This window comes from Sporomusa sp. KB1 (genome assembly GCF_007830295.1).
Lineage (GTDB): Bacteria > Bacillota > Negativicutes > Sporomusales > Sporomusaceae > Sporomusa.
Genome location: NZ_VLKC01000002.1, coordinates 2330670 through 2561355 on the forward strand (window position 1 = coordinate 2330670; position 230686 = coordinate 2561355).

The window sequence follows — 230686 nt, forward strand, 5'->3', positions numbered from 1 at the left end:
AGGTCTGTCATTCGAAAGAAGTAAGGCCCCTTGAAGATTACAAGGTAGATAGGCCAGATGTGGAAGTGGAGTAATCCATGTAGCTGACTGGTACTAATAGGCCGAGGACTTGACTTAATAACCTCGTTTGCATGAAGTGCAAACATTATCAGTAAATCCTAATGTGCAGTCTTTCTTCTGTGAAGTTTTGAAGGAACATCCTTCATAAAAAAGATATATTGCTAGTCGTAAGTCGACTAACAAATGTCGAATAATCCAGTGACGATAGCTGTGGGGTCCCACCTGTTCCCATACCGAACACAGTAGTTAAGCCCACAAACGCCGAAGGTACTTGGTTGGAAACGGCCTGGGAGATTAGGAAGTTGCTGGTTGAAAGAGACACCTACTTAATTGTAGGTGTTTTTTTATTGTCATGAAGCTTAGAGAGTTCAGAGTATCCCGGGGTTGCAAAGAGTAAATAAAAAGCCCAACCTAGTAAGGTTGGACTTAGTATAGATATATGTATTTTTAACCGACGGTTTTATAAGCTTGGGATTTAGCCCCACAGATAGGACATTTTTCCGGAGCTCCTTTTTCAGCAATATGGCCGCATACTGTACAAATATAATAGTCATAGGTTTCAGTATTATCAATATTGGCAAGAGCCTTTTTATATAACTCAGCATGAACTTTTTCGGCTTCGTTGGCAAGAGTAAAGGTTCGAACAGCTGCCGTATTATTTTCTTCTTTAGCTATTTTAATGAAGTCAGGGTACATAGATTCAAACTCATAGGTTTCACCTTCTATAGCGGACTGAAGGTTTTCAGAAGTTGATTTAATTCCACCCAATGCTTTTAATTGTGCATGAGCATGAAAGGTTTCTGCTTCAGCTGCAGCCCGGAATAGTTTGGCTGCCTGGGCATGACCTTCACTGTCAGCTTGTTTGGCAAAAGCAAGATATTTACGATTGGCTTGAGATTCACCAGCAAAAGCGGTAGTAAGATTTTTATCAGTTGTACTCATTATGAATTGCCCTCCTTAAAATTTAATAGAACATATTATCTATGGATTATTATTATCTTTTTTCCTCGTTTTGTCAATACTAGTATGTCCAAATATCTGTATTTGAGTAAAGAAAACATCTGGACAAAAAAATGTGCAGCCAGTTTGCTGGCTGCACATTTTTATTTGTTACGAAGAAAGCGCCAAACCCGGGCACTTGTATTGCGCATGCGGCGTAGAGGTGCAATGCTCACTCGTATGCGGGGCTTCATATCCTTTTGCAAACCTCGCATAATGTTGGTCATTCTAGTTTTTTCAGGCCTCAAAATTTTTTTAAAAACAGTAAGCGCTTTATCTGGACGGGTATAATCACCATAGGTGAAAATGTCAATAGCTGCGTAGCTTTGCTCTGGAAAGGTGTGAATACTCATATGGCTTTGTCCTAGCAAGGCAATGACTGTCAGACCTTGAGGCTCAGTTTGATGACCAACTAAATCTAGTAATGTCAGGTTCGTTTCTTTGATTGCCGCCAGCATAGCAGTCTTAATAAATTCGAGGTTATTAAGATGGTCATAGTTACAGCCGTACATATCGATGGTTAGATGTCTTCCAATGGATGTCATGATGGCTCGCCCCTTTATGAAAAATCGTGAGTATATACAGCGGTAAATGAGCAAATTTTCACGTTATATCAGAAAAACGGCGATTTAAAGAGATTTGGCAAATGTTTTCTAATATAATTTAAGATTTATACAATTATACATTATATTTATAATGGTCAAGAATGTAAATAGTTATTTAATGATTTTGAAAAAAACATTAAATAATTTTTTAGATAATGATAATTATTGCTATCAGATAATTATTTAGGAATTATTTAGATGAATAACGAAGAAACTAAAAAAAGCATTGTCGTACAAGGAGTGGATAGTAAATGAATACTGTTAAACTATCTGAGAGTGTGTATTATGTTGGTGCAGTCGATTGGAATCTTCGTGATTTTCACGGTTATACTACGCCACGGGGGGTAACATATAATTCATACCTTATTATCGACGAAAAGGTATGTCTAATTGATACAGTTAAAGCCCCCTTTGCCCAGGAACTGCTGGAGCGCATCAGCCAAATTATTGACCCTGGTAAAATTGACTATGTTATTACTAATCACATTGAACCAGATCATTCCAGTGGTTTGCCGACAGTAATGACTAGGGCGCCACAGGCTAAGGTACTATTAACTGAACAGGGGCGTACTGGTATTATCAAACATTACCAGAAAAATTATGAGTTTCAGGTGGTTAAAGAAGGCGATGTGCTCAACCTTGGCCGCAACAAGCTGCAGTTTGTACCTGTACCCATGTTGCATTGGCCTGATTCGATGCTTAGTTATCTAACAGGCGAACAAATTTTGTTTTCTAATGATGCCTTTGGGCAGCATATATCTACAACAAAACGTTTCGATGATGAGAATGAATTGCCTGAACTGATTTATGAGGCAGAGAAATATTACGCGAACATTCTTCAGCCCTTTGGCAAGATGGTAGTAAAGGCTGTAAATAAGCTTAACGAGCTGCCAATTAAGATTATTGCTCCCAGCCATGGAGTTGTGTGGCGTAAGCATATCCCTGATATTGTAGCTAAATATCAGGATTGGGGTCATGGTAAAACGGTGGGGAAAGTGGTTATTGCTTATGATAGTATGTGGGGCAGTACTGAACGCATGGCCCGTCAAATGCTAGATGGTGTTGCAAGTACTGGTGTTACAGGCAAGCTGTACAAGCTATCGGTAGCTGACCGGAGCGAGGTTGTTCGGGATATGCTGGAGGCAGGTGGCGTGCTGATTGGTTCACCGACGTTAAATAATGGCATGATGCCTACGGTGGGAGCACTAATGACCTATCTCAAGGGCTTGCGGCCAGCAGGGAAAATCGGGGCTGCGTTTGGTGCCTACGGCTGGGGTGGCGGTGCGCAAAAGGCGATTGAGGAGATGCTAAGTAGCAGCGGGATAGCTTGGGAGCAGCCTGGCTTATCGCTTAAATGGGTACCTGATGCGGCTGAAATGGATAAGTGCTTTGAATTTGGCCGCGAGTTTGCAAACAAATTATTGAATAAGATATAAATGATTAGGCAGTGCTGCTAGAGCGCTGCCTTTCTACATACTGTGCCTGTTGTGGAGCACACTAGTATAAAGGGACTAAAATTTAGGAGGCAGAATGAATACCCTTCATCACGGGTTTTGGATTTATTTTTTTACAAGACATCATCCTAAGGTGTGGCAGTTTGTCTTTGGTGCTATGCTGCCAGACTATATTTACGTGGTGCTTTTAGGCTTGTTGTTGCATAAAGACTATGTGACTTGGTCTGAGCTTGGCAGCTTAGGACCAGACGTGCTGATGAGCCTTGTACCCCTCTTTCCGTGGGTGACAAAAATTGATCTAATAGGTCATTCTGTACTAATTTGGTTTACTGCATTAGTCGCAAGTTTGTTACCTGGAATAAAAAAATTTCAGGCGTTCATTATTGGCTGGGGTACACATTTACTAATAGACGCTCTTACGCATGGCGCATACTCGAACTTTTATCTTTTTCCTTTAAGAGCGAATACGGTGGAAAGTCCAGTATCTTATTGGGAACATAATCACTGGTTTCGGGAATATAGGCTCATAAATACCTGTCTGATGGCAGCCGCAGCTATTTATATGTTTTGGGAATGGTGGAAAAGACGAAAACGAATGAGGAGATAAGGATAACTAATAGAGATTACAGCTAAAACCTTATGATTTTCAAGTAGTTGGAAGACGAATAATGTCTGATTGAGAAATAGTTATAAACAAGGAGATATTCGTCAATAATCGTTATGTAGTAACTCAGAAGCTGGAATTTCGCAATACAGTAGTATTGCATTAAAAAAAAAAATAAAATAAAATAAAATAAAGTCAAAAAGTCAATTAAAGTCAAAATAGAAGTAGGGAGGTGGGAATTTGAAGAATTTGGCCGATGTGATTGAACAATGGATTTTGCATCAGATGGCAAGCGAGCAAGACGAAATCATTATCTTGCGGCGAAACGAAATGGCAGAAGAGCTTGCCTGTGCTCCTTCGCAAATCACATATGTGCTCAGTACTCGTTTTACTATTGAGCGCGGCTTTATTGTTGAATCCCGACGCGGTTCCGGTGGTTTTGTCCGGATTGCCCGCATCCCAGTGCAAACTATTGTATATCAAGATGCCGCCAATCAAATTAATGAATCGATAAGTTTAGAAGAAGTAAAAGCCATCGTCGCCCGTTTGCGAAGCCATAATCTTATGACTAATCGCGAGGCCGCACTTGTATGTAAGTGTTTTGCGATGCTGTATGACCAGATTCCCCCAAAGGAACGGGTACCGTTGTTAAAATCATTATTGATGACCTTAGCTAGCCAAAATGAAGGATGAGTACGGAGGCAAAGATTATGTTATGTGATGAATGTCAAAAAGAGCCCGCCTGTGTGCACATTACTAAAGTAATAAACCAGCAAAAGATTGAGAAACATTTGTGTGAGCAGTGTGCGCAAAAAGCAGGCGAAATCATGAGTAAGGGGATAATTTTTGGCAGTAAGTTTTCTATCCACGATTTTCTGAAAGAAATGTTTGATTATACATTGACAGAGAATACCTGCCCTACACTTGAACCTGTCTGTTCAGACTGTGGTCTTAGCTATAGTGAGTTTTGCCAAAGCGGCAAATTTGGCTGTAGTGGCTGTTACCAGGCCTTTGCGGGGCAATTGGAGCCGCTGATTAAGCGTATTCACGGGACGGTAGAGCACACTGGCAAAATACCTAAACGAGGCGGCAGGCGCTTAGGTGTGGAACAACAGATTAAGCGTCTACGTCATAAGTTGGAGCAACATGTTACTCGCGAAGAGTATGAGCTGGCAGCTCAACTTAGAGATGAAATAAAAGTAATGGAGAAACAGCTTGTTGCTGGTTCTGACGCCAGCCAAGAGTAAGGGAGGGATGCCAGATGGATTATATCTTAAAAAACCTGTTAAGTCAGCCACTTACGCCCTGGCTCAGCGGCTTAGGACCTGAAGGTGAGATTGTGCTTTCCAGCCGGATTCGTCTAGCTCGCAACCTTAAAAGCCAGCCCTTTCCCGGGCGGGCCTCAGACGCTAAGCTTGGTGAAATCATGGCTGAGATCAAAGCTGTTCCAGCCGAGCTTATGGCAGATGACGGGCATGAATATGCGTTTATCGAGCTTGAAAAGTTATCACCGTTGGCTAGATATGTGCTTGTGGAAAAACATATTGTTAGTCCTAACCATGTTGCCGATCCTAAGAATCGGGCACTTGTTGTCCGCGATGATGCCAGTGTTAGTATTATGGTAAATGAAGAAGATCACCTACGGCTGCAATGTCTGGAGGCGGGTCTTAACCTGACAGAAGCCTTTACGCAAGCGAATACGGTGGATGATATTATTGAGGCCAAACATGGTCTGGCTTTTATGGAGCATATTGGTTATTTGACTGCCTGCCCTACCAATATTGGTACTGGCTTACGGGCATCAGTTATGGTTCATTTGCCAGCGTTGTCATTAACCAAGCAAATGGGGACAATGGTGGCTATTGCCACACGGTTAGGGCTGACTGTGCGTGGGTTATATGGTGAAGGCACAGAGGCAACAGGTAACATTTTTCAGATATCAAACCAGGTTACCTTAGGCCGTAGTGAACAGGATATTATCAATAACCTTAATAGTGTCGTAAAGCAGATTGTTGATAAGGAACGCATGGCGAGGAGCCTGTTAATTAATGAAACACCAGATGTGCTTGCTGACAGGGTGTGGCGGGCCTATGGCGTGTTGCGCTACGCACAAAGTCTGTCAGCATCAGAAGCCTTGGCGCTATTAAGCGAGGTACGACTGGGGATTGATCTGGGTGTTATTGATGAGGCGCTTCCCGCGGTATTTAATCAGTTACTGGTAACGACCCGGCCTAATTTTCTGCAAAATCTGTCGGGAGAGGTAGCGTTAAATCAAGCAGAAAGCAACAAATTGCGGGCTAAATTAGTTCGTTTAAGTTTACGAGGAAACTAATGCAAAAACAAGATGAAGGCGTAAGGAGGTAAGTACTTATGTTTAATAGATTTACAGACAGAGCTCGTAAGGTATTAATATTGGCACAGCAGGAGGCGGCCAAATATGGTCATGGCTACATCGGCACTGAGCATTTATTGCTGGGGCTGCTGCGGGAAGGTGAAGGAGTGGCTGCCAAAGCCTTGAGTTCATTGGGTTTGGAAATAGCTGCCGTCCGGGTACAGGTGGAAAACATTCTTGGTACGGGTCAGCAGCAGACCAGTGATATTGGCTATACGCCGCGAGCTAAAAAGGTCATTGAATTAGCGATGGAAGAGGCGTTGCGTCTAGGTCATAATTATGTGGGGACAGAACATATTCTTCTTGGACTCATCCGCGAGGGTGAAGGTATTGCAGCGCAAGTTCTAACAGGAATGGGCGTAGATATTAATCTTATGCGGCAGCGGGTCATTGAAATGTTGGGTGGGTATTCGATGTCCGGCCAGGCACCACAGCCAAAATCCACAACCAATGGCGGTCAAGCGTCATCAGGTAGTAATGGAACACCGCTTTTAGATGAATTTGGTCGCGATCTCAATAAGATGTCTCAGGCAGGAAAAATTGATCCGGTGATTGGCCGTGCTGCCGAGATTGAGAGGGTAATTCAAATTCTTTTACGGCGCACTAAGAATAATCCGGTGCTTATCGGTGAACCTGGGGTTGGTAAAACAGCCATTGCCGAGGGTCTAGCAAAACGCATTGTTGAGGGTCAGATGCCGGAAATTTTGCGTAACAAACGGGTGGTCTCGCTTAATATGGCATCTATGGTTGCTGGCACCAAGTATCGCGGTGAATTCGAAGAACGCCTAAAAAAAGTAATTGATGAAATTCGGGAAGCCGGTAATGTAGTCTTGTTTATTGATGAATTGCATACTCTCATCGGCGCTGGGGCTGCGGAGGGAGCCATTGATGCTGCTAATATTTTAAAACCAGCGTTGGCGAGGGGGGAACTGCAGGTCATTGGAGCTACCACACTTAATGAGTATAAAAAATATATTGAGAAAGATTCCGCCTTGGAACGGCGTTTCCAGCCGATCACTGTGGGTGAGCCTAGTGTTGAAGATGCCATTGACATCTTAAAAGGCATAAGAGATAAATATGAGGCTTTTCACCGGGCACAAATTACCGATGAAGCTATTGAGGCAGCGGTAAGGCTTTCGCATCGCTATATTTCTGATCGCTTTTTGCCAGATAAAGCCATTGATCTTATGGATGAAGCAGCTTCACGCGTACGGCTACAATCATTTTCTATTCCTCCTGATATCAAGGAGGTGGAAAAACGGTTTGAGCAAGTGCGGACAGAAAAGGAAGCAGCTATTGCAGCGCAGGAGTTTGAACGGGCAGCAAACCTGCGCGATATGGAACAGCAAATTCGCGAAGAACTGGAAACCAAGCAAAAAGAGGCTAAACAGCGTGGTAATGAACGCATCGTTGTCGCGGCTGATGATATTGCCCATGTAGTTGCTACCTGGACTCGGATTCCGGTTAAAAAATTAGCTGAAGAAGAATCCGAACGGTTACTCAAGTTAGAAGAAATTCTGCATAATCGGGTAATTGGCCAGCATCAGGCGGTGCAGGCGATAGCCAAAGCGGTACGCCGCGCTCGGGCTGGTCTCAAAGATCCTAAACGGCCGATTGGCTCTTTCCTGTTCCTGGGGCCGACAGGGGTTGGTAAAACAGAACTGTCTCGCGCTTTAGCGGAAGCGCTATTTGGCGATGAAACAGCCATGATTCGCCTGGATATGTCTGAGTACATGGAAAAACATACGGTATCACGCCTTGTTGGTGCACCTCCCGGCTATGTTGGTTATGAAGAAGGTGGTCAGTTAACTGACGCTATTCGGCGCAAGCCTTATGCGGTTATTCTTCTGGATGAGATTGAAAAGGCTCATTATGACGTATTCAATATGCTGCTACAAGTACTGGAAGATGGTCGTTTGACCGATAGCCAGGGACGGACAGTTGATTTTAAAAATACCGTTATTATCATGACATCAAATGTTGGTTCCCAGCATTTAAAGAAGGATGCCGCTGGTTTGGGCTTCTTATCTGAAGAAAGAGCTAAGGCTAACGAAGGCGAAGCAGCCAAAACGCGGGTGCTTGACGAGGTTAAGCGGATATTTAGACCAGAATTTTTAAATCGCATTGATGAGATTATAGTTTTCAGTAGTCTGACAGACGAAGACTTGAAACAGATAGTAGAAATTATGCTTAAAGAGGTAGCCAGTCGTTTGTCAGTGGCTAATTTAAGCTTGGAGTTAACCGAGGCAGCCAAAAATGAGCTATTAAAAGAGGGACGTGACCATGCTTTTGGCGCCCGACCGCTACGCCGTGCTATTCAAAAACTGATTGAAGATGAAGTTTCGGAGCTGATTATCCGTCAAACCATCGCCGCCGGTGATACGGTAGTAGTTGAAACTGACGACAGTGGTAAATTAAATTTTGCCAAGAAAGCTTGATTAGCAGGAATCTTACTCTATCAACGCGAAAAAGCACTCAAAATGAGTGCTTTTTTGCGTTGGTCTGGTGGATAATTGTATCGAATGTATTAAAAAATGCTCCTTCTGGCGCTATATTCGTTACTGTATTAAAGGAGAATAATTTTGGCTAAAGTTAAAACCAAGTTTGTTTGCCAGCAATGTGGATCGGAAGCAAGTAAATGGCTGGGACGTTGCCCCGGCTGTGGTGAATGGAATACAATGGTGGAAGAGGTAGCAGTAAAAAAGTCGGAAATAACACTGACTGGTATGCCTGCGTCAAAGCCAAAGCCGATTAGTATGGTGGGTACCTCTGCTATGCCGCGGTTATTAACCGGTGTGGGTGAGTTTGACCGGGTACTTGGCGGGGGAATAGTACCCGGTGCGCTCCTCTTAATCGGTGGTGATCCAGGAATCGGCAAATCAACATTGTTGTTACAAGTGGCTACAGGGATAGCCGAAAAGTATGGTTCAGTTATATATATATCTGGTGAGGAATCGGCAGCGCAAATAAAAATTAGAGCTGAGCGACTTGGGAAAATAAGCAATAATTTGTTAATTTTTACAGAAAATAATTTAGAGACAATTATTGTGGAGGCATTGCAGCACAAACCGGCGTTAGTTATTATTGATTCTATTCAGACTATGTATAGTCCAGATATTCCATCAGCTCCAGGAAGTGTGGGGCAAGTGCGGGAAAGCACTGGCAAGCTTATGCGGTTTGCCAAGGAAAGTGGCATTCCTACAGCCATAATCGGGCATGTTACTAAAGATGGCAACATTGCAGGTCCGCGGCTGCTAGAGCACATGGTCGATGTTGTGCTTTATTTTGAGGGGGAACGCAGCTACGCTTTCCGCGTGCTGCGAGCGATCAAAAATCGGTTTGGTTCAACAAATGAAAGTGGCATTTTTTCCATGGAAGAACATGGCTTGGCGGAAGTGACCAATCCTTCTGGACTTTTACTGGCCGAGCGGCCCCAGGGAGCACCTGGTTCGGTGGTGCTGGTATATATGGAAGGTGTTCGGCCGCTTTTAATTGAAATTCAGGCGTTGGTTAGCACTACTTGTTTTGGTATGCCGCGCCGAATGGCGGCAGGCTTTGATTACAATCGCTTACTATTATTAATGGCTGTGCTGGAAAAAAGGGTAGGCATTATGCTTGCGAATCAAGACGCATATGTTAATGCAGTGGGCGGCTTTAAAATTGTCGAGCCGGCAGCTGATTTGCCAGTAGTGCTGGCAATTGCATCCAGCTTTAGAGGTACTGCGGTTGACCCGAGTACTGTAGTTATGGGTGAAGTAGGTCTGACAGGTGAGGTGCGAATGATAGGCAGGGTGGAAGCCCGAATTGCCGAGGCAGCGGCACTGGGTTTTAAGCGTTTTGTAATTCCTGCGGGAAATTTGTCCAGTCTTAAGCTTGCACGGACAGCAGGACTTAAGCTTATTGGGGCTGCTAGTGTCAGCGAGGCTATGGAGGCGGTATTCGTATGAGTAAAAATCGGGAAGAGCGTTCAGAACGGCTATGGGATGCTCGCTTTGTTAAAACAATAAAAACACTAGCGCCAGGTACAACAATACGGGATGGTTTGGAGAATGTGCTAAGAGCCAAGATGGGGGCGCTGGTGCTAGTGGGAGATAATCCAACCGTGCTCGAGATTGTCGATGGTGGTTTCGAAATCAACTCAGAATTTACACCGGCCGGTTTCTATGAACTAGCCAAAATGGATGGAGCTATTGTGCTCTCCAATGACGGTAAAAGAATTCTGTTTGCAAATGCTCAATTAGTACCTGACCCGGGGATACCTACTGCCGAAACCGGTACGCGACACCGTACCGCGGAACGGGTAGCTAAACAGACTGGCGCACCGGTTGTAGCTATTTCGCAGCGGCGTAACATAATCTCGGTGTATCTTGGTAATCTTCGTTATACACTTAAAGATATACCCGTAATATTAAACCGGGCTAATCAGGCACTGCAGACCTTGGAAAAGTATAAAAAAGTACTTGATAAAGGGTTAACCAACTTAAGTGCGCTGGAATTTGAAGATTTGGCCACATTATATGATGTGGCCATAATTCTGATTCGGGCTGAACAGGTTAACCGTATTGCCGGGGAGATTGAACGAAATATCATTGAACTAGGAATAGAGGGCCGTCTTGTCAGTATGCAGATGGAAGAACTTATTTCGAGTGTGGATGATGTTGCGCTACTGATTAAAGATTATTGCAGTACGAATGAGCTCAAAGACTGTGAAACTGTCAGGGCGCAAATTGCTGCCTTACCGGAAGAAAGCCTTGAGCCGTTTACCATATGTAGGCTGTTAGGCTATGGTGTTAGCCCGACTGCGATGGATATTCCTGTTGTTCCGCGCGGCTATCGGGTGCTTCGCCAGATTTCCCGCTTGCCGCTGTTAGTAGGGGAAAAGCTAGTGGTTCATTTTAAAACACTTCACCATATCTATAGCGCCAGCCTGGAAGATCTGGATGAAGTCGAGGGTATTGGTGAGGTACGAGCTAGGACAATAAAAGACGGCCTAAAGCGGGTGCGGGAGCAAGCCCTTTTAGACCGTCACTTCTAAACGCGGCTGATTTCTAGCACCCATCTGCTTTGTTGTTCCTGCGGGCGTTCCCTCCGACTTACTCCCAGTACGACTACGGTCACGTCCTCGTCGCGCCTCGCATCTGGATACTATAAATCAACCTTAGCTTTTGCGTAATTACTGACGGCTGTTATTTTTTATACAATTCCAAATTCAAGTCTTCAACGAATCGAGCATAAGCTTGGTTTTCTTCGATCTTTACAATTTTGTAACGCTTATTCTGGTCGCTGACAAGCTCATCGCCGATGCTGACAACAACCGGGACATACATAAGAACTTCTTTGGTATCCTCCTCTACTATAATATAGTAGTCATATATTTTTTGCGGGGTTTGTTCAGGTTTTGGTTGAACCGAGAACATGGTAAGCGGGACATAGTAAACTCCAATGATAACAATGGCGACTAAGGCGAGAAGGCTGGCCAGTTTTGTTACACTCCTTCTACTCACAAGTCAGCACCTCCTACTCTTTGCGCTTTTTGCGTGATCCTAAAAAATTGGCAAACTCGTATTTAAAAAAATGCTTAAGTTTTTTCTTGGCCTCTTGCCAACTGCCAGTGCTAAGGAACAAAAAAATGACTATGCCACCAACAACAACCAACGCCATCCCCAAGATATCATAACCGGGGGCTGCGTCAGTTGGTACATAGGAGGCAGCTGCGGTATTACCACTAGGATTGTTGTCATTTATCTCAGTATAAGTCCCAGCTTGGCTGGCCTCAGCTACGCCGCCACTAGTGCCGCCTGGCCCCAGAAAAGAGGGAACAACATCAGCAAACAGAGAGAGGCTGCGTTCAGCAGCTTCGCGGCTATTGTATTGGGTGCCGACTTCTATCAATAATGCCCGGGGGCTTAAATCCTGGTTATAATTACCATGGGCGATAAAGATTCCTCGAATAAGGCCGCGATATTTGGCATCAGTGGCGGCCTTGATACTTCTAGCATAATCGAGAGTGGTTTTTCGATTTTGATTTTGGCGGCCGACGACAAGCAGCAACTTGCTGACATTTTCACCATTAATAGTAGTACTATATACCCTAAGTGGAGCACTGTCGCGATGCACGTCAAAAATAGCATCAGGCTGGTGCTGTAACAGCTTCATAGCTGTACGGCGGGAACGATGGTACGCATTGGCATCGTGGGGGTCGTGCAAAGTTTTTGAATGCTCAACCTGATAGCCAAGCTCAGTTAATTTTTTTTCGAAAGCGTCACCAACGACCATAATAGAGCCTTTACCTGGCTGAGTCGGTGTTCCATCGTTAGGTATATAGGATTCGTCAGTATGGCTGTGGTATATGGCGATTTTAGGCTTAGGTACTTCGGGCACTGGGGCCTGGACAAAAATGGCATTATCCGGAGCTTGACTCGATAGTTTCTCTACAGAGCGGCACCGGGCCAACGTACCTTCGACTGCAGTAACTTCATAGAGGATGTTGTCTTCACTGATGTATTCATCACCTAGGTGAACTTCATGACCTGTCTGCAGCACAATAAAACCTCGATCATCAATTACGGTTACATAGCCGGAAACCAGCTCATTGCCAGTTAGTGTTTCAGCTCCAGCCGCTATAGCGGGAAGCCCGGTATAGCTAAGTAATACAACTATAATCAGCAAAAGTTTCACAAGATAGTGCATATTTACCCCCCTTTTACCAATATCATTCCCACTGGGAAAATGTTTATCCGATGACCAAGCAGCTCTTAATTCTTGTTTTAATCGTAAAAAAAAAACACAGTCTTATAAAAAGACTGTGTTACTATATAGGTACTGTCTAAGATAAATGGAAAACGCCTAACATTTTAACATTACTATGCTCTTGTTGCATTACTTTATGTAAGGAAAGTCCAGTAAGATTACATAGTGCAGCAAGATAGAACATGCTGTGGCCTAGTTCCTTGGCAATTACTTCTTGGCATTGTGGACAAGGTTCACCAACAAGATGGGAGGACATGTGATCCTTGAGATCACTATAGGAAGCATTTTCAGGCACAGATTGGCGGGCGGCAGCAACCTGGATACAGCCGCACTCGGTAACTGCTTTCGCAATGGCTCGGTTCACCCGGGCAGACGCTTCCTGATATTTTGTCAGGATATCAAGTACGCTACGGTGTCGTATTAAGTATTCGTCTACAGCAGACTGGAAGTCTGAGCAGCATGTATTGTCATACACTCTAGGTTCACCTCACTTTGCTTTTAATTATATAAACTGCTCTCTATAGTTGTCAATGTTGCTAGAAGAAAAACTAAGTTGTTTATAACACCCAGATAATGGGGTCAGGATACTTATGAGGTAATTTCTTGACAAGGTTGAATTATGCATGATACAATACTAAATTTTGACAAAGACTTAAGCTCTATGATATACTAAATCTGAATACAGTCAGGATGCAGTAACATCTGGGACGTATTTTTTTATTAAAAGTAGGACATAATAGAGATGTATTTCCACTTTTTGGGTGAAAACTGATTGAAATGAAAGGAGGTTAAGTCTATGATTGACAAGACGCTTAGAATCATTATTACTATATTAGCTGCAGTTGGTGGACTTATGATAACTGATAGGATTATGCCGCTTCTGGCCACTGTAATAAGTGAAGAGTTTTTAAGAGTTGGCGTATTTGGCGTTACGATGACCACCATTCTTTCCTTTGTTTTTGGCGGTTTCGCTGGAGGAATTGTTGGATTTTTAGTGGCGCCATTTTTGCTGAAACATTTATGGAACTTTACTTATTGGCTAGAGTTACGCCTAAACAAGATGCCCGGATATGATGTACTAGCCGGTGTGTTGGGGTTAGCCACTGGACTAATAATTTCTAATTTACTCGGGTCTGCTTTTTTGCCTATTCCGATCGTTGGCAAGTATATTCCGTTAGTGTTGAGCGTTATTCTTGGCTATTTGGGTGTTAATGTTGCCATTAGAAAACGGGAAGAGATATTAAATATGTTTTCTAATCTGCCGGCATTGCCCTGGCTTAATCGTGATGGAAAAGAACGCGTAAGGGAGACTAAGGATGCTAGTGTGTGTCAGGCTAAAATTTTAGATACCAGCGTGATTATTGATGGACGTATTGCTGATATTTGTAAAAGTGGTTTTATTGAAGGCGCGCTCATAATCCCGACATTTGTTCTTGAAGAATTACAGCATATTGCTGACTCTTCTGATCTGTTGAAACGCAATCGGGGGCGGCGCGGTTTAGATATTTTAAACCGCATGCAAAAAGAATTTGCATTGAACGTGCAGATTGAAAATCAGGATTTTGAGGATATTGCTGAAGTAGACTCTAAACTTATTAAACTGGGGCAGCTTTTACAAGCCAAGGTAATAACAAATGACTATAATCTTAATAAAGTGGCCGAACTTCAGGGCGTGTCAGTTCTTAATATTAATGAATTGTCTAATGCCGTTAAACCAGTAGTACTACCAGGGGAAGAAATGGTAGTGCATGTTGTAAAGGATGGCAAGGAATTCGGTCAAGGTGTGGCATATCTTGATGACGGCACTATGATCGTGGTTGACGGTGGTAAAAGGCATATTGGCGAAACTGTGGGGGTTTTGGTTACATCAGTGCTGCAAACAGCTGCTGGTCGAATGATTTTTGCTAAACCCAAAATTGTGATTTGATTTCAGGCCTTCAAGCCCTTTGGGCTTGGGGGCTTTTTAGCATATTTTGATGGGAGGAAAGCATATGGTATGTGTTATTATTGCCGCGGCCGGACAGGGAAAGCGAATGGGGAGTGCGATTAATAAGGTGTTATTGCCACTTGCCGGTAAGTCCGTGTTGGCACATACAGTGCAAGCGGTCTGTCAGGCAGAGGGGGTGACAAGTATTGTCATAACAACCGCTGCTGAGGAGATGGAAATGACTAGTGAGCTACTCGCCAGTCTTAAGCTAGCTGTTTCCTGGCAAGTTGTTCCTGGTGGCAGTGAACGACAATACTCGATTGCTAACGCGCTAAAGGTGGTTGCACCTACGGCTAAGATTGTGGTAGTGCATGACGGAGCTCGCCCGCTGGCGCAGACGAGTCTGTTTAATCAGGTTATTGCCGTTGCCCGTGAAGAGCGTGCCGCTATTGCTGGCGTACCAGTTAAAGACACAATTAAGATAGCCGATCCTTCTGGCTGGGTAACAGGCACACCAGATCGTCATACCTTGTGGTCGGTGCAGACACCGCAAGCATTTGAGCGGGAACTGCTGCTAACGGCTTACAAGCAAGCAATGCAGGAGGGCTATCTGGGGACAGATGACGCAGCCTTGGTGGAACGACTGGGAATCAAGGTAAAAGTTGTTCCCGGCAATTACCAAAATATAAAGATTACTACTCCCGAAGATTTGCAGTTTGCTGAAACGGTACTTGGAGAACGACAGGAGGCAAGGAGTATGATTCGTGCTGGTATTGGTTATGATGTACATCGTTTAGTTCCTGAACGTAAGCTAATTCTTGGCGGAGTAGACATCCCCTATACGCTGGGTCTTGATGGTCATTCTGACGCCGATGTGCTGCTACATGCTATTAAAGATGCGCTGTTGGGTGCAGCGGCATTAGGTGATATTGGCCGCCACTTTCCTGATACTGATGGACGGTATAAAGGAATCTCCAGTTTGAAGCTATTAGCCGATGTACGTCAAATATTGAGTAAAAATGGCTATTGTGTCAATAATATTGATGCGACTATTGTAGCACAGAAGCCGAAACTGGCGACTTATATCCCAAAAATGAATAGCAATATTGCCGACGCATTAGGTATTGCCATTAACCAAATAAATGTTAAAGCCACTACTACTGAAGGGTTAGGGTTCACCGGACAAGGCGAGGGTATGGCGGCTTATGCGACGGCCACCATCACAACGGCACAAGTTTAATAGCTTGAAATAACCTGCATAAAAGCCTGTCAGCGAGACATATTATGAATAATTGATACTGACGCTAGTTGGAGGCGAAATTATGCAGAAAGTAATGCGAAGATTAGTAGTTTCATTACTACTGTCAATACTAATTATGCTCTACCCCTCGTCGGTGCTGGCAACTGATTTTAGTTTCAATATTGCTATTGTCCGGCAGGAGGGAGCCACGAGTGGTGAACTATGGCTTAACAATACATTAGTGTGGCGCCTGGCACTTTTGTCAGATGGGGCAAAACCAGTATCAGACAATGGTAATGGGGCTAATACAACGTTAGTTATTCCTGATATTGTGAATGGTATGTTTGTAGTCCAAGTTGAATGACAAACATAAGAGTGCTGCTAATAAATTTAGTAGCACTCTTTTTATTTTGCAAGCTGACGTAGAATCTGCTAAAATATACAATGATTGACACTACTACTGCTACTTCAAGTACATGGAAGGGGTACATATAAATGGAACAGGAACTTAGAGTACGATTTGCTCCCAGCCCGACCGGACCGTTTCATATCGGTGGAGCACGGTCTGCACTGTTTAATTGGCTGCTGGCCCGCAAAGAGGGTGGTAAGCTAATTCTAAGGATTGAAGATACTGACTTAGAACGTTCTACCAGGGAATCTGAGGAGAATATCAAGGCTTCTTTGCGTTGGCTGGGAATTGAATGGGACGAGGGAATTGATATAGGCGGCGAATATGGTCCTTACCGTCAGACTGAGCGTCTTGATATTTATCGCCAATATACGCAAAAATTGCTGGCTAGCGGACAGGCCTACTACTGCTACTGCAGCGAAGAAGAGCTTGATGCTGAGCGTCAGCGGCAACTGGATAATGGTGAAAATCCCCACTATACCGGACGCTGTTGTGACTTGAGTCCGGCTGAGCGTGAGCGGTTTATCGCCGAAGGCCGCAAACCTACTGTACGTTTTCGCGTACCGGAAAATCAGCAAATTGTTTTTAAAGACATGGTGCGGGATACGGTAAGTTTTGAATCAAATGGTGTGGGCGACTTTGTTATTGTGAAGTCGGACGGTATTCCCGTATATAACTATGCTGTGGTGCTTGATGATGCACTGATGAAGATAACCCATGTTATTCGGGCAGAAGAACATTTATCTAATACACCTCGCCAAGTATTGCTATATCAGGCGCTTGGTCTGCCACTGCCCCAGTTTGGACACATTTCTCTTATCCTCGGTAAAGATCGTACCAAGATGAGTAAGCGCCATGGCGCGACCTCAGTCGAACAATATAAAAACTTGGGTTATTTGCCTGAAGGAATTGTGAATTTCCTAGCTCTTTTAGGCTGGGCACCTGCCGGAGAAGAAGAAATATTCAACCAGGAAGAACTGATTCAGGCATTTTCCATGGAACGGGTAGCAAAAAATCCAGCTGTGTTTGATGTAGACAAGCTTAACTACATAAACGCTCATTATATTAAGCAAGCCAGCCCGGAACTTATTACAGAGCTAGCTTTGCCGCATCTCCAGGCAGCCGGTTTTATTGGGGAAGAGTTGACGACTCCGCAGCGGGAGTGGCTGGTGAAGGTGGTGGCTGAGCTTCAAGGCTATATCAGCTATGCGGCCCAAATAACAGAACATATTGGTGTTTTCTTTAATGATGATATCAACTTTGAGAATGAAGAGGCGCATGAGATTATGAAAGACGCTGATATTCCCAAAGTTATGGAGGCTTTTAAAACCAAGCTGACTGCGTTAGAGCAAGTAGAACCGGCAGCTGTTCAGGCTATATTAAAAGGCATTACCAAAGAGTTGAAACTGGGTGGTAAAAAGGTATATATGCCTGTCCGGATTGCTATAACAGGTAATATGCATGGGCTAGAGCTGATTAATCTTATTCCGCTGCTTGGTAAAGAGCGTACATTGGCGAGAATGGATTGCCTGATTGCTAAGATCTAAGCTTGTACAGGCGCTTGCATTGAACGAAACATTAGGTCAGTATAGGGCAGTTGGTTAATTTATTGATTGCGGTGAATGTAGCTTGACATGGTCAAGCTGGCATTAGTATAATTTATTTATAAACCTATTTGTATATGTAAAATGCGAGGACCAGAAGAAGTATGTGTTTACCTCCCTTAGAGAGGCACTGTCACCGGCTGTAAGCAGTGCTGGGAAAGGTTTCGCTGAAATGCATCTGGTAGCAGGTGAGCTGAAAGATAAGTAGGCCATCCCGGTCACTGCCGTTATCAGTATTAAGCAGGGGTATTATGCCCAAGCAGAGTGGAACCACGGGCCACCGTCTCTGTATAGAGACGGTGGCTTTATATTTTGTTCTAAATTAAGCTAGGGAGGGAATAATATGTTTACCCGGATTAAAAAGGACATTAGCGTAGTGTTTGACCGTGACCCGGCAGCAAAGAGTGTGCTTGAAGTATTGTTATGCTACCCGGGGCTGCATGCCATCTGGCTGTATCGTATTTCCAATTATTTGTTTAAACGCGGCTGGGTATTATTACCACGAATGATTTGCTATTTTAACCGCTTGTTAACTGGTGTGGATGTTCACCCGGGAGCCACAATTGGCGAGGGGCTGTTTATTGATCATGCAACCGGTGTGGTTATTGGCGAGACCTGTATTATCGGCAATAATGTTACCTTGTATCAAGGTGTAACATTAGGTGGTACTGGTAAGGAAAAAGGCAAGCGTCACCCAACTATTGGTAACAATGTTGTTGTAGCCAGCGGCGCTAAGGTATTAGGCTCATTCACTGTTGGTGACAATTCGAAAATTGGGGCCGGTTCGGTTGTATTGCGTGAGGTTCCGCCTAATTCTACCGTTGTTGGCATACCTGGCAGGATTGTCTGGCATGACGGCGTAAAAATAAAAGGCCGCCCCGATTTGGACGGGATTGATCTTGAGCATGATAATTTGCCTGATCCTGTAGTAGAAATGATGAACTGTATGCAACGCAATATAATGAGAATGGAAGCACGTATCGGACACTTGGAAAAGGAGTTAGAAAAGCATGAGTCTTAAAGTGTATAATACCCTGACAAAGCAAAAAGAAGAATTTGTACCAATAACGCCGGGAAAAGTTAAAATGTATGTTTGCGGTGTCACTCCCTATAATCACCCCCATATTGGTAATGCCCGGCCGTTTATTACCTGGGATGTCATCCGCCGGTATCTTGAGTACTCAGGCTATGAGGTCTATCATATTCAAAACTTTACAGATATTGATGACAAAATCATTAATACAGCTAATGGAGAAAAAGTTACTTGGGATGTAATCGCCAACAGGTATATTGCCTCTTATTTTGAGGTTATGGATAAGCTAAATATTCGTCATGCCCATGTATATCCTAAAGTTTCTCAACATATTCCCGAGATTGTGACCATGGTTAAAACCCTTATTGACAAGGGTTTTGCCTATGAGACGGGCGGTGATGTCTATTACAGTGTCGAAGCTTTTCAAGGCTATGGCAAATTGAGTGGACGAAACCTCGAAGATATGAAGGCTGGGGCAAGGGTTGATGTTGATGTACGAAAAAAACATCCCATGGACTTTGCTTTATGGAAAAGTGCTAAGCCGGGTGAACCGTCTTGGGATAGTCCTTGGGGACAGGGAAGACCAGGGTGGCATATTGAATGCTCAGTGATGTCATATAAATATCTGGGTGCCAGCTTCGACTTCCACGGGGGCGGTAGTGATTTGGTATTTCCACATCATGAAAATGAAATTGCCCAATCAGAAGCCTTCACGGGTATAGAACCTTTTGTACGATATTGGCTGCACAATGGATTTATAACAATTAATGAAGAGAAAATGAGCAAGTCACTAGGAAACTTCTTCTTAGTAATTGATATACTAGAGCACTTTCGTCCGGAAATTTTACGATTTTTTATTTTGTCAACCCATTACCGGAGTCCCTTGGATTTTAGTGATGAACGTATGCAAGAGGCTGCACGCAGCTTAGAAAGGCTAAAAACTGCTGAGGCAAACTTACGGCAGCTAAAAACCTTGCCGGCGGCAAATGGTGGTGAAGAATCAGCGGCGCTTTCGCAGGCGGCTGCTCAAGCTACGGCTGAATTCAAGGCTGCTATGGATGATGATTTTAATACAGCGCTAGCGATTGGCACCATGTTTGGTCTGGCAAAAGAGATTAATATCTACCACAGTAAAGTTGCTGGCGGTAAAGCAGGGGTGGACGCTGGTGCTCTACAGCAGGCTGACAGGGCCTACGTACAGATGGCGGAGGTGCTGGGTATATTAAACGACACTGGTGCTGGTACGCAGGATGCAAATGCCGAGTTGGTAAATGAATTAATGAATATCATTATTGAGATAAGACAAGAAGCCCGCAAGAAAAAGGATTGGACGACAGCTGACCAAATCCGGGATAAATTGGCCGCAACTGGTATTGTTCTTGAAGACTCACCGCAAGGAGTAAGGTGGAAAAGACAGTGAACTTTGACCACTATCAAAAGCTAGTAGATAACTTTTTTACCGTAGATGAAACCGGGGAACTTTCTCCGGCTAAATATAAGGACATTCCAATTGAACGACTGCCGGCTTTGGTGTTGGCCTATATTGGTGATGCATATTTTACCTTATATGTACGTACCCGTTTGCTCGGTTATGAACAAAACAAGGTACGAGTGCTTCATGATTTTGATGCTAAGATTGTCTCTGCTGTGATGCAGTCCAAAGCAGTTAAAGCTCTGGAAGCTGAGCTTTTGCCTGAAGAGACAGATATTGTGCGGAGGGGACGCAATGCTAAATCAAGTGTGCCCAAGAGCGCGTCTGTTGCTGAATACCGTGCAGCGACTGGTTTTGAAGCGCTCATTGGGTACCTGTACTTGCAAAAGCAGCAGGATAGATTGTCGGAAATTGTGGACAGGGCGTTTGCTGTTATTTCCCGGGAAATGACAAATAGTTCCCCCAAATAACAAAAAGGGAGAGTTGCCGTCATGAAAATAAAATTAATTAAATATACACCGGAACCGGAACGGGCGGTGGCTATGTCAGCACGTCTTTGCTATTCAGCTGCTGGTGCGGAAGAATTAGAGCAGAGTATGTCTGAGGCGCAAATAGATAAGCTAATTAAAAAACTAAGTAATATGGGACACTTATCGACCTTCGAGCATGTTAGCTTCACCTTTGCGATTGAAGGAATTTCCCGGGTGTTGACCCATCAACTTGTCCGTCACCGCATTGCCTCTTATTCCCAACAGTCCCAACGCTATGTTGCCGAACACGGTTTTGAGTATATTGTTCCACCAAGCATTGCTGTTAAGCCTGAAGCCAAAGCCAAATATGATACACTTATGAACCAAGTTCAACAAATCTATGATGAGCTGCTGGGAATGGGCGTACATCAGGAAGATGCCCGCTATGTACTAGCTAATGCTACCGAAACCAAAATTGTTGTAACCATGAATGCACGCTCTCTCTTGCATTTTTTCGAAAAACGTTGTTGCCAGCGAGCCCAGTGGGAGATTCGCAATTTGGCTGATGCCATGCTCCGAGAGGTGCAGGCAGTAGCACCGCGCTTATTTACTAAAGCAGGGCCTGCATGTGTGGCGCTTGGATATTGTCCTGAGGGCGAAATGTCCTGTGGACGTTTGGCAGGAGTTATCGCAAATAAGTAGAAAGTACAACATAAAGAGAAGTGCATACATACGAATTAGTTTAAACAATACGTTAAATGTGGTGGAGGGAATTTACTGTGCAGCGTGTACTTCAGGGAAATATTAGTGCTGGGATGACATTGGCTCAGCCAATATATGGAATTAATGGTCAGGTAATAATAAATAGCGGTGTAGAACTTAGTGCATTTCATATTTCCAAAATTGCACAGTTGGATGTTAAGTATATTTATGTGCAAGGAGAAGCACAATTAATTGATGAGAATGATACGGTAGCTCAAAATGCCAAAAGTGAATTTGTGTTAGCATCCCATTTGTCGCTTGATGAAATACGAGTAGGTAAATATGTTCAAATCGAACACATAAAAGGCCGGGTAATGACACTGTTGGATGAGTGTTGCATGCATAAGGAACTGCAGCCTTTATTTACTGTCATGCAGAATTGTAATGATTATCTGTTTAAACACGCTGTTTGTGGGTACTTCTTTGCCATGATGATTGGGATTGGCTGTGGTATAGAAGGCATGCGGCTACGAGATTTGGGATTGGGGGCTTTGCTGCGGGATGTGGGGATGATTACAATTTCTCGGGATATACTTAATAAGCCTGGTACCTTAACCCCGGAGGAGATGGCTATTGTAAAGCAGCATACAGAGAAAGGCCATGAAATACTTCATCGTAATTCAGAAATAAGTTTAGCTGCAGCCAATTGTGCGTTGCAGCACCATGAACGATTTGATGGCAGTGGTTATCCACGGGGGGCAAAAGGCGACAATATTCATGAGTTTGCGCAAATTACAGCACTGGCAGATGTATATTCTTCCATGACGGCGAATACTCCCTACCGCAAAGCGTTATCTGTCTATGATGCCCTGGCGATTATTGAGAAAGCCGGAGCCGCGTATTTTAACCCTAAACTTATTCGGGTTTTAGTTAGTAATGTGGCTATTTATCCGTTGGGGGCCATTGTCCGATTGAATAATCAAGTAGTAGGCATTGTTAATGATTATGCTGACGAATTAAGAACTAAACCCATTCTTAAGATAACTAAAAATGAGGCCGGTGAGCGTGTCAATCAAACAGTAACGATTGATATGGAAGCTAACCCTACTATTTATATTGCTGATGTTTCCTGAAAATCGCGGCATACACCCGCAAGACTCCTAAAAAAACGGCAGGATTATATTCTGCCGTTTTTTCATAATAATAACTATAAAAAATGAGGCATAAGCCGGAGGAGCGAATCATCATGTCTGAGGATGCAGAAATTATTGTAGGACGCAATAGTGTGCTTGAGGCGCTGAAAGCCGGGCGGTCACTAAATAAAATTTTTGTTGCTAAAGGTGAACGCCAGGGGTCGGTTCGCGAGATTATTAGTCAAGCCCGCGAGCAGGGAATCATTATACAAGAAGTGGATGTTGCTAAACTTGAGCAACTTTCAGCCGGAGTGCGTCACCAAGGAGTAGTCGCTATGGCGGCACCAGTAGCTTATGTTGAGGTTGATGATATTTTATCGATTGCCTATGGAAAAAATGAGCCGCCATTTTTAGTTCTTTTAGATGAACTTGCTGATCCACATAATGTTGGAGCTATATTACGGACTGCAGATGCCAGTGGTGTTCACGGTGTACTTATACCTAAACGGCGTAGTTGTCCACTAACCCAAACTGTGGCGAAAACATCCGCAGGAGCGGTTGAGCATGTACCTGTTGCCAGGATAGGTAATGTATCACAGAACCTAAAAGCCTTAAAAAAACAGGGCCTTTGGGTAGTGGGGGCCGATATGGATGGTACAAAAAATTATTATGAAGCCGATCTTACAGGGCCGGTAGTAATTGTTGTCGGCAGTGAGGGAGCGGGGATGGGGCGATTGACTAAAGAGGCTTGTGATTTTATTGTGAAGATTCCTATGCGCGGACAGATCGCGTCATTAAATGCCTCTGTCGCCTGTTCCTTGCTGCTGTATGAAGTTCTAAGACAAAGGGAGCTGAATGGAAAGTGAAACGTTGGGCCGGTATTATTCTGGCAGTGACGGTAAGTATTGCAGGGATAGCCGTTTTTGGGCTGGTCAGGCCATTGTTTTCGCAAACCGTTTATGCGGGGGTAGCTATTGCTAATGTCGAAGTTGGCGGAAAAACCCGGGAGGAAGTAGCGCAACTGCTCGTCACCTGGCAAAAGGATCAAAAAACCAGGCCCATTTTATTGTCTTATGAAGATACAACATTTCGTATCGAGCCTGAAAATCTTGATTATAGTATTGATGAAGAGGCAACAGCTGAGGCCGTATGGATGTTTGGACGCGAAGGCCCCGTATGGGACAGGTTGAAAAAAATTCGTAATGCTGAGGCTGAGGGCTGGTCTATCCCCCTAAGGATCAAGTATAATGAAAATAAATTAGATAGCATAGCAGAACAACTGCAAGAGACAGTTAACCGTCCGCCCTGTAACGCGACCTTAAGTCTGTGGACCGGAAGAGTTGTACCAGAGGAAGAGGGGCGTGAACTTAATGTAACTGAACTAAAAGAACTAATACTTCTTGCCCTTAATCGAGCCGATGCCAGTACAGCTGCTTTGCCAGTTACTCCGGTTTATCCCGAAATTACGGCCAGCGATCTTGCTGAAAACGGTATCCAAGAACTTGTGGCTATGTATACTACCCAATTTAATACGGAGGATGTTAACCGGACAGCCAATGTAAAATTGTCAGCACAGAAGATTGCCGGTAAACTACTGTATCCCGGCCAAATTTTTTCTTATAATGATACTGTTGGACCACGGGAGAAGTCACAGGGATTCAAAGAAGCGATGGAGATAATTAATGGTGAGTTTGTACCCGGAGTAGGCGGAGGTGTGTGTCAGGTTTCATCAACCTTATATAATGCGGTACTCTTGTCAGGACTTGCTATTGTTGAACGTACGAATCATTCTAAACCGCTTTCCTACGTACCGCTGGGACGGGATGCTACTGTTGTGTACAATATACTTGATTTTAAATTTGTTAACAACAGTCCTGCACCGGTTATGATTATGGCTGAAACTATAGGCAATAAGCTCAATGTAGGTATATTTGGTCAGCGGCTGCTTGAAAAAAGTATTGATATTATTACAACCCAGCAGCAAGTTATTCAGCCAGCGATTATAAAAGAATCTGACCCAGCACTCCTGCCTGGTGAAAATAAAGTAGAAAGGCAAGGGAAGCCTGGGTATGAAGTAACTGTTGTACGCATCACACGTAACAGCGCAGGTAAAGAATTACAACGTGAAATCGTATCGCATGACAAATACGCTCCAGATAATACACTAATACGGTTTGGGCCAGAGCCTAAAGCGGTACAATCAAAGCTGTAGCCGCTATCTGCAGGAGATAAGATTGGAGAATTTTTCTCAATGGAATTGTTAATTGTTGACGGCTATAATGTGATTAACGCTTGGCCTGAACTCATTGCTATTAGAGATAATCTAGAATATGCCCGTGACAAACTCGTGGATATAATCAGTGAATACGGCGCATATAAAAGATTTAGGACAATAATAGTATTTGATGCTCATTTGACAACAGAAAAAAGTGTCAGCCAAAGTAGAACTGGCGTGCTTACGGTGATTTATACGAAAGAAGGCGAAACAGCTGACAGCTATATTGAAAAAATGGTATACGACCTTGGCCGCCACAATAAGAGAATCTATGTTGTTACCTCCGACTGGGCCGAGCAAATGTTTATTTTAGGAGCAGGAGCTTATCGGATATCGGCGCGGGAACTAAAAAATGATATTGACGCTGTCAAAAAGGAAATCGCGGCCGGCCTGTCGCGAAAGATAGTAGCGCGAGACCGCCATGAAGTTGGCAGCCGTCTGGAAGCAGATATCTTAAAACGTCTTGATGCTATGCGACGTGATGGGCTTGACTAACTTAGTTCGAACAAGTATAATCTATATGACAGACACGCGGCGAGGCTGCGGCACTAAGATCTTTAGTGCATTTTTATTTTTCTATGGTATGCAAATGCTGTGCAGAGAAAAAGTGGGGTTGTGCTCACTTATAGGCAGTAAAAGAAAACTTATGGGGGCGATGCGATGCGAGTAAATACTCAACGCGATCTTTACGGTTGTTTTGATAACTTAACTGATGAAGAAATAGTATTCGACGCCAAAGATAATGACAACACGGTCGCTCTGGAGTATTTGATTAACAAATATCGCAATTTCGTGCGGGCTAAAGCCAGATCGTATTTTTTAATTGGCGCTGAGCGTGAAGATATCATTCAGGAAGGTATGATTGGCTTATATAAGGCCATTCGCGACTTTCGCAATGACAAGCTCTCTTCCTTTAGAGCATTTGCAGAATTGTGTGTAACACGACAGATTATTACTGCAATTAAGACGGCTACCCGGCAGAAACATATTCCATTGAACTCCTATGTTTCGCTAAATAAACCTATTTATGATGAAGATTCTGACCGCACGCTGTTGGATGTATTATCGGGTTCGAAAGTGACCGATCCGGAAGAATTGGTGATCAGCCGTGAGGAATTTATTGATATTGAAGAAAAAATGGGCGAAATTTTGAGCGATCTTGAATGGAAGGTGCTGATGGCTTATCTTGATGGCAAGTCCTACCAGGAGATTGCCGTTGAGCTAGAACGCCATGTTAAGTCGATTGACAACGCCTTGCAGCGAGTAAAGCGCAAACTCGAACGATATCTGGAAAACCGCGGTGATGACAGTGATATCCGTGGTGTATATAAAGGTCTTACCAGTCTTAATAAAGATTCTCAGACAGAGTTAGCTGAATAATGCTGACTCTGAGAAATAACGGCAACAAAAATGACACCAGGAGTAGGTGTCATTTTTGCATTATTCTGGGTGAAACTACTTTGATGAGGTGATTAGATGATCAATGCAAGCAAAGTAAAAAGTATTGCTGTACTCACAGGCGGTGGAGATGCGCCTGGACTTAACGCTGTTATTAGGGCTGTTGTCAGGACTGGGATTGGGCATGGGCTTAAGGTGTGGGGGATAAAAAATGGTTTTGGCGGTATGGTCGAAAACCAAGTTATTGAGATGACAGATGAATATGTTGCCGGTATCTTGCCGCGCGGAGGCACAATATTAGGGACAACCAATCGCGATAATCCGTTTAATTATCCTACGATGCAAGAGGGCAAAACCGTATATAAGGATATGTCCGGTCAGGCACTTAACAATTTGCGGCAACGGGACATTGAAGCACTTGTGGTGATTGGCGGTGACGGCAGTCTTAAGATTGGATCAGAATTTTATCAATTAGGGTTGCCAGTAGTGGCTGTACCGAAAACGATTGATAATGATATACCGGGAACCGAGCGGACTTTCGGATTTGATACCGCTGTCGGTGTGGCTGCCGATGCGCTTGATCGGCTTCATACCACGGCTGAATCCCATCATCGGGTCATGGTGCTGGAGGTTATGGGTCGATATGCTGGCTGGATTGCGCTGCATGCGGGGATAGCAGGTGGTGCTGACTGTATCTTGATTCCAGAGATACCCTATCAAATAGATGCGATTATCGCCAAGATTGAAGAACGTCAGCAGCGCGGCCGTCTGTTTAGCCTAATTGTTATTGCCGAAGGGGCCTATCCCCAAGGTGGGGAGATATCGGTATCACGTATTGTGGAAGGCAGCCATGAGAAGATTCGATTAGGTGGTGCAGGGGAAAAGCTGGCACGGCAACTAGAAAGTCTTACCGGTATTGAATCTCGTTGTACGGTGCTGGGGCATGTTCAGCGTGGTGGCACACCAACTGCCTTTGATCGGGTATTATCTACCCGTTATGGTGTGGCGGCTGCAGAGTGTTTGCTTGAGGGGGTTTTCGGCAACATGGTGGCTTTGCGGAAAAACGAGATTATTCGTGTGCCAATCGTAGATATTGCCGGCAAAGCAAATAATGTAACTGCCAATGACGAGTTATTAAAAGCTGGAAGGTCTATCGGTATTTGTTTTGGAGATTAAAAAAATAGTTATGTGGTTACACTAAGTCTAAATATTGCGTAGTTTTTCTATATGTTCTGCAGTAAAGAAGTTGCAGGCGCAGGCGTGTGGTGTGTTGCCAAACTTTAGCAGTTATATAGATATGCAGTGGAGGGCTGTAATGGAAACCTTGGGCATTACCCTATTTAGGGTAGTTGCAGGCATGGGCGTGTTGCTTATCATTATGCTGATCACTGGTCGCCGTCAGGTCAGTGAGTTTAGTTCGTTTGACTTCTTGACTTCAATCACCATTGGGGCAGTGGCCGGTGCATTAATTGTGGATCACCGGCTTGAACTTGTTAGTTCATTAATTGCCCTGCTGGCGCTTGGCGGCATGCAGCTTTTTTTCGGCTGGCTTAGCATCAAAGTTCGCCCAGTTAATCACAAACTGAATTTTAAGCCGCTTGTGCTGGTGGAAGATGGTCAGATTATCAAAAAAAACCTGCGTAAAGTGCGTATGCCGGTAGAGACCTTATTGCAACTTTTGCGGGAAAAGGATGCATTTGATATTACCATTGTAGAGCTTGCTATTTTGGAGCCGTATGGTAGATTAAGTGTACTTAAAAAAGCAGAACATCTGCCATTGACACCAAGTCAGGTTAACTTTAGCGTAACTCCGAACAGTGTTTTAGTACCGGTAATTTTGGAGGGGAAGTTACAAGAAAATGCTTTGGCGGAGATGGGGCTTTCTACGCAACAGATTGAAGAATTCCGCCGCCAGCACCAAGATACTATTCATAATGTGTTTATTGCTTTCATGGATCAAAATAAACGGTTGCATATAGTAAATGAGGATGCTCGGGGACAAAGTGTATTTTTGCACTGAAGTCCTCGACTTTTTAATTTATTTTTTAAAATTATGCAGGATATTGCGATGAATATGGTAAAATAGTAACATCGTCCTATTGGAGATGCTTTGAAAAAATAACGCTCTCACTTTTGTCCAAAGTGCAGAGGTTATCAAGTTAATAACATGCTCCTGATGGAAACGACAACAAAGACTAAGGAAGTGACTATGTGAGTGAAAATATCATTGCAGTAATAATTGGCATAGTAGAGGGTCTGACAGAATTTCTGCCTATTTCTTCAACCGGACATATGATTTTAGTTGGTTCGCTATTAGGATTTGAAGGGGAAAAGGCCAGTGTGTTTGAAGTATTTATTCAATTGGGCGCTATTTTATCTGTACTAATTTTATATCGAGACAAATTTTTAGCTATGATTAGGCCGCGAGCCATTAATATTTATGGCAATGGACTAACTGCTATGCACATCCTGGCTGGGATTGTGCCTGTCATGGGAATAGCCTTTTTCTTACATAAACCGATAAAGACCTACTTATTTTCTCCTTATACTGTAATTATTGGCTTGATAGTTGGTGCAATTTTTATGTTGATGGCTGAAAAAATAGCAAATCGTCCGGTTACTCATAGTGTTGATAGCATGACAATTAAACAGGCATTTTGGGTGGGGCTGTTTCAAGTATTATCCTTGTGGCCAGGGTTTTCACGTTCAGGATCAACTATTGCAGGTGGTTTATTCTTTGGTATGAGTCGTAAAGCAGCAGCTGAATTTTCTTTTATTATCGCTGTGCCGCTAATGCTTGTTGCCTGTGTTTATGATTTAATGAAGATCTGGGACAAACTAACTATGGCTGAATTTAACCTATTTATAATTGGCTTTATTGTTGCATTTATTACGGCGTATATATCCATTGTATGGTTTTTGCGTTTCCTCAATAACTCAACGCTGGCTTCATTTGCCTATTATCGGTTTGTTGTTGCTGGTATATCATATTACTACTTTTTCCTAAGGTAAAAGTAGTAAATACAGTTAGATAGCTTGAGATAAATGTAAATAAAAGTAATATAATTAAGGCGTAAAAGATGTTGACATAGTCTATAGACTATTATATAATAAGTTTTGTCACTGAGGCGAGTTCTCAAAAAATGATGCTGGCGTAGCTCAATTGGTAGAGCAGCTGACTTGTAATCAGCAGGTTGGGGGTTCAATTCCTCTCGCCAGCTCCATCTTTAAGCAGGTAGGGAATTAGAATGAGTTTTTTAGTTCTGAAGCCGTAGCAAAGAACATCCTCTAATAAATAATCTTGGAGGGATTCCCGAGTGGCTAAAGGGAGCAGACTGTAAATCTGCCGTCTTCGACTTCGGTGGTTCGAATCCACCTCCCTCCACCAAGAACCTTTTTCACCTTATATCGCGGGGTGGAGCAGTTGGTAGCTCGTCGGGCTCATAACCCGAAGGTCACAGGTTCAAGTCCTGTCCCCGCAACCAAGAATTTTTGCTGGTGTAGCTCAGTCGGTAGAGCGTATCCTTGGTAAGGATAAGGTCACCGGTTCAATCCCGGTCACTAGCTCCATTTTAATACGGCGGCGTAGCTCAGTTGGCTAGAGCATGCGGTTCATACCCGCAGTGTCCGGGGTTCAAATCCCTGCGCCGCCACCAGATAAAAAACTTTGCAATTAATTGCAAAGTTTTTTATTATTTATGAAAGTTTTATTTTAGTAACTTTTTGCAGCAGGATTTTTACATGGGAGATAGAATTTTTAATTTTGTAAAAAGCTGTATACTATAATGGTGAATTAAAGATATAGTAGGGGAGGCTATTAACTCAAATGGCTAAGAAAAAGTTTGAACGAAACAAACCACATGTTAACATTGGTACTATTGGTCACGTTGACCATGGCAAAACCTCGCTGACTGCTGCCATTACCATGACATTGGCAAAACACGGCGGCGCTGAGTTCATGGCTTATGACATGATTGACAAAGCACCAGAAGAAAGAGAACGCGGTATCACCATCAACACAGCTCACGTTGAGTATGAAACCGCAGCTCGCCATTATGCCCACGTGGACTGCCCAGGCCATGCTGACTATGTTAAAAACATGATCACCGGCGCAGCGCAGATGGATGGTGCTATCCTGGTTGTATCGGCAGCTGACGGCCCGATGCCGCAAACTCGCGAACACATTTTGCTGTCCCGCCAAGTTGGCGTACCTGCCATGGTTGTATTCTTAAACAAAGCCGACCTGGTTGATGACGCTGAACTGATGGAACTAGTAGAAATGGAAGTTCGTGAACTTCTCTCCAGCTACGAATTCCCAGGAGATGACATTCCAGTAGTATCAGGTTCTGCTGTAAAAGTACTTAACTGCGGTTGCGCGAGCCCTGAATGCGAATGGTGTGGCAAAATCCATGAACTGATGGCCAAAGTTGACGAATATATTCCGACACCGGAACGTGCTACTGACAAGCCCTTCCTGATGCCTGTGGAAGACGTATTCACTATCACTGGTCGTGGTACTGTAGCTACCGGTCGTGTAGAGCGTGGCGTAGTAAAAGTAGGCGATACCATAGAAATCGTTGGTATGAGCGAAAAACCGAAATCCACAGTAGTAACTGGTGTAGAAATGTTCCGGAAACTATTGGATTCGGCAGTAGCTGGTGACAACATTGGTGCACTTTTAAGAGGTGTTGAGCGTAAAGAAATCGAGCGTGGCCAAGTATTAGCCAAGCCTGGTACCATTAAACCGCATACCAAATTCAAATCCGAAGTATATGTATTGTCCAAAGAAGAAGGCGGCCGTCATACCCCGTTCTTTAACGGTTACCGTCCGCAATTCTACTTTAGAACAACCGACGTAACAGGTGTTGTTACATTGCCAGAAGGTGTAGAAATGGTAATGCCTGGCGATAACATCCAAATGAACATAGCGCTTATTACCCCAATTGCTATCGAAGAAGGTCTGCGCTTTGCTATCCGTGAAGGCGGCCGTACAGTAGGCGCTGGTGTTGTAACTGCTGTTGAAGAATAACTACTAGATTATCTTTTGCGAAAAAAGGTATAAATTGGTCATTGCCTGATATAATAATAGAGCGGGGGATAACCCTGCTTTATTTATTGACATACCCGAGCCTGTGGGCTATTGACACACTGATATAATTATGATAAATTGTATTAGTGACATTTAAAAAAAGTGTTATCAATAAATAGGCTTGATGCTATATTTACTGGTAAGAGAGGTGTAACAGGATGCGCAACGCGGTAACATTGGCCTGCACAGAATGCAAACAACGCAATTATCAGACCAATAAAAACAAAAAAAATGATCCGGATAGATTGGAATTCAACAAATACTGCAAGTTTTGCAAAAAACAGACGCTGCACAAAGAAACAAAGTAATTCTAAGATAGGGTAACTTCGCTACACTGTAGGGGTATAGCTCAATTGGTAGAGTAGCGGTCTCCAAAACCGTTGGTTGAGGGTTCAAGTCCTTCTGCCCCTGCCAAAATGTATGCACAGGATGTGAGAAAATGGCCGCCCAGGAAACAGCTGTCCAGTCGAATGCATCGCGCTGGAAGAAATTTTTACGGGAAGTAAAAGCTGAACTTAAAAAGGTAACATGGCCAGGCAAGGCAGAGCTTATTTCCTTTACTGGGGTTGTATTTGTGACGGTTACTGTTGTCGCGGCCTTGATTTGGGTGCTTGATGCTTCTTTCGCTCAAATTTTAAAGGCTATCATCAAGTAGACTGGGGGGTGGGGGACGCAATACGTCCCTTGAGGCTATGGAATCCGAAAAACTCGAAAAACATTGGTATGTTATCCATACATATTCCGGTTATGAAAACAAGGTAAAAGCCAATCTGGAGAAAAAAGTTCATTCCATGGCGATGGAAGATGAAGTTTTCCGGGTGCTTGTTCCTATGGAAGATGAAGTGGAAATAAAAGATGGTAAGAAGAAAATTACCAAGAAAAAGGTTTTCCCCGGATATGTTTTGGTAGAAATGATTGTTACAGACCGTTCCTGGTATGTTGTACGTAACACTCCGGGTGTTACCGGTTTTGTCGGGTCGGGAACCAAGCCCATTCCGTTGAGCGAAAATGAAGTGAAACATATCCTCAAGTCAATGGGAATAGAAGATGCGAAACCTAAAATTGATATTGAGCTTGACCAATTGGTACGTATCACTGCAGGTGCTTTCGAAAATTGGACAGCCACTGTAGTTGAAATTAATCCTGAACGAGGCAAGATCAAGGTGCTTGTCAATATGTTTGGTCGTGAAACACCAGTAGAGCTTGATTTCACACAAATTACAAAAGTTGATTAAGGAGGTGTAATATAAATGGCTAAAAAGGTTGTAAAGCTTGTAAAACTGCAAGTTCCCGCTGGCAAAGCCACTCCGGCTCCTCCCGTAGGTCCGGCACTTGGTCAAGCTGGTGTCAATATCATGGCTTTTGTTAAAGAGTTTAACGAAAGAACGGCCAGCCAAGCCGGTCTTATCATTCCGGTGGAAATTACGGTATTTGAAGATAGATCATTTACCTTTGTTACCAAAACTCCACCTGCGCCTATTCTTCTTAAAAAGGCTGCTGGTATTGAAACTGCTTCAGGTGAACCGAACAAGAAGAAGGTTGCCAAAGTAAAACGTGATCAGGTTAGAGAAATTGCCGAAACCAAAATGCAAGACCTGAATGCCGCTAGTGTTGAAGCTGCTATGCGGATGATTGAGGGTACTGCCCGCAGTATGGGCATTGAGATTGTTGACTAATAGATTGTTGCAGTCTTACGTGGGAGGACTATGTACTTCCGTTATTACCACAAAGGAGGAAAAATAATATGCCAAAACATGGTAAAAAGTATATTGAAGCTGCTAAGCTCATTGATATGGATAAGTTGTATGATCCTGAAGAAGCAGTAGAACTTATCAAAAAAACTGCTGCCGCAAAGTTTGACCAAACGGTAGAAATTGCCGTCAAACTGGGTGTTGATCCGAAACATGCTGATCAGCAAGTGCGTGGCGCTGTTGTACTTCCCCATGGCACAGGTAAGAGTAAAAAAGTTCTTGTTTTCGCCAAAGGCGAAAAAGCCAAAGAAGCGGAAACTGCTGGCGCAGATTTTGTAGGTGCCGAAGATATGGTAGAAAAAATCCAGGGTGGTTGGGCTGATTTTGACGTTGCAGTAGCCACACCAGACATGATGGGTATGGTAGGGCGTCTTGGTAAAATCCTCGGCCCAAAAGGTTTAATGCCTAACCCTAAAGTAGGGACTGTTACTCTTGATGTAACACGTGCCATTAACGAAATTAAAGCCGGTAAGATCGAATACCGCACCGATAAAGCTGGTAATATCCATGCTCCGATTGGCAAAGTATCTTTCGACAACGAAAAACTACTTGCAAACTTCCACACCCTGATCGATACATTGGTTAAGGTTAAGCCCGCTGCGGCCAAAGGCCAGTATATGCGGAACATTTCCTTAAGCTCAACAATGGGACCTGGTGTTAGAGTTAACCCGCTTAAATCTGCGGGTAAAAAAGAATAACATTATTATAAAATATTATATGGAAATGCTCAGAAGCAATAATGCAGATGGGTATTTATGAATAATATGAGGCTGTAGACAGCAGGTTTATGTAAAAGTTTGTTGAAACTTTCCTGCCGAGGCCGGAGAATTGCAAGATATAACTACTAACGAGTTATTATGCGGCCTCCGGTGTTTACACCGTGGGGTCGCTTTTTGGTTTCAAGAATACTTGTTTAAGGAGGTGTAATCTAAATGGCTGTAACTCAAGAAAAACTGCAGACGGTTGCTGAGATTAAAGAAAAACTCAGTACTACCCAAGGTGCTGTTTTAACTAATTACCGTGGTTTGACTGTGGCGCAGGATACCAAGCTTCGCCGTCAATTACGGGAAGCTGGCGTGGAATACCGTGTATTCAAAAATACCATGACACGCATTGCTGCCAAAGAAGCTGGTATCGAAGGTCTTGATCCTTATTTGGAAGGCCCGACTGCTATTGCTATGTCTTACACTGATCCGGTAGCCCCAGCTAAAGTTATCGCTGACTTTGTAAAAGAGAATAAGTTGCAAACTCTGGAAGTAAAAGCTGGCTTGGTTGAAGGAAAAGTGATTGATGCTAACAGTGTTAAAGCTCTAGCCAGCCTGCCGTCGCGGGAAGTTCTTATTGCTCAAGTGCTTGCTGGTATGCAGGCGCCTGTTGCCGGTTTTGTCAATGTACTTTCTGGTTCATTGCGCAACCTGGTGTATGCGCTTGAAGCTGTTCGTAAGCAGAAAGAATCTGCATAAGCGAGGTTCTTGTAAACAAATTCATTTGATTGTTACCTAAAAAAATTATTTTAATGAAAGTTTATGGAGGTATTTTAAAATGACTAAAGAACAAATTATGGAAGCTATTGAGCAAATGACTGTGCTCGAACTTTCCGAACTGGTAAAAGCGCTTGAAGAAAAATTTGGCGTATCTGCAGCTGCTCCTGTAGCTGTAGCAGCTGCTCCTGCTGCTGGCGCTGCTGCTGCTGCCGAACAAAGCGAGTTTGACGTAATTTTGACCGGCGCTGGTGCAAGCAAAATCAATGTTATTAAAGTAGTGCGCGAAGTTACCGGTCTTGGCCTCAAAGAAGCTAAAGAACTGGTTGACGGCGCTCCTAAAGCCATTAAAGAGAAAATCTCCAAGGCTGATGCTGACGCTCTTAAAGCTAAACTTGAAGAAGCTGGCGCAACTGTCGAAGTTAAGTAATTTAAGCTTAATAAAGAAAGGAGCACCTACTGGTGCTCCTTTTTTCAATTGAAAAACTATACATATAAGGGTAAACCTTCTTGACATAGTAAAAATTACGTGATAACATTATATATTGCCGTACATATTTATTTTGCTGTGTATTAGCAGAATCATAGCATAAACTTGTATAAATTATGGAATGGCAGGAAATAGTAATATAATGGAGGATGAATCGTTTTTCATCGAAAAAAAAGGCAAGGTCCTTACCCAAAATGAAAAGAACCTTGCTTTGTTTTGTATTTATTTAATCATTCATTTGCTGGCTTAGTATTTGCGAAATATCGCTTGCTTATGTGTAAGCTGCGAAAAATCCAATATGCCAGGCAAAATGGCTAAGGGGTGAAGGGGTTAATGTTTAATCCTGTTCCGGTGGGCAAAAGATTCAGGTATAGTTATGCCAAAATTAAAGAAGTGCTGGACATGCCCAACCTTATTGAAATTCAGAAGAATTCGTATCGTTGGTTTCTTAAGGAAGGTTTACAAGAGATATTTCATGATATCTCTCCAATCCAGGACTTTACCGGCAACCTGATCCTATCGTTTGAAAATTTTACACTGGGCGAACCTAAGTATGATGTTGAGGAATGTAAAGAGCGAGATGTTACCTATGCCGCTCCGCTTCGTGTTAGTGTTCGGCTATACAACAAAGAAACACAGGAAATAAAAGAGCAAGAAGTATTTATGGGCGATTTTCCGCTCATGACCGACAACGGTACATTTATCATTAATGGTGCTGAACGGGTTATTGTCAGCCAATTAGTGCGCTCACCTGGCGTATATTATGGTGAGAGCATTGATGCTACAGGTAAGAAACTGTATAATGCGACGGTAATTCCTAATCGTGGTGCATGGCTGGAACTTGAGACTGACGCCAATGATGTTATATCTGTTCGCGTCGATCGCACCCGTAAGTTACCAGTAACTGTCCTGATCCGTTCATTAGGCTTTGTATCTAATGGCGTGATTTCTGAACTCTTTAATGAGGATGTTCGCATCCGGGCGACACTGGAAAGAGACAACACAGATTCACGGGAAGAGGCTCTTGTCGAAATCTACAAACGATTGCGTCCTGGTGAACCGCCAACGGTAGACAACGCTGCGCAATTGCTTGAAACGTTATTTTTCGATCCTAAGCGCTATGACTTGGCTACTGTAGGGCGCTATAAACTTGGCAAAAAGTTAGGGTGGCGTCGCCGCCTGTTAGGAAAAGTTCTTGCTCAGCCGCTGGTAGATAAAGAAACTGGCGAAATTGTAGTAGATGAAAATACACAAATGGATGAGGACGTTCTTAATAGGATCGCTGCTGCTAACGTTTTTGACGATGCGGGCCTGAATGAAGCTTGGATTAAACAAAAAGACGGTGCATCTGTAAAATTGCTACTTAACACAGTATTGCCATTTACGCATCGTACCATTACCAAAGAAGATATTATTGCTTCTATTAGCTATCTTCTTAACTTAGCGGAAGGTCATGGAACTACTGATGATATTGACCATTTGGGTAATCGTCGACTGCGCTCAGTAGGCGAACTTTTGCAGAACCAGTTCCGTATTGGTTTGTCACGGATGGAACGGGTAGTTAAAGAACGTATGACTATTCAGGATATTGATGTAATTACGCCGCAGGCGCTCATAAACATCCGACCAGTGGTTGCTGCCATAAAAGAATTTTTTGGGTCCAGTCAATTATCCCAGTTCATGGATCAGACCAATCCGTTGGCTGAACTTACTCATAAACGGCGTCTCAGCGCCCTCGGCCCTGGTGGTCTTAGTCGGGAACGTGCTGGTTTTGAGGTTCGTGACGTCCACCATTCCCACTATGGCCGGATGTGCCCAATTGAGACACCTGAAGGTCCGAACATCGGACTTATCGGTTCACTTTCCACTTTTGGCCGAATTAATGAATTCGGTTTTATTGAGACACCATATCGTAAAGTAAACAAACAAGAGCATCGGGTAACAGAAGAAGTATACTATTTGACGGCTGATGAAGAAGATGAAATGATTGTTGCCCAAGCTAATGATGTTTTGGATGAGAATGGCTGGTTTCAAGAGCCACGTGTTACCTGTCGCTACAGAAATGAAATATTGGTAGTTCCGGCTGAAAAAGTTGACTATATGGACGTATCGCCTAAACAAGTAGTATCTATTGCTACTGCCATGATACCCTTCTTGGAAAACGATGATGCGAACAGAGCGTTGATGGGGGCAAACATGCAGCGCCAGGCTGTACCGCTTCTTAGAACGCAGGCACCACTTGTCGGTACTGGCATGGAATATAAAGCCGCCCGTGATTCCGGGGTTGTAATTTTGGCCAAAAATGCGGGCGTTGTTGAAAAAGTAACAGCTACCGAAATCCATATTCGTACAGAAAAAGGCGCGCTTGATACCTATAAGTTGCTTAAATACCTGCGTTCCAACCAGGGAACATGCATTAATCAAAAACCCATCGTATATAAAAATGATACTATCGTTAAAGGGCAAGTGCTTGCTGATGGACCGGCCACCGATAACGGTGAACTGGCTTTAGGCTTTAACGTGCTGGTAGCCTTTATGCCTTGGGAAGGCTACAATTACGAAGATGCTATTCTCCTAAGCCAGGATTTAACAAAAGCCGATGTATTTACCTCTATACATATTGAAGAATATGAATGTGATGCCCGTGATACCAAGCTTGGTCCTGAAGAAATTACCCGTGACATTCCAAACGTTGCCGAAGATGTATTGCGTGATCTTGATGATCGCGGCATAATTCGTGTTGGTGCAGAAGTACGTCCAGGGGATATCCTGGTTGGTAAAGTAACACCAAAAGGCGAAACTGAACTGACCGCGGAAGAACGATTATTACGGGCCATCTTTGGTGAGAAAGCCCGCGAGGTTCGTGACACCTCACTTAGAGTACCACATGGCGAAGCCGGTAAGATTGTTGATGTAAAGGTCTTTACCCGTGAAAATGGCGATGAATTGCCACCAGGTGTAAACCAGCTAGTACGTTGCTATATCGCCCAAAAACGCAAAATTTCTGAGGGCGATAAAATGGCCGGTCGTCACGGCAACAAAGGTGTTGTTTCCCGGATAATGCCAAAAGAGGATATGCCCTTCCTGCCTGATGGCACACCTGTTCAAATTGTATTAAACCCACTAGGCGTACCATCGCGTATGAATATTGGTCAGGTACTTGAAACTCACTTAGGTCGTGCTGCCGCCGCTATTGGCATGCAGATTAAGATGGGTGATTCGACTTTGGTTGACAGGCTGAAGTCAGTCAACTATAATTTCGATAAAAACGGTATGCCTGTACCAGATACGGCGGGCGTTCATCTGGCTGTACCAGTGTTTGATGGTGCCACCGAGTCTGATGTTATTAACACATTAAAAGTGGCGGGTCTATCAGAAGATGGCAAGACTGAGTTGTTTGACGGCAGAACAGGTGAAGCATTTGACAATCACGTTACTGTTGGCTATGTGTATATGCTCAAACTGCATCACTTGGTTGATGATAAAATTCATGCCCGTTCTACTGGCCCATACTCACTTGTAACGCAACAACCGCTTGGTGGTAAAGCACAGTTTGGCGGTCAGCGCTTCGGTGAGATGGAAGTGTGGGCATTGGAAGCATATGGAGCCGCCTACACTCTGCAAGAACTATTAACTGTCAAGTCTGATGATGTTGTTGGTCGCGTAAAAACCTATGAGGCCATTGTAAAAGGCGAAAATATACCTGAACCAGGCGTGCCTGAATCCTTCAAGGTACTGATCAAAGAACTCCAGAGTATTGGTCTTGATATTAAGATACTGACAGAAGACGACCAAGAAATTATGATTCGTGACTCAGACGAAGATATCAATGAAACAGCTAAAGAATTAGAATTGAATATTGGCGATGACATGCCGAAAGCCTCGCTTGAACGCAAAAAGACGGATTTTGAGGCGGATATGGTTGACGAACTAGAAGCAAATGATGACATCGAACCGCTGGAAGAAGAGCTTGATATTATTGCTGAGATTGGTGAAATGGAGCCTGATGCGGTTCACAGATCCAATGAAGATGATTTTGATTTGCAGTCCTCTGCAAGCAATGCGAAGCTCAAGGAAAATGCTAAAAAGTCTACTTCCCATGAAGATTTGGAAGAAATCCTAGAAGACTAGGATTTAGACTAGTTAGAAGGGAGCGATAACCCCTTGTTAGACGTAAATAATTTTGATTCAATGCGTATTGGTCTGGCATCACCGGAGCAAATTCTTAAGTGGTCGCACGGTGAAGTTAAAAAACCAGAAACCATTAATTACCGTACGCTAAAACCCGAACGAGAGGGTTTGTTCTGTGAAAAGATTTTTGGGCCAACTCGGGATTGGGAATGTCATTGCGGTAAGTATAAGCGGATTCGTTACAAAGGTATTATTTGTGATCGTTGTGGCGTAGAAGTAACTCGATCCAAAGTTCGGCGTGACCGGATGGGGCATATTGAGCTGGCTGCACCAGTCTCCCATATCTGGTATTTTAAAGGTATACCCAGCAGGATGGGACTCATTTTGGACGTCTCGCCACGTTCACTGGAAAAAGTTTTATATTTTGCTTCCTATATTGTGCTTGATCCAGGCGATACGCCGCTTATGAAAAAGCAACTTTTAAACGAAAATGAGTACAGAGAACACCGTGATAAATATGGCAGTGCATTCAAGGTTGGCATGGGTGCAGAAGCTGTCAAAAAGCTGCTGGAAGAACTTGATTTAGAAAAGATGAGTCGTGAACTCCGCCAGGAACTAAAAGAAGTAAGCGGACAGCGTAAAATCCGGGCGATTAGACGTTTGGAAGTTACAGAAGCCTTCCGTAAATCAGGAAATAACCCAGCCTGGATGATTATGGACGTAGTACCTGTCATTCCGCCGGAATTACGCCCCATGGTTCAGTTGGATGGCGGACGGTTTGCCACTTCTGACTTAAATGACCTGTACCGCCGGGTAATCAACCGCAATAACCGCCTAAAAAGACTGTTAGATTTAGGTGCGCCTGATATCATCGTGCGCAACGAAAAACGCATGTTGCAAGAAGCTGTGGATGCGCTTATCGACAACGGACGACGTGGTCGTCCTGTCACCGGTCCTGGTAATCGTCCTTTAAAATCTTTGAGTGATATGCTTAAAGGTAAGCAAGGGCGGTTTCGGCAAAACCTTTTGGGCAAACGGGTTGACTATTCTGGACGCTCGGTTATCGTAGTTGGTCCGGAACTTAAGTTACACCAATGCGGTCTGCCTAAAGAGATGGCGCTGGAACTGTTTAAACCTTTTGTTATGAAAAAGCTGGTTAATGCCGGTCATGCTCATAATATTAAAAGTGCTAAACGGATGGTGGAAAGGGTTCGTCCTGAGGTATGGGATGTATTGGAAGAGGTCATCAAAGAACATCCCGTACTCCTAAACCGTGCACCGACCCTGCACAGACTTGGTATTCAGGCGTTCGAACCGGTATTATCCGAAGGCCGGGCTATTAAAATTCATCCCTTGGTATGTACTGCCTATAATGCGGACTTTGACGGCGACCAAATGGCAGTGCATGTACCACTGTCGGCCGAGGCCCAGGCCGAGGCACGCATGCTTATGCTGTCAGCTCATAATATCTTATCCACCAAAGATGGCAGGCCGGTAGCTACGCCTACCCAGGATATGGTATTGGGTGCTTACTATTTAACGATTGAAAAAGAACCTGAGGATGGTAAAATCAGAGCTTTTTCAAGCTTAAATGAAGGTTTGTTAGCGTATCAACATAAGGTTCTGGGGTTGCATGAAAAAATAAAAATGCGTTTAGACGGCTATGGTTTGGTACATACCACATTAGGTCGAGTGATCTTTAATGAAGTATTGCCGCAAGAGCTCAGACATTTTTCCAAACAGGACGATGGGTGGCATTTAGGTAAGATAATGGACAAAAAGCAACTTGGTAAATTAGTTGCTGACTCTTACCAAATTTTTGGGAATGCCAAAACAGCAGTTGTACTAGATGCTGTTAAACGTCTTGGTTTCTCGTTTGCCTGTCGCGCCGGGATAACCATAGCGATTTCAGACATCAAGATTCCAGCTGCCAAGAAAGAAATTTTGGCAACGGCTGAGATAAAGGTTGACACTATTGATAAACAGTACCGTCGCGGCTTGATTACCGATGATGAACGCTATAAAAAGACGATTGATCTTTGGACCAAGGCGACTGATGATGTTACCACAGCGCTCATGAACAGCCTGGATCGCTTTAATCCGGTATATATGATGGCTAACTCCGGTGCCCGTGGTAATATTCAGCAGATACGTCAGTTGGCTGGTATGCGGGGTCTTATGGCCGATCCTTCTGGGCGAATCATTGACTTGCCAATTAAAGCTAATTTCCGTGAAGGTTTGACCGTGTTAGAGTACTTTATCTCTACGCATGGAGCACGTAAAGGCTTGGCAGATACTGCACTTAGGACAGCTGACTCTGGCTACCTTACCCGCCGTCTTGTTGATGTCGCCCAAGACGTTATTGTTCGCGAAGAAGATTGCGATGTTGTCGGACTTAACCTAGTGCGTGAACGGGCTCGTTTAGCTAAGTCAAGTGCTGGGGCAATTGATATGCTGAAAGATAGCTTGTTAGGCAGAGTTTTGGCCCAGGATGTATTAGATCCCAAAACAGTAGATATAATTTTGCCCCAAGGAACACTGCTTAACGAAGATGCCTTGCGCTTAATTGGTGAAAATGGTGTTCCGGAAATCATGATTGAAGGTCAGGCAGATGAAATAGAAGAAGATGTCGGCCGTGCAGTTGCTGAAACCATTGTTCTGGGTGCACCAGAAGAGAAAGTACGCGCTGCTCTCAAAGAATCTATGATCCGCGAGATGCTTGGGAAAAACACAACAGAGGCCATCAAAACCAGAGATGGTGTCGAGCTTGTTCCTGCTGATACGCCGTTTACCGAAGAGCATATTGAAGCTGTTTTAGCTAGCTCTGTTAAAGAAGTAAAAGTGCGGAATAATAATGTTAGAGGAATTGAAGTTGAGGCTATCACAGAAGGCTCTGGTGTAATTGAATCACTTAAAGACCGAATCGTCGGCAGAATGGCGGCCGAAGATATTATTGATCCAGCCACTGGTGAGACTATTGTCAAAATTAGTGACCTGATTACGGAAGAATTGGCTGAGAAGGTTGTTAAAGTACGTGATAAGGTTTCCATCCGCTCAGTACTCACTTGTCGATCCCGTTATGGTGTATGCATTAATTGCTATGGCCGTAACTTGGGCACAGGCCACATGGTTGATGTCGGTGAGGCTGTCGGTATTATTGCTGCTCAGTCGATCGGTGAACCTGGTACTCAGCTTACAATGAGAACGTTCCATACCGGCGGTGTTGCCGGTGACGACATTACCCAGGGTTTGCCGCGGGTAGAAGAATTGTTTGAGGCCCGCAAACCAAAACGTCAGGCTATTATTACTGAAGTTGACGGTAGGACGGAAATAAAAGAAATCAAAGGTATGCGCCGAGTCACTGTTTATCCGGCAGACGCGTCCTTGGGTGAAGAACGTGTATACCCAATACCTTATGGCTCACGACTAATTGTCAGCGAAGGTCAAATGGTTGAGGCAGGCGATCGTCTGACTGAGGGTGCCGTTAATCCTCATGATATTTTGCGGGTTAGCGGGCTAAAAGCCACGCAACGGTATCTGGTGTACGAAGTTCAAAAAGTATATAAATCCCAAGGTGTTGAAATTAACGACAAACACATTGAAGTTATGGTTCGTCAGATGCTCCACAAAGTCAAGGTGGAAGAAGCAGGCGACACCGATCTTCTGCCAAGCGAGTATATTGATTTGAATACCTTTGAAGAGGAAAATGCTAAGGCAATTGAAGCTGGCGGCGAACCCGCCATTGCCAGACCCATTCTTCTTGGTATTACGAAAGCCTCGCTGGCCACTGATTCCTTCTTATCTGCGGCTTCCTTCCAGGAAACCACACGCGTGCTCACTGAAGCTGCAATAAAAGGTAAGGTTGATCCACTACTGGGGCTTAAAGAGAATGTTATAATTGGTAAACTTGTTCCTGCTGGTACAGGCATGAGTCGTTACCGTAATATTCGATTAAAAAAAGTTGTTTCTGATCCGGTGATGGAAGAATTCCCTGTTGAATAAGCATACAAATTGCTAACTATACTAAAACTGGGGACGGTTTACACCGTTCCCAGTTTTAGTATTATGATACACCCGGTATAGTGGTTATAAATATCCGCAGAAACTCTAATACTTTATTGACATTTAGAAACCAAAATGATAATATATTAGAGTGTCTTGGGAATATTGCATTTTTCCGAAGGAGTTGGACGCCGTGAACAGTGAAGAACTGGAAGCTTTCAAGAGTGGCAAGAAAGCCATTGGTGCTAAACAAACGGTGCGAGCTGTGGAAAAAGGTCTGGCTACCAAGGTATACCTTGCTGCTGATGCTGATAGACGGGTAGTTGCTCCACTTGCGCTGCTATGTAATCAAAAAGCAGTCCAGGTTGACGATCAGTCAACCATGACTGAACTGGGAAAAGCTTGTGGTATTGAAGTAGCTGCGGCGGCTGTAGCATTATTGAAATAAGTCAGTATAGGGACAGGTCGTTAATAATTTTACCCACTTGCTTGTCGGTGGCTGAAATTTTTAATAATAAATAACGAGATTGGGGAAGGAGGTGCGCTTAATAACATGCCAACAATTAATCAGCTAGTGCGCAAAAACCGGGAGTCGTTACTGCAAAAGTCTACTGCTCCTGCACTTAAGGAATGTCCACAAAAACGTGGTGTATGCACGAGGGTATATACAACTACTCCTAAAAAACCTAACTCTGCACTCCGTAAAGTTGCTCGCGTACGTTTGACTAACGGCATTGAAGTAACTGCCTACATCCCGGGTATTGGTCACAACTTGCAAGAACACTCGGTTGTACTTATCCGCGGCGGCAGAATAAAAGACTTGCCAGGTGTGCGTTATCACATTGTTCGTGGAGCTCTTGACACCGCTGGTGTTGCCAAACGTGGTCAGGGCCGTTCGAAATACGGTGCTAAAAAGGCCGCTGCTGCCAAGAAATAATTACTTAGACCTGCTGCAGATTTTTGGAAGAAGGAGGGATACTGATGCCAAGAAAAGGTGCTGTTCCCAAGCGGGATGTATTGCCGGATCCGGTATATAGTTCCAAGCTTGTAACAAGATTTATCAATAAAATTATGTTAGACGGCAAAAAAGGTGTTGCTGAAAATATTGTATATGATGCGTTTGAAGCCATTCGCGCCAAAACAGGCAAAGATCCGATGGAAGTATTTGAAGTTGCGCTGAAAAACGTTATGCCGGTTCTGGAAGTTCGTGCTCGCCGTGTAGGTGGTGCTAACTACCAAGTTCCTGTAGAAGTGCGGCCTGACCGCAAAATGTCACTGGGTATTCGCTGGCTGGTTAACTATTCCCGTTTGCGCGGCGAAAAAACCATGCACGAAAGACTTGCTTCGGAATTGATGGATGCTGCTAATAACACTGGCGCGTCTGTTAAAAAACGTGAAGATACCCATAAAATGGCTGAAGCTAATAAGGCTTTTGCACATTATCGCTGGTAAAATTTGAAGTTCAAGGTCTGGGGTTCGAGTTCAGACCGAGTAGGGTTGCGTAAGCAACCCCTGTGTCTAAACGAACATGCGAACTCACGATACTAAGGAGTGAAAATAGTGGCCCGAAAGTTTCCACTGGAAAAGACGCGGAACATCGGTATTATGGCACATATAGACGCCGGCAAGACCACTACCACTGAACGCATTCTGTTTTATACTGGCAGAGTACACAAAATCGGCGAAGTACATGATGGCGCTGCGACTATGGACTGGATGGTGCAAGAACAAGAAAGAGGTATCACTATTACCTCTGCGGCCACTACAGCCCAATGGGACGGGCATCGTATTAACATCATTGACACGCCAGGACACGTGGACTTTACAGTTGAAGTAGAACGTTCATTGCGAGTACTTGATGGCTCAGTTGCGGTTTTTTGCGCCAAAGGTGGCGTAGAGCCACAGTCTGAGACTGTATGGCGTCAAGCTGATAAATACAACGTTCCCCGTATGGCATATGTTAATAAAATGGACATTACCGGTGCTGATTTTTACCGGGTTGTCGACATGATGAAGACTCGACTAGGTGCTAATGCTGTACCGATCCAACTGCCCATCGGTTTTGAAGATACCTTTAAAGGGTTTGTTGACCTTGTTGAAATGAAGGCTGTTGTCTATACCGACGATCTGGGTAAGGTAAGTGAAGCTACTGATATACCTGAAGATATGGCTGAACATGTTGAGACTTTCCGTCAAAACCTCTTGGATGCTGTTGCTGAAAGCGACGATGAACTAATGATGAAATACCTCGAAGGGGAAGAAATTTCTGTCGAGGAAATCAAAACGGCTATCCGTAAAGCCACCATTGCCTGCAAGATGACAGCGGTGCTGTGCGGGTCATCTTACAAGAACAAGGGCGTGCAACCGCTCTTGGACGCAGTAGTTGCCTACATGCCTGCACCGACTGATATCCCAGCTATTAAGGGCGTTAACCCTGAGACTGGTGAAGAAGGTGAACGTGCGGCAGATGATAACTTACCGTTCTCGGCGTTGGCCTTCAAGATTATGGCTGATCCTTATGTTGGTAAGTTGGCATTCTTCCGGGTATACTCCGGTCAGTTAGCTTCTGGTTCTTATGTATATAACTCTACAAAAGGCAAACGGGAGCGTATTGGACGGATTCTGCAAATGCATGCTAATCACCGGGAAGAGATCGAAGTAGTCTATACCGGAGATATCGCTGCTGCAGTAGGCCTTAAAGATACTACTACCGGGGACACCCTTTGTGATGATAAAAACATAATTGTTCTTGAATCCATGGTTTTCCCTGACCCTGTTATTTCTATAGCTGTTGAGCCCAAAACTAAAGCTGACCAGGAGAAAATGGGCGTAGCTCTCAATCGACTGGCAGAAGAAGACCCTACCTTCAAGATGTATACTGATCAGGAAACCGGTCAGACTATTATCTCAGGTATGGGCGAATTGCATCTTGAGATTATCGTTGACCGGATGCTTAGAGAATTCAAGGTAGAATGTAACGTGGGTAAACCCCAGGTTGCTTACCGTGAAACCATCCGTAAAACGGTTAAATCTGAAGGTAAATTTGTTCGTCAGTCTGGTGGGCGTGGCCAATATGGTCATTGCTGGTTGGAAATTCAACCACTGGAGCCAGGAGAAGGATTTATCTTTGAGAACAAAGTTGTCGGTGGTGCTATTCCTAGAGAATACATCTCCCCAATTGAAGCCGGTGTTAAAGAAGCTATGGCCACTGGCGTATCGGCTGGATACCCAATGGTTGACATCAAGGTTACTGTGTATGATGGTTCGTACCATGACGTTGACTCCTCAGAAATGGCATTCAAAATTGCGGGTTCAATGGGCTTTAAAGCTGGTTGTTCTAAGGCGGGCCCGGTTATTCTTGAACCATACATGAAAGTTGAAGTTGTTGTACCTGAAGATTACATGGGCGATGTTATCGGCGACTTAAACTCCCGCCGGGGCCGCATTGAAGGTATGGAAGGACGTTCTGGTGCACAATCGATAAAAGCATTTGTGCCGCTGTCTGAGATGTTCGGCTACTCAACAGACCTTCGTTCGAAGACGCAAGGACGTGGTAATTACTCCATGGAATTTGATCATTATGAAGAAGTTCCTAAAAATATTGCCGAAGTTATCGCCGCTAAGAACAAAGGCTGATAACTTGCTCGCTTAATTGTTTACCTAAAACATTAAAGTAATAAACTTAGGAGGTAACACTCAAATGGCTAAGAAAAAGTTTGAAAGAAACAAACCACATGTTAACATTGGTACTATCGGTCACGTTGACCATGGCAAAACCTCGCTGACTGCTGCCATTACCATGACATTGGCAAAACACGGCGGCGCTGAGTTCATGGCTTATGACATGATTGACAAAGCACCAGAAGAAAGAGAACGCGGTATCACCATCAACACAGCTCACGTTGAGTATGAAACCGCAGCTCGCCATTATGCCCACGTGGACTGCCCAGGCCATGCTGACTATGTTAAAAACATGATCACCGGCGCAGCGCAGATGGATGGTGCTATCCTGGTTGTATCGGCAGCTGACGGCCCGATGCCGCAAACTCGCGAACACATTTTGCTGTCCCGCCAAGTTGGCGTACCTGCCATGGTTGTATTCTTAAACAAAGCCGACCTGGTTGATGACGCTGAGCTGATGGAACTAGTAGAAATGGAAGTTCGTGAACTTCTCTCCAGCTACGAATTCCCAGGAGATGACATTCCAGTAGTATCAGGTTCTGCTGTAAAAGTACTTAACTGCGGTTGCGCGAGCCCTGAATGCGAATGGTGTGGCAAAATCCATGAACTGATGGCCAAAGTTGACGAATATATTCCAACACCGGAACGTGCTACTGACAAGCCCTTCCTGATGCCTGTGGAAGACGTATTCACTATCACTGGTCGTGGTACTGTAGCTACCGGTCGTGTAGAGCGTGGCGTAGTAAAAGTAGGCGATACCATAGAAATCGTTGGTATGAGCGAAAAACCGAAATCCACAGTAGTAACTGGTGTAGAAATGTTCCGGAAACTATTGGATTCGGCAGTAGCTGGTGACAACATTGGTGCACTTTTAAGAGGTGTTGAGCGTAAAGAAATCGAGCGTGGCCAAGTATTAGCCAAGCCTGGTACCATTAAACCGCATACCAAATTCAAATCCGAAGTATATGTATTGTCCAAAGAAGAAGGCGGCCGTCATACCCCGTTCTTTAACGGTTACCGTCCGCAATTCTACTTTAGAACAACCGACGTAACAGGTGTTGTTACATTGCCAGAAGGTGTAGAAATGGTAATGCCTGGCGATAACATCCAAATGAACATAGCGCTTATTACCCCAATTGCTATCGAAGAAGGTCTGCGTTTTGCTATCCGTGAAGGCGGCCGTACAGTAGGCGCTGGTGTTGTAACTGCTGTTGAAGAATAATCTCTTTTTATAAATATAATATCTGGTAGGGCGGCAGATGCCGCCTTTTACCAGGATATTGACCGGCGATGACGTGGAAGGTGGCCCGCACGCGCGGGGAAATTTCCACCGAGAATGTCCGTTCAGAGAAACTGGGCGATAAGGAGGAATAAATAAATGGCTAAACAACAAAAAATCAGAATCCGCCTTAAGGCATATGACCATAAGGCGCTTGACCAAAGTGCGGCCAAGATTGTCGAGACCGCGAAACGTACCGGCGCTATGGTTTCTGGCCCTATTCCGCTTCCTACAGAGAAAAATATTTTTACTATTTTGCGTTCACCCCATGTCAACAAAGACTCCCGCGAACAATTCGAAATGCGGACACATAAACGTCTTATTGACATTCTGGAGCCGACCCCTAAGACCGTAGATGCTTTAATGCGTCTCGACTTGCCGGCTGGTGTGGACATCGAAATCAAGCTGTAAGAGGAGGTGCGATAATATGGCTAAAGGAATTTTAGGAAAAAAACTGGGCATGACCCAAATCTTTACGGCTGAGGGTAGAGTTATTCCGGTTACTGTTATTGAAGCCGGTCCCAATGTCGTAGTGCAAAACAAGACAGTTGAAAATGATGGCTACAATGCAGTGCAACTTGGATTTGGCGCTGTTAAAGAGAAGAATGTTAACAAACCTATGCAGGGCCACTTTGCCAAGGCCAACGTTAAAGCGGTAAAATTTATCCGTGAGTTGCGCCTGCCTGGAGCCTCTGAATATACAGTAGGTCAAGTTCTCAGTGCTGATGTGTTCGGCGAAGGTGAACTTATTGATGTAACAGGTACTGCTAAAGGCAAAGGTTTTGCTGGTACCATTAAACGCCACAACTTTGCATGCGGACCTATGGGGCACGGTTCTAAATCCCATCGTGAGCCAGGAACTATCGGTTCCCGGATGAGTGGTGGCGGCGGTAAGGTATTTAAAGGTAAGAAACTCCCAGGTCGTATGGGCGGACAAAAAGTCACCATACAGCGGCTGCAAGTAGTTCGCGTTGATGTACCTCGTAACCTTTTACTGGTTAAAGGTGCTGTTCCCGGACCTAAGGGCAGTTTCGTCATTGTTAAAAATACAGTAAAACCCAATAAGTAATCGCAGCTTGCAGCTTTGCGATTTGTCGTAGAGTACAGGTTGCGAGCATCGAAAGGAGGACGTGCTATATGCCGAAAGTGGCAGTATATGACATGACCGGTGCAAAAACCGGTGAAATGGAACTTAATGATAGCGTATTTGGCGTAGAAATAAATGAAGCTGTTGTTCATCAGGCCGTAGTTATGCAACTGGCAAGCCAGCGTCAAGGTAATCACGCAACTAAGACCAGATCTATGGTACGTGGTGGTGGCAGAAAACCCTGGAAACAAAAAGGTACCGGCCGGGCGCGGTCTGGTAGCATTCGGTCTCCATTGTGGGTAGGTGGCGGTGTTGCGTTTGGACCGCATCCGCGCAGCTACAAGTTTAGTATGCCTCGTAAAGCTCGTCGTTTAGCAATTAAATCGGCACTGACCGCCAAGGTCAACGACGGTGAATTACTGGTAGTTGAAAGTATTAACTTTGCTGAGCCAAAAACCAAAGATGTAGTAAATTTCCTTGGTAACTTTGAAGCGCCAGCAAAAGCTCTAATTATCACTGTTGATAATGATGAAAATGTTGCAAAATCGTCCCGCAATATTCCTGGTGTTAAAGCTATCGGAACTATTGGACTGAATGTTTTTGATCTTCTTCATCATGACAAGGTACTTGTAACCAAAGAGGCAGTCGCTAAGATTGAGGAGGTGCTGGCATAATGGCAAATCCACGCGACATTCTCCTCAGACCATACATTACTGAAAAAACTAATGCATTGATGGCTGAGAACAAATATACATTTATTGTGCCGCTTACAGCTAATAAAGTTGAAGTTCGTCAAGCTGTTGAGCAAATCTTCAAAGTAAAAGTTCTTAACGTGAACACCATTCGGGTAATGGGTAAAACCAAACGTATGGGTAAGAATATCGGCAAACGTTCGGACTTCAAAAAAGCCATTGTCAAATTGGCTGCCGGCGAGCGCATCGAATTCTTTGAAGGTGTATAACCAAATTCTCTAAAAAAGGAGGGGCATACATGCCAGTTAAAAGTTTTAAACCATACGCTCCTGGCAGAAGATTTATGACGGTAGCCGATTTTTCGGATATTACCGTAGATCGTCCCGAGCGTTCTCTTACCGAGCGTCTACAAAAACACGCCGGTCGTAACCAGCAAGGTCGTTTAACTGTTCGACATCAAGGCGGTGGACATAAACGTCTGTACCGTGTTATTGACTTCAAACGTAATAAAGATGGCGTTCCTGCAAACGTTGCCACTATTGAATATGATCCGAACCGTTCAGCACGGATTGCTCTCTTAAGCTATGCTGATGGTGAGAAACGTTATATTCTAGCTCCTAACGGTCTTAAAGTAGGCGATACCATCGTGAGCGGCCCTGAAGCCGATATCAAGGTTGGTAATGCTTTACCTTTTAGAAATATACCGGTAGGTACCCAAGTTCACAACATTGAAATGAAAATCGGTAAAGGCGGCCAATTGGTTCGTTCAGCCGGTGCGTCTGCTCAGCTTATGGCTAAGGAAGGCAGTCATGCACTTCTCAGATTGCCATCTGGTGAACTTAGAAAAGTTCATATTAATTGCCGGGCTACTATTGGTCAGGTAGGCAACCTTGAACACGAAAATATCACCATTGGTAAAGCTGGCCGTTCTCGTTGGCTGGGCGTCCGTCCTGCTAACCGCGGTGTTTCTATGAACCCGTGTGACCATCCGCATGGCGGTGGTGAAGGCCGTTCACCTGTTGGCCGTAAGCATCCAGTTACTCCGTGGGGTAAATGTGCTATGGGTGCAAAAACACGTAAAAAGAAAGCTTCTGACAAATTGATCGTTAAGAGACGTAGTTCGAGGCAGACGACAGGTCGATAAGTCGAGGTTTAAATGTTCGGGGGATGAGCCAATAGTGAGAAATCACGAATGAACGAACCCGCGAACGTAGCGAAAGGAGGCTATTTTAGGTGTCAAGATCAATTAAAAAAGGGCCTTATGTGCATGCAAGCTTGACTAAGAAGATTGATGCACTTAATGCTAAAAATGAAAAAAAAGTTATTAAAACCTGGTCGCGCAGCTCGACCATCCTGCCTACTTTTATCGGACACACCCTCGCTGTTCATGATGGCCGTAAGCATGTACCAGTATATGTTACCGAAGATATGGTAGGGCACAAACTTGGCGAATTCGCGCCAACTCGGACATATAAAGGCCACGGCGGTTCTGAACGGTCTACCGGGGTAAAATAATTCGCTTAGCAAAAATCCGGGACTTATAGCCGGAAGGGGGTTAAATAATGGAAGCTAAAGCAATTGCCAGACACATTCGTATTGCTCCCCGCAAAATCCGCATTGTTGTTGACTTAATTCGCGGCAAGGACGTGGGCGAAGCTTTTGCAATACTAAAATACACTCCGAAAGTTGGAGCTGAAGTTGTAGAAAAAGTGCTTAAATCGGCTGTCGCCAATGCTGAACACAACTGTGATTTGAATACTGATGCACTTTATGTATCGCAGGTATTTGTTGATCAAGGTCCGACATTAAAGCGCATTCATCCGCGCTCACGCGGTCAAGCATTCAAAATTTTAAAACGTACCAGCCATGTAACATTGGTTGTTAAAGAGAGATAAACTAAGGACGAAGGAGGGAAAATTAGTGGGTCAAAAAGTCAATCCACATGGTCTTCGCCTTGGCATTATCAAGACTTGGGACGCAAGATGGTATGCCGACAAAGACTATGCTAAAAACCTGCATGAAGACATTAAAATCCGTGCTTTGCTGAAAGAAAAACTTTACACTTCGAATGTATCGCAAATCATTATTGAACGTGCGGCAAATAGGGTGAAAGTTACCATTCATACCTCTAAGCCTGGTATGGTCATTGGTCGCGGCGGTAGCGGAATTGAAAATATTAAAAGATGGCTAAAAGATCTTACCAGCAAAAGTGTTGATGTTAACATCGCTGAAATTAAACAGGCTGAGCTTGATGCCACATTGGTTGCTGAAAACATTGCCGCTCAGCTCGAGAAGCGTATTGCTTTCCGTCGGGCGATGAAACAGTCAGTAACCCGTACAATGCGTATGGGTGCCAAAGGAATCAAAGTAACGGCAGGTGGACGTTTGGGTGGTGCTGAAATTGCCCGTACCGAAAGCTATCGTGAGGGCAGCATTCCTCTTCATACACTGCGTGCCGACATTGATTATGGCACAGCCGAAGCTCATACCACCTATGGTCGTATCGGCGTAAAAGTTTGGATTTATAAAGGTGAAGTTCTGCCTGAAGCCAAGAAAACTGTTGTTGCCGCTGCCGCCATTGAAGGGGGCGAATAATAATGCTTATTCCAAAGAGAGTAAAACATCGCAAACAATTCCGTGGACGTATGACTGGTAAAGCCACTAAAGGCATTACTGTTTCCCATGGTGAATTCGGACTTGTCGCACTTGAACCGGCTTGGATTACCAACCGCCAAATTGAAGCAGCCCGTATTGCTATGACCCGTTACATCAAAAGGGGCGGTAAAGTTTGGATAAAAATATTCCCAGATAAACCGATCACTGCCAAGCCTGCTGAGACTCGTATGGGTAGTGGTAAAGGTTCACCAGAATATTGGGTAGCTGTTGTTAAGCCTGGCCGTGTAATGTTTGAAATGGATGGCGTGCCTGAAGAAATAGCGCGTGAAGCTATGCGCCTTGCTGCGCATAAGCTGCCGATTAAATCCAAGTTCGTTACGCGGGAGGATACCGCGAATTTGGATATGGACGCACCAGGTGCTAATGCTAAAGCGGGTGGTGAAGTAAATGAAGGCTAATGATATCCGCGAAATGAGTGCCGCCGAACTTGACCAAAATTTAAACAAACTGAAAGAAGAGCTGTTTAACTTACGGTTCCAACATGCAACCGGTCAACTGGATAACCCTATGCGGATTCCTGCCGTCAAGAAAACAATTGCCCGCATTAAAACCGTTCAGCGTCAACGTGAACTTAAGGCTCAATAGTAAGGGCATTATAGAAGTGAGGATGAAGGGAGGCAGCAAAAGTGACCGTTGAAAGAAACGACCGCAAGACCCGTATCGGTAAAGTAGTAAGTGATAAAATGGAAAAAACAGTAGTAGTAGCGGTTGAACGTTTAGTACGCCATCCGCTGTATCATAAATTGATTAAACAAACTGTTAAATTTAAAGCCCATGATGATAATAATGAAAGCCATGTTGGGGATACTGTCAAAATCATGGAAACGCGTCCATTATCTAAAGAAAAACGGTGGCGTGTAGTAGAAGTTTTGGAAAAAGCAAAATAATACGAGCATAGCACCAAGAATATGCTTCTAACGCTCAAGATGCCAAGTGCATCGAGCCGCATAAGGAAGGAGGATAAGCACTATGATTCAACAACAGACTATCTTGAATGTTGCTGACAATACCGGTGCAAAGCAGATTATGTGCATCCGCGTAATGGGTGGCTCTTACCGCCGCTATGCCAACATTGGTGATATTATTGTAGCTGCTGTTAAAGACGCTACACCCGGTGGCGTTGTCAAGAAAGGCGATGTAGTTAAAGCCGTTGTTGTTCGTACTCGTAAAGGACTGCGCCGTCCGGATGGTTCCTATATCCGGTTTGACGAAAATGCAGCAGTTGTTATAAAAGATGATAAAAGCCCGAGAGGTACACGGATATTTGGACCTGTAGCACGCGAACTCAGGGACAAAGATTTCATGAAGATTATCTCACTGGCGCCGGAAGTTATCTAGATTAAGGAGGTGTCCGGAGTGTCCGAAGCCCAGAAATTGCATGTTAAAAAAGGCGATAAAGTAGTTGTATTGTCGGGTAAAGATAAAGGCAAACAAGGCAAAATTGTGGAGGCTCTGCCTAAAAAAGGCAAAGTTGTGGTTGAAGGCGTAAACAAAGTAAAACGTCATACAAAACCCAGCCAGAAGGCGCCCCAAGGCGGCATTATGGTAAAAGAAGCTGCCCTTGCATCGGCCAAAGTTATGCTGGTATGTCCTGCTTGCGACAAACCTACACGCATCAAAAAAACGCAATTAAGTAGCGGCGCGTTTGCACGCACGTGCAAAAAATGCGGCGAAGTTATTGATAAAGATAAGTAAAACCATTCTTTCCGGAAAGGAGGTTAACTCATGGCTGCAAGACTGAAAGAAAAATATAGAAACGAAGTAGCACAGGCTATGATGCAGAAGTTTGGCTACAAAAATGTTATGGAAATCCCCAAAGTCGAGAAAGTAGTTATTAATATGGGTGTTGGTGAAGCTGTAGGCAACCCCAAAGTTCTCGACGCAGCGGTAAACGATATGACACTCATTGCCGGCCAAAAACCGGTCATAACCAGAGCAAAAAAATCAATTGCTGCGTTCAAAATTCGTGAAGGTATGCCAATTGGTGCCAAAGTTACTATGCGTGGAGAGCGGATGTATCAATTTCTTGATAAATTAGTCAACATCTCATTACCACGGGTTCGAGATTTTCGCGGTATAAGCCCCAAATCTTTTGATGGTCGCGGAAACTATACCTTGGGTATCAAAGAGCAACTGATTTTCCCTGAAATCGAGTATGATAAAGTAGATAAGATTCGCGGTATGGAAATTATCATCGTTACTACCGCCAAGACTGACGAGGAAGCTAGAGAGCTGTTACGACTGATGGGTATGCCATTCAGCGCATAACTAAAACTGTCCATTAACGCCCATCTGCGTTGTTGCTCTTCAGACGCTTTGCTTGCGTACGATCCGTGTACGCGGCGCTGCAGCGTCTTCCGGTGCGACTAGCACCTGGACATTACTGAACAGTTTCAATTGGAACAAAGGAGGGAAATCGGTGGCCAAAAAGTCTTTGATTGAAAAATGGAAGAATGAGCCGAAATTTAAAGTCCGTAAATACAATCGCTGCAAAATTTGCGGTCGTCCGCACGGATATATGCGTAAATTTGAAATGTGCCGGATTTGTTTCCGGGAACTGAGCTACAAAGGCGCCATTCCTGGAGTAACCAAGGCCAGCTGGTAGTAGCAGCAACATATAGGAAGGGGGTTCTGAACCATGGTAATGACCGATCCAATTGCCGATATGCTGACTCGCATTCGCAATGCCAACTCGGTTTATCACGATAAAGTCGAAATTCCGGCATCCAAAATCAAACAAGCTGTAGTACAAATCCTGAAAGACGAAGGTTTTGTTCGAGACTTCGATATGATTGCCGATGGCAAGCAGGGAATGATTCGGGTAAGCTTAAAATACGGCCCAAATCGCGAAAAAGTAATTACGGGGATTAAGCGCATTTCTAAGCCTGGTCTTCGCGTATATGCAAAGAAAGAACAATTGCCGCGAGTACTCGGAGGTCTTGGAATTGCGATTGTTTCGACATCTAAAGGCATCATGAGCGATAAACTCGCACGCAAAGAAGGTCTGGGCGGCGAAGTACTCGCATACGTCTGGTAGTCTAGTAGTGATACAGGAGGTGCAACATGTCTAGAATTGGTAGGAGTCCCATCACTGTTGCTGCTGGCGTTACCGTAACTATCGGGGATGACAATGTAGTGACAGTTAAAGGCCCTAAAGGCGAACTGACACGCCAGCTTCATAAAGATATGATTATCGAAATGGAAGGCAATGTTATTAACGTCAAACGGCCTACAGATAACAAACAACATCGTTCTCTGCACGGTTTGACCAGAACGTTGGTCAGCAACATGGTAACCGGTGTAACTCAAGGTTTCACTAAAACCCTGGAGATTGCCGGTGTTGGTTACCGTGCCGCTAAAGCCGGTCAAAAACTGGCGCTTACTTTAGGCTTCTCACATCCGCTGGAAGTTGAGCCGCCGAAAGGCATCACCATTGATGTTCCTGCGCCTAATAAAATTGTGGTTTCAGGCATTGATAAAGAAGCTGTTGGTGAGCTTGCTGCTAAAATTCGTGGCTATCGCGAACCAGAACCGTATAAAGGCAAAGGCATCAAATATGAAGGCGAAGTTATCCGTCGCAAAGTGGGTAAAGCTGGCGGTAAAGGCAAGAAATAAACTCAAGGTAAGGAATTTAAGCGAAAGGAGTGAACACCTTGCTGCGTAAACCGAGCAAAAACATCGGGCGTCAAAAACGCCAATTAAGAGCCCGGAAAACCCTAATTGGCAGTGCTGAACGTCCGCGTCTTAACGTATTCCGTAGTTTGAAGCATATTTATGCTCAGATTATTAACGACAAAACTGGCGTGACCTTGGTATCAGCCAGTACTGTAGATAAAGAAGTGCAGGCTAAAGTTGAATATGGTGGCAACATTGAGGCCGCTAAAGTTGTAGGCGAGGCAATCGCTAAACGGGCCCTTGAAAAGGGCATCACAAAAGTAGTATTTGATCGTGCCGGCAATATCTATCACGGTCGTGTTGCTGCCTTAGCGGCTGCTGCACGCGAAGCTGGACTTGAATTCTAAGAAAAGGAGGGAAATTAATGGCCAGAATTGATTACACCGGTCTTGACCTTAAAGAAAAAGTAGTATTCATCAACCGGGTTGCCAAGGTAGTTAAAGGTGGCAGACGCTTTTCCTTCAGCGCTCTGGTAGTTGTCGGCGATGGCAACGGCCATGTAGGTTTCGGCCTAGGCAAAGCTGGTGAAGTACCTGAAGCTATCCGTAAAGGTGTAGAAGATGCTAAGAAAAATCTAATAAAAGTTCCTATTGTCGGTACCACTATTCCTCATCAAATCATGGGTGTGTTCGGAGCCGGCAAAGTAATGTTAAAGCCTGCCTCAGAAGGTACAGGCGTAATTGCTGGCGGCCCAGTACGTGCTGTGCTTGAACTTGCCGGCATTCATGATATCTTGACGAAGTCGCTTGGTTCATCTAACGCCAACAACATGGTTCGGGCTACAATGACTGGTTTAAGTCAGCTTAAGCGAGCTGAGGAAGTTGCCACTTTGCGCGGCAAAACCGTTCAGGAACTGTTGGGTTAAGGAGGTAACATTATGGCGAAGATTAAAATTACTTTAACCCGTAGCGTGATTGGCCGACCCCAAGATCAGCGTGCAACCGTAAAAGCGCTGGGTCTTAAAAAAACCAACAGCTCGGTTATTCAAGAAGATAATGCGGTAATCAGAGGTATGGTTCATAAAGTAGAACACCTTGTTACCGTTCAGGAAGTTGCAGAATAATTCCCAAGTGGCAATAGCCAAACATACTAGTTCAAGGAGGTGCTGTTAATGAAATTACATGAATTAGCTCCAGCGCCTGGTTCAAAAAAAGTTCGCACTCGTGTAGGCCGTGGTTTAGGCTCCGGTCTTGGTAAAACCTCCGGTAAAGGCCATAAAGGCCAAAAATCCCGTGCCGGCGGTGGTGTGCGTCCTGGTTTTGAAGGCGGCCAAAAGCCCTTGTACTTAAGACTGCCTAAGCGCGGTTTCACCAATATTTTCTCCAAAGAATACAGCGAAATTAATGTAGCTGTACTTAATCGGTTTGACAACGGTTCAGTTGTTGATCTCGAAGCTTTAGTAGAAGCTGGTGTAATAAAAAAAGTACTTGATGGTCTTAGAGTGTTAGGTAATGGCGAGCTCACCAAGGCTTTAACAGTTAAAGCCAATGGCTTTACTAAGTCGGCCGCTGAAAAAATTCAGGCAGCCGGCGGTACAGTTGAGGTGATTTAATTGCTGTCAGAGCTCTCCAATATTTTAAAGATTACTGAGCTAAGGCAGAAGATTATATTCACCTTGGTAATGTTCTTGGTATTCAGGCTTGGTACGCATATCCCGGTACCGGGAGTAAATGCCGCCGTTATCGAGCAACTATTTACCAGTGGTAATCTGTTTGGTCTGCTGGATATGTTTTCCGGTGGTGCTTTAAGCAAATTCTCGATATTTGCCATGAGCATAACGCCTTACATTAATGCCTCAATTATTATGCAGCTACTCACCGTAGTTGTGCCGAAATTCGAACAGTGGGCTAAAGAAGGCGAAGAGGGTCGCAAAAAAATCACCCAAATCACCCGTTATGGTACTGTCGGACTTGGTTTTATTCAGGCAATTGGTATGGCATTTGGTCTTAAGGTAGCCATCATTAACCCTAGTTTTGGTAACGTTTTAATTATTGCGCTTACACTTACTGCAGGAACAACTTTTCTTATGTGGTTAGGTGAGCAAATTACCGAAAGAGGTATTGGTAACGGTATTTCGCTGATCATCTTTGCTGGTATTGTATCTAGATTGCCAGATGGTATCTTTACCATTTTTGAGTATGTAAAAGCAGGAACAATTAATATCTTCAATGTTTTTTTGTTTCTCATCATTGCAGTGGCCATGATTGTGTTTGTTATTATGATACAGCAAGGTCAACGCAGAATTCCTGTACAGTACGCTAAACGAGTAGTTGGCCGAAAAATGTATGGTGGCAATTCTACTCACATTCCGCTTAAAGTTAACCAAGCGGGTGTTATTCCAATTATCTTTGCGTCATCTGTGCTGATGTTCCCGGTAACCATTGCCCAGTTTGTTGATATTGCCTGGGTAAAAACAGTGGCAGGGTGGTTTGCGTGGGGTACGCCGCTGCAGACAGCATTATATGCGCTGCTCATCATATTTTTCACGTATTTCTATACTGCGGTTACTATGAACATATCAGATATGGCAGATAATATGAAAAAACACGGCGGGTTTATTCCTGGTATCAGACCAGGTAAACCTACCGCCGATTATTTAGACCGGGTTATGACCAGAATTACCCTGGCTGGATCAATCTTCCTGGCCATAATTGCCATACTGCCGAATTTCGTCGGCGCAGTAACCAATCTCCAAGGAGTTTACTTTGGGGGTACTGCCCTGCTGATCGTAGTAGGCGTGGCTCTGGATACCATGAAGCAAGTAGAGGCGCTGGTACTTATGCGTCATTACCAAGGCTTTATGAAGTAGGAGGTAGTGGTCATGTTTATTCTTTTAATGGGACCTCCTGGTGCCGGTAAAGGCACACAGGCGGCACAGCTGGTAGAAAATTTCAAAATCCCGCATATATCGACAGGTGATATGTTTCGGGCCGCTGTAAAAGAAGGCACTGAACTTGGCAAACAGGCGAAAGCTTGCATGGACGCCGGGCACTTGGTGCCTGACAGCGTAACCATTGGCATTGTTAAAGAGCGTTTAGCTAAAGACGACTGCCAAAAGGGGTTTATCCTTGATGGCTTTCCCCGTACTATTGCTCAGGCAGAAGCCTTGGATCGCACATTGGCCGAACTTGACATCAAACTTGACAGGGTCGTCAATATTACGGCACCAGGTTCTGAACTCGTTGGCCGTATGACTGGCCGCCGAATTTGTAAAGGATGTGGCGCTACCTATCACGTAGTGTTTAACGCTCCGAAACAAAACGATATTTGTGATAAATGTGGTGGTGAGCTGTACCAGCGGGATGATGACCAGGAAAAAACAGTCATTAACCGTTTGTCAGTATATCAAGTCCAAACTCAGCCGCTAATCGAATACTATCAAGACAAAGGATTGTATACCGAAATTAATGGTTTGCAGCCTATCAAAACTGTTTTGAAAGATATAGTAGATAGCCTGAGAGGCGGCCAAGTATGATAATCTTAAAGTCACAAAGGGAACTAAATTACCTGCGTGATGCCGGGCGGATCGTGGCTGAAGCGCTTAACGAAGTTAAAAAAGCGGTAAAACCTGACGTCACAACGCTGGAAATTGATAGGATTGCCGAACAGTATATCAAAAGCAAAGGTGCAGTACCGACCTTTAAGGGTTATAATGGCTTTCCGGGTAATATCTGTGCCTCGGTTAATGAAGAGGTAGTACATGGCATTCCTGGATTAAAAAGGTTGAAAAATGGGGATAATATAAGTATTGATCTTGGTGCCACAATAAACGGTTATGTTGGCGATGCCGCCATTACTGTGCCTGTAGGCCAAGTGGATGCTGAGATGAAAAAGCTTATCGAAGTTACCGAACAATCGCTCTATAAAGGAATCGAAAAAGCCATAGTAGGGAATCGGTTAAGTGATATCTCCCATGAAATTCAAACCTATACCGAAGGATATGGTTATGGTGTGGTGCGCGACTATGTTGGGCACGGCATTGGCAGGAACATGCACGAAGATCCGCAAATACCTAACTATGGGCTTCCTGGACGCGGGCCGCGATTAAAATCTGGTATGACATTAGCAATAGAGCCTATGATTAATGCCGGGACGCATGAGGTTAAGACTCTGGGCAATAACTGGACAGTAGTGACTGTTGACGGCAAGCCGTCAGCCCATTTTGAACACACCATTGCGATTACGCCTGATGGTCCGGAAATATTAACAAAACTATAGGAGGAGACGGCTTGTGCCAGATGGAAATAGTAATCCAGGAACTATTGTGATTTCAGCAACCGGACGGGATACTGGTCACGCATATATAGTACTTGGGTGGTATAAGCCGCAAACCCTTCTGGTAGCTGACGGACGCAGACGTAGAGTCAGCAATCCTAAAAAAAAGAATGTTAAGCATGTTAAAAAGCTTAACTCTATTGCTAACAAGGTGACGGACGCTTTAGCAGGGGGTTTACCAATCACCGACGAAGATATCCGTCAGGACCTCGCCCACATCGAGGCGACCAGATAAGCTGTTAAAAGCGGACGAGGAGGGGATAGCTCATATGTCCAAACAAGATGTAATTGAAGTGGAAGGTACGGTCGTGGAGGCGCTTCCTAATGCTATGTTCCAGGTAAAACTGGAAAATGGTCATATTGTGCTGGCGCATGTATCAGGGAAAATTCGGATGAATTTTATTCGAATTTTGCCAGGCGATAAAGTTACTATTGAACTTACACCGTATGATTTAAAACGCGGCCGTATTACCTATAGGTTTAAATAGCTTGTGTTCGTGGGTTCGTAAGTTCGTTAGTCAAGTCGATGAGCGAACACGGACTGGCGGGCGGCGGACGCACTAAAGGGAGGTTTAATTATGAAAGTAAGGCCATCGGTTAAGCCTATATGTGAAAAATGCAAAATCATCAAACGGCATGGCAGAGTAATGGTGATTTGCGAAAATCCTAAACATAAACAAAAACAAGGTTAAAAGAGGGGGTGGATTAAAACATGGCACGTATTGCCGGTGTAGACTTACCGCGTGACAAACGCATTGAAATTGCCTTAACATATATTTTTGGTATTGGTTTAACATTATCAAAAGAGATTCTGGCTAATACCGGAATCAATCCTGATACCAGGACCCGGGATCTAACTGAAGAAGAAGTTGCCAAACTACGTGAAAACATTGATAAAAACTATCGCGTAGAAGGCGATCTTCGCCGGGAAGAAGCATTAAATATTAAGCGGCTCATTGAGATCGGCTCTTATCGTGGCAAGCGGCATCGCATGGGTCTTCCTGTACGCGGTCAGCGTACTAAGACCAATGCCCGTACCCGCAAAGGCCCAAAAAGAACTGTCGGCGCTAAGAAGAAGAAGTAAGGGAGGGAATAACCTTTGGCTCAAAAAAAAGTTGTCAGAACAAAACGTAAAGAACGTAAAAATATAGAACATGGTGTTGCTCACATTCGTTCGACTTTCAACAACACCATCATTACCATCACTGATACCAGAGGCAATGCCATTTCCTGGGCAAGCGCCGGTGGACTGGGCTTTAGAGGCTCACGGAAAAGTACCCCATTTGCTGCTCAAATGGCTGCTGAAACTGCTGCCAAAGCTGCCATGGAACATGGCCTTAAACAAATCGAAGTATTTGTAAAAGGTCCTGGTGCCGGCCGCGAAGCCGCCATCCGTTCACTCCAGGCTGCAGGCCTTGAAGTTAATGCAATTAAAGACGTAACACCCATTCCGCACAATGGATGCCGTCCGCCAAAAAGAAGAAGAGTTTAAGGAATTGGGAGGTGTTTGGTAAGAATGGCAAAATATACAGGTCCTGTTTGCAGATTATGCCGTCGCGAAGGCGCAAAATTATATCTCAAAGGCGACAGATGCTATAGCGATAAATGCGCCTTCACTGTGCGCAGCTTTGCTCCCGGCCAGCATGGTGCTGGTCAAACCCGTAAAAAAGTTTCTGAGTATGGTATTCAGCTCCGGGAAAAACAAAAAACCCGCCGCATCTACGGCGTGCTTGAACGTCAATTCCGGAATTACTTTGAAAAAGCGGAACGCCAAAAAGGCATTACCGGCGAAAACCTTTTGGTTATGCTGGAAAGAAGACTTGACAACGTTGTTTTTCGCATGGGAATGGCTGAAAGCCGCAACCAAGCAAGACAATTGGTCCGTCATGGCTTGTTAAATGTAAATGGCCGCCGCGTAAATATCCCATCCTTCTTGGTAAAAGCTGGTGATGTTGTCGCCGTCCAGGAAACAAGCAAAGAATCACCCATTATGAAAAAAATCGCTGAATCGCTTGGTCATAAGCAAGCTCCAGCTTGGATCGAACTTACGGCTGCCGATATGAGCGGTAAAGTTATGCGCTACCCCACCCGGGAGGAAATTGATATTCCTATCCAGGAACATCTCATCGTAGAGTTGTATTCAAGATAAGTTGCCCTCAACCGTGGCGATGGCGTAATGTAAGAGTTTGGCCAAATGAGGAGGGTTTTTCCGGATGATTGAAATCGAAAAACCGAAGATCGAAATAGTTGAAATAAGTGAAGACAGCCGTTATGGCAAATTTGTATGGGAACCGCTCGACAGAGGCTTTGGCATTACGCTGGGCAACAGTTTACGGCGGGTGCTCTTATCATCTTTACCAGGTGGAGCTGTAACCTCAGTGAAAATTGACGGTGTGCTTCATGAATTTGCTACTATTCCCGGTGTTCGGGAGGACGTCACCGACATTATATTAAACCTAAAAGAACTGTGTCTTAAAATGCATAGTGACGAGCCTAAAGTTTTGCTTGTTGAAGCGTTTGAAGAAGGCGAAGTCACAGCAGGCGATATTAAAGCCGATGCCGACATTGATATTTTAAACCCGGAACTGCACTTGGCGACAGTAGGTGCTGGTGGTCAGCTCCGGATGGAAATCATGATAGAAAAAGGCAAAGGGTATATACCGGCTGACAAAAACAAAAAACCCGACCATGTAATCGGGATTATTCCTATTGACTCCATCTTCTCACCTATTGTACGCGTCAATTATAACGTTACGGATACGCGTGTTGGTAACGTAACTAATTATGACAAACTGACATTAGAAGTATGGACTGACGGCAGTATGCGTCCTGAAGAAGCGGTTAGCAAAGCTGCTGGAATTATGGTGTCGCACCTGAAATTGTTTCAAAATATTGCCGGAGAACCTCCAGAAGAAGATGAGGATCAGGATTTAGTTTCTGAAGAACCTGCAGAGGGTAAAAACAGGACAATGGAAATGACCATTGAAGACCTGGATCTCTCAGTACGTTCTTACAACTGTTTGAAACGGGCCGGAATCAATACAGTGGCAGAGCTTGTGCAAAAGAGCGAAGATGATATGATGAAAGTTCGCAATTTGGGACGCAAGTCACTGGAAGAAGTTAAGAAAAAAATTATTGAAATGGGTCTGGCACTCGCAGAACAAGAAGAGTAAAGGGAGGGAAGAGTTGTGGCCTACAGAAAGTTAGGACGGGACACTAGTGCACGTAAAGCGTTATTTCGCAGCATGTTAACTTCCTTCTTTGCATATGAGCGTATTGAGACAACGGAAGCTAAGGCGAAAGAAATCAGCGGCCTTGCCGATAAAATGATTACTTTGGCTAAGCGGGGCGATCTACATGCTCGCCGCCAAGTGTTATCAAGCCTCTACGACGAAGAAGTAGTTAAAAAGCTGTTTGACGTGATTGCTCCTAAATATGCCGAACGTCATGGCGGTTATACCCGGATCATGAAACTGGGACCTCGTCGGGGCGATGCTGCTCCGATGGCGATCATCGAATTAGTGTAACAAGTACAGAGACAAGGCGGCCCAACGGGTCGCCTTTATTCTTACGGGGGTGCAGTAGCCTCATATGGGAGAACTTATTAAAATTGAAAATTTGCGTCACACATACCCCGGTTATGATAACCAGGAGGTAGTTGCGCTTACTGATATTAACCTGACAATTAATCAAGGAGAATTTGTTGCTGTCATCGGGACCAATGGTTCAGGCAAATCAACCTTGGCAAAGCATCTTAATGCCTTGCTATTGCCGACAGGCGGCAAATGTCTTATAACCGGTATTAATACTGCTGACGCCGATAAGGTATGGGAAATCCGACAACAAATCGGTATGGTATTTCAAAATCCCGATAATCAGATTGTGGCTGCAATTGTAGAAGAGGATGTTGCCTTTGGCCCGGAAAACTTAGGCGTAGCTCCCCAGGAAATTGCCAGGCGGGTAACTGAGGCACTGGCACTTGTTAATATGGAAGAATATCGCCATCATGGCCCCCATCTGCTCTCCGGCGGTCAGAAACAGCGGGTGGCTATTGCTGGCGTGCTGGCAATGCGGCCTAAGTGCCTGGTTCTTGATGAGCCGACAGCCATGCTTGATCCCCGCGGTCGTAAGGAAGTTTTAGACACCGTATGCCGATTAAATAAGGAAGGGATCACAGTTGTTTATATTACGCACTTCATGGAAGAAGCAGTGACTGCTCATCGGGTAGTTGTAATGGATCAGGGAAAAATTGCCATGGAGGGAACACCTACAGAGATTTTTTGTCAGGTCGAGCGTCTCAAAGCTATGGGATTAGATGTTCCGGTAGCGGCTGAGATTGCTGCGTATTTACGGAAACAAGGAATACAGCTTAGCCAAGACATAATAAGTGATGAACAATTGGTGGTGGCGTTATGTCCATAAACTTTGATAACGTTACATATACATATATGCCGGGAACCCCCTATCAGCGAACAGCCATACAAAATATTAATCTTGTAATAAACAAAGGGGAATTTGTCGGCATAATCGGGCATACTGGTTCAGGGAAATCTACGTTGGTTCAGCATATGAACGGCCTGATTGCACCAACTTCTGGTCAAGTAACCATTGATGGTATTGACCTAGCAACGAAAAGCCTGGCGGCACGGCAGGTTAGGCGCCAGGTAGGCATGGTTTTTCAATATCCTGAACATCAACTATTTGAAGAAACTATTTATCAGGACATTGCCTTTGGCCCTAAGAACCTCGATCTAACAGAAGACCAAATAGAAACTCGCATCAGACGGGCGATGGAGTTTGTCGGGCTTGACTACGATACCTTCAAAGATCGCTCACCTTTTAATTTAAGTGGCGGGCAAATGCGGCGGGTAGCTATCGCTGGAGTAATTGCCCTGGAACCGGACTATCTGGCGCTGGATGAACCGGCTGCCGGACTTGATCCTTGTGGGCGCGATGAAATTTTTGGCCAAATTGTTCAACTACATCAAAAAACTGGGATTACCGTTATCCTTGTATCCCATAACATGGAAGATATTGCGCGTTTTGCCAGCCGTGTGCTGGTTATGAATAACGGACAGATTAGTCTTGATGGGCTGCCAAAGGAAATTTTCAGCAGTGGCCGTGAAAAACTTCAGGAAGCTGGAGTTGATGTGCCGCCAATTACAGCGCTTATTGACAAATTTAGAGCTAAGGGTTTGGCTATTAGTAATGATGTGATGACGGCTGAAGCTGCGGCTAAGGGAATTTATCAAGCTGTCAGGGGGCGGAAAAATGCTCACTGATATAACCTTAGGCCAATATTTTCCAGGGAAATCACCCATCCATCTGCTTGATCCCCGTACCAAGATACTGGGCGTAATCACATATATTAGCACGATATTTCTGGCAGAGGATTATCTGGCTTACGCTATACTTACCGCCTTTGCTGCTATGGCAGTGGCTGTGTCGGGGATTCCTATGCGAATGGTGCTGCGGTCAATTAAGCCGCTGTGGATCATCATTCTATTGACAGTGGCTATTCATGTTTTTAGTACCCCGGGGACAGTACTATATAACCTGGGACCACTGACTGTGACCCAAGAGGGCAGTCGTATGGGCATATTTATGTCTCTACGGTTGGTGCTATTAATTGTGGTATCTTCACTATTAACCTTTACCACCTCACCGATTGCCCTCACTGATGGTATAGAAAGATTGCTAAATCCCTTCCGGCGATTAGGGGTGCCAGCACACGAGCTGGCGATGATGATGACCATTGCACTCCGGTTTATTCCGACACTGCTGGAGGAAGCTGACCGGATTATGAAGGCTCAAATGGCGCGAGGTGCAGATTTTTCATCTGGCAGCATCTTGAAACGAGCCAAAAACATGGTACCTTTACTTGTGCCATTATTTATCAGTGCCTTTCGTCGGGCTGACGAACTAGCAGTGGCGATGGAGGCCAGATGCTACCGGGGCGGCGAAAATCGTACCCGGATGAAAGAACTAAAAATGGGTGCACCGGACGTAATGGCAGCCGTGATTCTTATGGTATTGATTGCTGTATTGGTAACCGTCAGGGCATATAAACTAGTAATATGAGAAACATTAAGCTTGTCCTCGCATATGACGGAAATGCATACCATGGGTTCCAACGCCAAGCCAATGCCATGACCATTCAGCAGCTAGTGGAAGAACGATTGCAAAAAATCTTTGGGCATCCGCTTACTATAAATGGCTCAGCTCGGACTGATGCAGGGGTGCATGCCTATTATCAGGTTGTCAACTTTTTCACTCAAGGCACAATACCGGCAGAACGTATCCCACTGGCGGCCAGGGGTTTATTGCCTGATGATATTGTTGTTGTTGCGGCCGCAGAAGAGACTGCTGAATTTCATGCCCGTTGTTCAGCAAAAAGTAAAATTTATCGCTACCGGCTAGTAAATACGCGGATAGCTAACCCATTTGAGCGTAATTATGCCTGGCATTTTCCACTACCGCTTGATGTATCCTTAATGCATGAAGCTGCGCAAGCTGTTGTGGGTACCCATGACTTTTCGGCTTTTCGGGCTACAGGGGGAGCGCCTGTAAGCCCGGTGCGCACCATAATGGCTGCCCAGTGCCGCAGTGCAGGTAACTCCTTGATTGAGTTTGAATTCTGGGGTACAGGTTTCCTCTATCATATGGTTCGTAACTTGGTGGGAACCCTTGTAAAAGTCGGCCAGCGTCGTTTAACTCCGGCAGGTTTTGCGGCAATACTGCAAGGCCGTGATCGCCATGCAGCCGGCATGACCGCACCGTCGCAAGGCTTATATTTGGTGGAAGTTAAGTATTAGACTGTCCAAAATATTTTTTCAGTGGCAAGGGATAACGCTTGACATTAGTTAACTAATTTATTACAATAGCTTTATGAGAATTTTGCCATGACTTCCATTAGCCCCGGAATTCAAGGTTGATCATCATAGCTTGTATTGCGATAGTATAGTCCTTTAGCTTTCACGAGGAGGATAGACAATGAAAACTTTTATGGCAAACCCGGCCAACATCGAACGCAAGTGGTATGTTGTCGATGCTGAGGGTCAAACCCTTGGTCGCTTGGCCGTTGAAGTCGCGAAAGTTCTTCGCGGCAAAAATAAACCAATCTTTACTCCACATGTTGATACTGGCGACCATGTAATCGTGGTTAATGCTGAAAAAATTGTATTGACTGGCAAAAAACTGGAGCAAAAAACCTATTTCCGTCATTCCGGTTACCCGGGTGGCACAACTTTCACTACTGCTGGCAAAATGTTAGCAACTAAACCTGAGCGTGTTATTGAAGCGGCTGTTAAAGGCATGTTACCCAAAAACACCCTTGGTCGTGAAATGTATCGTAAGCTTAATGTTTACGCTGGTCCGAATCATCCACACGCCGCGCAACAGCCGGAAGTGTTGGAACTTAATATTAAGTAATACCGGAAAGGAGGAACATATATATGGCATTGGTTACTTACTACGGCACAGGTCGCAGAAAAACCTCGGTTGCCAGAGTTCGTCTGGTTCCGGGAGAAGGCAAAATCATCGTAAATACACGTCCCCTAGACGAATATTTTGGTTTGAAAACCCTTGAGCTTATTGTTACTCAGCCGCTTAACATCACCGATACTGTTGGTAAATATGATGTTTTGGCCAAGGTTGAGGGAGGCGGTGTATCCGGTCAAGCTGGCGCAGTTCGTCACGGCATCGCTCGTGCACTGTTAAAGGTTGATGGCGAATTCCGTCTACCACTGAAAAAAGCGGGTCTCTTAACTCGTGACCCACGCGAAAAAGAGCGTCGTAAATACGGCCTCAAAAAAGCGCGTAAAGCATCTCAGTTCTCCAAACGTTAATATTATACAAAAACCCTGCCGGTTATCTGGCAGGGTTTTTATATAAAATAATTATATTTTGAAAGGGTGATTGATATGCTAGAATTACTAAAAGCCAGAAGAAGTACTCGAAAATATAAAGATTTGCAGGTTGAAAAAGCCGATCTGGATAAAATGCTAAAAGCAGCTTTGCTTGCGCCTTCCGGAAAAAATATAATGCCTTTAGAGTTTGTCGTTATTGAAGATAAGGAAACGCTGCTAAAATTAGAAACCTGTAAGCATCCCGGAGCGGTTGCGCTAAAGACAGCACCACTGGCTATTGTTGTTATTGGCGATACAGAAAAAAGCGATACCTGGATTGAAGATGCTTCCATCGCATCAATACTAATTCAACTGCAAGCAGAAGCCTTAGGTCTTGGCTCTTGTTGGATACAAAGTAGCAAGAGAAAAAGCCAAATCGGCGAAAACTCCGAAGATGTTGTAAGAAAAATCCTGGACATACCTGCAAACTATGGTGTTTTAAACATTATAACCGTAGGCCATAAAGATGATACTTTAAAGGCTTATGACGAGTCGAACCTTAACTTTACAAAAGTTCATTATGCTAAATACTAAGTTTTTAGTTTCATATAAAGCGTTTCAGTTCTCCAAACCTTAATAATAGCAATGAAAACCGCCAGATTTATTGGCGGTTTTTTGCATTCTAATTCTATAAATAATATTAATAATAATTTTTTCAGGAGGAGCAGGAATTTTCCATTTAAAGTATAATATTAATTCATAGATAACATTTGTTATTAAGGAGATGCTATGAATGACTGTACTAACTAAAACAAATAGCTGGAACTGGGATGGAGAACAGGTAGTAGTTGACGGTGGGAAAGACGCCTTATGGGGAGTTGTTGAGCAGGCTAATGGAGTCTGGGCGATTTTAGTCGATACACCGGGCGGTGTTTTGACAGCTGGGCAGTTTGCTATACTAGCGGATATCATGGCTGACGGTGGTGCTGCCGTTAAATTTACCAGACGTCAGCTGCCAATTTTGTTAGTGCCCAAGGAAAAGGTGACAGGAGCATTAGAAAAATTGACAGCTGGAGGGTTAAGAGTGGCCAGCGTTCATGGCAGTGTCCGCAATATTGTAGCCTGTCCGGGTAAGGGTTTGTGCGTACATGCCCGCCAGGAAACATTGGGCTTGGCCAAAGAAATTAATGAAGCGGTGTATGGTGCTAAACTGCCGTGGGATTTTAAAATCGGGTTATCCGGCTGCCCGCGTAATTGTTCAGCGGCATTGTGCCAGTGTATTGGCCTAATTGGTGAACCACGGGGCAAATTTACTATTGCGTTAGGTGGCAAAGAAAGCGGCATAACACCGATTCATGGGGTAGTATTGCCTGTGAAAGTTCCGCGGGAAAAGGTGGTGCCGGTAATTGTGCGGTTGCTTGGGTTATATAGCACCTTGGCCGCTGAATTTACCGCAACAGGCGAATTGCCAGAACATCCTCGCCTATATCATGTTATTGCCAAAGCGGGCGTAGAGCGCTTTATTACTGTAGTACAGGAGGAGGTTGAAGCATGAGTTTTTCCAAAGAAGGTGCGTTTATGGCGTTTGTCAGCACCAATAAAGCTTGCGGTAACTGTAAGAAATGTGCCAAAACTAGCTGTCATATTGGGCTAGCTAAAGATACATTAATGTATATGTCGGAGACAGGTACGAAATTTAATGATGAGATTCCTGAGGATATTTTAGATTTAATCCGCTCCTTGCCGGTTGTTAACGGGCGGGTTGACCATTTCAAGGCATTGGCAGCTTATGATGCTGTGAGTAAAATCTGTGATGGTTGCCGCCTGCAGGATCATGATGAATTCTGCTCAATCAATATTACCCTAACAGCGTTAGGTACTTTGGTTTACGGACCATCCTTCAAAACTGAAAAGGACAAACAACTCGGGGTATAAAAGTAAGGCCTGGCCATTAGCCGGGTCTTACTAATTTATTTTTGCGGTGAGTTAAGACTCCCGCCTCTGCAGGCGGCGTTTGTTCAGCTATGCTGAAACAAGTTCACTTTGCCAACAAGATGGGTGTAAGCTTGGCTTCTTGAGCTTGTGCCGGGCCAATATAGCTGTTGCGGGACATAGCGGCAAGTACTACGGCTTGTCGCTGTTTAGCAGCTGCAAAATCGACATAGGGAGAGGTAAGTGAGGGGGCATTAGGCAAACCCGCTATCATGGCACATTCGGCCAAATTAAGGTGAAAAGGCGGTTTGCCAAAATAAATGGTGGCAGCTTCCCCGATCCCATAAGCCCCTGAGCCAAAATAGATGGTATTCAAATACATTTCCAGAATGTCTTCTTTCGAATAGCGAAGCTCAATATCTATGGCGAGGACAAACTCCTCAACTTTTCGGCCAAGCGTTCGTTCCTGGGAGAGAAATAGGTTTTTGACTAATTGCTGGGTAATGGTACTGCCACCTTCAATATAAGAGCCTGTTTGTACATTAACTAAGGTGGCCCGTAAAATACCCTCAATATCAAATCCTACATGATGATAAAAGCGACTGTCTTCGACGGCGATGATCGCCTGCTGCAAGGCTAAGGGAGTATCTGACAGCCGGACATAACTTTTTTTATCCAGCTTAGCGTCAATGGCGCTTTTCAGAAAAATTACCCGATGCACTCGCTCCCAGGTGCTGGAAACACTAGACAATGTAATAGCTGCAGCAGGTGATTGCGCCGGTAGTGGGTTGATTCTCGATATAGATGAGCGCAATACGGACTCCCCGCCTGCCCATAAAAACGCACCAAGAAATACAATAACTAATAAGGCCAGAAAGCGACTTATTTTTATACGCCTGGTTTTCACGTAGATCACCTCTACTATTGCAAACTTCTTCATTCTCTATTTTAGCATTTAATTGCCGAATAGAGAATACAGTGTAAGTAGCAATGGCAACGGGAAAAGAGGTGGGATAGTATGCGGGTACTGGCGGTAAGACGGCAGAGAGTAGTAAGTGCAGTCGTATTTAGTATAGCGGTGGTGGTATTAAACCTTCTGACGTTACGTTATCTTGTGCTGGCAGATGTTGAAAATGCCGATTTGGCAGTGCTTAGTGGCAAAACCATCGCGATTGACGCCGGACATGGTGGGATTGATGATGGGGCAAAATGGAATGGACTGGATGAGAAAAATATAAATTTGGCGATTGCAGTCAAAGTAGCTGCGGTCCTGGCTGCCAATGGAGCTACAACTGTGCTTACACGTGAGGAAGATGTCGATTATTATACCAAAGGCAAAGGCGGGAAACGCAATGATCTGTTAAAACGGGCGGAAATTATTGAAAAATCAGGAGCCGACCTTTATATTAGTATTCATTGCAATGCGATTAAAGGGGCTAATTGGTCAGGGGCTCAGGTGTTTTATAATCCCAGCAAGGAGGAAAATAAGCAGTTAGCCGAAATTATGCAGCAAGCACTAAAAAAATTTCCTCCTGGTAATAGACGCCAAGTCAAGCAGGATTCTGACATTATTTTATTGAAATCTGTAACTATATCAGGTGTGCTTATTGAGGCTGGTTTTATTAGCAACCCTGCTGAGGCTACGCAGCTTAACAGTGAAGCTTATCAACAAAAACTGGCTGAGGCCATTACGAAAGCGTTGGCGTATCATTTTAGCCACAATGTGGAACGATAAAAAGCACCACGCACCACTAGCTGGAGGGAGCGATTTTATGGATAATTTAGTTGGCTGTGCGCTCATGCCACATCCTCCGATCATGATTCCGGAAGTAGGAAACCAGGAGCTCGAACATATTAAGAGTACAGTTGAAGCCGCAAGACAAGTGTCAGAAATGCTCAAAGACGAAAATCCCCAAACTGTTGTTATTATTACACCACATGGTCCGGTATTTGAAGATGCTGTTGCCATTAGTATTCACCCCCGCCTTAGAGGGAGTATGGCCCAGTTTGGTGCTCCGGATGTAACTCTAGGTTTTGAGACCGATAATCTATTAATAAAAAATATAATTCGCAGCTGTCAGCGACTCGGTATTAATTTAACCGAACTGACCGATGATGTTGCCAAAAATTATCGAATACCACTACAACTTGATCATGGAGCCTTTGTCCCGCTCTACTACCTAGTTAAAGCAGGGTTCAAAGGGCAAATTGTGCATCTATCTGTCGGTATGTTGCCTTATGAGGAAATGTATACCTTTGGCAAAGCCGTGCAGGCGGCTATCAGCCATGTGGGTAAGCGGGTAGCGGTAATTGCCTCAGGTGACTTGTCACACCGTCTGACACCAGATGCTCCTGCCGGTTATAGCCCGAAAGGCGCCGAGTTTGACCGGCAGCTAGTTACTGCGCTTACCAATATTGATGTTAAGTCTTTACTCAATATGGATAAAAATTTGATTGAAGAAGCCGGGCAATGCGGTCTCAGGCCAGTGTTTTTTCTTATGGGCGTTATGGGGGGACTGGATGCCGAAGTAGCGACCACTTCATATGAAGGCCCCTTTGGTGTTGGGTATGCGGTTATTGCTTATAAAATAAAGGGTAAGAAGTAGGAGGCACTACGATGGATAAACAAAGTCAGCCGGTAAAACTTGCCCGGGAAAGTCTTACCTATTACCTGGAACATGGCCGGTTTATGGATAAGCCAGTTGAACTCCCCGAGAACTTACAGGGGAGGGCGGGGGTCTTCGTATCTTTTAAAAAAGAAGGCCAATTGCGTGGCTGTATTGGTACCTTTGAGCCTACTCAGCCGAGTATTGCTGAAGAAATTATTCAGAATGCCGTTAGCGCTGGGACTGGGGATCCGCGCTTTAGTCCAATTAAGCTAAGCGAACTGGCAGAATTGGAAATTTCGGTCGATGTATTGGAAACACCTGAGCAAATTGATAGCATTGATGACCTTGAACCTAAAACCTACGGGGTAATTGTCCGTAACGGACGCCGTTCTGGCTTGCTCTTGCCTGACCTCGAAGGTGTGGATACTGTCACTGAACAGGTAAGTATTGCGATGCAAAAAGCAGGTATTCAGGCGGGAAAAGAGATTGATTTATACCGTTTTACCGTAACCCGCTACAAATAGCTTACAGTAGGTGAATAAAAGTGCGTGAGGCACTCCATTATGAGCAGCAGGGAAAAGCCGTCGCCTGCAAATTATGTCCTAAACACTGCATTATTACCGAGGGGCAGACAGGGTTTTGCCGGGTACGCCGGAACACGGGCGGCAAACTGTACAATATTAATTATGCGCAAGCTACTGCCCAAGCACTTGACCCTATCGAAAAGAAGCCGCTCTATCATTTCCATCCTGGCAGCACCATCCTGTCACTTGGTACTTGGGGTTGCAACTTTGCTTGTCAATTTTGCCAAAACTGGCACATTGCCCAGGCGCAGCCGCAATTTACCTTGCTTGAGCCGCAGGCAGCAGCAGCCCTGGCCAGTCAGCTTGTCAGCCAGGGTAATATCGGCATTGCCTATACCTATTCTGAGCCCAGCGTGTGGTATGAATATATCTTAGATACAGCGCGGTTAGTACAAGCAGCTGGACTTAGCAATATATTGATTTCCAATGGGTTTATTAATGAACAACCCTTACAGGAACTGTTGCCCTACATTGCGGCTATGAATATTGATGTTAAAGCCTTTACTAATGAGTTTTACCAAAAGGTGTGTGCCGGAGAGCTTACTCATGTCAAACGCACTGTAGAACAGGCGGCTCGGCAGTGCCATGTCGAGATTACCACCTTAATCATACCAGAGCTTAATGATTCTGTAGAGGAAATTGCCAGCTTGGCTAAATGGTTGTCAGGCATCAGCGCAGATATACCGTTGCATCTTTCCCGCTACTTTCCTAACCATAAAATGGAGGTGCCGCCGACTTCGGTAAGGACCTTGGAGGCAGTGGCGTCGGCGGCGCGTGAGTATCTTAATTATGTATATCTTGGCAATGTCGGTGGCAATGGCACGAATACCTTTTGCCCACAATGTAGCTACAAGGTAATTGACCGCCTCAGTGGTTACAGTCGTCTAACTGATCCGGGGAAAAAATGCCCGCAGTGTGGGCACAGTATACCAATTAAGGGAGAAATTCGGTTGTCGGACAGAGGCTGATGCAAACAACAACGGCCTCTATTTTCTTTTGCACTTATACTATCAATCGGCATAACTACATATTATTTTGCGGTAAAGAATCTTGCAGACGTTTACAAAATTTTAATGTATACATGAAACAAAAATGCTTGCATTATTATTCATGACTAATGTATAATATTACAAAAGGAGCGAGGACTATGAAAATAAGTATTGTCGGAGCCACCGGTTATGCCGGTGCCGAATTACTGCGTTTACTGGCATCCCATCAGGTTGCCGAAGTAAAATACATTACTTCAGAAAGTCAGCCGGGAACAGCCATTGCAGATATATACCCTCATCTTACACGATTTTATCCGCAGACACTAACAAGTTTGGTCGACTTGGAGAAACTCGCCGCTGAAAGTGACGTTATTTTTATCGGTTTGCCTCATGGTCATGCTATGGAGGTAGGACGTAAGGCAACGGCCATCAATCCTACCCTTAAAATTATTGACCTGGGCGCTGATTATCGGTTTAAAAACCATGCTGTGTATGAAGAGTGGTACAAAGTGCCGCATACGCACCGCGAGGCTAAGACCGTTTATGGCCTGACTGAGCTAAACCGCAACCAAGTGCGCGAGGCCAGCATTGTCGGTAATCCTGGCTGCTATACAACGGCCAGTATTTTAGCTCTGGCACCATTGGTCAAAAACAAGCTGGTTGATTTGACAACTATTATCGTTGATGCCAAGTCTGGCGTATCTGGTGCCGGGCGTGGTCTAAACCTAGGTTCGCATTTTAGCGAAGTATCTGAGAGTGTCAAGGCATATAATGTGGGGGGCCACCGCCATACGCCGGAGATCGAGGAAGTACTCGGCGGCTTGGCTGGAGAAGAGCTGACAATTAACTTTACGCCCCATCTTATTCCTATGCCCAGAGGAATACTCAGTACCTGCTATGCTAATCTCAAAGCAGGGGTAACTCCGGAAATGGTTGATGAGGCCTATACCTCTCAGTATGGCAACGAATATTTTGTCCGATTGTTAGGCCGGGGTGGCTATCCAGTGACCAAAAATACGCGCAGCAGCAATTTCTGCGATCTGGGTTGGCATATTGATAAACGAACCAAGCGGGTAATTGCCATTTCAGCCATTGACAATCTGGTCAAGGGCGCTGCTGGTCAGGCAATACAGAATATGAACGTTATGTTTAATATAGACGAGAAGACAGGGCTTAACAATGCCCCAGTGTATCCATAGGAGGAATGGCAATGCTAATCAAAATCACCGGTGGCATTACAGCACCGCAGGGATTTAAGGCCGCTGGCGTGCATGCCGGTATAAAAAAGAATGGGATAGAAGATATTGGCATTATTTATAGCACTGTTCCCACAGCAGCAGCCGCTAAGTTTACTACCAACAAAATGGCTGCTGCGCCTGTGCTTGTTTCACGGGAGGCTGTAAGCCAAGGCAAAGTACGCGCCATTGTTGTTAATTCTGGTTGTGCCAATGCCTGTACTGGTGATCAGGGGCTTACCGATGCCCGGACAATGGCTCATAAGACAGCCGAGCTGCTTAATTTGGATGATTGTGAAGTGTTAGTGGCCTCTACCGGTGTAATCGGCGTTCCATTGCCAATGGATAAAATAACAGCAGGCATTAGCCAAGCGGCAGCGGCGTTATCCGAAGATGGGTATGAAGCTATGCTGTCTGCTATTATGACAACAGACACTTTCCCTAAATCCTGTGCCTATGAGTTTACGCTTGGCGGCAAACCTTGTAAAATTGCCGGAATTGCCAAAGGTGCAGGCATGATTCATCCTAATATGGCGACAATGCTTTCCTTTATAACCACCGATGTTGCCATTGCGCCTGATTTACTCAATCAAGCGCTTAGTCAAGCCGTTGAACTCTCCTATAATATGATTTCTGTTGATGGTGATACCAGTACTAATGATACAGTAGCTGTCCTGGCTAATGGCCAGGCAGGCAACAAACTTATTGCTGCTGCCGGCAGCCAGGATTATCAGGAGTTTTATATCGCATTAAAAACAGTGTGCACTGAATTAGCGCAGCTTGTTGTTCGTGATGGTGAAGGGGCAACCAAATTTTTGGAGATTAACGTTACTGGCGCGGCACACTTTGCTGATGCTAAGTGCGCGGCGATGGCCATTGCCAAATCACCGCTTGTAAAGACGGCATTCTTTGGTCAGGACCCCAATTGGGGCCGCATTTTATGTGCTGTTGGTTATTCTGGCGCTAAAACGCAGCTTGACAAGACTTCACTGGCAATTGGCGATTTAACCATTGTTGTAGACGGCCATGGAGTTGCAGGTTTTGAAACTGCTAAGCTCAAAGAGATTATGGCTGCCAAAGATATTGCGATAACGGTAAACTTAGGTCAGGGTGAAGCAGCGGCTACGGTTTGGACCTGCGATTTTTCCTATGAATATGTCAAAATCAATGGGGAATATACAACCTGATAGTTAGATTCAAATGGGGAAAGGAATGATTCTATGATAAACTCGGTAGAAAAAGCGTCTGTGCTTATTGAAGCCTTACCATACCTGCAACGATTTTCAGGCAACACAGTTGTCATCAAATATGGCGGCAATGCTATGGTTAATGACGAACTCAAAAAAAATGTGATCCAGGATATTATTTTCCTTAAATATGCGGGGATTCGCCCGGTTGTTGTTCACGGCGGCGGTCCGGAGATTACCGGTATGCTCAAAAAACTGGGCAAAGAGTCAAGCTTTGTTAGCGGACTCAGAGTAACTGACGCCGAAACGGTAGCTATCGCTGAAATGGTGCTTGTTGGTAAAATTAATAGCGAAATCGTAAAGTTACTAAACTTCCTTGGAGCCAAAGCTGTCGGCTTAAGCGGCAAAGATGCCGACCTGATTATTGCCGCCAAACATTTGGCTAAAGTCCGCGAGAATGGTCAAGTCAAAGAAGTGGATATCGGTTTTGTCGGCGATGTGCTCAAACTAAACACCAGTATTGTTGAGAGCCTTTTGGACCAAGGCTATATCCCCGTTATATCGCCTATTGGTGTTGGCAAAGACGGTGCTACCTACAATATTAACGCCGATTACGTGGCTGGGGAATTGGCTGCGGCATTGGGGGCCGAGAAACTGGCGCTTATTACTGATGTGGAAGGCATTTACCGGGACTACAAGGATAAGAGCACCTTTGTTTCTACCTTATCGCTGGCAGAAGCTCAGGAAATGATCAAAACAGGCAGTATCGACGGCGGCATGATTCCCAAAGTTGAGGCTTGTGTAAAAGCATTGGCTGCCGGAGTAGCCAAAACGCATATTATTGATGGCCGTAACCCCCACTCGTTGCTCTTAGAGATTTTCACCACTGAGGGTATTGGTACCGAAGTAGTCAAATACAGGAGGTACATCAATGGATAAACAGACAATAGCGGACATGGATCAAGAAAATTATTTGCAGGTATTTTCCCGATATAACCTTGTTCTTAGCCATGGTGACGGACCTTATGTTTATGATAATGAAGGAAAAAAATATATAGATTTTCTTGGCGGTATCGCTGTCAATGTTCTCGGCCATGCTCATCCGGCACTTGTAAAAGCAGTGTCTGAGCAAGCCGGCAAAATGATTCATTGTTCCAACCTGTATTACACCGAAGTGCAAGCCACACTTGCCAAGAAGCTTGCAGCAGTAAGTGGTCTTGACAGAGTCTTTGTCGGCAATAGTGGTGCTGAGGCCAATGAGGGAGCTATCAAGCTGGCCCGGAAATACGGCAAAACCATTGCTGCCGACAAAGTTGAAATCATTACCGCCGAACATTCCTTCCATGGGAGGACGCTGGCTACCCTGACAGCGACCGGCCAGCCCAAATACCAGAAGGGCTATGAGCCGTTGCCGGGCGGTTTTAAGCATGTTCCATTTAATGATATTGCAGCGCTCAAGGCAGTCATGTCGGCTAAGACCTGTGCCGTAATGCTTGAACCCATCCAAGGGGAAGGCGGCGTAAATATTCCTGATAAGGATTATCTGATAAAGGTCCGGCAGTTGTGCGACCAATATGGGGCACTTTTAATCCTGGATGAGATTCAGACAGGTATGGGACGGACAGGTAAAATGTTTGCCTATGAACTTTTTGGCGTCAAACCTGATATTGTGACGTTAGCCAAGGGTTTAGCAGGCGGTGTACCGATCGGTGCTTTTATTACCTCTAATAAGATAGCAGCAGCCTTTTCTGCTGGCGATCATGGCAGTACTTTCGGCGGCAACCCGCTCGCCTGCGCAGCAGCCAATGCGGTGCTTACTGTCATAGAAGAAGAAAAGCTGCTAGAAAATGCTCAGACAATAGGCGATTATCTTGTGGATAAACTCAATGCTCTTAAGAGCAAATATCCGGCACTGATTACCGAGGTGAGGGGCAAAGGACTGATAGTTGGCGCCAAGCTTACCCTTCCGGGGCGGGATATTGTTAATAGCTGCCTAAGTCAAGGCGCTATTATAAACTGCACCGCTGGCGATATACTCCGGTTTGTACCGCCGCTTATCATAACCAAAGACCATGTTAACGAAATGATTGCCGTTTTAGATAAAACGTTAGCGGCTGTATAACTTTAAACTGGGGGAGTGTTAGGAATGAGTCTTAAAGGAAAAGACTTTTTATCAATACATGATTTATCAGTTGAGGAAATCTATCAAATTCTTGATTTTACCAAAATATTAAAAGCAAAACAAAAAGCAGGTGAACCGCATCCGCTGTTAAAAGGCAAAACGCTGGGCATGATTTTTCAAAAGTCATCCACCCGTACCAGAGTTTCCTTTGAAGTTGGCATGTGGCAACTAGGCGGTATGGCCTTGTTCCTATCGTCCAACGATTTGCAAATCGGCCGGGGCGAACCGGTGAAAGATACTGCTCGCGTATTAGCCCGTTATTTGGATGGCATTATGATTAGGACATTTTCCCATTTGGAAGTAGAGGAACTGGCCGAGTACGCGAATATTCCTGTTATTAACGCCCTGACAGATCTACTGCATCCCTGCCAGGCAATGGCCGATATCTTTACTGCTATCGAGTACAAGGGCGATCTAAAAGGACGCAAACTGTGTTATATTGGCGACGGAAATAATATGGTCAACTCACTGTTACATGTCTGTGCCAAAGTAGGTATGGATATCAGTGTGGCTACACCAATTAACTATGCCCCAGATGCCACCATTGTCGAACAAGCCGCCGTTGCCGCCAAACTGACAGGCAGTAAGATAACTATTTTGGACGATCCATTTGCTGCTGCAAAAGATGCCGATATCCTCTATACCGACGTCTGGGCTAGTATGGGTAAAGAAGGAGAACAGGCTATTCGAAAACAGGCATTTGCTGGTTTCCAAATTAATAACTCCATCATGCAGGTTGCCAAAAAAGACGCGATTGTCATGCACTGTCTGCCAGCTCATCGCGGTGAGGAAATTACTGACGATGTGATTGAAGGCCCTAATTCCGTGGTATTTGACGAAGCCGAAAATAGGCTGCATGTTCAGAAGGCCATCATGGCTCTATTGATGGCAGACTGATACAGTAGAACTTGTGATAAACGCCCATCTGCTTCGTTGCTCCTGCGGGGGCTTGCTTACGTACGACTGTACGCCTCGCTGCGCCTCCTCGTCGCGCCTCGCAGTTGGACATTTCTAACAAGTTCCGGCAATTCATGACTTTTGGGGACGGGAGTACGATTTTTTCCCTATCACGGTCTCTTGTAAGCATTAGCATGCCAATCTCAATCTTTGCTACCTTTATTGCAGGAACAAAATAGCAAATAAGCGAATAAGATATAAGTTTATAGCGTATCACTAACTTAATACTCAAGGAGGAACTACATTAATGAGTGACATTAAAAAAGTTGTACTGGCCTATTCCGGTGGCCTGGACACTTCGGTTATTATTCCTTGGCTCAAAGAAAACTATGGTTGCGAAGTCATTGCCATGTGCGCTGATGTTGGTCAGGGGGATGAACTGGAGCCTGTTCATGACAAGGCTCTCAAATCAGGTGCCAGCAAGGTATATATTGAAGACTTAACGGCTGGCTTTGTCGAAGACTATGTATGGCCGACATTAAAAGCCGGTGCTGTATATGAAGGGAAATATCTGCTAGGTACTTCCTTTGCCCGTCCGATTATTGCCAAAGCACTTGTGGACATTGCTATTAAAGAAGGCGCAGATGCTATTTGTCATGGCGCAACCGGTAAAGGCAACGACCAGGTTCGTTTCGAGCTTACCGTCAAAGCACTGGCTCCTCATCTCAAAATTATAGCTCCCTGGCGGATATGGAACATTCGCTCTCGCGAGGATGCTATTGATTATGCTGAAAAACATGGTATTCCTGTACCTGTTTCCAAAGCACGTCCCTACAGCATGGACCGCAACATCTGGCATTTAAGCCATGAAGGTGCTGATCTTGAGAACCCGGCCAATGCGCCCACAGATGACGTATATATGATTACGACTCCACCGGAAAAAGCGCCTGATAAACCGCTTTACATCGAAGTTGGTTTTGAAAAAGGCAATCCGGTTTCCGTTGACGGAGTTAAGCTGGATGCCGTAGCCCTTTTAACTAAGCTTAATGATATTGGTGCTGCTAATGGTGTCGGCATTGCTGATATAGTAGAAAACCGCCTTGTGGGGATGAAATCCCGCGGCGTATATGAAAATCCCGGCGGCGCGATTTTATATTATGCCCATCGCGAACTGGAATATCTGACACTTGACCGGGCTACTTTGCATTACAAAGAGCAAGTAGCTATCAGATATGCAGAACTGGTTTATGATGGCATGTGGTTTGCCCCACTCAGAGAAGCCCTGGATGCTTTTGTGGATTCTACCCAACAGACAGTCAGTGGTACTGTTCGGCTGAAATTATATAAAGGCAATATCATAAGTGCTGGTGCTACATCGCCGTATTCCCTCTATAACGAAAAAATCGTAACCTTTGGCGACAGTGAAGAATTGTACAACCATGGTGATGCGGAGGGCTTTATTAATCTCTTTGGCCTGCCACTCAAAGTCCGGGCCATGATGAAAGCTGAGGCTAAGAAAAACAATGAGTAAGCTATGGGGCGGACGTTTCGCCAAAAGTACGGATGTAATGGTGGAGGAGTTTACCTCCTCCATTTCTTTTGATAGTCGGATGTACAGCCAGGACATTGCCGGCAGTATTGCCCATGCCACCATGTTAGCTGCCTGCGGTATAATAAGCCAGGAAGATGCTAAACTTATTATTGATGGTCTAAAAGGTATACTTGCTGATATTGAAGCTGGTAATTTCAGCTTTGAGGTATCATTAGAAGATATTCATATGAATATTGAAAAACGTCTGACCGAATGTATCGGAGCGGCTGGCGGACGGCTGCATACAGCTCGCAGCCGCAACGACCAAGTGGCACTTGATACTCATATGTATGTGCGCGGCCAGGTCGCTGAGGTTGCCAGGCTATTATTTGACTTAGAACAGGCTATTTTAGATACAGCCCACAAGTATCCTGAGGTGATCATGCCTGGTTACACCCATCTCCAGCGGGCACAGCCTATTTTATTCTCCCATCACATGCTGGCCTACTTCTTTATGCTTGAACGGGATTTCCGGCGTTTGGGCGGGGTATGGGAATCTGCCGATATCATGCCACTGGGGGCAGGGGCCTTGGCTGGCACGACCTTTCCCATTGACCGGGAGCAAGTAGCGCGCGAACTCAATTTTGGCCGTGTCTATGAAAATAGTCTGGACGCTGTCAGTGATCGTGATTATATTTTGGAATTCTTGTCATTTGCGTCAATTCTGATGATGCATCTGAGTCGTCTGAGTGAAGAAATTATCCTATGGTCATCAACTGAATTTTCCTTTATTGAACTTGATGACGCTCATTGCACCGGCTCTAGTATTATGCCGCAAAAGAAAAACCCAGATGTTGCTGAACTAGTGCGAGGGAAAACTGGCCGGGTGTTTGGTCACCTAATGGCTATGCTGACAGTGACTAAAGGCTTGCCGCTAGCATATAATAAAGATTTGCAAGAGGATAAAGAGGGACTGTTTGATACCATTGATACCGTTAAATTCAGTCTGACAGTCTATGCTGCGATGCTGCGCGGTATGAAGGTCAACGCGGGTGCCATGCGGCAGGCACTAAAAACCGATTTTTCCAATGCGACCGACATGGCAGATTATCTGGTGAAAAAAGGATTACCCTTTCGGCAAGCGCATGAAGTTGTCGGTAAATGCGTAGCCTATTGTCTAAATGAGCAAAAAACATTGACAGACTTAACGCTGGAACAGTTTAAAGAATTCTCGCCTTTGTTTGCAGCCGACATTACAGATGCCATTTCCATAGAGACCTGCGTAGCGGCCCGTAACTCTCTGGGAGGAACATCGCCCACTCAGGTTGGACAAACCTTGCTTATTGCTAAGTCCGTCATGGACAAACAACAAAAACGCCTTGACATGTATACAAAAACCACTCTATAATAACTATAAATATACACCCAAGGAGGCCTGTTGACATGACAGATATTGCTGTTACACTGGCTGATAAACGCGGCACACTTCCAACAGATGACAAACTAGGGTTTGGTAAGATTTTTACTGATCATATGTTTGTAATGGACTATGCCAGTGATAAAGGCTGGCATGATGCCCGTATTATTCCTTACGGAGATTTCAACATTTCCCCGGCGGCCATGGTGTTACACTATGGTCAAGCTATTTTTGAGGGAATGAAGGCATTTCGTACCGAAGATAACCGTGTTGTAATGTACCGGCCGGTAGACCATTTGAACCGTTTTAATAATTCGGCGGATATCCTAAGTATTCCGCAGATGGATGTTGACGTAGTACATACCGCTTTGAAAAAGCTTATTGACTTGGATAAGCACTGGGTACCCAAATCATTGGGAACTTCATTATATATTCGTCCATTTGTCATTTCGATTGATCCCTATGTTGGCGTAAAAGTAGCTTCTCAGTACACCTTATTTATCATTCTTTCCCCGGTTGGTGCTTACTATGCCTCTGGTTTTAAACCTGTCAAGATTAAGGTTGAAGATCATTATGTACGTGCTGTAAAAGGCGGTCTGGGCGAAGCCAAGACTGCGGCAAACTATGCTGCTAGTCTTAAGGCCGGTGAAGTAGCTAAAAAAGATGGTTACACTCAGGTACTGTGGCTTGATGCAATTGAACAAAAATACATTGAAGAAGTTGGCACAATGAACATCTTCTTTAAAATTGATGATGAGATCATTACGCCAGAACTGAATGGCAGCATCCTAAATGGTATGACCCGTCGCTCGGTGCTCGCAGTTGCTAAAGACTGGGGCATGAAAGCTACTGAGCGCCGTATTTCCATTGAGGAAGTGTACGAAGCACATGCAAATGGCCGCTTGCAGGAAGTATTTGGCTCTGGTACGGCCGCCGTCATTTCGCCGGTTGGTGAGCTTTGCTGGAAAGGAAAGAAAATCATTATCAACAATGGAGCAATCGGCGAAACCTCACAGAAATTATTCGACTATATAACCAGCCTTCAACAGGGGCGTGTAGCCGATAAATTTGGCTGGGTTGAAGAAGTGACGAAATTATAAACTGATTTTTGCATATACTAGAATAAAATTAGGCTTGTGCCACCGGCGCAAGCCTAATTTGTATAGTATCGAATAAAGAGTTTCCTACAGATATACAAATTGCCATTATAAATTTTTAATAAATACCATTTTCTTAAAAGGTTTTCCTAATAGTGGGTAGAATAAAACTATAGGTTAACCTGATTTTTTACTCCGTGTTTGAGGTGTACAGCATGATATTACAAATAAAGGGCATAATTTCTACAATTGGGTTTCTTGATATTCTTGATATTGTAATTGTCGCCTACTTTTTATATAAATTATATGTCATGATAAGAGATACCCGGGCGGTGGCGCTCTTAAAGGGCCTTGTTGTTCTGCTGCTGGCTACCATGGTCAGCCGTTGGCTGGAACTCAATGTGATTAACTGGTTGCTCCAAAAGACAATGACGGTAGTATTAGTAGCCTTGCCTGTTGTTTTTCAGCCAGAACTCAGGCGGGCATTGGAGCACCTGGGACGGGGGCGTTTTTTCCAAAATAGAACCCAGTTGAATGCGGAAGAACGGGAAAATCTCTTTCAAGAACTTGCCAGGACAGTTACTGCGTTGTCAAAAAATAAAATTGGCGCATTAATTGTGGTTGAACGGGAGACCGGATTAAATGATTATATTGAAACTGGTATCAAAGTGGATGGTTTAGTATCAAGTGAATTTTTAATTAATATTTTTATTCCGAATACACCATTGCATGACGGTGCAGTTATTGTCCGCGGCAATCGGGTGCAAGCCGCAGGTTGCCTATTACCGCTATCGGATGACAGGAGTCTGACCAAAGAATTGGGCACCAGACACCGGGCGGCTATTGGTATCAGTGAACAGACAGACGCGGTCGTCGTTGTTGTCAGCGAGGAGACAGGGATTATTTCACTGGCCCGTGGTGGACGGTTGCACAGATATATGGATGCTGAGAGTCTAAAAGAGCAGCTTGCACCGCTATTTGTGGTGAGAAGTTCTTCTCTTAGTGATCTGTTTAGCTGGAGGCCGTCATAATGATTGACAATTATTTTAAAAAAACCGGAGAAACTAAAAATATAGTACCCAAGATATTGGCTATCATCATGGCTATTATTTTATGGATGTATGTAATGAATGAGCAAAACCCGCCATTTGAATCTTCCTTCATTATTCCTCTGGAGGTGCGCAATGTGGCGGCTGATTATGTGCTCTTGGACGCACCTGAGACAGTCAAGGTAAAAATTCGTGGTCCACGCAACGTGGTGGCAGGAGTACGTACCAAAGACCTGAAGGCGTTTGTTGATGCCAAGGGTCTAAGTGAAGGCAGTCACAGTATCGCCGTTAACGTTGTGATTCCTCCTAGCCTGGAACTGGTCGAAATCACTCCGGATAAAGTGCAGTTGCGGCTTGATCCCATTATCAGTCGTCAGCTAGCTATTGAGGTGCGCTTAACTGGTACTCCTGCTCCGGGTACGGTGATAGGCAAGGCAGTGCCTGCCTATGAACGGGTTACTGTTGAGGGGCCAAAAAATGTCGTAAGCACAGTGGAAAAAGTAGTAGCAATAGTGGATCTATCATCCAAAAGTAACGATATTACGGCAGATGTAGTGCTTACTCCGGTTAATCGTGCCAATAAAGAAGTAGAAGGTCTTACTGTTCATCCGGAAAAAATCAAAATAACCGTTAGCCTGACAGCTGCAATCAAGAAAAAAATACTGGATATCAAGCCGGTTACTCAGGGTGAATTACCACCAGGCTTAGTCATTAAGAGTGTTGTTACAGAGCCGAATAAAGTAGAAATAACAGAAACAGCGCCAAATAAAGGTATTGACAAGCTGGATGCTATTTATACCGAAGCAATCAATTTAACCGATATCAATAAAGATACCGACAAAGAAGTTAAGCTTCAATTACCAGAAGGCATGACTGGTACGACAGGGACAGTCATTGTGAAGATAAAAGTTGGACCACGCTAAAGAGGAGATAGAACTATTGCTTAAAATCAGCAATTTTCGTGTACCGCTAACTGATGATACACCACTGGAACAATTAGCTGCCAGACGTCTTAAACTGGCGGCAGATACCATATGTCAAGTGGCCATTGTCCGGAAGGCCGTTGATGCCCGCCGGAAGAATACGATTACTTTTGTATATACCCTGGAGGTGGAAACAACTGTTCCCGCAGGCCAGGTTTTGGCCCGCCTATCAGGTGATAGGGATGTTATTCAGGTAACACCAATGGTTTCCGAGGATATTACCCCCGGAGAGAAGCAGCTGACAAACCGTCCAATTGTGGTAGGTGCAGGACCGGCAGGCTTATTTACAGCGTTTATGCTGGCAAAACATGGTTATAAACCGCTATTAATTGAACGCGGTCGCAGTGTTGACCAGCGAGCCAGGGATATTGCTGATTTTTGGCATACAGGCAAGCTTGATGCAAAGAGCAATGTTCAATTTGGTGAAGGTGGTGCTGGTACTTTCTCTGATGGCAAGCTTACCACCAGGGTGAATGACCCACGGATGGCGCTGGTGATCGATTTGATGATAGCTGCTGGTGCTCCGCCGGAGATAAAATATCTCCATAAACCCCATATCGGTACAGATAAACTAAGGCAAGTTGTCAAGAATATTCGCACCCGGATTATAGAAATGGGTGGTCAAGTTGAGTTTGAAGCAAGGCTAACAGCCATAGAAAACAAGGATGGCCGTCTGACCGGTATAACCATTAACGATAACCGCTTTCTGCCGTGTGAAGCGCTATTTCTGGCCATCGGCCATAGCGCCCGCGATACCTATCAACTGCTCTACCAGGCGAACGTTGCGATGGAAGCCAAAGCTTTTGCTATCGGTGTTCGCATTGAGCATCCGCAGGAGTTAATTGATCGTGCACAATATGGCAGTGCTGCCGGTCACCCCAAGCTGGGAGCGGCTGATTATGCTCTGGTGTATCAAGACCGGGCAGCCGGCCGGACCGCATACTCGTTCTGCATGTGCCCAGGCGGCTTGGTGGTTGCGGCTGCTTCCGAGGCCGGCGGGGTAGTAACTAACGGTATGAGTCTGTTCAATCGCGATTCAAAGATTGCTAATAGTGCGCTGGCTGTAACCGTCAATCCCGCTGATTTCGGGCCAAATGTACTTGATGGCATTGAATTCCAGCGCCGCTATGAACGACTGGCATTTGCTGTAGGTGGTCATAACTATCAGGCGCCTGTGCAGACGGTCGGTGATTTTTTAGCTGGTAAAAGCGGTAGTAGTAAGTATCTTGTTAAGCCCAGCTATCGTCCGGGTGTAACGCCTGGAGACCTTAGAGAATGCTTGCCAGAGTTCGTAACAGCAACGTTGGCGAAAGCCTTGCCGGAATTTGGCCGCAAGATCAGAGGCTTTGATCATCCATCGGCTGTGCTTACCGGTGTTGAGACCAGAACTTCAGCGCCTGTCCGGATTATTCGCGGGCAGGATTTTACTTCTGTCAACACGGCCGGGCTTTATCCTATTGGTGAAGGGGCCGGTTATGCCGGCGGCATTATGAGTGCTGCCCTTGACGGGATGAATGCAGCTATCAGTTTTATTAAAGAATATACGGTGTAATTATTCGCACTGCAGATTGAAGGGAGTATCTATATACATGGCAAGATTGTTTGGAACTGACGGCGTGCGCGGCTTAGCTAACGCTGAACTTACCCCAGAATTGGCTTTTAAAATGGGCCGGGCGGCAACCTGCTATTTTGGCAAAGAACATCAATGTCCGGTATTTTATATTGGGCGGGATACCCGTATTTCCGGGCATATGTTGGAGGCTGCGCTCGCAGCTGGTATCTGTTCGGCAGGCGGTGAAGCTGTGCTCTTGGGCGTTATACCGACCCCGGCAGTGGCGTATTTGACCAAACAGCATGGTGCGCAGGCTGGTGTTGTAATTTCAGCATCACATAACCCCTATCCCGATAATGGCATCAAATTTTTTGCAGGCACAGGCTATAAGCTGCCTGATGCTGTTGAGGATGAACTGGAAAAATTGATCAAAGCTGAGCCGGATACTATGCCTAGGCCTACTGCTGACGGTGTCGGCTTTATTACCTATAAGCACAATCTATATCAAGAATACGTCGATTACGCCTTAAAAGCAGTGGAGGGTTCGTTAAGCGGACTTAAAATTGTTATAGACTGCGCCAATGGAGCCTCCTATGAGGCAGCTCCTGCTGCCTTTAGAAAATTAGGCGCAGAGGTTATTGTTATCAATGATAAACCTGATGGCAGTAATATCAATGCCGGCTGCGGATCAACCCATCTTGAACAACTACAGGCCGCAGTAGTTCAGAATAAGGCCGATATCGGACTGGCCCATGACGGCGATGCGGACCGCTGCCTGGCTGTTGACGAAGCCGGAGAAACTGTTGACGGTGACCAAATCATGCTTATCTGTGCACTAGAAATGCTTAGGCAAAGCACCCTGCCTGATAAAACACTAGTAGCTACTGTCATGAGCAATCTGGGCCTGCACCAGGCCATGAAAAATGCTGGTGGCAAAGTGCTTGTTACTCCAGTAGGTGACCGCTATGTGCTGGAAGCTATGCTCAAACATAACTTGGTGCTTGGCGGCGAACAATCAGGCCATATCATATTTAGTCAGTACAGTACAACCGGCGATGGTCTGATCACATCCCTAAAGCTGGCTGCAGCTTTAAAACAAAGCGGCAAAAAAATGTCACAATTAGCTCATGTAATGACCCGATTCCCCCAGCTCTTGGAAAACATTCGCGTTAAGAGCAAGCAAGGCTGGGAGAATAACACTAAGATTGCGGCCGCTATTCAGGCAGGCGAGCAGGAACTAGGTGATAATGGCCGGATACTGGTGCGGCCTTCAGGCACTGAACCCCTCATTCGCGTAATGGCCGAAGGCCCGGCGTTGCCTGACTTGGAACGCATTGTTGCTGCCATTGCCGCTGTAATTAAGCAAGAACAATCCTAAACATGATTGACCAATATAGTAAACTATATTACAATAAGATAGATACAGCAAAGGAGCACTAAATAGTGCTCCTTTGCATATGTATAGTTATTATTATTATTGGAGGTGAAAATGACAGTGGAAGCAGAATAATTACTGTATTTGTGACAAAAGCTAGTTGGAAAAAGCGCTGGTGCTTGGAGAGAAACCAAGCAGACGAGGGAGAGGTTTATCGAGCAGTCAGCGGATGCCTCTCGGCGACTGTCGTCGTTAGCTGACCGACAAAACTGCAAGGTGACTTGCGGAACAAAACGGCAGCATGCAGAAAACAAAAATTTTAATAATGACAAAACGTATTATAGGCTTAGGCTGCTTAGAAATGTTCAGATGCTAGGCGGAAGGAGGACGTGAACGGAGTCGTACTGGGAAGTACGTCGCAGAGAACGCCCGGACTGACAACGATGCAGATGAGCGTTTATTAGTAGCCGTAATTAGGGAGGATTATATATATGTGTGGAATCGTAGGCTATATCGGTCCCGATCAGGCGGCACCGTTTTTATTAGAAGGAATGAGTAAACTTGAATACCGGGGATATGACTCGGCTGGTATTGCCGTTTTTGATGGTAGTAAAATAAATGTTGATAAAAGTGTTGGCCGTTTGAATATTCTCGCCAAAAAGGTTGAAATGAAGCCGCTTACAGGCAATCTGGGCATTGGTCATACCCGGTGGGCGACACATGGCCGTCCTTCTGACGCTAACTCTCACCCGCATACTGATTGCACAGGCAAGTTTGTTGTTGTGCATAATGGCATTATCGAAAACTATATGCATATCAAAGAGAAACTCATTGCCAAAGGCCATAAATTCACTTCAGAAACCGATACTGAGGTGGTAGCTCACCTGTTGGAAGAGTACTATGAAGGTGATTTTGAAGCCACTGTAAAAAAAGTACTTGCAACTATTGAAGGCTCGTATGCGTTGGTTTTTATGTGCCAGGATGAGCCGGATAAGCTTATTTGCACCAAACAGGATAATCCGCTGGTTATTGGCCTTGGCGAAGGGGAAAACTTTATCGCTTCCGATATCCCTGCTATCATCAGCCGCACTCGGAGAACCTATATCTTGAGTGATGGCGAAATGGCCATAATCACCAAAGATTCCGTTTGGGTCATGAACCGTCAGGGAGTACCGGTAACTAAAAAAGTGTTTGAAGTAAACTGGGATGCCGAAGCAGCTGAAAAAGGCGGCTATGAGCATTTCATGATAAAAGAAATTTATGAGCAGCCTAAGGCTGTCCGCGAAACTATGACCGGACGAGTTGCCAAAGACAACAGTAGCGTAGCATTTGAAGAACTAAAATGGATCAAAGAGGATGTTACTGCTCTCAAAAAAATTGCGATTGTCGCTTGCGGCACCGCTTATCATGCTGGTATTGTCGGTAAATATCTAATTGAAAACTTAGCCCGCATTCCGGTAGAAGTCGATGTGGCTTCCGAATTCCGTTATCGATCACCGCTTATTGACGACCAGACGCTCACCATTGTTATCAGCCAGTCAGGAGAAACCCTGGATACCCTAGCTGCATTGAAAGAAGCTAAAAAGCTGGGATCGCGTGTACTAGCTGTTACTAACGTTGTCGGCTCCTCTATCGCCCGCGAAGCCGACCAAGTTATCTATACCTGGGCTGGCCCGGAAATCGCGGTAGCCTCAACCAAAGCCTATACTACTCAGCTGATTGTAATGGCTATGCTGGCTATCTATATGGGCTCACTTAATGGCAAGCTGCCGCAAGCAAGAGTCCGTGAACTTTGCCAGGAACTACGCGAACTGCCCAACCACATCCATGAACTGCTGGAAGATGTTGAACCCATCAAAACCTTTGCCCAACAATATGGTTTCAATGAAGATGTATTCTTCCTTGGCCGATCTTTAGACTATGCCGTAGCTCTCGAAGGGGCACTCAAACTCAAAGAAATATCCTATATCCATGCTGAAGCCTACGCTGCCGGCGAACTAAAACATGGCACTTTGGCGCTAATTATTGAAGGCGTGCCTGTTATCGCGTTAGCCACGCAGAAAGATGTTTACGAAAAAATGCTCAGCAACATCAAAGAAGTCAAGGCTCGTGACGCCGTTGTTATCGGCATTGGACTCAAGGGCGATAATCAAATCGAAAAATATGTTGACCATACCATCTATATTCCAGCTACTGATAAATTCCTGACCCCAATTTTGTCCGTCATTCCCTTGCAGCTCTTGGCTTATTATGCTGCTGCTACTCGCGGCTGTGATGTTGATAAGCCAAGGAATCTGGCTAAGAGTGTTACGGTGGAGTAGGGAAAGATAATAGCGAATGCCACCCAAAATTTGATTTTGGGTGGCATTCTATGTTTGTTTAGCTAATTACCGGGTCAAGGAACATCTCCTTACCGATGTCTTTCCGTGCGTTCCTGCAATGAGAAGCAGAATGAGCGTCCCGTTGCTTCTCCCCAACTAGTGGTATAGCTATAGCAGCATTTAATAGTGATGCGTTCATGCTGCTTTGCATGTTCGTGACTATTTATTGGTATCAGGCGTTTGTAAATAAAGGTTAGGTTTTGGGGCCATCCATCTTATTGATGGATGGCCTTTTTTGTTATTGTGGCAGGAATTCACAAATTAATATATAAATATAATTATGACACTTTTATTGCTGGGAGAGATGTAAAATGCCAATGGTTCCTGCTTTTTGCGACACTTGCGGTACTGTTTTTTCTTCGGGGATTTACTGCGAAAATTCTTTTAATATATCCTTATCGGGGTGCTCGTCAGGACCTTGCCCTTCGTGCGGTGGAATGGGCCATGTTCCTGATGGGGTTTATAATTTTATTGGAAACACAATTGAACTGTTGCAAGGTCCAAATAGAACTATTAAGGAATTGCAATCATTAGCCAGAATACTGGAAAAAGCACGAAGCAGTAAGTTAACGCAGGAACAGGTAGCTAATGAAATTTCAACAGAAGTACCGTCGTTATCGGCTATTTCAAATTACCTCCCCAAAAACGCAACGGAGCTATGTGCTTATATTAATGTTCTATTAGCCACGATAACTATACTATTTAATATTATGACTCATGAACCTAAGCAGAAAGTACAACCAGAACAAGTAATTAATCACATATATCAGCAAAATATTCAAAGCACAACCAATTACCATATGCCTGCAGCTAGTAATAGTAGTTATGCAGGTGAGAAAGTAGGACGAAACGAGAAATGTCCTTGTGGGAGCGATCTAAAGTATAAAAAGTGTTGTGGGAAGAACTAGTATTATTTCCGCCTGCCGGGTTCGTCCTGGTGGGCTTTTTTTTATTTTCCATCTTTTAGAACTTTGGGTGTCAGGCTTGCTTTATTAGAAAAATTGACTTATCTGAAATGACAGTATCAGCGTCAAGGGATGGTGTAAGTTTCTTAATAAAAAAACCAATCTTTTTACCTTTATGCCCTTGCAATTTATGTAAAAGAGTACTAATATTAGTAATAGGTGGAAATTAAAAAGTAAAGTCGCCGTGTCCCATAGGTGTTGGAGCACCTATAGGCACGAGCAGGTGCGGTAACACCTACACGTAACAGCGAACTGTCCACGACGACAATCTTATTATACCCGGTTGTTAGCTGAATTACAAGTTTTGACAATTGAAGTGTAATGATTGGTGCGAAAGGCAGATGGCTGTGCGACTGCATGCAATATTCGATGGTATCATATCTTGATACAGGTTTGGCAGGACACGCTGACGGGTTCTGTTATTTGGGTTGTTTCCTGTAGCTTGATACTGTTGCAAAAATCGATTAGGATCGCATGTGTAGGGTAGAAATAATCCTGCATATGTGATCCTTTTTAATTTCCTCCTGTAAAATTCCCATTCATGGGTGATTACAGGAGGGCATAGAAGCCTCCAGATAAAATAAGGAGGGTGGGTTAACTGATTTATGAATATCAGATACCTGGATTGTAAGAAACAAGAAACTGAGCTATATAATGAAATTTGGGAACTATCTGAAGAACTTGATCGGCTGGATAAAGAGGGAAAAGACACAACCGGCACTATCCAGAGATTTGGGGAGGTATTAGAGGAATTTTTGTTATTCAGGCGGCGGGGAGGCAAAGACCAGCTAGTTAACGGCAAACCCTAAACCATAAGTGGACAGTAGGGATGCTTCTCTTTTGGCAACTCTATCAAGCAAAAAAAGTGTTTCCCTCCCCGTGTTTCCTCTCAATTGAGAGGGCGACTGGAATAGTATTGCTTTTAAATACCATTTTGTCTATAGTTATCTCATAATTATCTTTTTAAGCTATTTTTACGGGAGGTTTGTATGAAGAAGGTTATTTTTGCACTCGTTATTACTGCTGTATTTTTTAGTTTTATTCCAACGACCTCTTTTGCTTGAAAAGACTGCGGTGATGACCCTTTGTATAAGGGTTTTACGGAATCATCCTCCGAGGGATTTGTTGCTAAAGAGTTTGATAAGCTTGCTCCTGCTCCGGGAATTGATTGGAGTGGATCACTTGAAACATGGATGGATCAGGCTCGCCAGAACGGATGGAACGTTAAGACTTCCGTTACAGACGTCAAATTAGGATCAATCGTCCTTTTTGACCAATCAAACAAAATAATAGTCGGTATTGTCCGCGACATCAATGATACTGGTATCCGATTTGATACACTTGAACATAATCAAGTACAGCAAAAAATGGTTAATTACCAGTCAGTTAATGAATATAAAATAATTGGCTATATTTGGCCTGAACGTACTATACCAAGGATGAAGCTAATAATCAAGTAACCACCTTTAACCGGGTTTATCCCGGTCTTATTTTTTCGATATGCCAAGCATTATAAATACGGAGTTAAAGTAGGTGAGTAAAATGCCGCGAACTGCCCGGAAGAAAAGTAATAGCGGAATATATCATATAATGCTACGAGGAATAAACAGACAAATTATATTTGAGGATGATGAAGATAGCGTTAAGTATATCATGTTCAACTTATTATAAAAGTGAATAACGAGTCGTTGGAAAGTATAATGAAACGAATAGGAGTAAGCTATGTTTATTGGTATAATTGGAAATACAAACGGTCTTGTCACTTATTTCAAGATAGATACAAAAGTGAAGTAATCGAAGATGATAGTTATTTATTGTCAGGGGCTATTGATAGTTATTTTAGTGGAGAAAACTAATAGTGTCAAATGGCCTCATCCCTTGCAGAATGCGGGGTTGAGGGGTATTATTTTGTAGCGGGAGGCTAATAATGAGAAGTGAATTCTCATGTCGCAAACTCGGTGTCGAAAATGTAAAATAAATAACTTGTTTATGCCTGTTTTCAGTCTCTTAACATGCCTGAGGCGGAAATGCTGACGATTTGTGAAACAATGTCGGTTAGCTGACAGGTAATTGTGTATCTATATGCTATGTTATAAACAGGATATTTAGCTTATCAAAGTAGCAGGGAATTTCTGGAATAACGAGGTGCGGATATTGAAGAGATTAGGGGATTTCCACGGGTTACCTTTATTCAGTCAATTGCCGGAAGCAATCGTAGCCAAGTACTTTAGCCATTGTCTTACGCGGAAATATAGAAAGAAAGAAGAAGTTTTTGGTTCTGGTGAACATGCAGATTATATCTATTTGCTTGTGTCCGGTAAAATTCGTGTGTACTTGAGTTATCCTAACGGTAAAGAGTTTACCCTTACACTATTGCAAGCCGGTGATGTTTATAGTGGGCATACGCGTGCTTTGGGACAGGCGCTGGCAGATAGTGAAGTGTTACTTATTCCTGTTGAGTCTTTCCGTAAGTTGTTAGTAGAAGTTCCACTGTTTGCTATGAATGTGATTTCAGTATTGGGTGATTCCCTGAGAAATTCAATGAATATTATCGAAAGTTTAGTATTTAAAGAAGTGAATAAGAGACTTTATCATTTTATTTATAGTCTTGCTCTTTCGGCAAATCGTCACGGAGAGTCTGCTATTCAAGTCCAATTAGGATTAACTCATCAACAAATAGGTACAATGGTCGGTAGTACAAGACAGACGGTGAATATGTTTTTTAATAATCTGCAAAAGGAAGGAATAATTACTATGGGAAAGGATAAGTTGATTATTCATGATTTTGCGATTATTACTGAACGTGCGCGCGATGATAGTGAGTAGCGAGGCGGGTAATCATAATTATTGAAAAAATGGGATTTTTTTTGCCGGATGTCGGCTAGATGACATCCGGCTTGCTATTTCTCTGTTATTTTATAAGTAGGGAAAGGCGCTGTAAAGCATATATAACAAATTGTTGCAAGCAGCCGGACTTTTATTGACAGTTCCTAAGCTTTTCAGGATTGAGATTGATTAAAATGTCAATATTAGGTGAATAAGACGTACTCTATGAAGGGGGACTACAAATGTCGAAGCAAATTTGTGAACTGGCTTACCAAGGAGCCACTACGGCTGTAAGTGTTGCCGAAAAACTTCTCAACGAAGCCATTGAAAAGCATGGGGCTGAAACCCTAGTTAAATATCCTGACACAGCGTACAAGCTGCCGATCATTACCGCCTTGGGCGGTGAAGAAGTCTTGACTCTGGGAGATCTTGTACCTGTCTTACAGAGAATTAAAGAGAATAACCTACGTCCTGAGCCGGAGTTAGGTAATGCTTTGCTATCAGGTGAAGCAACATTGTATGCGGGGGAAATTATTGAAGCTTTGCGTTATGTTACCGGCACAAAACCTGATGAACCTCCTTACACTGGCTTTTTATCTGACCCGGTTTTGCGTAAATTTGGTGTACCGCTGGTTGACGGAACAATTCCTGGAGTTGCTGTTGTCACCGGCAAAGCCAAAGACGCCAAGGATGGCGCCAAGCTGGTTAAAGACCTGCAAGCCAAAGGTATTATGGTAATGCTAGTCAATGATATAATTGAACAATGCATTGCAGAAGATATCAAAGTCGGAGTTGATTATATTACCTTCCCATTGGGGAATTTTACCCAGATTATTCATGCGGTCAACTTTGCTACTCGTGCGGGCTTGGCGTTCGGTGGTGTTCCTAGTGGAGCGCGTGAACAAATGCTTGACTATCAAAAACGCCGTGTGCCTGCCTTCGTCATTGCATTGGGCGAACTCGACGCTGTTACTATAGCTATCGGTGCAGGGGCATTGTTTTTTGGTTTCCCAATCGTTACTGACCAGGATTTGCCGTCAGAACTTCAGATTCCCGGACTTCTGGAAGCTCAGCCTGACTATGATAAAATTGTCAAGTTGGCGCTTGAACTCCGCGGCATTAAGCTCAAAATCGTTGACATTCCTGTACCTATCACTATTGGTCCTGCTTTCGAAGGCGAGACCATCCGTAAGAAAGACGCCTATGTTGAGTTCGGCGGTGGCCGTTCCACCAGCTTTGAACTTGTCCGCATGATGTCTTCTGACGAAGTTGAAGATGGTAAAATCGAAGTTATCGGACCAGACATTGACGAAATGCCTGAAGGTAGTATTTTTCCGATTGGCTTCATGATTGACATCTATGGTCGTAAGATGCAAGATGATTTTGAGGGCGTGCTTGAGCGCCGCGTTCACTACAACCTCAACTACGGTGAAGGTTTGTGGCACGTAGCACAGCGTGATATGTGCTGGGTTCGTATCAGCAAAGGCGCTAAAGCTGCTGGCTTCAAAATTAGGGACTTTGGCGAGATTCTTATTGCTAAGTATAAGTCGGATTATCCGGCCATTGTTGACCGTGTGCAGGTTACAATCGTTACTGATAAAGATATTATTGAAGAAAAAATCAAGATCGCCCGTGAGAAATATAAGGCGCGCGATGCCCGCCTGAAAGGTCTTACTGACGAGTCGGTTGATGTCTTCTACTCTTGTTTGCTCTGTCAGTCGTTTGCGCCTAATCATGTATGTATTGTTACCCCGCAGCGGGTTGGCTTGTGTGGTGCTGTAAGCTGGCTTGATGCCAAAGCATCTAACGAGATTACCCCCACTGGACCAAACCAGCCGATTCCTAAAGGCGAGTGCCTTGATGAAGCTAAGGGCATGTGGCAGAATATGAACGAATTCGTATACAATTCCTCTAACCGCACATTAGAAGAGGTTAATCTCTATACTCTGATGGATCGTCCGATGACCTCTTGCGGATGTTTTGAAGCCATTCTGGCGATACTACCGTTGTGTAACGGTGTAATGATTACTACCCGTGAGCATTCTGGTGATACTCCTTGCGGCATGACCTTCTCAACGCTGGCCGGAACTTGCGGCGGTGGTGTGCAAACCCCTGGGTTCATGGGTATTGGTCGTACGTATCTTACCAGTTCCAAGTTTATCTCTGCTGATGGCGGCTTGGGCCGTATTGTCTGGATGCCAAAAGACCTTAAAGTATACCTCGGACAAGATCTGGTTGATGCTGCGGTAGCTGCCGGTTTGGGAGCCGATTTTGTTGATAAGATTGCTGATGAAACTGTTGGCATTACTGAAGATGAAATCTTACCTTTTCTGGAAGAAAAGCAACACCCAGCCCTAACCATGAAACCGTTAATGTGATTATCAAAAATACAGGGCTGTGCTGCGATAGTAGGACTTTTGTGTATTAGCTTATTGCTTAAATATCTCCAAACAAATAACTTTGCCATATTTGCTGCATATAGAATAATCTTGGCAGCACTCATCGTGTGTGATACTTTGTCAGGGGTGCATAAACGATTACTAAAGAAAAAATAGCTACTGTCGCATTGGTGCTGCAGTAGCTATTTTTTTTATTTTTTTCTGTTCTTCAAGGCGATTAATAATATGTTATTAATTTATGTGAAACAGCGTAATTGTAAGCCGCTATAATGATATTTCTATTGAAAACGGCCTCGGAAGTGTCTCCATAATAGGCTCCTCCCGGCATGTTACCATGTGATTCATATAAGATTTTTTCTGGGGAATCTCCCCAAAACTCATCGTTATTTATCCAAATTGATCCGTCTTGGTTCCATTGAGTTTATATGAAAAATCACACAAAAGATAATAATTGTCAAATAATGCTTAAAAGGAATGACTGCTATGGTTATTGAAATATATAGAAGGGTTAAATAAATTTAAACAAAAAATGCCGCTGCAAGGGAGGGTAGATATGGACATTAAGCAGGAATTAAATGGTGATTTTGAAAAACTTAAAATGGGATTAGATTGTTATCAGGGCAATATTGTAATCGCTGATAGCGATGGCAGAATCATATTTATGAATGAGTATGCCCGCAACCTTTATAACCTAACTAGTGAAGAAGCAAGAAATATGAAAATCCATGACCTTGTTGATCAAGGTATTATAAATAGGTCTGTTTGTGTCGAGGCTTTTGAGACAAAGGAAACTGCCATAGGATGTCTGAAAACTGCATCTGGAGTAGAGTTGGACAGTGTGGGTATGCCTGTTCTTACTGAAAATGGCGATCTTCTTGTAGCGGCTGCTTATAGTTATGATGGAAATTTCATGAAAGTTTTGATGAAGCAAATTGAAAATGAAAAGAAGAAAAATCGGAATATTAAGCAGAAGTTAACCTATTTACAAGAAGCTAATAATAAGCATAAATCAATTATACTAGCTGATGAAAAGATGAAGAATCTTTACAATGATGTGAAGAAAATTGCAAGAACGGAAAGTACGATATTAATTTATGGTGAAAGTGGAACTGGCAAGGATGTCATGGCTAATTTTATCCATCGGAATTGCAACAGACATAGTGAGGTTTTTATTCCTATCAATTGTGGAGCCATTCCCGGCGAACTGATGGAAGCCGAATTTTTTGGGTATGAAAAAGGAGCTTTTACAGGTGCCAATAAAGATGGTAAGGCTGGAATATTTGAAATGGCTGACAAAGGAACACTTTTTTTAGATGAAATCGGGGACTTGCCATTACATCTTCAAGCAAAGTTATTACGAGTGTTAGAATCGGGAGAAATAAAACGAGTTGGAAGTAGCCAACGTATTTTCGTTGATGTAAAAGTTATTGCGGCAACAAATAGGGATTTAAAAAACATGGTAGAGAAAAAGCTTTTTAGGGAGGATTTATATTACCGCTTAAACGTAATTCCAATAACAATACCTCCTCTTAGGCAAAGACCTAAAGATATAATTGAATTTGCAAGAAATTTCGTGGATGAATTTAACAAAAAATATGAATGTGAGTTAATGTTAGCCGATGAATTAATAAATAAACTTAAGTCATATAGCTGGCCTGGAAATATACGTGAATTAAGAAATGAAATTGAGAGAATGATCATTTTATCTAAGACAAATTTCAATTTCATGGGTGGATTAAATTGTATAAAAACTAAACAGGAAGACAATGCTCAAGAAATAACAACAGAAACATTCAACCATATTCCGGGTATTAACTATAAAGGCAAACTTAGGGATGCAATAAGAGTTTTTGAAAAAAGCTTTATAAAGGTTGCACTAGATGAATGTGCAGGTAAAGTTACTGCGGCTGCCCAAAGACTAGGAATACACCGTTCAGTTTTATATAAAAAAATAGGAGAAGATAGGTCTGAAGAGCAGTAGTTATAGCAGAAAATATTTGGTTAAATCATTATTTGGCATAAATATTGCAACTTATCATGCAATAGTAAATACACTCTCATTCAAATCTCCGCATTAAACTAACAATTATAGAAACTAACGAGGTGAATCATGCGAGCAATCTATCTAGACTGTTTTTCCGGCATTAGCGGCAACATGCTCTTAGGTGCGTTCCTGGATGCAGGAATGCCTTTAGAATACTTAAAACAAGAGCTCAGTAAACTGGCCGTTTCTGGGTATAAGCTGAAGGTAAGTAAGGTCAGCAAACAGGGGATTAGTGCCTATCATATCGATGTGGTCGTGACGAAATGGTTTCAGCCGTCCCGAAAACTCAAAGATATTACTAAAATTATTAATGAAAGCACTTTTTCGGAAAAGGTAAAACAAGGTGCCAAGGACATCTTTAATCGGCTGGCGGCAGCTGAGGCAAAAGTGCATGGTACTGATTTGGAAAAAATCCACTTTCATGAAGTCGGTGCAGTTGATGCCATTGTGGACATTGTCGGTGCAATGATCGGTATGGAATACTTTCAAATCGAAACGGTATATGTATCTTCACTGCATGTTGGCAGTGGCTTTGTGAAGTGCAGTCATGGCCGGATGCCTATACCTGCACCGGCTACAGCTGAGTTGCTAAAAGGAGTTCCTTTTTATGCTACTGCTGTTACAGGCGAGTTAGTTACACCTACCGGTGCAGCTATTACTACGACCTTAGGGGAAAACTTTGGTCCGATGCCGCCAAATTTCCGGGCTGAGCAGGTAGCCTACGGTGCCGGCACTATGAATCTTGATATTGCTAATGTTCTTCGGATCTATCTTGGGACAGTAGCCAAAGATTCAAACCAAAGTACGATGATGATACCCAACGAAGTAGTTTAGGAGGTAGGCTATGCATAGCGATAGCATTAAAAGTATGCTGCAGGATTTCCGTAAGACAAAGTGCCATAGCATAAAGTATGTCACCCACAACGATAGTTGTGGGATTGTCTTTTTATAGCGACAAGTAGTTTATGGGCGACAAAAAAATGTTGCATATAAAAGACAATTCAAAATTTTTAGCCGCTGAAACAAAGTTAGATGGCATTTGTTAAATGACTATTCTTGCAAATTCGGGCTTTTTAGGTTAGCAGCAACAACATAGTTTAAGTAAAGAGAGTTTGGCATAGATATTGCAATAAAGCATCAGTAGCAAGAATAATAAAAATAGCATGGAGGCGAATGTGATGTAGGCGCTATTCGACTGAACCATATTGAGTTATATAGAAAAGCGAAAATTGATTTCAATTAATAGGGGAGAAGAGGCATTATGAATAACACTACTAGAAAAATGAAAACAATGGACGGAAATACAGCCGCAGCATATATATCTTATGCATTTACCGATGTTGCAGCGATCTTTCCCATTACGCCGTCATCCAATATGGCAGAAAGTGTCGATGAATGGGCAGCCCAAGGTAAAAAGAACCTATTTGGGCAGACAGTTGAGGTTGTAGAAATGCAGTCAGAGGGCGGGGCGGCCGGCGCGGTTCACGGTTCGCTGCAAGCTGGAGCATTGACGACTACCTATACAGCTTCTCAGGGGCTGCTGCTGATGATCCCTAATATGTATAAAATAGCCGGTGAACTATTGCCTGGCGTATTCCATGTCAGCGCAAGAATCATTGGCGCCAATGCCATCAGTATTTTTGGCGATCATTCTGACGTTATGGCTACAAGACAAACCGGTTTTGCCTTGCTGGCCGAAAGCAGTGTCCAGCAAGTCATGGACTTGGCGGCTGTAGCGCATTTGTCGGCTATTAAAGGCCGGGTGCCTTTCCTTAATTTCTTTGATGGTTTTAGAACCTCACACGAAGTGCAAAAAATTGAAGTTCTGGAATACGACGAATTGGATAAACTCTTAGATCGGGATGCTATCGATGTCTTCAGAAAACGGGCGCTCAATCCCGATCATCCCCTGACCAAAGGCACAGTGCAAGGCATTGATGTCCATTTCCAGCAAAGAGAAGTAGCGAACTGCTTTCATCAAGACATCCCGGCCATTGTCGAAGGCTATATGGCTGAAATCAGCAAACTGACCGGCAGAGAATACCATTTGTTCAACTATCATGGTGCTCCTGATGCCGAACGCATGATTATTGCCATGGGCTCGATGTGTGAAGCCATTGAAGAAGTAGTGGATTATCTGAATGCTCAGGGTGAAAAAGTAGGCGTGCTGACAGTCCATCTCTATCGGCCGTTTTCGCTGGAACACTTCTTTAAATACATACCCACCACTGTGAAAAAAATTGCCGTACTTGACAGAACCAAAGAAATGGGTTCGCTGGCTGAACCGCTCTATCTGGATGTTAAAAACGCGTTTTACGGCAAAGAGTGGCAACCTGTCATCGTTGGCGGGCGCTGTGGTGTTGGCGGCAAAGATGTAATTCCCAGCCATATTCACGGTGTATTTGCAAATCTTAAAGCCGACACGCCTAAAGACAACTTTACTGTCGGCATAATTGATGATGTAAATCATACGTCCCTGCCGTTTGGTGATGATATTGACACCACCGCCGCCGGCACAAAAGCCTGTAAATTCTGGGGGATTGGTTCAGATGGAACAGTCGGAGCCAATAAGAATACCATTAAGATTATTGGTGATCATACCGACATGTATGCGCAGGCTTATTTTGCCTATGATGCCAAAAAATCCGGCGGTGTTACCATTTCCCATTTGCGGTTTGGTAAACAGCCGATAAAATCACCGTATCTTATTAATAAAGCTGATTTTATCGCCTGCCACAATCAGTCCTATGTATATAACTACAATGTTTTGGAAGGGTTGAAACAAGGCGGCAGCTTCCTCTTAAATTGCCGCTGGAGTGAAGCCGAACTGGAGCAAAATCTGCCGGCTGTAATGAAAAAGTATCTTGCTGCCAATAATATTCAAATGTACATTATTGATGCCGTGAAAATAGCCCAGGAAATTGGTCTCGGCGGCAGGATCAACATGATCATGCAAGCGGCCTTTTTCAAGATTGCCGACATTATTCCGGAAGCAGACGCCATAAAGTACTTAAAAGACGCCATTCAAAAATCCTATGGTAAAAAAGGCGAAAAAGTGGTTGCCATGAACAATGCGGCCGTGGATCAGGGGATCAACGCCACGGTTAAGGTCAATATTCCTGCCTCCTGGCAAGCGCCTGAAGAAGCTGCAACCAGCAACAAAGAAATCCCGGCATTTATTAAAAATGTCTTAATCCCGATGAACAGGCAGGAAGGCGATAAACTACCGGTCAGTGCCTTTATTGGTTTAGAAGACGGTTCATACCCCATGGGAACGGCTGCCTATGAAAAACGCGGTGTTGCTATCGATGTGCCCGAGTGGCAGGCCGAACAATGCATCCAATGTAACCAGTGTTCCTATGTCTGTCCGCATGCTGCGATCAGACCGGTACTCGTGACCGAGGCAGAAAAGCAACAGGCCCCCGCAGGATTTAGTGCAAAACCTTGCAATGGCCAGAAAGACCTGTATTTTACGATGGCTATTTCGCCTTATGATTGCACCGGCTGCGGCAACTGTGCCCAGGTTTGTCCGGCAAAAGAAAAGGCGCTGGCCATGAAACCGCTGGCAACACAGCTGGCACAAGCACCTGTTTGGGATTATGCTATGACCGTTCTGCCGAAAGCCAATCCGATGAACCCCTTCACTGTAAAAGGCAGCCAGTTCGAACAGCCGCTCTTAGAATTCTCCGGTGCCTGCGGCGGTTGCGGCGAAACACCGTATGCCAAGCTAGTAACCCAATTATTCGGTGACCGGATGATGGTAGCCAATGCCACCGGCTGTTCCTCCGTTTGGGCTGGCAGCGTTCCCTCCATGCCGTATACTACTAACCACCGCGGCCATGGCCCGGCCTGGGGAAATTCCTTATTTGAAGATAATGCCGAATTTGGCTTAGGGATGATGATGGCTGGCAAACAGCTCAGAAAACAAATAGCCCTGGCGATTGAAAAGGCGGCTAAATTGGATTTGGGAACCGAATTTAAAGCCGCGTGTGAACTGTGGCTCACCAATAAAGATAACGGTGAAGGCACAAGAGAACGGGCAGATAAATTGATTACGCTGTTAAAACAAGTTAAAGGCACAGATGCGCTGCTCAATGAAATCTATAACAACAAAGACTTCCTGGTTAAACGCTCCCAGTGGATTTTTGGCGGCGACGGCTGGGCCTATGATATTGGTTTTGGCGGTTTGGACCATGTGCTGGCATCAGGTGAAGATGTCAATGTGCTGGTATTTGATACCGAAGTCTACTCCAATACTGGCGGACAGTCTTCCAAAGCTACACCGGCAGCGGCTATTGCCAAATTCGCGGCTAGTGGCAAAAAGACCAAGAAAAAAGACCTTGGCATGATGGCCATGAGTTATGGTTATGTCTATGTGGCCCAAATTGCCATGGGGGCAGATAAGAATCAAACCCTCAAAGCCATTGCCGAGGCCGAGGCTTATCCAGGTCCATCCTTGATTATCGCCTATGCTCCGTGCATCAATCACGGAATGAAAGTAGGCATGGGCTGCAGCCAACTGGAGGCAAAACGCGCCGTCGACTGCGGTTATTGGTCTATGTATCGCTACAATCCTCAACTTAAAGAGGCTGGAAAAAATCCGTTAGCGATTGATTCTAAAGAGCCAACCATGAACTTTAAAGAGTTTTTGCTGGGCGAAGTGCGTTATTCAGCCTTGCAACAACAATTCCCGGATATGGCTGAGACTTTGTTTGAGAAAACCGAGCAAGATGCCAAAGAAAGGCGGGAAAACTATAAAAGATTGGCTGGCAGGCAAGACTAATCTTGACTGACTGTATGTAGGGTATAGTTACAGATAGCCGAGGCAGAGAGCATGGTCTTGGCTTCTGTTAACTATGGTAGTTATGGTGAGGTCACAACATGAGGACAAAAGGGTGTGTTTTGACAGAGTACCCGGTACGCAAGCCAAGGTCATAAAAGATAATATGTTTGGAGGCGGTCTATAAATGAAACAACAACTGTACTTTATCAAAGACATGGAACAACCGAAAAAATTAGGATTTGTTGACATATTCCGCCTTATTGACGATGGATTTAAACAGCAAACGGCGGGAAAATCACTGGTTGGCAAGAAAATTGGTGTTTTGGCAGGCAGCCGGGGGATTGCCAATTATAAGGAGATAATTAAACGTGTTGTCGGTTTGCTGCAGGCCGCCGGGGCAGAGGTAGTTGTATTGCCGGCCATGGGTAGCCATGGTGGGGCTACCGCCGAAGGTCAGAAGGCTGTTTTGGCTGAATATGGAGTTACAGAAGAGTATCTTGGGGTACCCATTGTTTCCGGCATGGAAGTGGAACAGGTGGGCGATGTTAACGGACAGCCGGTGTATGCTGACAGAAACGCTGTGGCCTTAGACGGTGTTGTGCCTGTCAATAGAATAAAAGCGCATACTGACTTTCATGGTACGCATGAGAGCGGTGTAGTTAAAATGTTAACGATTGGGATTGGCAAACAGGTACAAGCCGAGGCTGTCCACCGCCATGGCAGCAAAGGGCTCAAAGACCTCATTCCGCAAGTGACAGCTGCTGTACTGAAAAGAGTACCGCTTATAGCAGCAGTTGCTATTCTTGAGAATAAATTTGATGAAACAGCACATGTTGAAGTGTTAGGGGCCGATAATCTTTTTTCCCGGGATGCGGAACTACTGGTAGAATCGAAGAATTTGCTGCCGAGAATTCCTTTTGAACATTTGGATGTACTTGTTATTCAAGAAATAGGGAAAAATATTTCCGGTGTTGGCATCGACCCTAATGTTAGTAAACGGATGCGCATTGAGGACGTAGCTGCTGAATCAGGGGCACCAAAACGGATCGTGGCTTTGGATTTAACCGAGGGCTCAGGTGGTAACGGAATCGGCATGGGAATTGCAGACGTTATTACTGAACGTCTGTATAATAAAGTGGATTTCAATATAACGTATATCAATACCATTACTTCAGGCTTTTTAGAGCGGGGGTTTGTACCGGTAAAAATGCCTGACGATCAGCGAGCTATTAGTGTCGCACTCAGAACGTGCGGTCGTCCGGTCGATTGGGAAAGTGCGCGGATTGTGGTTATCAAAAACACGATATCCCTCAGCAAAATGTATATTTCACCGGCTTTAATCAAGGAAGTACCGCCAGAATACGTTGTTGAAGAAATGGCTGTAACGCAAGTGTTTACTAGTAATGGAGAATTAACATTGCCCTGGTAAGCCATAAAATGATAAGTTTTATAATAACAAGGAGTGAAGACGATGAGACTCATGCATACAAGTCTGCCGGAGTTCAAGCTGAAAATGCAGGCGGCGGCCATTGAACAATCGCCCAATAAAGAGGTTGAATTACGGGGCGTAGAAAACCTTAAGTCTGCAAAAATGCAGTCCCTGCGTACCGGCCGGATTGAAGATGCTATATCAGAAGTTACCGCCCAGAAAGACACACAGCGAGTGGAAGTTGTTGTCTTGCCGCGTGTTCCGGAAACTATGCATACGGTGGTGATTAAGGGCTTTGACGCCGAGGGTAAACCCACCAAAGCAATCATGGAAGTCATTAATATCATCCATCCGACTGAAGAAGTGGAATTAGAGGGATTTACGGAAATTGATGATCGGCGTCCATTACTTGGCTGCCATTAAGCTAAATTTGTAAATAGAGGTGCGAAATGGGTAAATTAATGTTCCGTTATTTAGATAAAGGTGTGGGTGCCAAATTCGGTGCGCCAATTGGTATGGCACTTGTTGACAAAAAAGCGATAGCGGCGGCTGAGGTTTCCGAAGAAGCAGCACTGGATAGGATTGCTGCTGCCATTGGCGGGCCGGTAGCCATCAATGTCTTTGATCTTGACGCTGTTACTACGACCAGCGATGGCGTAATTGTTGAAGGGGCCATTGTTACCATGTCGGCGGCAGATGGCGGCAAGATTCACAAGGAATTCGGCATACTGCACATGGAAGAAATTGAGGTAGATGAAGCCCTCTTGGCAGAAGAACCCCATCTTAAACCATTAGCCCGCATGTACCCGGGGCGCAAGTTATTCCGCGGTCCTGACCCGGCTAAAAAATTGATTCCTGTCCACAATGTCTGCATGACAGGGAAAGCAATTAATAATAATTCGGCAACAGAGGTAATGAATGCGGTTACCATGGAAGAAATGCTGTTTCCCATCTTAGGACAAGTACAGGTAATGAATGAAGGGGATGTGGTCTTTGCCATTACTGGCGGGGTTATGTCTGTAGGCATTGGTATGACTGTAGCCGAAAAGTTTGGCCGGGTTTTCCCGACGCGTCAGTTTGCCGCCGGTGAGACGGCTCATGACTGCGGTGACTATGCCCAAACCCTTAAGGCCAACATCCCTTGTGTTGTTGCGCCTAAGGATGTTCTGGCCAAGCATATTCTTGATGTATTGGAAGAAGGATTGATTCCTGGAAAACATCTTGGCTGTGCACCGGCTGTGCTCTGTGTGGCGCACGCCTTTGGCAGTGAAATAGCTATAGAAAATATTAGTGACCGTGCTTGGCTGGAACTTGAAAGTGTTGGATTATCCAAGCAACACTTTCTTAAGGCATCGCTACGGCTGAACCGGGAAGAAATTTTAGCCCGCGCCGATGAAATAATTCCGGGGTTAATAAAACCCCAGCGGGTTAAGTCAACAGAATATTTCAGAAAAATAGAGATTGAGGCTTAGGCTGACGCGAAAATCAGAAAAAAGGGGGGGGAGCTGTTGACAGACAATGCAGAAGATAAAATTGTGGCCTATGTTGATAAAACCATTGTAAAAATTACTGGGATCAGTGTCCGGGGGATCAAGCCGGTGGATTTGGAGCAAGTTGTTTCTAAGGAGATTGGCTGTCCTGTCCGCGTAATTGGTGTTAGCAGCCAATCCATTAAAATGGATGTGTATGGGATGGAGCCGGAAGCTATTCTGCGCAATGAACAAGGGTTAATTACAGCTATTTCCCTGATACCAGGCCTGACGGCATCTGATGTGGCCTGTATTGCGGCTGCTGAAAAGGCCCGGGAGATCTCGACGACCGAATTGGCAAACAGACCGCAGGCTGTTTGTCCAAAAGAGAAATGGGTGGGATTGTAATGGCTGTAGATCAAATAGTGATTGTTCCAACCGGGGATGAGGTATATGCCGGGTTGGTGCTTGATACCAACAGCCCGGCCTTAATGGAGATTATTTTGGAAAAATTCCCACAGGCCTGTATTAAGCGAATTACCCCCGTTGTTGATAATAGTGACGCTATTTGTCAAACAATAAAACAGCATGAGAATTGTGACCTAATCATTGTCATTGGTGGGTCAGGCGGCGGCAAGAAATATGATTCCGATTTGGCCGTTGATGAGACGCATCTAGCACTTGATGCTATGCTTACTGCGAAAGTGGTTAAAGAGATTTACGGCTTTAACGGACATTTGTGGTCGCGCCTGGTTGTTGGCCGTATGGGAAAAAATTGTCTGGTAGCCAACGTTCCCGGTCCTTATACTGAGGCGGTTGCGGCCGGAAGAGCCTTGCTTACCGCAATGGTTGCAGGACAGGACTTGCCAGTAATCGCTGAGACAGTATCTAATGCAGTATTGGCCCAATATCCCAGTGGAGGTAATATTCGATGAAACTGGCAATTTTGACAATATCAGACTCGGTGCCTGTGGGAAAACGCGAAGACTTGAGCGGACCTAAGATTAAGGAAATTCTCGGGCCTTTTTTTGGAAATGTGGAGTATCGGGTATGTACCGATGATGTGGATGCTATCGCGGACAATGTCTCACAAATGCTAGCGACCGCTGATTTGGTGGTAACCAACGGCGGCACGGGCCTGATGGAACGAGATAACACGGGGGAAGCCTTAAAAACAATTGCGGGCAATCGGTTGCTTCCTCTGGAACGGGCTATATCTGCTGCCATGATCTTGGCCTGTGGGCCGATGTCGGCTATTGCCACGCCTGTTGTTATAAAAAAAGGAGCTGTATATATTATTGCCCTACCCGGCCGTACAGATGAGGTAGCGGCTGCTTTGGAGGGTGTAATCAAGCCCTTTGTGCTTAATCATGTACTCTTTGGAGCAGACGGTCATTTTAGCTGTCATAGGGCTAAAATTTAGCAGTTAGAAAGTGGTAGTTGTTTTATTATGCGTATATACCGAATAGCCGATTTGTTGATGCTTGGCGGACGTACCAGTCAGGATTACCCGTATATACTGGTAGGCTGGATTCCTGATGAACAGGCCTATAGGTTATTTTTGTCGCTGGGTTTTCAACTACAGTCGTTGATTATTCCTTCGGCTTGCGATCCTATAACGCTGGACTGTCTGTTGGCTAACCGCCTGCAACCGCTAGCGGGTGCGACCTTTTTGGCCGGATGTACATTACATGTGCCCGGCATTGCCGGCTTTTCCGGCGGGGTTCTGGGTGATCCGGGCCAAGAAGCCTGTTCGGCGGAAGGTTGCAACGAACCCCTAACTAAGGGGTGGAGTCTGCTGACTTTTCCCGGTGGGCCAGGTATGGCCGTCGACAGGGAAGTAACTGATTTGTCTGCTAGGTTACAGACTGTTTGTACCGAAAGTGTGCCTGATCACAATACTCTTATCAGCCTATCAGAGTATTTGGCACAAAGGGGTGTCGGAAAAGTTGTAGGGCTTACTGATGGTAGTGGGCCGGCAGCCTGTGGCGCAGCCCTTATCCGCCAAGGGGAAAAGACTGAGCTGTGGCGCTTAGCTGATTTGTAGAGACATTGATTGTTAACTGACTAAAGTGTGCCCTATAGAGTAGACAATGAAAAAAGTCTGCTTTATAGGGGATTCTTCAATGGAAGCTTAGGGACGGTTCTATTGCTTCCCTTCTTCTTTTATGCTAAACTGAAGGAAAAAGAAAAACGAGAACATCCCCTAGTGTCAATAACTGTGTTTTTACAATAACCGTCTCTTGCAAGATGAAGTACGTAAAGTTAATACTCTGGATTTGGATGCCAGCTTTCGCCCTTACCATTCCAATTGTGTTGGTGAGGGCGAAAGTTATTTCATTTTAGGTAACCTCTTCTAAAATTATTCTAAAATTAGGCAGATATAATTCTAAAAGGTACTAAAATTTATATTCTAGGAAAAGCGAGGGGGTATAAATAAGAAAAATGGAGTGAAGCCGTAAAACCATCGCCTATTAATTAATTATTGTACATAGTGGAATGAAATTCAGCTAACGGAGATGATTTTCTTGAAAAGGCTATCTATTTTGGTTTTGGTTACTTGCTTCTTTGTTACCGTCTCAGGAACTGCTTTTGCCTGGAGTGACCGCTCGGAAGGCCGTCCTGAGCAAACTCTAAGACAAATGATGCATATCCCTAGTTTATCTGTTTGGCATAATGATAAAAACGAATTTCATCTGAAGTCCACCAACTTGCGCGGTCAGCATGTATTCACAGGTGTTATTCGCACTGACGGACGTTTTCATGATATCGAGCAGAGAGACCTGGAAAACGGCGATTTCGTTAGAGTTGACCGGCAACGTGATACCATCCGCTTTCGCTTAACCGGCCGCGGTATTGACGAAATTAGCTTTATAGTCAGAGGCGGCGATGTTGTTAAATTTGATCTGTATAAAGACGGCGAGGAGATGCCCCGCGAAAAAATATTTATCGGCAAAGAGGGCTGGCATCCTCGAGACAATCGGTTTACATTAAGATAAATTATAGCAATATCCGGCCTTTTAGGGAGGCCACTGAAGAATTTGTGGTTTTGACGGAGAAAAGCTCAAAGAGTACGAAACAAAAGACGACCCTTGCCCCAAATTTCGGGATAAGGGGGGAGTGTAAAATTAAGTGTGTAAGTTCTTTCGAACTTACACACTTAATTTTACACTCCCCTTCATATAGTTATATTCACGGTTTTTTTCTTTGCTTTTTTAGCATTTTTACAGGCGGCTTCTTCGATGTCAGCTTTTAACTGGTTATTTTTCCGGCGGCAGGCGACTTCAGCTGCTGCTATACCATATTCAGTAGATTCTTTAAGGTCTCGTTCTGTTTCTTCGACTTTTCCTGCCAGGCTATATTGCGGGTGGGTGCTGTTGTTTGATTCCGAAGATGGCAGACAAAAGGGAAAAGACATTCCTAACCCGGCCATAGTCTGGACCTGCGAGTTGTTAGAAATAGCAGAATATAGTTTATTCATGCTGGCATTATCAAGAGCACGTTCATGCCTAGCCAGCGCTTTTCCTCGTTCACGTGCATTTTTTGCCGTGCTCTCTTCTCTTTTCAATCTTTCCAACTCAAGTTTCCGGGTTTCTTCTTCATATATGGTTTGTTGTATCTGCTTATCGACTGTTTGAAGTTCGACGATAACTTGCTTATCATCAGTATTCGTATTACTACTGTCATGGTTTACTATCGTATCTGTAGTATTGTTATGTAGTTTTTGCTCAAGTTTCTGTTGTAACCCTTCTCGATAGTTTTTTAACGCTGTTAAATTACTTTGGGGATTGACAATAGCTAGTAAGTTATTTAAGCCCATTTGATCTATAGGCATACCATTCACTCTCCCGTAACCGTATTCACCATAGTTTGTATATTTAGAATATCGAACAGAATATGGAAAAAGTTAATATATGTATTATCTTTGATCACAGGCGACGAAGAAGGACTGGGGACGGTGGCTTAGATTGAGGTCTTACGTAAAATAAAAATCCCGCAAGGCGGGATTAGGAAGGGAAACCGAGGTTAAGCATCTCATCCGGTAAACTATTTTTTAGGTTTCCTGCAACATTTTCGGCTATATTCTTGTCTTTTTCGTGCGTAGGTATAGAATCATTGTCAGATTCATTTAAAACTGTCTCTTTGTCAGTCAAAGGAATCACCTCGAATCTTTTAGCTTTGAGATTGGTTTGAGTCCGCAGTAGTCTCCAAGTTTCTATCATAGTTTAAACCATTTAATGGGGTATTATGTTGTTATTTATAGAAAAAAATTTGCTGTTCCGGCAGAAGAAATGAAAGATGTCATGGGGATGTCAGCACCCTGTCCCCGTGACACCTAAGCGATAGAATTAAAAAACATTCTCTCTGTCCCCCGTTTTCACGGATTGCCTCCACCATAAAAACGCCTAAAGTAGCCGGAACTTTGCCGGTTTAAGTGCTTTAGACGTTTTTATAAAATGTTATATGCATTTTTATAAAAATTTTATAAATCTTTTAAAGCCGCTTTATATTGTTTCCTTATAATAAGCTCATAACAATTCAAGGAGGTTATTATAAGATGAATAAAATCAAATTATTGTATGATGTAGTCAATACACTGCGAGAAAAGGATGTTTTGCGGGGGGTAGCAACAGGCCAAGTACAAAAAGACCAAGCGAAAATTTTTTATGTAAAAAACGAATTTGAAAAAAATCTGCTGACTAAGCAGACTAAGGCCAATATCGCTACTGAAGTAGATTATGAGGGCAAGCAAGTAAAACATCAAAGCATTACCGAATTTACCAACCATTGTCACGGTGGCCAGCGCCATAAACTATTTAAGCATATGCATCCTGGCAGTTGCGGAGGCCTAAAGCAAAAGCTTACCAAACTCACTTTTATATTGCATCTCTTAAACAGCCTTAAAGCGGAAGAACAAAGCGATAAGACTACTCTTGTTACCTTGGAGATAACCGAGCTGCCCGAAGATATTAAAGCTTTACTCCAGGAAAAAATGAGTTCCACCGATTCCTGCCATAACCACGGCCCCCATTGCTTTGTGAAAGAACTTTGCGCTATAGAAAAAGGCAATTTCTCCTTGGCAATGTCCGTCAATAAAGACAATGAAATTGAGAAAATTGTGATTATCTTTGAAGGCACCCAGCATAATGAGCAAGACGAACAGCATATTCTAAGCATCAACGCTGAATTACAGCTTAACGAGCAATAAAGATTATTGTAGTGTTCAGGCGCAAACAAAAATAATGTTTTGCGCCTGTTGAATAAGTTAATGCCAATTGAGCCACTGAGTTAATGTTTGAGAGCCACCCTGTTAATCTAATAGAGCCACTATGTTAATCTGAGAGCCACCCATGTTTTTCTCCAGTAAAATGGAGACAGTGCTGCTGAAATGCAGAGCACAAATAAACATGGGGAGGACCCAGAATGACCAAGTATCGAGATATCCTAAGGCTAAGCAAAATGGGCTTAAGCCAGCGAAGCATTGCATCAAGTTGTCAGTGCTCCCGCAACACAGTTGCCGATGTACTAAGCCGTGCTGACCAGAAGGGCGTGCTATGGCCGCTTCCTGATGATGTTGGCGACCCAGATCTTCAGCTAATGCTATTCCCGGAAAGGCTTCAGACATCGCTGCGCAGGATTCCAGACTGTGAGCATATCCACAGAGAGATGGCAAAAAGCGGCGTTACACTGAGTTTACTATGGAGTGAATATTGTGAGGTTTGCCGTCTTAGTAACGAAATTCCACTAAAGTACACGCAATACTGTAATTACTACCGAAAATTCGCAGCAACAACTAAAGCGACGATGCACATCAGCCGAAAGCCTGGCGAACAGTTAGAAGTGGATTGGGCTGGGCAGACAACAGCCATCGTCGACAGGGATACGGGCGAACTCTTCCCTGTATATGTATTTGTCGCAGCGTTATCTAGTAGCCAGTACGCCTATGTAGAAGGTTTTCTCTCGCAGAATCAGGAAAGCTGGATCACTGCCCATGTCAACGCCTTCACCTTCTTCGAAGGAGTTACTAGAATCCTTGTGCCAGATAACCTAAAGACTGGCGTAGAAAAGCCTTCCTGGTATTCTCCGGTGATCAACAAAACCTATCACGAAATGGCTGAGCATTACGGTACCGCAGTTATTCCTGCGCGCGTTCGAAAGCCCAAAGATAAGCCAAGCGTAGAAGGCATTGTTGGAATCATATCCACCTGGATTATCGCCGCTTTGCGTAATCAGACCTACTTCAGCCTAGCTGAACTCAATAATGCGATTATGCAAAAGCTACGTGAATTCAATAGTAAGCCCTTCCAAAAGAAACCCGGCAGCAGGCTGAGTACATTTCTTAACGAAGAACGCCACGCACTACAGCCCCTGCCAGCTTCTGCGTACGAATTGGCAACCTGGAAAATTGCAACCGTACAGTTTAATTATCACATATCTGTCGACACCATGCACTACAGTGTTCCTTATGAATATATTAAACACAAAGTGGATGTCCGTATTACTAAGGGTGTAATTGAAGTCTTCTTCAATAATCATCGGATCTGTTCTCACCCCAGACTCTATGGCCGTCCTGGTCAATATGCCACCACTGAGGATCATATGCCAGACAAACACAAGCAGTTCGTCCAGTGGAATGCAGAACGGTTTGTCTCATGGGCGCAGAATGTCGGACCAAGCACGACCACGGTGATCAAAGCGATGTTGTCTTTCCATCGAATAGAGCAACAAGGGTGGATATTACGGTGTCAAGAAACCGCTATTCCGGAATAATGGAAACCGATGTACCGGTGCATAGAAACCACCTATGCTCTGCTTGTTTAGCACACTGCTTGATAGGGCTTAATCTGTCAAGGCCTTGCCGCACCTGCGGTGTTTTACAGCCTTGATAGATTAAGTTCTATCAGGTACTATTTATCTTGCAGAGCATTTTCCAAAATTTAGGGGTTTCCAATGACCGGACTGTCGGTGTAATATGCTCCGGAATATTCAACAAGGGTATAAGGCATGCATGGCACTCCTCAAGTTGGCTGACAAATATTCGTTGGTACGCTTGGAAGCAGCTTGCGCCCGCGCCTTAAGCTATACGCCGAACCCAAGCTACAAAAACATCAGTACCATTCTCGTATCCGGCCAAGATACCGTGGCCGTAGAAGCGAAGATTTCAGATGCCAAGCAAAATGGTGACTCGCAGAATACTCACAGCTTCACGCGAGGCGCGGGGTATTACGGGAGGAATTCATAATGCTTAACGAGACAACGATCAACAAACTCAACGATATGCGCCTGCGTTCGATGGCCGACTCGTTACGCGAGCAAATGAAGCAGCCCTCCTATTCCACACTATCCTTTGAGGAACGATTTGGTCTCATCGTCGATACAGAGTGGGCGCGTCGTAAGAATAGGCAGCTGGACAGGCTTGTTAAGAAAGCCGCCTTAAAATTTCCCCGCGCCTGTATTGAAGATATCGAATACCACGAAGACCGGCATCTTGATCAGGCGCAGATGCTCCGCCTGTCTACCTGTAACTATATACACGATAAGCATAATGTCATTATCATGGGCGCATCCGGTGCTGGTAAGACGTACCTAGGCTGTGCTCTTGGAATTTCCGCCTGTCGTAATTTCTTTACCGTTAAGTACATCCGCCTGCCGGAGTTGCTGACGGATTTGGCAATTGCAAGAGGGGATGGGACCTACAAAAAGGTCGTGGCCCAATACAAAAAAGTCAGCCTGTTGATCTTTGACGAATGGCTCCTAGTTCCTCTGACGATGACCGAGTCACGAGATCTGCTGGAAATTATTGAGGCTAGGCATCAAAATGCATCAACTATCTTCATCTCTCAATTCGCCCCCGCAGGCTGGCACACTAAACTCAGCGAGAGCACTATTGCAGATGCAATCCTTGACCGCATCGTCCATGACTCCTATGAAATACTCATCGACGGCGATGATTCGATGCGCAAGAGAAAAGGTATTCAAAAGTAGCTCCCGATACCGAAATTCTGAGAGCCATCGTTCATTTTGCTCTGGTGGCTCTCCCCTTTAACACGGTGGCTCTATTTTGTTAACATCGCGGCTCTAAAAGATTAACTTCCCGGCTCCGACGCGTTGAAATATTCACCTGTTTAATCTTTTGCAATATAATGTAGTTATATAAAGAAAACACAGGTGATTTATATGTTTAAATGCCGATATCCCCATACTTCAGACAAAAATTGCGAAGATATATTTCTCATGAAACTTCGCATGATACATTCCCATCATCACCATGAGTTTCAAAAATACCATCGTTATTTTCGCTACTTTCGTCCGGCCTTTGTTCTATTCAATATTCTGATTTTGTATCTATTATTTAGTTGGGTGGGGTTCAAAGGAATTGGACTCTTTTTTGCCGCCCTAATCTGTATTAAAGAAATATTCCAGTTTATTTTCCTGCTGCGTTTAGAAAAAAGAATCTTTGCCCCTATCGAAAAACTCAAACTGGGCTTAGATGAAATTGCCAAGGGAAACTATAATGTAAAAGTAGAATGTCAAACAGCTAATGATCTCGGTCTGTTGATTTTTTCTTTTAACGAAATGGCGCAAAAATTATATGACAGTGAGAAACTGCAAACTGAGTATGAAGAAAATCGTAAAACACTAATTGCTAATATTTCACATGACTTAAAAACGCCAATAACAGCGATTCAGGGTTATATTGAGGCTTTACTAGATAGGAGTATTAAAAATGAGGGTGATCAAGATAAGTACCTAAAAACCATCCATCATAATATCGTGTACATCAATAAACTTATTGATGATTTGGTCCTCTTTTCAAAACTCGATATGCAAAAATTGAACTTTTCCTTTGAAAATGTATCTGTTCGCCCGTTTATGAAAGATTTTATGGAAGAATATAAATTTGATTTGGAAGAAAAAAATATCGAATTTCAATATGGTGACCAACTAGAGCATTACGATTTTGTAAAGCTTGATGGCAAGAGATTTCATCAGGCCTTTAACAATATAATCAGCAATGCCGTCAAACATGGCCCGGAGAATAATCTATCCATAAAAGTAACAATGTATCGGCAAAATCAGTTTATTTGTCTGGATATAGAAGACAACGGCCACGGAATAGCTGCAGATAAGCTTCCCTTTATCTTTGATCGCTTCTATCGCATTGACATGGAACGCAAGAAAGACTATGAATGCACCGGTTTAGGTCTAGCCATAGCTTGGGAACTTATTGAGGCTCACCACGGGGAAATTACCGTTTCCAGCATAGAAGCCCAAAGCACTTGCTTTACAATTATGCTCCCGGTTTTGGGGGATAAAGAAGGTGACTTGACGCCATGAAAAAGGTATTAATTATTGAAGACGATATCGACATTGCTGAGCTTGAGCGTGACTATCTGCAATTACACAACTATAATGCAGAAATCATTCACGATGGACTTCAAGGTCTAAAAAAAGCCCTTTCGGGTATATATGACGTTATTGTCGTAGATTTGATGCTGCCACATAAAGACGGTTTTGAAATCATTCGGGAAATTCGCAAAAAATTAGAGATACCAGTCATTGTTGTTTCTGCTCGCAGCGATGATATTGATAAAATCAGAGGTTTGGACTTCGGGGCAGATGATTATTTGACTAAGCCATTTAGCCCAGCTGAATTGATAGCACGAATTAAATCTCATATCAAGCGTTATGAGCGTCTCAAAGGGCATGCTATTTCTGAGGTCATTCAACACAAGGGCCTCGAAATTAACACCGCTTCCCATAAAGTCACGGTTAATGGCCAAAACATTCAATTGACCACCAAAGAATATGAACTGTTATTATTCTTGGCGACTAATCCGAATATAGTTTTTACAAAAACACATATTTTCGATATTATTTGGGGCGACGAGTATTACGGCGAGACTGCTACAGTCGCTGTCCATATCCAAAAAATCCGCAAAAAAATTGAAAAAGACCCAGCTTCCCCAGAGTTCATTGAAACACTTTGGGGAACGGGCTATCGCTTTAATTCCTAGCACACTAGGAGACTCGCGGGTGTTTGATATGCTACCCCCAGACAGGACAGTGAAATAAAAAACACTGTTCAGTCTGGGGGTAATATTATGCCGAAAAAAGGAAAGATAGCGGCAGAAGAAAAAATACGTATCGTAGAATCATATCTATCAGGAAAAGTCGGATGTTGTGAAGCGGGACGATTGGCAGGAGTAAATCATAAGACGATTGCAGATTGGGTCAGCCGATATAAGTCGGAAGGGTCGGGAGGATTTCTGCCCCAAAAGCATGAGCGGGCATACAGCAAGGAAACGAAGCTATCGGCGGTTTTTGATTATTTGACTGGAAAAGGTTCCTTGTAGGAAATATGCCAGGAATACAAAATACGGAGTACCAAACAACTCCGGGACTGGTTAAAGGTGTATAATCGTCATGAGGACTTCACGATACAGACAGGAGGAAGCCGCATGACGAAGGGCCGGAACACCACCGCACAAGAGCGGATACAGATTGTAAAAGAGTGTATTTCCAATGGATATAATTATGGCGCAGCAGCGCTCAAATACCAAGTTTCATACCAGCAGGTCTACACGTGGACAAATAAATATCGCAAGATGGGAGAAGCGGGGCTGGAAGACCGGCGGGGACACCGCGCCGGAACGCTGCCGAGCCGTACGCCGGAGGAAGAACTAAGAGACCGGATAGCGCAGCTTGAACGGGAAAAATACGATCTTGAAATGGAGAACGCCTTGTTAAAAAAAGTGAAGGAATTGGAAAGGAGGCGACGCTGAGCTTCGTAAGGTGTCAGTCAACCTATGAAGCAGTGAGAATACTATCTGAGGAGCGGTCATTTCCTGTATGGAAGCTCTGCGACTTTTTACACATCACGCGTTCAGCATATTATCGATGGCTGATGCATCCGAAGAGCAACCGTGAGTTGGAGAACGAGCGAATTGCAGGTGTAATTGGGAATATACATAAAGCGCATCCGGATATGGGATACCGTAGAATACGGGACGAGTTAGACAGGAAACACGACATCCATGTAAATGATAAACGTATTCTTCGGATCAATCGTGCTCTTCATATCCAATCAACGATTAAGTATAGAAGGCACGGATGCACCAGGAGCGCGACATCTCCGGAATACATCGCCAAAAACTATCTAAAACGGCAGTTTCACGCAGATGTGCCAAACTCGAAATGGCTGACGGATGTGACGGAGTTCAAGTATTACATTGGGCCGGAAGTCCACAAGATATATTTGAGCGCTATATTGGATCTGTATGATCGGCGCATCGTCTCCTATGCCCTAGGCGATCACAATGATAACAGGATCGTTTTCGACACATTTGACGCTGCAGTGACCTCCAATCCCGATGCCCATCCGATGTTTCACAGCGACCGTGGTTTCCAATACACAAGCCGTTCTTTTCACATGAAGATTCAGGCCGCAAGAATGAAGCAAAGCATGTCTAGAGTGGCGCACTGTATCGATAACGGTCCGATGGAAGGCTTTTGGAGCATTCTAAAACGTGAAATGTATTATGGGTACAAATTCACCAGCCGGGAACAGCTTGCGCAAACTATTTCCGACTACATCTATTATTACAATTACCAGCGTTTACAGCGTCGTTTGTCTGTCATGACACCGATGGAGTTCCATCAACAGTACACAAAGGCTGCATAAAAAAACGCTGCCCACCATTCGGTCAACAGCGATCAAGTTCTTCTATTTTTTCATTGTCCTCTTGACGGGGTGCACAGCAGTTCCTGCGAGTCTTTGTTTTAGATTCGCCGTTATACCTGTTACGGCGAACCGTATTTTGCTAGTAATGACGCTTACGAATCGGCTCAAAGAAAGTTATATCCCAATCTCACCCAAACATAAGTATTCATTCAGTCAATATCTTAAAATAGGAAAGAAAAGTTTGCGCAGCGATTGATAGGGGCCTATTCTTATCATAAATAATGCCAACAGAACGCGGGGGGATTGGTGGCGATACAGGAATTTCAATAAGGGTTCCTGTAGTAAGCTCTTTTTCTACAAAACTTTTTATGACAACCGATATACCTAAGCCGATTTTCGCAAACTCGATCAGAAAGTCCATAGTATTGATTTCGATTTCGGGTTTTATCAAGATATTATTTTCAACAAAAAAGTGATCGATGTACTGGCGTGTAATGTTATCGGCCTCCAGTAGCATAAATATGCCTTTGGCGAAGATATCGTTAGGCTGGGTAATGTGTAGTGTTTTGAGATATTCTTCTTTGGCAACAAAAATATCTTGAATATCGGCTAGTTTCATAAAGGTATAAGAACTGGGGTCAGAAAGACGACTGATAATGCCAAAATCAATAATTCCCTGGTCAATCTGTGTTAAGGTGTCAAAGGTAGTTTTGTTGATGATTTTTATTTGTATTTCAGGATATTGATTCATAAAGGGCTTGAGATGGGGGAGAAGAAAGTGTTTGCATAGTGTCGTGCTTGCACCAATTGTAATGATACCTTTTTTTTTAGCCTTTAGGGCTGTTAGTGCCTTTTCACCATCGGCAATGATGGCCAGTGCTTTATCTAGGTATTGATAGAAGATCTTTCCTTCTGTTGTCAGGTCCACTCCCTTTGAACTGCGGGAGAATAATTTAACTTCAACAGTACTTTCCAGTTTTTTAATAGATTTACTAACTGCTGGTTGGCTGATGTACAAGGCCTCGGCAGCATGAGAAATATTTTTGTAATAGGCAACCGTATGAAAGATTTTATAAAGTTCTAAATCTCCATGCATAATATAACTCCTCGTTATGGTGGATATAATTAATGGGCATTTTATTATAACATAGTAAAACATATAATATAAATAAAGTAGCTATAGATCCCTTAGAAAAGAGATAAATGAGATACCCTTTATTAATGATAAAGACGTTGTCAGTAGTATTATTATGAAAGAGAGATGATCGGAATGATGAAAGGGAAAGCGTGGAAATTTGGGAATGATGTGGACACTGATCAGATACTTCCATCCCAGTATTTATTGCTCCCAAATGTGGAGGAGATGAAACAGTATACTTTTGAGCCACTGGATAAGGAGTTTGCATCTAAGATCGACGTGGGTGATATTATTGTAGCAGGAGAAAATTTTGGATCGGGTTCTTCACGGGAACAGGCTCCTTTAGTACTGAAGGCTCTAGGTGTCAGTGCGGTTGTTGCTAAATCCTTTGCGCGAATTTTCTTTCGGAATGCCATTAATATTGGCTTGCCAGTTTTGATCTGTAAAGAGATTTATGACAGCGTGGACAATCAGGACACATTAGAGATTGATCTGCAGCAAGGTAGTATTCGCAATCTAAAAACCAATGATAAATTTACATCGACTAAATTGCCAGCACACGTGATGAAGATTTTAGAAGCAGGCGGTTTAATCGAATTTTTAAATAAAAAGTAGAGGGGGCATCGTGATGGGAATGACAATAGGCGAAAAGATTTTAGCGAGGGCCTGTGGTAAGGACGTGGTGAAGCCGGGGGAAATTATTACCGCGAAGGTTGATCTATGTATGAGTAATGATGGGACAACCCATTTAAATATTGATATATTTGAAAAAAAGCTAAAGGGTGAAAAAGTATTTGACCCTGAAAAAGTGATTTTTATTGTGGATCATAATGTACCTGCAGAAAGCCCAAAGACAGCAGAAGTGCACAAGAAAATGCGAAACTTTGCCCAGAAACATCATGTTTCTTTTTATGAAGGGGCTGGCGTGTGCCACCAAATTATGATTGAAGATTATGTAGTGCCGGGGCAACTGATTATTGCTGCTGACTCCCATACTTGTTCTTATGGTGGACTGGGTGCTTTTGGTACTGGTGTAGGCTGTACTGATCTTACATCGATCATGCATTCAGGAGAAACATGGTTGATGGTCCCAGAAACATTGAATTTTGTGCTGGAAGGTAACTTTAGGCAAGGTGTGTATGCCCGGGATTTGATTTTAAAAATCATTGGCGACATCGGAGCAGACGGCGCAACTTACAAGATTATGGAATTTAGTGGACCAGCAGTTAAAAATTTGACCATCGACGATCGCGTTGTTCTGTGCAATATGGCAGTTGAAGCAGGGGCAAAAAGTGGCCTTGTTGCGGCGGATGAAAGGGTGATCGAGTATGTTAAATCCAGAGGACGTCATGAAATGCATCTTTTTGCAAGTGATGAAGATGCGGTGTATGAGCAAAGTTATGCATATAACCTTGCTGATATAGAACCTATGGTGGCAATACCTCATAATGTTGACAATGTTGTTCCTGTCACTGAAATTGGTGAAGTGAAGATTGATCAGGCCTTTATTGGTTCTTGTAATAACGGCAGAATCGAGGAATTGCGCGTGGCAGCTCAAATTTTGCAGGGCAAGAAAATTGCTCCCTATGTAAAACTGTTGATTTCACCTGCCTCCAAAGAAGTATATTTGCAAGCGCTAGAAGAGGGCTTAGTGGATATTTTTATGGAAAGTGGCGCCATGGTTTTGAATGCTAATTGCAGTGTTTGCTGGGGGGGCTGCCAAGGGGTGATTGGCGAAGGTGAAACCCTTATCTCTACAGGCACCCGAAATTTCAAAGGCAGAGCGGGTCATCCTGATTCCAGTGTCTATCTTGCTTCGGCGGCGACGGTAGCGGCCTCTGCTCTTGTTGGTAAAATAACTGACCCGAGGGGGATGATCGGATGAAAGAAAACTTTGCAGGAAAAATATGGAAATTAGGCGATGACATTGATACAGATATTATTATACCTACCCAGTTTCTAGCCTTGAAGAGTGTGGAGGATATGAAAAAATATGCCTTCCACCCTTTACGACCAGAATTGGCAAGCTTAATACAACCTGGGGATATTATTGTGGCAGGGAAAAATTTTGGGTGCGGGTCGTCTCGGGAACAGGCACCAGAAATCATAGCAGCTCTTAAGGTGGGCTGTATCATTGCTAAATCTTATGCACGGATCTTTTATCGAAATGCATTTAATAATGGTTTATTGCTTCTTGAAAATGATGTTCTGTATGATTGTTGTAACGAGGGCGACCAGGTGGCTGTAAATTTGGAAAATAGTCAGGTTTTCCTAGGAGAAGAAGCTTTTCCCGTAGTGTCCATTCCAGGGGATCTGTTACAGATGGTCCAAGCGGGTGGGTTAGTCCCTTTTATGAGGAAAAAGAATGGTAAATAAATTAGAGAAAAGGAGGTAACAGGATGGGCTATACGTTAACTGAAAAAATAATAATGAAAAACACGGGGAGAAGTTCCATTAAGGCCGGCGACCTGGTTATAGTAAATGTTGATCGGGTTATGGTTCATGATATATTTGCTCCTTTTGTTGTGGAAAAATTTAAAGAAATGGGTTTTGAAAAAGTTTGGGATCCCAATAAAATTGTATTTGTCTATGATCATCTTGTGCCTACCAGTTTTATTGAAGACTTTCGTCATCATCAAATTGGAGATGCTTTTGCGGCAGAGCAAGGTATCAAGGCTGTTCACCGTGCTGATGGGGTGTGCCATCAATTAATGCCTGAGCTGGGGTATGTAATTCCTGGTCAAGTGACCTTCGGAACTGATTCACATACCACGACGTATGGCGCAGTAGGCGCCTTTGCGACAGGTATCGGTTATACGGAAATGGCGGCAATTTTTGGGACGGGTGAATTATGGATTAAGGTTCCGCCAACCATTAAGTTTAACATTAATGGGGAGTTGCCCGAAGGTGTATTTGCCAAAGATATTATACTTACGATTATTGGCGATATTGGGGCTGACGGCGCCACTTATAAAGCTATGGAATTTGGCGGTTCAACGGTTAAGGCATTAAGTGTGGCAGGAAGAATGACTCTTTGTAATATGGCAATAGAAGCGGGAGCTAAGGTGGGCGTGATTGAACCAGACGAGAAGACGTTTGCTTTTAGTGGAATTGATGGTAGTGATTATCAGTATTTGAAAAGTGATATAGATGCCTGTTATGAGCAAGTCTTTGAATATGATGCATCGCAGTTTAAATCAGTTATTGCCTGTCCGTCGAATGTGGATAACATAAAAGCGGTAGAAACAGTTGTCGGTACAAAAATCGACCAAGGATTTATTGGGTCATGTACCAATGGGCGGCTTGAAGATTTGGAAATTGCCGCGAGGATACTCAATAGGCGTAAGATTGCTCCGTATACCAAGCTGATCGTGACCCCTGCCAGTCGGAGCATTTATGCTGAAGCTGTTAAAAAGGGATTTATTAGCATCTTTGTGCAAGCTGGTGCCATTGTCAATCCACCTGGGTGTGGTCTATGCTGTGGTCGGAGTGGTGGAATCGTATCCGATGGCGAGACGGTTATTGCTACGAATAACCGAAATTTTTTAGGAAGGATGGGAGGACCAAAATCGGAGATTTTCCTCGCTTCTCCAGCAACTGTTGCTGCTGCTGTTCTGGAGGGTCAAATAGTTGATCCAAGAAAATATTTGTAACGATAATAAGTTTTCAAAAACCCAGGAAGAATACATCTTCCTGGGTTTTATTCTACGCAAAGAGGAGGTTGAAGACTCGCGGGGACGGTTTGTGCGAGTCTTTGTTTTAGATTCGCCGTTATACCAACCGTATTGCTGGTAACGTGAGGAAAAATAAGAGGTCACGGAGATTTGTAGTTTATTGCTGTACAAGTTCGATGGTTAATGGTCGGACGCTGGTATCTACTCCGAGTGTATATGTGAGATTCTGCCCGTTATTCTTGGTTTTTTCTATAGTTTGATAGATACAAGCGCCAGAGCCAGCTAAAAAGGGGATTTTTAGCTGGTAATCCGAGCCTTCTACACCAGTGTAGGTAAAGGCCAATTCATTTTGTCCAGGGGTAAGTGTCTTGAATATTTGCGGGATACCTTTATCAAGCAATACTACGCCGATACCACTAACTTCTGCTTTATTACCATTTGGGAACGTAATTTTGCTATTCCAGAAATCTGAATTAACGATAATCTTTACAGTTAGCGTTTTATCCGCCGCATAAGCATTTGGTGTGTATATCCCCAAAACAAACAGCATTAATCCGGCTAATACCAGTACCATTTTTGATTTTCTCATTCTATTACCTTCCTTTGAATTTTTTACTATTTGTTATGTTTCGCATATTAGAGATGGTCTCCTGCAAAAAAAAGGCCATTTTTTGACTTTTTTATCCTGAAATAACTTTTGCCTGGAAGAAGCGGAGTGATGTTCATTATACTTCTTCTTAAACTTTGACAGTATAAAGCAAAACAGAGGAATATTCATTTGCGTATATACATTACAGCACAAAAATAAAACATAGCCACTAAGTGCTGTGTTTTTATGATATATGTATGCATTTCAATGTCGATTAACGCTTGCGACAATGGTCTAACACTAGGGGGACTCATGGGGATAGAAAATCATGCCTTTGAGCTGTTAGAAAATGTTATGATGATGCATACTAGGTTCAAATATTATAGGAGGGAAGTATATGCGCTTTGTACCTAAACGAGCTTATTTTGAGCCTCAGGCGTTAGAATTTCGGCTTGGCAAAAAGATCTATAATAAGTTGTTGGATTTGTCAGTGCCCATTGAGTTTACAGGGTCTCATAACCGTGTTACCGGCATTCCGGGGAAAACCCAACAACAGGCTTTTATTGAAGCCAAACGTACTCTTGTTGTAGGCGTGCGCCGAGGTACTCAATTTTCAGCATGCAAGCCGTCGGCCCATTACCAGCTGCCATTAAATACTAGTTGTCCCGGGATGTGTGAATACTGTTATTTGGCCACATCGCTGGGCAAAAAGCCATACTTGCGTGTATATGTCAACAATGAACAAATATTAGAACGGGCCGATGAATATATAGCTGAACGCGCGCCGGATGTCACCATTTTTGAAGGAGCGGCTACTTCTGATCCTATTCCTACAGAATACCTGACTGGAGTGTTGCAGCAAGCAATTGAATTTTTTGCCGAGCGAACATTGGGACGTTTCCGGTTTGTCACGAAGTATACGGATGTTGACTCTCTTTTGACTGTTAGGCATAATGGCCGGACTCGGTTTCGTTTTAGCCTTAATGCCCCTACTGTGATACGAAAATATGAGCATTTGACACCGACGGCGGCGGAACGGGTGGCAGCAGCGGTCAAAGTGGCTGCTGCCGGTTACCCACTGGGATTCATCATTGCTCCCATTTTTCAATTCGAGGGGTGGGAGGAAGAATATAACTGGCTGTTCCAATCCCTAAATGGCCAGTTGCCCCAGACAGCGCGTAGGGATATTACCTTTGAATTTATTAGTCATCGTTTTACTAAGCGGGCAAAAAGTCAGATACTAGATTTGTTTCCGCAAACAACTCTCCCCATGGACGAGGAAGCGCGACGATTTAAATATGGTCAATTCGGTTATGGTAAATATCTTTATCAAGAGAATACAATAGCGACATTAAAGGAATATATGTTTGCACAGGCAAAGGAGTACTTTCCAGAGGCTAAAGTGGATTACTTTGTGTAATTCATCGTGATAACATTTTCATTTAAGATTAGTTGAGAAGAACCACGGGAGCTTAGGGACGGTTCTATTGCTTCCCTTCTTCTTTTATGCTAAACTGAAGGAAAAAGATGGCGGAGGGGGAAAATGCCAAGGATTGCAAGAAAGAAAAGTAATAGCGGTATCTATCATGTTATAGTAAGGGGAATTAACCGGCAGGATATATTTCACGAAGAGGAAGACTATACAAAGTATTTAGAAGGACTGAAGCGAGCGCAAGACATAAGTAAATTTGAGATATATGGATATTGCCTAATGAGTAATCATGTGCATTTGTTGCTGCATGAAAAAATAGAGAGTCTGGAGTCAATAATGAAGCGCGTAGGAGTTAGCTATGCTAGCTGGTATAACAAAAAGCAGGAGAGGGTCGGGCATGTATTTCAAGATAGGTATAAGAGTGAACCTATAGATAATGACGCATATTTACTAAGCGTGTTGAGATATATACATAATAATCCAGTAAAGGCACAACTGGTATTACAGGCAGAAGACTATGTGTGGAGCAGTTGTAGAAAGTATAATGACCCGAATAAATATCTTGGAAATATGATTAATACGGGATTTATTCTAAAGATATTTGACGAATGTGGAGAGATAGCCCGACAAAGATGGCAAGCGTTTATGAAACAGGATAGTAATGATAAATTTCTTGATATAGAGGAGAAGCAGCCAAAGATAAATGATGAACGTTTGTATAAAGAAATACAAAAAATCTTAAAAGGACAATCACTTGGAGAGCTGCAATCAATGGAAAAAGCCAGTCGGGATAAGATAATACGGAAAATTAAGAGTATCGAAGGGGTAACGCAACGTCAAATAGCAAGAGTAACAGGTATCAATCAGAGCCTTGTGTTTAAGGCATAGGAGCAAAGGAACCGTCCCAGCGCTTCCCTGTGATGTCCCTTGTTCTTCAAAAAATCCCGTACAAAGTTTTTTGCATATCAGAAAGGGTGAAGATAATAAGAAATGCGTAAAAAAATAACGGATATGATTCAAAACTATGTTCAGGAATATCAAAGAAAGCCAGGCATTACCTCCCAATGGGGTGAGCCATTAGTTGGATTTGCCGATGCCAATCATCCGGATATTTTTAAATTAAAGGATATTATTTCCCAGCAACATGTTATGCCGTATGAGGTCATAGAAAAACCAACAATTATTATTGCCTATTTTATCCCCTTTACTAAGGAGCTTGCCGACACTAACAAAGTACCCGGGGACGTATCATCTCCCGAGTGGGCGCGTACCTATGAAGAAACTAATAAAATGTTTGGTGAATTGAATAAGTATTTAATTGAAGAATTACAGAAAATGGGTTATGAAGCTGGTATTTCTAAAGAGGCAACAACTTTTAATTGGAAAAAATTAATAAGCAATTGGTCGCAGCGCCACATTGCAAGAATTGCAGGGCTTGGTACCTTTGGTATTAATAATATGCTGATTACTAAAAAAGGCTGTTGTGGTCGATACAGCACAGTGGTTACAAATTTAGATGTAGAAGCGGATAAACCACTTGATGATAACTATTGCTTATATAAAAGTAAAGGGAACTGCGGAATTTGTGTAACACATTGTCCGTCTGGAGCGTTAACTGTTACGGGATATGACAGGAAGAAATGTTTTCAAGTCTGCTTAAAAAATGCGGCGATCTATAAAGAGTTTGGGACTTCTTATGCAGATGAAACTGGAAAAAATGCAAATAGTGCTGGCAGTGAAGTCTGTGGTAAGTGTGTTGTCAATGTACCTTGTTCATTTAAGTAAATGCGTTATAGTCTAGTTGTAGTTTCAATCCCGACTGGCTTTTTCCATTGATTGCAGCTCTCTAAGTCATTGTCCTTTTAAGATTTTTTGTATTTCTTAAGATAATACGGAAAATTAAAAGTATCGAAGGGGTAACGCAACGTCAAATAGCAAGAGTAACAGGTATCAATCAGAGCCTTGTGCTTAAGGTATAGGAGCAAGGGAACCGTCCCAATGCTTCCAACTCTGTCAGCTATTTTGTTTGGAATGACCCCGTGCTGACAACGCTCATTAATGTTAATCAAATTTTAGACGTTAACAAACGAGGAGTGATTTGACTCCTCGTTTGTTCATATAAATTCCATTTTAGGCTACGGTTGTAAGGGCTTATTTAAGATAGGCTACTATTAAGGGGTATCCGAGAGATTTTTAGGGTCTACCAGCTGAACGGATTCGAAACTGTGAAAAAGTTTATATAGTAAGGCCTGACCTCGCCCCCTACGCGATTGCCTTTTTAAACGAATCTTTCTTTAACGGTGCAGGAAAATTGGTGCCGAATGTCTAATATATATTGAAGAAAATATTCATGTATTTTATTGTGTTTGGAGATTTTCTCCGAGTTGGGAGGTAATGCCCTTGCCGTTGTTTTCCCGTATTCGTCTGCACAGCAATCGATTTACACAAGCTCACGAACGTATAGTTAATTATATAAAAGACCATGTCCAGGAAGTTATCCATCTTCCTATCAATGAATTAGCGGAACGTTGCCAGGTAGGCGATGCTACTGTTATTCGCTTTTACAGGCTGCTCGGCTATGAAAATTATCATACGTTTCAAATAGCAATGGCAAAAGAATTAATTGAAGATGACGTACAGCCGATTTATGAAGAAGTGGAAAACCACGATCTTTTTCCTGATGTTACTCGTAAGGTGATTGCCTCTACCGTCCAGGGAATCACTGATCTGGCAGGACAGATTAGTCCAGCGGCGATACAGGATATTACCGTTCATCTTCGAGCGGCCTCAGTTATACACGTAATCGGCCATGGTGCTTCAGGTATCGTCGCGCAGGATGTTATGCACAAACTAATGCGGCTAGGCCTGAGGATCAATGCTTATACAGACTCTCATCTTATGACAATAGCCGCCTCAATCGCCCAGCCTGAAGAAGTATTTTTTGCTATTTCTCATTCCGGTGAGACTACAGATATCCTCCGCACCCTTGAACTAGCCAAGAATCAAGGGTGTTACACATGCGCAATGACCAGTTACTCGGAATCAAACATTACCCGCCTAGTTCCTGCTTATCTTTTAACTTGTACACGGGATACTAAAATGCGCTCAGATACCATGATTTCACGCATAGTTCAACTTGTCGTAGTCGATATACTCTATGTCATGCTGGCTCTGCAAATCGGCGAAGCTGCTTCAGAGCGGGTCACGCAGTCCCGCCTGGCATTAAAGCAGTATCGCGATGTTAATCGATAGTTAATTTATTAATTAAAATACTATAGGGGAGGGCATAGTATTTGAATACACTAGAAACACTTATTGTTATTGCAGACGATTTAACAGGTGCAAATGATACTGGTGTACAATTTGCCCGTCAGGGATTACAAACTAACGTCCTGCTGGAAGGTGCGGTTTTAGCTGATTCCAGCGATGCAGCTATCGTCGTAATGGATACTAACAGCCGCGCCTGTACCACCGGTGATGCTTATCAAAAAGTACAAACAGTCGCCAGACAAGCACACAAAGCAGGTTTTCGCTATTTTTACAAAAAACTCGACTCCACTTTACGCGGTAATGTTGGCACCGAATTACAAGCCATCCTGGATCTCGGGATACACGACTTTGCGTTTGTCATGCCAGCATTACCCAAAGCCGGGAGGACCACAATCGGCGGACATCATCTGCTGCACGGAATTCCGGTTTCCGCAACTGAAATCGCTAAAGATCCGAAGTGTCCTGTTGTCGAGACGGTACTGCCGCAACTGTTAAGGCAGCAAACATCACTCTTAGTAGGCCATATCGGTTTTACCGAACTGACGCAGGGTGAAGCTGCTATTGCCAGGACCATCCGCGAACTTATAGCATCCGGCTGTAAAATCATAAGCTGTGATGGTTGGTTAGATGAACATTTTATGCTTGCCGCACGTGCTGTAGGCACTGTCTCACCAAACGTATTGTGGTCCGGCTCTGCCGGTTTAGCAGAATTCCTGCCGGAACTGTTCGGGTGGAATAACAAGATAAAGCCCACTCATCCGGTTGTCGTCATTGCGGGCAGCGTAAGTGCTGTCACGAGAGCTCAAGTAACGCAGTTACTAAATGCAGGGTTTGAATGGCTGGAAGTTGAGGTCGCAGACTATCTTCCCTGGCATCCCCACGAAAAAACGCCCTGCCTTGCCAGAGCCATAAACCATCTCGCGCAAGGCAAAAATCTGGTAATTACGTCAGGCTATCAGCCGGATGCCATAGACAGGGCCATGACTGTCGGGGCGAATCTAGGCATGTCAAGTATTGAAGTTAGTAATACAATTGCTGAAATACTTGGCTGGATAGGCTCGGTAGTACTTGCCCGGCAAGAAGTTGCCGGTGTTATTCTCACAGGTGGTGATACCGCGGCTTCGGTTTGCCGGGAACTTGGCGTCACAGGTATACGTGTACTGGAAGAAGTCGCGCCAGCAATACCCCTTGGAAAAATGAAAACTGCAGCAGGCAAAATATTACGGGTTGTCACCAAGGCAGGAGCCTTTGGCGAACCAGACGCTTTGCTTAAGGCAGCACATAAATTGCAATAATATGAGGTGAGCCATAATGAATCAAGAACAACAAGAAAAGCCTGTTCTAGCCATAACTATGGGTGATGCCGCTGGCTGCGGTCCGGAAATTATCGTGAAAGCCTTATCGGACAAGGGTATGTATGAGATTTGCCGTCCGCTGGTCTTCGGCGATGCAAAACGCCTAGAGCTTGCAGCCAATATCCTTAAAAGCCCTGTAACTATTGTTGGGCTTACGAAAATCAATGAAGGTATTTTCCAGCATGGGAAAATTAACGTGCTCGATTTCGGTAATATCTCCTCTGACCTTCCGTTTGGCAAGGTTAGCCCTGAGGCCGGTCATGCCGCTTATCAGTATATTGAATCGGCGGTACAGGCTGCTATGGCCCATGAAGTTCAAGCAGTCGTTACAGCACCAATCAATAAAGAGGCTCTTCATCTTGGTGGTCATAATTTTCCTGGACATACCGAGATCCTTGGTGAACTTAGTAATTCAAACGATTATGCCATGCTTTTAGCCAGCGAGACACTACGGGTAATCCACGTTACTACCCATGTATCCATGGTGCAGGCAGCCAGCATGATAAAAAAAGATCGGGTCCTCCGTATAATTCGGCTGGCGGACAGAACGCTGCGCTTATTAGGGATAGCTGAGCCCCGGATTGCCGTCGCCGGCTTCAACGCTCATGCGGGGGAAAATGGCTTGTTCGGCCGCGAAGATATGGATGAGATTGCGCCTGCAGTCGAAGAAGCCCGAATGGCAGGTATGGCCGTAAGTGGGCCTATTCCCCCAGATACCGTCTTTTTCCGGGCTGCCTGCCGCAAGGAATTTGATATTGTAGTTGTAATGTATCATGATCAGGGTCATATACCCATTAAATTACTGGGCTTTGACAGCGGCATCAACGTAACTGTCGGTCTGCCGTTTCTCCGCTCTTCAGTGGACCACGGAACAGCTTTCGATATAGCTGGTCAAGGTATTGCTGATGACCGCAGCATGAAAGCCGCTATTGAATTTGCAGCCCGCGTTGCAGTCGGCGCTGGTACAGCCAAGTAAATTACTTTTAAAAATTGCACTTAAAAAATAGAAAGGAAGTATAACTAATGTCTGCTATCAAGGTAAAACTCCCCTACGGTCAAGAGGAAGTTGAAATTGTCGTACCAGAGCAAAACCTGGTTGGTGTGTATTCACCCAACGATGTGGCACCGGTTGCCAACTTGCCACAAGAAATTGTCCGTTGTCTTGAAAACCCTATTGGCACAAAGCCTCTTTGCGAGTTAGTAAAAGGGGTAAAAAACGTTGTCATCGTTGCTGATGATAATACTCGTTTAACACCTACCGACCAAATAATCCCTGTACTTTTAAATGAAATGAATTCAGCTGGCATCAAAGATGACCAAATAACAATCATCATCGCTCTCGGAACTCACCGTTTTATGACAGAGGAAGAGATTGCACTTAAATTCGGCCAGGAAGTTGTAAAACGTGTTAAAATCAAAAATCATGATTTCAAAAACCCTGATGCGCTGGTAGATCTTGGAGTTACTGCTAACGGTACCAAGATACTGGTAAATAAAGAAGCTTATGAAGCCGATTTCAAGATTGGTGTTGGCAGCATTGTTCCGCATCATATTCCAGGATTTGCAGGCGGTGCAAAAATAGTGCAGCCTGGTATATCAGGTGAAAAAACTACTGCTGAAACACATTTACTTAGCGTAAGAGCCCCTCGCTCTTATCTGGGTATTGAAGACAACCCGGTTCGCCAAGAGCTAAATATGATTGCCGACAAAATCGGCATGCACACTATATTCAATACCGTACTTAACCGGCGTGGAGAAGTAGTTGGCGCCTTCTTCGGCCATGTAAAAGAAGCCTTCACAGCTGGAGTCAAATTATCACGGGAAGTATATGCAGTCGAAATACCAGAAGCTGCCGACATCGTTATATCCAGTTCTCATCCTTGCGATATTGAGTTCTGGCAAGCACATAAAACTCTTTATCCATCTGATTTGGCTGTCAAAGAAGGCGGCACCATCATTATTGCCACACCTTGTTATGAGGGTATCGCTGTTACTCATAGCGAGATGTCTGATATAACCTGTCACTCCTCTCAATGCTTGCGCCAGATGGTAGATAAAGGCGAAATTCACGATGAAGTTGCTGCCGCCCTGGCAATCGCCTGGGCTCAGGTTAAAGAACGCGAGGATGTATATTTCGTCTCTAATGGTGTGACCGATGAAGACGTCCGCAAGCTTGGCTTTGTCCCTTTTCCCAGCGTTCAACAAGCCTTTGACGCTGCATTGGCCAAGCATGGAGATGCTGCCAGAGTAACAGTACTAACCCATGCTCCAGATATGTTACCCATCGTTCCAGGTAACCGCTGATTAGTCACCAGTCAAAAAATTTGCTGAGGATATTGTGAATAATTCTGCCGCAATGATGTGCTAGGTTTTATCACTTCATTCCCGTTGCATTTCTTACTCGATAATGCTTCTGAACTTCTGTTAGTTCAGGCCCGGCAATCGTTTTATCAGCAGTTGCCTTAGCTTCGTTAAACAGATTAATCTGTTTAACGAGATGTAGGAGAGAATAAGGAGAATAAGGCAGAAAGAGGAGCTGAATTTTTCAGTTCCTCTTTCTGCTAAGACACTAATATTATTTTGTCTTCTCTGCTTTCATAAACTCATTAGCGTTTCCAATGCTTCCAGACTAGGTAGGTCAAGGAAGTTGCTCGGCTCATCCATGAGCAGGATATTGAGATATATACATAATAATTATCCAGTAAAGGCACAACTGGTATATAGGTGATTGACATTAATGAGTAAAATTAAATATAATCATATATAAGATGGTTTTGTTGATCAAATAACTACAGATAAGGAACCAATCTATTATATATAATGTGGTGAGATTAATGGAAGTTATCGAGATACTAAAAGCTTTAGCTGATGAAACTAGAATAAGAATTTTGAACTTGCTATATAGGGATACTTTATGTGTCTGCGACTTGGAAGAAATCTTAAAACTTAACCAGTCCAACGCCTCACGCCATATTACCAAGTTAAAACAGGCCAAACTTATTGTCGGCAAGAAGCAGGCTCAGTGGATATACTATCGGGTTAATGAAAAAACACTTGATCGATATTCTTTTGTTAAGGAGCTGTTAAACCAAGAATTGGATAATGTCCCGCAATGTCAAAAGGATCTCGTTAGGTTAAAAAAATACAGAGGTTTAGGTGGTTGCTGTGAGTTGAGCGTTACAATTGCGGATGGTTAATTAATTATTTTTTGCGGCGAGTTAAGCCCCCTGCCTCTGCAGGCGGCGTTTGTTCAGGTGGGTAGACTCCCCCCTGATTCAGCTATGCTGAAACAAGTTCACTGGTGATTGGGCAGTTACCTCCACATTGCGATGTGAATGCGACTTGCAATCGTTGTATGCCCTGCTATATAATAATGCTGTGAGGTGGCAAATTTGGATATTGTTATGAAAAAAGTTTCCGAAGCTTTTGATAGTGAACAATTTGTATCTGTGGCACTGCATCCTGAAGGACTTACAGCTAATCCTAATAAATCGATCAACGTGGGCAATGTAATCGGACGTCGTGACCCACTTACTGAGCTTCAGCAAAAGATGTTAACTGCGGCTATCTCTCAACTTCAGGTACCTAAAACAGGTGAGTCCACCCAATCGGAATGCGGGATGCCGATTAGTGATTTTTTAGAAGTTTGTGATCTCGATTCTAATCGGTTGTATGCTTCGTTGGTTAATGAACTTGAAAAGGTATCCACAAAAGGAGTTTGGCTGTACGAAAAAAATAGTCAAAGGTTAATCCGGACACAGTGGTTTCAAAGTATCGAATATACTGAGAAGAGGATAACTTTTCAATTCACCGATAGAATTTTGCATTTGATTGCAACAATGGACCCTAACGATTTTGAGTGTCAGTTGATAAAAGGAATTCAATATAGAGGCAAGCATACATTAGCTGTTTTTGATATCATTTGGTCTTCAAAAGCTAATGGGATTACTGAATACACAATTCCCGAACTTATGAAACTACTATCTTTGGAGCATACAAGGTATTCCTACGGGCAATTAAAACTTCGGGTTTTAGAACCTTCGCTCCAAGAAATTTATGACTGGGACAATGCCATCTTTGTTCGTTTTGGGCCAACATTCTCAGGACGCAGGGCGGAAGGTATTTGGTTTGAAGTAAAAACTGGGGAAGAAGCCAGGAAGATGCGTGAAAAGGAACCTGAGTTTAAATTCGCACTTCCGGAACAGAAACCAATCAAGATAAGATAAATATGATCAATGCAACCACCTGAGGTTATAGTACACCAGGTGGTTTTTGTTACTAGTGGGGTTTATTTATTTTATTTTCATGAACATACCCTGCTCGGGATAAGGATGTGTTTCACCTGGGAGGGGAAGAAGTCAGCAGGGACAGCGCTTAATTGATGCTAATAAGACCATAAGAGAAATGGGTATTGCAGCTTGATATTTTCGCAATTGGTAGAGTAATTTTGGATTAGTGAGTAGAACCTAGCTAAAGGGGCCAAGTCTAAGACCACATAAGGTGAAATTGAAGGTAGTGGTAGCGTAACTAAGTAATCTATGATACACTCCAAACATGAGGTGCCGGCCTATGGCCGGATAGACAAGAACGATGGCAGGAATATTTATTTGATTGTAGTATTTTACATAAAGTAATATATTACATTTTGCTTTCTGCATATATTGACAAAAGTGTTCATGCGATATATGGTTTGTAGAAACAAGAATGTGTGCACCCATTGAATTGTCAAACCGCTTATATTATTAATTATTCTGGAGAGGCGGGGTCAAAACGCAACACGATAAACAAAAGCAGACAATAGGAAATTACTCTATTTCTTCTGCTAAAAATGAATTTTTGATTGAGAGTAAACAAATACAGATAGTGGAAGGTGCGTTAAAACTTTTTTATGTCAGGGGTTTTCATCCGACTACTATTCGTGAGATTGCAGATGCATGCAATATGTCTATGGGGCAACTTTATCACTATATTTCTTCTAAGGATGACGTATTGTATTTGGTACACCAGTACTTTCACAAGAAAGTATTTGAATTTATAAAAGCTCAAAATATTGAGCAATATGATACACCGAGTGAAAAACTTTTAAGTTTTATAAAAGCTAATATGACTTTCGCAAGCAAGAATAAAAAATTAATACAATTTATTTCAACTGAAACCAAATACCTAAAAAAGGATTATTTAAATAATGTTTTAAAAATGGAACAAGAAACTACGATTGCCAGTTATCACAAAATGCTAGAAGATGTAAATAAGGAAACACCTATCAATACTGATTTAGAGATATTAGCAAGTATATTAACATATATAGTTGCATTTTTACCTTTAAAGAGTTGGACCGTAAAAGATAAATCTTTAAATGATATTGATCGCTGCTTGTTTGATTTTATACTTAACGGTTTAGGAAAATCTGTCCAGCAAGGAGCTAATAAATTATTAGATTAAATTAAGACTTAACGTCAGAAAATATAAGAGAACAATTACAATATATAAGACGCTAAAACATCCAGCTACAGCATTATGGCATTTATGGTTGAAGAAGCCGGGGTATATGCAGAAAGATCCTAGGGAAGTGGCAGGAACGAGTAAAGCGATTGATAGTAAAAATGAATCGCTTAAAACGGAGAAACTGGAGTCAGAGTGAAAGAACAGTGTGGTCATGATCCGGCAATCTGTAGAAGCCAAAGGACCAGATTAGCGGTTTTCTTTAACCTGAGAATTAATTCGTCACTATGCTAAAAAACTTTGTTTAGAAATACACATAATTTTCTTGACGAAGATAGGGGACTATGCTATTCTAAATTTGGAACGAGCGTTCTATCTATATCTAAATTTTCGCAATATAAAAAACATTTAAAGGCGAACTGGAGCAAGGGGAATAGGAACATATGAAGCCAAATCCGGACCAGTTTGTGCATATAACGGTCGATAATCGGGTTAAATCGACCATGTTTCAGAAGTGAAGTTGTTTAACGAAGTTTTGAAATTAATTGATGAGAACGACTGGATTTTAACAACAGGATCACCACCATTTACAAGAGAGACAAGAAAAATGTCTTCATCGCGATTATGGGGGTTTTTCGAAAAAGTCAAGTCCCCAATTTTAAAGCTTGAGATTTAGTTGGAGGAAAAAAGCAAAAAGTCCAAGGCAACGCCTTGAACTATAAAGTCTCTTGACTTTTAAAAGCGTATTAATTATACGAGGAGGATTATCATGTTTAAAGATTGGAAAATATTAATTGTGGGTGCTGGTACTATGGGGAGTGGTATTGCACAATTATTTGCCAGCAAGGGTTTTCAAGTAATTCTTAGTGATAAGTTTTCAGAACAACTTGTCCAGGCAAAAGAAAGAATTAGTAACAACGTGGATAATTTGATCAAAGAGGGATTAGCAACACAAATAGAAGCCGAAAAAGCTAAAACATTAATCTCTTATGAAACAGATCTTACAAAATGTGCTTCCCAAGCAAATTTAGTGGTGGAAAGTATTTTTGAAAATGCTGACGCTAAAAGAGAAATTTTTTCACAACTTGATAAATTATGTACTTCCGATTGTATTTTCTGTAGTAACACCTCAGCTTCAAATATCTTTGAAATCGCTCAAGTATCGCATCCTGAACGGTTATTAATTACTCACTTTTTTAATCCACCGGTTATCATGGGATTAGTAGAGGTGGTAATGGGGCCGAAGACCTCAGACGAAACTCTTGATAAGGTAAATGCATTACTTACTCAGTTAGGCAAAGATCCAGCTGTAATAAAAAAATACATTCCCGGCTTTATTGTTAATCGCATAGCAACGGCTATTACCAGAGAAGCTGGGTATATGGTAACTGAGGGATGGACTACGGCTCAAGATATCGATAGAGCGCTCAGAAATACAAGTGGTATTCGCTATGCTTTTGAGGGACCTATGGCTTTGTACGATATAGTTGGTTGGGATTTGACCACGTCTGTCTCAAAGGATATTCATAAAACGTTATGTAATGATACCGAAGTCAATTCTTTGGGCAAAGAACTCGTTGCTAAAGGGGATCTTGGATTGAAATCAGGTAAAGGGGTATTTGATTATACAAGTGTAGATCCTCAACAGTTTCTAAATGAAAGATCAGCTAAAATTATCAAGATGATAAAAGCTGTGAAAGAACTATAATGGTTTCGGAGTTGGTAAGCGTCTTTTTAGTTGAGACTAATCATAATAGCAGCAAGTGAAAGTAAATAGATAATAGTAAATTGTCTCGGCTATTCCGTATTTTGCAGAAAAGAGAAATTATTCGGAGCTTTCCTGTAAATAGCATGGGCTTTAAAAGGAGTGGTTAGGACGCTAGAAAAATTAAATACAGTTACGGGTTCAATTGATGGGAATAAAGTAGGAAAAACTTTGATGCATGAGCACTTCGTATTTGGCTATCCTGGGTTTGAGGGAGATAAAACATTTGGACCGTTTGACAGAAAAAAAGCGCTTGAAATAAGTATAGCTGCTGCGGAACGGGCCAAAGCTTATGGTGTTCAGACAATAGTAGATGCAACGCCAAATGAGTGCGGTAGGGATGTAAAAATCTTAAAAGAAGTATCCGAAAAAACAGGGGTAAATATTGTCTGTGCTACAGGTTACTATTTTGAAGGTGAAGGAGCAAGCGCATATTTTAAATTCCGCAATGCATTGGGGGATGGACTGAAAGAAATTTATGAGCTAATGCTTAGGGAAGTTACTGAAGGGATAGACGATACGGGCATAAAAGCAGGAGTCATAAAGCTTGCCTCAAGCAAGAATGTTATTACAGATTATGAAAGGATGTTTTTCAAAGCTGCTGCCAAGGTTCAGAAGGAAACTGGTGTTCACATTATTACTCATACCCAGGAAGGTACTATGGGCCAAGAGCAAGCAGAATTACTTATTTCGGAAGGGGCTGATCCGAATAGAATTATGATTGGCCACATGTGTGGAAATACTGATATAAAATATGCTGCTAAAGTGCTAGAAAAGGGTGTATATATCGGTTTTGACAGGTTTGGGCTCGAAGGCTTTATCGGTTGTCCAACAGATAGAGAAAGGGAAGCTCTTGCAGTATCTTTACTTGCACTTGGTTATGAAGACAAAATCATGTTTTCTCATGATACAGTCAATGTTATGTTAGGACGGACTGTAGTATTTCCGCCAGCACTTAGGGAAATTATGGCTAATCAACACATTGCAAGAATTTTTGAGGTTATCATCCCTGATCTAAAGAAAATGGGTGTGACAGATGATCAGATCGAAAAGATAATGACCAAGAACCCTGAACATTTTTTCAGATGAGGTCTATAAGTTTTCAATTTAATTAGGTAGGCCATTAGGGTTAGTAACTCTTATTTCGTTACTTTGTTACAAATATATATAGTTTTTTGGCGAAGATTTGTGGATATGCTATTCTAAAATTAGAGCGAGCATTCCATCTATATCAAAATTTTTTCAAAATATAAAATAGTTAAGGGGGAATTAACAATGGGAGTAGGAACATATGAAGCGTATAAAGCGCGACTGCTCAAAATGAAACCAAATGTATATTTGAATGGTGAAAAGGTTGACCGGTCAGGTAACTGGATTGATGGCGGCTGCTATGTTATGAAGCAGTGCTATGATCTGGCCAATGATCCTGAGTATGCGGATGTATGTACGGCGACTTCTCACCTTACCGGCAAGAAAATTAACCGTTTCACACACATTCATCAATCCAAGGAAGATTTACTTAATAAGCAATTGATGACAAGATTACTTTGCCAACACGTCGGCGGCTGTACACAACGCTGCATGGGTTCAGATGCGCTCAATGCTATTGCGGTAGTCTCCTATGACTGCGATTTGGCTTGCGGTACAAAGTATCATGAACGCTTTAATAAGTATCTTTTATACTGCCAGGAAAATGATCTTATCTGCAACTGTGCTCAGACTGATGTAAAGGGGTCGCGTAATCCTAAGTATAAAAGAGCTCATATGCAACCAGATCCGGACCAGTTTGTGCATATAATCAAGACAGATGTGGATGGCATAGGCGTTGACGGAAAACCTTGTAAGGGTATTATCGTTCGCGGGGCAAAAATCTGCAATTCCAATGCGCCGTATGTTGATGAAATTATTGTTAATCCGACTAAGTTTATGGGTAAAGGCGATGAAGGCTATGCAGTAGCCTTTGCTTTGCCGGCCGATTGGGATGGCATTAAGCTTATGGCGCTTCCTGGCCAGCATCACAAACGGAAACATATTCAGGCTCCATTTAATCAAGTCGGAGACGTAGAATCACTGACGATTTTTGATGATGTATTTGTTCCTGAAGATAGGGTGTTTTTGAATGGTTTTGACAATCCAGATGTACTTCAGTATGCTGGCTACCTGGCACTGATGTTTGCTCACTTTCACAGACATTCGTATACTGGCTGTAAGACCGCAGTTTCCGAAGTTATTGCCGCACAGGCAGCTTTAGTAGCTGATGTCAATGATATTGCTAAGGAGCCGCATGTTCGTGAGAAAATATGTGAAATCATTAGCACGGCTGAATTGGTATTCGCAGCAGGTCAGTCTTCGGCATTGAGAGCAGTTAAATTCCCTAACGGATCCTGGGTACCAGATGAAATTCTAACCAATGCAGGCCGCAAACTGGCAGGACAAAAAATTTACCATGAATATGAGACACTGGCAGATCTGACAGGCGGAATTTGTGCATCGCTGCCAACGGAAGAATCCTTCTACGCACCTGAGACAGCTGAGCTTTGCAATAAATATATTATGAGAAATCCGGATTATACAGCGGAGGAAACGCACAGAGTTATGCGCATGATGGAGGATAAGCTTTGTGATCCTTTTGAGGCAGCCCAAGCTGTTGCTGGTGTACACGGTGGTGGATCACCGCTTATGGAGACCATTACTATGATGAGTCGTTACGATCTTGAGCCACTGAAAGATATTGCAAAATACCTTGCTGGCTTTGAGGGTGTAAAGTGTCCTCGTTACGAGCGCAAGACAGTGACACCAAGAGCTATGCTGGATAAATTTAAGAACACTCAGATAGACAAAAAGTAAGAAGATGTTTTTTTCACGTTGGTACGATGGGGTATATCAGCTTATCGTATCAACGTATATTGCCATGATATGATTATGATAGTTTCCGCTGAAACCGTTATCTAAACTAAGGTAGGCGAGATATCATGAGACCACAAATGCCAATTATAGAACTGGAGACACAAGCTCATTTAAAAGGAAGGCGTTTAGAATTTGAGAGTATAGCCCAAATGCTAACAATACGATCAAGGGAGACTCCGGAAGCATCACATGTGTACTACTATGATCAAAAATTAACTTATAAAGATACCAATGAACGAGCAAATCAGGTAGCTAATTTCCTTAAAGAAAAGGGTGTCAAAAAGGGTGACATTGTGGCTGTGATGATCCGGAATGCTCCCGAAATCTACTATACTATGTGGGGTGCTCAAAAGCTGGGGGCGGTAGCCCTAGCCATGAATTATTGTTTAAAGGGCCCGGAAATTGCGTATGTGCTGAATGATGCTAAGCCGAAGGTAGCTTTTGTTGGAAGTGATTATTTAGATGAATTTGTCAAAGGTCTTGATCAGGCCAAGTCTAAGCCCTATGTGATTGAAGCTGTAACTGATGTAGCTCACGAATCAGCTATAGCGCAAAAAGAGCTTGCAGACATTTTGGATCAATATCCCACAGATGAATGTCTAGTCAAACAAAGTCTTGATGATCCTTTTATGTTATTATACTCATCCGGTACTACTGGTCAGCCTAAGGGAATTTTGCTTTCTAACAGAGCTCAGCTTTCGCAGTGCCGGAATATTAACCGGCAGGGTTATATCAAGGGCAATGATGTTATGATGATAATGCTGCCCATGTTTCACACCAATCCCCTGTGCGTGTTTACTTACCCAATAAGCTATGCTGGGCAAGCTCTATGTATCCGTAAGAAATTTTCTCCCCCTGAATTTTGGCCAGCGGTTATGCGATACGGAATTACCATTATTATGGGCGTACCCACAATGTTTGACTATATCTTAAGTAAGGTTGAGCCGATTGATATTGATCTGTCCAAGGTAAAAATACGTTATGCATTTACCGGCGGTGCGTCTCTTTCGTTGGCAACACGAAGAGAGTTTAAGAAGAAATATAACATAGATTTTTTAGTAGGCTATGGTCTCACCGAGGGATGCGGAGGAAACACTACGGAGCCGGCTCTCGGGCATTTTAAGGATGGCTCATGCGGGATGACTCATCCGGGGGAACAAATTGAGATCATGGATGAAGAAGGTAACATACTGCCCAACAATGTAGATGGTGAAGTCTGCATCAAGGGTGATTGTGTTATGATGGGTTATTTGAATAAACCTGAGCAAGCTGCAGAAATCATGAGGGGAGGTTTTTTGCATACAGGTGATATAGGTCATTTTGATGACGATGGTTATCTGTACATTGTTGATCGTAAAGGGGACATGATTATACGCGGAGGAGAGAATATCTATCCACGCCAGATAGAGATTGTCCTGGAGGAGCACACGCTGATTGCTGAGGTTGCAGTAATTGGAGTTCCCGATAAGTACCTAGGTCAGCAAGTAAAGGCCTATATTGTACCCAAACAAAAGGGTTCAATGACTGCAGAGGCGACTAGAAAGTGGTTGTTGGAACGTATGGCTAAGTACAAAGTACCCGTATTGTTTGAGTTTGTAGATCGACTTCCTCGAACCCCAAGTGGTAAGGTTCAGAAGTTTAAGCTGTTTGAGGAAAAAATCCCCCGCTCATAACTGTAAATCATTATCTTAGACGCTGTTGTAAGGAATAAACAACTTATATATTTTTTTAATGTTAAAAACATAAATAAGGAATAAACGACTTTATATATTTTTTAATGTTAAAAACACAACGAAAATGAGCACGTATTAGTCAGCGCGGAAGATAGTAACTTTGGCATGGTAAATTGTTAGAATATTCTAAGTATATAAGGGCGGTAGATGTCAATATGATTATTAAAGGCATCTATAAATCGAAAAAGGTTATGTTGAGAAGTCTTAGATATAATAGGGGAGTGATATTCATGACAAAGAAATCACAGCTAAAAAAATGGTTATCTATTGTACCGGTGGCGCTTATGACCGTTACCATGAGCGGAACTACCATGATCCCAGGCACCGTTCAAGCTGCGCTTGGCCAGTCCTTTAACGATGTTCCAGCAAACCACTGGGCCTATGCTGCCGTAACGAAACTGGCTAATGCCGGTATTGTTACTGGCTACGACAACAGCTACTTCAAAGGTGATAGAACTATAACCCGCTACGAAATGGCCGTTATGGTGGCAAAAGCGATTGACAAATATGACACAGCCAACGATGCCGACAAGCAGGTAATTGATAAGCTGTCTGCTGAATTTGCCAGCGAACTTAACAAGTTAAGCGGCCGGGTAACGAAAGTAGAATCGAAAACGAATACCTGGCTCAGCGGTGAAACCCGGTTCCGCTTTATGGGAAATGATGCCAATGCTCCCGGTGCCAAAAAACTCAGCGGTTCCGACAGATTTGAGTTTCGTCAGCGTATTAAGATTAATGGCAATATCAATGAAAATATATCCCTGACAGCCCGGATGAATGCCACCACCAAAATGGGTAACTACGGCGCTTCCAGTGGCGATGCAATGACCATGGATATCGCTGCAGTGACTGCCAAAAATGCGCTTGGCTTAGATAGTATTCGTTTGGGGCGTTACTTTTACGATCCCTTTACCCATGGCCTGTTCGGCAAAGCGATTGGTGTTGATGGCGTTCGGGTTGACAAAACCATCGGCACTACCCGGTTTACCGGATCAGTTAATAATGTTGTCGGCAATGGTAGTGCCGCAAACGCGTTCAAAGACAGTGCTGTGGGGGATGCTGAAACCGTTACAGCGGCGCAACTTACCTTTAAAGCAAGCAACAAGCTTAATCTGACTGGCGGCTATTACTGGTCTGATGTTCCTGGTACCAGCAGCACAGCCGGAGTTGGTGGCACTATGAATATCACTACCGGTGACAGCTTTGATGGCTCGAAAGGCTGGGCTGTAGGCTTTGATGCCAAAATAGGGGATAAACTGCTGCTTATGGGTGACTATGTTTCCACTAAACTTAACGATGTCAATGGATCGCACCTGTCCGATAGTCCTAAGGGCTGGGCTGTAGAACTTACGAGCGCCACCAAAATGCCGGCGGCCTACTTTGAGGCCAAACCGCTGACAGACTATAGGAAAGTCCACGACTTTGGCTGGTCGATTTCGTANCGCAGCGTTGAGGCNGGCGCCACTCCGTATGGTATTGGCGGCTTTGACGGTCAAGCTGTAAGCTCTACGTCTGGAGCATATCCAACCTATATGAAAGGCACTGACAATATCAAAGGTGTATCCATAGCCCTGGCCAGCACGATTGCTAAGAATGTAACTTGGACGATTGGAATGCAAGACCTCAAAATTAAGGATAGCAGCCTTACTGGCGGAGTAAGCGACCTCGGCAAATCGTATTTTTCGAAGGTTGAGTTCTTCTATTAAGAGCCCGCTACAGGGAAGTAGTTAATCAAAAACATAACGAGAAATAAATTTGGGGGTAGATAATATGTTAGCACCTGTAGGTATTATCTTGGGAATTGCTCTTTTAGTTTATTTAGCAATTAAAGGTGTCAACATCGTAGTTATTGCGCCGTTGGCGGCATTAGTAATTATTTTAACTAATGGAATGTCTTTGCAAGAGGCATTTTTTGTCGGGAAGACATCGTATTTAGCGGGACTTGGCGGCTTTATTACCGGCTTTCTTCCAATATTTATATTGGGCGCGGTATTAGGTAAATATTTGGAGGACAGTAAAGCAACAGTAAGCATTGCCAATAGTATTTTTAAATTGACCGGTAAAGAGAATGCCTATGCGGTTTTAATAGCGATATCATTAATATCCGCAGTATTGACATATGGTGGTGTAAGCTTATTCATTGTAATCTTTACAATCGTTGCGCTTGCCAGACCTATTTTTAAGGAATTGAATTTGCCGTGGCGCCTTGTAATGGTACCTATGATTTTCGGTGGTACGACATTTACCATGACCATGGTACCGGGGACGCCATCAATACAAAATGTTATTCCAACCGCATTAGGAACGACTCTTGCAGCCGCACCCTTGATGAGTATTGTTGTTACCATAATTTCAGCCATAATGGGCTTAGTGTATATGAAATGGCAGCTGAAAAGGGTTTTGGCTACAGGAGAACATTACGAAGAGAGTGGTCAAGTGATAAATTCCGATGTAAATCCGAATGAGTTGCCTTCTCTTTTTGCATCAGTACTACCCATGGTAGTTCTGATTGCAATCATATTCATAGGTAGTGCAATGCATATTTCCAATATAATAGTTCCAGCGCTATTGGCTGCGGTTATTGTGGCTGCGGTTGTGCTATCTAACCATATACCAAATCAAATTAAGACGCTTAATGCGGGGGCAACCAATTCCTTATTGCCAATTATTTTTACTGCTGCAGCGGTAGGCGTTGGGAGTGTCGTAGCTTCGGCTCCTGGTTTTAAATTATTGCAAGGTGGTATGAGTAGCCTGCCTGGAGGAGCATTAACGCAAATACCAGTTATAACTGGATTCCTTGCTATGGTTACAGCTTCAGCATCTGGTGCTTTGGGAATTGCTATTCCTCTATTCGGCAAATCATGGATAGCTTCCGGTGTATCACCTGAGGTAGTACATAGAATTTCCGCTATGGCTTCTTCAACATTCTCAGCTATGCCCCAGAGTGGTTTTATATTTTCTTGCATGGCGGTTTTTGGTTTATCGCACAAAGAAGTTTATAAACACATTTTCTTTCTTGGCTTAGTTGGGGGCTGTATTTGTTTAGCAGCAGCAATGATTATGGCGGTTATCATTTATTAAATATAGGAAAATTTATCATTAATACAAAATGTTTATAAGCAGCTTGACGTGAATATTTGGATATGCTATTCTAATTACATAGAACGAGCGTTCCATCTATATCAAAATTTTTTCAAAATATAAAATATTTAAGGGGGAATTAACAATGGGAGTAGGAACATATGAAGCGTATAAAGCGCGACTGCTCAAAATGAAACCAAATGTATATTTGAACGGTGAAAAGGTTGACCGGTCAGGTAACTGGATTGATGGCGGCTGCTATGTTATGAAGCAGTGCTATGATCTGGCCAATGATCCTGAGTATGCGGATGTATGTACGGCGACTTCTCACCTTACTGGCAAGAAAATTAACCGTTTCACACACATTCATCAATCCAAGGAAGATTTACTTAATAAGCAATTGATGACAAGACTACTTTGTCAGCACGTCGGCGGCTGCACACAACGCTGCATGGGTTCAGATGCGCTCAATGCTATTGCGGTAGTCTCCTATGACTGCGATTTGGCTTGCGGTACAAAGTATCATGAACGCTTTAATAAGTATCTTTTATACTGCCAGGAAAATGATCTTATCTGCAACTGTGCTCAGACTGATGTAAAGGGGTCGCGTAATCCTAAGTATAAAAGAGCTCATATGCAACCAGATCCGGACCAGTTTGTGCATATAATCAAGACAGATGTGGATGGCATAGGCGTTGACGGAAAACCTTGTAAGGGTATTATTGTTCGCGGGGCAAAAATCTGCAATTCCAATGCGCCGTATGTTGATGAAATTATTGTTAATCCGACTAAGTTTATGGGTAAAGGCGATGAAGGCTATGCAGTAGCCTTTGCTTTGCCGGCCGATTGGGATGGCATTAAGCTTATGGCGCTTCCTGGCCAGCATCACAAACGGAAACATATTCAGGCTCCATTTAATCAAGTCGGAGACGTAGAATCACTGACGATTTTTGATGATGTATTTGTTCCTGAAGATAGGGTGTTTTTGAATGGTTTTGACAATCCAGATGTACTTCAGTATGCTGGCTACCTGGCACTGATGTTTGCTCACTTTCACAGACATTCGTATACTGGCTGTAAGACCGCAGTTTCCGAAGTTATTGCCGCACAGGCAGCTTTAGTAGCTGATGTCAATGATATTGCTAAGGAGCCGCATGTTCGTGAGAAAATATGTGAAATCATTAGCACGGCTGAATTGGTATTCGCAGCAGGTCAGTCTTCGGCATTGAGAGCAGTTAAATTCCCTAACGGATCCTGGGTACCAGATGAAATTCTAACCAATGCAGGCCGCAAACTGGCAGGACAAAAAATTTACCATGAATATGAGACACTGGCAGATCTGACAGGCGGAATTTGTGCATCGCTGCCAACGGAAGAATCCTTCTACGCACCTGAGACAGCTGAGCTTTGCAATAAATATATTATGAGAAATCCGGATTATACAGCGGAGGAAACGCACAGAGTTATGCGCATGATGGAGGATAAGCTTTGTGATCCTTTTGAGGCAGCCCAGGCTGTTGCCGGTGTACACGGTGGTGGATCACCGCTTATGGAGACCATTACTATGATGAGTCGTTACGACCTTGAGCCACTGAAAGATATTGCAAAATACCTTGCTGGCTTTGAGGGTGTAAAGTGTCCTCGTTACGAGCGCAAGACAGTGACGCCAAGAGCTATGCTGGATAAATTTAAGAACACTCAGACAGAAAAAAAATAAAAAGATGAGTAACACGGCGTTGTGGCGGGCAACGCAGCTCGTCCAATGCCGTAAAATGTTCATATAATGGGGGAGGGAATTTTAATGGCCAAGGAAATTAAAAAACCTAGCTTTGATTTGAACGATAAGGTAGCTATTGTTACTGGGGGCACAAAAGGAATCGGCTATGCTATTGCATCTACCTTTGCAATGTACGGATGCAACGTGGTTATTACCAGTCGTACCCCGGAAGACTGTGAACGGACTGCAAAAGATATTAATACTCTTTATGGCGTTAAATGTCTTGGAATTGCTGCTGATTCTTCTAATAAAGAAAATATCGATGCAGTAGTTGCTAAAACTGTTGAGGCTTTTGGCAAGATAGATATTCTCATTAATAACGCGGGTATCAGTGGAAAAACCGCTAGCCTTTTGGAACAGACTGAGGATAGCTTTATGAAGGTTATCGATACTAATCTTAAGGGTTGCTTCTTGTTTGCAAGTGCTGTTGTTGCTCAAATGGCGAAACAGGGTAAAGGCGGTAAAATTGTAAACATCGCTTCTGTTGGTGGTCTTATAGGCGGCAAGAGTGTTGCTCCTTATGGCGCTTCAAAAGCTGGTGTTTTAAGCCTTACTAAGACGATGGCTAATGAGTGGGCACGGTATGGTATTACTGTAAACGCAGTTTGTCCTGGATATGTCATTACTGAGCTTAATCAGGATATTTTTGCTAATCCTGAGATTAAAGCTAAGATGGAAAAAAGAACAGCCGTCCGTAGATTAGGATGTGTGGAGGAAATTGCCGGTCCTGTATTAGCAATGGTTTCCGATTCCTTTAGTTATATGACTGGCACTTATATCCTTCTAGATGGCGGTCAGACAATCGGCGGCTAATTTATATTTAAATAACGCTGTAACCTTCTACGCAAGGTTACAGCGTTATTTAAAAAGCAATAAAATGATTAAAACTTTTTAGTATTTCAAGATTGTTAAGTGGCTCGATTATTTGGAAATATTTTATGCAGGGGGAATCACTGTGGCAGGTACGAAATTTTTATACGATAAGAGAGAAATTAAATTTGTTCTGAACGAATGGTTGGATATGGACAAATTATTCGCACTTACAGAATATCAAGACTGCGCCGGCATTATTGATCCTATCATTGACAATACGTATAATATCTGTCGAGACGAAATTGCTGTGATTAATGACGACTCGGATAAAATAGGTGTTCATTTTACAGATGGCAAAGTAATCACTCCTGATTCATTTAAAAAGGCTTACCAAGTTATTAACGATGCTGGTTTGGGCGCGGTAAATGCTGATCGTGAAGCAGAGGGGCATCTTCCTTTAACTTTAATTCAGGCTAATTATGAGATGCTTAGTCATGCCAGTCTTGCTTTTACAGGTTTCTGGGGCTTGACTTCTGGAGTCATATCGGTTATTCAGCAGTTTGGCAGTGAGTTTTTAAAACAAAAGTTCTTGGCTAAGATGTGCGATGGCAAGTGGGGCGGAACTATGAACTTAACCGAACCCAATGCAGGTACTGATGTTGGAGCAAATGTTACCAAGGCTTTTCCTACTGATGAGCCGGGTGTTTACAAAATTAAAGGTCAAAAATTATTTATAACTGCTGCTGATCATGACCTTTGTGAAAATTTCATCCATCTGGTATTGGCCCGTACGGAAAATTCCCGCCCGGGTACAGCAGGGTTATCGCTGTTCATAGTCCCCAAATATTGGGTAAATGATGATGGTACCCTAGGTGAATCTAATGATGTTATTACCACCGGAATTGAAGAAAAAATGGGTCAGCATGGTTCCCCTACTTGTGCTTTATCTTATGGTGAAAATGATAACTGCCGCGGCTATATTATTGGTAATCCGCCAGATGAAAGCGGTAAGGGCGAGGGAATTGCGCAGATGTTTGTAATGATGAATGAAGAACGGTTGAATACCGGGACACAATCTCTCGCAGCAGCATCGGCAGCTTATAATTTAGCCAAGGAATATGCTAAGGTAAGAGTACAAGGCACGAAGTTTACAGATCCTAAAGGCCCTAAAGTGCGCATTATTGAACATGAGGATGTTCGTCGGATGCTGATGTTACAAAAATCCTGCACTGAAGCAATTCGGGCCCTGATTTTTAAGAGCAGCTATTATCTGGACTTGGCTCATAGCAGTCAAGATGCTGAAGAGCGCGAGTTTGCTGATGGAATGTTTCAAATTAGCAATCCGCTGTGCAAAGCGTATGCCTCAGATTTATCGTGGCCATTAATTGGTGAGGCTATACAGGTTCATGGTGGCTACGGTTATATTTCCGAATATCAAGTTGAACAATTGGCACGTGATTCTAAAATTAATTCCATTTGGGAAGGAACTGACTTTATTCAGTCTTTGGATCTAGTGGGTCGTAAATTTGGCCTGAAAAAGGGAAAGGTGTTTAAGGACTGGATTGGAGATATCAGCAATTTTATTGAGGCTAACAAAGATGCCGAAGGTTTTGAACAAGAATTTAAAATCCTGCAAGCTGCATTAGAAGATTACAACGCCACAATTGAGCAACTGAGGCAATATATGAAAGATGGTAAAGCCCAGATGATGCCATTATTCTCTACTCGCATTCTTCATGCTTCTTCAATGCTTTATTGTGCAAGACTGATTCTTGACCAAGGAGTATTGGCTAGTAAGAAATTAGAAGCGAGCAAAGCTGATGCTAAATTTTATAAAGGCAAAATTGCCAGTGCACGTTTTTATGTCAAAAACGTTTTGCCAGAGGTTGCTGTCATTCGTAAAGTAGTGGAAATCGGTGACGCTTCCGCCATTGATATTGCTGAAGACTGTTTTGGTTAATTCAATAGTAAGGCTATGCAGGCTGACACTGAACAAGTGTCAGCTATCCAAATCAAATCATTAGGAGGAAACGACTTATGAGCAGATGGGAAAACCTTGAACACAAACCAGCACCTCTTTTTGCCCCTGTATTTGGGCCTTTATCAGGTATTAGGGTATTACTTAACGGAACTGTAGTAGCAGCTCCTTTTTGTGCCACGATGATGAGTGACTTTGGTGCTGAGGTTATTGCACTTGAGAGACCAAAAACAGGTGGAGATCCAGCTCGGCATCAGAAACCGCAAATCACAAAGGAAGGTAAATCCATTAGTGGTGCCTGGATACAGAATGCAAGAAACAAACTGAGTTTTTCATTAGAGACTAACTTTAAAAAAGTTCCTGAATCCAAAGAAATATTTTTATCTCTCGTTAAAAATGCGGATGTTTGGATTGAAAACATGGTCTGGATTGATAAATTGGGCATTACAGATGAGATGTTGATGGAAGTCAATCCAAAATTAATCATTTGTCATATTAGCGGTTACGGAACATCTGGCTTTGGCGGTGATCAGAGACATATAGACCGCCCCGGATATGACCCATTGGGACAGTCTGAATCCGGTTGGTCTTTGCTTCAGGGTTATCCTGATCGTGAGCCTTACTATGCGCAGCAGTATGTAGGTGACTACCTGACAGGTTTAATTGCAGTCAACGGAATTCTGATGGCTTATATGAATGCACAAAAAACCGGCAAGGGTCAACGCATCGATGCCAGTTTGACTGAAAGCTGGATGAGGGTAATGGATGACAACTTTGTGCTATGGACCATGAAACAAACTCTCAAGCGCAGACAAGGAATCAAGCAGGTCGCTTACCAGCCGGGAGGTGTTTTTGAATGCGGGGACGGAGGATTTATTAATCTTGGTTCCTATGGAAAGAATGCGTACAATAATGTATTAAAAGGCTTTGGCATTGATACGGATAAGTACTCCTACGAAGAATGCAGCAGTTCGCCTAACGCAGTTGCCAGCCCACTGGGCCGTGAACTGGATGGTATTTTCCAAAAATTCTTTAAGGAACATACCGCACAGGAAGCAATAAATATTTGCATTGACAACAAAATTTCAGCAGCTCATATTAAAACCGCTGAGGAAGTTTACAATGAACCGCACTGGCGCAAAAGAGGCGACTGGGTAAAATACACCGATCAGACTCTAAACGAGGAAGTGGAAGCCTTTGGTGTCATGCCTAAACTTTCAGAAACTCCGGGGGAAGTATGGCGTGGCGCTCCGGCTTTAGGGCAGGATACAGAGAGAATTCTTACTGATTTGTTGGACTATAGTGCTAGTGAAATCGAGGCTTTAAAAGGTAAAGGTATTATTGACTGAATAGGTTTAAATAAATATTTATAAACGAACACCACCTCATAGTTCATTTCTGTAAACATAAATCAAAACGGTATTTTCACATCACATAATTGATGGTTGCTAGTCAAGAGCAATCATCAATTATGATGATAAAAAATAATTGTTTAGTACTATAAAAAACAGCATGTTGGAAAGGAAAAACAAGGAGTTAGTGTAAGCCGTTGAGGGTTTGTTTAGTGTACCGGTGCCATTTCTTGGCGACAGTACATTATTTATCGCTTTAAAGGAATTATTGATATTGGTTATGTTGGCGTATTCATTGCATTTTTGCGCTGGACGGTGTTGAAAACAGCTCGGTTCGAGAACACCGTCGAAGCAGTTGCCATTCTTGGATTTATTGCTCTTATTTTACCGGGGACCTTTTATACCGACATATTGCCGAACCAAGGCTCATAACGCCGAAGAAAAGGTTTGTACGCTGGATAGCGTCGAATTTTTGGCTCAATCTCTTGATAAGGCAAATTAATCATAATATATTTTGAAGAATGTGTTTTACTGAATAACTAAGCTACCTTTTCTATTATTTATCATCTAGTCAATTTATATTTTGGCGGGAATTTAAAATGGTATTGAAAGGGGGGATTTTGAGAAACGTAGATTATTCAGAGTGAGACAGCCGTCAATTGGTTCTAATGAAGGCAACCAAATTTTTGCGGCTATGATGTCAGCAAGGAATATTCTAATGAAATTACTGATGGGGATTTCAAAATAGTCCTGATTTTGAAGAAACAAATCAAATTTAAAGAATCGTTATTGTAAGAGAAACGCTTAAGTAACGGCTAAAGGAGGAGTAGTTTATGGATATTTTAGTTTGTGTAAAGCAGGTACCGGATACAGCTGAGATAAAAATAGATCGAGAAACGAATAGACTTATTCGAGATGGTGTGCCAAGTATTTTAAATCCATTTGATGCCAACGCCCTAGAAGCGGCAGTTCAGCTAAAAGAGGCTAACGGTGGTACCGTAACTGTACTGACCATGGGGCCGGAGCAAGCCAAAAACATGTTAAAGGAATGCATCTCACTTGGCGCTGACAAGGCAGTGTTGGTAAGCGATAGAGTGTTTGGCGGGTCTGATACTTTAGCGACAAGTTACATATTGGCTAACGCCATTAAAAAACTTGGCAAGTTTGACCTTATTCTTTGCGGCAAGCAGGCCATCGACGGAGATACTGGGCAAGTTGGGCCGGAAATCGCAGAACATTTGGAAGTAGCTCAATTGACCTTTGTCGCGAAAATAGATATTAAAGGCGATACTATTACCGTTAACAGAGAGCTTGATGAAGGCTATGAAGTTGTAGAAGCCAAGTTCCCGGCAGTAGTTACGGTGGTTAAATCGATTAATACTCCCAGATATCCGTCTATCAAGAGTAAAATGGCCGCTAACAGAGCAAAGATAGACGTAATTACTGCTGCAGATTTGCCAGAAATTAATCCAGAAAAAATAGGTCTTAAAGGTTCACCGACAAGAGTAAAGAAAACATTTACCCCTCCTAAAAGAGAGTCTGGTATTAGAATTTGTGAAGAAACGGGCAGTGCAGCGGCACTAAAATTAGTTGAAAATTTAGTGGCAGCTAAACTTGTTTAAGGGGGAGTGGAATAATGAATATTGCTGACTATAAAAATGTATGGGTATATATTGAACATACTTACGGAGAAACAAAAAATGTAGGTTTAGAGTTATTAAGCCAAGCCCGAGTTTTGGCTGATGCTAATCAGGAAAAGGTTATTGCTGTCGTTATTGGCAAAGAGGTTGATGCGGTAGTTAAATTGGCTGTTGCTTACGGCGCTGAGGAAGTGTTGCTGGTAGAAGGCGATGAATATAAAGACTATACTACTGATGCCTATACCAATGCTATGGTGAAGTTAGTCGAAAAGTATAAACCCTCGGTCCTCTTAATCGGAGCTTCAAATAACGGCAGAGACTTAGGCCCGCGGGTTGCAGCACGCCTGAAAACAGGGTTGACGGCTGATTGTACAGGCCTTGCTGTTAATGAGGAAACCAAAGATGTTGCATGGACCAGACCGGCATTTGGCGGTAACCTAATGGCTACCATTTTTTGCTCTGATACCAGACCACAGATGGGTACAGTAAGACCTGGCGTATTTAAAAAGGCTGAGCCTGATACCGGTAGGACGGCACCGATTACCAAGGAAGAGATCCATATGCCAGCTGAGATGATTCGCACAAAAGTAGTTGATTTGATAAAAGCGGTAAGCGATTCTGGCGTTAAGATTGAAGAAGCAGATATAATTGTTTCCGGCGGCAGAGGCATGGGTAAACCTGAAAATTTTGCTTTACTTAAAGAACTTGCCAACCTTCTGGGCGGAGCTGTTGGAGCATCAAGGGCAGCTGTAGATGCAGGCTGGATGCCTCCGTTACAGCAAGTAGGCCAGACAGGCAAAACAGTAAGTCCTAAGATTTACTTTGCTTGCGGTATTTCAGGAGCTATACAACACTTGGCAGGCATGTCCGCTTCAGATGTTATTATAGCCATTAATAAAGATCCTGAGGCGCCGATTTTTGATGCGGCCGATTATGGTATTGTAGCCGATTTATTTGAGGTTGTTCCTGTTCTCATTGAAGAAATCAAGAAAATTAAAGCCAAATAATTCGTTAAAAAGATAATTCTCCAATAAGAAGAGGATGGTTGAACTTTAAATGCGGGGGTGCTGCGTAGATTTGGGAGGAGTTGTGTATTTTTGCATAATGATACTGAACCGCTTAAGTAACCAGGTCAGATAAGTTTGAAAACCTCCTCTTTTTATTTTTATAGCACCTTGTCAGTAGGCAAAGGTGCTATTATCGTTTTTAAACTTGGAAGCCAGGTGCAGTCCCCAAAATGCGGCAGGCAAGATAAAGAGATTTGTGCAGGTGATAACTATCAGGGGTTAGCAGACGTTGGAGATAGTGTACTAGATTTATCACCAAGATATAAAAGGTGAATTCATAAATCGGTTGAGAAGCAATTATGTAAAAATCCTTCAATATAGCTATGATTGTGAAATAAGTAACTCGGTAAATGTCAAACGAAAAAATAAACTTTGTAAGCAATCTGTAAAAATAGGTACACCTAATAACTCTTTTCTCCAAAGTGAGAAAGGGTAAATAAATATTGATAATTAATAAAGAAAACACAGCTTGCTATGCACAAACTAATGTGGCTAGGCATGAGGATCGCCAATAGGGCAATTTTAAAATTATGTATAGAAAGGCTGGTTGAAATTATGAAAAGCATTAGGGCTAAACTTGCAGTAGGAATTATTGTATTGTTTATTGTTTCATTAGGTATGCTAGCGGGATTAAATTATTGGCAAGCTGAAAAGATGCTGATACAGGATGTTGAAACAGAGATAGGCATCACAACACAAAGTAGCAGTCAAGAAATTCGCACGTTTTTGGACGGTGCTAAGATTGAGCTATCTACCATAGCCCGGACGCCGATAATGAACAGTGGTAATCATGAAGCCATTATGGCTTACCTTGCTGCTGAAACAGCTAAAAATAAGATATACGAAACAATTACATATACTGATGATAAAGGGAACTTCGTTGATCATATGGGCAAATCCGGCAATCTGGGAACCAAAGAATATTTTAAGCGGGCCATGAAGGGGGAAACGGTTATTTCTGACCCTGCTATATCAATGGCAACAGGTAAGACGGTTGTTATGGTAACTACGCCGATTTTTGCCGGTGACCGGGTTATTGCCATGCTCTTTGGAGCAGTTAATATCGAGTCGATTGAGAAACAAATTTTGAATATAAAGATGGGACAAACTGGTTATGCATACCTGATACGAGGTGATGGATTAGTTATCGTTCACCCCGATAAGGAGGCAGCAGGCAAAGTTAATTCATTTACCGATGCCAGGACTGACCCTACGTTAAAGGGTGCTATAGGAAAAATGATGAATGGCGAAAGGGGAATTACTAAATATAAACATGAAGGTGTAGATAAATATCAAGCATATGCGCCAATAAACGGCACTGGCTGGTCGCTGGCCGTGAATATACCTGTAAGTGAAGCTACCGCTAAGTTGAGTGCTTTTACAAGGACGTCTTTGATAACAATTATTATCATACTTATCATTGTTGCTCTTATACTAATGTGGGGGACGGTACACATTACAAAGCCGTTAGAAACACTTAAAGCGGCGGTTAACCGCATTGCCGAAGGCGATCTAAGCATAACCAATATCGCTGTTGTATCCCAGGATGAGTTTGGGCATTTAGCCCGGGCTTTTGAAACGATGGTCGGGAATTTACGCAATCTGGTAAATCAGATCAGTAATTCTTCAGGACAAGTCGCAGCTTCATCGGAAGAACTGACAGCCAGCTCAGAACAATCGGCTCAGGCGGCCAATCAAATAGCTACAGCGATAACCGATGTAGCCGCAGGCGCTAGCGATCAGTTGGCTGCAGCCAATGATACTACGGCGGTGGTGGAACAGATGTCAGCCAGCATTCAGCAGATAGCCGCTAATGCCAACCAGGTAGCTGATAATTCGGCTCAAGCGGCCGAAAAAGCAAAAAATGGTGATAAAGTAGTAGAAAAAGCAGTAATTCAGATGAATCAAATCGAAGCAACGGTCACAACATCAGCTCAGGTTGTAACAAAATTAGGCGAACGCTCCAAAGAAATTGGTCAGATTGTTGATACCATTTCTGGTATTGCCGGACAGACTAACCTTTTGGCCCTGAATGCAGCCATTGAGGCTGCGCGGGCAGGAGAACAAGGTCGGGGTTTTGCCGTGGTAGCCGAAGAAGTGCGCAAATTAGCGGAGCAGTCCCGGGAAGCGGCTAAAAAGATTGCTGATTTAATCGGTGAAATCCAGGTTGATACCGGCAAGGCAGTTGTGGCTATGGACAATGGTACGCGGGAAGTCAAGAACGGGGCCGAGGTTGTTAATACTGCCGGCACGGCTTTTAGGGAAATTGCCGGTCTGGTGTCTGAGGTATCTGGTCAAGTGAAGGAGATTTCTGCCGCTATGCAGCAAATGGCGGCTGGTAGCCAGCAGATCGTGGGTTCGGTTAAAAAGATTGACAGCCTTGGTAAAAAATCGGCAGGTGAGGCTCAAGGTGTTTCGGCGGCAGCTGAAGAACAATTGGCCTCTATGGAGGAAATAGCATCATCAAGCCAAGCGTTAGCCAAGCTAGCCCAGGATCTACAGAACGCAGTAACCGGTTTCCAACTGTAGCGGGAGCGAAATGGTGAATATTGTTTATAAAATATATTATACGAGGAGTTAATTATGGAAAAAGTGAATTATAAAGATACTCTGATGGATAGATTAGGTATTAAGATAACTGAAATGAGCGAGGAACAGGTTGTCGCAACTATGCCTGTAAACGAAGCTACTCGCCAGCCGCATGGGATTTTACACGGCGGAGCTTCCGTTGCTCTCGCAGAAACAGTGGCTAGTTCAGGTACAGATCACCTTATTAATAAAGAAAAAGAATATGCTGTCGGCATTGAAATCAATGCCAATCATGTCAAAAGAAAAACCGACGGATTTGTTACAGCGGTTGGCAAACCAGCTCATCGTGGGCGAACCATTATAGTATGGGATATCAGAATTATGAATGAGTCCGGAGAACTTATATGTATTGCAAGATGTACTATGGGTGTATTTCCGAAAAAGGCGTAGATTTACTCCAAAATTAACCAACTACTCAGCATGTTAAAATGTGATAATATAATTTAATTTAAAAGAGCCTGCAATCAAGATGAGGCCACTGAAAAAGTCTCTTTAATGCTTAAAAAGGTATAGTCCCTCAAGAAAATTGAGGAGGCTGTACCTTTTTTCCTGTATAATAAAGGTATCAAAGGGAGCAAGTGAGTCAAATGATTTGCAACAACAATCCATAGTTTTAAGCCCCTATATAGAACTCTATAACTTGGTTATTCCTAAGGATAATATGTTGCGGCAAATCAACGAACTTGTTGATTTCACCTTTGTGTATGAGGAATTAAAAGAGCGCTATTGTCTAGATAACGGCAATATTCCGTTCATACGTTGGCAGTAGCCTTATAAGGTATAACTCCATTTAAAGGAATTAATTTTGCCTGGCGACAGAACGTGAGTTTGTTCCGAGAAACCCCAGTAATTGCTTGACAAAAAAAATGTTATTTAGTAGTATTACTAACAAAGTAATTTTTACAAGAGGCAAAACTATTCCTAATTTTAAGAGTATCACTGATAGGAGGAACCCTAAACGGACAGCAATGAATCTAAGCTAAAAAAAGGAAATTATGGTATTTCTTCTGCTAAAGATGATGAATTGATAAAGAGTAAACACATACAAATTGTAGAAGGTGCGTTAAAGCTCTTTTACGCACAGGGATTTCATCCGACTTCTATTCGTGAGATCGCAGAGTCTTGTAACATGTCTATGGGACAGCTCTATCACTATATTTCTTCTAAAGATGATGTATTGTATTTGGTGCACCAATACTTTCACCAGCTTAGGTCTGATTTTGTTAAAACTCAAAATATTGAACAGTATGCTACGCCAATGGAGAGACTTATCAAGTATCTGGTTGCTAATATGTTTTTTGTCAGTGAGAATAAAAAAATAATACAATTAATTTCGACAGAGACAAAATATTTAAAAAAAGAATATTTAATAGATGTTTTAAAGATGGAGCAAGAAGATACAATTGATAATTATCATCAATTGCTAGAAGACCTAAATAAGGAAATACCAATCAATGGTGATTTAGAGTTGCTAGCCAGTATATTAGCGTATGTAGTAGCATTTTTGGCTTTGAAGGGCTGGACCGTAAAAGAAAAATCTACAGATGATGTGAATTGTTGTTTATTTGATTTTATTTTTAATGGTTTAGGAAAATCTGTGCTACAAGAATATGAAAAAAGTAAGAATAATGTCTGTTTAAAGGAACAGTCTTAATTTTAAGATAATAATATTTGCATTAAGAAAGAGGAGCCTATATATAGGAGCCTCTTTCTTACTGTGATTTAGCGTAGTGGAAAAAGAAATGGAAAATCGTAAATATTCAAAATTATATTGACAAAGAGTTAGACATGTGATATTTTTAATACAGAATAGACAGAGTTGGCATGGTTTATATTAGTTAATTTAGAGCGAGCGTTCAATCTAATGGCGATGGGCGATGGATATATAAAGTGTAAAGAAAGACTGATAAATAAGCAGTAGATTTAAAAGACAGCCTTTGCAGTCAATATTTAAACCACTGGAGGAGAATTTACTAGTGAGACCCCAAATGCCAATTATTCAACTTGAAGAACAGTCTCATTTAAAAGGAAGACGCTTGGAATTTGAGAGTATTGCGCAAATGCTGACTATACGATCAAATGAAACCCCGGATGTGCCACATGTGTATTACTATGACCAGATATTAACCTATAAAGACACCAATGACCGGGCTAACCAGGTAGCCAATTTCCTCAAGGAAAAAGGTATCAAAAAGGGCGACATTGTAGCGGTAATGATCCTTAATGCTCCCGAAATTTATTATGCCATGTGGGGCGCCCAAAAACTAGGAGCGATTGCTATAGCCATGAACTATTGCTTAAAGGCTCCGGAAATTGCGTATGTACTGAATGATTCCAAGCCCAAGGTAATTTTTGTTGGAAGCGATTACATGGACGAATTTACTAAGGGATTTGAAAAAACGGATTCCAAGCCCTATGTGGTTGAAGTTGTAACCAAAGTAAAGCACGAATCCATAATAGCTCAAAAGAATATGACAGATATTCTGGATAAGTATCCGATTGATGAATGTCTAGTCAAGCAAAGTCTGGATGATCCTTTTATGCTATTATACTCATCAGGGACTACTGGAGAACCCAAGGGAGTCTTACTTTCTAACAGGTCTCAGCTGTCACAATGCCGGAACCTTAATCGTCAGGGATACATAAAAGGCAATGATATCATGATGATTATGCTGCCCATGTTTCATGCCAATCCACTTTGCGTATTTACTTACCCAATAAGCTATGCTGGGCAAGCTTTGTGCATTCGTACCAAGTATTCTACCCATGATTTTTGGCCAGCAGTTATGCAATATGGCATTACCATTATTATGGGTGTACCTACCATGTTTGATTATATCTTAAATAAGGTTGACCCTATAAATATCGATATGTGCAAGGTAAAAATACGGTATGCATTTACTGGTGGAGCTGCTATCTCATCGGCCACGCGGCGGGGTTTTAAGGAAAAGTTCAACATAGACATTTTAGTTGGATATGGTCTCACTGAGGGATGTGGAGGGAATACCACTGAGCCTGCTTTAGGGCATTTTAAGGAAGGCTCATGCGGGATGACTCATTCAGAAGAGCAAATCGAGATCATGGATAGTGAAGGCAACATACTGCCTAACAATGTAGATGGTGAAGTTTGCATTAAAGGTGACTGCATTATGATGGGTTATTTAAATAAACCTGAGCAATTTGCGGAGATCGTAAGGGACGGTTTTCTGCATACCGGTGACATAGGACATTTTGATGACGAAGGTTATCTATACATAGTTGAACGCAAAAGGGATGTGATTGTTCGCGGGGGTGAGAAAGTCTATTCACGTCATATAGAAATCGTATTGGAAGAGCATCCGATGGTTGCTGAAGTAGCAGTCATTGGAGTTCCAGATAAGTGCTTAGGTCAACGGATCAAAGCCTATATTGTTCCCAAACAAAAGGATTCTCTGACTGCTGAGGCCACCAGGCAGTGGTTATTGGATCGTAGGGCTAAGTATAGTGTTCCTGAATTTTATGAGTTTGTAGATCGACTTCCTCGAACGCCAAGTGGTAAGATTCAGAAATTTGAGTTGAGAAAGGCTAATCAACAGACTAACTAAATGCAGTCCTATTCGAAAACTGCATTGCCGCTTTTGTTAATCATGTTTATAAACACATTTTCCTTCTTGGTATAGTTGGTGGTTTTATTTGTTTAACGGTTTCAATCGCTTATGGTTAAGCGTAATCAATTAGAAGGAGTCTTATCTAAGTAAGTCAATACTAAAATGAGGTGAAGGGCATTGGGTAAACTAACCGGAAAAACAGCTATTGTCACAGGGGCTGCCCGCGGATTGGGCAGAGTATATGCACTACATTTAGCAAAACTCGGAGCAAATGTTGGCGCTATTGATATTAATCTGCGCTCTTTTCAGGAGTTTCAGGCAGAAGCCGACCAATTGACGGCAGAGACTGTAGTTGAAGAACTGCAGGCATTAGGTGTAAAGGCAGTAGGTGCTGAAGCAGATATCTCCAATCAAGAACAGGTATTTGCTGCTGTGAAAAAAATCAGTGATGAACTTGGTGACGTTTCAATCCTGATTTGCAATGCTGGTGGTGGCATGGGACCTTTGACTGAAGGTAAGGCTTCACAAATGGATTTGGATATTTATCAAAAAGTTGTGGCAAGAAATATGCACGGCACAGTATATACCGTTACAGCTGTAGCACCGATGATGAAAAAAAACCGGACAGGGAAAATTGTAACAGTTGCTTCTGTCGGGGGGCAAATGACAAATTTTGATGGAACTTACGCACATTATGGCATATCTAAAGCTGCGATTATCCATTATACGAAGTTGCTTGCCAATGAACTTGGTCCTTATGGTATCAATGTAAATTGCATTGCACCAGGATTTATCAGCACCGCCAGACTGAAAACCGGTTTTAAAGCAGCCGGTGAGGAGAAATTTCTCCGCAATATTTCATTGCAACGCTTTGGTACTCCGGAAGATTGCGCATATGGCATCGAATTTTTAACGACTGACATGTCTGATTATGTAACAGGACATGTGTTGGAAGTAAACGGGGGTACCAACAATAAAGTTTATATTGAATAAAGGTGACGGTACAGTATGATAAGCAAGGTAAATACAGTTACCGGGCCTGTTGATGCTGATCATGGGAAAAAAACAGATGCATGAATACTAACAGGTAAAGGTATTATTGAGATATGCATTATTTAAGAGAAAGCTAGAATATGGAAACAATAGTTTGAATAAAACTAGTAACCGGGGCAGTGGAAAACTTAGCGCTAAGTTTTCCACTGCCCCACTTTTTTGTTCATTTAGAATATTTTACAAAAAATGCTTGACTAGGAGTTAACTCCAGGTGCTAAACTGGTTTAAGGAAAAATCTATAAAAAAGTAAGCATGCGAGAGTAATGATGAAGAGGGATGATGAATCATGGACAGACGTCAATTTATCAGTGGGATCGGCTATGGGTTAGTATCTTTAGGATTGGCGGGATGTGGGCTTAATCTTTCCGAAAGAAGCGGTAATTCGCAAAACACAAAAAATACACCAAGCAGTCAATCGGCATCTTCGCCGGTAAGTGGATATGATCGCGGCAAACTGATCATATCGGAAGGCACGGATCCAAATTCACTAATCGAAAAAGGCTTTGCCGCTCTTGGGGGAATAGGCGCCTTGGTCCGGAGCGGGGCTACAGTGGTACTTAAGCCGAATTTCAGTGTTGCGAGAAAACCGGAAGAAGCAGCAACGACCAATCCGCAGTTAGTTGCCGCCGTAGTGAAACAATGTTTGGCAGCAGGGGCTAAGGAAGTGAAGGTACTTGATTATCCTTTTCAAAGTCCGGCTGTATGTCTTGTGAACAGCGGAATTAAGGAAGCAGTGGAAGCTGTGGGTGGAAAGGCTTATGCCATTAATGCGCAAAGCTTCTATACACAGGTTGATACCGGAGGCAAAATCCTGAAATCCGTCTTGTTTTCAAAAGATGTGTTAAGCGCTGACGTGTTTATTAACTTTCCCATTCTCAAACATCACAGTATAACTAAACTGACTTTAGGCCTGAAAAATATGATGGGGCTTGTATGGGATCGTGGCTACTTCCATAAGACAGATCTTACGCAAGGGATTGCTGAACTTACTGCATTCCATAAACCTCATCTTACCATTGTAGATGCTACAAGAGGTATTATCGATAATGGTCCTACTGGACCGGGAACCATTCGTGAATGGAATCAGGTGATCTTTGGTGTCGATCCTGTCGCTGTTGACACTTACGCTGCGACATTGTTTGGTATTAAACCGACGGAAATCGAGTATGTAACGGCAGCTGCGCAACTGGGCGTGGGCGAAATGGATCTGCAAAAACTTACAGTTGTGAAGGTGTAATGCAGTGAAATCTAAGAAAGCGCTCTTATTGCGTTACTCGTTGCAATTCATCTCGTTAGTATCGTTTGTTGTGTTTCTTGCCAATTTATCATACCCACCCGGACTGGAAAATCTATTATTGCAATGGTTCTCGCGCCTTGACCCCTGGCTTTTACTGAGTCAACTCCGTTGGCAGCAGGAGATTCCTCTATGGGCATGGCTGCCGCTATTGACTTTGGCATCAACCTTGCTGTGGGGGAGGATATTTTGCGGCTGGCTGTGTCCTTTTGGCGCATTCTTGGCGTTGACGGATAAAATGGGCCGGGCAGTTTTCAAAAAGCTGTCGCTGACCAGAACCAAAGTGCTGCACGCCGTACAGCCTATGCGGGGTTATTGGTTACTCTTCTTAGTGCTTATCTTTGTCCTCGGATCAAACTGGGTCCTCTTTTTAACTCCTTTTGCTTTGTTTAGCCATGAGATTGTGAGGGTGCTTACGGGACATATTCCCTGGATGCTTATTGGGATAATGGCCGGTACCCTGTTTTTTTCCCGCCTCTGGTGCAGTGTGCTATGTCCTACCGGAGTTCTCTTGTCATTAGCAGCAAGGCTGTGGCTTTTTCGTTACGGACTTGCGGGAAACTGTGTGCATTGTGAAAAATGTACGAGAACCTGTTCTGTCGGTACCGCGCCATCGAATACCGGTGTTGTGAAGGAAGGGTGTTTAGCCTGCGGGGACTGTCAAAGGGTTTGTCCGGCAAGGGCAATCGCATGGCAGCGTAGTTCTTGGCGGGGTGAAAACAGTCAGCTTGTTCCCGTCGATGATATTGCAGCAACAAAGCGTCAAGAGTCGCGAAGAAAGTTCTTCAAAGCCGCTTTTGCTGTTGCTATGGCTGCTGCTTTATGGAAAAAGACTGTTTGGGCGGCGGAAAAAGCGTTACGCCCTCCAGGGGCTCTACCGGAACTAGAGTTTACTGCCGTTTGCAACCGATGCGGAAGGTGTGTTCAGGTATGTCCCAGCAATGCGCTCTGCCCGATGCCGATTACCGATGGCCTCGCGAATTTTGAAACGCCTCATATTGTCCCGCGTCGAAACCGCTGTGATTTATGCCTGGCCTGCCAGAAGGTATGCCCGACCGGAGCCATTGCAGAGGTTCCTCTGGAAAAAATCCGGATGGGCAAGGCTGTTATAGATAAGCCTCGTTGTATAGCCTGGAATGAGGGTAAAATGTGCTATATTTGTGGCGAGCAATGTCCTGTTCTGGCAATTAATGCGGATGAATATCATCGGCCTATCATTCTACCTGACAAATGTGTGGGCTGCGGTTCATGCGAGAATGCTTGCCCGATCGATGGCGAGGCCGCTATCCGTGTTTTTCCCAATTAGCTATCTTGATATAAAATTAAAGCAATTTTAAATGAGATAACGCTATAGCGAGTGTGAGTTTAAATTTGCGGATAAATGACAAACATTTCCCCTCTCTAGCACAAGTTAAAGTATTGATTCACATTTATGCTACAACTTTGAGTACACTCAAAGTCAATAGGTTTTATAAAAAATACTTGACTCGGAGTTAACTCCAAGTGCTAGACTAAATTTCAAGGAAGTAAAAATGCGATTGCAGAAGTAAGTACAATTGAAGGGGGGAACTCGGATGAATCGCCGGGATTTTATTAAAGTTGCTACCTACGCAGGGCTGGCTTCGGCATTTTTGCCTGGTTGTTTTTCACAATCTAGTAGCCCGGTTTTACCGGATCAAAGTCAGAAAAACGGCTCTCAAGGGAACCCTCAGCCTGAAGCGGCATCGCAAGCACGAAGGTTGGTCATAGCTGAGGGAATGGATCCGGAAACTTTAATGGAAAAGGGTCTTGGGGCAATGGGAGGAATAGGGCAGTTTGTTAAATCAGGAAATATCGTTGCTATCAAGCCCAATTTCAGCTCCACGCGAGGCCCGGAGGCTGGGGTTACTACCAACCCAATCCTGGTGGGGGCCTTGGTTCGGCGATGCTTACAGGCTGGGGCGAAAGAGGTGCGGGTTATTGATCACACGTTCTCTTCTGGTGAAATGTGCCTGGAAGCGAGCGGTATCCGTGCGGCAGTAGCCGGAGCTGGCGGGCGTGCGTATACCATTAATTCACGCACCGGCCAATTTTATAGCGCAGTGAATGTAAACGGTGAAATATTGAAACAGGTTGATTATTCACGGGATGTTTTAGAAGCGGATGTCTTTATCAATATGCCAATATTAAAACAAAGCGATCCGACTGGCATATCGGCGGGACTGAAAAACTTGATGGGAGTGGTTTGGGATAGAGGTTTTTTTCATCAGACAGATTTGCATCAGACCATCGCGGAATTAGCTGCGTTTAAGAAACCGACACTGACAATCATGGATGCTATCAAAGGCATTACCGCCAATGGTCCTTCCGGGCCAGGACCGATCAAGGAATGGAAACAAGTTGTTTTTGGAACAGATATGGTGGCGGTAGATGCATATGGCGCTGGGTTACTGGGTTTCAAGCTGACAGATGTCAGTCATTTAGCGATTGCAGCTAAACTTGGGGCAGGTAATCCCGACTGGCAAAGTCTTGAAGTAGTGAGGGTCTGAGTGTTAATGCAGGGTAAAGAGTTTGTTAATCGGCAATTGCGGTTTTGGCGCTTTGCCATTCCCACTGCGGTAGTTGTCTTCGGTGTATATGCCGCGGCTGAGATGCAGTATCCGCTTGGCCGGGGTGCCGACCTGCTTTTGTGGCTTTCACGGATGGACCCCCTCCTGCTGATTACTTATATGCGTTCTGCATTGGAGATACCTAATTGGATATGGCTTCCGATCCTTGTAATGCTGGTAACGGCGTTCATAGGGCGGGTTTTCTGCGGCTGGTTATGTCCGCTGGGTGGATTATTGAATTTTGTATATTATATCAGGCGCTTGTTTTGCAAGGAGCAACTAGCCAAAACAAAAAATACGAAATTGTCCGCATTTTTCAAGCAGGCAAAATATTGGTGGCTGGTACTTATCGTAGTGCTTGCTAGTGCCGGATTAGGTATAGTTCCTGTCTTTACGCCGTTGACCTTGTTTAGTCATGAAATAATTCGATTGTTTCAAGGCCAATTTCCGTGGCTGCTGGCTGCTGTGATACTGTCAGGTGTTATTTTCTTTCCGAGATTTTGGTGTACCTACATTTGTCCAACAGGGCTATTATTTACATTGGTGGCTGGTTTGCGGCGGGTAAAAGTACGGGTAACAGATAAGTGTGTGAATTGTGATCATTGCAAGCGTGTCTGCCCGGTTAACGCGGTTGATACCGGACCTAAAGGGAGCGGCGGCGAATGTTTGGTGTGTGGACGTTGCTTAACTGCTTGTTCGCGGCAGGCAATTAGCTGGATTAGCCGGAGACAGCCGCCAGCGGCAGCCGATATGCGGTCGCGGCGTAATTTTTTAAAGCTTGGTACCGCCATTGCCGCCGGTAGCCTGATCAATTTACCGGCCCGCAGACTATTTATGGCTAGCTCTTTGGCGTCACCAAGCCTAAGACCGCCGGGGGCAATACTTGAAAGTGATTTTCTGGCAGCCTGCAACCGTTGCCGTAGATGTGTAAAGGTGTGTCCTACCGGTGGGCTTGTGCCAATGCCTTTTGCCAGCGGGATTATTGCGTATGAGACACCAGAACTGATTCCGCGTAAAGGCGCCTGTGAATTATGTATGCTGTGTTCCAAGATTTGCCCAACGGGCGCAATCCGACCAATCAAAATGGAAGAAGTAAAAATCGGAGTTGCCAGATTGGACAAGCTATCTTGTTTGGCTTGGGCCCAGGGGAAAGCATGCCTGATCTGTAAGGAGCGATGTCCGGCAGATGCTATAATCATCGACGATAGCAAGCGCCCGTATATAGATTCGCAAAAGTGTATCGGGTGTGGTGCCTGTGAGAATGCTTGCCCGGTGGAGGAAGCGGCAGTGAAGGTTATTCCGCTATAAAGATAAAAATTATGTAATGGAGAGCTCGACAATGAAAGTATTATATTATGATTGTTTTTGCGGCATCAGCGGCGATATGAATTTAGGTGGATTGCTGGATTTGGGAGTGGATGAGGATTATTTAAGGCGGGAGTTGTCTAAGCTTAATCTGGATGCTGAATATGAACTGCAGGTAAAAAAAGATAATAAAAAAGGAATAAGCGGAACCAGGGTAGACGTAGTCTTAAAAAATGTACCCCATGTTCATGACCACCACCATCATCATGAAGTGCATAACGGTATGGAAGAGGAGTCTGACAGTGGACATACTCACCATGCTCATAGAAATTTAAAAGATATTGAAGATATAATAATAAACAGCAGTCTGAGTGATCGGGTGAAAAAAGTAAGTTTGGCGATTTTTATGAAGGTGGCAGAGGCTGAGGCAAAGGTTCACGGAAAGCCGCTGTATGAAGTGCATTTCCATGAAGTCGGGGCTGTTGACTCTATTGTTGATATTGTGGGAGCTGCGGTGTGTTTAGATTATTTAAAAGTGGATAAGGTAATGGCTTCGTCGGTTCAGCTCGGAGGAGGGTTTGTGAAATGCGCCCATGGTATCATTCCTATTCCTGCTCCGGCAACTGTTGAAATTTTAAAGAATATTCCTGTGAAATCAGGTAAAGTGCCTTTTGAAACGACTACGCCTACCGGGGCCGCGATATTGGCGGCAAATGTGGGCACCTTTACAGATAATATGGACTTTTCAGTAGAAAAGATTGGCTATGGGATAGGTCATAGAGATTTAGAAATTCCCAACGTTTTAAGGATATATATTGGAGACCAATATTGATGATAAATAATGAAAAATATATAAATTTGGTTAATTGTTTAAAAAGTATGGAAAAAGTTATCTTGGCTTTCTCGGGGGGAGTAGACAGTACTTTTTTACTTAAAGTAGCTAAGCAAGCTTTAGGCGATAATAGTAAAGCAGTCACCATACAATCTCCCTATATTCCTAAATGGGAAATCCAAGAGGCAAAACAATTAGTAAAAGAACTTGGTGTAGTCTTTGAAATACTAGAGGCGCCTATTATTGATGAAATTAGAAACAACCCTGAAAATAGATGTTATCTTTGTAAAAAGGCGGTATTTAGTCAGATCAAAGCCATTGCGCAGAGAGAAGGCTATCCTTATGTTATTGATGGCACCAATTTTGATGATATCGGCGACTATCGACCGGGGTTAAAGGCGCTGAGGGAACTGAATATAAGAAGTCCTTTATTAGAGTGCCAATTAAGTAAACCGGAAATAAGAAGTTTATCTAAAGAACTAGGACTTAACACTTGGGATAAACCACCGTATGCATGTTTGTTGACCAGAATACCCTATGGCAATGAACTGAAAGAAGAAGATTTTGTTAAGATAGAAAAAGCGGAAAAGTATATGATGGACAGAGGATTCCGGGCGATTCGAGTGCGATGCCACGACAATCTCGCAAGAATTGAAGTGGATAAAAAGGATATGGATAAACTATTTAATGATAAACTTCTTGAGGAGATAGCTGGTAAACTGAAAGAGTTTGGTTTTACGTATGTAACTTTAGATTTAGAAGGTTACAAGGTAGGAAGTTTTAATGCGACAATAGGAAATTAAAGCGTGGGATATATAGTAAGAAATTCCGGGAGAAAATGATGAATAAAGCGGAAATAAGTAAACTGCTGCAAAGAGTAAAAGACAATGAAATAGAAGTCGAAACAGCGATGGGAATCATTGAAGATTTACCTTATAAGGAAATGGGATTTGCTAAGATTGATAATCATCATGCCAGTATAATTAATAAACTATGAGATAACCAGAAAATATTGAAATAATGCATATGATTAGAAAAGGGCAGGTTGAAGAGATTCAATGTGTCCTTTCTGAAGTTGGATTTATAAATAAGATTGTGGTGGGCATAGCTGCTTACTATTTTGATAAATGTCAGGAGAATTTTGAATTGGTGAGATTTTTGCATCAAAGGCCGAATTTTCGGTGGCGCGGCGTTTAAACGGTGATTTTTTCATAAAAAGATTTTTATGAAAAACACTTGACCTGGAGTTCAGTCAAAGTGGTAAACTTGCCGTGAAAGCAAGAGAACGTACTATTTATACGAAGTCTTATCAATAAGCAAAGACAGTAATATCCCTGGAACTCTGACTTGCTCTAAGTTCCAGATGATAACATAAGAAGAAGGAGCTGTGAGAAAAATGGTAACATCGGATAATGAGCAAGAGAAAAAACTAAGGAATTTACTAGGCGTAATTTTTTGAAATTTGTCGGCGGTACGATGGCAGCAATTCCGTCGTTTGGTCAGCTAACTGCGCAGGCGCAGGAAAATGTGGAGAAGCAGGTGACTTGGACTGGATCACATGCGATTTCGCCGCATGATCCAAGTAAGCCCAATGTGTATTTTACACGGGACTTGAGCCCGGAAGGTGTACAAAAGATTTATCAACAGATTAACCAGGGGATTACCGGTAAAGTCGGGATTAAACTGCATACAGGTGAACCGCACGGACCAAATCTCCTGCCTATTGAGTACATTAAAAATCTGCAGAGCAAGATTCCGCGCAGCACGATCGTCGAAAGCAATGTGCTTTATGGCAGTCCGCGTAGGGAAACGAAGATACATCGTGAAACCATTAAGATCAATGGTTTTGACTTTTGTCCAGTCGATATTCTGGATGAGGACGGAGATATTATGCTGCCGATACCGGGCGTGAAAGCATTTCTCGACAAACAATTGGATAATCATACAGGAAAATATCCTTTTGAACCAGGAATTCACTTGCACGAAATCGCGGTAGGGAAACATGTGCTGAAATATAATTCTTTATTGGTTTATACGCATTTTAAAGGCCATACTTCCGGTGGGCTCGGTGGTTCTTTAAAGAACATCGGCATCGGTAGGGCTTCCGGTAAAGTAGGTAAAAGAATGATTCATGGGGAAGGCTGGTCGCGCGGCAAAGGATTCCTAGAACGAATGGTGGAATCCGGTAATGCTACTGTTGAGCACTTCAAAGGCCATATTACTTATATTAATGTTTTGAAAAATATTTCGGTTGACTGTGACTGTGCTGGGGCTAGTGCCGCCAAACCGACTTGTGATGACATTGGTATTATTGGCTCGACAGATATTCTGGCAGCTGACCAGGCTTGTATAGACTTGATTTATTTTTTTTGATAAATCTTACACTACAGCGAAAATGTTTGTTGCTAATAATCAAGGCGGAAATTCTGACCTCTTATGCGATCAGTTTATGCTTGGAGTAAAAGAAACCGGCAATCAAAGAGGGATTATCTACGGAACTGGTGCCTCAATAAAGCAGGCATATGAAATGGGTAAAAGCGTATACGCAGGAGGAGCAAGATTGGAGCAGAAAACTGTAGCAACAAAAAGGTTATTTACGAATCAGGATTTATTCAAATTGTTTTTGCCAGTTATCATCGAGCAGTTTTTGGAATATCTGGTAGGATTGGCAGACTCAATCATGGTGGCACATGTAGGGGAGTCAGCCGTATCTGGTGTGTCTTTGGTGGATTTTGTCATGGCATTGCTCATTAGTTTGTTCGTAGCTTTGTCTACCGGTGGTGCTGTTATTGCGGGACAGTATATGGGCAGGAAGCAGATGGAAGAATCTAGAGAAGCAGCGAATCAGCTAATATGGTTTTCCGGTGCCGTATCCGTCATAATCATGGTCATTATCTATCTAGCGAAACCGTTTATTTTAAATGGCCTGTTTGGGCAGATTACGGATGAAGTACGCAGGGAGGCAAATACCTACCTGATGATTACAGCAGTATCGATTCCGTTTCTTGCACTATATAATGCCGGAGCTGCAATATTCCGTACTATGGGTAATTCAAGACTGCCCATGAATATAATGCTGGCTATGAACATAGCGCACGCGGTAGGAAATGCAATACTTATTTACGGCTTCCACTTGGGGACTGAGGGTGTTGCTATACCAACTTTGTTATCACGTATTGCGGCTGCAGTTATTATAATCACATTGGCTTTAAACAAAAAGCAATCATTGTATATAAGGAAAAATTTAAAACACAAATTTAATTGGCTGATGATTAAAAAAATCTTAGACATTGGTGTTCCATATGGATTAGAGAATGGTTTGTTCTATCTGGGAAGAATTATGGTACTCAGTCTTGTTGCTACTTTTGGTACGGCAGCAATTGCAGCAAATGCGGTGTCAGGCACCATTGTTATGTTTCAAGTGCTGCCGGGGATGGCAATTGGTCTCGGTTTAACTGTAGTTATATCAAGATGTATCGGCGCAAAGGATTATGAGCAGGCTAAATATTATACCAAAAAGGTTATGGGGATTGTGTATGTGGCACATTTAGTAAGCTGTGCATTGGTACTTGCCTTGCTGCCGTCGATATTAGCTGTGTATGGATTATCTCAAGCAGCAACGTCATTGACTACAAAAATCGTTTGGTATCATGCAGTATTTACAGTGGCAATCTGGCCACTTAGTTATACCTTGCCTGTGACATTCCGTGCAGCAGGAGACGCTAAATTTCCAATGATTATTGGTACTTTAACCATGATTTTCTGTCGTATTGCATTAGCTTATCTGCTAAGTATTTATTTTGATATGGGAGTGTTCGGCACATGGGTAGCTATGTTTATTGATTGGATTGTCAAGTCGATCATTTTCGTATACCGGTATATAAATGGAAAATGGACTAAGTTTCATGCAATTTGATTGCTCCAAAGAAAGATAATGTTTGTTACTTCAGAAAGTATTGTTAAATTTAAAAATACTTGACTCGGAGTTAACTCCAGGTGCTAAACTAGAGTTAACCATGAAGAATTGCAGAAATAAAGGAGAGAAATAGAGATATGGAAAACAAAAAATTAGGATTTGGATTTATGCGTTTACCGGTAAGGAGCCAAAATGATCCATCAAATATTGATATGGATACATTAAATCAGATGGTGGATACTTTTTTGGAAAGAGGCTTTACCTATTTTGATACAGCTTATATGTATCATGCATATAAGAGTGAGATAGCTTTGCGAGAGTCGTTAGTAAAACGTCATAAAAGAGACAGTTTTACACTAGCAACAAAATTGCCAACGATGTTTTTGAAAACAAGGGAAGATCAGGAAAGAATATTTAAGGAACAGCTGGAAAAATGTGGTGTGGATTACTTCGATTATTATCTTCTTCATAATCTTGGTGTAAAACATTATGAGATAGTCCAAAAATTTGATAGTTTTGCCTTTATTCAGGAAAAGAAAAAAGAAGGTAAAATCAGACAGATCGGATTTTCTTATCATGATAATGCGGATTTGTTGGAGGAAATCCTGACAGCGCATCCGGAAGTGGATTTTGTCCAGTTACAGATTAATTATCTGGATTGGGATAATGAAAGCATTCAGTCAAGGCGATGCTATGAAGTAGCAAGAAAACATAATAAACCGGTTATTGTTATGGAACCTGTCAAAGGTGGTACGCTTGCGAAAGTGCCTGAAAAAGCAGAGCAATTATTTAAAGACTATCATCCGGATATGTCCGTACCATCATGGGCTATCCGTTTCGTAGCAAGTTACGAGGGAGTTATGATGGTATTAAGTGGAATGTCTGATATGGAGCAGTTACTGGACAATACAGGTTATATGCAGGATTTTAGGCCATTTGTAAAGGAAGAATATGATGTTGTTAAAAAGGCGGTTGGGATTATAAACGAAGCAACTGCGATTGGGTGTACAGCCTGTCAGTATTGTGTAGAAGGCTGTCCGAAAAATATAGCCATTCCGAAATATTTTGCATTGTACAATAATGAAAAACAATCCTTATTCACCGGCCTCTCGATACAAAAGGTATATTATGAAAACTATATAAAAACGTATGGTAAGGCATCAGACTGTATCAACTGTAAGCAGTGTGAAAGTAATTGTCCACAGCATATTGAGATTACAAAATGTTTAAAGGATGTAGCTGGTACCTTTGAAGCATAACTTCCTTTCTACAGCTGGGGAACAGAAAAATCTTAGGTGGATAAGCAAGGAGGTGAAACCGTATGATGATTTCAGAAGTAAGTGAAAAATTTGATATTCCACAGGATACACTCCGCTATTATGAACGCATCGGACTGATACCCCATGTGAACCGCAATAAAAGCAGAATCAGGGATTATACGGAAGAAGACTGTAGGTGGGTCGAATTTATCAAATGTATGCGAGGTGCAGGTCTGCCAATTGAAGTGTTGATTGAGTATGTTGGGCTGTTTCAACAGGGCGATGAAACCGTTGAGGCAAGAAAAGAGCTCTTAATCGAGCAGCGTACGCAGCTCAAAGCAAGAATGGAAGATATGAAGAAAACGCTGGAACGGCTGGATTATAAAATTGCACGCTATGAAACTGGGCTGGTCCAAACAGAAAAAACACTAAGAAGACCAGAGGATTAGGTTTGTGGAGCGAAACGAATAAGAAGTTCGAAATCAGCCGGCTGGGGTGGTTAAAAATCACCTCCTCCGGCTTTTATATTTTTAGAAAGAGACCAGCAATGGTCATACGCATCATCTCATAGAAGTTTAAAGGATAGTGAAAATATAATAATAAACAGCAGTCTGAGTGATCGGGTAAAAAAAGTAAGTTTGGCTATTTTTATGAAGGTAGCAGAGGCTGAAGCAAAGGTTCACGGAAAGCCACGATATGAAGTGTATTTCCATGAGGTTGGGCCGTTGACTCTATTGTTGATATTGTGGGAGATGCGGTGTGTTTGCTTACGACCTCGGCGACTGCTAAAGATTATTTAAATATTAGAAATTTTTTAAAAAAACGGTCAACAAATAGCAGGAGTTTGGTAGTAAACCTAGAAGTATACTTGTGTAGACATGTAGGTGAGTGTTCAAAATTAATGGGACAGGGATTAAATTATCATAAAGAGGAATGGGGGGTGATTTTTACTTGGAAACTCGATGTAATGAATAAGTATGAGAAGGGTAAGCATTTGGTTATATTATTATGCAAGCTCAGATACTGGGGCCAGTTTAGTAACGATGATGATTGGTAAGCCTTAAGTATAATGACGGCAATCGTTAGAAATGCCGCAGGTGCTTAAAAAATTATATATAGGAAGAGAGTGATATCAAGTGTCTGTAGACATGAAAGAAATTTATGAACAACGGCTTGGTAGATATCAAGCCGCCATTGCGCTGGAGCCGGTGGACCGAATTCCAATTGCCATTGGCAGTAATAACTTCGCTGAATCTTACACTGCCAGCAACCAAGAAGTCATTTATGATCCGCAAAAATGGCTTCAAAGTGAGATGGATTTCATTCGCGACTTTCCCGAGTTTGATGTTTTGCGAAATAACCGGTTCTGGGCTCCAATTTATGATGTTCTAGGTGTTAAAACTTATAAATTTCCCGGACGTGACCTAGCTCCTCATGTTGCTATCCAATTTTCCGAAGCTGAAAATATGCTTGCCGATGAATATGACGTCTTAATTGCTAATCCGGGGCAGTTTATGATGGAGAAATTTTTGCCAAGAGTATTCGGTGAAATGGACAAAGGTTCAACCCGTTCCCATTTTGCCTTCCTCAAAGCCGGTATGGCACAAGGCATGTTTGCTGAGATTATGCGCAATAGATCCATACAATTACAAAATCAGTGTGGTATGCCCCAGCCCATGACGGGAGCCTTTCTCGCCCCCTTTGACCTGCTTGGTGACGTTTTGCGCGGTCTAACCGGAATTCTTCGCGATATCCGCCGTCAGCCGGACAAAGTACTGGAGGCATGTGATATATTGGCACCTATTATGGCCCGACATGCAATAGCGACTGCCGATCCGCTGCGACGGTATCCAATATTTGTACCTACTCATAAGCCGACGTTTATGTCACCCAAACAATTTGACACCTTCTATTGGCCTTCTTTCAAGAAAACAATGGAAATGATTATTGCCGCTGGGCATAAAATCAGGCTGTATATGGAAGGAGATTGGGGTAAGCATTGGCATCATATGTTAGAACTGCCAAAAGGTTCGGTAGTTTGCGATATTGATGATCAGGGTGATATTTTTAAAGCAAAAGCTGATATTGGCCATCATATGTGTATCGCTGGCGGCATTCCCAGCCAGATGTTTATTCTTGGCACTCCGGAGGAAATTGATGCCAGAGTTAAGATATTGTGTGAAAGACTTGGTGCGGGTGGCGGCTATATGATGGGTGGAGGATGCTATCTACCGGTAAATTCCAAACCCGAGAATGTACGGTCTATGGTTGATGCTGTCATGAAATATGGCTGGTATGACAAGAATATTAAGCCCAGACCACTGCCGCCATTACCAGTCAGCAGCGAAATACCCGGATTAGGCCAGCAGCAGGTTCTTACCCCATGGGAGGTTAAAAAAGCTGATTTGGGCGGTGTTACCGGTGATGAAGCGCTAATTAGTAAACCTTGGGAAACTATCGAGGGTATGGCCTTTAACTGGTTATGGAGTTGGGCATTTTAATGTAAGGCTAGGATTAACTTGGCTTTGTCAATAGATAAATGCCACTTAGATTCTACTACTTACTACTGCTAGAGGGCTGACCTTTAGCTCAGCCCTCTAAGTAATAATACCGGCTATGGTATTACAATAGCCGAGTGACGTATTGCTCTTCAGAGTTCTGGGAGCATATAACTTGTCTGTCTATGCTACAACCACTAGAAAGTTTGGTGAAGCGAGTGGAAAATAATGAGGCCCCTTTAAGATACCGGTGGGTTATTTTGATGCTCTGTGCTTTATGTTTTCTGTTTACTTTTATTACCCGCTTCACTTGGCCGCCATTAATATCGGTAGTTGTACCAGCACTAGGTATGACGATGGGGCAAGCGGGAGCTTTCATGAGCGCTTTCTATCTCGGTTATCTCGTTACCCAGATTCCAGCAGGGGTTTTGGCTGATCGTTATGGTGCACGAGTCATACTATCGCTAAGCTTGCTTATTGAGGGAACTGCTACGATGACGTTGTCGCTGATAGATAGTTACGAAGTAGGTTTTAATCTGCGCATATTAGCCGGGCTCGGTGCCGGAGCGGTTTTTGCATCCTGTTCTCGAGCTTTAGTAGAGTGGTTTCCGCCTAAAGAACAGGGGTTGGCTTTTGGGTTGCTCATGGCAGCTCCGTCTGGTGGAATTTTAATTACAAATGTTTTAGTTCCGCAGCTTAATCAGTCGTTAGGGTGGCACGGGGCCTTCCTGGCCGTTGGTTCGCTGACATTTACGGCAGGCGTATTGATACTACTGCTTATGAAATCTAATTGTACTTATAATGAGAAAAGCGGCGATGTAAGTGAAGGATTGAGACTGATTTTTGGAAATCGTGACCTGATGCTAACTGCCGCAACTGGTTTCTTTCTAATGTGGCTGCAATTAGGAACAGCTACATGGGCGAATGCCTATATCAAAAGTTTAGGCTTTTCAATTAGTCAGGCTGGTCAAGTAATGGCTTGGTACGGTCTCGGTGGGGTAGTCGCCCCGCTTGTTTCAGGAATACTGTCTGACCGGTTGGACTGTCGAAAATCACTGGTCCTTGCAGCTCTAGTTGCTGTTATACCAACCACAATACTATTTGGGCAGCAGACTTCATTTAGCATGTTATGTATTGTCGGCTTGGCAGCTGGATTTATGTCATACATTGTTAATCCTCAACTGACAATAATGATATCCCAGTTTGCTGGCATGAAATGGGCCGCGACCGCAAATGGAGTATCGAATTTCTTATTTCAATTGGCATCCTTACTAAGCCCCTGGTTTATAGGGTTAGTTATAGACTCAACAGGTATATTTGATTATGTATGGTGGATTTTAGCAATGGGCCCGGTATTGTCTATACTTTTTATTTTGGGAGTACGTGAAAAATCAGTGATTCGGTTGGGTATGGAATGCAAATACTAATGTGCAGAAAGGCAATTGTTTGCAAGCTTTGTGAAAATCTAATGAGACCGATATTGATTTAAACACTGAAATGACTAAATTACAAATAATAGGAAATTAGCTGCTTAGAAATTTATTTTTATGAGGGGAGATATTTGTATGAAAAGAAATCAGAAAATTAAGAAGTGGATAGCAATTGTTCCTTTAGCGCTTATGTCGATTACTATGGCAGGTACACCGGTATTTGACACTCCTGTCTATGCAGCTGCTTCTCCTTCATTCAGCGATGTTCCGGCTGGTCACTGGGCCTATGACGCTGTAGGTAAATTAGCGAAAGCCGGAATTGTGGACGGATATGGCGATAAGTCCTTTAAAGGTGACAAAACCATGAGCCGGTACGAATTTGCCTTTATTGTTGCCAAAGCAATGGACAAGTTTGATGCAGCCGATGAAACCAATAAACAACTGATTGACAAATTGTCTGCCGAATTTGCCGGCGAACTCAACCGCTTGGGTGCCAGGGTAGCTAAAGTAGAAGCTAAGACTAATACCTGGGTAAGCGGTGAGACACGGTTACGTTTTATGGGTAATGATCCCAAGGCCGGCGGAACCAAGCTGCATGGTTCAGACCGGTTCGATTACCGTCAACGCGTCAAATTTCAGGGAACTATTAATGAGGATGTTTCCTGGATAGCACGGGTTCAGGCACAAGGTAAAGCGGGTAATTATAATACTACTGACGGAAGTTCTGCTGCTTTTGACATGTTTGCTATAACTGCCAAGAATTTTCTTGGCCTCGATAAAGTTCGTATTGGCCGTTTCCCTTATGATAACTTTACTTATGGCCTCTTTAGTAAAGCAGTGGGCGTTGACGGCGTTCGCATTGACAAAAAGTTGGGTACAGTATTATTCACCGGCTCGGTAAATGACATTAAGACTAACACTAACCAAGGTACTGGCAGTGGGGACAGTGGCGATGCGAACACACTTACTACCGCTCAGTTTTCAGGTAAAGCCAGCGATAATTTAGGCTGGAAAGCCGGCTACTACTGGTCCGATGTTCCTGGTACCAGCACAACAACAGGAAAAGGCACCCTGAATACCAATATTGGATCTTTTACGCAATCTAATGGCTGGGTAGCGGGCGTAGATGCCAAATTGGGAGACTATCTACTCATCGGTGAATATATTTCGACCAGCCTTAAAGGAGCACAAAACCTGCCGACATCCCCAAAAGGCTGGGTAGTTGAACTTACCAGTGCGACTAAACAACCTCATATCTTTTTTAGTGGGAAATATCTTGTAGACTATAAGAAAAAGGGAGATTTTGGCTGGTCAGTTTCCTATCGCAGCCTTGACGCCGGGGCAGTTCCGTCTGGTGTTGGCGGATTTGACGTTCAGGCAGTCAGCTATGCTACAGATCCCTACTCAACATTTTCGAAAGGTACCGAAAATATTAAAGGCCTCTTCGTAGCTTTCCAAAGCACGATAAGTAAGAACGTAGTTTGGACTATTGAAGGACAAGATCTAAAAATAAAAAATAAAAACCTAACTGGTTTGGCATCAGATGATCTTGGCAAAACTTACATGACAAAGCTTGAATTCTTCTATTAATATCTAAATATGCTACTCAAATTGAAGGAGGGAATTGTATGGTTAACCAAGTTCAGCAAGAAGAATATAGTCAGTATCGTTGGGTAATAATGGCGCTTATGTTTGCCAGTTTTGTGCTTACATTTCTGTCGCGTTTTGCCTGGCCGCCATTAATCCCGGTAGTTGTGCCGGTGCTGAACATGAACATGTCGCAGGCAGGCGCTTATATGACGGCATTTTATATCGGATATGTTATTACTCAGGTACCTGCCGGCATGTTAGCCGACCGCTTTGGTGTTCGTACTATTTTAGGAGTAAGTTTAGTGCTTGAGGGAATATCTACATGGGCAATGGGGTCAATAACGTCATTTGATATTGGCTTTACCTTGCGGGTTGTGACAGGTTTAGGAGCCGGGGCCATTATGTCCTGTTGTGCCAGGGCGCTGATGGAATGGTTTCCAGCCAAGGAACGAGGAACCGCCTTTGGTTTGCTGTTGGCAGCGCCATCAGGTGGATTGTTGCTGGCAAACTATGTTGTACCTGCCCTGAATAATGCCTTCAACTGGCAGGGTGCGTTCCAGGGAATAGGCATTGCTACGGCTATACTCGGGGTATTGATTTACTTTCTGGTTAAGACTTCAGATGAACCTAAAGGAGAAAAATCATTTTTTGGAGGATTTAAGGTATTTTTTACTAACCGTAATATCGTACTGGTTGCCATTGCCGGTTTCTGTCTGATGTGGATGGAGCTTGGTTTAGCTACCTGGGCTAATGCCTACGTCAAGAAATTAGGTTTTTCGGTAAAAGAGGCTGGAATGGTACTGATTTGGTATAGCTTGGGCGGCTTAATAGCACCGGTCGTATCAGGCTGGATATCTGATAAAATAGGTAACCGGAAGAATATTCTAATTGCTGCTTATGCCATAAGCGTGCCATTGACCGTATATTTTGGTTCGCAAACAACTTTGCAGATGTTAAACATTATTGGTTTTGTATATGGTTTTTGTTCTTATCTCGCCAATCCGCATTTAAGCCTGATGGTTTCGGAGTATGCGGGAAAAGAATGGGCGGCGACGGCTAATGGTATTGCTAACTTTATTTTCCAGATTGCTTCGATGATTGGCCCGTTAGTATTAGGTGGTGTTATTGATATGAGCGGCAGCTTCAACACGGTTTGGTATATGATGGCTGCCGGGCCGATTGTGGGTATATTAGTGCTCTTGCCTTTGCGCCCGCCAGCTGTCGAGTGAACTTGTTTCAGCATAGCTGAAACAACGGCGGGTTCAGGTGGGGAGTCTACCCCACCTGAACAAACGCCGCCTGCAGAGGCGGGAGTCTTAACTCGCCGCAAAAGATAAATTTATGTAATATAGTTTTACTATCCGCCCCGGGGCAGCTCGGGGCTATCCCTTATTTTTGAGGAGGAAAGGGTATTGCTCATGTAGAAGTAAATGGCAATAATAAACAGCTATGATAAGGTGGATTTTAATACAACATGGAAAGAATTAACAAAAACTCATTTACTCCTCCCTTTTATCAATTGGCAACTATACTGGAGAAGAAAATACTGTTAGGAGAGTTAAAGGCCGGTGAGTCGCTGCCATCAGAAAATGAGCTTAGCCGGGAATATGAGCTTAGCCGTACCACTGTCCGCAAATGTCTGAGCCTGCTTGCCGAGCGCGGACTTATTAGTACTCAACAAGGAAAAGGGACATTCGTATCAAGACCGTTATTGGATCGAGCTGAATTTTTAATGGAAGAATTCCATGCTCATATGACAAATAGGGGCAAAGAGCCCGGATGCCGGCTGATTAATGTACAGTTTCTCAAACAACTCCCGGAATTTGCTGTGAAGTTAGGTATGAAGGCTAATCAAGGTATATTGTATTATTGCCGACTTCTTTTGGCGGATAATGAACCTATCGCTGTTGAACATAAATATATGCTGTATAGCAAGGGGCGCCCCATTCTGGAGAATGAGCTGCAATATAAGGCTTTTTCTGAGGTTGTTATGATTCATACCGATATTTTACCAGTAAGAAGTCAAGCCATTCTTACTGCTGAAAGTGCCGGGGAATTTGATGCTAAATTACTCAATGTAGCGCAAGGGGAGCCTGTACTAAAATTGCAGCAGGCTTTGTACGATGATGATAATCAGCCTATCGGGGTTGGGGTTTTCTATTATCGCGGTGACCGGTATTCATTAGTTTCGGACAAACAACCTTTGAAGGGGGAACGTTGACGGTGTTAGAACTTCTGGCGAACGCTATCAGTGAACTTGATGAACCATTGGCGCTTGAATTGGTTAAAAAAAGTCTGAATCTTGGCATAGTACCACTGGATATTGTTGAGAAATGCCGAGACGGGCTGGTGGCTGTTGGGAACAAGTATTCGCGGGGGGAATATTTTTTAGGCGATTTAATTCTTTCCTCAGAAATATTTTCGGAAATTATGGACATTCTGGGGCCAGTTGTTGAAACTACTGAGAAAAGGCCGATTATCGGCAAAATTGTTTTTGGCACGATTGAGGGCGATATTCATGATATCGGTAAAAACTTGGTAGGTTCTTTGTTACGCTGTTACGGTTTTGAAGTGTATGACCTCGGGGTTGATGTACCGCCAGATAAGTTTATTCTGGCTTTAACCGAAACAGGTGCGCGGATACTTTGTCTATGTAGTTTGCTTACTCCTGGCATTGAGTCCATAAAGCGAATAATTCAATTGGTTCGGCTAATTGAGCGTGATAAAAAAATAAAAATTCTCATTGGCGGGCTAGTTAATGAAAAAGTAAGAGAATATACCAATGCCGATGCCTGGGTCGATGATGCGAGGCAGGGAGTGGAAATATGTTTGGAATGGAGTCGGGAATTAGGATAATTCAGTATCAAAATAAAAGGGGGAGTGGTTTTTGAAACTGACTGTTGGTAAAAAGATTGCGGGCGGTTTTGCGGTTAACCTATTATTAATCGTTATTTTGAGTGGTATTTGCTTTAGTTCGCTGCAAACCATGAAGGAACGAATCGCTGAGATTCAGCTGGCAAGTCAGCGTAGTGGCATATCGGCCAGTGCGGCGTTGTCGCAGCGAGGGGTTGCTGTTGCTATGCGCGGTGTGATTGCCTATGGAGACGAAAAGTATTACCAGCAAGTTGAGCAGGAATTGAATAAAATGATTGAGCAACAAAACCAATTGCTAGCTGTAACGCCTGAGGAAAAAAAGGAGCAGGTACAACGCCTGCTTGATGTCACAAAAAAATGGAAGGATATAGCGCTTAATGAGTCGCTACCCATACTCCGCAGCTTAGCCCGGGAAAAGGCGGCTGGCAATTTCGCCGGTATTCAGCTGTTTCAAGCCCAACTGAATCAAAATGCCAGCGTTCAGGTACCTGTTACTACTGAACTAACGAGGCTAATGGATGAGGTAAAAGCATACAATGACGGGCAGGTACAAAGTAGTGCCGACAATGCTATCGGTGGCGCTAACGGACTTATTTTTGTAGCCGGTATCATGAGTGCTGTATCGTTACTTGTTGGAGTAGTACTAAGCTTTTTCATTGTCAGCAGAATTAGGAACCCGCTTATGACAATGCTTACGCAAACTCGCAGATTTGCTGAAGGAGACTGGCGTGAGTCGGTACATGTGTCCTCTAACGATGAGCTTGGTGACCTGGCGGCCGCTTTAAATATTATGCGGAATAATACAAATAACTTGATTAAAAATATCTACCAGGCAGCAGAGCAGGTTGCTGCATCTTCTGAACAGTTGGCGGCAAGTTCTCATGAATGTGCGCAGGCAGCTAATCAGGTTGCTGGCGTTATTACTAATGTAGCTATGGGGGCGGCAAGCCAGTTGGAGACGTCAAGTGCGGCTCAAATGAATATGGAGAAAATGTCAGATGGTATTTCGCAAATTGCCGATAACGCGGGTAATGTTGCTGCCAGTACCGAAAAGGCAAGCGACGCTACGGTCACTGGAGTTGAAGCGGTTGACAAGGCCACTATTCAGATGGTTAACATTAAAAATTCTGTGGCTAGTTCAGCGCAAGCTGTTGCCAAGCTCGGGGAACGGTCTAAAGAAATTGGACAAATTGTTGAGGCTATCTCCAGTATTGCCGGACAGACGAATTTATTGGCGCTAAATGCTGCTATTGAAGCCGCTCGGGCAGGTGAACAGGGCCGGGGGTTTGCTGTGGTTGCCGAGGAGGTAAGAAAGCTTGCTGAGCAGTCACAAGGGGCGGCAAGGCAAATTGGCAAATTAATTGGTGAAATTCAGACCGATACAATAGCGGCCGTTCAAGCTATGGAGGGCGGAACCAGAGAAGTCCAAATAGGAACAGAGGTTGTTGATAGTGCAGGCAAAACCTTTGAAGAGATAGCTACTCTCATCCGCCAGGTATCCGGTCAGGTGCAGAAAATATCGGGCGATATTCAGCAGATGGCCAGCGGTAGTAAGCAAATGGTTGGCTATGTACGGAAAATTGACGAAGTGAGTAAGGATACAGCAAGTCATACCCAGACTGTTTCTGCTGCCGGCGAAGAACAATCGGCTGCTATGCAAGAGATTGAGGCATCCAGTAAGGCGTTAGCCAAAATGGCTGAAGACCTGCACACCGCTGTTTCCAAATTTGTAATTTAGATGTTAGTCGAAGTTATTTGTGGGATGATGGCTACTGTTTGACTTCTACCGGATGTTTGCATTTCTTTTTTTCCTGACATGCCAAAAACCTCCTGGTCGTAGATTTTATTCTACGACAGGAGGTCTTCTTTTTTCATTGTTTAAAATTGGGATTCAGTTCATAAGGCTTTGTTTTATTTACTGCTATCACAATCAATCATACAGGCCTCGCAGTCCATGGCACTGCAACCGCTGCTACGCTCATAAGCTGGACGCCTGGGTACCGGATATAAAGCTGGTTTTGTTTCTATTGTTTGCAGTTTTTCAATATAGGAGGCTGGCAATCCCTGTGTTGTTGCTCCTTGCAGCACCTGCGCCATGTATTCTGAACTGGCAAGAGAAGCGTTTCCCAACCGGCTTTTTAAATACATCATCGCCAGCCTGGTAGTGCTGTCGGTACCATAGACTTCCACCGGGTAGCGAAAATAAGCGCCGGTACCATCTAGGCGAGCATCTTCACAATTGTCCAGTTCATCCCAGCTATAGTCGGTCAGACGATAAAGAACCCCCCATACTTCTGAATGGTTATCAGGCACAAGGGTCTCCATAGCGCTGTCCCAAACAGGGGAATATTCGAAGAAAGCCAGTTTGTAGCCAGGAAGCCGGGAAACTCCCACTATTTCAATCTCCGAACACTTTAGTTTCATCTGGACTGGGTTGAGGTTAAGACCATAGGCAAAATAAAGAAGTGGTTGTTCCATATGCATTTTGAGTAGCTCCTTTCACTCTTAGTTTTATTGTATGAATCAACATGCATTGGGCTTACTGCTTTACATTGTTTAAAAACAAAAAGCACAAGCAATAGAATCTAGCATCATTGCTTGTGCTTATCGCCAGTATTAACATTAGTGAGTAAATTCAACCCAATTACAACTAAAACTTACCACAGAACTCTTGCTAAGTCAACTAAAACTGCGCAAGGATAAGAAGGAGTTTTGTCGCCGTGTCCCATAAGTGGTGGAGCACCTATAGGCACGAGCAGGTGAGCAAGCACCTACACGTAACAGCGAACTGTTCACGGACGACAATCTTATTATACCCGGTTGCCTGTTAGATTACATTTTGGGTGGTGTTTTTTTGTATTATAGCTATCTCGCTGCTATTTTCCTATAGTTTTAGTATATTACAAAGCACACTTTAGCAATTGGGAGAAGCCAGAGTTATTTTTAACCCAATTCTAACCTTTAATTAATCATGGTTTAATTTGGAACTGGTATTCTTTTTAGTATTACATAGATCGTGGTTCTGCAGGAGGTTTACTACCTGGAACAGGCTAGGGGTTTGCCGGTGAAATAGCTAGGAAAGCAGGAGGGATGGCCATTGAGTATCAAGGGTTCGAAGAAACTATATGTTGGCTTGATTTTTGCAGTTATTTTGCTTGGCGCTGTTATCATGCGCAGTGGAATAGTATCCAAAAACCAGACAAATAATGCCAACCAGGCTGTAGCGGTAAAAGCTATGCAGGTAGTAACGAGGGATACGCCGGTTAGCAGTGAGTTTGTTGGCCAGGTAAAAGCCAAAAATGAAGTTAAAATCATGTCAAAGGTATCTGGCAATATTATTGCCAAAATGGTAAATGGCGGCGATACCGTCTATAAAGGGCAGCCCTTGTTTCAAATTGATAATAAGCAATACCAGTCAGCTATTGTTTCCGCGCGGGCTTCGCTGAATAAAGCACAGGCGACTCTCAACAATACGCAGAAAGATGTGGAACGTTATCAACGATTGGCGTCGGTAAAAGGGGTTGCCCAGCAAACAGTAGATGCGTATGTATCCCAGGCTGAAGAAGACGCCGCTACTGTTGAGGTCAACCGGGCCGCTTTGCAGCAAGCGAGTGAGAACGAGCAGGATACCTTAATTGTTTCGCCGGTAGATGGCCGTATCGATGTGAATGATGTAAGTCTTGGTTATTACGTGGCTGCCGGATCAACAACAATGGCTACCGTTTCGTCCATCGACCCTGTATGGGTCCAGTTTAGCATGAGTGAAAATGAATATTTAAAATTTATTCGCAGCGGCAATGGTTCACTACCGGCTTCTTTTAAGGAGCAGTTAAAACTTATTCTCAGTGACGGCAAGGAATATCCGCTCAGCGGACATGTAGAGCAAATTGACAGAGGAATAAGCGATACAACTGGCACGATTACCATGAAAGCCAGTTTTGACAATCCGCAACACTTCTTGTTGCCGGGGATGTTTGCCCGGGTAGTCGTGCAGGAAACTGTGCGGCAGGGAGCTTTACTGATTCCGCAAAAGGCAGTTAAGCAAGTGCTGGATAATACCTTTGTCCTCGTCGTCACTGACGATAATAAGGCTGAGAGCAGACAGGTAAAATTAGGAGATAAAATTGGTGATATGTGGCTGGTGGAAGAGGGCCTTAGCGCCAATGACCGTGTCGTAGTTGAAGGGATTGACAAGGCAAAACAAGGAAGTTCGCTGCAAGTAACCATGATAGAACCGGATGCATTGACTCCGGCCAAGCAATAGGGGGCGCTCAGATGGCTAATTTCTTTATTAACCGCCCTATTTTTGCTATTGTTTTGTCAATTATCATTACGTTGCTGGGCACGGTTGCCGCGTTTACCTTGCCGGTAGCCCAGTATCCCAAAATATCGCCGCCGACAATTTCAGTAAGTACCACATACCAGGGGGCAAATGCGGAGGTTCTTGATCAGACAGTTGCCCAGGTTATTGAGGAACAGGTCAATGGCGTTGAGGATATGGTGTATATGTCTTCGACCAGCGCCGATTCGGGTTCTTATTCGCTCAGAATCCGGTTTGAAACCGAGAAAAATTCCGACACGGCTGCTGTGCAGGCTCAGAACCGGGTAGCGCAGGCCAATGCCGCGCTGCCGGGTGCGGTACAAACAACCGGAGTAACTACTCGTAAATCATCACAGGACACAGCGCTTATTTTTAATCTTTGGTCACCAACCGACAGTTTTGACCGCAATTTCTTAAAAAATTATGGCAGTATTTATATGATTGACGATATCAAACGGGTTAGCGGCGTTGGCGAAGTGGATGAATTCGGTTCGAATTACAGTATGCGGATTTGGCTGCAGCCTGAGAAGATGGCGCAGCTTGGGATTTCTGTCGGCGAAGTGACAGCTGCTATTGAAACACAAAATGTCCAGGCGGCCGCCGGTACTTTTGGCAAACTGCCTGCGGCATCAAAGCAGCAATTTCAATATACGGCCAGAGTAAAAGGCCGTCTTACTGATGTGCAAGAATTTGAGAATATCGTTGTGCGGGCAAAATCAGACGGTTCCTTTGTCAGAATTAAGGATATTGCCCGGGTGGAACTTGGCAGTAAGGATTATGATGCCGGCGGCACTTTTTTAAACGGTCATATTTCCACAGGCTTTGGCGTTAAATTAACAAGTGATGCCAATGCGTTGGAGACTATTAGCAAGGTGAAAGAAGTCATTGGAAAAGCGTCAAAGAATTTTCCGGGAGATATGAAGTATAATTTTACGGTTGACAACACCGAATTTGTGCGTGAATCGATGAAGGAAGTTGTTAAAACCTTTGGTGAAGCCTTGTTATTAGTGGTTATTGTGGTATTTGTATTTTTGCAAAGCTGGCGGGCGACACTTATTCCGCTGCTGGCTATTCCGGTGTCGCTGCTCGGTACCTTTGGCGCTTTCAGTGTACTTGGTTTTACCATCAATACGCTTACCTTGTTTGCATTGGTGCTGGCGATCGGTTTGGTGGTTGATGACGCCATTGTCGTTATTGAAGCAGTGGAATATCATATGCGTTATTCCAATCTCTCGCCGCTGGAAGCTACTAAACGGGCTATGAGCGAAGTATCCGGTCCGGTTGTCGCTATTGCTTTTGTGCTGGCCTCAGTGTTTCTTCCGGTTGCGTTTTTAAGCGGTACTACCGGGATATTGTATAAACAGTTTGCCTTAACCATCGTGGTTTCGATGGCGCTATCAGCCATTGTTGCTTTGTCACTGACACCTGCTCTTTGCGTGCTGCTGCTAAAACCTCATGAAGAGCACGAGCATAATGGCGTGCTGGCGCGCGTTTTAAGTCAGTTCAATACTTTGTTTGAAAAAAATCTGGCACGGTATGGCAATGGATTAGAAAAAATTATGCCAAAGGCACGCCTGGGGCTGGTTTTGCTTATGGTGTTGCTTATTTTTACAGGGGGCTTGTATACATTGGTGCCGTCTTCCTTTGTGCCTGAGGAAGACCTGGGCTATTATATGACGGCTATTACTTTGCCTGAGGCCTCTAGTTTGAACAGAACCATTGATTATATGCAGCAAATTGCCGAAAAAATAAGTGCCCAGCCTGGGGTTAAAAATGTTATGCAAAGGCCAGGCAATGACATACTGGGCGGCGGCTCAAAGCCTAATGCCGGATCTATATTTGTTTCACTGGATTCCTGGGATAAACGGCAAACACCTCAGTTACAGTTAAAAGACGAGATAAAACAGACAGCCATGAACGGAAATCAGTATCCGGAAGGCGCAGTAACTGCGTTTGCCCCTCCAAGTTTACCAGGATTGGGATCGGTAGGCGGGTTTACGCTGATGCTGCAGGATCGAAGCGGCGGTTCCCTGGATGATTTAGATAATATGGCTCAAAAATTTGTAGCAGCTGCCCAAGAACGTCCGGAAATTGCTTCGATATCGTCGAGTTTCAAAGCCAATACGCCAAGTTATGAATTTGAGGTGGACCGGGAAAAAGCTGAGCAGTTGGGCGTGGCGATTGATGATGTATTTAATGCTTTACAGGTATTCCTTGGCGGTAGTCAGGTTAACGATTTTAACAAATTTGGCCGTTCTTATAAAGTTATTGTGCAGGCAGAGAATAACTTTCGCGGTGATGTGGCTGCAACCCGGTTTCTCTATGTAAAAAGTTCTAATGACGTGATGGTGCCGTTAAATACACTGCTTAAACCCAAGCCGATTAATGCACCGACAATTATTACCCGGTTTAATGGGGTTAAGGCTGCACAAATTAACGGCAGACAGGCAGCCGGGTACAGTTCCGGCCAGGCTATGGCGGCACTCGAAGAGGTGGCACAGCAAGTGCTGACTGACGGTTACACTTATGAATGGTCAGGGCAAAGCCGGGAGGAAAAGCTTGCTGGCTCACGTACTGCGCTTGCCTTCGGGATGGCGATTGTGTTTGTCTTTTTGTGTTTGGCTGCTTTGTATGAAAGCTGGAGCGTTCCCTTTGCGGTATTGCTTTCGGTACCAACCGGTGTGTTTGGCGCCTTTCTGTTCCAGTATATCCGCAACTTGGAAAATAGCGTGTATATGCAAATTGGATTAGTTATGCTCATTGGTCTGGCTGCCAAAAATGCGATTCTTATTGTTGAGTTTGCCAAAGTCAGGGTTGATGGTGGCATGAAGCCGGTGCAGGCGGCCATCGAAGCGGCCAAGATCCGGCTGCGACCGATTTTGATGACCTCACTAGCCTTTATTATCGGCTGCCTGCCACTGGCTGTGGCAACAGGTGCCGGCGCTGCGGCCAGAAATTCTATGGGAACAGCTGTTGTTGGCGGCTGTTGTTGGCGGTATGCTGGCAGCAACTTCTATTGGGATATTTCTAATTCCGGTGCTCTTTGTTATTGTCGAAACTATTACCGAAAAGATTGATGGCTGGCGTAAAGCCGGGAAAAAGGCTGTAGTTGCTGAGAAATAATTGGCAGACTTTGAAGAAGTCGAGATTGAAAATACATGAAAAAACTGTGTAAGCCTCCAGGCAATAAGGGAGGGTTACATAGTTTTGTTTTTGCTGTAGCTGTTGTTTGCCGTTGGCGTACTTAACAGATCGGAATACGGACAATTATTTTAGTTCCTTCACCAAGTGTACTGTCTAAATGAATAGTACTGTTATGCTGGTCGGCAATCCAGCTGGCAATGGAAAGCCCGAGCCCGGTGCCGCCGGTGCCTTTAGAACGGGACTTATCAACCCGGTAGAACCGATTGAACACATGCAGCTGATCTTCATCCGGGATGCCTGTGCCTGAATCTTTAATACTAACTTCAAAGTGCGATTCAAACTTTTGGGCGTCAATAATGATTTTTCCGCCGCTTGGGGTATAATTGATACTATTTTCAATAAAAATTCGCAGCATTTGCTTGATGGAGGCAGCGTCTGCACAAATATCGGCAGGCTGATTTTGCTCAAGGGTAATGGTGTGATTTGGCGCTATCATACAAGTTTCCTGATAAATTTCTTCAATAAGGTGTTCGGTATTAAATGGGGTCTTATTGAGTATTTGCCGGTTTTGGTCAGCTCTGGCCAAAAACAGCAATTTCTCAATTAATCCATACATATTTTTGGCTTCCGATTTTATCGCTTCAATGCCTTCCTGGAGGGCGGCAGGGTCGTTTTTGCCCCAGCGATCCAGCATGTCGGCATAGCCGCTGATAACCGTTATGGGTGTTCTGAGTTCGTGGGAGGCATCTGATACAAACCGGCATTGTTTTTCAAAACCTGTTTGAATTCGGTTTAGCATATGATTGAAGGTTTTAGCCAATTCATGAAGTTCATCATTGCTGTCGGTCAGTGGTATTCGTTTTTCTAAATTTTTGATTTCTATTTCTTTGGCAGCATCGGTTATGTTGCGAATAGGCCGCAATATCCGATTGCTGATGAAGATGCCGGATATGATGGCAATAATAAGCCCTAACAGATTAGTAATAAACAGGGTTAGAATTAAAGTGCCCAGGAAATCATTTTGCTCCTGCATGGGTTTCATAACATGCAGCTTAAGCAAACGGTCATTTATAAAAAATTGCTTTTTCGTCTCATAGAAATAGAGATGATCCATGTCGATAAGTTGGGATAATGCATTTTTCATTGATGTAAATCGACGATGGTCAAAATAATGTTTTTCCCAACTTGCGGGAGGGGCACCTAATGCATGGGAATCACTATCAATAAGCAGGGAATCTTGCTCATCATATATTTTTAGTATTACTCCCGGAGACAGCAGGTTGTTTTTTAACCTAATTAAACTATCGTCAACCCGGTTTGTCTTCTCAATGTAATGTGTTACGTTCAGGATACTTTGTCGTAAATCGTCATGGGCTTGGTTAAACAGTACATAAAGTAATCCTACGATAGTCAGGCAGCTTGTAAATAAAAGAATACATGACAAAATGGCTGAGTACAGGATGGTTAGTTTAATAGAAATGGGTATTTGCAGCAGTTTAATCTTTGACCACATAGCCAACTCCTCTGACTGTGAAAATATATTTCTGGTTATAGCATTCATCCAGCTTACTGCGCAGATAGCGAATGTAGACATCTACCACTTTGGTGTCGCCCATAAATTCATAGCCCCAAACCTCCTGAAGGATGCGTTCACGAGTCAGCACAATATTGTGATTGCGGATTAGGTATTCCAGGAGATCGTACTCTTTCTTGGTTAACTCGACTGCCTGCTGATCAATATGGGCTTCATATCGTTCTGGGTACAAGACCAGGTTTTTTATCCGTAATTCAGTATCGTTGGAGCCGGGTGGCGATGTTTTATTTTTCCGCAGCGCAGCCCGGATGCGGGCAATGAGCTCCGGGGTAGCAAAGGGTTTTGTTATATAGTCGTCAGCACCGATATCAAGGCCTGTAACTTTATCGATAACGTCATCTTTGGCAGTCAGCATAATGATCGGTATTTCCGATAACTCACGTACCCGTTTGCAAATTTCTATTCCATCCATTTCCGGTAACATGATATCCAAGAGAACCAGGTCATAGCTTTCCTGTATAATACGGTCCAGTGCTATACGTCCATTTGACTCAATGAATGTTTTAAAACCCTCATGTTCCAATTCCATTTGCAGAAAACGGGCGATTTTCTGCTCATCCTCGACAATTAATATTTTTTTATAGTCAGCATGCACGAATTTTTACCTCCTGGTCAATAACATCTATCCTTTATATAACCATTTTTTTTCCCTGTTGAAAAGACTATTTAGTATTTTTAACCAAATTCTAACCTTGGTCTCATAGTTAGCAAAAAGGCGGCGATAGTTGCATACCATCATGGTGATATGCAGCTGTCGCCGCTTTCCTTTGCCATCGTTTAGTTATTGTATATATTTCGAATTTAAAACTGTCGTCACAGACGGCGTTGCCCGGTTTTTTAAACCTATGATAATCTCAATGCTAACCAGTGACCAATAGACGGTAAGTTCAGCCCATTCTTCCAGTAGTACTCTGTACGGATGGAGGAACTGTATTGTTGTTTTTTCAAACCAGGTGGTAATAATCGCCATTATAATTACAATTGCGATATCGAATAAAGGAAGTGGCGCTTGCCGGAGGTACTGTAATGGTGAACTGCAGTAAATGCCAATTAGCATCGAAATGCTAGCTATGGCGACAAACGGGTGGACCCATGGGCCATACCACACCTGATGAATGGAAAGAAATTCAGGTCCATTTTCCCCCAATGCAACCGGATAAAATACTCGTCCCCAGCTCAGTTCCCGCCCAATGCATAGAAGCCAGAAAAGTATCAGCCATAACCAGAGGTTGCGGACGTTACGGTTATCTCGATTATGTTGTGCCGCAAACCAAGATAACACTAAGCCTATGCTGAGGATAAGGACTTGTATATTTTCCAGCGGTCCATTCTCCCAACCCCAGGAACGAGGCAGAGACAGGCCGAGGGGGAACAACAGTACAACCATAATGATGGAAATCCAAGTGGTCGAAAAGGGTTTATAAACAAAACGGAAGGTTGGTTGTGTTTCCACGCGTATCAACGCCTTTCATTCACAAGATTATGGTTGGTTTTTTACTGTTAACCAATAAAGGATTGTTTGTTAGGACAATTTTCAATTCTTTTTATCCCTTGTATAAAAATATAAAATGCCTGATTGGAATAGTCTTTATAATCGTCTTTAACAAGAGGAGTAGATTCGGTCATTAGTCCAGGAGCGCAAAAAGGGGAATGAATGATTTCCAGCAGTAGGATAGTTAGATGATGCTGCTGGAGGGTAGGGATGAATTCCTGCTCCGAAATCCCCTGCCTAAGGCAAGTAAAAAGACAATGATATAGTTCAGCGGTATATTGTTTTACAATGGAACTGCCATTTGTAGGCCCCCGCAATCTTTCATAATGCCAAAATGAAGTCAGGTAAGGCTGCTGACGTTTTAATTTAACAATGACTTGGGTAAGACGTTCGGTTGCAGTTAATCCTGTTATTGTTTCAATTTCCTGAAGTGACTTGAGGGCCGGTGAAAAGTGATTTTGCAAAATCACTTGGTAAAGTGGATCTTTACCACCAAAGTAGTATGAAATCGAGGCGACATTTACGTGGGCTTCCATTGCCAATTGCTTTATGCTAATGTTTTCAAATCCTTGCTTGGCAAATAAAGATGTGGCGATATCTATAATTTTATTTTTTTTACTGTTTTTCATAGTCACCAACTCCTTGTCCCTCTAGATCTTCATGAACAAGTTTTTCCGTGGGTAAGGAAAAGTGATGTATGTCTTCATCTTACCCACGGAAAGGAAAGATTAGAATGCAAATGATATGAAAAGGTTAAATGGAAAACTTATTTGACAACTAAAACAGGGCAGTGGGAGTTACGGACGACGTAGGTGCTGACACTTCCCAGGAGTAATCCGGAAATGGTTCCTAGCCCCCGGCTGCCAATGATGATGATATCATAGCCATTTTGCTCAGCAAATTCTGTAATAGCAATGCGGGGTTCGCCCACTTTATTATATGTTTGAACTTTAGTGCCTTCGGGAACATGTTTTAAAGCCTCTGTAAGTATTTGTTTAGCGAAATTTGCGGGATCTGTAGAGATATTTGCCGGAATGGTAATCCCTTTCACCTGATCGTATAAGGGTGTTTGCTGTGATAAAACTGATACATAAAGGATGGTGATTTCGGCATCTAAGGAATGTGCCATTGCCACTGCGTGTGACAAAGCCGTAAGTGAATTTTTGGACCCGTCAATAGGCACCAAAATTTTCTTATACAGTTTTTCCATAGGTAACAACTCCATTTCAATATATTTACCAGGTAAGGATTATTAAACAGAAAGCCCATTCTTAGTGGTAGTTGTTTCAGAATCCTGGGTGTTTGCAGCTGGTTGTGCCCGATACAAGGTAGCATACATAACCGGCAGTACGATTAGTGTTAGTATTGTTGCACCGGCCAAGCCGGCGGCAATGGCGATAGCCATTGGTCCCCAAAACTCATCGGTAAATAGAGGAACCATCCCGAGAATAGCTGCAGCTGCTGTTAAGCAGATGGGGCGAAAGCGGATAATTGTTGCGTTGATAATGGCATCCCAGAGGGATTCACCGGCTTCAAGCTGCTGAGAGATCTGGTCCATTAGCACGACTGTATTACGCATAATAATCCCGGCTAAGGCTAGAATTCCCAGAGTTACAACAAAGCCCATGGCACTGTTGGTCACCAAGAGGCCGATTGACACCCCAATGAGTCCTAACGGTGCTGTTAACAGTGTTAGAATTAACTTCGGAATACTTTGCAGTTGGGTTATCAGTAGGATCATGATGGAAATAAGCATCGCCGGGATAGTCGCATTAATATATGTAGTCGCTTTTACACTGTCACTTTTAGTACCATCATAATCGATGCTATAGCCTAAGGGCAGATTGGCGCGTACGTCAGCAAGACTTTCATATACTTGCTGGGCGATGTCGTCACCGGTTGCTCCCGGCGTTATCTCTGCCTGCACCCAAACCATAGGTTTTAAATCACGGCGGTAAATCAAGCCATGTTCGGTATCAAAGCTGATTTTGGCAATTTGATCAAGGGGAATATATTGACCGTTACTAGCTTGGATATTGAGGTTTTTTATGCGGGAGGGATCATAGCGATCCTGGGAATCAAAGCGGAAAACCATATTGACGGTTTTGTCATATTCCCTGAATTCTGCAAAAGGCGCACCGCTTAACTGGGCTTGGAGAGCATTAGACAGCGTCTGGGAGGTAATGCCTAAATTGCGGGCTTTATCTTGATCAACAGCTAAATGAATAATTTTACTTTTTTCATTCCAGTTGAGGTTGACATTTTTGGCTCCCGGGTTGGCTTCCATGGCAATACGTACTTTTTCGGCTATCTCGAGGACCTTATCCTGGTCATAGCCATTGACGCGCAGCATAACCGGGTAATCAGCTGATGGCCCGTTGGGTATAATCTTGGTATGAACATGCACGCTGGGAAACGCATCATTTACTAACTTACTGAGTGAATCGTTCAACTGGTCACGGGCCTTATAATCGTTAGCAACAATGATAAACTCAGCAAAGTTAGTTTTGGAAAAAGTCGGCTCAAAACTTAAGACAAACCGGGGCGCCCCCTCACCCACATGGTAGGTGTAATACGAAATCAGGGGATTATCGTTCAGTTTTTCGGCAACTTGGTTAGCGACTTCATCGGTATTGTTTATCGACGCTCCTTCCGGTAATTGTAGTTGAACAATAAGCTCCGGCCGGGTAGAATTCGCGAAGAATTGCTGTTTGACTAAGCCCATTAAGCCCACAGAGACGATAAAACAGGCTGCGGTAACAGCAAGCACGGTTTTGCGATGCGACATGCACCAATTCAAGGTGCGTTTAAATAGATTATAAAACTTGGTGTCATAGACATCATGTTCGTCTTCGCCCGCTGCTTTTGGTTTAATCTTAATAAACAGGTAAGACATTAACGGGGTAACTGTCCCGGCCACGACCCAGGAGGAAATCAGGGCAATGGCGATGACGGAGAAAATCGTTATACAATACTCAGAGCCGCTGCCAGCAGCCAAGCTGACAGGGATAAAGCTGGCAACAGTCACCAGGGCACCGGTTAAGCGCGGATAGCCTGTTGAGGTATAAGAAAAACAGGCAGCATTGAAACGGGTCCAGCCCTGTTCCAATTTGACGATCATGGTTTCAATGGTGATAATGGCATCATCTACTAGCAGACCTAACGCAATAATCAGGGCACCCAGCGATATTCGCTGCAACTGAATACCGACCATATCCATAAAGCAGAAGGTTATCAAAATAACCAGGGGAATGCACATGGCGACAATCAGACCGGCGCGGGCGCCCAGACTGGCAAAGCTAACAAGTAAAACGATGATGACGGCTTCCATCAGTGATTTTATGAATAAATTAATCGAAGTTTTTACTACCTCAGGCTGATTAACGGTCTGGTGGATTTCCAGCCCGGCAGGCAGCTCTTTTTTTACTTGCTCAATAGTCTTAGCCAGGTTTTCGCCTAAGGTAAGAATATTATCACCAGGCTTCATCGCCAGCGAAATGCCAATGGCGGGCTCACCGTTATAATAAAATTTAGGGTCACTAGGCTCGGCGTAGGCGCGGGTTACTTTGGCAATGTCACCTAAGCGGAAGGTACGTCCGTTAGCTTGAATAGGAACATTGCGGATATCTGCCAACTGTTCAAACATACCGGTAATGCGTAAATAGATATTGTCGGATGCTGTTTCTAACATACCGGCAGCCGTCTTGGCGTTTTGTGCTGCCAGGGTGGAAGTTATTAGTTCAGGACTAATTCCCAACTGCGCCAATTTACTATTTTCTATTTCAATATAAATTTTTTCTGTTTGCACACCCACAAGCTGAACTTTGTTAACAGAGGGGACACCCAGCAAAATACGGCGGATACGTTCGGCCTTTTCCCGCATTTCTTCATAGGTATAGCCATCACCGGTAAGGGCATACATTACACCATATACATCATCGAACCGGTCATTAAACGCGGGTTCAGAGGCACCAGACGGTAACGTATTTTTAATGTCGCTAACCATTTTCTGGGCTTCCAGCCACCTAAGACGGACATCTTTTTGGGGAACAGTGTCTTTTAAGTGAACGTAAATAACTGCTATTCCAGGCTTGGAGAAGCTTTTCACATAATCAAGCCCAGGCAAATCCTGTAACTTTTTTTCAATTTTGTCGGTAACTTGTTCTTCCACTTCCCGCGCGGTAGCACCCGGCCAGGAGACATTGACAATCATTTGTTTGATGGTAAAGTCCGGATCTTCCATCCGGCCGAGGTTGTTATAAGAGTAGAAGCCGGCGACAAAAAATAGGAGTATGAAAAAGTAGATAAAATGCTTATGATTCAGCGACCATTCGGTTAGATTGAAATTTTTCACAGGGACTCACCGCCAACTTGTATCTTTTGTCCTGCTTTGAGTTTATGTACGCCTTTGGTTACAATGCAATCACCCTGCTGTAAGCCTTCGAGGACTTCAATTGATGTTTCATTAATAAAGTTGCCCACTTTTATGGGGCGCGAGGTAAGCATATCGTTTGTTACTATCCAAACGGTTGGCGTATCGCCGGTTTGATAAATGGCAGTCAGTGGAATAGTTATCGTTTGCGGTACATTGCTGCTGGCCACGGTTACGCTGGCGGTCATTCCTAATTTCATTTCAGGCGGCGGGTTTAGTAAGCTAATGCGTACTTTAAAGGTACGAGTGGTTGGATCAGCCATAGGGGCAATCTCTCTTATTGTACCAGCAATCATTTTGTTAGCTAATGCCCAGAAAGTGACTTTGATGTCCTTAGCCTGGCGCAATTCTTCAATGCGGTTTTCAGGTACACTAATTTCCACTTCACGGTCGCCGTCCTGCACTACGGTGGCAATGATTTGTCCAGCACTGACGACTTGGCCTATTTCGGCAGAGATGCTGGAGACAATACCTGATTTATTGGTCTTTAAAAGAGTGTAATCCAGTTGATTGGTACCTTGCTCATATTGAGCGGAGGCTTGCCGCACCCCGGCAACGGCTACATTGTAGGCATTGGCATACTGGTCATATTGGGATTGACTGATAGCACCGCCTTCCAATAATTCGCGGTACCGGTTGAGATTGCTCGCTGCTAACTGCAGCTGCGACTCAGCCGAATACACCTGAGCGGAATTGCTATTAACGGTTTGCACAACATCCTTGGCGTCAATTTGCATCAACGCATCCCCTGCGCTAACATGACTGCCTAATTGGACATTCCGGTTGGTAATTCTTCCATTGACCTGGAAAGCCAATTGACTTTCATAGCGGCCGCGTACTTCACCGGAATAGGTATACTCCTGGGTATTTGTTGTCGTGCCAATTACCGCGGTGCGTACTTTGCCAATCTCTTCGGCTGCAGCTACTGGCTTGTTATGATCTTTCAAGATAACGCCCCCGATGATACCGAGCCCGATGATTGCTGTGGCTAAACCGCAATATAATTTTTTTGTTGGTATTTTGCTTAACCAATTTAATTGTCGCATTGTTTCACTCCTTAGTCTCATTCACAATTAATTTTTGAGGGGGATAAGCTTAACTTGTTCATGCCTCCTTTCGCTTGATGGTCAGCCAACTTGCTAGTGAGTGGTAGATTTTTATGCGGAGTCAGCCTATTAATTGAATATATTCAATTAATAGGCTAAAAAAAGCCGCCCACCCATTTCATTGGCTGACGGAATTTTTTTATTAAATTGCATTATAGTATACTGATTTATAGCGATATATGGATTGTTCCGTCCTGCGCTCCTAACGTTTTTTCGATAATGGATTCAGCCATTCTCAAGCGAAAGGACAAAAGTTCAGCAGGTAGTTTCTGAGGCAAGGCCACAATGAGAAGATCGATAATTACCAGGATGAAATCCAAAACTGTCGGAGGATGGGATACATGAAAATATTGTTTTTCGTTTCCTTCATTAATGACTTTTAGTATCCATGGTGAGAGGAAGAGGTTACTGTGGCGAGATATTTTATACCTAACCTGTAGGAGCTGCTGGTCATGCAATAAGTCAAGATACAACCCGCCTTTGTATTGAACGCCCTGGAGCAGGGTAGATATCATTAATTCGATTTTGCGGGGGGGAATAAAACTGTCGGAATAAGCTATCTTTTTGATTTCAGCCAGGAAGGAAGAAGATTGACGAATAACTAATGATTCTAAAATTTCCTCCTTGGACTTAAAGTAGTAATAAAGCATTCCCTGGGCAACGCCCATTTTTTTGGCGATATCGCTAATTGTAGTTCCAAGGTAGCCCTTGCTTGAAAATAAGTATTCGGCAGTATCTAAGATTTCAGTGATTCTAATTTGCGGGTCTTGTGGAGTTCTTGCCATTGTAGCACCTCTATAATTGAATTCATTCAAATTATAGAGCTTACTGGGAGTTGTTGTCAAGAATAACTTCTTTTATAATGGCGGTGCTTTAGCCTGTTGCTTATGGATTTTTATTATATTCATGCTTCATAATATTTTTATAATTAAAATAATTAAATTGTTCTCAATTATTAAGTAAAGTAAACTTAATGCGACAAACCGAAATGGTATCCAGACAAATTTAACCATAAGAGGTTAGAATATTACCCAAAGGCTTTTGCTGCTATGACCAGGTATCCTAGGTCCAATGTGGGAGGAGTATCATGAAAAGTATCAAAACAAAACTCACTGTTGTGATTTTAACTATTTTTTGTGTGGCGCTAAGTGCTCTGGGGGGGCTAAACTACTGGAAGGCACGGCAAGTGATTACGCAGACTATCATGAGTGACATGGAGAAGAAGGCAGTCAGTATGGCTGCGGACTTGGGTGCTTGGCTGCAAGGCCGACAATCAGAACTAATTATAATGTCAGTCTCACCTGAAGTACAACGAGGGAATAAAGATACGATTCTTCCTTTTCTGGAAAACGCCGTAAAAACCAATAAAGAATATGATTCTATAACTTACATTGATATACTGGGGAATTTTATAAACTCAGCTAAAGTTACAGGAAATGTTGCCGAACGACCTTATTTTCAGCAAGCTATGCGAGGGAGTACAGCCACCTTCGGTCCGTTTTTATCAAAAACTAATGGGCGACTGGTAATGTTATTTGCGGTTCCTGTTAAAGCGGATGGTAAAGTAACCGGTGTATTGACAGGTGCTATTGATATGGAAGGATTGACGGCGAAGGTATTGTCAACCAAAGTTGGTCAAACAGGATTTGCCTTAGTCGCCCAACAGGACGGACTAACTATTATCCATCCCGACAAGGAAGTAGCAATGAAAGTCAATCCATTGAAAGATTCTAATGTTGATCCTGGACGAAAAGCGTTTACTGAAAAAATGATACAAGGAGAGACGGGTATTGTTACCTTGCAAACTCTGGGGGTTGACAGGTACATTGCCTATGCACCTATACCCCTGGTTAACTGGGAAGTGGCGCTGACGGTGCCGATCGCCGAGGTAACAGATACAGTGTCATCACTTACGACTATTTCGATGGCCACTATCTTTGTTGTACTAATAATTACGGGGTTGTTTGTTGCCTGGTATGCTCGCCGTATTGCTAAACCTATTCAGACATTGGAGATGGCAGCAAAACGGATCGCAGACGGCGATATTTCACAAGTAAGGTTCAGCACTGTATCCAATGATGAAATCGGACGGTTAGGGAAGAGTTTTGAGCAGATGGCGGAAAACTTACGTAGATTAATACGCAAAATTACGGAGGCGGCCGATCAGGTAGCGGCTTCCTCTGAAGAACTCAGCGCCAGTGCGGAACAGTCTGCTCAAGCAGCTAATCAAGTAGCGCAAGTCATTGCTGAAATGGCGAACGGAGCAGAAAAGCAAATGAAGGCCGTGGATGATACTGCGTCAGTGATAAATCAAATGACGGAAGGGGTTCAGCAGATTACAGCAAATGCTAACATAGTTGCGGGTACTTCAGAAAAATCAGCAGGTTCTGCACAAAAAGGCAGTCAGGCGATAGAGAAAGCAATTGCCCAGATGGGGAATATCGAAAAAACGGTTACTAGATCGGCTCAGGTTGTAGCAAAATTGGGCGAACGCTCAAAGGAAATCGGACAAATTGTAGATACTATTTCCGGTATTGCGGGGCAGACCAATCTACTGGCTCTTAATGCGGCCATTGAGGCCGCCCGGGCGGGTGAGCAGGGACGAGGGTTTGCTGTAGTTGCCGATGAAGTTCGAAAACTAGCAGAGCAATCGCAGGAGGCGGCTAAGCAAATTGCGGGGCTAATTACGGAAATTCAAAAAGATACTGATAGTGCGGTAATCGCGATGGATGATGGCACAAAAGAAGTCCATATTGGGGCTAAGGTAGTGAACGATGCTGGCCAAGCCTTTGAAGAAATTTTTAGATCAATCAATGAAGTGTCGGTTCAGATGCAGGAGATATCGGCTGCTATTCAGCAAATGGCCGGCAGCAGCCAACAAGTCGTAGGGTCAGTGCATGAATTTGATACAATTAGTAAAGATGCTTCCGGGCAGGCACAAACTGTATCCGCTGCTACGGAAGAACAGTCAGCAACCATGGAAGAAATTGCAGCCTCTAGTCAGGCACTTGCCAGGATGGCAACAGAATTAACTCAGGCTATTAGTACTTTCAAGATATAAAAACTGCCAAATAAGCCGAAAAGATAGATTGATCATGATCAATTACCTTTCCGGCTTATTTTAACATGGGGGTGTAATCGGAAGCAGCATATCATTTTGTATGATTTGAATATTATTTTTGGCTTTATTAAGAAACAAAGGTATAGCTGGATTCCGATTTATCTTTTTCCAGGATGCTACCATATCAACTTGTGCATCTTCACCTTCCAATTTTATAAAGCGAAGATTAGGACTTGCATAGGGTTTGGTAGCAAAGTAAGGGAGAATGGCGATTCCTTCGCCTGATTCAACAAGCGTAAGCAAAATTTCAGTGAGATAAGGCCGTTCGACTATTTTAGGGGTAAAACCCCGGTTGGCGCATAATTGTAAAGTGAAATCGTAGGGGCAGGGTGCAACTTCACGATTTAGGACAATAAAAGGCTCACGAGCTACGGCGGCTAAATCTAACTGAGGCTGATTTGCCAGGGGATGGTCATATGGCATTACAAAACATTCAACATCCCGCAAGAGTGATTGCCAGACTAGATGGGGCGTATTCTGTAACGATACTGACATGGTAAGGCCTATATCTACATCATTGTGTTCTAAGGCCATATTCAAATCACCCCAATTCAATTGAAGTAACATTAATTGAATCTTTGGATAGGAGTTTCGAAAGTCTTTCACTAGTTTGGGTAAAAAGTGTTTAGTATGTGATTCCAGGAAGCCAACTTTAAGAGTACCCGCAAAACCGGAGGCGGTATGGCGGGTTTTTTTTATTGCTTCTTCAAGTATAGCAATAATGAACTTAGCTTCTTTCAAAAAAACCTGCCCAGCTTCTGTCAGTTGGACTGAACGAGAATTTCTTTCAAATAGTTTGACACCCAGGTGCTTTTCTAAATCCGCTATTTGTAAACTTACTGCGGATTGTGTGAGATATAAGTGTTTGGCCGATTCAGTAAAATTTAATCGCTCTGCGACACAAACAAAGATTTCCAATTGCCGAGTTTCCATAATTCCCTCCGAGCGGATTTAGTCAGCAAAACTTGAGGAGTAATTAAATTATAGTGTAGTTCTAATTAATTAACAATAAATTATGAATATTGATGCAGGAGCAGGTATTAAATTTTTTTATTATTGCAATGAGAAATCTGAATTTCCGCAAAAATATATTTTACTATATTATAAAGAGGAAGATTGTGAATTTTGACAATGTTGTTACATTGCCAAGTACAAAGGGAAATGCATCACTAATTTTTAATGGAGGCGTTGCATGAAACCACCACAAGAATTATTGAAGGAACGCAAGGAAAGAATAAGAAAAGCTGCAGCGCTAGAAAAAACCGACCGAACTCCGGTAGTAACTCTGGCTGATGGTTTTTGTGCGACCCATATGGGAGTCAAGTTATCAGAGTTTTGTTCGAAAAATATTATTAGGAGTGGATTAGATGACAGCAAAAGAAGATCAAATGACAGCAGAGGAGAGACTGGTAGCTACTATTAATCTTGAGCCAGTTGACCGGGTAGTATGTGCGCCAATGATTGATCAGTATGCCGGTCAGTTTGCAGGAATTACCAATAAGGAATTTATGTGGGACTGGAAAAAGTGCATGGATTCTCTTGATAAAGTAAAGGAAGCCTATCCCGTTTGGGATAGCAACCCTTTTATTATGTGTGAACGGTATGCGCCGCTGATGAAAAAAGTAGGACTCATGCGGACGGCAATGCCGGGTGTGGAACTACCTGACAATGCTTCCTTCCAGATGCACGAAGTGGAAATTACAACCCGGGAGGACTATGATCTGCTCATTAAAGAAGGTCTTTTGGCATATGTCGGTAAGTTTAATCAAGTTGCCCATGGTACAAATCCAGAAGAACAACTTGCAGCGATTATGGAAAAAGGCAAATTACTGCTGGATGAAAACCAGCGTACTCAGCGCCGCGGGCAAAGTTCAACCTGGGGAATACTAGGCGGATCGGCACCTGATGTATTGTCGATGAGCCGTTCCCTGGAAAAGTTTTTTAAAGATGTGATTCAAATCCCTGACAAAGTATATGAAGCCATGCTTGTTGTTACAGACGGTATGATTGAGTTACTCTCAGCTCAGGCGGACCAAACCGGTATCAGACGGGCGTTTATTGGCGACTCTCGCAGTAGTGCTCAATGGATATCACTGAAGAAGTTTGAAAAGTTATTCATGCCAGTTATGAAGCGGCTTGTTAACGGTTTGGAGCAAAAGGGAATTATTCCAATATTGCATCTTGATTCTGACTGGACAAAAAATCTACCATATTTATTGGAATTGCCGGCAAAGAAATTCGTTGTTCAATTGGATGGCTCTACTGACATTTTTAAGGCAAAGGAAATACTTGACGGACATTGTGCGATTATGGGGGATATGCCGGCAGCGCTCTTAACGGTAGGATCTCCAAGTGCGGTAGATGCATATGCTAAAAAACTATTTGAAGTTGTTGGTAAAGGCGGCGGTTTCATTTACTCTTCAGGTTGCTGTGTTCCTATGAATGCCAAACATGAAAATATGAAAGCCTTCTTTGATGCGGTAGAGAAGTACGGACGCTATAATTAGCGGCTACTCTATAAAGGTATTAAAATTATCGGAGCAGTCTCAAAAATAATTGAGGCTGCTCCTTTTTATGTACGTTCAGCATATCTTAGGCTGAGCTTTGGACGAGAAAAATTAGGTAATGGTTTTTTATGGATGGATATGGCGCAGGGGGAGATGTGGCCATAAACTCAATGCGGGTCATTGTCAATTGCCAGCGTATCAAGCTCTTGCAGGAATAAGGGAACGGCAGGATTTGAATGTACTTCATTCCAGGCCACAACCACATCAAACGTAAAGTCGTCACCGGCGATATCCAGAAACCGAAGCTCCTGACTGGCATAAACGTTAATATGTCTTGGCAAAATTGCAACTCCAATACCGGATTCAACCATTAGCAAAGCATTCTCGGGGAACGTTGTTAATTTTACAATATCAGGGGAAAAGCCAGCCGCTGCGCAGAGTGTTGTGATTTGGTTATAAAGACTGGGAGATTCTTCTGGGGCCAAAAGAAGAAATTTTTCCTTGGAAAGCGTGGACAGCTTAATGTCATTATTATTGGCAGCCGGGTGGTCATGCCGCAGGACAATGGCAAGTGAATCAGGAAACAAGGTCTTCCAGCAAAGTCCGGGAATGTTCAATAAATCAAAAGAAAGAGTAAAGGCAATATCAATATCACCATGTTTTAGGGTTGTGGCGAGTGCGCCCAAATTTAACTGGTTTAACTGCAAATCGACATTAGGATAAGTGTTTCTAAAACGTGAGATAAGTGCGGAAAAGAAGTTCTTAGTCGGTGCGCCCAAGAAACCAATTTTAAGTTGACCTGCAAATCCGGCTACTGCCAGGCGAATTTTTTGGATACCTTCTTCATAGTGAGCAAGAATGGCTTTGGCCTCGGTAAGGACTATAGCGCCGATCGGTGTTAAACGGACGGTTTGTTTATTACGCGCAAATAATTGCACTCCGAGGGCATGTTCTAAATCTGCGATGTGTCTGCTAAGGACAGGCTGAGCGATAAAAAGTTGCTTAGCAGCTGTGCTAAAGTTTAAATGTTCTGCGAGACAGGTGAATTCGCGTAATAACTGGATTTCCATGGTCCCTCCATTGCCATTGCTATCTATAACAATAGTATACAGCGATTAATGCGAGAGTGGAAAGGTTTCGCCAAAAAATGCAATGGCATAGCGGTAATACTTTTCTATCATAAGCTTAGACAGAGATGGTATTTCCCATTTAAAGCAGATTGCATTAGTATTAGTTGTAATATGAAGTTGCACACTGAAGGGAGAAAATAGATTATGGCGCTTGAAAGTACGCAATTTTCGGTTATCCTTTTTGGCCTGGAAAAAGTGCTGAAGATGACTGCCCTGCGATCTGCCACCTTTGCTGAGCGGCTCAAAGAAAAGAATTTGATTGCTCAAATTAAATTACGAGACAACTCTCAGGGCAGATATTTTATTTTTAAAGAGGGCAAAGTTTCTTCAAAATCTGGTATCCACGCCAATCCCGATATTGTTATGTCGTTTGAAGATGCTGCAACCGCAGTAAGAATAATGAGCCCCACAAAAACGTTCTTAGAATTTATCAGTTCGGCTAAGAGTTTTCAACTTGATATGCGGGGACCGGACGAATTATCGCTATGGTTTGCTGAAACCTTGAATATGACAATGAGTCTTAAGCCGGATTATGGCGTAGATATGGGCGGCGGTGTCAAGCGCTACACGAGCAACACCAATGGCGGTCCGGTTTTTGTGTATGTAAAGGCTGGTAAAATCATCCGGATTACGCCTATCGATTTTGATGAAGAGGATGCAGATCCATGGGTAGTCAAAGCCAGAGGCAAAGATTTTTCACCACCCAGGAAAACAACGGTCAGCCCTCATACTTTGGCATGGAAATCAATGATTTATTCTCCGAATCGGTTGCTTTATCCTATGAAACGGGTGGACTTTGATCCGAAGGGCGAAAGAAATCCTCAAAACCGGGGTATATCCGGGTATGAACGGATTAGCTGGAATGAAGCATTGGATATTGTTGCTAATGAAATTAAACGGGTAAAAAAAGAACATGGTCCAGGTGCAATTATGAACGGCAGTGGCTCACATCATACCTGGGGAGCGTTAGGATACTGGCTTAGTGCCAGACTACGGTTTTTTAACTCCATTGGTTGGACACCTGTAGTGCATAACCCGGATAGCTGGGAGGGGTGGTTCTGGGGAGCGACACACCATTGGGGCCAAAGTGCCCGGAATGGGGGCTCGGAGTTCTATAATCTTGTGGAGGATTGTCTCCAAAACTGCGAAATGATGGTCTTCTGGTCTAGTGACCCTGAATCAACTAGCGGTGTATATGGAGCATCAGAAGGCACAATACGGCGCCAGTGGCTAAAGGAATTAGGCATTAAGCTTGTTCATATTGATCCGTACTACAATCATACGGTCGGACTTTTGGGCGGTAAGTGGCTGGCACCCAAGCCCGGTACTGACAGCGCTATGGTTTTAGCTATTGCTTATGTTTGGATTACCGAAAACCTTTATGATAAGGAGTATGTTGATAAGCGTACAACTGGTTTTGAAAAATGGCGGGACTATATCTTAGGTAAAGAAGATGGTTGTGAAAAGACACCGGAGTGGCAAGAACCGGAAACAGGTGTTCCAGCAAAAGACATCAGGGCACTTGCACGGGAGTGGGGACGCAAAAAGACCTATTTAGCTGCCGGCGGCATTGCTGGTTTTGGCGGCGCGTGCCGTACGGCTACGGGAACCGATTGGGCCAGAGGTATGGTCTGTCTCATGGCTATGCAAGGTTTAGGCAAACCGGGGATTAATATGGGAAGTATGCAGCAGGGTACTCCTGTTGATACCCGTTTCTATTTCCCCGGTTACGCCGAAGGTGGTATGTCGGGTGATATTTTTGGTACCGGCAACTTTCTTAACTTATACCAGCGGATGCCCAATATTGTAACAATGAATACCGTTAAACAAGGAGTGCCGCGTCTTAAAATTCCTGAGGCCATTATGGATGGCCACTGCGAAGCTTATAATGCGGATGCTACCACCATTGAAGGACAATTTATCCCGCTTAAATATCCCACTCCCGGGTATTCGCCAGTAAAAATGTATTATAAATATGGCGGTTCCCATATTGGCACTATGGTTGATACTAACCGTTATGTAAATATGTACCGTTCAGACGGGCTGGAATTTGTTGTTAATCAATCGATTTGGTTTGAAGGAGAAGCTCAGTTTGCTGACGTAATTTTACCGGCCTGCACTAATTTCGAACGCTGGGACATTAGTGAATTTGCCAATTGCGGCGGCTATATTCATCATTCCTTTACGCAGGTTAATCACCGGGTTGCTGTTTTGCAGCATAAATGCATTGAGCCGCTGGGTGAGTCAAAATCTGATATCCAAATCTTCCTGGAGTTATCGAAACGTCTGGGATTGGGCTCTGTATTTTCTGAAGGCTCCACTGAACTCGAATGGTGTAAACGGCTGTTTGACGGAACCGATTTACCCCACAATATATCCTGGAGAAAGTTTCTTAAGAAAGGGTACTATGTTATCCCGCCATTGCCTGAAGATCGACGTGATCCGGTTTCCTTCCGCTGGTATGCGGACGGCCGTCCTAAGGACACCCCGGAACCTTTTCCTGCACCAGCTGACTATACGGAAGAATACCGCATGGGATTGCAAACCCAGTCCGGCAAGTTAGAATTTGAAGCCTCAAGTCTAAAGCGATATGATCCCAACGATCCAGAACGGCCACCCATTATGAAGTACAATCCGGCCTGGGAAGGTCCACATGCAACGGAATTATTTGCCAAGTATCCGCTGCAGCTTGTTTCACCTCATCCGAAGTTTACTTTCCATACGCAAAGTGACGGGAAGGATAGCATTATTAATGATATAAAGGATCACCGAATAGCAATTAATGGACACTATTATTGGATCATTAGGATTAATCCGCAAGATGCCGCTGCCCGTGGCATTAAGGAAAATAATTTGGTCAAGGCATTTAATGACCGGGGGGCAGTTATATGCGCAGCCCAATTGACTGAACGTATTCCTCCGGGAACCGTACACTCCTATGAATCTTCTGCTGTCTATAAACCGGTAGGTGAACCTGGCAAATCACCGGATCTTGGCGGCTGTATCAACCTTCTCACTCCCAGTCGGATGATGATAAAAAAATCTCATGGTATGGCAGCTAATTCCTGTCTTATTGAAATCACAAATTGGAGCGAAGAGGAGCGCGTTTGATGAAAAAGTGGCATTTGATTATAGATGTTGAGAAATGTGTGGATTGCAATAATTGTTTCATGTCCTGTAAAGATGAACATGTTGACAATGACTGGCCGGGATATACCTGGCCTCAGCCGCGGCATGGTCATCGCTGGATAAATATTATGCGTGCAGAACGGGGGCAATACCCGCTTGTTGATGTGGCATACAGGCCAACCCCCTGTATGCACTGTGCGGATGCGCCCTGCATTCATGCGTCCAAGGGGAGTATTACCAAACGTGCTGATGGAATTGTTATGATTGATCCGGTTAAAGCCAAGGGACAACAAGAGGTAGTTAATGCTTGTCCTTATCAGGCAATATGGTGGAACCAAGAACAAGAAGTTCCCCAAAAATGTACTCTGTGTGCCCATCTATTAGATCAAGGCTGGAAGCAGCCGCGCTGTGTACAGGCCTGCCCAACCGGTGCGCTCAGGGCTGTATGTGCAGACGACACGGAAATGAGTCGTATTTGTACGGCTGAAAAGCTGGAAGTTTTGCAACCGGAAGCCAATACCCAGCCCAGTGTTTTTTACAAAAACCTGTATCGATTTAACAAATGTTTTATCGGCGGCAGTATAGCCGCTAACCGGAAGGGAATTGTTGATTGCATCGAAGGTGCAAAAGTAACTTTGCTGCAGGGGAAGGATAAGCTGGCAGAAACGATAACCGATACTTTTGGTGATTTTAAGTTTGATCAACTTGCAAAAAACAGTGGTAAGTATGTTATTCAGGTTCAGAAGCCGGGGTTTTCCGCGGCGGAAGTTACACTTGAATTGACTTCAAGTACAAACATCGGAACAATTTATTTATCATAAGGCAGCAATTGCCAAAAAGAACACGATTGGGGAATATACGAACTGGAGGATACCTAATGGGTAACACCAAACTAACAAAATTTGGCGGCTTTTCGATTCTTATGATTGCGTATGTCTGGGTATTTGTAGCTTCGGCAGTTAGCCCGGCACTTGGAAGTATGGCCCAGGATTTTCCGGGAGTATCTACTTTAAAGCTTCAATTAGTTTCCGTAAGCCCTTTTGTTACTTCTATTATTTTCAGCGTGGCTGCGGGTATATTAGCAAAACGATATGATAAAAAGAGCATAGTATTGGGAGGGCTTGTGATCTATGGCGTAACAGGCATGCTTCCATACTGGGCAACTACTATTGATCAAATTATTCTCTTAAGACTTCTTACCGGTATTGGTGTTGGACTTATCTTACCTCTGCCTAATAGTATTATTGCGGAACATTATGATGGCGAGCCAAGAAAAAAAATGCTTGGCTGGGCTACAGCCTTAGCGAATGTGGCTAACGTAATAAATAGTGTTTTGATTGGCTTCTTGCTTATGCTGGGCTGGCGGTATTGTTTCCTGGCTTTTGCTATAGTGCTTGTTATCGCGGTTATCAACTTATTCGGACTCCCTAAATCTCCACCACAAAAACAAGCTGCCGAAAATACGCAGGCAGGGGCAGGTTGTTCCAGCAGTAGAATACCCCAAATTGTGTATCTGCTTGCATTTTACATGATGATGAACTGGGCTATATTGCAACTTAATATTCTCAATATGGCAGTGTTGATTTTAAGCGAGAATTTAGGCGCACCCTGGATGATTGGGTTGGCAATAGCCATACCCGGTTTAGGATGTATCTTTTCCGGTGCTTTATTTCCGCAAGTTTTTAAAAGGGTAAAAAACTATTTAGCATTTGCAGGATTATTGCTATTTACGTTAGGATCCGTAACCTTGTATTATACACATTCCTTTAGTACTTTACTTGCAGCAAACTTTTTGGAGGGAATTGGCTCTGGATTATTAGTACCTTATTTGTTTTACGTAACGTCAACGAAGGTCGATGCCCGGCAATATGACCTTTCTTTTGGTATCGTATCTGGCGCTATGCATCTGGGAATTCTTTTTTCTCCATTTCTTCAAGTCGGGATTGCTATGTTAGGTAATACTGAGTCACTGAGTTATCTATATTTGGTAACCACTATTGCTTTAGCAATCGCCACGGTTATTTCGTTCGTATATGAAAGGGTTAATTCCAGGCAACAAGTGGAAGAAACAGTTCCTTGATAGGAGTTATCCCTTGATGGAATAGTAAAATTATGCAAATGGGCAGTGAGCAACTTATTTTTAAGTTCCACTGCCCATATTTGTAGAATTTAGCCTGTTGAGTAGGCGGAAAAATGAGTACCTGCTATACAAGGTTCTGGTGCAAAAATAAAAACAGTGGTAAAATAAGTGTCGTTGTGGAAGAATAGTTTATAGGAATAAGTTCAGGGGATACACACGAGTGATTCTGATTCGGCGGGGCAAACGATAAGCTTGATAATTCGATGGTGGAGAAAATTATGACCAAAAAAAATAAATCACTATTTTGGCTTGTGGCAGGTATCACGGCGTTTATTATTTTTTTTCATCTAGGAAGTTTTCCTTTGCTTGATCCGGATGAGCCGGTTTACGCGGAGACGCCTAAGGAAATGATTGTATTTGGCGATTTTGTTTCACCCCGGATTTATGGTGAATATTGGTATGATAAGCCACCGATGTATTACTGGCTGGTTGCGGCAGCTTTTAAGGTTTTTGGCGTTAATGAATTTGCGGCACGCTTTCCGTCGGCATTGTTAGGTGTGCTGTGTGTGCTGCTGGTGCATCAGGCAGGGAGCAGACTGTTTGGCCAGACTGCGGGTATTGCCGGGGCGCTGGTATTAGCCACAAGTATCGAGTATTTTTATGTCGCCAAAGCGGCAGTGACCGATATTACATTAACACTGTTTCTAACTGCCGCGCTGCTTTCGTTTTTGGAGAAGAAATATGTTCTTTTCTATTTCTTTGCGGCTTTAGCAACTGTCACTAAAGGACCTATAGGGCTAGTGTTTCCGGCGGCGATTATCTTTTTTTACTTGCTGGCAACTAACAATTGGCAAGAACTAAAAAATATGAAGATACCGGCAGGGGTTATTATTTACTCAGTGGTGGCGCTGCCCTGGTATATTGTCATGTACCAAATTCATGGTGCGGCTTTTCTTGATACATTTATTGGCTTTCATAATATCACCCGGTTTACGACGGCAGAACACACTGAGACTGCCGGCTGGTATTTCTTTGTACCGGTGTTGATGCTGGGTTTTTTCCCCTGGACAGCACTTCTGGTTCAAGCTGTCTATGCTTCGTTGGCTGAAGGGAGAAACCAGGCACCTGCTTTGCTATTTTTAAATATCTGGGCATTCTTTATTTTTATCTTCTTTACCATTTCAAGCACCAAGCTAGTGACGTATATACTTCCCATGTATCCGCCACTGGCTTTACTGGTCGGCTGGTATCTTGGGCGCTGGCTTGATGGGGACAGACATAATCGATTGTGCTATAGCTGGCCAGTTGTACTATCAGGACTTGTTGCCCTTTTGGTTGGCGGTATATATCTTGGAGTTAAGGCGATGCCTGAGCTGACAGCCGGATTATTAGTAATAGCTGCCCTGCTGATAACAATGGCCGGTACGGTTTGGTATGCAGTGAGACGAGGTAATCCCGCTGTCGGATTTTGGGGGCAAGTTGTGGCGATGACCGTTGTCGCAATTATATTGGTGGCAGTATTAGTGCCGTCGGTAGCCCCTCAAGTTACCACTCGTGATATTGCCAGCCATTTTAGTGCTGTGTATGACGGAAAGTCGCCAGTATATGTTGTGAAATTTTTACATCCCGGATTTGCTTTTTACACAGATGTCTATGGCACGGAAGTTATATCCGGTGAGGACATTAAAAAGGCAGTGGCGAAAAACTCTACCGCCTACTATGTAATTCGGCAATTAGAATATAATTCCTTAGACAGTCAGGAACGTGCAGCCTTGACGATAATGGCGCAGTCTTATGAAGTGTTACTACTCAAACAATGAAGCGAATGGTTTTATCTTATGTGGCATAGGGCTAGTGCTTAACATAGTATAGAGTAAAAGCTAATATGGGAGGCATCCTTGTGGTTCGTTATTCTTGCGCTGACTGGAATTTGCGGAAGCCCACTAAAAAATGCATCAAAACGTACACTTCATGCTTAAAACTATATGAAGTATGTTCCTTTAGATTATATAAGGTGTGCCCGTGGTGCAGTTGCGAATTTGATTATCATTATTATCAGGGTGAATGTCCTTGTTGTGGGGATGATGATCCTCCCCCTCAGCCTGGTTTCGTGTTTTTTCCAGAGCTGCTTGTTGAAACTTCTTCCCTTGCACTTTTTCCAGAACTTGCATTTTACCCATAGCATAGTAAAGGTAAAACCCAATAAAACGGGTAATACTATCTGAAAAAGAGGCAAATTGCAACTTCCCCTCCGTAATTGGAGGGGAAGTAAATGTCAGGAATTTATTAAGTTGCGATTTTCATTTTACTTTCAGAATCACCTGCTATACTGTCCTAATAAATAGTTTGCAAAATAGTGTCAGTAACATATTCATAATACTCTGGTAGGGACAAGCCCGGTAGCACGGGGCGATATTTATACTCTGCTGATGGAAGCGGGGTCAATTGGTGAAACTAGATAAAAAGGAGCATGAATACATATGTTGTGGTTTATCGCCATCGTTTTAGGAATTGTACAAGGTTTGGGGGAATTTTTACCCATATCCAGTTCAGCACACTTAATCATTGTGCGCTGGCTGTTTGGCTGGAATTCGATTATCGCTCAAGTCGGCGGCAATATTGATATCGCTCTTGATGTGGCGCTGCATGTGGGAACGCTGCTGGCAGTACTTATTTATTTTTTCCAGGATTGGCTGGAGCTTGTTGTAAATGGAGTAACGAAAGGACTAAAAACAAAAGAGGGAAAAATGTTTTGGTATCTGGTATTAGCAACAATTCCTGGCGGTGTTGCCGGACTGCTCTTTGAGTCAGCCATAGATAAATTTATTCGTTCTCAACCCCTCATTATTGCTGCTGGTCTCGCCATTATGGGTATTATTCTTTACTATGTAGATAAAAATTCGCCACAAAGAATTAATTATGAAAACATAACGTTTAAACAGACGTTATTTATTGGCTTTTCGCAGGCGTTGGCGCTGATTCCAGGTGTTTCGCGCTCTGGCATTACCATGACAACAGGTCGTTTGTTAGGATTTTCGCGGGAGGCGTCAGCTAAATTTTCCTTTCTGCTGGCAACGCCGATTATTGCCGGTGCGGCGCTAAAACATACGCCGGAAATTATTCATAATGCTGCCAGTCCCTTATTCTTAGTGGGCACAATCACATCAGCTCTGGTAGGGCTCTTGTGCATTAGCTTACTGCTTAAATATCTCCAAAGAAACAACTTTGCTATATTTGCAGCATATAGAATATTGCTGGCAGCACTCATTGTAGGTGTATACTTTGTCAGAGGTGCATAGCCATCGGCAGGTGCAGGCGGGGAGTCGAGTATTCTTGGTAGAGAAAATAGTCATAACTTACTAAAAAAGTAGGTTATGACTATTTTATTTAACAGGAAAGGTGAAGTATAGTCTGAAAATAATAAAGGATTTTGTTATTTTTAAACAGAATGTTTTTTTATAAAGTGATATTCCTTTTTTGGGGAGTAATAAATTTATGCGGTTTAAAAATAGTCTTACGATAAAATTTATGATCGGAATTGCCATCATAACCATTGTTCTGATGACAGTAAATCTCCTTTGGAATATTAGACAATATAATTTTCAGGCTGAATCGGAAATGAAGGAAAAAGCGGAGGTTATTGCTCAGCAGCTTATTGCTACAAGGTCATTTATTGCACTGAAGCAAGATTTGATTAATGCCAATTACGATGGCGGTTATGAATTCAAACACTTAAATCCTGCAGCTGTCGGCAAGGGCATTGGTGAAATTTTTAACGGCTACTCCGGCTACAAATTTAAGCAGACCCGGCCTATTGTACGTGATCCCTATAATGCTCCGGACAATTTTGAAAGGGAAGCAATGAAGCAGTTGGCCGCCGACAAAAACCTCAAGGAATTATGGGGTTATGATGAAATTGACGGCAATCGTGTCTTCCGGTACTTAGTGCCGTTATATTATGATGAATCGTGTTTATCCTGTCACGGCAAACCTGTTGGGCTTAATGATATTTCCGGATATGCTAAAGAGGGATTTTCTTCAGGCGAGTTTGCCGGGAGTATTAGTGTGGTTTTTCCAATGGCACGTTTTGAGGCCGCCCAACGCACCAATATTAGCAGCCAGGTAATTTTCATCTTGTTCATGGTGTTTGTCAGTATTGGGCTGACTTATTTAATGATGGAACATATTATTATCATGCCTATCCGTGAATTGACAGGCAAAGTAGCCGAGTTGGGCCGGGGAAATTTAGCGGCGCAGCTGACCGAGATTCAAACCTATGACGAAATGCGGAGCTTGGCGGAAGAGTTTAATACAATGGCAAGTAAACTTAACGAGCTCTATAACGGCCTGGAAGAAAAAGTAACTGAGCGCACGGCGCTGTTGTCGGACGCGAATCAGCGTTTGCTGGAGCAAGGAAGTAAGCTTCAAGCTATGAATGCCAAACTGACCGAGACGGACCGCCTCAAATCGGAATTTTTGGCGGTTATGAGTCATGAACTCCGGACTCCCCTTACTGCAATCATTGCCTTTGCGGAAATCCTATTGGCCGAGGGAGAAACGCTCAGCAGTTTACAGCAGGAATATCTGCAAGATATCTTTGAAAGTGGGCACCAATTACTTAGCCAGATCAACGACATTCTTAATATGTCTAAAATTGAAGCCGGGCTTGCCAAAATTAACTGTAACCAGATTGATATTAAAGAAGTGCTGAATCATTTAATGCATAGTATTTCTCCGCTGGTAAGCAAGAACAGACTTACGTTTATTGTTGATATCTCTGCTGACATTCCCCATATTATAGCTGATCGTGAAAAAGTGATTCACATTTTCCGCAATCTAATTAGTAATGCCATTAAATTTACGTCAAATGGCGGAAAAATTACTATTTCAGCAGCTTTGATGAACGATCAGGACAAGGTGCCAGAGGTTGTTGTCAAGATACAGGACACCGGTATCGGTATTAACCAGGAAGATCAAAAGTATATTTTTGATAAGTTTCGTCAGGTTGATAGTGCTGAAGCAAGGGAGTATCCGGGAAGCGGCTTAGGCTTAGCACTGGCGCGCAATTTGGTTGAAATGCACGGGGGCCGGATTTGGGTGGAAAGTGAAGTTGGCCGGGGCAGTACGTTTACCTTTGTTTTACCGGTCATTGCGAAGGGGTGTTAGGTTTGTCTGGCGAGAAGATTTTAGTTGTAGATGATGATGCGAAGATACTAAAGATAGTGAAGCATTGTCTTGAAAGGGAAAATTTTCTGGTTGCCACCGCTGTTGACGGTGAGAGTGCGCTGGCTGTTGCCAAAAAAGAGCAGCCTGATTTAGTAATCCTCGATTTAATGCTGCCAAAACTCAATGGTCTTGATGTCTGCAGGATTTTAACCGCTGAGTACACGGTTCCCATCATCATTTTATCGGCTAAGGGCGATGAACTTGACCGGATTGTAGGGCTTAGACTAGGGGTGGACGACTATTTAACTAAGCCCTTTAGTCCGATCGAATTGGTTCTCAGGGTACAGGCGGTTATTCGCCGGGTACAGGGGCAGCGGAAAAATCAGGCAAGTCAGGCTTTGGAGTGTGGTACTTTGTATATTGATCCTGGGACCAGGGAGGTTACGATTAATGGTACAGCTGTTAATCTTACCAGCAAGGAATTTGAGCTGCTTTGGTTGTTGGTAAGTAATCCCCAGCAGGTTTTTACCAGGATGCAGCTTTTGAATAAGATCTGGCATAGTGATTATGAGGGTGATGAAAACACCGTGACTGTCCATGTCCGGCGGTTGCGGGAAAAAATTGAGCCTGCACCTTCATCCCCCACGTATATTAAAACAGTGTGGGGAGTAGGTTATAAGTTTGTATGTGAGTAATGATTTTGCTGGAGCTTACATAGATAATTTTGCAGCTGCCGATTTTATATCGGTGGCTTTTTCTTTTGCGCTGCTTGCTGAAATGTAATACTTTTGTAAGAATTACTTAATAATTCTGTCATTATCTTTCGGTATGATGATGAAAGAGATGAATTAAGGGGGCTTATTTTATGGAAAGGGGTGCTAAGGCAGCCTTGTTTATCGGCGGTGTCATGACATTGTTGCTATCTGGTTTTACTGATAATAAATCGAAAAATACCTTGCTCCGGCCGCCGGGGGCGCTGAATGAGCCGGAGTTTTTGGCAATCTGTCTTCGCTGCGGTAAGTGTGCAGAGGTTTGCCCGCAACGGGCAATTAAAATCGGGCAGGGCAATAGCGGGTTGGCCATCGGTACACCGTATCTCATGCCCCGGGAGGCAGCATGCGATTTGTGTCTTAATTGTATTGGTGTCTGCTCCAGCGGTGCACTGCGGTCAGTAGAAAAGGCAAATGTCCGGATGGGACTGGCGGAGATCGACCATGATGCCTGTCTGGCCTGGCTGGGTGATGAGTGTAAGATCTGTTATACCAGTTGTCCGTTTTATAACCAAGCCATCAAACTGGAAAATCATAAACGTCCGGTGGTGGACAAGGACGTTTGTGTGGGGTGCGGCGTCTGTGAACATGTATGTATTGCCGAGCCAGCGGCAATCAAAGTACAGGCAGGAAAACGCCAATGAAGGTTAAGGCTGTACGGCGAACGGTTCAACTTTTGGCTTTTTCTCTGTTGTTCCTGCCGCTTGTTTGGCCTGTGAACCGGATGTGGTTTGGAACCTATTTATCCTCTCAGGCAGTAGGAATGGCACTTACTGATCCACTGGCGGCGATTGAGGTTATGCTGGCTGGCACGATGATTTGGTGGCCGCTTATTGGGTCGATGATCCCGCTGCTTATAGCAACATTACTATTTGGACGGGTTTTCTGCAGCTGGATCTGTCCGTTAAACACGGTGTTTGAACTTGCAGCCAGCATCAGGGCACCCAGGGTTCGCAGGAACAGAAATGGCTGGCTGCCTTATCAAATACTGGTCCTGTTTTTGTTAGCCGCGTTGATAACAAATTTACCGCTGTTCACCATACTATCACCAATTGGCATTTTGTCCAGAACAGTTGCCTTCGGCGTCGGACTTGAATTACTTTTTGTGGTGGCGCTTATCGCCTTGGAATGGCTTTATGACCGTAAAGCATGGTGTCGCAACCTATGTCCCGCTGGGGCATTATACGGCCTGCTGGGGAAATGGCGGCTGGTAACGATTGGTATTGACCGCTCCCATTGCTGTAGCTGCCATAAATGCCGCAATGCATGTACTCTGCAGGTGGATGTCGGCAGTCACAGGCCACTTGATCAGCTGACGTGCACCAATTGTGGCGACTGTGTGGATGCTTGCGCGGCGAAAGCGGTCTATTTTACATGGAAAAGCAAACAGAAAGGAGGTGGAGTACAGCATGAATTTATGGATGGTATTACGAGGTAAAGAAAAATTGACAGGCCGGCATATTGTATTATTGGGAGCTATCATTGTTTTCTTACTGATTTTTGCCGGCTGGATGGCGGATTACTCATCTCGTCCGGAGTTTTGTGGTTCTTCTTGTCATGAAATGAATTCAACGTATCAGTCTTGGCAAATGTCTGCGCATAAAAATGTTGGCTGCGAGGATTGCCATGGCGAGCCGGGAGCCATCGGACTTGTGAAGACTAAGGCCAAAGGAATGAAAGAAGTCTATGTGCATATTACCAGTTCAAAAATCGAGCCCAAAGGCAATGAGCACGATATTAATTGCTACAACTGTCATCAGGATAAAGTAAAACTAAATGCCGATAAGGCGCTGGCAGCAAAGGACCCGCATACGGTCAAACACTTTGACAATGGTATGACCTGTGTTACCTGTCATAGCGGCCTAGTTCATGATACTAAACTCAACAACGCGGTACCGAGCCGCGATACTTGCGCCAGATGCCATTTGGATGCAATGCAGAGATAAGACTACTATTTTGCCGGGAGGTTTTTTCATGAAGTTTTCTCGCCGGGATTTTTTGAAAGCGATTGCCGTTAGTACGGCATTAGTTAGTTCTGGCTGTTCGCCTGACTCTGGCGGCAGAGGTGCCCAGGGGACAACCTCGCAGCACGACGCGGAAAAATGGGTCAAGGGTGTTTGCCGGTACTGCGGTGTAGGATGCGGCGTATTGGCAGGAGTCAGTAAAGGAAAAATAGTTGCGGTTAAAGGCGATCCGGAAAATACTGTTAATAAGGGCAGGTTGTGTGTCAAAGGGATACTTCTGCCTAAAATTATGGATACCAAAGATCGTTTGCTCCATCCAATGGTTAAAAAAGACGGTCAATTTGTTAACGTTTCTTGGGATGAAGCCCTGGATCTCATTGCCGTAAAATTCAAAGAAGCCATTGCACAATTTGGGCCGGATTCAGTGGGGTATTACGGTTCCGGTCAGAATATCGCGGAAGAAGCTTATGTTGCTAATAAACTATTTAAGGGAGCGATTGGTACTAATAATATTGATGGTAATCCCCGTACCTGTATGGCCAGTGCGGTAGCAGGGTATGTAAGCACTTTTGGCGAAGACGAGCCAATGGGAGCCTATGCCGATATTGAGCAAGCCGATGTTTTTTTCATTATTGGTGCCAATATGGCCGAAGCTCACCCGGTTTTATATTCAAGACTGGTGGATCGCAAAAATAGTAACCCTAATGTAAAAATTATTGTTGTCGATCCCCGGCGTACCCGTACTGCCGATATAGCTGATGTTTTTCTGCAGTTTGTACCAGGAACCGACTTAGCTCTGTTAAATAGCATGGCCTATGTGATTATTGAGGAAAACTTAGTTGACAGGGACTTTATAGATCAACATACAAATTTTATGCAAGGTGAGAAAAAACTGTCCTTTGACGAATTTAAAACATTCCTCGCTGATTATGCGCCGGATAAGGTAACAGGACTGATTGACCTGCCTGCGGAGAAAATTCGCGAAGTGGCTCGTTTATTTGCGGCAAAGGGCCAAAATACGATGTCGATGTGGACGATGGGACTTAACCAGCGGATTCGTGGTACTTGGGCCAACAATCTGGTGCACAACCTGCATCTTCTTACAGGCAAAATCTGCCGGCCGGGGAATACGCCGTTTTCACTTACCGGCCAACCAAGTGCTTGCGGCAGTATCCGTGAAGTAGGTGCACTATCCCATCTGCTGCCTGCTCATCGCGTAGTGGCTAATCCTAAACATCGGGAAGAAATCGCCAAAATCTGGGGGATAGATCCTGCTAAAATGAGTCCGAAACCGGGATATCATACCATCGAACTGTTCCGGGCGGCAGCAAGTGGTGCGCTCAAAGTATTATGGGTTGTATGTACTAATCCGGGACAGTCTATCCCTAACCTTAAACCTTACCGTGCGGGGATGGAAAAGACGTTTATGATTGTTTCCGAAACCTACCATCCGACGCGAACCAGCGAACTGGCTGATGTTGTTCTACCGGCGGCACTATGGATGGAGAAGGAAGGGGTCTTTGGCAACGGTGAACGGCGTACGCAGCATCTTGCCAAGGCCGTAGAAGCGCCAGGCGAAGCCAAACCAGATGTTTGGGCGCTTATAGAAGTAGCTAAACGGCTAGGCTTTGAAGACCTATTTCCTTATAAAACGAATGACGAGATCTGGGAAGAATACCGTAAATGCACTATTGGTACGAAAATGGAGTTACCGCCTTATGCTAGGCTGAAAAAAGAGCGGGGCTTGACCTGGCCTGTGCCGGATCCAAACGGCCCGGATACCTATATCCGCTATGCCGCGCCCTATGATCCATATGTTAAGGAAGGCATCCGGTTTTACGGCAAACCTGATGGCCGGGCTGTTATCTTTGCCAGACCTCAGGCCAATCCGCAGGAAATGCCGGATGCGGATTATCCCTTCTATTTGTCTACCGGACGTGTTCTGGAGCATTGGCACACTTCAACAATGACAATGAACGTGCCGGAACTCAAACGTGCTATGCCGGAGATGTATGTTGAACTCAACCAGTCTGATGCTGAAAAAATAGGAGTAAACGATGGTGAATTAGTAAAAATAACTTCCCGTCGCGGTGAATGCCAGCTAAAGGCCAAAATTAATGGCCGTGGACAGCCACGGCCAGGGATGGTGTATGTGCCATTTCACGACACTGAAATGATCAGAATGATTAATTTTGTGACAATTGATGCCTTTGACGATGTCTCCAAGCAGCCAGAATATAAAATATGTGCTGTAAACCTGGCAAAAGCTTAGCTGATCCTATCTTCCTGCTCATCGGCTGTTGTTATGTATGTGGGGAAGACGCCGAGTACACCGGCAATAGCTTCAATGGTGCGGGCGACTTCGTTGACTTGTGTTAACGAGGCCGCTTCTACCACAATGATGATTTCTTGCTTAGGGGAAACAGAATGAACGGTGACACCGCTTATGGCTGATAATGCTTGTGATACCATGTTAATAGAGCCAGTCACCGGTTGGATAATCATACTTGAAATTGCCATTGCTTTGTATACCTCCTTAAACTAGTACCATTGCTTAGTTAAGTATAAAATGGTCTCCTATGTGGCGCAATGGGTAAGATCTTAAGAAAGTATTACAAATAAGGAGACAGAATTTTAGGCGGTAGTGATACGAAACGGAGATAAATGTAATAGATTTGTAATATTTGCTTAAGATCGCTGTAATTACCTTTCGATATAATAGGTAACAGAAGAAATGTACTTAAAATTGAGGTTATCATTGGGCGCTGGGGGAATGACAATGCAGGGGATCGAGGTAGAACTTGTTAATGTTTCTAAAAAATACGGTCGTCGGCAATTATTTGTTGCTATAAACCGGCAGATTTGTTCGGGAGACTGCATTGTGGTGATGGGTCCCAACGGTTCCGGTAAATCCACACTGCTCAAGATTATTGCCGGTCTGATTAGGCCAAGCTCTGGTATAGTAAAGGTACGTAATCACGGCCATGAAGTAGCTGTCGATAATAGAAGGGGCTGTTTTGGCCTGATATCGCCGGAATTAATCCTCTATAACGCCATGACCGGCTATGAAAATCTTCGATTCCTGGTACGGGCCCGCGGAGTTGAGTTATCTGCTGAACGACTGCAAAGCTGTTTTAAGAATGTGGGCTTAGGCGGACGTCAGCAGGAACTGCTCAGTACTTATTCAACCGGAATGCGGCAACGGTTAAAGTTTGCCATATTAGATGCGCTAAGGCCGCCAATATGGCTGCTGGATGAACCTTCCTCCAACCTTGATGAAGAAGGCAAGAAGCTTGTAAAGCAGCTGATAAAGGACGCACTGGCGCAGGAGGTGGCAGTCATTATAGCGACTAATGAGCGGGAGGAGGCCAACTATGCCGGACAAAAAATTGCCTTGGTATAGTGTGGTGGGGGCAATAGTTCACAAGGATGCACTATGTGAGTTGCGGTCTAGCTATGCGTTTAGCGCCCTAACGATGTTTGCCCTTGTTACGCTGGCTAGCATTAGTATGAGTTTGGCAGGTGCGGTTGTCAGTTCTGCGTTGGCTGCAGCGCTGTTATGGGTAATTCTTTTCTTTTGCGCTATGGCTGGTTTATCACGGGTATTTGTTCAAGAGCAGGAAGCGGGAACGCTGTTCACACTTCGCCTGTACGCCAACGGGCAGGCGGTCTATTTTGGCAAGACACTGTTCAATATATTATTGCTAATAGCCGTAACTGTGCTTGTTATCCCGTTATTTGTTATATTGCTTAATGTTACAATACCACTATGGCTGGAGTTTGGTGCCGTGCTGGTGCTGGGTGATGTAGGAATCGCCACGATCGCTACGCTGACTGCGCTAATGGTCTGCCAGGCAGGCGGCAAGGGAGCACTGTTTACTGTAGTTACTTTTCCCTTGCTACTGCCGCAATTTCTGATGGCGATTGCAGCTACTGCCTGTGTATTTGACGGTATCCTGCCCGGAGTACAGGACTTTGTGTTTATGGCAGGCTATGATATTACAGTGATAATTGCGGCATCAATTTTATTCGACTATCTCTGGGAGAATTGAAAGGGGGCTTTCCGGTGAAACGCAGTTATGTAAGCATTTCCGGTATTTGCATCTGGACGGTCGGCGTTATCTACGCAGTATTTTATATTGTGCCGCCAGCCCAAGGATTAGGTAATTTGGTTCGAATTGCTTTTTTTCATATACCGGTGGCCTGGGTTTCCGTATTGGCCTTGCTATTGTCCGCTGTCTGGGCATGCATGTATCTGCGTACCCGCAAGGCTGAGTATGACTGGAGAAGTTCGGCCGCGGCATCCCTGGGCTTTGCTTTCTGCATTCTGGCGACAGTCAGTGGCGCAGTCTTCGCCAAACTAACCTGGGGAGCTTACTGGAACTGGGATCCCAGGCAGACAACCATTTTTATTTTGCTTTTGATTTACGGGGCGTATTTGGCTTTGCGCTCAGCCATTGAAGATGAAGAACAAAAAGCCCGCATTGCAGCGGTATACTCCCTTTGTTCCTTTACCACAGTACCATTTTTAGTGTTTATTATTCCGCGTTATTATTTTTCGCTGCATCCTGCACCGGTCATTAACAGTGGTGCCAGAATCGAAATGGATACTAGTATGCTGGTTGTGCTTATTGCTGCGTTGATTGCCTGCACGGCTATTTTTTGGCAGTTGCTGAATTGCCGGATCAACTCCCGGCAGCAACGGGAAACGGCTAGTAGTGGGGAAGAGGGTGTGAAATGATGAAAATGCGGCATAGAATCGGTTTGTTGATTATTATTGCCTTTGTGGCGTATAGCTTTATTGCCTTTCAGACTTCCCTGACACCCTATGTCAGTTTTGCCCAGGCTAAGTCCTCGACCGGAGCCGTTCAGGTGCGTGGGGTGCTTGCCACCGAAAAGATAACGGTGACAGAGAACGGCAAGACCGTTACGTTTTTGTTGAGAGACGAAACCGGTGAAGAGGTGCCGGTTATTTATCAGGGGTCCAAACCGGAAGGGCTGGATCAAGCCACTAGTATTGTAGCTGTTGGTAAATATCAAAACGGTCTGTTTAGGGCCGAAAAATTGCTGATTAAGTGTCCATCCAAATACCAGGGGAGTGTGAAACCAGAATGATTGGCTATGCAGCACTATTTATGGCTTTAGTGGCAACAGGAATTGCGCTGTTTTGTTATCTAAATGCTCATATGGCCTCTTCGACCCGCCGCTTGGCGCAGCGGATATCGGCCGGCAAGGACAAGGGATTATTCTACTATCGCTTGTCTGCTCTGTTTATCGCCGTTACAGTCTTGTATTTGTTTTATATTATTGTAAGCGATCAATTTCAGTTTGCTTATGTATTTGGCTACTCCTCCCGGGAGCTTAGCCTGATTTATAAGCTATCGGCCTTTTGGGCCGGACAGGAAGGATCATTCCTGTTGTGGGCGCTTTTTCATGTCAGTTTTGGTTTGTTATTGGCCCGGAAAAATCAACCCTGTGCTATGACTGTATACGCTGGAGTGCAAATTATGCTGCTTGTTATTTTGCTTGCCAAGAGCCCGTTTATGATGTTGACAGAGCCCCGGCTGGACGGATTTGGTCTCAATCCGTTGTTGAAAGACCCCTGGATGGTGGTCCATCCGCCAGTACTATTCCTTGGTTATGCGGGGTTGGCAGTGCCTTTTGCCTACGCTATTGACGGCATCGTAACCGGGCGTCATAAAAACTGGGTTAGTCAGGCGCTCCCTTGGGCACTGTTTGCCTGGGCAGCTTTGGGAGCCGGGATATTTTTAGGCGGTTTTTGGGCTTACAAAGTGCTAGGCTGGGGTGGTTATTGGGGTTGGGATCCAGTTGAAAATTCTTCGCTTGTTCCCTGGCTGGCCTGCGGTGCGCTGGTACATCTTTTATTGTTGGCACGTGTCAGGTTAGCAGCCGTCAGACCGGCCAGTTTTGCCGCACTATTTACTTTTGTCCTGGTTATGTATGGAACTTTCCTCACTCGCAGCGGAATACTAAGCGATTTTTCAACCCACTCTTTTAGTGACGAAGGGGTGGGCGGAATATTGGCCAGCTTTGTACTAATTACTGCGGTTAGCGCTCTGGTGATACTGATTATTCGCTGGCCGACTCTGCCTGAGGGGGAGTTGTATCCGGCGGTTAAGAGCCGGGAATTTTTCCTGGCGTCAACGGCAATCATTTTTGCGGCGCTAGGAGTTATCGTCCTTGTCGGCATGTCAACACCGCTTGTGGCTATGTTGCTGGGCAATCCGCAAAATGTCAGTACCGCCTTCTACAATACAACGACTCTGCCGCTGGCGGCTGGTTTGGCATTATTGTTAGCTGTCGGTTCTTTAGTTGGCTGGGGTGAAGATAGAACCCGTTTATTGGCCCGTTATTGGTGGATCGCAGGCTTAGCCATTGTTTCAATGGTTCTTGCGGTTGCCGGTGGAATTCGTCAGCCGCTTGCCTGCGCGACAATCGGGCTGTCTGCGGCGATTATTGCTGCCAGTATCTTGGCGGTAAGAGTTAAGAGAATCAGCCGTGGGGCCGGACTTGCACATGTTGGTGTAGCGATCACTCTGATTGGCATTCTCTTTTCGTCATTGGCTAGTCAAGCTGTATATGTGAGTTTCCAGCAGGGAGAAAGACAACAGGTACTGGGAACTAATTTTACTTACTTAGGAACGCGGTTAGCTGCTGAGGGACATGGATTTTATCAAAGCTTTTCCTTGGCAGGGGAAGCCAATACTGTTCTAGAGTCGTTTACGAAGTTAAATAAGGAAGGCCATCCGGCAGCCCGGGAACCCGGAATTTATCGGATGCTGTCCGCAGATATCTATTTAGCGCCAGCTATGCAGCAAGAGGAAAGCCTGCATAAAGAAATGACCTTACTTAAAGGGGAACAGAAACAGGAAGAAGCAGTAGCGGTTAAGCTCATCCGGTACGGTATGGGCGGCAGTGGGGCCAGTGGCGATGTTCGGGTATATGCACTGCTGGAAGTTACCCACGACGGCAATGCCGAAGAGGCAAAGCCTGAATTAATATCCCGTAACGGGCAGATGATACCGGTACCTTTTAAGGTATTCGGCCATTATGAACTAATTGTTACAGCAATCAATATGGGGGACGGGACAGTAACAGTTGGGATCAAAGATTTAGCCGCACCGCCGGAGCAGGCGCGCATAGATGTGGAAATCAGCCGCAAGCCGCTTATAAACCTTGTCTGGCTGGGAACTGTTTTAATAACTATCGGCACAATATCGGCAGGCATTAGCCGTCGAAAGCTTTGCATAGCCGATAAAAAAACGGCGTCTTTTTAAGCTAGAGCACAGAAAAAAGGCAGGCTATCAAATATGACTGGAAGGAGCAAGTACGATGATTATCTCCTGGAATACAACGCAGGCTTGTAATATCAGCTGTATTCACTGCTATCGCGACGCCGGAATTAAGTACAGCGATGAACTGGATACTGCTGAAGGGAAGAAACTGCTCTCGGAAATAGCGAAGGCTGGTTTTAAGATTATGATTTTTAGTGGTGGTGAGCCATTGCTTAGGCCGGATATTTATGAATTAATCAGTTTCGCCCGCAGTTTGGGAATGCGGCCGGTGCTGGGGACTAACGGTATTCTGATTACTTCCGAGGTTGCCGGTAAGTTAAAAGAAGCCGGTCTGGCATGCGCCGGGATTAGTCTGGATAGTAAGGATGAGGCTCAGCATGACAAGTTTCGCGGCTCAGACGGCGCTTGGGCTAAAACATTGCGCGGTATGGCGGCCTGTCGCTCTGGCGGGCTTCCCTTTCAAATTCATACTACTGTTACGAACAATAATCAAGGCGAGATTACTGCCATTACCGACTTTGCTGTTGAGCTAGGGGCGGTGGCCCATCACATATTTTTTCTGGTGCCTACCGGACGCGGCAAGGATATCGAAGCGACTACGCTTAAGACAGCTGATTATGAGGCTTTATTAGAGCGCATTCTTGATAAACAGACTCAGGTACCTATCGAGATCAAGCCGACTTGTGCGCCGCAATTTATGCGTATTGCCAAACAAAAAAATATACCAACGCGTTTTACCAAAGGCTGCCTGGCAGGTACATCCTATTGTGTTATTTTGCCTAACGGAGATGTGCAACCTTGTCCGTATTTGCCGCTAAAAGCGGGGAATGTGCGGGAAAAAGCGTTCCATTTGCTATGGAAAGAAAGTCAGCTCTTTCATAAGTTCCGGCAGGAACCGCTGACAGGCGGTTGCAGCCGGTGCGGCTATGATGATATCTGCGGCGGTTGCCGGGCTAGAGCTTATTATTACTCGAATGGCAATTATTTAGCAGAGGAGCCGTGGTGCAGCTGTGGGCGCTAAAAAGATCAGTAGGCGCTATTTTGAGTAGGTGCTACAACGTTGTCACGGGGTCATTGTCCTTCTGCCGGGACTTATAATTAGCCCAAAAAAAGAGGAGAGGAGGGATATTGTTGGATATAAGTCAGTACTTAAACCGTAATGCGTTAAAGCTGATGGCTATCGGTTGCGCTTTCACAGTGGTGGTTATTTTGTTTGGCGCTTTTGGCTATGTTCACGCCGAAACACCTGAGTTTTGTGGAAGCTGCCATTCTATGGAACAGGCTCATACATCCTGGCAGGCATCTAACCACAAGCAGATTGAATGCACCGAGTGTCATCTGCCGAATGGCAATATAGCGGTGAAATTGGCTGCTAAAACTCAGACCGGCATTAATGATGTGTATCATGAAGTACTGAGAGATTATCCGGCAACAATCCAGGTATCAACAAAGGGAAAAAGCTATATAGCAGATAACTGCCTGCGCTGTCACCAGTCTACGGTTGAAAAAACCGGCATGGGGGCCGGTGGGCAGGATTGCACTCAATGCCATCGTGGCTTAGTCCATGGCATGAACAAAAGCAAAGGAGGGATAAAGCTTGAATAAAACACAGAAATCGATGATTGCTTTGCTAGGTGTGCTGCTAGTTTTCTTTGGTTTTGTTATCATCAGGATTGGCATTGCCAAGCCCGCATCTACCGTCAAGATAGCAAAAATTCCGGCAGGGGAATATGATCCGGCGGTATGGGGGAAGTTTTATCCATTGCAGTATGAGAGTTACAAGAAGAATGCTACGATGGCGCTGTCGCCAACAGGGTATGGCGGTAGTATGAAAGTTCAAAAATCTGAACAGATGCCTGAAATTAATACAAATTTCAAAGGCATGCCTTTTAGCGTAGACTATGCTGAGGACCGTGGACATGTTTACGCAATGGAGGATATTAAAGAAACGAAACGGATTGGTCCCAAATCGCCGGGAGCTTGCATAACTTGCAAGACACCCTATCTGGAGAAGTTTTACCAGGAGTCAGGCTGGGGCTATACCAAGATTCCTCTGACTCAGTTGATGGATCAGGTGCCGTCCCATGGTTCGATAAGCTGTGCGAACTGCCATGATCCCGAAACTATGGATTTGCGGGTCATTAATCCGGCGTTCATTGAAGCAATGGATCGTAAGGGGGTTGATGTATCTAAGGCCAGTCGTGAGGACATGAGAAGTTATGTGTGCGGCCAGTGTCATGCGGAATACTTTTTTGAACCCAATACGGTTCGCGTTGTATTCCCCTGGGATAAAGGCATGAAAGCCGGCGATATGTATGCCTATTATGCAGAGAAACCAGGTGGTTTTGTTCAGGATTGGCAGCATCCTGATTCTAAAACTGCGATGCTGAAAACCCAGCACCCTGATTTCGAAACCTGGTCTAACGGAACGCATGGCAAAGCGGGTGTAGCCTGCGCTGATTGCCATATGCCCTATATGCGTCAAGATGGACAGAAATACAGTTCGCACTGGATGACCAGTCCGCTTACTAATCTTGATGCTGCGTGTGGCACTTGCCATACGCAAGGCAGTGCCTGGCTGATGGACCAAGTCAAAACTACCCAGGATTATACTTTTGAGGTATTGCATACTGCTGGTCAAAATGTGGCTCGTGCCCATGAGGCCATCAAAAAAGCCTCCGAGGTACCTACTGTGAATCAGACTGAACTGGAAAATGCCAGGGAACTGGTGCGTAAGGCTCAGTGGTATTGGGATTTTGTCGCTGCTGAAAACAGTATGGGCTTCCATAATCCTGATCAAAGTCTGAATTCGGCCGCTCAAGCCAGTGAATTCGCGCGTCAGGCAATTGAGGCTGCTAATCGGGCTGCCGGTATAAACCTCTTATAGTTATTAATGATAATAACTATAGAATGTAAAAACTCAGGACTCAGCCTAGGTGCTGTAGTCCTGAGTTTTTATCCGGAGGGAAAGGTTAACCTTTCCTCTGGATGGAACGACTAAGGCTTTTCTTATCGGATAACCTTTTTCAATGCATCCAGATTTTTAATTTTTATAGCTGATCGATAATAGTCAATCAGACCTTCATCGCGCATTCGGCCCATTTCTCTTGAAAGTGCTGTCCGGGAGACATTAAGGAAATCAGCTAAATCGTTACGGTTTAACATCGTGGTAAAAGTCTGGCTGGCGGCTAACTTGTGCTGTTCCAGTAGATAGGTACTTATTTTTTCGCGCATTCCCTTAAGCGCAAGGTATTCTACTTGTCGGTTCAGCATGATTGCTTTCTCCGACATTATAGTCAGCAGATTGGTAATAATTTGTTTATGGTTTGCACATACATTGGAACACGTTCCCACAATTTTTATCGCTGGTAGAAACATTACCTGACATTCATCCTGGGCAATAACTGAAAAAGGCCAAATACCATTTACGGAGAATACAAACATTTCACCAAACATGTCTCCTGGTGCCAGCAATGTCATAACAATCCGGTTTCCTGCTGCGTTTTCCTTTATTGCAGTTGCCTTGCCGGTAAGCAAAATACCCAAGCCGGTAAAATTCTCGCCTTCAATTGTGACGTAACTGTTCTTAGAGTAGCTGCAAACTTTGGGTTGTAAGCAATTAATCACAGCTTCTAATGCATCTGCGGTAATTCCGTTAAATAACGGTGATTGCATGAGGACCTCTAAAAATTTAGTTCTCAAAACGCATCACAACCTCACTTTGGTAGCTATGGCTACCGATTTTTATTTTATATTATAATACAATGAAAACAAGAAAAACAAGCCACCATTAAAGGTTAAGGAGGAGAAAAAATGTCAGACATGTTTTGTTTTCAGTGTGAACAAACCGCCGGCGGTAAAGGTTGTACTAAAGTAGGTGTATGTGGTAAAAATTCTGAGGTCGCTAATAAGCAAGATGAACTTACTTGTGCCCTTGTTGGTCTGGGACGCGCTGCAGCTAAAAACACGCCTTCCAAATTGGCTGATGAACTCATGATGCTGGGGTTATTTGCTACAGTCACCAACGTAAACTTTGATAAATTACGTATTAACGAATTGATCAATCTAATTAAGGATGAAAAAAACAAGTTAGATTCAAGTGCGAAAGATTTTCCTGTTAATGATTTATGGACTGGTAATGAGGACATTGTATCTTTGCGCTCCACCCTGCTGCTGGGTCTGCGGGGTATGGCAGCATACGCCTGGCACGCCTATGTGCTGGATAAAAAAGATGATGAGGTTACCGCGTGGTTTTATAAAGGAATGCGCGCTATCGGTGAAGAGCACACTGCGGAAGAATGGCTGAATCTGCTGATGCAATTTGGTCAAATCAACCTAAAATGCATGGGCCTGTTGGATGAAGCCAATACAACAGCTTTTGGGCACCCTGTACCGACTAAGGTTTCGATGCTTGTAGAAAAAGGACCGTTCATTGTTGTCACCGGTCATGATCTGCATGATCTGAAGCAGCTTTTAGAGCAAACCGAAGGCAAAGGTATTACTATTTACACTCATGGTGAAATGTTACCGGCTCACGCTTATCCCGAATTAAAAAAATACGCGCACCTGAAAGGTAATTTTGGAACAGCCTGGCAAAATCAGCAAAAGGAATTTGACAGCATTCCCGCGCCTATTCTTTACACCACCAATTGCCTGATGCCACCAAAATCGTCTTATGCCGACCGGATTTTTACAACCGCTGTAGTCGGCTACCCGGAATTGAAGCATATCCCTGATGCAAATAGTAAAAAGGATTCTCCCTCAATTCTTGATAAAGCAATGGAGTTATTTGGTATTGGGAGCAAAGAAAATAAATTGGCGCAGAAGGATTTTTCGTCGATTATTAACAAAGCACTGGAACTTGGCGGCTGGAAAGAAGATAAACAGTTTACCGGTATTAATGGCGGTACCGAGTTAATGACCGGATTTGCCCGTAACGCGGTGTTAGGTGTGGCTGATAAAGTAATTGATGCTGTCAAAGCCGGAGCGATTAAACACTTTTTCCTTGTTGGCGGCTGCGACGGTGCCAAACCAGGTAGAAATTATTATACAGAATTTGTAAAAAAGACACCGGAAGATACAGTAATTTTGACCTTAGCCTGTGGCAAATACCGGTTTAATGATCTTAACATTGGTGACATTGGCGGAATTCCCAGGATACTTGATATGGGACAATGTAATGATGCTTACTCTGCCATCCAGGTTGCGATTGCCCTTGCTGGTGCCTTCAAATGCGGTGTTAATGACCTGCCGCTAACGCTGGTACTTTCCTGGTACGAACAAAAGGCTGTATGCATATTGCTTACGCTACTCGCGCTTGGCATAAAGAATATCTATATCGGGCCGACTCTGCCGGCTTTCTTATCGGGTAATGTACTGAACATCTTGGTTGAAAAATTCAATTTAAAACCAATCAGCACTCCGGAAGACGATATACAGGCTATTCTTAGCCGCTAATAATATTAGAAATAGTAAACCCTTGGTTCGGGATATCCCGTACTATAAACGGCGGTGCTTTGTCACCGCCTTTTATAGTACTATGAACGGGTGTGGAGGTTACGGTTTTGATAATTCGTCGAATAATGCAGTTATATTTCTTGCTTTTATATTTGTGGGCAGGTTATCAATTTTTCTCTTTAGTCGAATCAACTTTAGCTGGTGACATTGCCAACTTCTCGCTACGCTTTCCGGTGATCGAGACTTTTTTACCGTTGTCAGCCCTGGTAGGACTAAAACAGCTAATCAGTACTGGGGTATTCGACCAAATTCATCCGGCAGGGTTATCTATTTTACTGATTGTCTTTTTTTCGGCGTTGGTTTTCCGGCGGGGTATTTGTAGTCATATCTGTCCGATTGGCACGTTATCAGAATTACTCAACTACGGGCGAACTCAATTATTGCGGTTGAAAATACCACTTCCCAGAATAGTACATTATCTTCTTATGCTGCCTAAATATATCCTGCTCTTCTTTTTCATTCAGGTTATCCTGGTGCAAATGTCTGGAGCAGATGCCGCAGCCTTTATTTATTCCTCTTACAATATTATTTCCGATGCCAAAATGCTGGCATTTTTTCTGAATCCTTCCCCACTTATGCTAAAAGTAATTGGATCATTAGTTGTCATGACAATTCTAATCCCTTTTTTCTGGTGCCGTTATCTTTGTCCTTATGGTGCGTTGCTCAATATTGCTGCTATTTTTTCTCCACTACAAATCAGACGGCAACCAAACCTTTGCGATTCGTGCGGTATTTGTGACAAACAGTGCCCAACTAATTTACAAATATCTAAATCCACGGGAATCATTTCTCCTGAATGTACTTGTTGTCAACGCTGCATAACCG

At 43.6% G+C, this 230686-nt stretch carries 221 protein-coding genes, 6 tRNA genes, 1 rRNA gene, 3 pseudogenes and 2 other annotated features (1 of these 233 running past the window's edge); of the genes and pseudogenes, 206 read left to right on the plus strand and 25 right to left on the minus strand.

Annotated elements, in window-relative coordinates; translation table 11 throughout:
- Nucleotides 1-8 precede the first annotated feature (8 nt).
- Nucleotides 9-105: a sequence feature (23S ribosomal RNA rRNA prediction is too short), on the plus strand.
- Nucleotides 106-254: 149 nt separating this feature from the next.
- Nucleotides 255-371, plus strand: a 5S ribosomal RNA gene (rrf, locus tag SALPA_RS14430).
- A gap of 136 nt (nucleotides 372-507) precedes the next feature.
- Here the strand turns inward: rrf and SALPA_RS14435 are convergent.
- Entirely contained in the window at nucleotides 508-1002 is a 495-nt protein-coding gene (locus tag SALPA_RS14435) for a rubrerythrin family protein (RefSeq protein WP_145095337.1), read from the minus strand.
- 161 nt (nucleotides 1003-1163) lie between these two features.
- On the minus strand, nucleotides 1164-1604 hold the full coding sequence (gene speD, locus SALPA_RS14440) for an adenosylmethionine decarboxylase (RefSeq protein ID WP_145095340.1): 441 nt from the start codon (nucleotides 1602-1604) through the stop codon (nucleotides 1164-1166).
- Between the two features lie 311 nt (nucleotides 1605-1915).
- Here speD and SALPA_RS14445 point away from each other — a divergent pair, with 311 nt between their 5' ends.
- The 8 genes from SALPA_RS14445 to disA all read left to right on the plus strand — a co-directional run bounded on the left by SALPA_RS14445 (nucleotide 1916) and on the right by disA (nucleotide 11149).
- Nucleotides 1916-3100, plus strand: coding sequence for an FprA family A-type flavoprotein (locus SALPA_RS14445; protein WP_145095343.1), 1185 nt, complete (start codon nucleotides 1916-1918; stop codon nucleotides 3098-3100).
- Between the two features lie 94 nt (nucleotides 3101-3194).
- Nucleotides 3195-3725 carry a zinc dependent phospholipase C family protein gene (locus SALPA_RS14450; RefSeq protein WP_145095346.1) on the plus strand — a complete coding sequence of 177 codons (531 nt, stop codon included), beginning with the start codon at nucleotides 3195-3197 and terminating at the stop codon, nucleotides 3723-3725.
- Between the two features lie 237 nt (nucleotides 3726-3962).
- Nucleotides 3963-4415, plus strand: a complete 453-nt coding sequence (locus tag SALPA_RS14455) for a CtsR family transcriptional regulator (protein WP_145095349.1) — start codon at nucleotides 3963-3965, stop codon at nucleotides 4413-4415.
- A gap of 17 nt (nucleotides 4416-4432) precedes the next feature.
- The gene (locus SALPA_RS14460) at nucleotides 4433-4969 is read left to right on the plus strand and encodes a UvrB/UvrC motif-containing protein (RefSeq protein ID WP_145095352.1); all 537 of its coding nucleotides are present in this window, start codon (nucleotides 4433-4435) and stop codon (nucleotides 4967-4969) included.
- A 14-nt stretch (nucleotides 4970-4983) separates the two neighbouring features.
- Entirely contained in the window at nucleotides 4984-6054 is a 1071-nt protein-coding gene (locus tag SALPA_RS14465; protein ID WP_145095355.1) for a protein arginine kinase, read from the plus strand.
- A 38-nt stretch (nucleotides 6055-6092) separates the two neighbouring features.
- Complete coding sequence (locus tag SALPA_RS14470; protein ID WP_145095358.1) at nucleotides 6093-8552, plus strand: ATP-dependent Clp protease ATP-binding subunit; 2460 nt, start codon at nucleotides 6093-6095, stop codon at nucleotides 8550-8552.
- 141 nt (nucleotides 8553-8693) lie between these two features.
- Complete coding sequence (gene radA, locus SALPA_RS14475) at nucleotides 8694-10061, plus strand: DNA repair protein RadA (RefSeq protein ID WP_370516736.1); 1368 nt, start codon at nucleotides 8694-8696, stop codon at nucleotides 10059-10061.
- Nucleotides 10058-11149 (plus strand): DNA integrity scanning diadenylate cyclase DisA, encoded by a 1092-nt coding sequence (disA, locus tag SALPA_RS14480; RefSeq protein WP_145095365.1) that lies wholly within the window; start codon nucleotides 10058-10060, stop codon nucleotides 11147-11149. The genes radA and disA overlap by 4 nt, the downstream gene beginning before the upstream one ends.
- A 151-nt stretch (nucleotides 11150-11300) precedes the next feature.
- Here the strand turns inward: disA and SALPA_RS14485 are convergent, their stop codons facing one another.
- The 3 genes from SALPA_RS14485 to SALPA_RS14495 form a co-directional block, all read right to left on the minus strand.
- Nucleotides 11301-11618, minus strand: a complete 318-nt coding sequence (locus SALPA_RS14485) for a stage II sporulation protein P (RefSeq protein WP_145095368.1) — start codon at nucleotides 11616-11618, stop codon at nucleotides 11301-11303.
- A gap of 13 nt (nucleotides 11619-11631) precedes the next feature.
- A complete protein-coding gene (gene spoIIP / locus SALPA_RS14490; RefSeq protein ID WP_145095371.1) occupies nucleotides 11632-12804 on the minus strand; it encodes a stage II sporulation protein P in 1173 nt (390 codons plus the stop codon).
- A 136-nt stretch (nucleotides 12805-12940) separates the two neighbouring features.
- The gene (locus SALPA_RS14495; RefSeq protein WP_145095374.1) at nucleotides 12941-13339 is read right to left on the minus strand and encodes a DUF1573 domain-containing protein; all 399 of its coding nucleotides are present in this window, start codon (nucleotides 13337-13339) and stop codon (nucleotides 12941-12943) included.
- Nucleotides 13340-13660: 321 nt separating this feature from the next.
- Here SALPA_RS14495 and SALPA_RS14500 point away from each other — a divergent pair, with 321 nt between their 5' ends.
- The 78 genes from SALPA_RS14500 (at nucleotide 13661) to SALPA_RS14885 (ending at nucleotide 70578) form a co-directional block, all read left to right on the plus strand.
- Nucleotides 13661-14791 (plus strand): PIN/TRAM domain-containing protein, encoded by a 1131-nt coding sequence (locus SALPA_RS14500; RefSeq protein WP_186451075.1) that lies wholly within the window; start codon nucleotides 13661-13663, stop codon nucleotides 14789-14791.
- A 64-nt stretch (nucleotides 14792-14855) separates the two neighbouring features.
- Nucleotides 14856-16031 carry a 2-C-methyl-D-erythritol 4-phosphate cytidylyltransferase gene (gene ispD, locus SALPA_RS32445; RefSeq protein WP_145095377.1) on the plus strand — a complete coding sequence of 392 codons (1176 nt, stop codon included), beginning with the start codon at nucleotides 14856-14858 and terminating at the stop codon, nucleotides 16029-16031.
- Nucleotides 16032-16113: 82 nt separating this feature from the next.
- Nucleotides 16114-16395: a hypothetical protein gene (locus tag SALPA_RS14510; RefSeq protein WP_255451211.1), complete on the plus strand. Its 282-nt coding sequence runs from the start codon at nucleotides 16114-16116 to the stop codon at nucleotides 16393-16395.
- A 131-nt stretch (nucleotides 16396-16526) separates the two neighbouring features.
- A complete protein-coding gene (gene gltX / locus SALPA_RS14515; RefSeq protein WP_145095380.1) occupies nucleotides 16527-17987 on the plus strand; it encodes a glutamate--tRNA ligase in 1461 nt (486 codons plus the stop codon).
- 400 nt (nucleotides 17988-18387) lie between these two features.
- Nucleotides 18388-19065, plus strand: a complete 678-nt coding sequence (gene cysE, locus SALPA_RS14520; RefSeq protein WP_145095383.1) for a serine O-acetyltransferase — start codon at nucleotides 18388-18390, stop codon at nucleotides 19063-19065.
- Nucleotides 19055-20497 carry a cysteine--tRNA ligase gene (gene cysS, locus SALPA_RS14525; RefSeq protein WP_145095386.1) on the plus strand — a complete coding sequence of 481 codons (1443 nt, stop codon included), beginning with the start codon at nucleotides 19055-19057 and terminating at the stop codon, nucleotides 20495-20497. The genes cysE and cysS overlap by 11 nt, the downstream gene beginning before the upstream one ends.
- Nucleotides 20494-20979: a Mini-ribonuclease 3 gene (locus SALPA_RS14530; RefSeq protein WP_145095389.1), complete on the plus strand. Its 486-nt coding sequence runs from the start codon at nucleotides 20494-20496 to the stop codon at nucleotides 20977-20979. The genes cysS and SALPA_RS14530 overlap by 4 nt, the downstream gene beginning before the upstream one ends.
- A 21-nt stretch (nucleotides 20980-21000) precedes the next feature.
- Nucleotides 21001-21681 (plus strand): FAD-dependent thymidylate synthase, encoded by a 681-nt coding sequence (thyX, locus tag SALPA_RS14535; RefSeq protein ID WP_145095392.1) that lies wholly within the window; start codon nucleotides 21001-21003, stop codon nucleotides 21679-21681.
- Between the two features lie 77 nt (nucleotides 21682-21758).
- On the plus strand, nucleotides 21759-22814 hold the full coding sequence (locus tag SALPA_RS14540; protein WP_186451076.1) for an HD-GYP domain-containing protein: 1056 nt from the start codon (nucleotides 21759-21761) through the stop codon (nucleotides 22812-22814).
- Nucleotides 22815-22927: 113 nt separating this feature from the next.
- Nucleotides 22928-23680, plus strand: coding sequence for a 23S rRNA (guanosine(2251)-2'-O)-methyltransferase RlmB (gene rlmB / locus SALPA_RS14545; protein ID WP_145095398.1), 753 nt, complete (start codon nucleotides 22928-22930; stop codon nucleotides 23678-23680).
- Entirely contained in the window at nucleotides 23677-25026 is a 1350-nt protein-coding gene (locus SALPA_RS14550) for a VanW family protein (RefSeq protein WP_145095401.1), read from the plus strand. The genes rlmB and SALPA_RS14550 overlap by 4 nt, the downstream gene beginning before the upstream one ends.
- 39 nt (nucleotides 25027-25065) lie before the next feature.
- Nucleotides 25066-25584 carry an NYN domain-containing protein gene (locus tag SALPA_RS14555; RefSeq protein WP_145095404.1) on the plus strand — a complete coding sequence of 173 codons (519 nt, stop codon included), beginning with the start codon at nucleotides 25066-25068 and terminating at the stop codon, nucleotides 25582-25584.
- A 165-nt stretch (nucleotides 25585-25749) separates the two neighbouring features.
- Nucleotides 25750-26469, plus strand: coding sequence for an RNA polymerase sporulation sigma factor SigH (gene sigH, locus SALPA_RS14560; RefSeq protein WP_021168671.1), 720 nt, complete (start codon nucleotides 25750-25752; stop codon nucleotides 26467-26469).
- A 96-nt stretch (nucleotides 26470-26565) separates the two neighbouring features.
- Nucleotides 26566-27663, plus strand: coding sequence for a 6-phosphofructokinase (locus SALPA_RS14565; RefSeq protein ID WP_145095408.1), 1098 nt, complete (start codon nucleotides 26566-26568; stop codon nucleotides 27661-27663).
- Between the two features lie 139 nt (nucleotides 27664-27802).
- On the plus strand, nucleotides 27803-28507 hold the full coding sequence (locus SALPA_RS14570; protein ID WP_186451077.1) for a DUF421 domain-containing protein: 705 nt from the start codon (nucleotides 27803-27805) through the stop codon (nucleotides 28505-28507).
- 191 nt (nucleotides 28508-28698) lie between these two features.
- Nucleotides 28699-29499, plus strand: coding sequence for an undecaprenyl-diphosphate phosphatase (locus SALPA_RS14575; RefSeq protein WP_145095414.1), 801 nt, complete (start codon nucleotides 28699-28701; stop codon nucleotides 29497-29499).
- A gap of 136 nt (nucleotides 29500-29635) precedes the next feature.
- Nucleotides 29636-29711, plus strand: a tRNA-Thr gene (locus SALPA_RS14580).
- A 79-nt stretch (nucleotides 29712-29790) separates the two neighbouring features.
- A tRNA-Tyr gene (locus SALPA_RS14585) sits at nucleotides 29791-29875 on the plus strand.
- 21 nt (nucleotides 29876-29896) lie between these two features.
- Nucleotides 29897-29972 (plus strand) — tRNA-Met (locus SALPA_RS14590).
- Between the two features lie 9 nt (nucleotides 29973-29981).
- Nucleotides 29982-30057, plus strand: a tRNA-Thr gene (locus SALPA_RS14595).
- Between the two features lie 9 nt (nucleotides 30058-30066).
- A tRNA-Met gene (locus tag SALPA_RS14600) sits at nucleotides 30067-30143 on the plus strand.
- Between the two features lie 170 nt (nucleotides 30144-30313).
- Nucleotides 30314-31516 (plus strand): elongation factor Tu, encoded by a 1203-nt coding sequence (tuf, locus tag SALPA_RS14605; protein WP_145095417.1) that lies wholly within the window; start codon nucleotides 30314-30316, stop codon nucleotides 31514-31516.
- 218 nt (nucleotides 31517-31734) lie between these two features.
- Nucleotides 31735-31884 carry a 50S ribosomal protein L33 gene (rpmG, locus tag SALPA_RS14610; protein WP_021168676.1) on the plus strand — a complete coding sequence of 50 codons (150 nt, stop codon included), beginning with the start codon at nucleotides 31735-31737 and terminating at the stop codon, nucleotides 31882-31884.
- Between the two features lie 30 nt (nucleotides 31885-31914).
- Nucleotides 31915-31990, plus strand: a tRNA-Trp gene (locus SALPA_RS14615).
- Nucleotides 31991-32015: 25 nt separating this feature from the next.
- On the plus strand, nucleotides 32016-32231 hold the full coding sequence (gene secE, locus SALPA_RS14620) for a preprotein translocase subunit SecE (protein WP_145095421.1): 216 nt from the start codon (nucleotides 32016-32018) through the stop codon (nucleotides 32229-32231).
- Nucleotides 32232-32268: 37 nt separating this feature from the next.
- A complete protein-coding gene (nusG, locus tag SALPA_RS14625; RefSeq protein ID WP_094607436.1) occupies nucleotides 32269-32811 on the plus strand; it encodes a transcription termination/antitermination protein NusG in 543 nt (180 codons plus the stop codon).
- A gap of 15 nt (nucleotides 32812-32826) precedes the next feature.
- The gene (gene rplK, locus SALPA_RS14630) at nucleotides 32827-33252 is read left to right on the plus strand and encodes a 50S ribosomal protein L11 (RefSeq protein ID WP_021168679.1); all 426 of its coding nucleotides are present in this window, start codon (nucleotides 32827-32829) and stop codon (nucleotides 33250-33252) included.
- Between the two features lie 68 nt (nucleotides 33253-33320).
- Complete coding sequence (gene rplA / locus SALPA_RS14635) at nucleotides 33321-34025, plus strand: 50S ribosomal protein L1 (protein WP_145095424.1); 705 nt, start codon at nucleotides 33321-33323, stop codon at nucleotides 34023-34025.
- Between the two features lie 54 nt (nucleotides 34026-34079).
- Nucleotides 34080-34232 (plus strand) — a sequence feature (ribosomal protein L10 leader region).
- Between the two features lie 27 nt (nucleotides 34233-34259).
- Nucleotides 34260-34790, plus strand: coding sequence for a 50S ribosomal protein L10 (gene rplJ, locus SALPA_RS14640; RefSeq protein ID WP_145095428.1), 531 nt, complete (start codon nucleotides 34260-34262; stop codon nucleotides 34788-34790).
- Between the two features lie 79 nt (nucleotides 34791-34869).
- Entirely contained in the window at nucleotides 34870-35238 is a 369-nt protein-coding gene (gene rplL, locus SALPA_RS14645) for a 50S ribosomal protein L7/L12 (protein WP_145095431.1), read from the plus strand.
- Between the two features lie 393 nt (nucleotides 35239-35631).
- On the plus strand, nucleotides 35632-39429 hold the full coding sequence (gene rpoB / locus SALPA_RS14650) for a DNA-directed RNA polymerase subunit beta (RefSeq protein ID WP_145095434.1): 3798 nt from the start codon (nucleotides 35632-35634) through the stop codon (nucleotides 39427-39429).
- Between the two features lie 33 nt (nucleotides 39430-39462).
- Nucleotides 39463-43431 carry a DNA-directed RNA polymerase subunit beta' gene (gene rpoC / locus SALPA_RS14655; RefSeq protein WP_145095437.1) on the plus strand — a complete coding sequence of 1323 codons (3969 nt, stop codon included), beginning with the start codon at nucleotides 39463-39465 and terminating at the stop codon, nucleotides 43429-43431.
- 193 nt (nucleotides 43432-43624) lie between these two features.
- Complete coding sequence (locus SALPA_RS14660; RefSeq protein WP_186451078.1) at nucleotides 43625-43879, plus strand: ribosomal L7Ae/L30e/S12e/Gadd45 family protein; 255 nt, start codon at nucleotides 43625-43627, stop codon at nucleotides 43877-43879.
- 105 nt (nucleotides 43880-43984) lie between these two features.
- Nucleotides 43985-44368: a 30S ribosomal protein S12 gene (gene rpsL, locus SALPA_RS14665; RefSeq protein WP_021168689.1), complete on the plus strand. Its 384-nt coding sequence runs from the start codon at nucleotides 43985-43987 to the stop codon at nucleotides 44366-44368.
- A 44-nt stretch (nucleotides 44369-44412) separates the two neighbouring features.
- Nucleotides 44413-44883, plus strand: a complete 471-nt coding sequence (gene rpsG / locus SALPA_RS14670) for a 30S ribosomal protein S7 (protein WP_021168690.1) — start codon at nucleotides 44413-44415, stop codon at nucleotides 44881-44883.
- A gap of 108 nt (nucleotides 44884-44991) precedes the next feature.
- A complete protein-coding gene (gene fusA, locus SALPA_RS14675; RefSeq protein WP_145095441.1) occupies nucleotides 44992-47067 on the plus strand; it encodes an elongation factor G in 2076 nt (691 codons plus the stop codon).
- 64 nt (nucleotides 47068-47131) lie between these two features.
- Nucleotides 47132-48334, plus strand: a complete 1203-nt coding sequence (tuf, locus tag SALPA_RS14680; protein ID WP_145095417.1) for an elongation factor Tu — start codon at nucleotides 47132-47134, stop codon at nucleotides 48332-48334.
- Between the two features lie 156 nt (nucleotides 48335-48490).
- Nucleotides 48491-48802 (plus strand): 30S ribosomal protein S10, encoded by a 312-nt coding sequence (rpsJ, locus tag SALPA_RS14685; RefSeq protein WP_021168692.1) that lies wholly within the window; start codon nucleotides 48491-48493, stop codon nucleotides 48800-48802.
- Nucleotides 48803-48818: 16 nt separating this feature from the next.
- Nucleotides 48819-49460: a 50S ribosomal protein L3 gene (rplC, locus tag SALPA_RS14690; RefSeq protein ID WP_145095444.1), complete on the plus strand. Its 642-nt coding sequence runs from the start codon at nucleotides 48819-48821 to the stop codon at nucleotides 49458-49460.
- Nucleotides 49461-49528: 68 nt separating this feature from the next.
- The gene (rplD, locus tag SALPA_RS14695; RefSeq protein WP_145095447.1) at nucleotides 49529-50152 is read left to right on the plus strand and encodes a 50S ribosomal protein L4; all 624 of its coding nucleotides are present in this window, start codon (nucleotides 49529-49531) and stop codon (nucleotides 50150-50152) included.
- The gene (rplW, locus tag SALPA_RS14700; protein WP_021168695.1) at nucleotides 50152-50439 is read left to right on the plus strand and encodes a 50S ribosomal protein L23; all 288 of its coding nucleotides are present in this window, start codon (nucleotides 50152-50154) and stop codon (nucleotides 50437-50439) included. Before rplD ends, rplW begins: the two co-directional genes overlap by 1 nt.
- A 29-nt stretch (nucleotides 50440-50468) precedes the next feature.
- Nucleotides 50469-51314, plus strand: coding sequence for a 50S ribosomal protein L2 (rplB, locus tag SALPA_RS14705; RefSeq protein WP_145095450.1), 846 nt, complete (start codon nucleotides 50469-50471; stop codon nucleotides 51312-51314).
- An 89-nt stretch (nucleotides 51315-51403) separates the two neighbouring features.
- Entirely contained in the window at nucleotides 51404-51685 is a 282-nt protein-coding gene (rpsS, locus tag SALPA_RS14710) for a 30S ribosomal protein S19 (protein ID WP_094607424.1), read from the plus strand.
- 47 nt (nucleotides 51686-51732) lie between these two features.
- Nucleotides 51733-52065 carry a 50S ribosomal protein L22 gene (rplV, locus tag SALPA_RS14715; RefSeq protein WP_145095454.1) on the plus strand — a complete coding sequence of 111 codons (333 nt, stop codon included), beginning with the start codon at nucleotides 51733-51735 and terminating at the stop codon, nucleotides 52063-52065.
- Nucleotides 52066-52090: 25 nt separating this feature from the next.
- Entirely contained in the window at nucleotides 52091-52765 is a 675-nt protein-coding gene (rpsC, locus tag SALPA_RS14720) for a 30S ribosomal protein S3 (protein WP_145095457.1), read from the plus strand.
- Between the two features lie 2 nt (nucleotides 52766-52767).
- Nucleotides 52768-53244, plus strand: a complete 477-nt coding sequence (gene rplP, locus SALPA_RS14725) for a 50S ribosomal protein L16 (protein ID WP_255451212.1) — start codon at nucleotides 52768-52770, stop codon at nucleotides 53242-53244.
- A complete protein-coding gene (rpmC, locus tag SALPA_RS14730; RefSeq protein ID WP_021168701.1) occupies nucleotides 53234-53431 on the plus strand; it encodes a 50S ribosomal protein L29 in 198 nt (65 codons plus the stop codon). The genes rplP and rpmC overlap by 11 nt, the downstream gene beginning before the upstream one ends.
- Before the next feature lie 41 nt (nucleotides 53432-53472).
- The gene (rpsQ, locus tag SALPA_RS14735; protein WP_021168702.1) at nucleotides 53473-53733 is read left to right on the plus strand and encodes a 30S ribosomal protein S17; all 261 of its coding nucleotides are present in this window, start codon (nucleotides 53473-53475) and stop codon (nucleotides 53731-53733) included.
- A gap of 82 nt (nucleotides 53734-53815) precedes the next feature.
- Nucleotides 53816-54184, plus strand: coding sequence for a 50S ribosomal protein L14 (gene rplN, locus SALPA_RS14740; RefSeq protein ID WP_021168703.1), 369 nt, complete (start codon nucleotides 53816-53818; stop codon nucleotides 54182-54184).
- 18 nt (nucleotides 54185-54202) lie between these two features.
- A complete protein-coding gene (rplX, locus tag SALPA_RS14745) occupies nucleotides 54203-54541 on the plus strand; it encodes a 50S ribosomal protein L24 (protein ID WP_145095460.1) in 339 nt (112 codons plus the stop codon).
- A gap of 30 nt (nucleotides 54542-54571) precedes the next feature.
- Nucleotides 54572-55114: a 50S ribosomal protein L5 gene (gene rplE / locus SALPA_RS14750; RefSeq protein WP_145095463.1), complete on the plus strand. Its 543-nt coding sequence runs from the start codon at nucleotides 54572-54574 to the stop codon at nucleotides 55112-55114.
- A gap of 151 nt (nucleotides 55115-55265) precedes the next feature.
- The gene (locus SALPA_RS14755) at nucleotides 55266-55451 is read left to right on the plus strand and encodes a type Z 30S ribosomal protein S14 (protein ID WP_021168706.1); all 186 of its coding nucleotides are present in this window, start codon (nucleotides 55266-55268) and stop codon (nucleotides 55449-55451) included.
- A gap of 33 nt (nucleotides 55452-55484) precedes the next feature.
- Entirely contained in the window at nucleotides 55485-55883 is a 399-nt protein-coding gene (rpsH, locus tag SALPA_RS14760) for a 30S ribosomal protein S8 (protein WP_145095466.1), read from the plus strand.
- A 26-nt stretch (nucleotides 55884-55909) separates the two neighbouring features.
- The gene (gene rplF / locus SALPA_RS14765) at nucleotides 55910-56461 is read left to right on the plus strand and encodes a 50S ribosomal protein L6 (protein WP_145095468.1); all 552 of its coding nucleotides are present in this window, start codon (nucleotides 55910-55912) and stop codon (nucleotides 56459-56461) included.
- 38 nt (nucleotides 56462-56499) lie between these two features.
- Nucleotides 56500-56868 (plus strand): 50S ribosomal protein L18, encoded by a 369-nt coding sequence (gene rplR / locus SALPA_RS14770; RefSeq protein ID WP_145095471.1) that lies wholly within the window; start codon nucleotides 56500-56502, stop codon nucleotides 56866-56868.
- A 17-nt stretch (nucleotides 56869-56885) separates the two neighbouring features.
- Nucleotides 56886-57386, plus strand: a complete 501-nt coding sequence (rpsE, locus tag SALPA_RS14775; RefSeq protein ID WP_021168710.1) for a 30S ribosomal protein S5 — start codon at nucleotides 56886-56888, stop codon at nucleotides 57384-57386.
- A 12-nt stretch (nucleotides 57387-57398) separates the two neighbouring features.
- Nucleotides 57399-57584, plus strand: coding sequence for a 50S ribosomal protein L30 (gene rpmD, locus SALPA_RS14780; RefSeq protein WP_021168711.1), 186 nt, complete (start codon nucleotides 57399-57401; stop codon nucleotides 57582-57584).
- A 48-nt stretch (nucleotides 57585-57632) separates the two neighbouring features.
- Entirely contained in the window at nucleotides 57633-58073 is a 441-nt protein-coding gene (gene rplO, locus SALPA_RS14785; protein ID WP_145095474.1) for a 50S ribosomal protein L15, read from the plus strand.
- The gene (secY, locus tag SALPA_RS14790; RefSeq protein WP_145095477.1) at nucleotides 58074-59330 is read left to right on the plus strand and encodes a preprotein translocase subunit SecY; all 1257 of its coding nucleotides are present in this window, start codon (nucleotides 58074-58076) and stop codon (nucleotides 59328-59330) included. It begins immediately after the preceding gene.
- 12 nt (nucleotides 59331-59342) lie between these two features.
- On the plus strand, nucleotides 59343-59996 hold the full coding sequence (locus SALPA_RS14795) for an adenylate kinase (RefSeq protein ID WP_145095480.1): 654 nt from the start codon (nucleotides 59343-59345) through the stop codon (nucleotides 59994-59996).
- Nucleotides 59993-60739 carry a type I methionyl aminopeptidase gene (gene map / locus SALPA_RS14800; RefSeq protein ID WP_145095483.1) on the plus strand — a complete coding sequence of 249 codons (747 nt, stop codon included), beginning with the start codon at nucleotides 59993-59995 and terminating at the stop codon, nucleotides 60737-60739. The genes SALPA_RS14795 and map overlap by 4 nt, the downstream gene beginning before the upstream one ends.
- A gap of 13 nt (nucleotides 60740-60752) precedes the next feature.
- Nucleotides 60753-61031 carry a hypothetical protein gene (locus SALPA_RS14805; protein WP_145095486.1) on the plus strand — a complete coding sequence of 93 codons (279 nt, stop codon included), beginning with the start codon at nucleotides 60753-60755 and terminating at the stop codon, nucleotides 61029-61031.
- Nucleotides 61032-61065: 34 nt separating this feature from the next.
- Nucleotides 61066-61284: a translation initiation factor IF-1 gene (infA, locus tag SALPA_RS14810; protein ID WP_021168717.1), complete on the plus strand. Its 219-nt coding sequence runs from the start codon at nucleotides 61066-61068 to the stop codon at nucleotides 61282-61284.
- A 90-nt stretch (nucleotides 61285-61374) separates the two neighbouring features.
- Nucleotides 61375-61488, plus strand: a complete 114-nt coding sequence (gene rpmJ / locus SALPA_RS14815; RefSeq protein WP_028971919.1) for a 50S ribosomal protein L36 — start codon at nucleotides 61375-61377, stop codon at nucleotides 61486-61488.
- 20 nt (nucleotides 61489-61508) lie between these two features.
- Nucleotides 61509-61880, plus strand: coding sequence for a 30S ribosomal protein S13 (gene rpsM / locus SALPA_RS14820; protein ID WP_145095488.1), 372 nt, complete (start codon nucleotides 61509-61511; stop codon nucleotides 61878-61880).
- A gap of 15 nt (nucleotides 61881-61895) precedes the next feature.
- A complete protein-coding gene (gene rpsK, locus SALPA_RS14825) occupies nucleotides 61896-62288 on the plus strand; it encodes a 30S ribosomal protein S11 (RefSeq protein WP_021168719.1) in 393 nt (130 codons plus the stop codon).
- A 24-nt stretch (nucleotides 62289-62312) separates the two neighbouring features.
- On the plus strand, nucleotides 62313-62945 hold the full coding sequence (gene rpsD, locus SALPA_RS14830) for a 30S ribosomal protein S4 (protein ID WP_145095491.1): 633 nt from the start codon (nucleotides 62313-62315) through the stop codon (nucleotides 62943-62945).
- A 64-nt stretch (nucleotides 62946-63009) separates the two neighbouring features.
- Entirely contained in the window at nucleotides 63010-63969 is a 960-nt protein-coding gene (locus SALPA_RS14835; RefSeq protein WP_094607408.1) for a DNA-directed RNA polymerase subunit alpha, read from the plus strand.
- A 15-nt stretch (nucleotides 63970-63984) separates the two neighbouring features.
- Nucleotides 63985-64323: a 50S ribosomal protein L17 gene (rplQ, locus tag SALPA_RS14840; protein WP_021168722.1), complete on the plus strand. Its 339-nt coding sequence runs from the start codon at nucleotides 63985-63987 to the stop codon at nucleotides 64321-64323.
- A 64-nt stretch (nucleotides 64324-64387) separates the two neighbouring features.
- Nucleotides 64388-65218, plus strand: a complete 831-nt coding sequence (locus SALPA_RS14845) for an energy-coupling factor transporter ATPase (RefSeq protein WP_145095494.1) — start codon at nucleotides 64388-64390, stop codon at nucleotides 65216-65218.
- A complete protein-coding gene (locus tag SALPA_RS14850; protein ID WP_145095498.1) occupies nucleotides 65209-66078 on the plus strand; it encodes an energy-coupling factor transporter ATPase in 870 nt (289 codons plus the stop codon). Before SALPA_RS14845 ends, SALPA_RS14850 begins: the two co-directional genes overlap by 10 nt.
- Complete coding sequence (locus SALPA_RS14855; RefSeq protein ID WP_145095501.1) at nucleotides 66068-66877, plus strand: energy-coupling factor transporter transmembrane protein EcfT; 810 nt, start codon at nucleotides 66068-66070, stop codon at nucleotides 66875-66877. Before SALPA_RS14850 ends, SALPA_RS14855 begins: the two co-directional genes overlap by 11 nt.
- On the plus strand, nucleotides 66874-67611 hold the full coding sequence (gene truA, locus SALPA_RS14860) for a tRNA pseudouridine(38-40) synthase TruA (RefSeq protein WP_145095504.1): 738 nt from the start codon (nucleotides 66874-66876) through the stop codon (nucleotides 67609-67611). The genes SALPA_RS14855 and truA overlap by 4 nt, the downstream gene beginning before the upstream one ends.
- Before the next feature lie 178 nt (nucleotides 67612-67789).
- Nucleotides 67790-68227, plus strand: coding sequence for a 50S ribosomal protein L13 (rplM, locus tag SALPA_RS14865; RefSeq protein WP_021168727.1), 438 nt, complete (start codon nucleotides 67790-67792; stop codon nucleotides 68225-68227).
- 23 nt (nucleotides 68228-68250) lie between these two features.
- Nucleotides 68251-68643 carry a 30S ribosomal protein S9 gene (rpsI, locus tag SALPA_RS14870; protein WP_021168728.1) on the plus strand — a complete coding sequence of 131 codons (393 nt, stop codon included), beginning with the start codon at nucleotides 68251-68253 and terminating at the stop codon, nucleotides 68641-68643.
- A gap of 75 nt (nucleotides 68644-68718) precedes the next feature.
- Nucleotides 68719-69237 carry a nitroreductase family protein gene (locus tag SALPA_RS14875; protein ID WP_145095506.1) on the plus strand — a complete coding sequence of 173 codons (519 nt, stop codon included), beginning with the start codon at nucleotides 68719-68721 and terminating at the stop codon, nucleotides 69235-69237.
- A 199-nt stretch (nucleotides 69238-69436) separates the two neighbouring features.
- Nucleotides 69437-70198, plus strand: a complete 762-nt coding sequence (locus SALPA_RS14880) for a nitrite reductase (protein WP_145095509.1) — start codon at nucleotides 69437-69439, stop codon at nucleotides 70196-70198.
- Nucleotides 70195-70578 carry a nitrite reductase gene (locus SALPA_RS14885; RefSeq protein WP_145095511.1) on the plus strand — a complete coding sequence of 128 codons (384 nt, stop codon included), beginning with the start codon at nucleotides 70195-70197 and terminating at the stop codon, nucleotides 70576-70578. Before SALPA_RS14880 ends, SALPA_RS14885 begins: the two co-directional genes overlap by 4 nt.
- A 103-nt stretch (nucleotides 70579-70681) precedes the next feature.
- On the opposite strand, the gene SALPA_RS14890 is transcribed toward SALPA_RS14885, so the two are convergent.
- Entirely contained in the window at nucleotides 70682-71515 is an 834-nt protein-coding gene (locus SALPA_RS14890; protein WP_370516708.1) for a transglycosylase domain-containing protein, read from the minus strand.
- Nucleotides 71516-71593: 78 nt separating this feature from the next.
- On the opposite strand from SALPA_RS14890, the gene SALPA_RS14895 reads away from it, so the two are divergent.
- The 34 genes and pseudogenes from SALPA_RS14895 to SALPA_RS15060 all read left to right on the plus strand — a co-directional run bounded on the left by SALPA_RS14895 (nucleotide 71594) and on the right by SALPA_RS15060 (nucleotide 110557).
- Nucleotides 71594-72310: an N-acetylmuramoyl-L-alanine amidase gene (locus SALPA_RS14895; RefSeq protein ID WP_145095514.1), complete on the plus strand. Its 717-nt coding sequence runs from the start codon at nucleotides 71594-71596 to the stop codon at nucleotides 72308-72310.
- Nucleotides 72311-72347: 37 nt separating this feature from the next.
- Nucleotides 72348-73181 carry an AmmeMemoRadiSam system protein B gene (amrB, locus tag SALPA_RS14900; protein WP_145095517.1) on the plus strand — a complete coding sequence of 278 codons (834 nt, stop codon included), beginning with the start codon at nucleotides 72348-72350 and terminating at the stop codon, nucleotides 73179-73181.
- 11 nt (nucleotides 73182-73192) lie between these two features.
- Nucleotides 73193-73708, plus strand: coding sequence for an AmmeMemoRadiSam system protein A (gene amrA, locus SALPA_RS14905; protein WP_145095520.1), 516 nt, complete (start codon nucleotides 73193-73195; stop codon nucleotides 73706-73708).
- 20 nt (nucleotides 73709-73728) lie between these two features.
- Nucleotides 73729-74736, plus strand: coding sequence for an AmmeMemoRadiSam system radical SAM enzyme (gene amrS, locus SALPA_RS14910; protein WP_145095523.1), 1008 nt, complete (start codon nucleotides 73729-73731; stop codon nucleotides 74734-74736).
- 179 nt (nucleotides 74737-74915) lie between these two features.
- The gene (gene argC, locus SALPA_RS14915) at nucleotides 74916-75956 is read left to right on the plus strand and encodes an N-acetyl-gamma-glutamyl-phosphate reductase (protein ID WP_145095526.1); all 1041 of its coding nucleotides are present in this window, start codon (nucleotides 74916-74918) and stop codon (nucleotides 75954-75956) included.
- 11 nt (nucleotides 75957-75967) lie between these two features.
- On the plus strand, nucleotides 75968-77179 hold the full coding sequence (gene argJ / locus SALPA_RS14920; RefSeq protein WP_145095529.1) for a bifunctional glutamate N-acetyltransferase/amino-acid acetyltransferase ArgJ: 1212 nt from the start codon (nucleotides 75968-75970) through the stop codon (nucleotides 77177-77179).
- A 33-nt stretch (nucleotides 77180-77212) separates the two neighbouring features.
- Nucleotides 77213-78118, plus strand: coding sequence for an acetylglutamate kinase (gene argB / locus SALPA_RS14925; RefSeq protein WP_145095531.1), 906 nt, complete (start codon nucleotides 77213-77215; stop codon nucleotides 78116-78118).
- Nucleotides 78111-79301 carry an acetylornithine transaminase gene (locus SALPA_RS14930; protein WP_145095533.1) on the plus strand — a complete coding sequence of 397 codons (1191 nt, stop codon included), beginning with the start codon at nucleotides 78111-78113 and terminating at the stop codon, nucleotides 79299-79301. The genes argB and SALPA_RS14930 overlap by 8 nt, the downstream gene beginning before the upstream one ends.
- A gap of 24 nt (nucleotides 79302-79325) precedes the next feature.
- On the plus strand, nucleotides 79326-80258 hold the full coding sequence (gene argF, locus SALPA_RS14935) for an ornithine carbamoyltransferase (RefSeq protein WP_145095535.1): 933 nt from the start codon (nucleotides 79326-79328) through the stop codon (nucleotides 80256-80258).
- A gap of 307 nt (nucleotides 80259-80565) precedes the next feature.
- Nucleotides 80566-81789, plus strand: coding sequence for an argininosuccinate synthase (locus SALPA_RS14940; protein ID WP_145095536.1), 1224 nt, complete (start codon nucleotides 80566-80568; stop codon nucleotides 81787-81789).
- The gene (gene argH, locus SALPA_RS14945) at nucleotides 81782-83197 is read left to right on the plus strand and encodes an argininosuccinate lyase (protein ID WP_145095538.1); all 1416 of its coding nucleotides are present in this window, start codon (nucleotides 81782-81784) and stop codon (nucleotides 83195-83197) included. The genes SALPA_RS14940 and argH overlap by 8 nt, the downstream gene beginning before the upstream one ends.
- A gap of 35 nt (nucleotides 83198-83232) precedes the next feature.
- Complete coding sequence (locus SALPA_RS14950) at nucleotides 83233-84306, plus strand: branched-chain amino acid aminotransferase (protein ID WP_145095540.1); 1074 nt, start codon at nucleotides 83233-83235, stop codon at nucleotides 84304-84306.
- A 212-nt stretch (nucleotides 84307-84518) separates the two neighbouring features.
- Complete coding sequence (cdaA, locus tag SALPA_RS14955; RefSeq protein ID WP_145095542.1) at nucleotides 84519-85334, plus strand: diadenylate cyclase CdaA; 816 nt, start codon at nucleotides 84519-84521, stop codon at nucleotides 85332-85334.
- Nucleotides 85334-86275 (plus strand): YbbR-like domain-containing protein, encoded by a 942-nt coding sequence (locus SALPA_RS14960; protein ID WP_145095544.1) that lies wholly within the window; start codon nucleotides 85334-85336, stop codon nucleotides 86273-86275. Before cdaA ends, SALPA_RS14960 begins: the two co-directional genes overlap by 1 nt.
- 16 nt (nucleotides 86276-86291) lie before the next feature.
- Nucleotides 86292-87887 carry an NAD(P)/FAD-dependent oxidoreductase gene (locus SALPA_RS14965; protein WP_145095547.1) on the plus strand — a complete coding sequence of 532 codons (1596 nt, stop codon included), beginning with the start codon at nucleotides 86292-86294 and terminating at the stop codon, nucleotides 87885-87887.
- A 37-nt stretch (nucleotides 87888-87924) separates the two neighbouring features.
- Nucleotides 87925-89265, plus strand: coding sequence for a phosphoglucosamine mutase (glmM, locus tag SALPA_RS14970; protein WP_145095550.1), 1341 nt, complete (start codon nucleotides 87925-87927; stop codon nucleotides 89263-89265).
- A 488-nt stretch (nucleotides 89266-89753) separates the two neighbouring features.
- Entirely contained in the window at nucleotides 89754-91583 is a 1830-nt protein-coding gene (glmS, locus tag SALPA_RS14975) for a glutamine--fructose-6-phosphate transaminase (isomerizing) (protein ID WP_145095552.1), read from the plus strand.
- A gap of 371 nt (nucleotides 91584-91954) precedes the next feature.
- Complete coding sequence (locus tag SALPA_RS30425) at nucleotides 91955-92551, plus strand: SEC-C metal-binding domain-containing protein (protein WP_222427995.1); 597 nt, start codon at nucleotides 91955-91957, stop codon at nucleotides 92549-92551.
- 662 nt (nucleotides 92552-93213) lie between these two features.
- Nucleotides 93214-93417, plus strand: a complete 204-nt coding sequence (locus SALPA_RS14985) for a hypothetical protein (protein ID WP_145095555.1) — start codon at nucleotides 93214-93216, stop codon at nucleotides 93415-93417.
- A gap of 276 nt (nucleotides 93418-93693) precedes the next feature.
- Nucleotides 93694-94068 carry a hypothetical protein gene (locus SALPA_RS14990; RefSeq protein WP_145095558.1) on the plus strand — a complete coding sequence of 125 codons (375 nt, stop codon included), beginning with the start codon at nucleotides 93694-93696 and terminating at the stop codon, nucleotides 94066-94068.
- Nucleotides 94069-94150: 82 nt separating this feature from the next.
- A pseudogene (locus SALPA_RS33260) lies at nucleotides 94151-94425 on the plus strand (transposase); the annotation flags it as partial.
- Nucleotides 94426-94753: 328 nt separating this feature from the next.
- Entirely contained in the window at nucleotides 94754-95434 is a 681-nt protein-coding gene (locus tag SALPA_RS14995; RefSeq protein WP_370516709.1) for a Crp/Fnr family transcriptional regulator, read from the plus strand.
- A gap of 242 nt (nucleotides 95435-95676) precedes the next feature.
- The gene (acsB, locus tag SALPA_RS15000) at nucleotides 95677-97812 is read left to right on the plus strand and encodes an acetyl-CoA decarbonylase/synthase complex subunit alpha/beta (RefSeq protein WP_145095564.1); all 2136 of its coding nucleotides are present in this window, start codon (nucleotides 95677-95679) and stop codon (nucleotides 97810-97812) included.
- A gap of 574 nt (nucleotides 97813-98386) precedes the next feature.
- Entirely contained in the window at nucleotides 98387-99814 is a 1428-nt protein-coding gene (locus tag SALPA_RS15010; protein WP_186451079.1) for a sigma-54-dependent Fis family transcriptional regulator, read from the plus strand.
- Between the two features lie 129 nt (nucleotides 99815-99943).
- Entirely contained in the window at nucleotides 99944-100711 is a 768-nt protein-coding gene (gene larC, locus SALPA_RS15015; RefSeq protein ID WP_145095569.1) for a nickel pincer cofactor biosynthesis protein LarC, read from the plus strand.
- A 427-nt stretch (nucleotides 100712-101138) separates the two neighbouring features.
- The gene (nifJ, locus tag SALPA_RS15020; protein WP_145095572.1) at nucleotides 101139-104660 is read left to right on the plus strand and encodes a pyruvate:ferredoxin (flavodoxin) oxidoreductase; all 3522 of its coding nucleotides are present in this window, start codon (nucleotides 101139-101141) and stop codon (nucleotides 104658-104660) included.
- Nucleotides 104661-104844: 184 nt separating this feature from the next.
- Nucleotides 104845-106089 (plus strand): DUF2088 domain-containing protein, encoded by a 1245-nt coding sequence (locus SALPA_RS15025; protein WP_145095575.1) that lies wholly within the window; start codon nucleotides 104845-104847, stop codon nucleotides 106087-106089.
- A gap of 42 nt (nucleotides 106090-106131) precedes the next feature.
- Complete coding sequence (locus tag SALPA_RS15030; protein ID WP_145095578.1) at nucleotides 106132-106512, plus strand: hypothetical protein; 381 nt, start codon at nucleotides 106132-106134, stop codon at nucleotides 106510-106512.
- Between the two features lie 26 nt (nucleotides 106513-106538).
- Nucleotides 106539-107561 (plus strand): hypothetical protein, encoded by a 1023-nt coding sequence (locus SALPA_RS15035; RefSeq protein ID WP_145095581.1) that lies wholly within the window; start codon nucleotides 106539-106541, stop codon nucleotides 107559-107561.
- A 36-nt stretch (nucleotides 107562-107597) separates the two neighbouring features.
- The gene (locus SALPA_RS15040; protein WP_145095584.1) at nucleotides 107598-107966 is read left to right on the plus strand and encodes a hypothetical protein; all 369 of its coding nucleotides are present in this window, start codon (nucleotides 107598-107600) and stop codon (nucleotides 107964-107966) included.
- A complete protein-coding gene (locus SALPA_RS15045) occupies nucleotides 107966-108493 on the plus strand; it encodes a molybdopterin-binding protein (protein WP_145095587.1) in 528 nt (175 codons plus the stop codon). Before SALPA_RS15040 ends, SALPA_RS15045 begins: the two co-directional genes overlap by 1 nt.
- Entirely contained in the window at nucleotides 108490-108981 is a 492-nt protein-coding gene (locus tag SALPA_RS15050) for a molybdenum cofactor biosynthesis protein B (RefSeq protein ID WP_145095590.1), read from the plus strand. Before SALPA_RS15045 ends, SALPA_RS15050 begins: the two co-directional genes overlap by 4 nt.
- A 27-nt stretch (nucleotides 108982-109008) precedes the next feature.
- On the plus strand, nucleotides 109009-109605 hold the full coding sequence (locus tag SALPA_RS15055; protein ID WP_145095593.1) for a hypothetical protein: 597 nt from the start codon (nucleotides 109009-109011) through the stop codon (nucleotides 109603-109605).
- A 472-nt stretch (nucleotides 109606-110077) separates the two neighbouring features.
- Nucleotides 110078-110557 carry a hypothetical protein gene (locus tag SALPA_RS15060; protein ID WP_255451213.1) on the plus strand — a complete coding sequence of 160 codons (480 nt, stop codon included), beginning with the start codon at nucleotides 110078-110080 and terminating at the stop codon, nucleotides 110555-110557.
- Nucleotides 110558-110736: 179 nt separating this feature from the next.
- On the opposite strand, the gene SALPA_RS15065 is transcribed toward SALPA_RS15060, so the two are convergent.
- Both SALPA_RS15065 and SALPA_RS29055 read right to left on the minus strand, forming a co-directional pair.
- Complete coding sequence (locus tag SALPA_RS15065; RefSeq protein WP_145095599.1) at nucleotides 110737-111393, minus strand: hypothetical protein; 657 nt, start codon at nucleotides 111391-111393, stop codon at nucleotides 110737-110739.
- Nucleotides 111394-111565: 172 nt separating this feature from the next.
- Nucleotides 111566-111712, minus strand: a complete 147-nt coding sequence (locus SALPA_RS29055) for a hypothetical protein (RefSeq protein ID WP_186451080.1) — start codon at nucleotides 111710-111712, stop codon at nucleotides 111566-111568.
- 404 nt (nucleotides 111713-112116) lie between these two features.
- Here SALPA_RS29055 and SALPA_RS15070 point away from each other — a divergent pair, with 404 nt between their 5' ends.
- From SALPA_RS15070 to SALPA_RS30440, 8 genes are all read left to right on the plus strand, one after another.
- Nucleotides 112117-112767 carry a hypothetical protein gene (locus SALPA_RS15070; RefSeq protein ID WP_145095601.1) on the plus strand — a complete coding sequence of 217 codons (651 nt, stop codon included), beginning with the start codon at nucleotides 112117-112119 and terminating at the stop codon, nucleotides 112765-112767.
- 215 nt (nucleotides 112768-112982) lie between these two features.
- Nucleotides 112983-114329, plus strand: coding sequence for an IS21 family transposase (istA, locus tag SALPA_RS15075; protein WP_222427996.1), 1347 nt, complete (start codon nucleotides 112983-112985; stop codon nucleotides 114327-114329).
- 471 nt (nucleotides 114330-114800) lie between these two features.
- Nucleotides 114801-115544 (plus strand): IS21-like element helper ATPase IstB, encoded by a 744-nt coding sequence (gene istB, locus SALPA_RS15085; protein WP_145095607.1) that lies wholly within the window; start codon nucleotides 114801-114803, stop codon nucleotides 115542-115544.
- Nucleotides 115545-115736: 192 nt separating this feature from the next.
- Nucleotides 115737-116897: a HAMP domain-containing sensor histidine kinase gene (locus SALPA_RS15090; protein ID WP_145095610.1), complete on the plus strand. Its 1161-nt coding sequence runs from the start codon at nucleotides 115737-115739 to the stop codon at nucleotides 116895-116897.
- Nucleotides 116894-117577, plus strand: a complete 684-nt coding sequence (locus SALPA_RS15095; RefSeq protein ID WP_145095613.1) for a response regulator transcription factor — start codon at nucleotides 116894-116896, stop codon at nucleotides 117575-117577. The genes SALPA_RS15090 and SALPA_RS15095 overlap by 4 nt, the downstream gene beginning before the upstream one ends.
- An 87-nt stretch (nucleotides 117578-117664) precedes the next feature.
- A complete protein-coding gene (locus tag SALPA_RS30430; protein WP_222427961.1) occupies nucleotides 117665-117916 on the plus strand; it encodes a helix-turn-helix domain-containing protein in 252 nt (83 codons plus the stop codon).
- A gap of 105 nt (nucleotides 117917-118021) precedes the next feature.
- Nucleotides 118022-118345 (plus strand): helix-turn-helix domain-containing protein, encoded by a 324-nt coding sequence (locus tag SALPA_RS30435; RefSeq protein ID WP_222427962.1) that lies wholly within the window; start codon nucleotides 118022-118024, stop codon nucleotides 118343-118345.
- Nucleotides 118342-119244 carry an IS3 family transposase gene (locus tag SALPA_RS30440; RefSeq protein ID WP_255451414.1) on the plus strand — a complete coding sequence of 301 codons (903 nt, stop codon included), beginning with the start codon at nucleotides 118342-118344 and terminating at the stop codon, nucleotides 119242-119244. The genes SALPA_RS30435 and SALPA_RS30440 overlap by 4 nt, the downstream gene beginning before the upstream one ends.
- Nucleotides 119245-119449: 205 nt before the next feature.
- Here the strand turns inward: SALPA_RS30440 and SALPA_RS15110 are convergent, their stop codons facing one another.
- Nucleotides 119450-120340 (minus strand): LysR family transcriptional regulator, encoded by an 891-nt coding sequence (locus SALPA_RS15110; RefSeq protein ID WP_145095616.1) that lies wholly within the window; start codon nucleotides 120338-120340, stop codon nucleotides 119450-119452.
- Between the two features lie 174 nt (nucleotides 120341-120514).
- Between SALPA_RS15110 and SALPA_RS15115 the strand changes: the two genes are divergently transcribed.
- Genes SALPA_RS15115 through SALPA_RS15130 form a run of 4 tightly spaced genes read left to right on the plus strand, consistent with a single transcriptional unit; the run spans nucleotide 120515 to nucleotide 124035 of the window.
- Nucleotides 120515-120997, plus strand: a complete 483-nt coding sequence (locus SALPA_RS15115) for a 3-isopropylmalate dehydratase small subunit (protein ID WP_145095619.1) — start codon at nucleotides 120515-120517, stop codon at nucleotides 120995-120997.
- 13 nt (nucleotides 120998-121010) lie between these two features.
- Nucleotides 121011-122267: a 3-isopropylmalate dehydratase large subunit gene (locus SALPA_RS15120; RefSeq protein WP_145102003.1), complete on the plus strand. Its 1257-nt coding sequence runs from the start codon at nucleotides 121011-121013 to the stop codon at nucleotides 122265-122267.
- Nucleotides 122264-122758: a 3-isopropylmalate dehydratase gene (locus SALPA_RS15125; RefSeq protein WP_145095622.1), complete on the plus strand. Its 495-nt coding sequence runs from the start codon at nucleotides 122264-122266 to the stop codon at nucleotides 122756-122758. Before SALPA_RS15120 ends, SALPA_RS15125 begins: the two co-directional genes overlap by 4 nt.
- 23 nt (nucleotides 122759-122781) lie before the next feature.
- A complete protein-coding gene (locus SALPA_RS15130) occupies nucleotides 122782-124035 on the plus strand; it encodes a 3-isopropylmalate dehydratase large subunit (protein WP_145095625.1) in 1254 nt (417 codons plus the stop codon).
- A gap of 178 nt (nucleotides 124036-124213) precedes the next feature.
- Here the strand turns inward: SALPA_RS15130 and SALPA_RS15135 are convergent, their stop codons facing one another.
- Nucleotides 124214-124645: a hypothetical protein gene (locus tag SALPA_RS15135; RefSeq protein WP_145095627.1), complete on the minus strand. Its 432-nt coding sequence runs from the start codon at nucleotides 124643-124645 to the stop codon at nucleotides 124214-124216.
- A 397-nt stretch (nucleotides 124646-125042) separates the two neighbouring features.
- Between SALPA_RS15135 and splB the strand changes: the two genes are divergently transcribed.
- The 35 genes and pseudogenes from splB to SALPA_RS29070 all read left to right on the plus strand — a co-directional run bounded on the left by splB (nucleotide 125043) and on the right by SALPA_RS29070 (nucleotide 168502).
- On the plus strand, nucleotides 125043-126065 hold the full coding sequence (gene splB, locus SALPA_RS15140; protein WP_145095630.1) for a spore photoproduct lyase: 1023 nt from the start codon (nucleotides 125043-125045) through the stop codon (nucleotides 126063-126065).
- Between the two features lie 123 nt (nucleotides 126066-126188).
- Entirely contained in the window at nucleotides 126189-126965 is a 777-nt protein-coding gene (locus tag SALPA_RS15145) for a transposase (protein ID WP_145095633.1), read from the plus strand.
- Nucleotides 126966-127067: 102 nt separating this feature from the next.
- Nucleotides 127068-127862 carry an epoxyqueuosine reductase gene (locus tag SALPA_RS15150; protein WP_145095636.1) on the plus strand — a complete coding sequence of 265 codons (795 nt, stop codon included), beginning with the start codon at nucleotides 127068-127070 and terminating at the stop codon, nucleotides 127860-127862.
- Nucleotides 127863-128471: 609 nt separating this feature from the next.
- Complete coding sequence (locus SALPA_RS15155; protein ID WP_255451214.1) at nucleotides 128472-129329, plus strand: MurR/RpiR family transcriptional regulator; 858 nt, start codon at nucleotides 128472-128474, stop codon at nucleotides 129327-129329.
- A 41-nt stretch (nucleotides 129330-129370) separates the two neighbouring features.
- Nucleotides 129371-130642: a four-carbon acid sugar kinase family protein gene (locus SALPA_RS15160; protein WP_145095642.1), complete on the plus strand. Its 1272-nt coding sequence runs from the start codon at nucleotides 129371-129373 to the stop codon at nucleotides 130640-130642.
- A 16-nt stretch (nucleotides 130643-130658) separates the two neighbouring features.
- Complete coding sequence (pdxA, locus tag SALPA_RS15165; RefSeq protein ID WP_145095645.1) at nucleotides 130659-131678, plus strand: 4-hydroxythreonine-4-phosphate dehydrogenase PdxA; 1020 nt, start codon at nucleotides 130659-130661, stop codon at nucleotides 131676-131678.
- A gap of 47 nt (nucleotides 131679-131725) precedes the next feature.
- Nucleotides 131726-133006, plus strand: a complete 1281-nt coding sequence (gene larA / locus SALPA_RS15170; protein WP_145095648.1) for a nickel-dependent lactate racemase — start codon at nucleotides 131726-131728, stop codon at nucleotides 133004-133006.
- Nucleotides 133007-133524: 518 nt separating this feature from the next.
- Complete coding sequence (locus tag SALPA_RS15180; protein ID WP_255451215.1) at nucleotides 133525-133899, plus strand: helix-turn-helix transcriptional regulator; 375 nt, start codon at nucleotides 133525-133527, stop codon at nucleotides 133897-133899.
- 195 nt (nucleotides 133900-134094) lie between these two features.
- On the plus strand, nucleotides 134095-134928 hold the full coding sequence (locus SALPA_RS15185; protein WP_145095654.1) for a replication initiation protein: 834 nt from the start codon (nucleotides 134095-134097) through the stop codon (nucleotides 134926-134928).
- Nucleotides 134929-135538: 610 nt separating this feature from the next.
- Nucleotides 135539-136144 (plus strand): TetR/AcrR family transcriptional regulator, encoded by a 606-nt coding sequence (locus SALPA_RS15190; protein ID WP_222427998.1) that lies wholly within the window; start codon nucleotides 135539-135541, stop codon nucleotides 136142-136144.
- A gap of 769 nt (nucleotides 136145-136913) precedes the next feature.
- Nucleotides 136914-137852, plus strand: coding sequence for a 3-hydroxyacyl-CoA dehydrogenase family protein (locus SALPA_RS15195; RefSeq protein ID WP_145095660.1), 939 nt, complete (start codon nucleotides 136914-136916; stop codon nucleotides 137850-137852).
- Between the two features lie 159 nt (nucleotides 137853-138011).
- The gene (locus SALPA_RS15200; RefSeq protein WP_145095663.1) at nucleotides 138012-138998 is read left to right on the plus strand and encodes a phosphotriesterase; all 987 of its coding nucleotides are present in this window, start codon (nucleotides 138012-138014) and stop codon (nucleotides 138996-138998) included.
- Nucleotides 138999-139184: 186 nt separating this feature from the next.
- Nucleotides 139185-140756, plus strand: coding sequence for a 4-hydroxyphenylacetate 3-hydroxylase family protein (locus tag SALPA_RS15205; protein WP_145095666.1), 1572 nt, complete (start codon nucleotides 139185-139187; stop codon nucleotides 140754-140756).
- A gap of 137 nt (nucleotides 140757-140893) precedes the next feature.
- Complete coding sequence (locus SALPA_RS15210; RefSeq protein WP_222427999.1) at nucleotides 140894-142489, plus strand: class I adenylate-forming enzyme family protein; 1596 nt, start codon at nucleotides 140894-140896, stop codon at nucleotides 142487-142489.
- Between the two features lie 290 nt (nucleotides 142490-142779).
- On the plus strand, nucleotides 142780-144255 hold the full coding sequence (locus tag SALPA_RS15215; protein WP_186451081.1) for an S-layer homology domain-containing protein: 1476 nt from the start codon (nucleotides 142780-142782) through the stop codon (nucleotides 144253-144255).
- A gap of 88 nt (nucleotides 144256-144343) precedes the next feature.
- The gene (locus SALPA_RS15220; protein ID WP_222428000.1) at nucleotides 144344-145630 is read left to right on the plus strand and encodes a GntP family permease; all 1287 of its coding nucleotides are present in this window, start codon (nucleotides 144344-144346) and stop codon (nucleotides 145628-145630) included.
- A 145-nt stretch (nucleotides 145631-145775) separates the two neighbouring features.
- The gene (locus tag SALPA_RS15225; RefSeq protein ID WP_145095679.1) at nucleotides 145776-147347 is read left to right on the plus strand and encodes a 4-hydroxyphenylacetate 3-hydroxylase family protein; all 1572 of its coding nucleotides are present in this window, start codon (nucleotides 145776-145778) and stop codon (nucleotides 147345-147347) included.
- An 84-nt stretch (nucleotides 147348-147431) separates the two neighbouring features.
- The gene (locus tag SALPA_RS15230; RefSeq protein ID WP_145095682.1) at nucleotides 147432-148220 is read left to right on the plus strand and encodes an SDR family NAD(P)-dependent oxidoreductase; all 789 of its coding nucleotides are present in this window, start codon (nucleotides 147432-147434) and stop codon (nucleotides 148218-148220) included.
- A gap of 142 nt (nucleotides 148221-148362) precedes the next feature.
- Entirely contained in the window at nucleotides 148363-150180 is a 1818-nt protein-coding gene (locus SALPA_RS15235; protein WP_145095685.1) for an acyl-CoA dehydrogenase, read from the plus strand.
- Between the two features lie 77 nt (nucleotides 150181-150257).
- The gene (locus tag SALPA_RS15240; RefSeq protein ID WP_145095688.1) at nucleotides 150258-151547 is read left to right on the plus strand and encodes a CoA transferase; all 1290 of its coding nucleotides are present in this window, start codon (nucleotides 150258-150260) and stop codon (nucleotides 151545-151547) included.
- Nucleotides 151548-152383: 836 nt separating this feature from the next.
- Nucleotides 152384-153172, plus strand: a complete 789-nt coding sequence (locus SALPA_RS15245) for an electron transfer flavoprotein subunit beta/FixA family protein (RefSeq protein ID WP_145095690.1) — start codon at nucleotides 152384-152386, stop codon at nucleotides 153170-153172.
- Between the two features lie 14 nt (nucleotides 153173-153186).
- Nucleotides 153187-154197, plus strand: a complete 1011-nt coding sequence (locus SALPA_RS15250) for an electron transfer flavoprotein subunit alpha/FixB family protein (protein ID WP_145095693.1) — start codon at nucleotides 153187-153189, stop codon at nucleotides 154195-154197.
- Between the two features lie 615 nt (nucleotides 154198-154812).
- Nucleotides 154813-156786, plus strand: coding sequence for a methyl-accepting chemotaxis protein (locus SALPA_RS29065; RefSeq protein ID WP_255451216.1), 1974 nt, complete (start codon nucleotides 154813-154815; stop codon nucleotides 156784-156786).
- Between the two features lie 54 nt (nucleotides 156787-156840).
- Nucleotides 156841-157236, plus strand: coding sequence for a PaaI family thioesterase (locus SALPA_RS15260; protein WP_145095699.1), 396 nt, complete (start codon nucleotides 156841-156843; stop codon nucleotides 157234-157236).
- Between the two features lie 634 nt (nucleotides 157237-157870).
- Nucleotides 157871-158500 (plus strand): TetR/AcrR family transcriptional regulator, encoded by a 630-nt coding sequence (locus SALPA_RS15270; RefSeq protein WP_222428001.1) that lies wholly within the window; start codon nucleotides 157871-157873, stop codon nucleotides 158498-158500.
- Between the two features lie 322 nt (nucleotides 158501-158822).
- A complete protein-coding gene (locus SALPA_RS15275) occupies nucleotides 158823-160430 on the plus strand; it encodes a class I adenylate-forming enzyme family protein (RefSeq protein ID WP_145095702.1) in 1608 nt (535 codons plus the stop codon).
- A gap of 180 nt (nucleotides 160431-160610) precedes the next feature.
- Nucleotides 160611-161426, plus strand: a complete 816-nt coding sequence (locus SALPA_RS15280; protein WP_145095705.1) for an SDR family NAD(P)-dependent oxidoreductase — start codon at nucleotides 160611-160613, stop codon at nucleotides 161424-161426.
- A gap of 346 nt (nucleotides 161427-161772) precedes the next feature.
- Nucleotides 161773-162723, plus strand: a complete 951-nt coding sequence (locus SALPA_RS15285) for a DUF362 domain-containing protein (protein WP_145095708.1) — start codon at nucleotides 161773-161775, stop codon at nucleotides 162721-162723.
- A gap of 70 nt (nucleotides 162724-162793) precedes the next feature.
- Nucleotides 162794-162976, plus strand: a pseudogene (locus tag SALPA_RS33265) (hypothetical protein); the annotation flags it as partial.
- Nucleotides 162977-163000: 24 nt separating this feature from the next.
- A complete protein-coding gene (locus tag SALPA_RS15290) occupies nucleotides 163001-164086 on the plus strand; it encodes a 4Fe-4S dicluster domain-containing protein (RefSeq protein WP_255451217.1) in 1086 nt (361 codons plus the stop codon).
- A 268-nt stretch (nucleotides 164087-164354) separates the two neighbouring features.
- Entirely contained in the window at nucleotides 164355-165308 is a 954-nt protein-coding gene (locus SALPA_RS15295) for a DUF362 domain-containing protein (RefSeq protein WP_145095714.1), read from the plus strand.
- A 6-nt stretch (nucleotides 165309-165314) separates the two neighbouring features.
- Nucleotides 165315-166676, plus strand: a complete 1362-nt coding sequence (locus tag SALPA_RS15300; protein WP_255451422.1) for a 4Fe-4S binding protein — start codon at nucleotides 165315-165317, stop codon at nucleotides 166674-166676.
- Between the two features lie 31 nt (nucleotides 166677-166707).
- Complete coding sequence (gene larC / locus SALPA_RS15305) at nucleotides 166708-167505, plus strand: nickel pincer cofactor biosynthesis protein LarC (protein WP_145095720.1); 798 nt, start codon at nucleotides 166708-166710, stop codon at nucleotides 167503-167505.
- A complete protein-coding gene (gene larE, locus SALPA_RS15310) occupies nucleotides 167505-168308 on the plus strand; it encodes an ATP-dependent sacrificial sulfur transferase LarE (RefSeq protein WP_145095723.1) in 804 nt (267 codons plus the stop codon). Before larC (SALPA_RS15305) ends, larE begins: the two co-directional genes overlap by 1 nt.
- A 35-nt stretch (nucleotides 168309-168343) precedes the next feature.
- Entirely contained in the window at nucleotides 168344-168502 is a 159-nt protein-coding gene (locus SALPA_RS29070; protein WP_222428002.1) for a hypothetical protein, read from the plus strand.
- An 84-nt stretch (nucleotides 168503-168586) separates the two neighbouring features.
- On the opposite strand, the gene SALPA_RS31545 is transcribed toward SALPA_RS29070, so the two are convergent.
- On the minus strand, nucleotides 168587-168718 hold the full coding sequence (locus SALPA_RS31545) for a hypothetical protein (RefSeq protein ID WP_255451218.1): 132 nt from the start codon (nucleotides 168716-168718) through the stop codon (nucleotides 168587-168589).
- A gap of 242 nt (nucleotides 168719-168960) precedes the next feature.
- Here SALPA_RS31545 and SALPA_RS15315 point away from each other — a divergent pair, with 242 nt between their 5' ends.
- The 12 genes from SALPA_RS15315 to SALPA_RS15370 all read left to right on the plus strand — a co-directional run bounded on the left by SALPA_RS15315 (nucleotide 168961) and on the right by SALPA_RS15370 (nucleotide 182810).
- Nucleotides 168961-169878: a DUF362 domain-containing protein gene (locus tag SALPA_RS15315; RefSeq protein WP_255451219.1), complete on the plus strand. Its 918-nt coding sequence runs from the start codon at nucleotides 168961-168963 to the stop codon at nucleotides 169876-169878.
- Nucleotides 169879-169954: 76 nt separating this feature from the next.
- Nucleotides 169955-171421, plus strand: coding sequence for an MATE family efflux transporter (locus SALPA_RS15320; protein WP_222428003.1), 1467 nt, complete (start codon nucleotides 169955-169957; stop codon nucleotides 171419-171421).
- Between the two features lie 137 nt (nucleotides 171422-171558).
- The gene (locus tag SALPA_RS15325) at nucleotides 171559-172680 is read left to right on the plus strand and encodes an aldo/keto reductase (protein ID WP_145095726.1); all 1122 of its coding nucleotides are present in this window, start codon (nucleotides 171559-171561) and stop codon (nucleotides 172678-172680) included.
- A 62-nt stretch (nucleotides 172681-172742) separates the two neighbouring features.
- On the plus strand, nucleotides 172743-173129 hold the full coding sequence (locus SALPA_RS15330; protein ID WP_145095730.1) for a MerR family transcriptional regulator: 387 nt from the start codon (nucleotides 172743-172745) through the stop codon (nucleotides 173127-173129).
- Between the two features lie 75 nt (nucleotides 173130-173204).
- Nucleotides 173205-173480: a nickel insertion protein gene (gene larC, locus SALPA_RS33270; protein ID WP_222428180.1), complete on the plus strand. Its 276-nt coding sequence runs from the start codon at nucleotides 173205-173207 to the stop codon at nucleotides 173478-173480.
- A 348-nt stretch (nucleotides 173481-173828) separates the two neighbouring features.
- On the plus strand, nucleotides 173829-175181 hold the full coding sequence (locus SALPA_RS15340; RefSeq protein WP_255451220.1) for a uroporphyrinogen decarboxylase family protein: 1353 nt from the start codon (nucleotides 173829-173831) through the stop codon (nucleotides 175179-175181).
- Between the two features lie 260 nt (nucleotides 175182-175441).
- Entirely contained in the window at nucleotides 175442-176605 is a 1164-nt protein-coding gene (locus SALPA_RS15345) for an MFS transporter (protein ID WP_255451221.1), read from the plus strand.
- 138 nt (nucleotides 176606-176743) lie between these two features.
- On the plus strand, nucleotides 176744-178198 hold the full coding sequence (locus SALPA_RS15350; RefSeq protein WP_186451083.1) for an S-layer homology domain-containing protein: 1455 nt from the start codon (nucleotides 176744-176746) through the stop codon (nucleotides 178196-178198).
- A 38-nt stretch (nucleotides 178199-178236) separates the two neighbouring features.
- On the plus strand, nucleotides 178237-179427 hold the full coding sequence (locus tag SALPA_RS15355; RefSeq protein ID WP_145095741.1) for an MFS transporter: 1191 nt from the start codon (nucleotides 178237-178239) through the stop codon (nucleotides 179425-179427).
- 245 nt (nucleotides 179428-179672) lie between these two features.
- Entirely contained in the window at nucleotides 179673-180419 is a 747-nt protein-coding gene (locus SALPA_RS15360; protein WP_145095744.1) for a GntR family transcriptional regulator, read from the plus strand.
- A 2-nt stretch (nucleotides 180420-180421) separates the two neighbouring features.
- Nucleotides 180422-181054, plus strand: a complete 633-nt coding sequence (locus SALPA_RS15365) for a B12-binding domain-containing protein (protein ID WP_145095747.1) — start codon at nucleotides 180422-180424, stop codon at nucleotides 181052-181054.
- A 31-nt stretch (nucleotides 181055-181085) separates the two neighbouring features.
- On the plus strand, nucleotides 181086-182810 hold the full coding sequence (locus tag SALPA_RS15370; RefSeq protein WP_145095750.1) for a methyl-accepting chemotaxis protein: 1725 nt from the start codon (nucleotides 181086-181088) through the stop codon (nucleotides 182808-182810).
- Nucleotides 182811-182983: 173 nt separating this feature from the next.
- Here SALPA_RS15370 and SALPA_RS15375 read toward each other — a convergent pair whose 3' ends face one another.
- Entirely contained in the window at nucleotides 182984-183556 is a 573-nt protein-coding gene (locus SALPA_RS15375) for a gamma-glutamylcyclotransferase family protein (RefSeq protein WP_145095752.1), read from the minus strand.
- Between the two features lie 613 nt (nucleotides 183557-184169).
- Between SALPA_RS15375 and SALPA_RS15380 the strand changes: the two genes are divergently transcribed.
- Together SALPA_RS15380 and SALPA_RS15385 are read left to right on the plus strand one after the other, a co-directional pair.
- Entirely contained in the window at nucleotides 184170-185336 is a 1167-nt protein-coding gene (locus SALPA_RS15380) for an efflux RND transporter periplasmic adaptor subunit (protein ID WP_145095756.1), read from the plus strand.
- A gap of 11 nt (nucleotides 185337-185347) precedes the next feature.
- Nucleotides 185348-188516: pseudogene (locus tag SALPA_RS15385) on the plus strand (efflux RND transporter permease subunit).
- 121 nt (nucleotides 188517-188637) lie between these two features.
- Here SALPA_RS15385 and SALPA_RS15390 read toward each other — a convergent pair.
- From SALPA_RS15390 to SALPA_RS15425, 8 genes are all read right to left on the minus strand, one after another.
- Nucleotides 188638-190050 carry a cell wall metabolism sensor histidine kinase WalK gene (locus SALPA_RS15390; RefSeq protein WP_145095759.1) on the minus strand — a complete coding sequence of 471 codons (1413 nt, stop codon included), beginning with the start codon at nucleotides 190048-190050 and terminating at the stop codon, nucleotides 188638-188640.
- Entirely contained in the window at nucleotides 190034-190660 is a 627-nt protein-coding gene (locus SALPA_RS15395; protein WP_145102010.1) for a response regulator transcription factor, read from the minus strand. The genes SALPA_RS15390 and SALPA_RS15395 overlap by 17 nt, the downstream gene beginning before the upstream one ends.
- A 252-nt stretch (nucleotides 190661-190912) precedes the next feature.
- Nucleotides 190913-191584, minus strand: coding sequence for a hypothetical protein (locus SALPA_RS15400; RefSeq protein ID WP_145095762.1), 672 nt, complete (start codon nucleotides 191582-191584; stop codon nucleotides 190913-190915).
- Nucleotides 191585-191631: 47 nt separating this feature from the next.
- The gene (locus SALPA_RS15405) at nucleotides 191632-192252 is read right to left on the minus strand and encodes a TetR family transcriptional regulator (RefSeq protein ID WP_145095765.1); all 621 of its coding nucleotides are present in this window, start codon (nucleotides 192250-192252) and stop codon (nucleotides 191632-191634) included.
- A 137-nt stretch (nucleotides 192253-192389) separates the two neighbouring features.
- Nucleotides 192390-192833, minus strand: a complete 444-nt coding sequence (locus SALPA_RS15410; protein WP_186451084.1) for a universal stress protein — start codon at nucleotides 192831-192833, stop codon at nucleotides 192390-192392.
- Nucleotides 192834-192875: 42 nt separating this feature from the next.
- Nucleotides 192876-195977: an efflux RND transporter permease subunit gene (locus tag SALPA_RS15415; RefSeq protein WP_145095771.1), complete on the minus strand. Its 3102-nt coding sequence runs from the start codon at nucleotides 195975-195977 to the stop codon at nucleotides 192876-192878.
- Nucleotides 195974-197101: an efflux RND transporter periplasmic adaptor subunit gene (locus SALPA_RS15420; RefSeq protein ID WP_145095774.1), complete on the minus strand. Its 1128-nt coding sequence runs from the start codon at nucleotides 197099-197101 to the stop codon at nucleotides 195974-195976. The genes SALPA_RS15415 and SALPA_RS15420 overlap by 4 nt, the downstream gene beginning before the upstream one ends.
- A 227-nt stretch (nucleotides 197102-197328) precedes the next feature.
- Nucleotides 197329-197946 (minus strand): TetR/AcrR family transcriptional regulator, encoded by a 618-nt coding sequence (locus tag SALPA_RS15425; RefSeq protein ID WP_145095777.1) that lies wholly within the window; start codon nucleotides 197944-197946, stop codon nucleotides 197329-197331.
- Nucleotides 197947-198248: 302 nt separating this feature from the next.
- Here SALPA_RS15425 and SALPA_RS15430 point away from each other — a divergent pair, with 302 nt between their 5' ends.
- Nucleotides 198249-200222, plus strand: coding sequence for a methyl-accepting chemotaxis protein (locus SALPA_RS15430; protein ID WP_145095780.1), 1974 nt, complete (start codon nucleotides 198249-198251; stop codon nucleotides 200220-200222).
- Nucleotides 200223-200282: 60 nt separating this feature from the next.
- On the opposite strand, the gene SALPA_RS15435 is transcribed toward SALPA_RS15430, so the two are convergent.
- Nucleotides 200283-201215, minus strand: a complete 933-nt coding sequence (locus tag SALPA_RS15435) for a LysR family transcriptional regulator (protein WP_145095783.1) — start codon at nucleotides 201213-201215, stop codon at nucleotides 200283-200285.
- Between the two features lie 259 nt (nucleotides 201216-201474).
- Here SALPA_RS15435 and SALPA_RS29075 point away from each other — a divergent pair, with 259 nt between their 5' ends.
- The gene (locus SALPA_RS29075) at nucleotides 201475-201705 is read left to right on the plus strand and encodes a hypothetical protein (RefSeq protein WP_186451085.1); all 231 of its coding nucleotides are present in this window, start codon (nucleotides 201475-201477) and stop codon (nucleotides 201703-201705) included.
- Entirely contained in the window at nucleotides 201650-202789 is a 1140-nt protein-coding gene (locus SALPA_RS15445; protein WP_145095786.1) for a uroporphyrinogen decarboxylase family protein, read from the plus strand. Before SALPA_RS29075 ends, SALPA_RS15445 begins: the two co-directional genes overlap by 56 nt.
- A gap of 167 nt (nucleotides 202790-202956) precedes the next feature.
- Here the strand turns inward: SALPA_RS15445 and SALPA_RS15450 are convergent, their stop codons facing one another.
- Nucleotides 202957-203859 (minus strand): LysR family transcriptional regulator, encoded by a 903-nt coding sequence (locus SALPA_RS15450; RefSeq protein WP_145095789.1) that lies wholly within the window; start codon nucleotides 203857-203859, stop codon nucleotides 202957-202959.
- A gap of 204 nt (nucleotides 203860-204063) precedes the next feature.
- On the opposite strand from SALPA_RS15450, the gene SALPA_RS15455 reads away from it, so the two are divergent.
- The 4 genes from SALPA_RS15455 to SALPA_RS15470 all read left to right on the plus strand — a co-directional run bounded on the left by SALPA_RS15455 (nucleotide 204064) and on the right by SALPA_RS15470 (nucleotide 210948).
- Nucleotides 204064-207030, plus strand: a complete 2967-nt coding sequence (locus SALPA_RS15455) for a molybdopterin-dependent oxidoreductase (RefSeq protein ID WP_145095792.1) — start codon at nucleotides 204064-204066, stop codon at nucleotides 207028-207030.
- A complete protein-coding gene (locus SALPA_RS15460) occupies nucleotides 207030-207869 on the plus strand; it encodes a 4Fe-4S dicluster domain-containing protein (RefSeq protein ID WP_145095795.1) in 840 nt (279 codons plus the stop codon). The genes SALPA_RS15455 and SALPA_RS15460 overlap by 1 nt, the downstream gene beginning before the upstream one ends.
- Nucleotides 207870-207925: 56 nt before the next feature.
- Entirely contained in the window at nucleotides 207926-209128 is a 1203-nt protein-coding gene (locus SALPA_RS15465) for an MFS transporter (protein ID WP_145095798.1), read from the plus strand.
- Between the two features lie 278 nt (nucleotides 209129-209406).
- The gene (locus SALPA_RS15470; protein ID WP_145095801.1) at nucleotides 209407-210948 is read left to right on the plus strand and encodes a glycosyltransferase family 39 protein; all 1542 of its coding nucleotides are present in this window, start codon (nucleotides 209407-209409) and stop codon (nucleotides 210946-210948) included.
- 180 nt (nucleotides 210949-211128) lie between these two features.
- Here SALPA_RS15470 and SALPA_RS15475 read toward each other — a convergent pair whose 3' ends face one another.
- Nucleotides 211129-211308, minus strand: a complete 180-nt coding sequence (locus SALPA_RS15475) for a hypothetical protein (protein WP_222428005.1) — start codon at nucleotides 211306-211308, stop codon at nucleotides 211129-211131.
- A gap of 300 nt (nucleotides 211309-211608) precedes the next feature.
- Between SALPA_RS15475 and SALPA_RS15480 the strand changes: the two genes are divergently transcribed.
- The 7 genes from SALPA_RS15480 (at nucleotide 211609) to SALPA_RS15510 (ending at nucleotide 219300) form a co-directional block, all read left to right on the plus strand.
- Nucleotides 211609-212427 carry an undecaprenyl-diphosphate phosphatase gene (locus SALPA_RS15480; RefSeq protein WP_145095808.1) on the plus strand — a complete coding sequence of 273 codons (819 nt, stop codon included), beginning with the start codon at nucleotides 211609-211611 and terminating at the stop codon, nucleotides 212425-212427.
- A gap of 196 nt (nucleotides 212428-212623) precedes the next feature.
- A complete protein-coding gene (locus SALPA_RS15485; RefSeq protein ID WP_255451223.1) occupies nucleotides 212624-214294 on the plus strand; it encodes an ATP-binding protein in 1671 nt (556 codons plus the stop codon).
- Nucleotides 214295-214296: 2 nt separating this feature from the next.
- A complete protein-coding gene (locus SALPA_RS15490) occupies nucleotides 214297-214989 on the plus strand; it encodes a response regulator transcription factor (RefSeq protein ID WP_145095811.1) in 693 nt (230 codons plus the stop codon).
- Nucleotides 214990-215159: 170 nt separating this feature from the next.
- Nucleotides 215160-215708 carry a 4Fe-4S dicluster domain-containing protein gene (locus tag SALPA_RS15495; RefSeq protein WP_145095814.1) on the plus strand — a complete coding sequence of 183 codons (549 nt, stop codon included), beginning with the start codon at nucleotides 215160-215162 and terminating at the stop codon, nucleotides 215706-215708.
- Entirely contained in the window at nucleotides 215705-216502 is a 798-nt protein-coding gene (locus SALPA_RS15500; protein WP_186451086.1) for a 4Fe-4S binding protein, read from the plus strand. The genes SALPA_RS15495 and SALPA_RS15500 overlap by 4 nt, the downstream gene beginning before the upstream one ends.
- Nucleotides 216474-217010: a NapC/NirT family cytochrome c gene (locus SALPA_RS15505; RefSeq protein WP_255451224.1), complete on the plus strand. Its 537-nt coding sequence runs from the start codon at nucleotides 216474-216476 to the stop codon at nucleotides 217008-217010. The genes SALPA_RS15500 and SALPA_RS15505 overlap by 29 nt, the downstream gene beginning before the upstream one ends.
- 28 nt (nucleotides 217011-217038) lie before the next feature.
- Nucleotides 217039-219300, plus strand: coding sequence for a molybdopterin-dependent oxidoreductase (locus SALPA_RS15510; protein ID WP_145095820.1), 2262 nt, complete (start codon nucleotides 217039-217041; stop codon nucleotides 219298-219300).
- On the opposite strand, the gene SALPA_RS15515 is transcribed toward SALPA_RS15510, so the two are convergent.
- On the minus strand, nucleotides 219297-219548 hold the full coding sequence (locus SALPA_RS15515) for a chaperone NapD (protein ID WP_145095823.1): 252 nt from the start codon (nucleotides 219546-219548) through the stop codon (nucleotides 219297-219299). The two genes, SALPA_RS15510 and SALPA_RS15515, sit on opposite strands and share 4 nt — an antisense overlap.
- A 259-nt stretch (nucleotides 219549-219807) precedes the next feature.
- Between SALPA_RS15515 and SALPA_RS15520 the strand changes: the two genes are divergently transcribed.
- The 8 genes from SALPA_RS15520 (at nucleotide 219808) to SALPA_RS15555 (ending at nucleotide 227231) form a co-directional block, all read left to right on the plus strand.
- Nucleotides 219808-220431, plus strand: coding sequence for an ABC transporter ATP-binding protein (locus tag SALPA_RS15520; protein WP_145095825.1), 624 nt, complete (start codon nucleotides 219808-219810; stop codon nucleotides 220429-220431).
- Nucleotides 220403-221080 (plus strand): heme exporter protein CcmB, encoded by a 678-nt coding sequence (locus tag SALPA_RS15525; RefSeq protein ID WP_145095828.1) that lies wholly within the window; start codon nucleotides 220403-220405, stop codon nucleotides 221078-221080. The genes SALPA_RS15520 and SALPA_RS15525 overlap by 29 nt, the downstream gene beginning before the upstream one ends.
- 14 nt (nucleotides 221081-221094) lie before the next feature.
- Complete coding sequence (locus SALPA_RS15530) at nucleotides 221095-221769, plus strand: cytochrome c biogenesis protein (RefSeq protein WP_255451225.1); 675 nt, start codon at nucleotides 221095-221097, stop codon at nucleotides 221767-221769.
- Entirely contained in the window at nucleotides 221766-222143 is a 378-nt protein-coding gene (locus SALPA_RS15535) for a cytochrome c maturation protein CcmE (RefSeq protein ID WP_255451226.1), read from the plus strand. The genes SALPA_RS15530 and SALPA_RS15535 overlap by 4 nt, the downstream gene beginning before the upstream one ends.
- Entirely contained in the window at nucleotides 222140-224326 is a 2187-nt protein-coding gene (gene ccsA, locus SALPA_RS15540) for a cytochrome c biogenesis protein CcsA (protein ID WP_145095831.1), read from the plus strand. The genes SALPA_RS15535 and ccsA overlap by 4 nt, the downstream gene beginning before the upstream one ends.
- 55 nt (nucleotides 224327-224381) lie before the next feature.
- Nucleotides 224382-225365, plus strand: a complete 984-nt coding sequence (nirJ2, locus tag SALPA_RS15545) for a putative heme d1 biosynthesis radical SAM protein NirJ2 (RefSeq protein ID WP_145095834.1) — start codon at nucleotides 224382-224384, stop codon at nucleotides 225363-225365.
- A gap of 110 nt (nucleotides 225366-225475) precedes the next feature.
- Nucleotides 225476-225949, plus strand: coding sequence for a NapC/NirT family cytochrome c (locus SALPA_RS15550; protein WP_145095837.1), 474 nt, complete (start codon nucleotides 225476-225478; stop codon nucleotides 225947-225949).
- Nucleotides 225942-227231, plus strand: coding sequence for an ammonia-forming cytochrome c nitrite reductase subunit c552 (locus tag SALPA_RS15555; protein WP_145095840.1), 1290 nt, complete (start codon nucleotides 225942-225944; stop codon nucleotides 227229-227231). Before SALPA_RS15550 ends, SALPA_RS15555 begins: the two co-directional genes overlap by 8 nt.
- Nucleotides 227232-227353: 122 nt before the next feature.
- Here the strand turns inward: SALPA_RS15555 and SALPA_RS15560 are convergent, their stop codons facing one another.
- Nucleotides 227354-228046 (minus strand): Crp/Fnr family transcriptional regulator, encoded by a 693-nt coding sequence (locus tag SALPA_RS15560; RefSeq protein ID WP_255451227.1) that lies wholly within the window; start codon nucleotides 228044-228046, stop codon nucleotides 227354-227356.
- A 111-nt stretch (nucleotides 228047-228157) separates the two neighbouring features.
- Here SALPA_RS15560 and hcp point away from each other — a divergent pair, with 111 nt between their 5' ends.
- Nucleotides 228158-229801 carry a hydroxylamine reductase gene (hcp, locus tag SALPA_RS15565; RefSeq protein WP_145095843.1) on the plus strand — a complete coding sequence of 548 codons (1644 nt, stop codon included), beginning with the start codon at nucleotides 228158-228160 and terminating at the stop codon, nucleotides 229799-229801.
- 107 nt (nucleotides 229802-229908) lie between these two features.
- A protein-coding gene (locus SALPA_RS15570) for a 4Fe-4S binding protein (RefSeq protein WP_145095846.1) crosses the window boundary here: on the plus strand, nucleotides 229909-230686 show its 5' portion. Its footprint extends 200 nt past the window's final position; only the first 778 of its 978 coding nucleotides appear in the window; the start codon lies at nucleotides 229909-229911; the stop codon falls past the right edge of the window.

Bases quoted from the DNA above. Each gene is read 5' to 3' on its own strand.
- SALPA_RS14435 (WP_145095337.1), bottom strand. From the start codon at position 1,002: ATGAGTACAACTGATAAAAATCTTACTACCGCTTTTGCTGGTGAATCT.
- speD (WP_145095340.1), bottom strand. From the start codon at position 1,604: ATGACATCCATTGGAAGACATCTAACCATCGATATGTACGGCTGTAAC.
- SALPA_RS14445 (WP_145095343.1), top strand. From the start codon at position 1,916: ATGAATACTGTTAAACTATCTGAGAGTGTGTATTATGTTGGTGCAGTC.
- SALPA_RS14450 (WP_145095346.1), top strand. From the start codon at position 3,195: ATGAATACCCTTCATCACGGGTTTTGGATTTATTTTTTTACAAGACAT.
- SALPA_RS14460 (WP_145095352.1), top strand. From the start codon at position 4,433: ATGTTATGTGATGAATGTCAAAAAGAGCCCGCCTGTGTGCACATTACT.
- SALPA_RS14465 (WP_145095355.1), top strand. From the start codon at position 4,984: ATGGATTATATCTTAAAAAACCTGTTAAGTCAGCCACTTACGCCCTGG.
- SALPA_RS14470 (WP_145095358.1), top strand. From the start codon at position 6,093: ATGTTTAATAGATTTACAGACAGAGCTCGTAAGGTATTAATATTGGCA.
- disA (WP_145095365.1), top strand. From the start codon at position 10,058: ATGAGTAAAAATCGGGAAGAGCGTTCAGAACGGCTATGGGATGCTCGC.
- spoIIP (WP_145095371.1), bottom strand. From the start codon at position 12,804: ATGCACTATCTTGTGAAACTTTTGCTGATTATAGTTGTATTACTTAGC.
- SALPA_RS14500 (WP_186451075.1), top strand. From the start codon at position 13,661: ATGATTGACAAGACGCTTAGAATCATTATTACTATATTAGCTGCAGTT.
- ispD (WP_145095377.1), top strand. From the start codon at position 14,856: ATGGTATGTGTTATTATTGCCGCGGCCGGACAGGGAAAGCGAATGGGG.
- SALPA_RS14510 (WP_255451211.1), top strand. From the start codon at position 16,114: ATGCAGAAAGTAATGCGAAGATTAGTAGTTTCATTACTACTGTCAATA.
- gltX (WP_145095380.1), top strand. From the start codon at position 16,527: ATGGAACAGGAACTTAGAGTACGATTTGCTCCCAGCCCGACCGGACCG.
- cysE (WP_145095383.1), top strand. From the start codon at position 18,388: ATGTTTACCCGGATTAAAAAGGACATTAGCGTAGTGTTTGACCGTGAC.
- cysS (WP_145095386.1), top strand. From the start codon at position 19,055: ATGAGTCTTAAAGTGTATAATACCCTGACAAAGCAAAAAGAAGAATTT.
- thyX (WP_145095392.1), top strand. From the start codon at position 21,001: ATGAAAATAAAATTAATTAAATATACACCGGAACCGGAACGGGCGGTG.
- rlmB (WP_145095398.1), top strand. From the start codon at position 22,928: ATGTCTGAGGATGCAGAAATTATTGTAGGACGCAATAGTGTGCTTGAG.
- SALPA_RS14555 (WP_145095404.1), top strand. From the start codon at position 25,066: ATGGAATTGTTAATTGTTGACGGCTATAATGTGATTAACGCTTGGCCT.
- sigH (WP_021168671.1), top strand. From the start codon at position 25,750: ATGCGAGTAAATACTCAACGCGATCTTTACGGTTGTTTTGATAACTTA.
- SALPA_RS14565 (WP_145095408.1), top strand. From the start codon at position 26,566: ATGATCAATGCAAGCAAAGTAAAAAGTATTGCTGTACTCACAGGCGGT.
- SALPA_RS14570 (WP_186451077.1), top strand. From the start codon at position 27,803: ATGGAAACCTTGGGCATTACCCTATTTAGGGTAGTTGCAGGCATGGGC.
- tuf (WP_145095417.1), top strand. From the start codon at position 30,314: ATGGCTAAGAAAAAGTTTGAACGAAACAAACCACATGTTAACATTGGT.
- rpmG (WP_021168676.1), top strand. From the start codon at position 31,735: ATGCGCAACGCGGTAACATTGGCCTGCACAGAATGCAAACAACGCAAT.
- secE (WP_145095421.1), top strand. From the start codon at position 32,016: ATGGCCGCCCAGGAAACAGCTGTCCAGTCGAATGCATCGCGCTGGAAG.
- nusG (WP_094607436.1), top strand. From the start codon at position 32,269: ATGGAATCCGAAAAACTCGAAAAACATTGGTATGTTATCCATACATAT.
- rplK (WP_021168679.1), top strand. From the start codon at position 32,827: ATGGCTAAAAAGGTTGTAAAGCTTGTAAAACTGCAAGTTCCCGCTGGC.
- rplA (WP_145095424.1), top strand. From the start codon at position 33,321: ATGCCAAAACATGGTAAAAAGTATATTGAAGCTGCTAAGCTCATTGAT.
- rplJ (WP_145095428.1), top strand. From the start codon at position 34,260: ATGGCTGTAACTCAAGAAAAACTGCAGACGGTTGCTGAGATTAAAGAA.
- rplL (WP_145095431.1), top strand. From the start codon at position 34,870: ATGACTAAAGAACAAATTATGGAAGCTATTGAGCAAATGACTGTGCTC.
- rpoB (WP_145095434.1), top strand. From the start codon at position 35,632: ATGTTTAATCCTGTTCCGGTGGGCAAAAGATTCAGGTATAGTTATGCC.
- rpsL (WP_021168689.1), top strand. From the start codon at position 43,985: ATGCCAACAATTAATCAGCTAGTGCGCAAAAACCGGGAGTCGTTACTG.
- rpsG (WP_021168690.1), top strand. From the start codon at position 44,413: ATGCCAAGAAAAGGTGCTGTTCCCAAGCGGGATGTATTGCCGGATCCG.
- tuf (WP_145095417.1), top strand. From the start codon at position 47,132: ATGGCTAAGAAAAAGTTTGAAAGAAACAAACCACATGTTAACATTGGT.
- rpsJ (WP_021168692.1), top strand. From the start codon at position 48,491: ATGGCTAAACAACAAAAAATCAGAATCCGCCTTAAGGCATATGACCAT.
- rplC (WP_145095444.1), top strand. From the start codon at position 48,819: ATGGCTAAAGGAATTTTAGGAAAAAAACTGGGCATGACCCAAATCTTT.
- rplD (WP_145095447.1), top strand. From the start codon at position 49,529: ATGCCGAAAGTGGCAGTATATGACATGACCGGTGCAAAAACCGGTGAA.
- rplW (WP_021168695.1), top strand. From the start codon at position 50,152: ATGGCAAATCCACGCGACATTCTCCTCAGACCATACATTACTGAAAAA.
- rplB (WP_145095450.1), top strand. From the start codon at position 50,469: ATGCCAGTTAAAAGTTTTAAACCATACGCTCCTGGCAGAAGATTTATG.
- rplV (WP_145095454.1), top strand. From the start codon at position 51,733: ATGGAAGCTAAAGCAATTGCCAGACACATTCGTATTGCTCCCCGCAAA.
- rplP (WP_255451212.1), top strand. From the start codon at position 52,768: ATGCTTATTCCAAAGAGAGTAAAACATCGCAAACAATTCCGTGGACGT.
- rpmC (WP_021168701.1), top strand. From the start codon at position 53,234: ATGAAGGCTAATGATATCCGCGAAATGAGTGCCGCCGAACTTGACCAA.
- rplN (WP_021168703.1), top strand. From the start codon at position 53,816: ATGATTCAACAACAGACTATCTTGAATGTTGCTGACAATACCGGTGCA.
- rplE (WP_145095463.1), top strand. From the start codon at position 54,572: ATGGCTGCAAGACTGAAAGAAAAATATAGAAACGAAGTAGCACAGGCT.
- rpsH (WP_145095466.1), top strand. From the start codon at position 55,485: ATGGTAATGACCGATCCAATTGCCGATATGCTGACTCGCATTCGCAAT.
- rplF (WP_145095468.1), top strand. From the start codon at position 55,910: ATGTCTAGAATTGGTAGGAGTCCCATCACTGTTGCTGCTGGCGTTACC.
- rpsE (WP_021168710.1), top strand. From the start codon at position 56,886: ATGGCCAGAATTGATTACACCGGTCTTGACCTTAAAGAAAAAGTAGTA.
- rpmD (WP_021168711.1), top strand. From the start codon at position 57,399: ATGGCGAAGATTAAAATTACTTTAACCCGTAGCGTGATTGGCCGACCC.
- rplO (WP_145095474.1), top strand. From the start codon at position 57,633: ATGAAATTACATGAATTAGCTCCAGCGCCTGGTTCAAAAAAAGTTCGC.
- SALPA_RS14795 (WP_145095480.1), top strand. From the start codon at position 59,343: ATGTTTATTCTTTTAATGGGACCTCCTGGTGCCGGTAAAGGCACACAG.
- map (WP_145095483.1), top strand. From the start codon at position 59,993: ATGATAATCTTAAAGTCACAAAGGGAACTAAATTACCTGCGTGATGCC.
- infA (WP_021168717.1), top strand. From the start codon at position 61,066: ATGTCCAAACAAGATGTAATTGAAGTGGAAGGTACGGTCGTGGAGGCG.
- rpmJ (WP_028971919.1), top strand. From the start codon at position 61,375: ATGAAAGTAAGGCCATCGGTTAAGCCTATATGTGAAAAATGCAAAATC.
- rpsM (WP_145095488.1), top strand. From the start codon at position 61,509: ATGGCACGTATTGCCGGTGTAGACTTACCGCGTGACAAACGCATTGAA.
- rpsD (WP_145095491.1), top strand. From the start codon at position 62,313: ATGGCAAAATATACAGGTCCTGTTTGCAGATTATGCCGTCGCGAAGGC.
- SALPA_RS14835 (WP_094607408.1), top strand. From the start codon at position 63,010: ATGATTGAAATCGAAAAACCGAAGATCGAAATAGTTGAAATAAGTGAA.
- SALPA_RS14845 (WP_145095494.1), top strand. From the start codon at position 64,388: ATGGGAGAACTTATTAAAATTGAAAATTTGCGTCACACATACCCCGGT.
- SALPA_RS14850 (WP_145095498.1), top strand. From the start codon at position 65,209: ATGTCCATAAACTTTGATAACGTTACATATACATATATGCCGGGAACC.
- SALPA_RS14855 (WP_145095501.1), top strand. From the start codon at position 66,068: ATGCTCACTGATATAACCTTAGGCCAATATTTTCCAGGGAAATCACCC.
- truA (WP_145095504.1), top strand. From the start codon at position 66,874: ATGAGAAACATTAAGCTTGTCCTCGCATATGACGGAAATGCATACCAT.
- rplM (WP_021168727.1), top strand. From the start codon at position 67,790: ATGAAAACTTTTATGGCAAACCCGGCCAACATCGAACGCAAGTGGTAT.
- rpsI (WP_021168728.1), top strand. From the start codon at position 68,251: ATGGCATTGGTTACTTACTACGGCACAGGTCGCAGAAAAACCTCGGTT.
- SALPA_RS14875 (WP_145095506.1), top strand. From the start codon at position 68,719: ATGCTAGAATTACTAAAAGCCAGAAGAAGTACTCGAAAATATAAAGAT.
- SALPA_RS14880 (WP_145095509.1), top strand. From the start codon at position 69,437: ATGACTGTACTAACTAAAACAAATAGCTGGAACTGGGATGGAGAACAG.
- SALPA_RS14885 (WP_145095511.1), top strand. From the start codon at position 70,195: ATGAGTTTTTCCAAAGAAGGTGCGTTTATGGCGTTTGTCAGCACCAAT.
- SALPA_RS14890 (WP_370516708.1), bottom strand. From the start codon at position 71,515: ATGAAGAAGTTTGCAATAGTAGAGGTGATCTACGTGAAAACCAGGCGT.
- SALPA_RS14895 (WP_145095514.1), top strand. From the start codon at position 71,594: ATGCGGGTACTGGCGGTAAGACGGCAGAGAGTAGTAAGTGCAGTCGTA.
- amrB (WP_145095517.1), top strand. From the start codon at position 72,348: ATGGATAATTTAGTTGGCTGTGCGCTCATGCCACATCCTCCGATCATG.
- amrA (WP_145095520.1), top strand. From the start codon at position 73,193: ATGGATAAACAAAGTCAGCCGGTAAAACTTGCCCGGGAAAGTCTTACC.
- argC (WP_145095526.1), top strand. From the start codon at position 74,916: ATGAAAATAAGTATTGTCGGAGCCACCGGTTATGCCGGTGCCGAATTA.
- argJ (WP_145095529.1), top strand. From the start codon at position 75,968: ATGCTAATCAAAATCACCGGTGGCATTACAGCACCGCAGGGATTTAAG.
- argB (WP_145095531.1), top strand. From the start codon at position 77,213: ATGATAAACTCGGTAGAAAAAGCGTCTGTGCTTATTGAAGCCTTACCA.
- SALPA_RS14930 (WP_145095533.1), top strand. From the start codon at position 78,111: ATGGATAAACAGACAATAGCGGACATGGATCAAGAAAATTATTTGCAG.
- argF (WP_145095535.1), top strand. From the start codon at position 79,326: ATGAGTCTTAAAGGAAAAGACTTTTTATCAATACATGATTTATCAGTT.
- SALPA_RS14940 (WP_145095536.1), top strand. From the start codon at position 80,566: ATGAGTGACATTAAAAAAGTTGTACTGGCCTATTCCGGTGGCCTGGAC.
- argH (WP_145095538.1), top strand. From the start codon at position 81,782: ATGAGTAAGCTATGGGGCGGACGTTTCGCCAAAAGTACGGATGTAATG.
- SALPA_RS14950 (WP_145095540.1), top strand. From the start codon at position 83,233: ATGACAGATATTGCTGTTACACTGGCTGATAAACGCGGCACACTTCCA.
- cdaA (WP_145095542.1), top strand. From the start codon at position 84,519: ATGATATTACAAATAAAGGGCATAATTTCTACAATTGGGTTTCTTGAT.
- SALPA_RS14960 (WP_145095544.1), top strand. From the start codon at position 85,334: ATGATTGACAATTATTTTAAAAAAACCGGAGAAACTAAAAATATAGTA.
- glmM (WP_145095550.1), top strand. From the start codon at position 87,925: ATGGCAAGATTGTTTGGAACTGACGGCGTGCGCGGCTTAGCTAACGCT.
- glmS (WP_145095552.1), top strand. From the start codon at position 89,754: ATGTGTGGAATCGTAGGCTATATCGGTCCCGATCAGGCGGCACCGTTT.
- SALPA_RS30425 (WP_222427995.1), top strand. From the start codon at position 91,955: ATGCCAATGGTTCCTGCTTTTTGCGACACTTGCGGTACTGTTTTTTCT.
- SALPA_RS14985 (WP_145095555.1), top strand. From the start codon at position 93,214: ATGAATATCAGATACCTGGATTGTAAGAAACAAGAAACTGAGCTATAT.
- acsB (WP_145095564.1), top strand. From the start codon at position 95,677: ATGTCGAAGCAAATTTGTGAACTGGCTTACCAAGGAGCCACTACGGCT.
- SALPA_RS15010 (WP_186451079.1), top strand. From the start codon at position 98,387: ATGGACATTAAGCAGGAATTAAATGGTGATTTTGAAAAACTTAAAATG.
- larC (WP_145095569.1), top strand. From the start codon at position 99,944: ATGCGAGCAATCTATCTAGACTGTTTTTCCGGCATTAGCGGCAACATG.
- nifJ (WP_145095572.1), top strand. From the start codon at position 101,139: ATGAATAACACTACTAGAAAAATGAAAACAATGGACGGAAATACAGCC.
- SALPA_RS15025 (WP_145095575.1), top strand. From the start codon at position 104,845: ATGAAACAACAACTGTACTTTATCAAAGACATGGAACAACCGAAAAAA.
- SALPA_RS15030 (WP_145095578.1), top strand. From the start codon at position 106,132: ATGAGACTCATGCATACAAGTCTGCCGGAGTTCAAGCTGAAAATGCAG.
- SALPA_RS15035 (WP_145095581.1), top strand. From the start codon at position 106,539: ATGGGTAAATTAATGTTCCGTTATTTAGATAAAGGTGTGGGTGCCAAA.
- SALPA_RS15045 (WP_145095587.1), top strand. From the start codon at position 107,966: ATGGCTGTAGATCAAATAGTGATTGTTCCAACCGGGGATGAGGTATAT.
- SALPA_RS15050 (WP_145095590.1), top strand. From the start codon at position 108,490: ATGAAACTGGCAATTTTGACAATATCAGACTCGGTGCCTGTGGGAAAA.
- SALPA_RS15055 (WP_145095593.1), top strand. From the start codon at position 109,009: ATGCGTATATACCGAATAGCCGATTTGTTGATGCTTGGCGGACGTACC.
- SALPA_RS15060 (WP_255451213.1), top strand. From the start codon at position 110,078: ATGATTTTCTTGAAAAGGCTATCTATTTTGGTTTTGGTTACTTGCTTC.
- SALPA_RS15065 (WP_145095599.1), bottom strand. From the start codon at position 111,393: ATGCCTATAGATCAAATGGGCTTAAATAACTTACTAGCTATTGTCAAT.
- SALPA_RS15070 (WP_145095601.1), top strand. From the start codon at position 112,117: ATGAATAAAATCAAATTATTGTATGATGTAGTCAATACACTGCGAGAA.
- istA (WP_222427996.1), top strand. From the start codon at position 112,983: ATGACCAAGTATCGAGATATCCTAAGGCTAAGCAAAATGGGCTTAAGC.
- istB (WP_145095607.1), top strand. From the start codon at position 114,801: ATGCTTAACGAGACAACGATCAACAAACTCAACGATATGCGCCTGCGT.
- SALPA_RS15090 (WP_145095610.1), top strand. From the start codon at position 115,737: ATGTTTAAATGCCGATATCCCCATACTTCAGACAAAAATTGCGAAGAT.
- SALPA_RS15095 (WP_145095613.1), top strand. From the start codon at position 116,894: ATGAAAAAGGTATTAATTATTGAAGACGATATCGACATTGCTGAGCTT.
- SALPA_RS30430 (WP_222427961.1), top strand. From the start codon at position 117,665: ATGCCGAAAAAAGGAAAGATAGCGGCAGAAGAAAAAATACGTATCGTA.
- SALPA_RS30435 (WP_222427962.1), top strand. From the start codon at position 118,022: ATGACGAAGGGCCGGAACACCACCGCACAAGAGCGGATACAGATTGTA.
- SALPA_RS15110 (WP_145095616.1), bottom strand. From the start codon at position 120,340: ATGCATGGAGATTTAGAACTTTATAAAATCTTTCATACGGTTGCCTAT.
- SALPA_RS15115 (WP_145095619.1), top strand. From the start codon at position 120,515: ATGATGAAAGGGAAAGCGTGGAAATTTGGGAATGATGTGGACACTGAT.
- SALPA_RS15120 (WP_145102003.1), top strand. From the start codon at position 121,011: ATGGGAATGACAATAGGCGAAAAGATTTTAGCGAGGGCCTGTGGTAAG.
- SALPA_RS15125 (WP_145095622.1), top strand. From the start codon at position 122,264: ATGAAAGAAAACTTTGCAGGAAAAATATGGAAATTAGGCGATGACATT.
- SALPA_RS15130 (WP_145095625.1), top strand. From the start codon at position 122,782: ATGGGCTATACGTTAACTGAAAAAATAATAATGAAAAACACGGGGAGA.
- SALPA_RS15135 (WP_145095627.1), bottom strand. From the start codon at position 124,645: ATGAGAAAATCAAAAATGGTACTGGTATTAGCCGGATTAATGCTGTTT.
- splB (WP_145095630.1), top strand. From the start codon at position 125,043: ATGCGCTTTGTACCTAAACGAGCTTATTTTGAGCCTCAGGCGTTAGAA.
- SALPA_RS15145 (WP_145095633.1), top strand. From the start codon at position 126,189: ATGCCAAGGATTGCAAGAAAGAAAAGTAATAGCGGTATCTATCATGTT.
- SALPA_RS15150 (WP_145095636.1), top strand. From the start codon at position 127,068: ATGCGTAAAAAAATAACGGATATGATTCAAAACTATGTTCAGGAATAT.
- SALPA_RS15155 (WP_255451214.1), top strand. From the start codon at position 128,472: ATGCCCTTGCCGTTGTTTTCCCGTATTCGTCTGCACAGCAATCGATTT.
- pdxA (WP_145095645.1), top strand. From the start codon at position 130,659: ATGAATCAAGAACAACAAGAAAAGCCTGTTCTAGCCATAACTATGGGT.
- larA (WP_145095648.1), top strand. From the start codon at position 131,726: ATGTCTGCTATCAAGGTAAAACTCCCCTACGGTCAAGAGGAAGTTGAA.
- SALPA_RS15195 (WP_145095660.1), top strand. From the start codon at position 136,914: ATGTTTAAAGATTGGAAAATATTAATTGTGGGTGCTGGTACTATGGGG.
- SALPA_RS15205 (WP_145095666.1), top strand. From the start codon at position 139,185: ATGGGAGTAGGAACATATGAAGCGTATAAAGCGCGACTGCTCAAAATG.
- SALPA_RS15210 (WP_222427999.1), top strand. From the start codon at position 140,894: ATGCCAATTATAGAACTGGAGACACAAGCTCATTTAAAAGGAAGGCGT.
- SALPA_RS15225 (WP_145095679.1), top strand. From the start codon at position 145,776: ATGGGAGTAGGAACATATGAAGCGTATAAAGCGCGACTGCTCAAAATG.
- SALPA_RS15230 (WP_145095682.1), top strand. From the start codon at position 147,432: ATGGCCAAGGAAATTAAAAAACCTAGCTTTGATTTGAACGATAAGGTA.
- SALPA_RS15240 (WP_145095688.1), top strand. From the start codon at position 150,258: ATGAGCAGATGGGAAAACCTTGAACACAAACCAGCACCTCTTTTTGCC.
- SALPA_RS15245 (WP_145095690.1), top strand. From the start codon at position 152,384: ATGGATATTTTAGTTTGTGTAAAGCAGGTACCGGATACAGCTGAGATA.
- SALPA_RS15250 (WP_145095693.1), top strand. From the start codon at position 153,187: ATGAATATTGCTGACTATAAAAATGTATGGGTATATATTGAACATACT.
- SALPA_RS29065 (WP_255451216.1), top strand. From the start codon at position 154,813: ATGAAAAGCATTAGGGCTAAACTTGCAGTAGGAATTATTGTATTGTTT.
- SALPA_RS15260 (WP_145095699.1), top strand. From the start codon at position 156,841: ATGGAAAAAGTGAATTATAAAGATACTCTGATGGATAGATTAGGTATT.
- SALPA_RS15285 (WP_145095708.1), top strand. From the start codon at position 161,773: ATGGACAGACGTCAATTTATCAGTGGGATCGGCTATGGGTTAGTATCT.
- SALPA_RS15295 (WP_145095714.1), top strand. From the start codon at position 164,355: ATGAATCGCCGGGATTTTATTAAAGTTGCTACCTACGCAGGGCTGGCT.
- SALPA_RS15300 (WP_255451422.1), top strand. From the start codon at position 165,315: ATGCAGGGTAAAGAGTTTGTTAATCGGCAATTGCGGTTTTGGCGCTTT.
- larC (WP_145095720.1), top strand. From the start codon at position 166,708: ATGAAAGTATTATATTATGATTGTTTTTGCGGCATCAGCGGCGATATG.
- larE (WP_145095723.1), top strand. From the start codon at position 167,505: ATGATAAATAATGAAAAATATATAAATTTGGTTAATTGTTTAAAAAGT.
- SALPA_RS29070 (WP_222428002.1), top strand. From the start codon at position 168,344: ATGATGAATAAAGCGGAAATAAGTAAACTGCTGCAAAGAGTAAAAGAC.
- SALPA_RS31545 (WP_255451218.1), bottom strand. From the start codon at position 168,718: ATGAAAAAATCACCGTTTAAACGCCGCGCCACCGAAAATTCGGCCTTT.
- SALPA_RS15320 (WP_222428003.1), top strand. From the start codon at position 169,955: ATGCTTGGAGTAAAAGAAACCGGCAATCAAAGAGGGATTATCTACGGA.
- SALPA_RS15325 (WP_145095726.1), top strand. From the start codon at position 171,559: ATGGAAAACAAAAAATTAGGATTTGGATTTATGCGTTTACCGGTAAGG.
- SALPA_RS15330 (WP_145095730.1), top strand. From the start codon at position 172,743: ATGATGATTTCAGAAGTAAGTGAAAAATTTGATATTCCACAGGATACA.
- SALPA_RS15340 (WP_255451220.1), top strand. From the start codon at position 173,829: ATGAAAGAAATTTATGAACAACGGCTTGGTAGATATCAAGCCGCCATT.
- SALPA_RS15345 (WP_255451221.1), top strand. From the start codon at position 175,442: ATGCTCTGTGCTTTATGTTTTCTGTTTACTTTTATTACCCGCTTCACT.
- SALPA_RS15350 (WP_186451083.1), top strand. From the start codon at position 176,744: ATGAAAAGAAATCAGAAAATTAAGAAGTGGATAGCAATTGTTCCTTTA.
- SALPA_RS15355 (WP_145095741.1), top strand. From the start codon at position 178,237: ATGGTTAACCAAGTTCAGCAAGAAGAATATAGTCAGTATCGTTGGGTA.
- SALPA_RS15360 (WP_145095744.1), top strand. From the start codon at position 179,673: ATGGAAAGAATTAACAAAAACTCATTTACTCCTCCCTTTTATCAATTG.
- SALPA_RS15375 (WP_145095752.1), bottom strand. From the start codon at position 183,556: ATGCATATGGAACAACCACTTCTTTATTTTGCCTATGGTCTTAACCTC.
- SALPA_RS15390 (WP_145095759.1), bottom strand. From the start codon at position 190,050: ATGTGGTCAAAGATTAAACTGCTGCAAATACCCATTTCTATTAAACTA.
- SALPA_RS15395 (WP_145102010.1), bottom strand. From the start codon at position 190,660: ATGGAATTGGAACATGAGGGTTTTAAAACATTCATTGAGTCAAATGGA.
- SALPA_RS15405 (WP_145095765.1), bottom strand. From the start codon at position 192,252: ATGAAAAACAGTAAAAAAAATAAAATTATAGATATCGCCACATCTTTA.
- SALPA_RS15410 (WP_186451084.1), bottom strand. From the start codon at position 192,833: ATGGAAAAACTGTATAAGAAAATTTTGGTGCCTATTGACGGGTCCAAA.
- SALPA_RS15420 (WP_145095774.1), bottom strand. From the start codon at position 197,101: ATGCGACAATTAAATTGGTTAAGCAAAATACCAACAAAAAAATTATAT.
- SALPA_RS15425 (WP_145095777.1), bottom strand. From the start codon at position 197,946: ATGGCAAGAACTCCACAAGACCCGCAAATTAGAATCACTGAAATCTTA.
- SALPA_RS15430 (WP_145095780.1), top strand. From the start codon at position 198,249: ATGAAAAGTATCAAAACAAAACTCACTGTTGTGATTTTAACTATTTTT.
- SALPA_RS15435 (WP_145095783.1), bottom strand. From the start codon at position 201,215: ATGGAAACTCGGCAATTGGAAATCTTTGTTTGTGTCGCAGAGCGATTA.
- SALPA_RS29075 (WP_186451085.1), top strand. From the start codon at position 201,475: ATGAAACCACCACAAGAATTATTGAAGGAACGCAAGGAAAGAATAAGA.
- SALPA_RS15445 (WP_145095786.1), top strand. From the start codon at position 201,650: ATGACAGCAAAAGAAGATCAAATGACAGCAGAGGAGAGACTGGTAGCT.
- SALPA_RS15450 (WP_145095789.1), bottom strand. From the start codon at position 203,859: ATGGAAATCCAGTTATTACGCGAATTCACCTGTCTCGCAGAACATTTA.
- SALPA_RS15455 (WP_145095792.1), top strand. From the start codon at position 204,064: ATGGCGCTTGAAAGTACGCAATTTTCGGTTATCCTTTTTGGCCTGGAA.
- SALPA_RS15460 (WP_145095795.1), top strand. From the start codon at position 207,030: ATGAAAAAGTGGCATTTGATTATAGATGTTGAGAAATGTGTGGATTGC.
- SALPA_RS15465 (WP_145095798.1), top strand. From the start codon at position 207,926: ATGGGTAACACCAAACTAACAAAATTTGGCGGCTTTTCGATTCTTATG.
- SALPA_RS15470 (WP_145095801.1), top strand. From the start codon at position 209,407: ATGACCAAAAAAAATAAATCACTATTTTGGCTTGTGGCAGGTATCACG.
- SALPA_RS15475 (WP_222428005.1), bottom strand. From the start codon at position 211,308: ATGGGTAAAATGCAAGTTCTGGAAAAAGTGCAAGGGAAGAAGTTTCAA.
- SALPA_RS15480 (WP_145095808.1), top strand. From the start codon at position 211,609: ATGTTGTGGTTTATCGCCATCGTTTTAGGAATTGTACAAGGTTTGGGG.
- SALPA_RS15485 (WP_255451223.1), top strand. From the start codon at position 212,624: ATGCGGTTTAAAAATAGTCTTACGATAAAATTTATGATCGGAATTGCC.
- SALPA_RS15495 (WP_145095814.1), top strand. From the start codon at position 215,160: ATGGAAAGGGGTGCTAAGGCAGCCTTGTTTATCGGCGGTGTCATGACA.
- SALPA_RS15500 (WP_186451086.1), top strand. From the start codon at position 215,705: ATGAAGGTTAAGGCTGTACGGCGAACGGTTCAACTTTTGGCTTTTTCT.
- SALPA_RS15505 (WP_255451224.1), top strand. From the start codon at position 216,474: ATGAATTTATGGATGGTATTACGAGGTAAAGAAAAATTGACAGGCCGG.
- SALPA_RS15510 (WP_145095820.1), top strand. From the start codon at position 217,039: ATGAAGTTTTCTCGCCGGGATTTTTTGAAAGCGATTGCCGTTAGTACG.
- SALPA_RS15515 (WP_145095823.1), bottom strand. From the start codon at position 219,548: ATGGCAATTTCAAGTATGATTATCCAACCGGTGACTGGCTCTATTAAC.
- SALPA_RS15520 (WP_145095825.1), top strand. From the start codon at position 219,808: ATGCAGGGGATCGAGGTAGAACTTGTTAATGTTTCTAAAAAATACGGT.
- SALPA_RS15525 (WP_145095828.1), top strand. From the start codon at position 220,403: ATGCCGGACAAAAAATTGCCTTGGTATAGTGTGGTGGGGGCAATAGTT.
- SALPA_RS15535 (WP_255451226.1), top strand. From the start codon at position 221,766: ATGATGAAAATGCGGCATAGAATCGGTTTGTTGATTATTATTGCCTTT.
- ccsA (WP_145095831.1), top strand. From the start codon at position 222,140: ATGATTGGCTATGCAGCACTATTTATGGCTTTAGTGGCAACAGGAATT.
- nirJ2 (WP_145095834.1), top strand. From the start codon at position 224,382: ATGATTATCTCCTGGAATACAACGCAGGCTTGTAATATCAGCTGTATT.
- hcp (WP_145095843.1), top strand. From the start codon at position 228,158: ATGTCAGACATGTTTTGTTTTCAGTGTGAACAAACCGCCGGCGGTAAA.